The 230,686-nt window shown below is 71.1% G+C and carries 184 protein-coding genes, 1 tRNA gene, 1 pseudogene and 1 riboswitch (2 of these 187 cut by a window edge); of the genes and pseudogenes, 84 read left to right on the plus strand and 102 right to left on the minus strand.

Annotation, left to right across the window (positions count from 1 at the left end):
• Positions 1 to 726, minus strand: the start of a protein-coding gene (gene glgP, locus ACIQ7D_RS11325) for an alpha-glucan family phosphorylase (protein ID WP_403936201.1). The gene continues 1,974 nt to the left of window position 1, outside the view; 726 of the gene's 2,700 nt are visible here — the first part of the coding sequence; the start codon lies at positions 724 to 726; its stop codon lies off the left edge, out of view.
• 617 nt (positions 727 to 1,343) lie between these two features.
• On the opposite strand from glgP, the gene ACIQ7D_RS11330 reads away from it, so the two are divergent.
• The 7 genes from ACIQ7D_RS11330 (at position 1,344) to ACIQ7D_RS11360 (ending at position 14,235) form a co-directional block, all read left to right on the plus strand.
• Positions 1,344 to 3,347, plus strand: coding sequence for an alpha-1,4-glucan--maltose-1-phosphate maltosyltransferase (locus ACIQ7D_RS11330; protein ID WP_403936949.1), 2,004 nt, complete (start codon positions 1,344 to 1,346; stop codon positions 3,345 to 3,347).
• Entirely contained in the window at positions 3,344 to 5,080 is a 1,737-nt protein-coding gene (gene treS / locus ACIQ7D_RS11335) for a maltose alpha-D-glucosyltransferase (RefSeq protein ID WP_403936203.1), read from the plus strand. Before ACIQ7D_RS11330 ends, treS begins: the two co-directional genes overlap by 4 nt.
• 264 nt (positions 5,081 to 5,344) lie before the next feature.
• Positions 5,345 to 6,907 (plus strand): phosphotransferase, encoded by a 1,563-nt coding sequence (locus ACIQ7D_RS11340; protein WP_403936205.1) that lies wholly within the window; start codon positions 5,345 to 5,347, stop codon positions 6,905 to 6,907.
• Between the two features lie 144 nt (positions 6,908 to 7,051).
• Complete coding sequence (gene glgB / locus ACIQ7D_RS11345; protein ID WP_403936207.1) at positions 7,052 to 9,535, plus strand: 1,4-alpha-glucan branching enzyme; 2,484 nt, start codon at positions 7,052 to 7,054, stop codon at positions 9,533 to 9,535.
• A 192-nt stretch (positions 9,536 to 9,727) separates the two neighbouring features.
• Entirely contained in the window at positions 9,728 to 11,464 is a 1,737-nt protein-coding gene (locus ACIQ7D_RS11350) for a glycosyl hydrolase family 28-related protein (RefSeq protein ID WP_403936209.1), read from the plus strand.
• Positions 11,461 to 12,285 (plus strand): Tat pathway signal sequence domain protein, encoded by an 825-nt coding sequence (locus ACIQ7D_RS11355; protein ID WP_403936211.1) that lies wholly within the window; start codon positions 11,461 to 11,463, stop codon positions 12,283 to 12,285. Before ACIQ7D_RS11350 ends, ACIQ7D_RS11355 begins: the two co-directional genes overlap by 4 nt.
• A 45-nt stretch (positions 12,286 to 12,330) precedes the next feature.
• On the plus strand, positions 12,331 to 14,235 hold the full coding sequence (locus tag ACIQ7D_RS11360; protein ID WP_403936213.1) for a glycoside hydrolase family 97 catalytic domain-containing protein: 1,905 nt from the start codon (positions 12,331 to 12,333) through the stop codon (positions 14,233 to 14,235).
• A 49-nt stretch (positions 14,236 to 14,284) separates the two neighbouring features.
• Here the strand turns inward: ACIQ7D_RS11360 and ACIQ7D_RS11365 are convergent, their stop codons facing one another.
• Positions 14,285 to 16,645, minus strand: coding sequence for a HelD family protein (locus tag ACIQ7D_RS11365; protein ID WP_403936215.1), 2,361 nt, complete (start codon positions 16,643 to 16,645; stop codon positions 14,285 to 14,287).
• Between the two features lie 251 nt (positions 16,646 to 16,896).
• On the opposite strand from ACIQ7D_RS11365, the gene ACIQ7D_RS11370 reads away from it, so the two are divergent.
• A complete protein-coding gene (locus tag ACIQ7D_RS11370; RefSeq protein WP_403936217.1) occupies positions 16,897 to 17,664 on the plus strand; it encodes a response regulator transcription factor in 768 nt (255 codons plus the stop codon).
• A 226-nt stretch (positions 17,665 to 17,890) separates the two neighbouring features.
• Entirely contained in the window at positions 17,891 to 18,358 is a 468-nt protein-coding gene (locus tag ACIQ7D_RS11375; protein WP_403936951.1) for a hypothetical protein, read from the plus strand.
• Between the two features lie 117 nt (positions 18,359 to 18,475).
• On the opposite strand, the gene ACIQ7D_RS11380 is transcribed toward ACIQ7D_RS11375, so the two are convergent.
• From ACIQ7D_RS11380 to ACIQ7D_RS11400, 5 genes are all read right to left on the minus strand, one after another.
• A complete protein-coding gene (locus ACIQ7D_RS11380; RefSeq protein WP_403936219.1) occupies positions 18,476 to 19,780 on the minus strand; it encodes an NAD(P)/FAD-dependent oxidoreductase in 1,305 nt (434 codons plus the stop codon).
• On the minus strand, positions 19,777 to 21,339 hold the full coding sequence (locus tag ACIQ7D_RS11385; protein WP_403936221.1) for an NAD(P)/FAD-dependent oxidoreductase: 1,563 nt from the start codon (positions 21,337 to 21,339) through the stop codon (positions 19,777 to 19,779). Before ACIQ7D_RS11385 ends, ACIQ7D_RS11380 begins: the two co-directional genes overlap by 4 nt.
• Positions 21,336 to 22,772: an FGGY family carbohydrate kinase gene (locus ACIQ7D_RS11390; RefSeq protein WP_403936953.1), complete on the minus strand. Its 1,437-nt coding sequence runs from the start codon at positions 22,770 to 22,772 to the stop codon at positions 21,336 to 21,338. Before ACIQ7D_RS11390 ends, ACIQ7D_RS11385 begins: the two co-directional genes overlap by 4 nt.
• 2 nt (positions 22,773 to 22,774) lie before the next feature.
• On the minus strand, positions 22,775 to 24,478 hold the full coding sequence (locus ACIQ7D_RS11395) for an amino acid permease (protein ID WP_403936223.1): 1,704 nt from the start codon (positions 24,476 to 24,478) through the stop codon (positions 22,775 to 22,777).
• 174 nt (positions 24,479 to 24,652) lie between these two features.
• Positions 24,653 to 25,417, minus strand: coding sequence for a DeoR/GlpR family DNA-binding transcription regulator (locus tag ACIQ7D_RS11400; protein WP_403936225.1), 765 nt, complete (start codon positions 25,415 to 25,417; stop codon positions 24,653 to 24,655).
• Positions 25,418 to 25,851: 434 nt separating this feature from the next.
• On the opposite strand from ACIQ7D_RS11400, the gene ACIQ7D_RS11405 reads away from it, so the two are divergent.
• On the plus strand, positions 25,852 to 26,679 hold the full coding sequence (locus tag ACIQ7D_RS11405; protein ID WP_403936227.1) for a hypothetical protein: 828 nt from the start codon (positions 25,852 to 25,854) through the stop codon (positions 26,677 to 26,679).
• An 82-nt stretch (positions 26,680 to 26,761) separates the two neighbouring features.
• Here ACIQ7D_RS11405 and ACIQ7D_RS11410 read toward each other — a convergent pair whose 3' ends face one another.
• Positions 26,762 to 27,118, minus strand: a complete 357-nt coding sequence (locus tag ACIQ7D_RS11410) for a thioredoxin family protein (RefSeq protein WP_403936229.1) — start codon at positions 27,116 to 27,118, stop codon at positions 26,762 to 26,764.
• 88 nt (positions 27,119 to 27,206) lie between these two features.
• On the minus strand, positions 27,207 to 27,611 hold the full coding sequence (locus tag ACIQ7D_RS11415) for a MerR family transcriptional regulator (RefSeq protein WP_403936231.1): 405 nt from the start codon (positions 27,609 to 27,611) through the stop codon (positions 27,207 to 27,209).
• A 216-nt stretch (positions 27,612 to 27,827) separates the two neighbouring features.
• Here ACIQ7D_RS11415 and ACIQ7D_RS11420 point away from each other — a divergent pair, with 216 nt between their 5' ends.
• Positions 27,828 to 29,315, plus strand: coding sequence for a glycoside hydrolase family 16 protein (locus ACIQ7D_RS11420; protein ID WP_403936232.1), 1,488 nt, complete (start codon positions 27,828 to 27,830; stop codon positions 29,313 to 29,315).
• A gap of 120 nt (positions 29,316 to 29,435) precedes the next feature.
• Here ACIQ7D_RS11420 and ACIQ7D_RS11425 read toward each other — a convergent pair whose 3' ends face one another.
• Positions 29,436 to 30,470 (minus strand): alcohol dehydrogenase catalytic domain-containing protein, encoded by a 1,035-nt coding sequence (locus tag ACIQ7D_RS11425; protein WP_403936955.1) that lies wholly within the window; start codon positions 30,468 to 30,470, stop codon positions 29,436 to 29,438.
• A gap of 1,997 nt (positions 30,471 to 32,467) precedes the next feature.
• Positions 32,468 to 33,343: an NAD(P)-dependent alcohol dehydrogenase gene (locus ACIQ7D_RS11430; RefSeq protein ID WP_403936234.1), complete on the minus strand. Its 876-nt coding sequence runs from the start codon at positions 33,341 to 33,343 to the stop codon at positions 32,468 to 32,470.
• On the opposite strand from ACIQ7D_RS11430, the gene ACIQ7D_RS11435 reads away from it, so the two are divergent.
• Complete coding sequence (locus tag ACIQ7D_RS11435; RefSeq protein WP_403936236.1) at positions 33,326 to 33,997, plus strand: TetR family transcriptional regulator; 672 nt, start codon at positions 33,326 to 33,328, stop codon at positions 33,995 to 33,997. The two genes, ACIQ7D_RS11430 and ACIQ7D_RS11435, sit on opposite strands and share 18 nt — an antisense overlap.
• A 39-nt stretch (positions 33,998 to 34,036) precedes the next feature.
• On the opposite strand, the gene ACIQ7D_RS11440 is transcribed toward ACIQ7D_RS11435, so the two are convergent.
• Entirely contained in the window at positions 34,037 to 35,092 is a 1,056-nt protein-coding gene (locus ACIQ7D_RS11440; protein WP_403936238.1) for a zinc-binding dehydrogenase, read from the minus strand.
• A 477-nt stretch (positions 35,093 to 35,569) separates the two neighbouring features.
• Here ACIQ7D_RS11440 and ACIQ7D_RS11445 point away from each other — a divergent pair, with 477 nt between their 5' ends.
• Entirely contained in the window at positions 35,570 to 36,838 is a 1,269-nt protein-coding gene (locus tag ACIQ7D_RS11445; RefSeq protein ID WP_403936240.1) for a Cmx/CmrA family chloramphenicol efflux MFS transporter, read from the plus strand.
• Between the two features lie 275 nt (positions 36,839 to 37,113).
• Here the strand turns inward: ACIQ7D_RS11445 and ACIQ7D_RS11450 are convergent, their stop codons facing one another.
• Positions 37,114 to 37,776: an SAM-dependent methyltransferase gene (locus ACIQ7D_RS11450; RefSeq protein WP_403936242.1), complete on the minus strand. Its 663-nt coding sequence runs from the start codon at positions 37,774 to 37,776 to the stop codon at positions 37,114 to 37,116.
• Positions 37,777 to 37,870: 94 nt separating this feature from the next.
• Positions 37,871 to 38,911 carry an NAD(P)/FAD-dependent oxidoreductase gene (locus ACIQ7D_RS11455; RefSeq protein WP_403936244.1) on the minus strand — a complete coding sequence of 347 codons (1,041 nt, stop codon included), beginning with the start codon at positions 38,909 to 38,911 and terminating at the stop codon, positions 37,871 to 37,873.
• Between the two features lie 349 nt (positions 38,912 to 39,260).
• On the opposite strand from ACIQ7D_RS11455, the gene ACIQ7D_RS11460 reads away from it, so the two are divergent.
• Positions 39,261 to 40,475, plus strand: a complete 1,215-nt coding sequence (locus ACIQ7D_RS11460; protein WP_403936246.1) for a cytochrome P450 — start codon at positions 39,261 to 39,263, stop codon at positions 40,473 to 40,475.
• A 55-nt stretch (positions 40,476 to 40,530) separates the two neighbouring features.
• On the opposite strand, the gene ACIQ7D_RS11465 is transcribed toward ACIQ7D_RS11460, so the two are convergent.
• Complete coding sequence (locus ACIQ7D_RS11465; RefSeq protein WP_403936248.1) at positions 40,531 to 41,196, minus strand: TetR/AcrR family transcriptional regulator C-terminal domain-containing protein; 666 nt, start codon at positions 41,194 to 41,196, stop codon at positions 40,531 to 40,533.
• 57 nt (positions 41,197 to 41,253) lie between these two features.
• Here ACIQ7D_RS11465 and ACIQ7D_RS11470 point away from each other — a divergent pair, with 57 nt between their 5' ends.
• Entirely contained in the window at positions 41,254 to 42,804 is a 1,551-nt protein-coding gene (locus ACIQ7D_RS11470) for an FAD-dependent monooxygenase (RefSeq protein WP_403936250.1), read from the plus strand.
• A 144-nt stretch (positions 42,805 to 42,948) separates the two neighbouring features.
• On the opposite strand, the gene ACIQ7D_RS11475 is transcribed toward ACIQ7D_RS11470, so the two are convergent.
• Positions 42,949 to 44,349: a cation:dicarboxylate symporter family transporter gene (locus tag ACIQ7D_RS11475; protein WP_403936252.1), complete on the minus strand. Its 1,401-nt coding sequence runs from the start codon at positions 44,347 to 44,349 to the stop codon at positions 42,949 to 42,951.
• 134 nt (positions 44,350 to 44,483) lie between these two features.
• Between ACIQ7D_RS11475 and ACIQ7D_RS11480 the strand changes: the two genes are divergently transcribed.
• The 5 genes from ACIQ7D_RS11480 to ACIQ7D_RS11500 all read left to right on the plus strand — a co-directional run bounded on the left by ACIQ7D_RS11480 (position 44,484) and on the right by ACIQ7D_RS11500 (position 50,240).
• Positions 44,484 to 46,229: an ATP-binding protein gene (locus ACIQ7D_RS11480; RefSeq protein WP_403936254.1), complete on the plus strand. Its 1,746-nt coding sequence runs from the start codon at positions 44,484 to 44,486 to the stop codon at positions 46,227 to 46,229.
• On the plus strand, positions 46,226 to 46,936 hold the full coding sequence (locus ACIQ7D_RS11485; RefSeq protein ID WP_403936255.1) for a response regulator: 711 nt from the start codon (positions 46,226 to 46,228) through the stop codon (positions 46,934 to 46,936). Before ACIQ7D_RS11480 ends, ACIQ7D_RS11485 begins: the two co-directional genes overlap by 4 nt.
• 141 nt (positions 46,937 to 47,077) lie before the next feature.
• A complete protein-coding gene (locus ACIQ7D_RS11490) occupies positions 47,078 to 48,463 on the plus strand; it encodes an extracellular solute-binding protein (protein ID WP_403936257.1) in 1,386 nt (461 codons plus the stop codon).
• Positions 48,460 to 49,383 carry a carbohydrate ABC transporter permease gene (locus ACIQ7D_RS11495; RefSeq protein WP_403936259.1) on the plus strand — a complete coding sequence of 308 codons (924 nt, stop codon included), beginning with the start codon at positions 48,460 to 48,462 and terminating at the stop codon, positions 49,381 to 49,383. Before ACIQ7D_RS11490 ends, ACIQ7D_RS11495 begins: the two co-directional genes overlap by 4 nt.
• Positions 49,383 to 50,240, plus strand: a complete 858-nt coding sequence (locus tag ACIQ7D_RS11500) for a carbohydrate ABC transporter permease (protein ID WP_403936261.1) — start codon at positions 49,383 to 49,385, stop codon at positions 50,238 to 50,240. Before ACIQ7D_RS11495 ends, ACIQ7D_RS11500 begins: the two co-directional genes overlap by 1 nt.
• 92 nt (positions 50,241 to 50,332) lie before the next feature.
• Here the strand turns inward: ACIQ7D_RS11500 and ACIQ7D_RS11505 are convergent, their stop codons facing one another.
• Positions 50,333 to 51,358, minus strand: a complete 1,026-nt coding sequence (locus ACIQ7D_RS11505; protein WP_403936263.1) for an ATP-dependent 6-phosphofructokinase — start codon at positions 51,356 to 51,358, stop codon at positions 50,333 to 50,335.
• 544 nt (positions 51,359 to 51,902) lie between these two features.
• On the opposite strand from ACIQ7D_RS11505, the gene pta reads away from it, so the two are divergent.
• The 3 genes from pta to pyk all read left to right on the plus strand — a co-directional run bounded on the left by pta (position 51,903) and on the right by pyk (position 56,850).
• Entirely contained in the window at positions 51,903 to 54,032 is a 2,130-nt protein-coding gene (pta, locus tag ACIQ7D_RS11510; RefSeq protein ID WP_403936264.1) for a phosphate acetyltransferase, read from the plus strand.
• A gap of 50 nt (positions 54,033 to 54,082) precedes the next feature.
• Complete coding sequence (locus ACIQ7D_RS11515; RefSeq protein WP_403936266.1) at positions 54,083 to 55,324, plus strand: acetate kinase; 1,242 nt, start codon at positions 54,083 to 54,085, stop codon at positions 55,322 to 55,324.
• 98 nt (positions 55,325 to 55,422) lie between these two features.
• Positions 55,423 to 56,850 (plus strand): pyruvate kinase, encoded by a 1,428-nt coding sequence (gene pyk, locus ACIQ7D_RS11520; protein WP_403936268.1) that lies wholly within the window; start codon positions 55,423 to 55,425, stop codon positions 56,848 to 56,850.
• 97 nt (positions 56,851 to 56,947) lie between these two features.
• Here the strand turns inward: pyk and ACIQ7D_RS11525 are convergent, their stop codons facing one another.
• The 4 genes from ACIQ7D_RS11525 to ACIQ7D_RS11540 all read right to left on the minus strand — a co-directional run bounded on the left by ACIQ7D_RS11525 (position 56,948) and on the right by ACIQ7D_RS11540 (position 61,475).
• The gene (locus ACIQ7D_RS11525) at positions 56,948 to 58,324 is read right to left on the minus strand and encodes a hypothetical protein (protein WP_403936270.1); all 1,377 of its coding nucleotides are present in this window, start codon (positions 58,322 to 58,324) and stop codon (positions 56,948 to 56,950) included.
• Positions 58,314 to 58,892, minus strand: coding sequence for a DUF6114 domain-containing protein (locus tag ACIQ7D_RS11530; RefSeq protein WP_403936272.1), 579 nt, complete (start codon positions 58,890 to 58,892; stop codon positions 58,314 to 58,316). The genes ACIQ7D_RS11525 and ACIQ7D_RS11530 overlap by 11 nt, the downstream gene beginning before the upstream one ends.
• A gap of 315 nt (positions 58,893 to 59,207) precedes the next feature.
• Complete coding sequence (locus tag ACIQ7D_RS11535) at positions 59,208 to 59,843, minus strand: DUF6230 family protein (RefSeq protein ID WP_403936274.1); 636 nt, start codon at positions 59,841 to 59,843, stop codon at positions 59,208 to 59,210.
• Between the two features lie 648 nt (positions 59,844 to 60,491).
• Positions 60,492 to 61,475 (minus strand): tetratricopeptide repeat protein, encoded by a 984-nt coding sequence (locus ACIQ7D_RS11540; protein ID WP_403936276.1) that lies wholly within the window; start codon positions 61,473 to 61,475, stop codon positions 60,492 to 60,494.
• A gap of 151 nt (positions 61,476 to 61,626) precedes the next feature.
• Between ACIQ7D_RS11540 and ACIQ7D_RS11545 the strand changes: the two genes are divergently transcribed.
• The gene (locus ACIQ7D_RS11545) at positions 61,627 to 62,277 is read left to right on the plus strand and encodes a TetR/AcrR family transcriptional regulator (RefSeq protein WP_403936957.1); all 651 of its coding nucleotides are present in this window, start codon (positions 61,627 to 61,629) and stop codon (positions 62,275 to 62,277) included.
• A gap of 31 nt (positions 62,278 to 62,308) precedes the next feature.
• On the opposite strand, the gene ACIQ7D_RS11550 is transcribed toward ACIQ7D_RS11545, so the two are convergent.
• The 6 genes from ACIQ7D_RS11550 to ACIQ7D_RS11575 form a co-directional block, all read right to left on the minus strand.
• Positions 62,309 to 63,196 (minus strand): ABC transporter permease, encoded by an 888-nt coding sequence (locus ACIQ7D_RS11550; protein ID WP_403936278.1) that lies wholly within the window; start codon positions 63,194 to 63,196, stop codon positions 62,309 to 62,311.
• Positions 63,156 to 64,067: an ABC transporter ATP-binding protein gene (locus ACIQ7D_RS11555; RefSeq protein WP_403936280.1), complete on the minus strand. Its 912-nt coding sequence runs from the start codon at positions 64,065 to 64,067 to the stop codon at positions 63,156 to 63,158. Before ACIQ7D_RS11555 ends, ACIQ7D_RS11550 begins: the two co-directional genes overlap by 41 nt.
• Entirely contained in the window at positions 64,064 to 64,519 is a 456-nt protein-coding gene (locus ACIQ7D_RS11560; protein ID WP_403936282.1) for a MarR family winged helix-turn-helix transcriptional regulator, read from the minus strand. Before ACIQ7D_RS11560 ends, ACIQ7D_RS11555 begins: the two co-directional genes overlap by 4 nt.
• Before the next feature lie 68 nt (positions 64,520 to 64,587).
• A complete protein-coding gene (locus ACIQ7D_RS11565; RefSeq protein ID WP_403936284.1) occupies positions 64,588 to 66,288 on the minus strand; it encodes a methylmalonyl-CoA mutase in 1,701 nt (566 codons plus the stop codon).
• 133 nt (positions 66,289 to 66,421) lie between these two features.
• Positions 66,422 to 66,748, minus strand: a complete 327-nt coding sequence (locus ACIQ7D_RS11570) for a DUF3817 domain-containing protein (RefSeq protein WP_403936286.1) — start codon at positions 66,746 to 66,748, stop codon at positions 66,422 to 66,424.
• A gap of 68 nt (positions 66,749 to 66,816) precedes the next feature.
• Entirely contained in the window at positions 66,817 to 67,323 is a 507-nt protein-coding gene (locus ACIQ7D_RS11575) for a MarR family winged helix-turn-helix transcriptional regulator (RefSeq protein WP_403936288.1), read from the minus strand.
• Positions 67,324 to 67,745: 422 nt separating this feature from the next.
• Between ACIQ7D_RS11575 and ACIQ7D_RS11580 the strand changes: the two genes are divergently transcribed.
• Together ACIQ7D_RS11580 and ACIQ7D_RS11585 are read left to right on the plus strand one after the other, a co-directional pair.
• A complete protein-coding gene (locus ACIQ7D_RS11580) occupies positions 67,746 to 68,723 on the plus strand; it encodes a glycoside hydrolase family 6 protein (protein WP_403936958.1) in 978 nt (325 codons plus the stop codon).
• A 237-nt stretch (positions 68,724 to 68,960) separates the two neighbouring features.
• Positions 68,961 to 71,702 (plus strand): hypothetical protein, encoded by a 2,742-nt coding sequence (locus ACIQ7D_RS11585; protein WP_403936290.1) that lies wholly within the window; start codon positions 68,961 to 68,963, stop codon positions 71,700 to 71,702.
• 114 nt (positions 71,703 to 71,816) lie between these two features.
• On the opposite strand, the gene ACIQ7D_RS11590 is transcribed toward ACIQ7D_RS11585, so the two are convergent.
• The 4 genes from ACIQ7D_RS11590 to ACIQ7D_RS11605 form a co-directional block, all read right to left on the minus strand.
• Positions 71,817 to 73,796, minus strand: a complete 1,980-nt coding sequence (locus ACIQ7D_RS11590) for a galactose oxidase-like domain-containing protein (RefSeq protein WP_403936292.1) — start codon at positions 73,794 to 73,796, stop codon at positions 71,817 to 71,819.
• Between the two features lie 3 nt (positions 73,797 to 73,799).
• Complete coding sequence (locus tag ACIQ7D_RS11595) at positions 73,800 to 75,623, minus strand: glycosyltransferase family 2 protein (RefSeq protein ID WP_403936960.1); 1,824 nt, start codon at positions 75,621 to 75,623, stop codon at positions 73,800 to 73,802.
• 240 nt (positions 75,624 to 75,863) lie between these two features.
• Complete coding sequence (locus ACIQ7D_RS11600) at positions 75,864 to 76,157, minus strand: MTH1187 family thiamine-binding protein (protein WP_403936294.1); 294 nt, start codon at positions 76,155 to 76,157, stop codon at positions 75,864 to 75,866.
• Positions 76,154 to 76,498, minus strand: coding sequence for a DUF3817 domain-containing protein (locus ACIQ7D_RS11605; RefSeq protein ID WP_403936296.1), 345 nt, complete (start codon positions 76,496 to 76,498; stop codon positions 76,154 to 76,156). The genes ACIQ7D_RS11600 and ACIQ7D_RS11605 overlap by 4 nt, the downstream gene beginning before the upstream one ends.
• A 213-nt stretch (positions 76,499 to 76,711) precedes the next feature.
• Between ACIQ7D_RS11605 and ACIQ7D_RS11610 the strand changes: the two genes are divergently transcribed.
• From ACIQ7D_RS11610 to ACIQ7D_RS11625, 4 genes are all read left to right on the plus strand, one after another.
• A complete protein-coding gene (locus tag ACIQ7D_RS11610; protein ID WP_403936299.1) occupies positions 76,712 to 77,350 on the plus strand; it encodes an AIM24 family protein in 639 nt (212 codons plus the stop codon).
• The gene (locus ACIQ7D_RS11615; RefSeq protein WP_403936301.1) at positions 77,350 to 78,000 is read left to right on the plus strand and encodes an AIM24 family protein; all 651 of its coding nucleotides are present in this window, start codon (positions 77,350 to 77,352) and stop codon (positions 77,998 to 78,000) included. Before ACIQ7D_RS11610 ends, ACIQ7D_RS11615 begins: the two co-directional genes overlap by 1 nt.
• Positions 78,001 to 78,011: 11 nt before the next feature.
• The gene (locus ACIQ7D_RS11620) at positions 78,012 to 78,764 is read left to right on the plus strand and encodes an AIM24 family protein (RefSeq protein ID WP_403936302.1); all 753 of its coding nucleotides are present in this window, start codon (positions 78,012 to 78,014) and stop codon (positions 78,762 to 78,764) included.
• A 127-nt stretch (positions 78,765 to 78,891) separates the two neighbouring features.
• Positions 78,892 to 79,368, plus strand: coding sequence for a MarR family winged helix-turn-helix transcriptional regulator (locus ACIQ7D_RS11625; RefSeq protein WP_384993006.1), 477 nt, complete (start codon positions 78,892 to 78,894; stop codon positions 79,366 to 79,368).
• Between the two features lie 89 nt (positions 79,369 to 79,457).
• Here the strand turns inward: ACIQ7D_RS11625 and ACIQ7D_RS11630 are convergent, their stop codons facing one another.
• Together ACIQ7D_RS11630 and ACIQ7D_RS11635 are read right to left on the minus strand one after the other, a co-directional pair.
• On the minus strand, positions 79,458 to 81,011 hold the full coding sequence (locus ACIQ7D_RS11630; RefSeq protein WP_403936305.1) for an ATP-binding protein: 1,554 nt from the start codon (positions 81,009 to 81,011) through the stop codon (positions 79,458 to 79,460).
• Positions 81,008 to 81,670: a response regulator transcription factor gene (locus ACIQ7D_RS11635; protein ID WP_384993011.1), complete on the minus strand. Its 663-nt coding sequence runs from the start codon at positions 81,668 to 81,670 to the stop codon at positions 81,008 to 81,010. The genes ACIQ7D_RS11630 and ACIQ7D_RS11635 overlap by 4 nt, the downstream gene beginning before the upstream one ends.
• A gap of 116 nt (positions 81,671 to 81,786) precedes the next feature.
• Here ACIQ7D_RS11635 and ACIQ7D_RS11640 point away from each other — a divergent pair, with 116 nt between their 5' ends.
• A complete protein-coding gene (locus ACIQ7D_RS11640; protein WP_403936307.1) occupies positions 81,787 to 82,521 on the plus strand; it encodes a PepSY domain-containing protein in 735 nt (244 codons plus the stop codon).
• A 113-nt stretch (positions 82,522 to 82,634) separates the two neighbouring features.
• On the opposite strand, the gene meaB is transcribed toward ACIQ7D_RS11640, so the two are convergent.
• Positions 82,635 to 83,621, minus strand: a complete 987-nt coding sequence (gene meaB / locus ACIQ7D_RS11645; RefSeq protein ID WP_403936309.1) for a methylmalonyl Co-A mutase-associated GTPase MeaB — start codon at positions 83,619 to 83,621, stop codon at positions 82,635 to 82,637.
• 118 nt (positions 83,622 to 83,739) lie between these two features.
• A complete protein-coding gene (locus tag ACIQ7D_RS11650) occupies positions 83,740 to 84,942 on the minus strand; it encodes an acetyl-CoA C-acetyltransferase (protein ID WP_403936310.1) in 1,203 nt (400 codons plus the stop codon).
• 178 nt (positions 84,943 to 85,120) lie between these two features.
• On the opposite strand from ACIQ7D_RS11650, the gene mce reads away from it, so the two are divergent.
• From mce to ACIQ7D_RS11685, 7 genes are all read left to right on the plus strand, one after another.
• Positions 85,121 to 85,549 carry a methylmalonyl-CoA epimerase gene (gene mce / locus ACIQ7D_RS11655; RefSeq protein ID WP_403936314.1) on the plus strand — a complete coding sequence of 143 codons (429 nt, stop codon included), beginning with the start codon at positions 85,121 to 85,123 and terminating at the stop codon, positions 85,547 to 85,549.
• Positions 85,550 to 85,708: 159 nt separating this feature from the next.
• Entirely contained in the window at positions 85,709 to 89,431 is a 3,723-nt protein-coding gene (scy, locus tag ACIQ7D_RS11660) for a polarized growth protein Scy (RefSeq protein WP_403936316.1), read from the plus strand.
• Between the two features lie 134 nt (positions 89,432 to 89,565).
• On the plus strand, positions 89,566 to 90,504 hold the full coding sequence (locus ACIQ7D_RS11665) for a cellulose-binding protein (protein WP_403936318.1): 939 nt from the start codon (positions 89,566 to 89,568) through the stop codon (positions 90,502 to 90,504).
• A 94-nt stretch (positions 90,505 to 90,598) separates the two neighbouring features.
• Positions 90,599 to 91,525 (plus strand): ABC transporter ATP-binding protein, encoded by a 927-nt coding sequence (locus tag ACIQ7D_RS11670; RefSeq protein WP_403936320.1) that lies wholly within the window; start codon positions 90,599 to 90,601, stop codon positions 91,523 to 91,525.
• A gap of 2 nt (positions 91,526 to 91,527) precedes the next feature.
• Positions 91,528 to 92,307: an ABC transporter permease subunit gene (locus ACIQ7D_RS11675; protein ID WP_403936322.1), complete on the plus strand. Its 780-nt coding sequence runs from the start codon at positions 91,528 to 91,530 to the stop codon at positions 92,305 to 92,307.
• A 260-nt stretch (positions 92,308 to 92,567) separates the two neighbouring features.
• On the plus strand, positions 92,568 to 93,707 hold the full coding sequence (locus tag ACIQ7D_RS11680) for an ABC transporter ATP-binding protein (protein ID WP_403936323.1): 1,140 nt from the start codon (positions 92,568 to 92,570) through the stop codon (positions 93,705 to 93,707).
• Complete coding sequence (locus ACIQ7D_RS11685; RefSeq protein ID WP_403936325.1) at positions 93,704 to 94,588, plus strand: ABC transporter permease; 885 nt, start codon at positions 93,704 to 93,706, stop codon at positions 94,586 to 94,588. The genes ACIQ7D_RS11680 and ACIQ7D_RS11685 overlap by 4 nt, the downstream gene beginning before the upstream one ends.
• A gap of 34 nt (positions 94,589 to 94,622) precedes the next feature.
• Here the strand turns inward: ACIQ7D_RS11685 and ACIQ7D_RS11690 are convergent, their stop codons facing one another.
• Positions 94,623 to 94,952, minus strand: coding sequence for an ATP/GTP-binding protein (locus ACIQ7D_RS11690; protein WP_403936327.1), 330 nt, complete (start codon positions 94,950 to 94,952; stop codon positions 94,623 to 94,625).
• A gap of 222 nt (positions 94,953 to 95,174) precedes the next feature.
• On the opposite strand from ACIQ7D_RS11690, the gene ACIQ7D_RS11695 reads away from it, so the two are divergent.
• Entirely contained in the window at positions 95,175 to 96,203 is a 1,029-nt protein-coding gene (locus ACIQ7D_RS11695; protein WP_403936329.1) for an LLM class flavin-dependent oxidoreductase, read from the plus strand.
• Positions 96,204 to 96,282: 79 nt separating this feature from the next.
• Here the strand turns inward: ACIQ7D_RS11695 and ACIQ7D_RS11700 are convergent, their stop codons facing one another.
• A complete protein-coding gene (locus ACIQ7D_RS11700; protein WP_403936331.1) occupies positions 96,283 to 96,675 on the minus strand; it encodes an SCO5389 family protein in 393 nt (130 codons plus the stop codon).
• Between the two features lie 215 nt (positions 96,676 to 96,890).
• Between ACIQ7D_RS11700 and nucS the strand changes: the two genes are divergently transcribed.
• Entirely contained in the window at positions 96,891 to 97,562 is a 672-nt protein-coding gene (gene nucS, locus ACIQ7D_RS11705) for an endonuclease NucS (RefSeq protein ID WP_385003485.1), read from the plus strand.
• Positions 97,563 to 97,701: 139 nt separating this feature from the next.
• Here nucS and ACIQ7D_RS11710 read toward each other — a convergent pair whose 3' ends face one another.
• From ACIQ7D_RS11710 to ACIQ7D_RS11720, 3 genes are all read right to left on the minus strand, one after another.
• Positions 97,702 to 100,719, minus strand: coding sequence for an ATP-binding protein (locus ACIQ7D_RS11710; protein WP_403936333.1), 3,018 nt, complete (start codon positions 100,717 to 100,719; stop codon positions 97,702 to 97,704).
• A 213-nt stretch (positions 100,720 to 100,932) separates the two neighbouring features.
• On the minus strand, positions 100,933 to 101,256 hold the full coding sequence (locus tag ACIQ7D_RS11715; RefSeq protein ID WP_066956508.1) for an STAS domain-containing protein: 324 nt from the start codon (positions 101,254 to 101,256) through the stop codon (positions 100,933 to 100,935).
• A gap of 187 nt (positions 101,257 to 101,443) precedes the next feature.
• Positions 101,444 to 102,292 (minus strand): 3-hydroxyacyl-CoA dehydrogenase family protein, encoded by an 849-nt coding sequence (locus ACIQ7D_RS11720; protein ID WP_403936335.1) that lies wholly within the window; start codon positions 102,290 to 102,292, stop codon positions 101,444 to 101,446.
• A gap of 251 nt (positions 102,293 to 102,543) precedes the next feature.
• Here ACIQ7D_RS11720 and ACIQ7D_RS11725 point away from each other — a divergent pair, with 251 nt between their 5' ends.
• The gene (locus tag ACIQ7D_RS11725) at positions 102,544 to 103,116 is read left to right on the plus strand and encodes a cob(I)yrinic acid a,c-diamide adenosyltransferase (protein ID WP_403936337.1); all 573 of its coding nucleotides are present in this window, start codon (positions 102,544 to 102,546) and stop codon (positions 103,114 to 103,116) included.
• 23 nt (positions 103,117 to 103,139) lie between these two features.
• On the opposite strand, the gene ACIQ7D_RS11730 is transcribed toward ACIQ7D_RS11725, so the two are convergent.
• Positions 103,140 to 103,721, minus strand: coding sequence for a hypothetical protein (locus tag ACIQ7D_RS11730; protein ID WP_403936339.1), 582 nt, complete (start codon positions 103,719 to 103,721; stop codon positions 103,140 to 103,142).
• 98 nt (positions 103,722 to 103,819) lie between these two features.
• Here ACIQ7D_RS11730 and ACIQ7D_RS11735 point away from each other — a divergent pair.
• The 3 genes and pseudogenes from ACIQ7D_RS11735 to ACIQ7D_RS11745 all read left to right on the plus strand — a co-directional run bounded on the left by ACIQ7D_RS11735 (position 103,820) and on the right by ACIQ7D_RS11745 (position 107,866).
• Positions 103,820 to 105,186 (plus strand): annotated as a pseudogene (locus ACIQ7D_RS11735) (sensor histidine kinase).
• Positions 105,183 to 105,833 carry a response regulator gene (locus tag ACIQ7D_RS11740; protein WP_403936341.1) on the plus strand — a complete coding sequence of 217 codons (651 nt, stop codon included), beginning with the start codon at positions 105,183 to 105,185 and terminating at the stop codon, positions 105,831 to 105,833. Before ACIQ7D_RS11735 ends, ACIQ7D_RS11740 begins: the two are co-directional and overlap by 4 nt.
• A 173-nt stretch (positions 105,834 to 106,006) precedes the next feature.
• Complete coding sequence (locus ACIQ7D_RS11745; RefSeq protein ID WP_403936342.1) at positions 106,007 to 107,866, plus strand: glycosyl hydrolase family 18 protein; 1,860 nt, start codon at positions 106,007 to 106,009, stop codon at positions 107,864 to 107,866.
• A gap of 118 nt (positions 107,867 to 107,984) precedes the next feature.
• Here ACIQ7D_RS11745 and ACIQ7D_RS11750 read toward each other — a convergent pair whose 3' ends face one another.
• The 25 genes from ACIQ7D_RS11750 to ACIQ7D_RS11870 all read right to left on the minus strand — a co-directional run bounded on the left by ACIQ7D_RS11750 (position 107,985) and on the right by ACIQ7D_RS11870 (position 134,454).
• Entirely contained in the window at positions 107,985 to 108,431 is a 447-nt protein-coding gene (locus tag ACIQ7D_RS11750) for a DUF2550 domain-containing protein (protein WP_403936344.1), read from the minus strand.
• 124 nt (positions 108,432 to 108,555) lie between these two features.
• Positions 108,556 to 108,930, minus strand: a complete 375-nt coding sequence (locus tag ACIQ7D_RS11755; protein ID WP_403936346.1) for a F0F1 ATP synthase subunit epsilon — start codon at positions 108,928 to 108,930, stop codon at positions 108,556 to 108,558.
• A 121-nt stretch (positions 108,931 to 109,051) separates the two neighbouring features.
• Complete coding sequence (gene atpD / locus ACIQ7D_RS11760) at positions 109,052 to 110,506, minus strand: F0F1 ATP synthase subunit beta (protein ID WP_403936347.1); 1,455 nt, start codon at positions 110,504 to 110,506, stop codon at positions 109,052 to 109,054.
• Entirely contained in the window at positions 110,506 to 111,438 is a 933-nt protein-coding gene (locus tag ACIQ7D_RS11765; RefSeq protein ID WP_403936349.1) for a F0F1 ATP synthase subunit gamma, read from the minus strand. Before ACIQ7D_RS11765 ends, atpD begins: the two co-directional genes overlap by 1 nt.
• A gap of 20 nt (positions 111,439 to 111,458) precedes the next feature.
• Positions 111,459 to 113,054 (minus strand): F0F1 ATP synthase subunit alpha, encoded by a 1,596-nt coding sequence (gene atpA, locus ACIQ7D_RS11770; protein WP_403936351.1) that lies wholly within the window; start codon positions 113,052 to 113,054, stop codon positions 111,459 to 111,461.
• A 157-nt stretch (positions 113,055 to 113,211) separates the two neighbouring features.
• Entirely contained in the window at positions 113,212 to 114,027 is an 816-nt protein-coding gene (locus ACIQ7D_RS11775; protein WP_403936962.1) for a F0F1 ATP synthase subunit delta, read from the minus strand.
• A 2-nt stretch (positions 114,028 to 114,029) separates the two neighbouring features.
• Complete coding sequence (locus ACIQ7D_RS11780; protein WP_403936353.1) at positions 114,030 to 114,584, minus strand: F0F1 ATP synthase subunit B; 555 nt, start codon at positions 114,582 to 114,584, stop codon at positions 114,030 to 114,032.
• A 42-nt stretch (positions 114,585 to 114,626) separates the two neighbouring features.
• Complete coding sequence (gene atpE, locus ACIQ7D_RS11785) at positions 114,627 to 114,857, minus strand: ATP synthase F0 subunit C (RefSeq protein ID WP_365631763.1); 231 nt, start codon at positions 114,855 to 114,857, stop codon at positions 114,627 to 114,629.
• A gap of 76 nt (positions 114,858 to 114,933) precedes the next feature.
• Positions 114,934 to 115,755 carry a F0F1 ATP synthase subunit A gene (gene atpB, locus ACIQ7D_RS11790; protein ID WP_403936355.1) on the minus strand — a complete coding sequence of 274 codons (822 nt, stop codon included), beginning with the start codon at positions 115,753 to 115,755 and terminating at the stop codon, positions 114,934 to 114,936.
• Between the two features lie 225 nt (positions 115,756 to 115,980).
• Complete coding sequence (locus tag ACIQ7D_RS11795; RefSeq protein ID WP_403936357.1) at positions 115,981 to 116,418, minus strand: hypothetical protein; 438 nt, start codon at positions 116,416 to 116,418, stop codon at positions 115,981 to 115,983.
• Positions 116,419 to 116,692: 274 nt separating this feature from the next.
• Complete coding sequence (locus tag ACIQ7D_RS11800) at positions 116,693 to 118,087, minus strand: MraY family glycosyltransferase (protein WP_403936359.1); 1,395 nt, start codon at positions 118,085 to 118,087, stop codon at positions 116,693 to 116,695.
• Positions 118,088 to 118,220: 133 nt separating this feature from the next.
• Positions 118,221 to 119,426 (minus strand): serine hydroxymethyltransferase, encoded by a 1,206-nt coding sequence (glyA, locus tag ACIQ7D_RS11805; RefSeq protein ID WP_403936964.1) that lies wholly within the window; start codon positions 119,424 to 119,426, stop codon positions 118,221 to 118,223.
• A 256-nt stretch (positions 119,427 to 119,682) separates the two neighbouring features.
• On the minus strand, positions 119,683 to 120,336 hold the full coding sequence (locus ACIQ7D_RS11810) for a protein-tyrosine-phosphatase (RefSeq protein WP_403936360.1): 654 nt from the start codon (positions 120,334 to 120,336) through the stop codon (positions 119,683 to 119,685).
• The gene (locus tag ACIQ7D_RS11815; RefSeq protein ID WP_385007356.1) at positions 120,333 to 120,980 is read right to left on the minus strand and encodes an L-threonylcarbamoyladenylate synthase; all 648 of its coding nucleotides are present in this window, start codon (positions 120,978 to 120,980) and stop codon (positions 120,333 to 120,335) included. Before ACIQ7D_RS11815 ends, ACIQ7D_RS11810 begins: the two co-directional genes overlap by 4 nt.
• A gap of 105 nt (positions 120,981 to 121,085) precedes the next feature.
• A complete protein-coding gene (gene prmC / locus ACIQ7D_RS11820; protein WP_403936362.1) occupies positions 121,086 to 121,970 on the minus strand; it encodes a peptide chain release factor N(5)-glutamine methyltransferase in 885 nt (294 codons plus the stop codon).
• A gap of 54 nt (positions 121,971 to 122,024) precedes the next feature.
• Positions 122,025 to 123,104 (minus strand): peptide chain release factor 1, encoded by a 1,080-nt coding sequence (prfA, locus tag ACIQ7D_RS11825; RefSeq protein WP_403936364.1) that lies wholly within the window; start codon positions 123,102 to 123,104, stop codon positions 122,025 to 122,027.
• Between the two features lie 172 nt (positions 123,105 to 123,276).
• On the minus strand, positions 123,277 to 123,501 hold the full coding sequence (rpmE, locus tag ACIQ7D_RS11830) for a 50S ribosomal protein L31 (RefSeq protein WP_365811372.1): 225 nt from the start codon (positions 123,499 to 123,501) through the stop codon (positions 123,277 to 123,279).
• 145 nt (positions 123,502 to 123,646) lie between these two features.
• Complete coding sequence (locus tag ACIQ7D_RS11835) at positions 123,647 to 124,747, minus strand: LCP family protein (RefSeq protein ID WP_403936366.1); 1,101 nt, start codon at positions 124,745 to 124,747, stop codon at positions 123,647 to 123,649.
• Between the two features lie 375 nt (positions 124,748 to 125,122).
• Positions 125,123 to 127,189 carry a transcription termination factor Rho gene (gene rho / locus ACIQ7D_RS11840; protein WP_403936368.1) on the minus strand — a complete coding sequence of 689 codons (2,067 nt, stop codon included), beginning with the start codon at positions 127,187 to 127,189 and terminating at the stop codon, positions 125,123 to 125,125.
• A 424-nt stretch (positions 127,190 to 127,613) separates the two neighbouring features.
• Entirely contained in the window at positions 127,614 to 128,531 is a 918-nt protein-coding gene (gene thrB, locus ACIQ7D_RS11845; RefSeq protein ID WP_403936370.1) for a homoserine kinase, read from the minus strand.
• 402 nt (positions 128,532 to 128,933) lie between these two features.
• Positions 128,934 to 130,031, minus strand: coding sequence for a threonine synthase (gene thrC / locus ACIQ7D_RS11850; protein WP_403936372.1), 1,098 nt, complete (start codon positions 130,029 to 130,031; stop codon positions 128,934 to 128,936).
• Positions 130,032 to 130,038: 7 nt separating this feature from the next.
• On the minus strand, positions 130,039 to 131,337 hold the full coding sequence (locus tag ACIQ7D_RS11855) for a homoserine dehydrogenase (RefSeq protein ID WP_403936966.1): 1,299 nt from the start codon (positions 131,335 to 131,337) through the stop codon (positions 130,039 to 130,041).
• 135 nt (positions 131,338 to 131,472) lie between these two features.
• The gene (gene lysA, locus ACIQ7D_RS11860) at positions 131,473 to 132,867 is read right to left on the minus strand and encodes a diaminopimelate decarboxylase (protein WP_403936374.1); all 1,395 of its coding nucleotides are present in this window, start codon (positions 132,865 to 132,867) and stop codon (positions 131,473 to 131,475) included.
• A 58-nt stretch (positions 132,868 to 132,925) separates the two neighbouring features.
• Positions 132,926 to 133,963: an ArgS-related anticodon-binding protein NrtL gene (nrtL, locus tag ACIQ7D_RS11865; RefSeq protein WP_403936376.1), complete on the minus strand. Its 1,038-nt coding sequence runs from the start codon at positions 133,961 to 133,963 to the stop codon at positions 132,926 to 132,928.
• Between the two features lie 56 nt (positions 133,964 to 134,019).
• Positions 134,020 to 134,454: a response regulator gene (locus tag ACIQ7D_RS11870; protein WP_403936378.1), complete on the minus strand. Its 435-nt coding sequence runs from the start codon at positions 134,452 to 134,454 to the stop codon at positions 134,020 to 134,022.
• Between the two features lie 113 nt (positions 134,455 to 134,567).
• On the opposite strand from ACIQ7D_RS11870, the gene ACIQ7D_RS11875 reads away from it, so the two are divergent.
• Positions 134,568 to 134,987 (plus strand): hypothetical protein, encoded by a 420-nt coding sequence (locus tag ACIQ7D_RS11875; RefSeq protein WP_403936380.1) that lies wholly within the window; start codon positions 134,568 to 134,570, stop codon positions 134,985 to 134,987.
• 12 nt (positions 134,988 to 134,999) lie between these two features.
• Here the strand turns inward: ACIQ7D_RS11875 and ACIQ7D_RS11880 are convergent, their stop codons facing one another.
• The 7 genes from ACIQ7D_RS11880 to ACIQ7D_RS11910 form a co-directional block, all read right to left on the minus strand.
• Entirely contained in the window at positions 135,000 to 136,292 is a 1,293-nt protein-coding gene (locus ACIQ7D_RS11880) for an MDR family MFS transporter (RefSeq protein WP_403936382.1), read from the minus strand.
• On the minus strand, positions 136,292 to 138,115 hold the full coding sequence (locus ACIQ7D_RS11885; RefSeq protein ID WP_403936384.1) for an ABC transporter permease subunit: 1,824 nt from the start codon (positions 138,113 to 138,115) through the stop codon (positions 136,292 to 136,294). The genes ACIQ7D_RS11880 and ACIQ7D_RS11885 overlap by 1 nt, the downstream gene beginning before the upstream one ends.
• 13 nt (positions 138,116 to 138,128) lie before the next feature.
• Entirely contained in the window at positions 138,129 to 139,697 is a 1,569-nt protein-coding gene (locus ACIQ7D_RS11890; protein WP_403936386.1) for an ABC transporter substrate-binding protein, read from the minus strand.
• Positions 139,698 to 139,804: 107 nt separating this feature from the next.
• On the minus strand, positions 139,805 to 140,380 hold the full coding sequence (locus ACIQ7D_RS11895) for a GNAT family N-acetyltransferase (protein ID WP_403936388.1): 576 nt from the start codon (positions 140,378 to 140,380) through the stop codon (positions 139,805 to 139,807).
• A 77-nt stretch (positions 140,381 to 140,457) separates the two neighbouring features.
• A complete protein-coding gene (locus ACIQ7D_RS11900) occupies positions 140,458 to 141,285 on the minus strand; it encodes an ABC transporter ATP-binding protein (protein WP_403936390.1) in 828 nt (275 codons plus the stop codon).
• Positions 141,282 to 142,304, minus strand: a complete 1,023-nt coding sequence (locus ACIQ7D_RS11905) for a FecCD family ABC transporter permease (protein ID WP_403936968.1) — start codon at positions 142,302 to 142,304, stop codon at positions 141,282 to 141,284. Before ACIQ7D_RS11905 ends, ACIQ7D_RS11900 begins: the two co-directional genes overlap by 4 nt.
• 98 nt (positions 142,305 to 142,402) lie before the next feature.
• Positions 142,403 to 143,488: an ABC transporter substrate-binding protein gene (locus ACIQ7D_RS11910; protein ID WP_403936391.1), complete on the minus strand. Its 1,086-nt coding sequence runs from the start codon at positions 143,486 to 143,488 to the stop codon at positions 142,403 to 142,405.
• 67 nt (positions 143,489 to 143,555) lie between these two features.
• Positions 143,556 to 143,738, minus strand: a riboswitch (cobalamin riboswitch).
• A 77-nt stretch (positions 143,739 to 143,815) separates the two neighbouring features.
• Here ACIQ7D_RS11910 and ACIQ7D_RS11915 point away from each other — a divergent pair.
• Positions 143,816 to 144,484 (plus strand): DNA-binding response regulator, encoded by a 669-nt coding sequence (locus tag ACIQ7D_RS11915; RefSeq protein WP_403936393.1) that lies wholly within the window; start codon positions 143,816 to 143,818, stop codon positions 144,482 to 144,484.
• On the opposite strand, the gene ACIQ7D_RS11920 is transcribed toward ACIQ7D_RS11915, so the two are convergent.
• The 3 genes from ACIQ7D_RS11920 to ACIQ7D_RS11930 all read right to left on the minus strand — a co-directional run bounded on the left by ACIQ7D_RS11920 (position 144,451) and on the right by ACIQ7D_RS11930 (position 147,402).
• A complete protein-coding gene (locus tag ACIQ7D_RS11920; RefSeq protein WP_403936395.1) occupies positions 144,451 to 145,764 on the minus strand; it encodes a hypothetical protein in 1,314 nt (437 codons plus the stop codon). The genes ACIQ7D_RS11915 and ACIQ7D_RS11920 overlap by 34 nt on opposite strands.
• A complete protein-coding gene (locus tag ACIQ7D_RS11925; RefSeq protein ID WP_403936396.1) occupies positions 145,757 to 147,010 on the minus strand; it encodes a sensor histidine kinase in 1,254 nt (417 codons plus the stop codon). Before ACIQ7D_RS11925 ends, ACIQ7D_RS11920 begins: the two co-directional genes overlap by 8 nt.
• A gap of 221 nt (positions 147,011 to 147,231) precedes the next feature.
• Positions 147,232 to 147,402 (minus strand): hypothetical protein, encoded by a 171-nt coding sequence (locus ACIQ7D_RS11930; protein ID WP_403936397.1) that lies wholly within the window; start codon positions 147,400 to 147,402, stop codon positions 147,232 to 147,234.
• A 117-nt stretch (positions 147,403 to 147,519) separates the two neighbouring features.
• Here ACIQ7D_RS11930 and ACIQ7D_RS11935 point away from each other — a divergent pair, with 117 nt between their 5' ends.
• Positions 147,520 to 149,262, plus strand: a complete 1,743-nt coding sequence (locus ACIQ7D_RS11935) for an IclR family transcriptional regulator C-terminal domain-containing protein (RefSeq protein WP_403936398.1) — start codon at positions 147,520 to 147,522, stop codon at positions 149,260 to 149,262.
• 70 nt (positions 149,263 to 149,332) lie between these two features.
• On the opposite strand, the gene ACIQ7D_RS11940 is transcribed toward ACIQ7D_RS11935, so the two are convergent.
• Positions 149,333 to 150,820 carry a S1 family peptidase gene (locus ACIQ7D_RS11940; protein ID WP_403936400.1) on the minus strand — a complete coding sequence of 496 codons (1,488 nt, stop codon included), beginning with the start codon at positions 150,818 to 150,820 and terminating at the stop codon, positions 149,333 to 149,335.
• A gap of 314 nt (positions 150,821 to 151,134) precedes the next feature.
• Here ACIQ7D_RS11940 and ACIQ7D_RS11945 point away from each other — a divergent pair, with 314 nt between their 5' ends.
• The gene (locus ACIQ7D_RS11945; RefSeq protein ID WP_403936402.1) at positions 151,135 to 151,590 is read left to right on the plus strand and encodes a phosphotransferase family protein; all 456 of its coding nucleotides are present in this window, start codon (positions 151,135 to 151,137) and stop codon (positions 151,588 to 151,590) included.
• 105 nt (positions 151,591 to 151,695) lie between these two features.
• Here the strand turns inward: ACIQ7D_RS11945 and ACIQ7D_RS11950 are convergent, their stop codons facing one another.
• Together ACIQ7D_RS11950 and brxD are read right to left on the minus strand one after the other, a co-directional pair.
• Positions 151,696 to 153,786: a DEAD/DEAH box helicase gene (locus ACIQ7D_RS11950; protein WP_403936970.1), complete on the minus strand. Its 2,091-nt coding sequence runs from the start codon at positions 153,784 to 153,786 to the stop codon at positions 151,696 to 151,698.
• A gap of 56 nt (positions 153,787 to 153,842) precedes the next feature.
• Entirely contained in the window at positions 153,843 to 155,180 is a 1,338-nt protein-coding gene (brxD, locus tag ACIQ7D_RS11955; protein WP_403936404.1) for a BREX system ATP-binding protein BrxD, read from the minus strand.
• Between the two features lie 144 nt (positions 155,181 to 155,324).
• On the opposite strand from brxD, the gene ACIQ7D_RS11960 reads away from it, so the two are divergent.
• Entirely contained in the window at positions 155,325 to 157,133 is a 1,809-nt protein-coding gene (locus ACIQ7D_RS11960) for a DUF262 domain-containing protein (RefSeq protein ID WP_403936406.1), read from the plus strand.
• Positions 157,134 to 157,141: 8 nt separating this feature from the next.
• Positions 157,142 to 158,176 (plus strand): HPP family protein, encoded by a 1,035-nt coding sequence (locus ACIQ7D_RS11965; RefSeq protein WP_403936408.1) that lies wholly within the window; start codon positions 157,142 to 157,144, stop codon positions 158,174 to 158,176.
• A 57-nt stretch (positions 158,177 to 158,233) separates the two neighbouring features.
• Here ACIQ7D_RS11965 and pglZ read toward each other — a convergent pair whose 3' ends face one another.
• The 4 genes from pglZ to ACIQ7D_RS11985 form a co-directional block, all read right to left on the minus strand.
• Positions 158,234 to 161,209 (minus strand): BREX-2 system phosphatase PglZ, encoded by a 2,976-nt coding sequence (pglZ, locus tag ACIQ7D_RS11970; RefSeq protein WP_403936410.1) that lies wholly within the window; start codon positions 161,207 to 161,209, stop codon positions 158,234 to 158,236.
• A gap of 19 nt (positions 161,210 to 161,228) precedes the next feature.
• Complete coding sequence (locus ACIQ7D_RS11975; protein ID WP_403936971.1) at positions 161,229 to 165,203, minus strand: phage resistance protein; 3,975 nt, start codon at positions 165,201 to 165,203, stop codon at positions 161,229 to 161,231.
• A 102-nt stretch (positions 165,204 to 165,305) separates the two neighbouring features.
• The gene (locus ACIQ7D_RS11980; protein WP_403936412.1) at positions 165,306 to 165,782 is read right to left on the minus strand and encodes a type II toxin-antitoxin system VapC family toxin; all 477 of its coding nucleotides are present in this window, start codon (positions 165,780 to 165,782) and stop codon (positions 165,306 to 165,308) included.
• Positions 165,772 to 166,041: a type II toxin-antitoxin system Phd/YefM family antitoxin gene (locus tag ACIQ7D_RS11985; protein WP_403936414.1), complete on the minus strand. Its 270-nt coding sequence runs from the start codon at positions 166,039 to 166,041 to the stop codon at positions 165,772 to 165,774. The genes ACIQ7D_RS11980 and ACIQ7D_RS11985 overlap by 11 nt, the downstream gene beginning before the upstream one ends.
• A 227-nt stretch (positions 166,042 to 166,268) precedes the next feature.
• Between ACIQ7D_RS11985 and ACIQ7D_RS11990 the strand changes: the two genes are divergently transcribed.
• From ACIQ7D_RS11990 to ACIQ7D_RS12000, 3 genes are read left to right on the plus strand one after another with little or no spacing between them, the layout of a single operon-like run.
• Positions 166,269 to 166,694, plus strand: coding sequence for a hypothetical protein (locus ACIQ7D_RS11990; protein ID WP_403936416.1), 426 nt, complete (start codon positions 166,269 to 166,271; stop codon positions 166,692 to 166,694).
• Positions 166,694 to 167,836 (plus strand): hypothetical protein, encoded by a 1,143-nt coding sequence (locus ACIQ7D_RS11995; protein WP_403936418.1) that lies wholly within the window; start codon positions 166,694 to 166,696, stop codon positions 167,834 to 167,836. The genes ACIQ7D_RS11990 and ACIQ7D_RS11995 overlap by 1 nt, the downstream gene beginning before the upstream one ends.
• Positions 167,833 to 168,321: a hypothetical protein gene (locus ACIQ7D_RS12000; RefSeq protein ID WP_403936420.1), complete on the plus strand. Its 489-nt coding sequence runs from the start codon at positions 167,833 to 167,835 to the stop codon at positions 168,319 to 168,321. Before ACIQ7D_RS11995 ends, ACIQ7D_RS12000 begins: the two co-directional genes overlap by 4 nt.
• A gap of 42 nt (positions 168,322 to 168,363) precedes the next feature.
• On the opposite strand, the gene ACIQ7D_RS12005 is transcribed toward ACIQ7D_RS12000, so the two are convergent.
• Both ACIQ7D_RS12005 and ACIQ7D_RS12010 read right to left on the minus strand, forming a co-directional pair.
• Complete coding sequence (locus ACIQ7D_RS12005) at positions 168,364 to 168,588, minus strand: DUF397 domain-containing protein (RefSeq protein WP_403936422.1); 225 nt, start codon at positions 168,586 to 168,588, stop codon at positions 168,364 to 168,366.
• A 3-nt stretch (positions 168,589 to 168,591) separates the two neighbouring features.
• Complete coding sequence (locus ACIQ7D_RS12010; protein WP_403936424.1) at positions 168,592 to 169,467, minus strand: helix-turn-helix domain-containing protein; 876 nt, start codon at positions 169,465 to 169,467, stop codon at positions 168,592 to 168,594.
• 290 nt (positions 169,468 to 169,757) lie between these two features.
• On the opposite strand from ACIQ7D_RS12010, the gene ACIQ7D_RS12015 reads away from it, so the two are divergent.
• From ACIQ7D_RS12015 to ACIQ7D_RS12025, 3 genes are all read left to right on the plus strand, one after another.
• Positions 169,758 to 170,414 carry an ATP-binding protein gene (locus tag ACIQ7D_RS12015; RefSeq protein ID WP_403936426.1) on the plus strand — a complete coding sequence of 219 codons (657 nt, stop codon included), beginning with the start codon at positions 169,758 to 169,760 and terminating at the stop codon, positions 170,412 to 170,414.
• 118 nt (positions 170,415 to 170,532) lie between these two features.
• Entirely contained in the window at positions 170,533 to 171,735 is a 1,203-nt protein-coding gene (locus ACIQ7D_RS12020) for an AAA family ATPase (protein WP_403936428.1), read from the plus strand.
• Positions 171,725 to 172,312 carry a DUF4276 family protein gene (locus ACIQ7D_RS12025; RefSeq protein ID WP_403936429.1) on the plus strand — a complete coding sequence of 196 codons (588 nt, stop codon included), beginning with the start codon at positions 171,725 to 171,727 and terminating at the stop codon, positions 172,310 to 172,312. Before ACIQ7D_RS12020 ends, ACIQ7D_RS12025 begins: the two co-directional genes overlap by 11 nt.
• A 56-nt stretch (positions 172,313 to 172,368) precedes the next feature.
• Here the strand turns inward: ACIQ7D_RS12025 and pglX are convergent, their stop codons facing one another.
• Both pglX and pglW read right to left on the minus strand, forming a co-directional pair.
• Positions 172,369 to 176,217: a BREX-2 system adenine-specific DNA-methyltransferase PglX gene (pglX, locus tag ACIQ7D_RS12030; protein WP_403936431.1), complete on the minus strand. Its 3,849-nt coding sequence runs from the start codon at positions 176,215 to 176,217 to the stop codon at positions 172,369 to 172,371.
• A gap of 123 nt (positions 176,218 to 176,340) precedes the next feature.
• The gene (gene pglW, locus ACIQ7D_RS12035) at positions 176,341 to 181,077 is read right to left on the minus strand and encodes a BREX system serine/threonine kinase PglW (RefSeq protein ID WP_403936433.1); all 4,737 of its coding nucleotides are present in this window, start codon (positions 181,075 to 181,077) and stop codon (positions 176,341 to 176,343) included.
• A gap of 368 nt (positions 181,078 to 181,445) precedes the next feature.
• Between pglW and ACIQ7D_RS12040 the strand changes: the two genes are divergently transcribed.
• The 6 genes from ACIQ7D_RS12040 (at position 181,446) to ACIQ7D_RS12065 (ending at position 188,719) form a co-directional block, all read left to right on the plus strand.
• The gene (locus ACIQ7D_RS12040) at positions 181,446 to 181,634 is read left to right on the plus strand and encodes a hypothetical protein (protein WP_403936435.1); all 189 of its coding nucleotides are present in this window, start codon (positions 181,446 to 181,448) and stop codon (positions 181,632 to 181,634) included.
• 128 nt (positions 181,635 to 181,762) lie between these two features.
• Positions 181,763 to 183,220, plus strand: coding sequence for an N-6 DNA methylase (locus ACIQ7D_RS12045; RefSeq protein WP_403936437.1), 1,458 nt, complete (start codon positions 181,763 to 181,765; stop codon positions 183,218 to 183,220).
• Positions 183,217 to 184,440 (plus strand): hypothetical protein, encoded by a 1,224-nt coding sequence (locus ACIQ7D_RS12050; RefSeq protein ID WP_403936439.1) that lies wholly within the window; start codon positions 183,217 to 183,219, stop codon positions 184,438 to 184,440. Before ACIQ7D_RS12045 ends, ACIQ7D_RS12050 begins: the two co-directional genes overlap by 4 nt.
• A gap of 106 nt (positions 184,441 to 184,546) precedes the next feature.
• A complete protein-coding gene (locus ACIQ7D_RS12055) occupies positions 184,547 to 185,173 on the plus strand; it encodes a DUF4232 domain-containing protein (RefSeq protein WP_403936440.1) in 627 nt (208 codons plus the stop codon).
• Positions 185,174 to 185,994: 821 nt separating this feature from the next.
• Positions 185,995 to 186,777 carry a protein NO VEIN domain-containing protein gene (locus ACIQ7D_RS12060; protein WP_403936442.1) on the plus strand — a complete coding sequence of 261 codons (783 nt, stop codon included), beginning with the start codon at positions 185,995 to 185,997 and terminating at the stop codon, positions 186,775 to 186,777.
• A gap of 76 nt (positions 186,778 to 186,853) precedes the next feature.
• A complete protein-coding gene (locus ACIQ7D_RS12065; protein ID WP_403936444.1) occupies positions 186,854 to 188,719 on the plus strand; it encodes a DNA/RNA helicase domain-containing protein in 1,866 nt (621 codons plus the stop codon).
• 405 nt (positions 188,720 to 189,124) lie between these two features.
• Here ACIQ7D_RS12065 and ACIQ7D_RS12070 read toward each other — a convergent pair.
• Both ACIQ7D_RS12070 and ACIQ7D_RS12075 read right to left on the minus strand, forming a co-directional pair.
• Positions 189,125 to 189,196 (minus strand) — tRNA-Arg (locus tag ACIQ7D_RS12070).
• 109 nt (positions 189,197 to 189,305) lie between these two features.
• Positions 189,306 to 190,289: a Ku protein gene (locus ACIQ7D_RS12075; RefSeq protein WP_403936445.1), complete on the minus strand. Its 984-nt coding sequence runs from the start codon at positions 190,287 to 190,289 to the stop codon at positions 189,306 to 189,308.
• Positions 190,290 to 190,360: 71 nt separating this feature from the next.
• Here ACIQ7D_RS12075 and ligD point away from each other — a divergent pair, with 71 nt between their 5' ends.
• Entirely contained in the window at positions 190,361 to 191,266 is a 906-nt protein-coding gene (gene ligD / locus ACIQ7D_RS12080) for a non-homologous end-joining DNA ligase (protein WP_403936447.1), read from the plus strand.
• A 5-nt stretch (positions 191,267 to 191,271) separates the two neighbouring features.
• Here ligD and ACIQ7D_RS12085 read toward each other — a convergent pair whose 3' ends face one another.
• Positions 191,272 to 192,105 (minus strand): nuclease-related domain-containing protein, encoded by an 834-nt coding sequence (locus tag ACIQ7D_RS12085; protein WP_403936449.1) that lies wholly within the window; start codon positions 192,103 to 192,105, stop codon positions 191,272 to 191,274.
• A 167-nt stretch (positions 192,106 to 192,272) separates the two neighbouring features.
• Between ACIQ7D_RS12085 and ACIQ7D_RS12090 the strand changes: the two genes are divergently transcribed.
• Genes ACIQ7D_RS12090 through ACIQ7D_RS12100 form a run of 3 tightly spaced genes read left to right on the plus strand, consistent with a single transcriptional unit; the run spans position 192,273 to position 194,842 of the window.
• Entirely contained in the window at positions 192,273 to 192,662 is a 390-nt protein-coding gene (locus ACIQ7D_RS12090; protein ID WP_403936451.1) for a zinc-ribbon domain-containing protein, read from the plus strand.
• A 54-nt stretch (positions 192,663 to 192,716) separates the two neighbouring features.
• Positions 192,717 to 193,511, plus strand: a complete 795-nt coding sequence (locus ACIQ7D_RS12095; protein WP_403936453.1) for a hypothetical protein — start codon at positions 192,717 to 192,719, stop codon at positions 193,509 to 193,511.
• Positions 193,508 to 194,842, plus strand: coding sequence for a histidine kinase dimerization/phospho-acceptor domain-containing protein (locus ACIQ7D_RS12100; RefSeq protein WP_403936455.1), 1,335 nt, complete (start codon positions 193,508 to 193,510; stop codon positions 194,840 to 194,842). The genes ACIQ7D_RS12095 and ACIQ7D_RS12100 overlap by 4 nt, the downstream gene beginning before the upstream one ends.
• Here ACIQ7D_RS12100 and ACIQ7D_RS12105 read toward each other — a convergent pair.
• Positions 194,796 to 195,020 (minus strand): hypothetical protein, encoded by a 225-nt coding sequence (locus ACIQ7D_RS12105; RefSeq protein WP_403936457.1) that lies wholly within the window; start codon positions 195,018 to 195,020, stop codon positions 194,796 to 194,798. The two genes, ACIQ7D_RS12100 and ACIQ7D_RS12105, sit on opposite strands and share 47 nt — an antisense overlap.
• Before the next feature lie 8 nt (positions 195,021 to 195,028).
• Here ACIQ7D_RS12105 and ACIQ7D_RS12110 point away from each other — a divergent pair, with 8 nt between their 5' ends.
• From ACIQ7D_RS12110 to ACIQ7D_RS12125, 4 genes are all read left to right on the plus strand, one after another.
• Positions 195,029 to 195,430: an SH3 domain-containing protein gene (locus ACIQ7D_RS12110; protein WP_403936459.1), complete on the plus strand. Its 402-nt coding sequence runs from the start codon at positions 195,029 to 195,031 to the stop codon at positions 195,428 to 195,430.
• A gap of 82 nt (positions 195,431 to 195,512) precedes the next feature.
• On the plus strand, positions 195,513 to 196,877 hold the full coding sequence (locus tag ACIQ7D_RS12115) for an FtsW/RodA/SpoVE family cell cycle protein (RefSeq protein WP_403936461.1): 1,365 nt from the start codon (positions 195,513 to 195,515) through the stop codon (positions 196,875 to 196,877).
• Positions 196,874 to 198,331, plus strand: a complete 1,458-nt coding sequence (locus tag ACIQ7D_RS12120) for a penicillin-binding transpeptidase domain-containing protein (protein WP_403936463.1) — start codon at positions 196,874 to 196,876, stop codon at positions 198,329 to 198,331. Before ACIQ7D_RS12115 ends, ACIQ7D_RS12120 begins: the two co-directional genes overlap by 4 nt.
• A 234-nt stretch (positions 198,332 to 198,565) precedes the next feature.
• Entirely contained in the window at positions 198,566 to 199,813 is a 1,248-nt protein-coding gene (locus ACIQ7D_RS12125; protein WP_403936973.1) for an amidase family protein, read from the plus strand.
• Here ACIQ7D_RS12125 and ACIQ7D_RS12130 read toward each other — a convergent pair.
• Complete coding sequence (locus tag ACIQ7D_RS12130) at positions 199,731 to 200,621, minus strand: ADP-ribosylglycohydrolase family protein (RefSeq protein WP_403936465.1); 891 nt, start codon at positions 200,619 to 200,621, stop codon at positions 199,731 to 199,733. The genes ACIQ7D_RS12125 and ACIQ7D_RS12130 overlap by 83 nt on opposite strands.
• A 125-nt stretch (positions 200,622 to 200,746) precedes the next feature.
• Between ACIQ7D_RS12130 and ACIQ7D_RS12135 the strand changes: the two genes are divergently transcribed.
• Together ACIQ7D_RS12135 and ACIQ7D_RS12140 are read left to right on the plus strand one after the other, a co-directional pair.
• Positions 200,747 to 201,649 carry an alpha/beta fold hydrolase gene (locus ACIQ7D_RS12135; protein ID WP_403936467.1) on the plus strand — a complete coding sequence of 301 codons (903 nt, stop codon included), beginning with the start codon at positions 200,747 to 200,749 and terminating at the stop codon, positions 201,647 to 201,649.
• Positions 201,650 to 201,773: 124 nt separating this feature from the next.
• Positions 201,774 to 202,745 carry a diiron oxygenase gene (locus ACIQ7D_RS12140; RefSeq protein WP_403936469.1) on the plus strand — a complete coding sequence of 324 codons (972 nt, stop codon included), beginning with the start codon at positions 201,774 to 201,776 and terminating at the stop codon, positions 202,743 to 202,745.
• Positions 202,746 to 204,114: 1,369 nt separating this feature from the next.
• Here the strand turns inward: ACIQ7D_RS12140 and ACIQ7D_RS12145 are convergent.
• Positions 204,115 to 204,255, minus strand: a complete 141-nt coding sequence (locus tag ACIQ7D_RS12145) for a hypothetical protein (RefSeq protein ID WP_403936471.1) — start codon at positions 204,253 to 204,255, stop codon at positions 204,115 to 204,117.
• Positions 204,256 to 204,430: 175 nt separating this feature from the next.
• On the opposite strand from ACIQ7D_RS12145, the gene ACIQ7D_RS12150 reads away from it, so the two are divergent.
• Positions 204,431 to 205,285 carry a helix-turn-helix domain-containing protein gene (locus ACIQ7D_RS12150; protein WP_403936473.1) on the plus strand — a complete coding sequence of 285 codons (855 nt, stop codon included), beginning with the start codon at positions 204,431 to 204,433 and terminating at the stop codon, positions 205,283 to 205,285.
• A 14-nt stretch (positions 205,286 to 205,299) separates the two neighbouring features.
• Complete coding sequence (locus ACIQ7D_RS12155; RefSeq protein ID WP_403936475.1) at positions 205,300 to 205,494, plus strand: DUF397 domain-containing protein; 195 nt, start codon at positions 205,300 to 205,302, stop codon at positions 205,492 to 205,494.
• 41 nt (positions 205,495 to 205,535) lie between these two features.
• On the opposite strand, the gene ACIQ7D_RS12160 is transcribed toward ACIQ7D_RS12155, so the two are convergent.
• Complete coding sequence (locus ACIQ7D_RS12160) at positions 205,536 to 206,075, minus strand: hypothetical protein (RefSeq protein ID WP_403936477.1); 540 nt, start codon at positions 206,073 to 206,075, stop codon at positions 205,536 to 205,538.
• 366 nt (positions 206,076 to 206,441) lie between these two features.
• Between ACIQ7D_RS12160 and ACIQ7D_RS12165 the strand changes: the two genes are divergently transcribed.
• Together ACIQ7D_RS12165 and ACIQ7D_RS12170 are read left to right on the plus strand one after the other, a co-directional pair.
• Positions 206,442 to 206,720, plus strand: coding sequence for a hypothetical protein (locus ACIQ7D_RS12165; RefSeq protein ID WP_403936479.1), 279 nt, complete (start codon positions 206,442 to 206,444; stop codon positions 206,718 to 206,720).
• Between the two features lie 189 nt (positions 206,721 to 206,909).
• The gene (locus ACIQ7D_RS12170) at positions 206,910 to 208,190 is read left to right on the plus strand and encodes an NlpC/P60 family protein (RefSeq protein ID WP_403936481.1); all 1,281 of its coding nucleotides are present in this window, start codon (positions 206,910 to 206,912) and stop codon (positions 208,188 to 208,190) included.
• Positions 208,191 to 208,234: 44 nt separating this feature from the next.
• Here the strand turns inward: ACIQ7D_RS12170 and ACIQ7D_RS12175 are convergent, their stop codons facing one another.
• From ACIQ7D_RS12175 to ACIQ7D_RS12195, 5 genes are all read right to left on the minus strand, one after another.
• Positions 208,235 to 209,470 (minus strand): styrene monooxygenase/indole monooxygenase family protein, encoded by a 1,236-nt coding sequence (locus ACIQ7D_RS12175; RefSeq protein ID WP_403936483.1) that lies wholly within the window; start codon positions 209,468 to 209,470, stop codon positions 208,235 to 208,237.
• Between the two features lie 102 nt (positions 209,471 to 209,572).
• Positions 209,573 to 210,343, minus strand: coding sequence for an ATP/GTP-binding protein (locus ACIQ7D_RS12180; RefSeq protein WP_403936484.1), 771 nt, complete (start codon positions 210,341 to 210,343; stop codon positions 209,573 to 209,575).
• Positions 210,324 to 210,740, minus strand: a complete 417-nt coding sequence (locus tag ACIQ7D_RS12185; RefSeq protein WP_403936486.1) for a DUF742 domain-containing protein — start codon at positions 210,738 to 210,740, stop codon at positions 210,324 to 210,326. The genes ACIQ7D_RS12180 and ACIQ7D_RS12185 overlap by 20 nt, the downstream gene beginning before the upstream one ends.
• On the minus strand, positions 210,737 to 211,246 hold the full coding sequence (locus tag ACIQ7D_RS12190; protein ID WP_403936488.1) for a roadblock/LC7 domain-containing protein: 510 nt from the start codon (positions 211,244 to 211,246) through the stop codon (positions 210,737 to 210,739). The genes ACIQ7D_RS12185 and ACIQ7D_RS12190 overlap by 4 nt, the downstream gene beginning before the upstream one ends.
• The gene (locus ACIQ7D_RS12195; protein ID WP_403936976.1) at positions 211,243 to 214,236 is read right to left on the minus strand and encodes a nitrate- and nitrite sensing domain-containing protein; all 2,994 of its coding nucleotides are present in this window, start codon (positions 214,234 to 214,236) and stop codon (positions 211,243 to 211,245) included. The genes ACIQ7D_RS12190 and ACIQ7D_RS12195 overlap by 4 nt, the downstream gene beginning before the upstream one ends.
• A gap of 457 nt (positions 214,237 to 214,693) precedes the next feature.
• On the opposite strand from ACIQ7D_RS12195, the gene ACIQ7D_RS12200 reads away from it, so the two are divergent.
• On the plus strand, positions 214,694 to 215,476 hold the full coding sequence (locus ACIQ7D_RS12200; RefSeq protein ID WP_403936490.1) for a hypothetical protein: 783 nt from the start codon (positions 214,694 to 214,696) through the stop codon (positions 215,474 to 215,476).
• 32 nt (positions 215,477 to 215,508) lie between these two features.
• Here ACIQ7D_RS12200 and ACIQ7D_RS12205 read toward each other — a convergent pair whose 3' ends face one another.
• A complete protein-coding gene (locus ACIQ7D_RS12205; RefSeq protein ID WP_403936492.1) occupies positions 215,509 to 216,003 on the minus strand; it encodes a MarR family winged helix-turn-helix transcriptional regulator in 495 nt (164 codons plus the stop codon).
• Between the two features lie 208 nt (positions 216,004 to 216,211).
• Between ACIQ7D_RS12205 and ACIQ7D_RS12210 the strand changes: the two genes are divergently transcribed.
• Positions 216,212 to 217,060, plus strand: a complete 849-nt coding sequence (locus ACIQ7D_RS12210; RefSeq protein WP_403936494.1) for a lysozyme — start codon at positions 216,212 to 216,214, stop codon at positions 217,058 to 217,060.
• A gap of 90 nt (positions 217,061 to 217,150) precedes the next feature.
• On the opposite strand, the gene lon is transcribed toward ACIQ7D_RS12210, so the two are convergent.
• Positions 217,151 to 219,580 carry an endopeptidase La gene (gene lon / locus ACIQ7D_RS12215; RefSeq protein WP_403936496.1) on the minus strand — a complete coding sequence of 810 codons (2,430 nt, stop codon included), beginning with the start codon at positions 219,578 to 219,580 and terminating at the stop codon, positions 217,151 to 217,153.
• Between the two features lie 233 nt (positions 219,581 to 219,813).
• Here lon and ACIQ7D_RS12220 point away from each other — a divergent pair, with 233 nt between their 5' ends.
• The 6 genes from ACIQ7D_RS12220 (at position 219,814) to ACIQ7D_RS12245 (ending at position 228,390) form a co-directional block, all read left to right on the plus strand.
• The gene (locus ACIQ7D_RS12220) at positions 219,814 to 220,665 is read left to right on the plus strand and encodes a nucleotidyltransferase (protein ID WP_403936498.1); all 852 of its coding nucleotides are present in this window, start codon (positions 219,814 to 219,816) and stop codon (positions 220,663 to 220,665) included.
• Between the two features lie 150 nt (positions 220,666 to 220,815).
• Positions 220,816 to 221,421, plus strand: coding sequence for a hypothetical protein (locus ACIQ7D_RS12225; protein ID WP_403936978.1), 606 nt, complete (start codon positions 220,816 to 220,818; stop codon positions 221,419 to 221,421).
• 86 nt (positions 221,422 to 221,507) lie between these two features.
• On the plus strand, positions 221,508 to 222,203 hold the full coding sequence (locus ACIQ7D_RS12230) for a spermidine synthase (RefSeq protein ID WP_403936500.1): 696 nt from the start codon (positions 221,508 to 221,510) through the stop codon (positions 222,201 to 222,203).
• A 106-nt stretch (positions 222,204 to 222,309) separates the two neighbouring features.
• The gene (locus ACIQ7D_RS12235) at positions 222,310 to 223,047 is read left to right on the plus strand and encodes a response regulator transcription factor (protein ID WP_329829404.1); all 738 of its coding nucleotides are present in this window, start codon (positions 222,310 to 222,312) and stop codon (positions 223,045 to 223,047) included.
• Positions 223,044 to 224,249 carry an ATP-binding protein gene (locus tag ACIQ7D_RS12240; RefSeq protein ID WP_403936502.1) on the plus strand — a complete coding sequence of 402 codons (1,206 nt, stop codon included), beginning with the start codon at positions 223,044 to 223,046 and terminating at the stop codon, positions 224,247 to 224,249. The genes ACIQ7D_RS12235 and ACIQ7D_RS12240 overlap by 4 nt, the downstream gene beginning before the upstream one ends.
• A gap of 292 nt (positions 224,250 to 224,541) precedes the next feature.
• Complete coding sequence (locus ACIQ7D_RS12245) at positions 224,542 to 228,390, plus strand: multifunctional oxoglutarate decarboxylase/oxoglutarate dehydrogenase thiamine pyrophosphate-binding subunit/dihydrolipoyllysine-residue succinyltransferase subunit (RefSeq protein ID WP_403936504.1); 3,849 nt, start codon at positions 224,542 to 224,544, stop codon at positions 228,388 to 228,390.
• A 131-nt stretch (positions 228,391 to 228,521) separates the two neighbouring features.
• On the opposite strand, the gene fxsT is transcribed toward ACIQ7D_RS12245, so the two are convergent.
• Positions 228,522 to 230,686 carry the 3' portion of an FxSxx-COOH system tetratricopeptide repeat protein gene (gene fxsT / locus ACIQ7D_RS12250; protein ID WP_403936506.1) on the minus strand. The gene runs 868 nt beyond the window's last position, so only the last 2,165 of its 3,033 coding nucleotides appear in the window; its start codon lies beyond the right edge, outside the window — the gene reads right to left on this strand; it ends in the stop codon at positions 228,522 to 228,524.

A 230,686-nucleotide genomic window follows, 5' to 3' on the forward strand; every position in this document is an offset into this window, starting at 1 on the left:
CGAGTCGAGGAGCAGCAGCGGTACGCGTCCGACTTGGGCCTGCCAGACGCAGGCGCGCAGGGTGCGGTGGCCCGGCAGGGCGAGGCTGACCCGGGCCGCGGTGCCGTCCGGCTCGCGCAGCAGGGTCAGCGGCAGCTCGTTGGGGTCGAGGACCGGGTACTGCTCCTGCTGCCAGCCGTCCCGTGAGAGCGACTGGCGGAAGTAGCCGTGCCGGTAGAGCAGGCCGACGCCGATGAGCGGTACGCCGAGGTCGCTGGCGGCCTTGAGATGGTCACCGGCGAGGATGCCGAGGCCGCCGGAGTACTGCGGCAGTGCGGCCGTGACCCCGAACTCCGGCGAGAAGTAGCCAATGGCGGCGGGCAACTCCGCGCCCCCTCTCGCGCCCCCCTCCGCGCCGCGGTCCGCTCCCGCGCCACCGGTGTCACCGTTGTGCTCCTGGTACCACCGCGCACCGCGCAGATAGGTGTCGAGATCGGCGGCCGCGGCGGTGAGCCGGTCGAGGAAGGCGGGGTCGGCCGCCAGCTCCGTGAGGCGCGCCGCGGAGACTCCGCCCAGCAGCCGTACGGGGTCGGCGCCCGCCGCGCGCCACCCGTCGGGGTCGACGGACTCGAAGAGTTCGCGGGTCTCGGTATGCCAGGACCAGCGCAGATTACGGGCGAGGTCGCTGAGCGGTTGGAGGGGTTCGGGCAGGACGGGGCGGACGGTGAACCGACGGATTGCCTTCACGTGTTCCACCTTCGCAACCGGGGGGCGGACAGCCGGACAGCAGAAGAGCCGGGGCGGACGCACCCTCGGTGCGCCCGCCTCTCCTCGAAGGTAGCCCTACCCCGACGGGCGGGGCCACGGCGCACTCGTGACGGTGAATGCACTCCATTCGCTCCCTCCCCGGTGGTTTCCCCCGTTGTTCCGTCGGTGATATCGGGAATGTGGTGGCGCAGGCGCCGTACGGACATCGGACCGTTCCGTGGCCGCGACACGCGCCACCGCCCGTATCGGCCGAAACCCACCCCCTCGCGGCATGCATGGCGCGACCCGGCCGGAGTAGGAGGAGTTAACACACCGCTGGATTACCGCACCGAAACCGGTGGGAAGGCTCCAGCGGTACCTACCGCACACGAGCGCGTCTCGTCCCGATTTCCAGCGCTATTCGAGTGAACGCGGACAGGAGCGGCCATGCTCGCAGCCTCGCAGTCGCCTACAGAGCAGCTACAAAGAGCATCAAACCCACAGAAATCGCTTCATCCTTCTCTCGCCACGGCACTGCAGCAGCTCCACCCGCGCCACCCGCTTCACCCGCCCTGCCTGTCAAGCCCGCACAGCCCTCAGGTGATCCCGTGAAACCGCTGATCGGACGCATTCCCGTCCTGGACGTACGCCCTCTCGTCGACTGCGGAAGACGCCCCGCGAAGGCGGTGGTCGGTGAGTCCTTCCAGGTCACCGCGACCGTCTTCCGCGAAGGCCATGACGCCGTCGCCGCCAATGCCGTCCTCGTGGACCCGGGCGGACGCCCCGGCCCGTGGACCCCGATGCGTGAACTCGCCCCCGGCACCGACCGCTGGGGCGCGGAGGTAGTCCCCACCGGGGAAGGCCGGTGGACGTATACGGTCGAGGCGTGGAGCGATCCCGTCGCGACCTGGCGCCATGCCGCGGGCATCAAGATCCCGGCCGGCACCGACGAGAGGGACATCGCCCTCGTCCTCGCGGAGGGCGCCGAGGTGTACGAGCGCGCCGCCGCCGGGGTGCCCAAGCGCGACGGCCGGGAGGCGGTGCTCGCCGCCGCCGACACCCTGCGGAACACCGCGCTGCCCGCCGCCGCCCGGCTGGCCGCCGCGCTCTCCCCCGAGGCCACCGCCGCCCTCGACCGTCATCCGCTGCGTGAATTCGTCAGCTCCTCGCGCCCGGTGCCGCTGCTCGTCGAGCGCCGGCGTGCGCTGTACGGATCGTGGTACGAACTCTTCCCGCGCTCCGAGGGCGCGGTCGTCCGGACGGGCGAGCCGCCGGTGAGCGGCACCTTCAGGACGGCGGCCGAACGGCTGCCCGCCGTCGCCGCGATGGGGTTCGACGTCGTCTACCTGCCGCCGATCCATCCCATCGGCACCACGTTCCGCAAGGGCCCCAACAACAGTCTCGCCCCGGGGCCCGAGGATGTCGGGGTGCCCTGGGCCATCGGCTCGGCCGAGGGCGGGCACGACGCGATCCACCCGGATCTGGGCACGATCGAGGACTTCGACCACTTCGTGGAGACGGCCCGCACGCTGCGGATGGAGATCGCGCTCGACTTCGCGCTCCAGTGCTCGCCGGACCACCCGTGGGTCGAGAAGCACCCGGAGTGGTTCCACCACCGCGCGGACGGCTCGATCGCGTACGCGGAGAACCCGCCGAAGAAGTACCAGGACATCTACCCGATCGCCTTCGACACCGATCTGCGCGGACTGGTCCGGGAGACCACCCGGGTGCTGCGGTACTGGATGGCACACGGTGTACGGATCTTCCGCGTCGACAATCCGCACACGAAGCCCGTGCTCTTCTGGGAGAAGGTCATCGCCAACGTCAACCGTACGGACCCGGACGTCATCTTCCTGGCCGAGGCGTTCACCCGGCCCGCCATGATGCGTACGCTCGGCGCGGTCGGCTTCCAGCAGTCGTACACGTACTTCACCTGGCGCAACAGCAAGCAGGAGCTGACCGACTACCTGACGGAGCTGTCGGGCGAGTCGGCCTGGTCCATGCGGCCCAACTTCTTCGTCAACACCCCCGACATCCTGCACGCCTATCTCCAGCACGGCGGCCGGCCCGCCTTCGAGGCACGCGCGGTGCTCGCGGCGACGATGGCGCCCTCCTGGGGGGTGTACGCCGGCTACGAACTCTGCGAGAACACTCCGGCCAAACCAGGCAGCGAGGAGTACCTCGACTCGGAGAAGTACCAGCTCAGACCCCGGGACTGGGAGGCGGCCGAACGGGAGGGCCGTACGATCGCGCCCCTGATCACGACGCTCAACCGGATCAGACGGCGCCACCCCGCGCTCCAGCAGCTGCGCGACATCCACTTCCACCCCGCGGACAACGACGCGGTCATCGCGTACAGCAAGAGGTCGGGCACGGACACCGTTCTGGTGGTCGTCAACCTCGACCCGCACCACACCCAGGAGGCGACGGTCTCGTTGGACATGGCACGGCTCGGCCTCGCATCGCAGGGGCACGAGACCGTTCCGGTGCGCGACGAGCTCACCGGCGAGACCTATCACTGGGGCAGCTCCACCTATGTGCGTCTGGAGCCGGGCGTCAGGCCCGCGCACATCGTGGTGCTGCGACCGTCCCCGCCGATCGGAGGGTCACCCACATCATGATCGTCAACGAGCCGGTCCACGACACGTTCGAGGACACCCCGGCCAAGGACCGCGATCCCGACTGGTTCAAGCGCGCCGTCTTCTACGAGGTCCTGGTGCGTTCGTTCCAGGACAGCAACGGCGACGGCATCGGTGATCTCAAGGGCATCACCGCCAAACTGGACTATCTGCAATGGCTCGGGGTCGACTGCCTCTGGCTGCCACCGTTCTTCAAGTCGCCGCTGCGCGACGGCGGCTACGACGTCTCCGACTACACGGCGGTGCTCCCCGAGTTCGGCGACCTCGCCGACTTCGTGGAGTTCGTCGACGCCGCCCACCAGCGCGGCATGCGCGTGATCATCGACTTCGTCATGAACCACACGAGCGATCAGCACGACTGGTTCCAGGAGTCACGCAAGGACCCCGACGGGCCGTACGGCGACTACTACGTCTGGGCCGACGACGACAAGGCGTTCCAGGACGCGCGGATCATCTTCGTCGACACGGAGACGTCCAACTGGACCTTCGACCCGGTGCGCAAGCAGTACTACTGGCACCGCTTCTTCTCCCACCAGCCCGATCTCAACTACGAGAACCCGAAGGTGCAGGAGGAGATCGTCTCCGCGCTGCGCTTCTGGCTGGACCTGGGCATCGACGGCTTCCGGCTGGACGCCGTGCCGTACCTGTACCAGCAGGAGAACACCAACTGCGAGAACCTGCCGGCCACCCACGAGTTCCTGAAGCGGGTCCGGGCGGAGATCGACGCGAACTACCCCGACACCGTGATCCTCGCCGAGGCCAACCAGTGGCCCGAGGACGTCGTCGACTACTTCGGCGACTACGCGAAGGGGGGCGACGAATGCCATATGGCGTTCCACTTCCCCGTGATGCCACGGATCTTCATGGCCGTGCGGCGCGAGTCCCGCTACCCGGTCTCGGAAATCCTGGCGAAGACCCCGGCCATCCCGAGCAGCTGCCAGTGGGGCATCTTCCTGCGCAACCATGACGAGCTGACCCTCGAAATGGTCACGGACGAAGAGCGCGACTACATGTACGCGGAGTACGCCAAGGATCCGCGGATGCGCGCCAACATCGGCATCCGGCGCCGGCTCGCCCCGCTGCTGGACAACGACCGCAACCAGATCGAGCTGTTCACCGCCCTGCTGCTGTCGCTGCCGGGCTCCCCGATCCTCTACTACGGGGACGAGATCGGGATGGGCGACAACATCTGGCTGGGCGACCGGGACGCCGTACGGACGCCGATGCAGTGGACCCCGGACCGGAACGCGGGCTTCTCGTCCAGCGACCCCGGGCGGCTCTATCTGCCGACGATCATGGACCCGGTCTACGGGTACCAGGTCACCAATGTGGAGGCGGCGATGGCGTCGCCGTCCTCGCTGCTGCACTGGACGCGGCGGATGATCGAGATCCGGAAGCAGAACCCGGCCTTCGGGCTCGGCTCGTACACGGAGCTCCCGTCGTCCAACCCGGCGGTGCTGGCCTTCCTGCGCGAGGCACCTTCCCAGGAGGGCGAGGGCGACGACCTGGTGCTGTGCGTGCACAACTTCTCGCGCTTCGCCCAGCCGACGGAGCTGGACCTGAGGACGTTCAGCGGCCGGCATCCGGTGGAGCTGATCGGCGGTGTGCGGTTCCCGGCGATCGGGGAGTGGCCGTATCTGCTGACGCTGGCGGGACACGGCTTCTACTGGTTCAGGCTGCGGAAGGACACCGCCGCCACCGCGCCACCGGCGTGAGCCGCGCGTCACCGTCCACCGGGGAGACCTTGTTCTCACGGTGGTGACGCGTGTCGTGGTGCGAGGCGGTTTCCACCGCCTCGCACGGGGCACTCTCCTCCACATCCAGTTCGATCGATTCGATCAAATTCGTATTGAGTTCGTACGGATTCGATCCGTACGGATCATCCTCTCCCGACACGTCCCGCACAGCCGGACAGCCGTTGCCGCAATCCGGGACACTCTGCCCATCCTGTGGTGTGCCCGGGGAAAGGACGCGATGCCATGTCGAAGGCTGCATCCACCCGGTTTACGCCGGGGCTCGCCGACAGAAGCCACCCTCCGCAGGACCCCGTCACGTCCCCGGCCCAGGACGCCCGTCCCGACCATGGCGTCCCGCGACTCAGGAGCGCCCCGTCCCCCGCGCCGCCCTCCGCCCCCGCCCTCTGCGACACCGAGGCACGGGCCCTGGTCGGCTCCCTCGCGCCGCTGCTCCACGCGTGGCTGCCGCGCCAGCGCTGGTTCGCGGGCAAGGGCAGCCCCGTCACCGGCTTCGTGCCGGTCGCCGTCACGGAACTCCAGGCGCAGAGCGCCGGCGGGCCGGGCCTGCTCCATCTCCTCGTACGGGTGGAACAGCACGGCGCCGCCGATCCGGCCCCCGCGAGCGGCCGCTACCAGGACTGCTACCAGCTCCTCCTCGGTGTACGCCACTCCCTGCCCGCGTCGCTGGCCGCCGCCGCGATCGGCCGCGTGGAACAGGGGCCGCTGGCCGGCCGTACCGTCTACGAGGGCCTGCACGACCCGCGCGTCGCCGATCTGCTGCTGGAGCGGCTGCGCGCCCCCGGCGCCCGGGGACCGCTGCGGTTCTGCCGCGCGGCGCCCCTGCCGGCCGGGCTCACCGGCCGGCTGCTGGACGCCGAGCAGTCGAACTCCTCGCTGGTGTACGGGGCCGGCGGCGCGGACGCGTACATCCTGAAGATCCTGCGCCGGGTCTACCCCGGCCCCCATCCTGATCTGGAACTGCCGCTCGCCCTGGCCGCCGAGGGCTGCGAGCGTGTCCCCGCGCCGGTCGGCTGGATCGAGGCGGCCGACCCGTCCGGCGGCGGACTGCCGGGCGGCGGGGAGGTCCTGACCCTCGGTGTGCTCCAGCCGTATCTGCGCGACTCCCGGGACGGCTGGCGTCTGGCGCTGGCCGCGCTCACCGGCGACCGGGAGTTCACCGCGGAGGCGCGGGCGCTGGGCCGGGCCACCGCCGAGGTGCACACCGCGCTCGCCGCCGCGCTGCCGACCGTGACGCTGGGCCGCCGGCAGACCGCGCAGCTCGCCGAGGGGATGACCGAGCGTCTGGAGGAGGCGGCGCGCGCGGTGCCCGCGCTGCTGCCGTACGTGCCGGGGCTGCGCACGGCGTTCGACGCGCTCGCGGCGCTGGACGAGGCGGGGCGCGGCAGGCCGGCCCAGCGGGTGCACGGCGATCTCCATCTCGGGCAGGCCCTGCGGACGCCGGACGGCCGCTGGTCGGTCATCGACTTCGAGGGCGAGCCCGCCAGGCCGCTCGCGGAACGATGCCGTCCGCAGCCACCGGTCCGCGATGTCGCGGGCATGCTCAGGTCCTTCGACTACGCGGCGCGCTCGCACGAGCCGTGGCGCCCCGACTGGGCGGCGCGCTGCCGGGCCGCGTACTGCGAGGGGTACGCCGCCGCGGGCACCGATCCGCGCGCGGAACCGGAGCTGCTGCGCGCGTACGAGACGGACAAGGCGGTGTACGAGGTCCTGTACGAGGCGCGGCACCGCCCCGACTGGCTCCCCGTCCCGATGGCGGCGATCCGCCGGCTGGCCGCGGGCGCCTGACCGGCGCCGCCCGGACGCCGCGCCCTCCTCTTCTCTCCTTTCCCCTCCCCTGTTCCCCCTCCCCTGTTCCCCCTCCCCTGTTCCCCCTCCCCTCGTTCCCCCTCCCCTGTTCGACAACGAAGCCCCTTCGAGGAGGCAGCCCCCGTGACCGCCCGCACGCCGTCCGACCGTTCGTCCGACCGCGCTCCCGAGCCCCAGCCCCAGGCCACGTCGAAGTCCACGCCGAAGTCCACAGCGAAGCCGGCGTCGAAGTCCGCGTCGAAGGCGAAGGCGAAGGCCAGGCCGAAGGCCGCGCAGAAAGCCACGCAGGAGGCCGGGCAGAAGGCCGCGCCGCCCGCTGCCACACTCCCGATCCCCGCCCCCGCGGCGGCCCCCGTCACCCCCGGAGGTCCCGCCGCGACGGCGCCCCGGGTGCGTGTCGCGCCGCCGCCGGACGCGGGCGACCGGGACCGGCTGCTCAGCGGGACCCACCACGATCCGCACGGGCTGCTGGGGGCGCACCCCGTGCCGGACGGTGTGGTGTTCCGGGTGCTGCGGCCGTACGCGCGGGCCGTCACCGTACGCGCCGAGCAGCTGCGGGCGGAGCTGAACGACGACGGCGACGGCTTCTTCTCCGGGGTCCTGCCGCTGCGCGCGATCCCCGCGTACACCCTGCTCGTCCGCTACGGCGATGCCGCTGACCCCGCCGCGGATCCGGACGAGGTGGAGGTGCGCGACCCGTACGGTTTTCTGCCGGCGCTCGGGGACCTCGATCTGCATCTGATCGGCGAGGGCCGTCACGAGGAGCTGTGGAAGGCGCTGGGCGCCCGGCCGATGACCCACGGGGGCGTGACCGGCACCCGGTTCACGGTCTGGGCGCCGAACGCGCGCGGGGTGCGGATCGCCGGTGACTTCAACTACTGGGACGGTACGAGTCTGCCGATGCGCTCGCTCGGCTCCTCGGGCGTGTGGGAGCTGTTCGTGCCGGGGATCGGCGAGGGCGCGCTCTACAAGTTCGACATCGCCCGCCCCGACGGCTCGCACACCCTGCGCGCCGACCCGATGGCCCGGCGTACGGAGGTGCCGCCCGCGACCGCCTCGGTCGTCACCGAGTCCCATCACGTGTGGCGCGACGAGCAGTGGCTGGCGCGGCGCGGGGAACGCCCGGTGCACGAGGCGCCGTTCTCCGTCTACGAGGTCCATCTCGCTTCCTGGCGCCCCGGCCTGACGTATCGTCAATTGGCGGCGCAGCTCCCCGCGTACGTGAAGGACCTGGGCTTCACGCATGTCGAGCTGATGCCGGTCGCCGAGCATCCGTTCGGCGGGTCGTGGGGGTACCAGGTCACCGGGTTCTACGCGCCGACATCCCGGATGGGCACGCCCGACGACTTCCGGTACCTGGTGGACGCCCTGCACCGGGCGGGTATCGGGGTGCTCGTCGACTGGGTGCCCGCGCACTTCCCGAAGGACGACTGGGCGCTGGCCCGCTTCGACGGCCGGCCGCTGTACGAGCCCGCGGACCCGCGGCGGGCCGAGCACCCGGACTGGGGGACGCTGGAGTTCGACTACGGGCGTACGGAGGTCCGCAACTTTCTGGTCGCCAACGCCGTGTACTGGTGCGAGGAGTTCCATATCGACGGGCTGCGCGTGGACGCGGTCGCCTCGATGCTCTACCTCGACTACTCGCGCGAGGAGGGCCAGTGGTCCCCGAACGAGCACGGCGGGCGGGAGAATCTGGACGCGGTGGCGTTCCTCCAGGAGATGAACGCGACGGTCTACCGCCGCTGCCCCGGCGTCGTGACGATCGCCGAGGAGTCCACGGCCTGGAACGGCGTCACCCGCGCCACCCACCACGCGGGCCCCGACGGGCTCGGCGGGCTGGGTTTCGGGCTGAAGTGGAACATGGGGTGGATGCACGACTCGCTGGACTACGTCTCCAAGGAGCCGGTGCACCGCAAGTACCACCACGGGGAGATGACGTTCTCCATGGTGTACGCGTACAGCGAGAACTACGTCCTGCCGATCTCGCACGACGAGGTCGTGCACGGCAAGGGCGCCCTGGTCGCCAAGATGCCAGGCGACTGGTGGCAGCAGCGCGCCAACGAGCGCGCGTACCTCGGCTTCATGTGGGCCCATCCCGGCAAGCAACTCCTCTTCATGGGACAGGAGTTCGCCCAGGGCGCGGAGTGGTCGGAGGGACATGGCCCGGACTGGTGGCTGCTCGACCCGTCGTACGGGGCGGAGGCCGACCACCGGGGCGTGCGCGACCTGGTCCGCGAACTCAACACGGTGTACGGCGCCACACCCGCGCTCTGGCAGCGGGACACCGTCCCGGAGGGTTTCGCCTGGGTGGACGGTGACGCGGGTGAGGACAACGTCTTCGCCTTTCTGCGCTTCGACGCCGAGGGCGCGCCGCTGCTGGCGGTCTCGCACTTCTCGCCGGTGGTCCGCCACCAGTACCGGCTGGGCGTGCCCGAGGAGTTCACGGCGTGGACGGAGGTGCTGAACACCGACGAGGCACGGTACGGCGGCGGCGACATCCGCAACCCGGAACCGCTGAAGCCGGAGTCGGTGGCCGCGCACGGCAGGCCGGTGTCCCTCCAGCTCACGCTGCCGCCGCTCGCGACGGTCTGGCTGCGTCCGGTGTGACACCGGAGCAGCTCCCCCCCGACTGACATAGCATCAGGCGCACATGGCCCCGCCGGATCCGCTCGCCGGCGGGGCCATGGCGCGCTCCGGGCCGCCCTCGCGCCCGCGAAAATCTTGCCGGAGCCCCTTCCCCGCTCCACGGGCCCGTGGCACTCTCCCCCATGGATGCACACCTGAACGCCATTCATATACATGAAATACGCCCCGAAAGGCGCATGCATGGTGATCAGCCGAAGAACTCTGCTCCAGGCCACCACAGCCACCGCGGTCCCGACCGCCCTCACCGGCACGGCGCACGGCACGCGCGTCCCGGACACCACCCCGGGACGCTCCCCCTCCTCCTCCCTCTGGGACGAGTTCCGGGCCTCGCCCCGTACACATCCACAGATCCCGTTCATCGGCCGGGCCGGCTTCGACGACGGCTCCACCGCCTTCCCGCGCCGCCCGGTCCGCGCCGACGTGCTGCGGTACGGGGCCCGTCCCGACGGTTCGGCGGACGCCGCGCCCGCGATCAACCGGGCCCTCGCCGAGACCGGCGAGCGGGGCGGCGGCACGGTCCGCCTCCCGGCCGGCCGGTACCGGATCGACGACGTCATCCGGATCGGCCACAGCGATGTCACCCTGCGCGGCGCGGGCAGCGGCGCCACCACCCTGTACGCCACCCGCTCGCTCACCGACATCATCGGCCCCTACGGCAGCCGGTACGGCGGCGACAAGTCCTCCTGGTCCTGGGCCGGCGGGCTCGTGTGGGTGTGCCCGCGCGCGCGTTACCGGGCGCTGACCGGGGCGATCAGGGCCCGCGAGTGGCCCTTCGAGGGGTGGACGGGCAACCGGCGCGACCAGTGGCGCACCCTCGCCCGCGTCACCTCGGCGGCCCGCCGGGGCGACCTCACCGTCACCGTGGACGCCCCGTCCGCGCTGCGCCCCGGCGACCGCGTACTGCTCCAGCTCTCCGACGACGCCGGGCACGGCCTGCTCGCCCACATGTGCGGCGACGTCGAGGGCGCCGCGGGCTACGACTGGTCCGACAAGACCAAACTGCTGAGCTATGTGCCGTACGAGCGGCCGGTGCGGATCGCCGCCGTACGGGGCCGCCGGGTCACCCTCGACCGACCGCTGCCGCTGGACGCGCGCCCGGAGTGGGCACCGCGGTTCACCACGCTGGTCGCCCCCGTCACCGGGTCCGGGGTGGAGGGGCTCACCATCGAGATGCGGGAGACGGCGCAGTCCCCGCATCTCCTCGACACCGGGTACAACGGCCTGGCCATGCAGTGCGCCTGGGACTGCTGGGCCGACGACATCCACGTCGTCAACGCCGACAACGGCTTCCTGCTCGTCGCCGCCAAGGCCGTCACCCTGCGCCGTACCCGGGTCTCCGGGCGCGGCGGCCACCACCCGTACGCATGCCGCGAGGGCTCCCACGACAACCTGGTCGAGGACTTCGCCGTCGAGCGCCCTGCCACACCGCCGCCCGCCGGGACGCAGGTGCACGGCGTCAACGTCGAGGGCCTGTCCAGCCACAACGTCTGGTCGCGCGGCCGGATGGCCACGGGCACCTTCGACACCCACCGGGGTCTGCCGTTCGCCAACGTACGCACCGAGATCACCCTCCACAACGACGGAGCCCACGGCGGCGACGCCAGTGCCGGTCCCCTGTACGGCGCGCGCTTCACGCACTGGAACGTGACCGTCACCAACGGCCGGGCGGGGTGCGTACGGATCGACGACGTGGCCCCGTACAGCGCCACCGTGGGGATCTCCGAGGTCACCCCGTTCGGCCAGATCGACCGGCCCGACTTCCCCGGCCCCCTGCACGCCCGTCTCGACGGCTACGGGACCCCCGCCGTCACCCCGCCCAACCTCCACACCGCCCAGCGCCGCCTCAGCCGCGGCCTGCCGGCGCCCCGACGACAAGGCGACCCGCGATGACCGACTCCCTCCACCCCGTTCCGGGCGCCTTACCGCGGCCGGCCCGGCGCACCCTCCTGGGCGCCGCGCTCGGCGGCGCCGTCGCCACCGGGCTGCCGCAGCTCACCGGCCCGGCCGCCGCGGCCTCCTGGCAGCAGCGCTGGGCGCCCTCGGCCCGTACCGACAAGCTGGCCGCCTTCGAGACGATCGAGGACGACCGCGCGGACTCCCACCCCTCCGCCTCCCCGCACATCTTCACCGAGGGCGACAACTACCGCTTCACCATGCACCTGGTCGACCGGGACACCTCCACCGACCGGCAGCGCCACGAGGTCACCGGTATGCGCGACCCGGCCGGCGGCCCGTACCTCCGGTGGAAGCAGGGCGAGAGCTGGCGGGTGACGTACGCGATGTACATCCCGAGCACCCTGCGGGCGACCACCACCTTCACCCACATCATGCAGATGAAACAGCCCGGCACCGGGTCCGCCCCGATCATCGTGCAGTCGCTGCGCCGCGTCGGCGGCGCGCAGACCATCGAGCTGAAGATCGCCGAACAGGACATCCTCGTCGGCCGGACACCGCTGGCGCCCCTGCACGACGCGTGGGTCGACGTGGACTTCCAGCTCACGATCGGCAACGGGACGAGCGGAACCGTACGGTGGATCCTCCGCAAGGGCGGCACCACGCTCATCGACGCGCGCAAGACCGGCGTCGACACCTTCCTCGCCGACCGGGTCCGGCCGAAGTGGGGCATCTACCGCTCGCTCGGGGACACCTCGGACTCGCTGCGGGACTGCCACATGCTGCTGACGAACATGCGTGGCTACCAGCTCATCTGACGACGTGGCGCACGACAGGGCGAGCCGACTTCACCAGGAGGCACGATGCGCTTGGCACGATCCACTCTCACCAGAGCCCTGACAGGGGCGGCCTGCGTGGCCGCGTTACTCGTCCCGGCCTCGCCCGGGGCCGCCTCGCAGGAGCGGGACGGCACGGTCGAACAGACCCGCTCCTGGCGCCTTGAGGCGCCCGGCGACGCCCGGGACCGGGTCGGGGCCGACCTGGCCCTCACCGCCTCGGGCGGGCTGACGCTGACGGCGCGGCACGGCCGTACGACCGTCCTGCGCCCCTCGGCCCTGGGCATCCGCACCGCGGAGACCGACTTCACCGGCGGCCTGCGCTACGAGAGCCGGCGCGACCGGCGGATCCACGAGACGTACACGACGACCACCGGCAGCCGCACCCGGCACACCGCCGACGCCACCGAGTCCGTCTTCACCTTCAGCAAGCGGGGCCGCGCGCTCCGGGTCACCCTGCGAATCTCCTCCGACGGGGTGGCCTACCGCTACGCCCTGCCCGGCAGCGGCACGGTCACCGTGCTCGGCGAGGCATCGGAGTACGCCGTCCCCGGCTCCGCCGACGCCTATCTGCTGCCGTACGACAACGGACGCCAGGACTACGAGTCGGTGCACCGGCACACCACGGTCGCCGACGCGAAGGCCGGCGACTACGGCTACCCCTCGCTGTTCCGGGTGGGGAGCAGTTGGCTGCTGATCGGCGAGGCCGGGCTCGACAGTTCCTACGGCGGCTCCCGGCTGACCCTCGGCGCCGGTCAGGACCGCTTCCGGCTCACCCTCCCCGACCCGGCCGAGGTGGCTTCCGCCCCCTTCGCCACCCCGTGGCGCACGATGGTCGTCGGCGACCTCGCCACGGTCACCGAGAGCGATCTGACCACGGATCTCGCCGCGCCCTCGAAGGTCGCCGACACCTCCTGGATCAAGCCCGGCCGGGCGGCCTGGTCCTGGTGGTCCGACGGCCAGAGTCCGACCAGCCTCGACAAGCAGAAGGAGTTCGTGGACTTCGCCGCCCGCGAGGGGTGGGAGTACGTCCTGGTCGACTCCGGCTGGAGCAACGACTGGATGCCCCAACTGGCCTCCTACGCCGAGGAGAAGGGCGTCGGCATCTGGCTGTGGGTGCGCTGGCAGACCATCGACGCGAAGAGCGAACTCGACCGGCTGCTGCCGCTCTGGAAGTCCTGGGGAGTCGTGGGGCTGAAGATCGACTTCATGGAGTCCGACGGCCAGGACCGTATGCGCTGGTACGACGCGGTCTACCGGGCGACGGCGGAGAACCGGCTGATGCTCAACTTCCACGGCGGCACCATCCCGCGCGGCCAGCAGCGGACCTGGCCGCAGTTGATGAGCGTCGAGGCCGTCCGGGGCGCCGAGGGCACCCGCCCCAAGCCCGGCCGCGAGCCCTTCCCCGCCGCGCACTACACCACCCTGCCGTTCACCCGGAACCTCATCGGCCCGATGGACTTCACGCCGGTCACCTTCACCGGGGTACGCCCCACCAGTGACGCCGCCGAACTGGCGCTCTCGGTGGTGTACGAGTCCGGGGTGCAGCACCTCGCCGACAGTGTGGAGTCGTACGAGGAGAAGCCCCTCGCCCGGCGCTTCCTGCGCGGCGTCCCCACCGCCTGGGACGACACCCGGCTGGTCGACGGCGCCCCCGGGGACCGGGCCGTACTGGCCCGTGAGGCGGGCGGCGAGTGGTTCCTGGGGGCGGTCACCTCGGGCGGGGCCCGCGCCCTGGACGAGCCGCTGCTCTTCCTGGGCCCGGGGACCTGGCTCGTGGACCTCTACACCGACGCCCCCGGTGGCGGGCTCGCCGTCCGGACCCGCACGGTGACCACCGCCTCCCGTCTGGCGGTCGACGTGCCCGCGAACGGCGGCTTCGCGGCCCGGATCTGCCCGGCAGCGCCGGGGCGCGCGGAGTGCGGCTCGTAGCCGGCGCGAAGCGCCTGTACGCAGCCTCTGGCGGCGCGGGCCGCCCCGGTCAGGCCCGCGCCTCCGAGGCCGTCTTGAGCCGTGAGGGCACCGCCCTGTCCCTGACGATCCCGAGCCGCTGCGTCGCCCGCGTCAGCGCCACGTACAGGTCGTTCGTGCCGCGCGGGGAGCCGTCCAGGATGGCCTCCGGGTCCACGACGATCACCGTGTCGAACTCCAGGCCCTTCGCCTGACGCGGGTCGAGGAGGACCACCGGCCGGGTCAGATCGGGGGCGACTCCCCAGGAGGCGTCGGGGAGTTCGGCCGCCAGGGCGGGCAGGAGCGACGACGGGGCGATCACCGCGAGCCGGCCCGTACCGGGGTCGGATCCCGGGCGCTCCGTCGTCAACCGGGCAGCCGTACGGGCCAGTTCGGCCTGGTCCACGGCGCGTACGACCGGTCCTGTGCCCGTCGAGCGCACGGACGTCGGCGGCTCGAAGAGCGGGTCCGCGAGCCGCCGTACCTCGGCCGCGACCTCCATGATCTCACTGGGCGTGCGGTAGTTGACGCCGAGCTTCGTCAGCTCCCAGCGCCGCTGGACGTACGGCTCCAGGATCTGGGCCCAGGAGTCGCAGCCCGCCGCGTCGCCCGTCTGGGCCGGATCGCCGACCAGGGTCATGGACCGGCTCGGGCAGCGGCGCATCAGCAACCGCCAGGCCATCGCGGAGAGTTCCTGCGCCTCGTCCACGACGATATGGCCGAACGCCCAGGTGCGGTCGGCGGCGGCCCGCTCGGCGGCGCTGCGGGTGTCGGTCTCCTCGTGACGCTCCGCGAACCGCTCGGCGTCGATGATGTCGTGCGCCGCCAGGACCTCCGAGTCCTCGTCGTCCACGTCCTCGAACTCCTGCGTACGGGAGCCGTACGACAGCTCCAGCACGCCCTGCGCGTAGGCGATGCGCTCCTGTCGCTCCAGCGCCGCCGCCGCGCGGGCCGCCGCGTCGTCCTCGCCGAGGAGTTCCGCCGCCTCGTCGAGCAGCGGCACATCGGCGGGGGTCCAGTCGATCCGGGCGTCCGCGCCGGTCCGGGGGCCGGGGCGGCGTACGGCGGCGGCGTCGCGCGCGTCGAGCCGTACCGGCGCCGCCAGGACGTCCGCGACGAACCGCTCCGGGGTGAGGCTCGGCCAGAGCGCGTCGATCGCGGCCTGGACATCGCGGCTGGTGGCGACCTCCTTGCCGAGCTGGGCGACATCCGCCGGTTCGAGGAGGTTGTCGCCGCCGAGCGGGTCGGCGCCGATCCGCTCCGCGAGCTGCGCGGTGAGCGCGTCGATGATCCGGAAGGCGAAGGTGGGCCGCGCCAGGTTGTGCGGCAGACCGGTGTCGCGGGCGCGCTGCCTGGCCTCGTCCGCCGTGGCGCGGTCCAGCGGCAGGATGCCGTACTCCTCGTGCGGGATCTCCATGACGGGGTCCGGCAGGGTCTGCCGGTCCCTCAGCTCCTCGGCCAGGACCCGCGCCATCGTCACCCGGCCCTTGACCTCGGCGGCTTCCGTAGTGTCCGTACCGGTGGCGTGCACACCGGGGAACAGCTCGCCGGTCGTCGCCAGCAGCACGCCGGTCTCGCCGAGCGAGGGCAGCACCTCGCCGATATAGCCGAGAAAGGCCGGGTTCGGGCCGACGATCAGCACGGCGCGGCGGGCGAGCTGCTCGCGATAGGCGTAGAGGAGGTACGCGGCACGATGCAGCGCGACGGCGGTCTTGCCGGTGCCGGGACCGCCCTCGACGACCAGCACGCCTCGGTGCGGGGCGCGGATGATGCGGTCCTGCTCGGCCTGGATGGTCTGGACGATGTCACTCATCCGGCCCGTGCGCGCGGAGTTGAGCGCCGAGAGGAGGACGGCGTCGCCGTCCGGGTCCTCGTACCCGGTGCGGGTGGTGTCGCTGAGATCCATGATCTCGTCGTGCAGCGCGGTGACCGTGCGCCCCTGGGTGGTGATGTGACGCCTGCGGCGCAGCCCCATCGGGGTGTGGCCGGTGGCGAGGTAGAAGGGGCGCGCCACCGGGGCCCGCCAGTCGATCAGCAGCGGGGTCCGCTCGGAGTCGTCACGGCGCATGCCGATACGCCCGATGTGGTGGGTCACGGTGGCGCGGGTCTCCGGGTCCTCGCCCCCGTCCCCGTCCTCGTCCCGGCCCTCGGGGTCCACGCCCTCGGTGCTCCGGCCGTGGAGGTCGATCCGGCCGAAGCACAGGCCCGACTCCACCGCGTTCAGGGTGGACATACGGCCGGCGTACTCCGCGACGCTGACGTCCCGCTCGACCCTGGCCTGCCGTACGGTGCTGACCTGGCCCACCGACGCGTCCATCGCCGATTCGGCCTGCTCCCTCAGAGCGTCGAGCCGGTCATAGAGGAGGGAAACGAATTGCTGCTCGTTCCGCAATTCCTCGGATGATTCCTCGGTTGACAATTCAGCCCCTGTCCGATACGCTGATTCTTGATGAACTGATCTCCCGCTCCCGCCCATTGGTGCGCGTGAGACATGGAAACAATGAATATACCCAGAGTCGCACCCCGGCCGTCAATTCGGTAGCGGGGTATTTTTATGCGGTATTTCCCGCGCCGACCGGCTTCCCAGCTCGCTCCCACGCCGGGCCCGGCCCGCACACAGACTCGTGGGCGAGACTGGCGCGTATGCACACCACCGCCCGGATCCTGGTCGTGGACGACGAGCGCGCGGTGCGCGACGCCCTGGAGCGGACCCTGACGTCCGAGGGGTATGCCGTCGCCACCGCGGAGAACGGCCTCGAAGCCCTCCGGGCCGCGCAGGAGCTGCCGTACGACGCCATCCTCCTCGACATCGCCATGCCGGGCCTCGACGGACTGGCCGCCGCGCGCCGTATCCGCGCGAGCGGCGACACCGTCCCCATCATGATGGTCACCGCGCGCGGCTCCGTCGGCGACCGTATCGTCGGGCTCGACAACGGCGCCGACGACTACCTGACGAAACCGTTCGCACCGGAGGAACTGCTCGCGCGGGTCAGGGCGCTGCTGCGCCGGAGCGCGTACGCCGCGTACGACACCTGCGACGGCGGCGGTACGGCGACGGACACGGCGACCCCCGCGACCACCGCCCAGGAACGGCTCCTCTACGAGGACCTCACCCTCGACGCGCGCACCCGGCACGCCACCCGCGCCGGGCGCCGGCTGGACCTCACCAGGACCGAGTACGCGCTGCTGAAGCTCTTCGTCTCCCACCCGCGCCAGGTGCTCCCCCGGCCGGCGATCGTGCGCGCCGTATGGGGGCTCGGCTTCGAGCCCGCCTCCAACACGCTCGACGTGTACGTGATGTACCTGCGCCGCAAGACGGAGGCGGGCGGTCTGCCCCGGCTGCTGCACACCGTGCGCGGCGTGGGATACGTACTGCGCGCGGGAGCACTGGAGTCCCGGCGGGCCGGCTGACCCCGGCATCCCGTCCTCCCGTATCCCGTCCTCCCGTATCCCGGCACGGGCACGGGCGCCGCCCCGGCGGGAGCGCCTGCCCCGCGGCCGGCGTCGCATGCTGTTACATCTCCGGAGCGGGTGGTTCCGCAGGCTGTGCCGTGCCCCGTCCCGTTCTCACCCTCCGAGAGGCGGCCCCGTGTCCAGTGCTTCACTCCCCCTCCCGCCCCGGCGCCGCCAAGAGCCCCTGCAACGCCTGCTGTTCGGCGGGGTGTACGGGACCGTACTGGCCAGCGTGCTGGTGGCGGCCCTGGATCACGACAGCGGGCGGCCGGATCCCGGGTACGACGCGGTGTGGGTGCTGCTGGCGGCCCTCGCCTCGGCGGCGGCGCACGGCTACGCGCACGCCATCGCGCACCGTACGGCCGGCGAGACCACGGTCACCACCAGCACCGCGCGGTCGGTGCTGACCGAGTGGCCGCTGGTGGCCGCCGTGGTGCCGACGGTGGCCGTGCTGCTCGGCGCGTACGGGGGCTGGTGGAGCGAGGACGCCGCGATCGAAGCCGCGCTGCTCATCAACACGGTCGCGCTGTTCGGATGGGGACTGTGGGCGGCGCGCGCCGCCGGGCGCGGGTGGGCCTCGTCCTGCCGGGCCGGCGGGGTGGACATGCTGCTCGGGTTCCTCATCGTGGGTGCGAACGTACTGAGCAAGTAGCCGCTCATGGAATTCCCCCAATTCGTTCTGCTCGCTTTCTGAACGGGGAATCGACAGGAGCTGTGGGTCCGCCGCAGGAGGCGTGAGCGCATTCTCAGCAGAATCCGGGAAGCGAATTCACAGTCCGATCCGTACGGGCCCGTTCTTCGGGTCGATACCCCTCAGCAGATTCCACGGCACGCGGAAGACCCGTCCCGGCGACGCCGGCCAGGGCACCATCCGCTGGTTGAGGACCCGGGAGCCCTGGCGGACCGTCACCCGGGGCGCGCGGACCAGCCGGTCCGTCCAGAGCAGCAGACGGCCGCGCGGCGGCGCCGGGTCGCCGACCCTCAGCAGCCCGGGTGCCACCCAGCGGAACGGCTCGTCGGCGACGATCGGCACAGTGACGGCGGCCGGGACGAGACCGTCCAGCCAGAGCCGTACCTGCCGGGCCACATGGCGCCCGTCCAGCGCGGCGATGTCGGCCGTGTCGACCGGGTGCAGCAGGTTCCCGGCGGCGAACACCCCGGAGCGGCTGGTCCGCAGCGCGGTGTCCACCAGCGGCCCCTTCGTCCCCGGGGCGATGTCGAGCCCGGCGGAGCGCGCGAGTTCGTGGTCGGGGATCCAGTCACCGGTGAGAATCAGGGTGTCGCACGCGACGGTACGGCGCCGGCCGGTGGCGATCTCCTCGATCTCCACAGCCCGCAGCCTGCCGTGGCCGATGATCCGGGTGACCCGCGTGCCGGTCGCCACCGGGACCCCCAGCAGGGCCCGCCCCGGCAGATGGAACGCGGCGTACGAGTCGGGCACCGGGTACGTGGTGGTCATCAGCTCCGTACGGCATCCCGCCTCGCGCAGGGTGAGTACGGCGGACCAGCTCACCAGCTCCGCGCCGACCACGACGGCGCGCCGTCCGACCTCGCGGTGGTGCAGGTGCACGAGGTTCTGGAGCTGCCCGGTGGTGTGGACACCGGCGGGCCGGTCCCCCGGGATGAGCCGCGCGGAACGGGGCCGCTCCCGGGCGCCGGTGGCGAGGACGACCGCGCGCGCGTCGACCCGTACTCGCCCCTGCGGCGTGGTCACATCGAGCGAACGGTCCCCCGCCCAGCCCGTGACGGTGGCCTCGGTCCGGATGGCCGCCCCGGCCAGATGGGCGCGGCCGACGAGCGTACGGGCGTACGCGGGGCCGGTGACACACCGCTTGAGGTCGCGGACGCCGTAACCGGTGTGGTCACTGTGGCGGGGGATGCCGCCGGCCGCCGGTTCGCGGTCCAGGACGAGTACGCCGCCGCGCAGGTGCGGGGCGAGTTCGGCGGCGGCGGTGAGACCGGCCGGGCCCGCGCCGACGATCACGACGTCGGGGGTGAGCACGTCGGTGGCGGCGGCCGGGGAGGCCGCGCGGGAGGCCGCTGGTGTACCGGCGCCGGGAAGGGGCGTGGTCATGTGGATGCCTCCTGGTCCTGCGCGGACTGGTCCCGCGCCGACTGCTCCTGCCCCGAGTGGGCTGGTGTCTGCGGCTCCGGTGACTCCGGCGGCGCCGATGGCTGCCGTGTGGCGCATCCGGCGCCCGGCGCGGTCGTGCCGTGCTCGGCGAGCAGGGCCTCCGTCCGTGCCCCGCAGTAGAAGCCCTGGCAGCGTCCGTTCATCACGCGGGTGCGGCGGCGCAGCCCGTCGAGTCCGGCGGGCGGCAGCGGGGAGTTGAAGGCGTCCCTGATCTCGCCCTCGGTGACCCGCTCGCAGAAGCAGACGACGCGTCCGTAGGCGCCGTCCTCGGCGATGAGCGCCGCGTCCTGGTACGGCCGGGTGAACGCCTCGCCCAGGTTGGGCATCGTGGGCGGTCCCGGCAGATCGGCGCGCGGCTCCAGGGTCTGACCGGCCCCGGCGAGGACGTCCCGTACATGCTCCGCGATGGCGAGCGACGCGGTGAGGCCGGTGGAGCGGATCCCGCCGACCAGCAGATAGCGCCGGTCCGGGTCCGGCTCGATCAGGTAGTCCCCGTGGTCGATGGCGGCGCGCAGCCCCGCGTACGAGGCGGTCACCTCCTCCTCCAGGAGCGTGGGCATCAGCCGGGCGCCCTTGTCGAGGAGGAAGGCGAAGCCGGACTCGGAGGTTCCGGTGTCGGTGCGGTCCGTCAGGTCCTCGGCGGTGGGGCCGAGCATGACATTGCCGTAGATGGTGGGGCTGATCAGCACGCCCTTGCCGGCCTTGCTGGGCACCGGCAGCACGATCCGGTCCGCGAGCGGCCGGGCCAGCTTGTCGTAGACGAGGAGTTCGCCGCGGCGCGGGGTGACGGTGAACCGCCGGTGGCCGAAGAGCCCGTCCAGGACGTCCGCGCCCAGGCCGGCCGCGTTGACCACCCAGCGGGCGGTGACGGGGCCGCGCGAGGTGAGCAGCGTGGTCGTCGGTCCCGTACCGCTGTGCGCGCCGTCGGCGGCGTTCTGCCGTACGGACTCCACCCGGTGGCCGAGGAGCACCCGTGCGCCGCGCGCCTGGGCGTCGGTCGCCAGCGCCAGGGTGGTCGTCCAGGTGCAGATGATCGACTCGTCGGGGACGGTGAGGCCGCCCAGCGCGCCGGGGCCGAGCGCCGGGACCTGGCGGTAGACCTCCTCGGCGGTGACGGGTTCGCAGTGCTCGTAGCCGTTGGCGACGGCTTTCTCCCGCAGCCCGGGGAGGGCGTCCAGCTCCTCCCGCGTCCAGGCGACGAGGAGCGCCCCGGTGCGTTCGACGGGGATGCCGGTGGCTTCGGCGTACGCGGACAGCAGTGTGCAGCCGCGCCGGACCAGTCGGGATTCGAGGGTGCCGGGCTTGGCGTCGAACCCCGTGTGCAGGATGGCGGTGTTGGCCTTGCTGGTGCCGTCGCCGACGTCGTCGCGGGCGTCGAGCAGCGCCACGGAGAGCGTGTGCCCCGCCAGTTCGCGCGCGATGGCGGAGCCCACCACCCCGGCGCCGATGACGGCGACGTCGTAGAGGGTGCCGGCCGGTGGCTTGTTGTGGTCGGTCATACGGTTCCTCCTGCGGCCGGTGGCACAGTCGCGTCCACCGCCGCCAGCCAGCGGGCGCGGAACTCCTGTGCCCGGTCCTCGGACCAGCGGGGTTCGTAGGTGGTGCCGGGCGTCCACTCCGGTACCGCCTGTTCGAGGCTCAGTCCGGGCTCGACCGCCAGCCGCGCCATCGCCGCCGCGCCGAGCGCCGTGGCGTGCGGCGACGAGTAGACGTCGACGGGCATCCGGGCGAGGTCGGCCTGCGCCTGCATCAGTGTCCCGCACCGGGTGAGACCTCCGTCGGCGCGCAGCCGGGTCAGCGGGGCCCCCAGGTCGGCGGCGACCAGCCGGGCCACCTCGGCGACCTGGGCGGCGATGCCCTGGAGCACGGCGGTGACGAGGTGTTCCCGCCGGGTCGAGAGTGTCATACCGGTGAGCGAGGCGGTGGCGTCGGGGCGCCACCACGGCGCGGCGAGCCCGGCGAGGGCCGGTACGCACAGGACGCCCGCCGCGTCGCTCGCCGCCACCCGGTCGAGATCGGCGGCGCTCGCGACGAAGCCCAGGTCCTGGAGCCAGCGCACCGCGGAGGCGGCGGTGTAGACCTGCCCGTCCACGCAGTACGGGGTCTCGCCGCGCGCCCGCCACGCCACGGACGAGGTGAGTCCGGAGGTGGAGCGCAGGGCGGTGTCGCCGGTGTGGGCGAGGAGGAAGGCGCCGGTGCCGTACGTGCACTTGGCGGTGGCCGGGGCGAGGCAGCCCTCCGCGAAGAGGGCGGCCTGCTGGTCGACGATCAGCCCGGCCAGCGGCAGCCGCTGCCCGCCGAACGCGTCCGTCGTACCGACGATCTCGTCGCACGCGACGATACGGGGCAGCTCCTCCCCGTCGAGCCCGAACAGCGCGGTCAGCTCCGGGTCCCAGTCGACGGCGTCGATCGAGAGCAGCAGCGAGCGGCTGGCGGTCGACGCGTCGGTGACGAAGGCACCGGTGAGCTGGTGCACCAGCCAGGTGTCGGTGGTGGTGACCACGCCGTCCCTGGTCAGGTTCTCCCGCAGCCAGGCCATCTTGGGGGCGGAGAAGTACGGGTCGAGGACCAGCCCCGTACGCTGTGCCACCCACTCCCTGGCGTCGGCGCGGTCCGTGCACAGCGGCTCCGACCTGCGGTCCTGCCAGACGATGGCCGGGGAGAGGGGCCGTCCGGTGCGCCGGTCCCAGGCGAGGACCGTCTCGCCCTGGTTGGCGAGGGCGACGGCCCGCAGGGGGCGGCCCCCGGCCCGGTCGACGGCCTGCCGGCCGGCTTCCAGGACGGAGGCCAGCAACTGCTGGGGGTCCTGCTCGACGCCGCCACCGGGCAGGTGGACGGGGGTGACGGGCACCTCGGCGACGGCGACGACACCGTCCGCCGGGTCGACGACGAGGGCCTTGGTCCCCGACGTTCCCTGATCGATGGCGAGCACGGTCACAGCGAGTCGGCCTCCGGACGGGGTGTCGTGCCGGCGTCGGCCTTGGCGCCGGCGTCGGCGGGCAGTTCGTCGCCGATCAGCCCCTCGCCGTCCAGGCTGGGCTGCTGCACCAGCTTCTCGCGGCGGGTGAACCAGACGGACGCGAAGAGCAGACCGCCGACCACCAGGGTGGCCAGGGCGTACTGCTGGGCGCCGCGGAAGTCGGACGGGATCATGAAGATGCAGAGTTCCAGGACGAGCCAGATCACCGCCCCCGCCACGACCGGCTTCTCCCACTTGCCGAGCTGGAAGTCGCCCGGGGCGGGTGTGTACGTACGGCGGGTGAAGATGAAGAGCGTGACCGTTCCCGCGTACAGGATGGCGGGCATCAGTGTGCCCGCGCCGAGGAGCTGCGGCAGCGCGTCGGCGTTGCCGGAGAAGACCGCGACGATGGCGATGGACGCGAGGGCGACGGTCAGGGTGGCCCAGGTCGGGCCGCCGGTGGGACGGGGCACCTGGCTGAGCGTCTCGGAGAACGGCAGGCGTCCGTCACGGGCCATGGAGTGCACGAGGCGGCTGTTGCTCACCATGATGACCAGGCCGCAGGCGAAGATGGCGATGCAGACGACGACCAGCATGGCGGTGGCCACGGCGCCGCCGACGGTCGACTCGATGATGGAGGCGACGGGCGCCGAGTCGGCGGTGAGCGCGGCGACGTTGTCACCGACGCCCGCGGTGATCACGATGAGGAAGAGCATGCCGATGCCGCCGCTGAGCAGGATGGCGCGGACCATGGCCTGCGGGACGACCTTCTTGGGGTTGTGCGTCTCCTCGGCGAGGTTGGCGGCGGACTCCCAGCCGACCAGGGTGAAGGCGCCGAGCAGCGCGGAGAGCATGAACGGGCCGAGGAAGCCGTAGTACCCGTCCGCCGGGATCGTGCCGTACGAGCCGAGATTGCTCCAGTCGCCCTTGCCGAAGAAGAGGACGGCGCCCGCGATCAGCACGGTCAGCCCGACCATGGCGATCACCTCGGCGCCCACCGCCATGTTGTTGACCTTGGTGGTGATGGGGGTCGACCAGATGATCAGCGACATCTGGAGGAGCAGGACGACGACGGTGCCGATGGCGCCGCCGGTCGCGGTGTACGTGATGTCGAACAGCGGGAAGAGCGCGACCTGCGTCAGCCCGTAGTCGACCGCGACGACGACGATCGCGAGGAACGCGAACGACACCCAGCCGAACCACCAGCCCAGCACGGGTGAGGCGAGCCGGCTGGCCCACTGGTAGCTGTAGCCGGAGATCGGGATACGGCTGGCGAGCATGCCGTACACGAGGGCGACGAGGACGGTGCCGAGGGTGACCAGGGGCCAGGTCCAGATGCCGGCGGGGCCCGCCGAACCCAGCACCGTGCCGTAGGTGGTGAAGAGGCCGGTGGTGATGGAGATGAAGGAGAAGGCGACGGCGAACGACTCGAAGCGGCTGAGCGTACGGGCGAACTGCGGCTTGTAGCCGGTGGCATGGCCGTCCACGGCGGACGCGGCGGCGACCGCGGCGGCGGTGGCCGGGTCGGCGCTCCCGGTGTCCGTGGCCGAGGCGGCCGAACCGGCGGGGGTCGCGGAGGACGCAACCGACGCGGCGGCGTTTCCGTCAGTTCTTGTGGATGCGCCGGGGGTGAGAGGGGACACCGCAGCGTTTTCCGCCGGTGTGGGAGACTGGGGCACGATCGACTCCTTTACGTTGATAGGTGGGGATTTCGGTCATGGTCAGGTGACGTAGCCGCGTCACCTGACCGCTTTTCCGCAGGTACTCGGGGGTTCCGCATGCGTTCGGCGCTGGTTCCGCGGATACTCGCGTCGACCGCATGCGCGCGCGTTGTCCGCATTCCGCATTCCGCCCTAGGCGACGACGACCACACCACCGGAGCGCTCCATGCCCGATTCCAGCGTCGGGGAGGGACGGGCATCGGTGATCAGCCCGTCGACATCCTCCAGACCGCAGACGCGGTACGGCGCCACGCGGCCGAACTTGCTGGAATCCGCGAGGATGTACGAGCGGACGGTGTTGGCGAGCATCACCCGCCGCGTGGCCACCTCGTCGAGGTGGAAGTCCGTCAGCCCGGCCGAGGCGTCCACCCCGCCGGAGCCGAGGAACGCCACATCGGCGCGGATGTCCGCGAAGAACGCCAGCGCCTGCGCGTTGGAACAGGCGAGATCGCCCGATCGCAAACGGCCGCCGCTGACCAGGACTTCGACATGCGGGCGGCCGGCCAGTTCGGCGGCCACCAGCAGCGAGCACGTGGCGACGATGCCGCGATGGTCGGCGGGGAGCGCGCGGGCCACCTCCACCGCCGTCGTCCCGATGTCGATCACCACGGTCTGGCCCGGACGTATCAGCGCCGCCGCGGCGGCCCCGATGGCCACCTTGGCCCGCCGGTCCATCCCGGACCGCTCGTCGAACGGCGCTTCCTCGCCGAACCCGCCCGCCGTGTTGGTCGCCCCGCCGTGCACCCGCACCAGCAGGCCGCGGCGTTCGAGGGTGACCAGATCGCGGCGGACCGTCTCCTGGGAGACGTCCAGCATGCGGGAGAAGTCCTCCGTGGAGACGATTCGCTGGGCGCGCAACGCCTCACAAATACGGCGATGCCGCTCAGCTGGCAGCACGGCGAATGCCCGTTCCTGTGGATTGCTGACCGTTCACGAGGAAGAGTGTGGAGGGCGCCGTCGACGCACGTCAAGGCTCGTACAGCCCAACTGGCGCCTCGTAACCATGAATTAATCTCATAGGGGGCACAGCACCCCGGCGATCGCGGCACACCTACACCCCGGCACCTCGGCACCCCGGCATCTCGGCATCTCGGCATCTCGGCATCTCGGCACAGGAGAAGGGAGCGTCCCTTCGGGCAGAGGGGTTGCCCTCAGGGAGGTACGGGCGACCGTTCCCCCGGGCGTCGCCCGTCGGTAAGGGTGAGGGCGAGATGAGAGCATCGAGGCACACCCGCGAAGAAATACAGGGCGACGGAAGGCACGGAGGGCGTGGACGCGCCCGGCCTCCCGCCCGCGCCCTGTCCCCGGAGCCGTCGTCCGGTCCGCGGACGATGCCCTCCGATCCGGCCGCTCTGTCCTACGTCCAGTCCACCGCGGGCAACGCCGTCGCGATACAGATGCTGCGCGGCGACGGACGGAGCTCCGCCACGCAGCCGACCGTCCAGCGCGTGCCCACGGAAGAGGCGGCGCCCGCGGAGCCACGATCGGTGTTCCATTTCGATTCGGACTCCGAGACGGAATCGGAGTCGGAGTCCGCCTCCAAAACCGAGACGCCCGAGCCGGACAACCAACTGCCCTACCACAAAAGCCTGAGGGCGCTACGGACGGTGATCCGTAAGGGCATGATCGCGCCGGAGGCGCGCGACAAGAAGTGGACCGTCAAGGCGAAGATCGATCCCGGTGCGTCCTGGACGAGCAGCGAGTTCCGCGACGAGGGCGAGGTGGGACACGTCTGGCTCGAAGTCACCTCCCCGCTCGGCGACTCGACGGAGTTCGGGTTCTACCCGCAGACGCCCTCCCCCCTCCTCAGCGTTCCCGGGGAGATCATCTGCCCCGACCGGCACGGGGGCGACAAGGAGCAGAAAACCGCGAGCGTGGGGCTCGAACAGGTACTGCGGGGATACCACGCGGCGTTCGCCAGGAAGGACGCCAAGTACAACTTCACGATGTACAACTGCGCGAGCTTCGCCTCCGACATCTGGGAGGCCATGACCGGCAGGCCGCTGCCGAACGGCCTGATCATCTCCAACCCGGCATCCGCCTCGGATTCGATCAAAACCGAACGTGATCTGCGCAAGGTGTACGGCGACCGGAAGAACGAGGGGACCGAGGATCTGATCGAGATGCTGAGTTCCGGTCTCATCCCGCCGGCCATGTGAGACGGTACGCCGCGCGGTCGATCCCCTGCGACCACTGCCGCTTGGCCGACGTCACCTGACCGATATCGCGTGGTCGGGCCGGTCAGCTCCGGTGGGCGGCCGGCGGGAGTACGTCCTCCAGCTCCCGCAGCAGCGTGCGCTTCGCGCGGGCGCCGACCATCGACTTCACCGGCTCGCCCGAGCGGAAGACCATCAGCGTCGGCATCGCGAGGACGCCGTACCGCGCCGTGGTCGCCGGATTGTCGTCCACGTCGAGCTGGACGATCCTGATCCGGCCACGCTCCTCCTCGGCCACGGCGCTCAGGACGGGCGCGATCTGGCGGCACGGCGGACACCAGTCGGCGGTGAACTCCACCAGGACCGGCAGGCTCGCCTCCCCCAGGACCTTCTCGTCGAAGTCCGTGTCGGTCACGGAGTCGACACCCTCGATCTGGATCATTCCTCGTCCCCTTCGTTCACTTCTCATCCTCGTTGCTCATTTCTCGCCGCCGCCGTTCCCGTCGTTGCCGCGTTCCCGTCGTTCCCGTTCACTCGTCCACGGGTACGGCCGTCATCTCGCACAGCGGCTCCGTCTCCGCCCTGAACGCCTCGGCGCGCGCGAGCTGTTCGCCCACGTGGGCCCGTACGGAAACGAGCTGGTCGATCAAGCCGTCCAGTTCGGTCAGCTTGCGCCGGTACACGTCGAGCGAGGCGGGGCAGGAGTCCCCGGCCGGATGCCCGGCGCGCAGACACTCGACGAACGGCCGCGTCTCCTCAAGATCGAACCCGAAGTCCTGGAGGGTCCTGATCTGCCGGAGGAGCCGCAGATCGCTCTCGTCGTACGCGCGGTAACCGTTCACCGCACGCCGGGCGGGCAGCAGCCCGCGCGACTCGTAGTACCGCACGGCCCGGGTGGTGGTCCCGGCCCGCTTCGCCAGCTCACCGATGCGCATGACGCCGACCGTAGTCCTTGACGCCGACGTCAAGGCAAAGCCCGGGCGAGGAAGGGACGGGAGCGGGTCCGGACCATTGACGACCGGCCGGGGCGCCGCTACAAGACGTACTGACAGCACTGAGAGCGCTCTCATCCCTCGTGGCGCCATCGCCTGAGCCGTCACCCGAACCATCGCCTGAGCCCATCCCCGCACCATCCGTACCGGAGGTGTTCCTTGAGCACGAGCCACATAAGACGCACGTCCCGCACGCCCGTCCTCGCCGCGCTCATCGCCTTCGTCGTCGCCCTGGCGGGCTTCGTCGGGGTCACCGGCGCCGGTCCCGCACAGGGTGCCATCCCGCCCGCGCCCGGCTGGACCCTCCAGTGGAGCGACGACTTCAACGGCGCGGCCGGCGCCTCGCCCTCCGCCGCCAACTGGCAGATCGACACCGGTCACAGCTACCCCGGCGGGCCCGCCAACTGGGGCACCGGCGAGATCCAGAACTACACCGCGACCCCCGGCAATCTCGGCCTCGACGGCAACGGCAACCTCCGGATCACCCCGCTGCGGGACGGCGCGGGCAACTGGACCTCGGCCCGGATCGAGACCCGGCGCGCCGACTTCAAGGCTCCGGCGGGCGGCACGCTGCGCATGGAGGGCCGCATCCAGATGCCGAACGTGACGGGCAACGCCGCGCTCGGCTACTGGCCCGCGTTCTGGGCGCTCGGCTCCCCGTACCGGGGCAACTACTGGAACTGGCCGGGCACCGGTGAGTTCGACATCATGGAGAACGTCAACGGCCTCAACTCGGTCTGGGGCGTGCTGCACTGCGGTGTGAACCCGGGTGGCCCCTGCAACGAGACAACAGGGCTCGGCGCCAGCAGGGCCTGCCCCGGGTCGAGTTGCCAGTCCGCCTTCCACACCTACCGCTTCGAGTGGGACCGCTCGACCACCCCGAACCAACTGCGCTGGTACGTGGACGACCAGCTCTTCCACTCCGTCAGCCAGAATCAGATGGACGCCGCGTCCTGGTCCGACATGACCGACCACGCCGGGTACTTCATCCTCCTGAACGTCGCGATCGGCGGTGCGTTCCCCGACGCGCTCGGCGGCCGGACACCGACCGCCGAGACCGTCCCCGGCCACCCGATGCTCGTCGACTACGTGGCCGTCTGGACCAGCGGCGGCGGCTCGCCGCCCACCGATCCGCCCACCGATCCGCCGACCGATCCGCCGACCGATCCGCCGACCGGATCCGCCACGCTGTACGCACGTACGGGCGGCGGCCTCGGCGACTCCACCGGCTCCGCCGCCACGGCGACGATCGCCTCGGCCGGCGGCGCCAACCACGACGGCACGGTGAACAACCCGCAGGTCTTCACCTCCGGCGCCATCACCCGGACGTACAACGGCGGCGCCACCCAGTTCGACCTCTTCGTGGACGCGGGCACGTCGGTCGCCAACGGCCAGCAGGTGAGGGTGAGTTACGACCGTACGGGCGACGGCACCTGGGACCGTACGGAGACGTACCAGTACTTCGCCACAGACCCTGTCGCCGGGTACGAGCACTACACCCAGGCGAAGGGGCTGAAGTCGGCCACCGGATCCCACGGCGACCTGGTCAACGGCAAGGTGCGCATCGAGGTGTGGAACGCCATCGGCAACGGCGCGAGCACGCTCGGCATCGGCAACCAGTCGGTGGTACGTATCCCGTTCGGCTGACGCGAACGCAAACAGGAATGAGTACGGGTACGGGAACGGGAACGGCGAAGAACCGTACTCGTACCCGTCCCCGTACCCATACCCGTACGGCGTTCGCCGAGCCGACGTTTCCCCGACCGGTCAGGGGGTGACGAGGACCTTCAGGGCCTCGCGCTGGTCCATGGCGCGGTATCCCTCGGGGGTCTCCTCCAGGGTGACGGTGCGGTCGAAGACACGGCCGGGTTCGACGGTGCCGTCCAGGACGGCGGGGAGCAGTTCGTCGATGTAGGCGCGTACGGGGGCCGGGCCGCCGGTGAGGGTGACGTTCGGGCCGAAGAGGCTGCCGAAACCGACGGGGGCGTCCTCGTACTGGGGGACGCCGACCCGGCTGATGACGCCGCCGGGGCGGACGGCGCCGATCGCCATCTCGTAGGCGGGCATGTGGCCCACGGCTTCGAGTACGGCACGGCTGCCCTGGCCGCCGGTCAGTTCGCGGACCTTGGCGATACCCTCCTCGCCGCGTTCCGCGACGACATCGGTGGCGCCGAAGAAGCGTCCGAGGTCGGTACGGCTCCTGTGGCGGCCCATGAGAATGATCCGTTCGGCTCCGAGCAGCTTGGCGGACAGGACGGCGAGCAGTCCGACGGCGCCGTCCCCGATGACGGTGACGGTGTCGCCGTCACGCACCCGGGCCTGGTGGGCGGCGTGGTAGCCGGTGCCGTAGACATCCGCGAGCGTCAGCAGCCCGGGCAGCAACGCCTCGTCGACGCCGTTGGGGAGCTTGACCAGGGTGCCCTGGGCCTGGGGAACACGGACGGCCTCGGCCTGGCAGCCGCCGACACCGGCGGCGAAGAAACCGCCCTTGGGACAGGAGGTGTGCAGGCCCTCGCGACACAGCTCGCAGGTGTTGTCGGCGTAGGCGAACGGCGAGACGACCAGGTCGCCACGGTGAAGGCCGGTCACCTCGGAGCCGACCTCCTCGACGGTGCCGAGGAACTCGTGCCCCATGGGCGCGGGCCCGTCGGCGGCCGTCATGGTGTGGTACGGGTGCAGGTCGCTGCCGCACACACAGGACCGTACGACTCGCACGATCGCGTCGGTGGGCTGCTCGATGACCGGGTCGGGGGCGTCCTGGACGCGTACGTCGCCGGCTTTGTACATGAAGGTGGCCCGCATGGGGACGACTCGCTTTCTTCTCGTGCTCGTGGCTCGTGGCTCGTGGGCGGCCTCGGCGGCGGTGTCGAAGGAGAGGGTGGTGTCGACCACCGGACGTATCCGCCCATCGGCGGCGCCGGACCGGAGTGGACACCGCGCCGGATCCCCGTACCACGCGACGTCCGGCCGACGGTGTGGCGGTGCCAGGCGGTACGCGCACCTGATTCCCGACCCGGCGATTTCCTTCTCCGGCCCTTCGGAGCCGCCCATTCGGCGGCGTCCATTCACCGGCATCCAGGCACCGGCCGACCAGTCGGCCGGCCAGTTGTACGGCAGGTCTCCACGTGTTCCGCTCCCAGGCTCGCACTCGCACGCCACCGTGGAGAGGAGAGTTTCCTCCCAGGAAAAGACCACCCGGGAAGGGACATCCCTCCTCGCACGAAAGGCTCTCTCTCACACACTGGGGGCCCGAGTCCGACACCGCATCTCAACCGGCTGGGCGTGCTCCTCAACGCGCGCCGGTCGGAGCTGAGCCCGTGGAGCGCTCCGCTCCGGAGCTCAGGACCTCGCCGGGTTCACCTTCGTGACCCTGCCCTTGCTGTCGGCCTCCAGATAGCCGCCGCCGTACGCGTTCGTGAGGTAGAGCGTCAGGCCCGCCGACGAGCCGAAGAGCGCGTTCGGCTGTCTGATCAGGAGATAGCGCGAGGTCGGCTTGTCGACGTTCAGGTCCTCCGCCGCCCGCTTGAGCAGCGCGGGACCGCGTCCCAGTCGAACGCGTCCATGCTCACCGGCAGCTGGCCGTCGCTCATGGCCGGGAGCATACGAGACGTCGGCACCGGGCCGATGGGTGGCCGGGTCCTACTGGTCGGCGCCACCGTGTTCCTTCTGCGCGGCCACCTCGAACTGCTCTTACGCCCCCTCGGCCTCGACGAGCTCATGCTCGCCCCGGCCTCCTCCCATGCGTATCCCCCGATCCGCAGCGGCCCCGCAGGGGCGATGGCGTCAGGCGCCTGCGCGTCCACGCCCGCGCCTGGCGTTTGATGGCCGCCGGGATGAGGGCGCCGCTGACAGGGGTGCACTGCCCGGTGGCGTGTTGGGCACCGCGGGCCCGCCCCCTCCCTGATCCGATGATCGCGGTTCCGGGCCGGGCGTCAAGGGCGCTCCTGCGTCGCGTCGGCTCCGCCGATGTCGCTGCGCTCCACCCTTGACGCCCGCCCCTGCACCGCTGAAAAAGGCAGAGGGGAGGGGGCGGGGGGAAGGGTCCACTGAGAAACACCTCTGTTCCGCCGGCGGGTTGCAGGCCGCCGGGCAGGTTCGCCCTGCGGGGCACGCGGCAGTGGTGTGGGGTGGTGGCGGCTTTCGTCAAGCGTCTACCGACCGGATGCTGGCCGGGGCTCATGCCCCGCTGGTCACCCGCCGTGGGTGGAGAGGCCAGGTGGCCTCGGGCCAGGTGTGACGTGTGGGGCGGGAGTGGTGCCCAGAGGGGGGTGCATGGACCGAAAGTCCCGGATAGCGGAGCTTTCAGTACTCACGAATGGAACAACGGGCACCCAGTACCCCATCCCGACAGGCCACCGCCTGAACCCGCACCCGCCACCGCACAGTGACCAGCGGGGCATGAAGCCCAACCCCTGTCCGGTCGGTAGACGCTTGACGAAAGCCGCCACCACCCCACTCCACGACCGCGTGCCCCGCAGGGCGAACCGGCCCGGCAGCCTGCAACCCACCGACGGAACAGACGTGTTTCCCAGTGGACCCTTCCCCCCCGCCCCCTCCCGAAAAAGCTCTCCCAGCGGCGCAAGGGTGCGGGTCAAGGGTGGAGCGCAGCGACATCGGCGAAGCCGACGCGACGAAGGAGCGCCCTTGACGCGCACCCTGGAGCCGCGATCATCAGAGCTGGAGGGGGCGGACCGCCCGCCATGAAACACCCCCGGCCCACCCCGACAGGCACCGCCCGAACCCGCACCCAACAGACGCACCCCAACCCCGCCCCAAACCCCCGCCTCCACTCCCTCCCGTCACAGCTCCAATACCGCGCGGTAGCGCGCGCGTCCGTGGCGTACGTGGTCGAGTGCTTCGTCCATGCGCGCGGCGGGGAACGACTCCACCTCCGGCGCGATGCCGTGGCGCGCCGCGAAGTCGAGCATCTGCCGGTTCTCCGTCGGTGAGCCGGGGATGCCGCCCACCAGTTTCTTCTCGCCCGGCAGGAGGCTCAACGGGCCGGCGCTGATGGCGCCGTGCGGGACGCCGACGATGCTCAGTGTCCCGTGCGGGCGCAGGGTCGCGAGGTAGGCGTCCCTTGGCAGGTCGCCCGTGGCGGTCGAGAGGATGAAGTCGAACGACTCCGTGATGCGGTCGAGCCCTTCGCTCGCCCCGTAGAACGCGTGCGCGCCGAAGCGCCGGGCGTCCGCCTCCTTCTCCGGGGTCGAGGAGATGGCCGTGACGTGGCAGCCCCACTTCGCGAGGAACTGGATCGCGAGGTGGCCGAGGCCGCCCACACCGACCACGGCGACCCGGTCCGTCGGGCGGACTCCGTGCCGCAGCAGGGGCGCGAACACCGTCACGCCCGCGCACAGCAGGGGCGCGGCCTGTGCGGAGCCGATGGCGTCGGGGAGGGGACAGACGTGCCGCCAGTCGCTCGCGCGTACCTGGGTGGCGAACCCGCCTCCCTCACCACGGAGCACCGTCCGGTCCTTGGTGGGGCAGAGGTACTGCCGTCCGCTGAGGCACCATTCGCAGGCGAAGCACGACCCCGCGACCGCGCCGACGCCCACGCGCTGCCCGATCGCGAGCCGCGTGCCGTCGACCGCGCTGCCCAGGGCCTGGACGATGCCGACCGCCTCGTGCCCCGCGACGATCGGGTATGCGGTGACGCCGTGTGCGTCGTCGATCATGTCCACGTCCGTGCGGCAGACGCCGCAGTGGGTTACGGCGACCTGGACCTCCAGCGGGCCCAGGGGTGCCGGCTCGTACTCCCGTATCCGCTCCGTGCTGACGCCACGCGCCGCCGTCTCCTCGACGCGGCCACGGCCGATTTCGCCGCCCATGGCATCGCCGGCGCCGGCGTCGACCGCATCTCGGCCGCCGCAGGCGTCAACAAGGCGCAGCTCTATGCCTACTTCGGCGACAAGCTCGCCCTCTTCGGCGCGGTCTTCGGCGCGCACGCCGGTGCCGTCGTGGACGCCGTACCGTTCACCGCCGACGATCTCCCCGGCTACGCCCTGGGGCTGTACGACGAGTGTGTCCGGCGGCCCGAGCTGGTCAGGCTGGTCACATGGGCACGGCTCGAAGGCGTGAGCACCGAGAACCGGGGGATCAACACCCCGGCGGGCGCCGCCAAGCTGCGGGCGATCGGCGAGGCGCAGCGCGACGGCCTCGTCCTCGCCTCGGTCGCCCCGCAGGATGTGCTCGCGCTGCTGATCTCCATGGCGCTGACCTGGTCGTCCGCCGGCCTGTCCGGCGCGGCGGCGGAGGACGCGCCGCCCGCCGAGCACGAGCGGCGGCGGCAGGCGCTGGCCGAGGTGGTGGCCAGGGCCTTCGTCCTGTGACGGCGGGTCGGCGCGGCGGCGCGGCCTGCGCACCGGGCCCTATCGGGCGATGTACGGGACGGTGTGCGGAGTGATGACGGTGATGCCCGCGCCCGAGCCGTCGCTCAGCGCGGCCAGCGCGGCCGGGGCCGCGTCCAGCGGGATGGACGTGGACACCAGAAGGTCGGGGCGGAGGATGCCCGCGTCGATCTGGCGCATCATCTCCGGGTAGGCGTGGGCGGCCATGCCGTGGCTGCCGAGGATTTCGAGTTCGCGGGCGACGACGTGGGCCATCGGTACGGGCGTACGGTCCGCCGGGAGCAGGCCGACCTGTACGTGCCGGCCCCGGGTGCGCAGCCCCTGCACGGACGCCGCGCAGGTCGCCGCCGAACCGAGGGTGTCGAGGGAGACGTGCGCGCCGCCGCCCGTCGCCGCCTGTACGGCGGAGGCCGTATCGGGGGCGGAGGCCGCGTTCACGCACACCGAGGCGCCGAACTTCCTGGCCAGCTCCAGTGCGCCCGGGGCGACATCGACGGCGACCACACGTGCGCCCACCGCCGCGGCGATCATCACGGCGGAGAGGCCGACCCCGCCGCAGCCATGGATCGCGACCCATTCGCCGGGGCGGGTACGGCCCTGGGCGACGACGGCGCGATAGGCGGTGGCGAAGCGGCAGCCGAGGGCCGCCGCCGTGGCGTACTCCAGGGTGTCGGGGACGGCGACGAGGTTGGTGTCAGCGCGGGGCACGGCGACGTACTCCGCGAACGATCCCCAGTAGGTGAACCCGGGCTGTTCCTGGCGCTCACAGACCTGCTGGTCACCGGCGGCGCAGGCCGCGCACGTACCGCAGGCGCAGACGAAGGGGACCGTGACCCGGTCCCCCACCCGCCAGTTCGCGACGGATGCCCCCACCGCCACCACGCGCCCGGCGAGTTCATGGCCGGGCACATGGGGCAGGGCGATCCCTTCGTCGTGGCCCATCCAGCCGTGCCAGTCGCTGCGGCACAGGCCGGTCGCCTCGACCCGTACGACCACACCGGCCGGTGCGGGCTCCGGGTCGGGAACGTCCCGTACCTCGGGCAGCCGCCCGAACTCCTCGAACACCACGGCCCGCACGCGCACCACTCACCTTCCCGATGGTCCCGGACGCCCATTGGACCACCCGGAGCCGCCGCCGCGTCGTGCCGCAGGATGAGCGGTGGGGCGGTGCGCCCGGGAAATGAGGTGGACGTGGCGTACGCGTGCTGGTTACGGTGCCGACATGTCCAGTCCTGAGGCGTCAAGACTCTAGCCACCGGCCGTCCGGTGGCGAGTCCGCGTGTGCCCGGCCGTGGTGCCGGCGCGCCTCCATGTGCCCCGTACACCCGTACATCTGCACATCCGTACACGTCGTATCGATGTGTACATGTGTCGCTCTGTATATCTGTGTCGCTCTCTATACCTGTGTCGATACGTACGGGCGCTTTCGCGACTCCCGCATCTCCACACCTCACCGGATCCGCCGGGCCCCCGCGCATCCGCCGTTCTTCGGCCGGTGCGCGATGACGTGCGGTCATTTCCACGCTTTCCACTATGTGGTGACGGAGTCTCGCTGTGCCTTTCGCTCTCTACCTGCTCGGACTGGCGGTTTTCGCCCAAGGGACGTCCGAGTTCATGCTCTCCGGCCTCGGGCCGGACATCGCGCGCGATCTACAGGTGTCCATTCCGGCCGCCGGCTCGCTGACCTCGGCGTTCGCCGTGGGGATGGTGGTCGGTGCGCCGTTGATGGCGGTGGTGAGCCGCCGCTGGTCGCGGCGGCGCGCGCTGCTGTTCTTTCTGGTCGCCTTTCTGGTCGTCCATGTCGTCGGGGCGCTCACCACGAGCTATGCGGTGCTGCTCGTCACGCGGGTCGTCGGGGCGCTGGCCAATGCCGGGTTTCTGGCGGTGGCGCTGGTGACGGCGGTCGGGATGGTCGACCGTACGAAGACGGGGCGGGCCACCTCGGCGCTGCTCGGCGGTGTGACCATGGCGTGTGTCGTGGGTGTGCCCGCGGGTGCGGTGCTGGGGCAGCTGTGGGGGTGGCGCTCGGCGTTCTGGGCGGTGGCCGTGGTGTCGGTGCCGGCCGTCTTCGCGATCCTGCGGGCCCTGCCGCCGTCGAGTGCCGCTCCGGCTGCGGGCTCGACCGGGGGTGTCGGTGCTCCGGGTGCCGGTGGCGGGGGTGGCGATGCCCGGGGGGTCAGTGTGCGGGCGGAGCTTCGGTCGCTGCGCGAACCGCGGCTGCTGGTCACGTTGGTGCTGGGCGCTCTGGTGAACGGCGCCACGTTCTGCACGTTCACCTATCTGTCCCCTCTGGTCACCGGCGTCACCGGGCTCGGCACGGTGTGGGTGCCCGTGATGCTGGCGCTGTTCGGGGTGGGCTCGTTCGTCGGGGTCACCGTCGGGGGCCGGATCGCCGATGTGCGCCCGGTGCCGCTCCTGGTGGCGGGCGGCCCGGCGCTGGTGGTCGGCTGGGGCGTTCTCGCGGTGACAGCGGGGAGCCCGGCGGCGGTGACGGTGCTCGTCCTTGTCCAGGGGGCGCTGTCGTTCGCGGTCGGGTCCACCCTGGTTTCGCGGGCGCTGTACGCGGCGACGGGTGCGCCGAGCCTGGCGGGCGGGTTCGCGACGGCGGCCCTCAACGTGGGCGCGGCCGCCGGGCCGTGGTGCGGCGGGCTCGCCATCGCGGCGGGGCAGGGTTTCCGCGCGCCGGTGTGGGTGAGCGCGGGGCTGGTGGCTCTGGCGCTCACCACGGCGGGTGCGGGCGTGGCCGTGGCGAGGGTGGTGGCCCGGCGCCGTACCGCCGCCGGGTTGTCAGCGGCGCGGTACGGCGGACGGGAGTACGTCTGACCGTCTGACGGGTCGTCCAGCCAGGGGCGGGCCCTGCCGTCGCGTTCGGCACCGAAGGGGGTTTCGGTGCCGAGGCGTGTCGAGCCGCCGAAGACGACGGCCGCCCATGAGCGGCTGCGGGGAGACGGCCCGTGCGCCCGCCGTGACGATCACACGGTCGTCCGGCACCTCGCCCGGCCGGTACTGAGGGTCACTTGTAGATTGAAGCAGGACCCGGCCCCTCGCAGGGAGACTTGGCGCCTACTCGCCAAGCACCCCCTCCGGCGATCGGCGGTTCAGACGCCGGGGCCGCTCAGCCGGAGGAGCCTGAGGACGTTGTCCGTGCGGGTGCCCGGCTCGCCGTCCGGGCCGGCCTGGACACGTTCGTACTCTTCGCTGAGCGCTACCTCCCACTGGCCTTCCGGGAGTTCGAGGGAGGCCAGGACCTCCTCGGGGGTGGGGAGGTGGACGTGCGTCGGCGGGTTCGCCTCCCAGGTCGGGAAGCCCGCGTGGCCGACGACCAGCAGTGTGCCGCCCGGGGCCACGGCCGCCGCGGCGGAGCGCAGGATCCGTTCGCGGGGGAAGTCCTCGGTGGGCGCGTGCAGGAACTGGGCCGAGACGAGGTCGAAGCCGCCCTCCGGGAAGGTCGCCGTGAGGTCGTGCCACTGCCAGTCGATACGGTCGGCCACCCCCGCCTCCGTCGCGTGCCTGGCGGCGCGGCCCAGCGCGACGCGGGAGATGTCGGTGGCCGTGACGTCCCAGCCGCGCTCCGCGAGCCAGACCGCGTCGGCCCCCTCGCCGCAGCCCAGTTCCAGGGCGCGGCCGGGCGTCAGACCGGTGGTCTCACGGACCAGTACGGCGTTGGGGTTGCCGCTCCAGATGCGTTCGCTGATCTCGTAGCGGCTGTCCCAGAACTCCTCGTGGGACATGCCCGGGGCGATGGTGCGGTGGTCCTGCATGCGTGTGGCTCCTCTGGGTCGTCACAGCGGGGAGAAGGAGTGGAGAGAGAAGGGGTGGGTCGGGATCAGGGCGAGGTGGGCCGCGACGGGGCCGTTACGCGCTGTGCGCGAGGGTCCGGCGCCCTGCGAGCGCGCGGTCGGTCTCCTCGGTGATCAGGTCGGCGTTGAGCGCTGTCGCCGCGCGTACGGCCGCCGCGGCGGCCCCGATGACGGTCTCCGCCATGCCGGTGACATTGCCGGCCACCCACACCCCCGGTACCGATGTCGCGCCGGACGCGTCGGACGGCACGGTGGCGCCGATCACCTCTCCGGCCAACTCCTCGTCGGCCACCTCCAGGCCGAGCCCCTTGAGGAAGCCCGCGCGTGCGGTGAAGCGCGGCCCGGTCACCAGGGCGGTGCGGGGGATCACCCGGCCGCCGGCCAGGGTCACGCCGGTGAGCCGGTCGCCGGTCACCTCAAGGGCGGCCACCTCGCCCTCGACCACGGCGACGCCCCGGGCCGCGAGCCGCTCGTACTCCTCGTCGGTGGGTTGCGGCCCGGTGTGCAGGAACAGGGTCACGTCATCGCTCCACTGACGCCACATCAGCGCCTGGTGGACGGCGACCGGACCGGTGGCGAGGACGCCGATCGGCTGGTCGCGGACCTCCCAGCCGTGGCAGTACGGGCAGTGCAGGACATCGCGCCCCCAGCGCTCGGCCAGCCCGGGGACGGGAGGCAGCTCGTCCACCAGGCCGGTGGTCACCAGCAGCCGGTCCGCCTCGACCGCGGTGCCGTCGGCGAGGACGACGCGGAAGCCTCCCGCACGGGACGGCCCGGCCGGGGACTCCGGATCCGGGGCCGGGGCCGCCGCGTCCTGGGCCGGGAGGCGTTCGGCCGCGACCACCTCGCCCTCCAGGATCTCGGCCCCGTACGCCGTCGCCTCCTCCCGGCCCAGGGCCAGCAGTCGCGCCGGGTCCGTCCCCTCGCGCCCCAGGTAGTTGTGGATGTGGGACGCGGGGGCGTTGCGCGGCCGGCCCGAGTCGATCACCAGTACCGAGCGGCGCGCGCGGGCCAGGGTCAGGGCGCCGCTGAGTCCCGCGGCACCTCCCCCGATGACCACGACTTCGTACCGCCGTGCCCGCCGGGGCGGTTCCATCCGTCCCTGTCGCTCGTTCCGGCCCTGTCGTTCGTTCTGCCGGTGTTGTTCGTGCCGTCCCTGTCGCTCGTGCTGTCCGTGTCGCTCGTTCCGGCCGTGTCGCGCCGTCGCACCCTGCGGCCCGGTCGCGCCGTGTGGCTCAGTCATGTGCACTACCTCCGTTCACCGGAGATGGTCCGCCCTCGCCCGATAATCCGGCAAACATACTTGCCGATACAGCAAAAAATATGAGGACGGCGACTCATCGCCATTTGCCCCATAGCAGGCATATCCCCGGCGGGCCTGAGGTACGTATCCCTCGTTCCGCGAACCCGCTCAGAACACCGACGCGCCCGTGCTGGAGTACGTGATGACCGAGACCGGTACGACCGGTACGACCCCGACCTGCCCGTTCGACTTCAGCGAGGGCCTGGAGTTCGACCCCTCGCTAGCGGAGCTGATGAGCCGGGGGCCCGTCACCCGGATCCGGCTGCCGTACGGCGACGACGACGCCTGGCTCGTCACCGACTTCGACGAGGTACGGCAGGTGACGACGGACCAGCGGCTGAGCCGGGCCGGTGTGGTGGGGCGCGACTATCCGCGGATGACCCCGGAGCCGATGGTCTTCGCCGAATCGCTCAATGTGCTGGACCCGCCCCGCTCCACCCGGCTGCGCCGACTGGCCTCCCAGGCATTCACGAAGAGCCACGTGGACCGGATGCGGCCCGCCGTCGAGGGCGTCGTGGACCGGCTGCTCGACGCCATGGCCGAGCAGGGGCCGCCCGCCGATCTGGTGCGCCATCTGTCGGACGAGCTTCCGCAGCAGACCATCTGCTCGCTGCTCGGGATCGCACCCGCCGACCGGCCGGCCATGCAGCGGCACGCCCACAGCCTGCTGTCGACGGCGCCGGACAAGGCGCGGGACGCCGCCGACGCCAAGCGGGAGCTGCGCGCGTACTTCAGCGGGCTGGTCACCGAGCGGCGGCGCGCCCCGGGTGACGACCTGATCAGCGCCCTGGCCACCGCGAAGGACGGCGACGACGTCTTCGACGACCAGGATCTGGCCGTCATGTCGATGACCCTGATGCTGAGCGGCCACGACACGGCGACGTGCGAGATCAGCAACATCGCTTTTCTGCTGCTCACCCGACCCGAGCTGATGGAGCGGGCGCGCGGCGGCGCGGAGAGCCTGTCCCGGCTGCTGGACGAACTGCTCCGCTACATCCCGTTCCGCAAGGGCGTCGGCCTGCCGCGCATCGCGCTGGAGGACGTGGAGCTGGGCGGGGTGACGATCAGGGCGGGCGACTACGTCCAGGTCGCGTATCTGACGGCCAACCGCGATCCGAAGCGGTTCCCGGAGCCGGATGTCATCGATCCGGACCGCCCGACGACCCCGCACATGACGTTCGGCTGGGGCGGCCACCGCTGCATCGCCGCCCCGCTGGCGATGGTGGAGCTGGAGGCGACGTTCACGGGGCTGCTGGCGCGCTTCCCCGAGCTGCGGCTGGCGGCGCGGGCCGAGGACCTGACGTGGGACACGGAGACCATCCGGCGCTTCCCGCACGCGCTGCCGGTCGCCTGGTAGCCAACTGGGCGGGGTCAACCGACCGGAGTCAACCGGGCGGGGTCAACTGCCGGAGTCAGCCGGCCGGCGGGCGCGGGGCCCGCGTCCCGTCCCGCCCGGCCATCAGTGAGCGCAGGATCAGCTCCAGCCCGTACTCGAAGCGCTCGTCGAAGGTCGTCTCCGTCAGGTGCGGCGCGCTCCGGCTCAGCTCGGGGTACTCCCCCGAGGCGAGGGCCCTCGCGAGGCGGGCGGAGATCCCGTCCGGGGCCGCCTGCTCCTCCTGCGTCAGCCCGAGCACGTAGTAGACGAGGGTGAAGCAGGCCCAGACCGCCTCGCGCTCCGGGAGCCCGCCCGCGCGCAGCGCCGCGACCATCGCCTCGGCGCTGCGCAGTGTCGCGGGCTCCGCCGCGTACGTACCCGCCACGACGGCGGCCCCGTCACGGTGTGCGAGCAGCGCGCGGCGGTAGCGGTGGGTCAGTTCGCGCACCCGGTCCTCGCCGGCCTCCGGCAGCCCCTCCAGGGACATTCCCGCGACGATCGCGTCCGCCATCAGCTCCAGCAGTCCGGCCTTGGTCTTCACGTGCCAGAGCACGGTGTTCATGCGGACGCCCAGCCGGTCGGCGACCGCGCGCACCGAGACCGCGTCGGCGCCCTTCTCCGCGAGCAGTTCCAGTGCGGCGTCCGCCACGGCGGCGGGGTCGAGCCGGGTCCGGCGGGGATCACCCGGTTGCTTTTTGGTCACTGACCTAGTCTACTCGTGACGAGATTATTGGTCAGTGACCAGGATGCGAGGGGAACCATGGGGAACCGAGTACGGACCGGGGAAGAGGTGATCGTCGTCGGCGGCGGCCCGGTCGGGCTGTGGCTGGCGGCGGAGCTGCGGCTCGGCGGCGTGTCCGTCACCGTGCTGGAGGCGCGGGAGGCCAGGGGCCCGCACTCCAGAGCGCTCACCGTCCATCCGCGCACCATCGAGAACCTGGCCTTCCGCGGGGTCGCGGAGCCCTTCCTCGCGGAAGGGGTACGGATCCCGCGCGGGCACTTCGGCGGGCTCCGGGAGCTGATGGACTTCTCGGCGCTGGAGACACCGTTCCCGTTCACCCTGGCCATCCCCCAGGCCCGTACGGAGGAGCTGCTGGAGGCGCACGCACGGGCGGCCGGGGCGCGGATCCTGCGCGGTCACCGGGTGACGGGGCTCTCCCAGGAGGCGGACACGGGGCCGGGTCCGGTGACCGTGCGGGTGGCGGGGCCCGATGGTCCCTACGCGCTGGAGGCGTCGTACGTCGTCGGCTGCGACGGCACCCGCAGTACGGTACGCACCGCCGCGGGCATCGCCTTCCCCGGCAGCGACGCCACCGTCTGGGGGTGGCTCGGTGATGTGGTGCTGGACGATCCGCCCGCGGAGGTGGGCCTCAGTGTGTCGGGCCCCCGGGGCGGGCTGCTCGCCGTGCGGCTCCCCGGCGGGCTGCACCGCTTCGTCGGCATCGCCCCGGAGGGCATCGGGGCCGCCCCGGCCGGTGACCCCACGCTGGAGGAGCTGCGCGCCACGGTCACAGCGGTCACCGGGCGGGACTTCGGTATGCGCGACCCGGTCTGGCTCTCCCGGTTCGGCAACGCGACCCGGCAGGCCGCGCGCTACCGGGCGGGGCGTGTGCTGCTCGCGGGCGACGCCGCGCACATGCACTTCCCGGCCGGCGGTGTCGGGCTCAACGTGGGCCTCCAGGACGCCACCAACCTGGGGTGGAAGCTGGCCGCGACCGTCCGGGGCACGGCGCCCGCGGCCCTGCTGGACAGCTACCACGACGAGCGGCACCCGGTCGGGGCCGAGCTGCTGGAGAGCACACGGGCGCAGACCGCCCTCATAACGGCGTTCTCGGCCGAGGGGCAGGCGCTGCGCGCGTTCATCGGGGGGCGGATCGCGTCCGTACCGGCCTTCTCGAAGGATCTCGCCGAGCGGCTGTCCGGGCTGGCCGTGGCCTATCCGCCCGCGCCGGGCGGAGCCGCGCACCCGCTGACCGGGCGCCGCGCCCCCGATCTGGCGCTCGACCTGGACCGTACGGGCTCAGGCGGGGCGGCCGGGACGGTCGGTCTCTTCACGCTGCTGCGCGACGGCCGGTACGTCCTGCTCGACCTCACCGACGCCGGACCGGGAGCCGACCTCGCCCCCGACCCAGAAGCCGGCCCCGGCCCCGCCGCCGGGGTGGGCGCACCCGACGTGCCGTCCGGCACCGTCCCGTACCGCGCCCGCCTCGCCTCCGCCCACCCCGGCTGGACCGGCGTCCGCGCGGCGCTCGTACGCCCCGACGGCCATGTGGCCTGGGCGGCCGGTGCCGCGCTGCCCGCACCCCGCTGAGCGCCACGGAGCCCCACCGAGCCCCACAGCACAGCGGACCGGCCCGTACGGAAGGCGTCTCCGTACGGGCCGGTCTTTCGCGCGGCCGGGGTCGATGGTGAGTGGGGGGTGCCCCCGGCCGAGGTTCTTCCTACCGGATGGGGGTCAGACGCCCGCCTTCTCGCCGTCGCGCGGCGCGGGTGCCGACGCCTTCGGCGCGGCGTCCCCGGCCGTACCGTCGCCGTCGTCGCCCGCGTCGTCCTGGCCGCCACCGTGACCGTCGTCCACGAGCGTCTTCTCGTCGAACGGCCGGTTGCCCGCCAGGACCTCGGCGACCTGGGCCTTGTCGATCTCCTTCGTCCACGTACCGATCAGTACGGTGGCCACCGCGTTGCCCGCGAAGTTCGTCATCGCGCGCGCCTCGCTCATGAAGCGGTCGATGCCGACGATCAGGCCGACACCGTCGACCAGCTCGGGACGGTGCGACTGGAGCCCGCCGGCCAGGGTCGCCAGACCCGCGCCGGTGACACCCGCCGCGCCCTTCGACGCGATGATCATGAAGAGCAGCAGCGAGACCTGCTCCCCGATCGACAGCGGGTTGCCCATCGCCTCGGCGATGAAGAGCGAGGACATCGTCAGGTAGATGGCGGTGCCGTCGAGGTTGAAGGAGTAGCCGGTCGGCACGGTGATGCCGACGACGGGCTTGCTGACACCCAGGTGCTCCATCTTCGCGATGAGACGCGGCAGCGCCGACTCGGAGGAGGAGGTGGAGAGGATCAGCAGGAACTCGCGGCCCAGGTACTTCAGCAGCGAGAAGATGTTCATGCCCGCGACCAGGCGCAGCAGCGCGCCGAGGACCAGGAAGACGAAGAGCGCACAGGTGACGTAGAAGCCGATCATGATCATCGCGAGCGACTTCAGCGCGTCGATGCCCGTCTCGCCGACCACTGCGGCGATGGCGCCGAAGGCACCGACCGGGGCGGCCCACATGATCATGGCGAGAATCCGGAAGACCAGGCGCTGGATGTGTCCGACCCCGCGCAGGATCGGCTCGCCCGACTTGCCCATCGCCTGGATCGCGAAGCCCGCGAGCAGGGCGATCAGCAGGGTCTGGAGGACCGAGCCCTCGGTGAAGGACGAGACCATCGTCTTCGGGATGATGCTGAGGAGGAAGTCCGCGGTGGACTCGCTCGCGCCTTCGGCCTGGGCCGCGCCCGCGCCCTTGCTGGCCTCCGTGATGTGGAGTCCCGCGCCGGGCTGCAGGATGTTGCCGACGATCAGCCCGATGGCGAGCGCGGCGGTCGACATCACCATGAAGTAGCCGAGTGCGAGCCCGCCGACCGCGCCGACCTTGGCGGCCTTCCTGACGGATCCGACACCGAGCACGATGGTGCAGAAGATGACCGGCGAGATCATCATCTTGATGAGGTTGACGAAGCCGGTACCGAGCGGCTTCAGCTCGACGGCCACCCCGGGAGCCGCGAAGCCCACCGTGATGCCGAGCAGTACGGCTGCGATCACCGCTATGTACAGAAAGTGGGTACGGTCCCGCTTTGCTGCGGCCACGGGTCCTCCTTGACTCGTCCCTGCGATTCCCCCGTCCCTGTCCGAGGGGTCCCGGTGACTATCCACCACCGTGTGACACCGGTCACCCTTACGTTCATTTCGTTCATATGAATCAGGCCAGGCATTCTTGTTTCATGCATCTGCCCCGCCCCCGCAGTCTCGCCGCGCAGCTCTTCGCGATGCAGGTCTTCCTGGTCGCGGCCGTCGTCGTGGGGTGCTCGTTCTTCGCGTACGTGACCAGCCGTACCCATGCGGACGAGACCGCACGCAAGCAAGTTCTGGCCACCGCGCACGCGCTGGCCGACTCGCCGTCGGTGCGGGAGGCCATCCGAACGCCGGATCCGAGCGCCGCGCTCCAGCCGTACGCGGAGCGGGTCCGGCATGACACGGGCCTCGACTTCATCACGATCATGAACCCGGACGGCATCCGCTGGACGCACCCCGACCCCGGGCAGATCGGTCAGCGCTTCCTGGGCCGTACGGCGCCCGCACTGCACGGCAGGACGTTCACGGAGACGTACACGGGCACGCTCGGCCCCTCCATACGGGCGGTGGTGCCCGTGCGGGACGGCGGCCGGATCACCGGTCTGGTCAGCGTCGGGATCACCGTGCAGCGGATCTCCAGCGAGGTGACGCAGCAGGTCAGGGTGTTGGCGCTGGCGGCGGGGGCGGCTCTGGCTCTGGGCGGGCTCGGTACGTACGTGGTCAACGCGCGGCTGCGCCGGCACACCCACGGGATGAACGCGGCGGAGCTGAGCGCGATGCACGACTACCACCAGGCCGCGCTGCACGCGGTGCGCGAGGGGCTGCTGATGCTGGACGGCGGGCGCAGAATCGCGCTGATGAACGACGGCGGGCGGGAGCTGCTGGGGCTCGACGAGTCCGCCGTGGGGCGCCCCGTCGCGGAGCTGGGGCTGCCCGCGCCGCTGACGGGCGCGCTGCTCGCCTCGGAGCCGCGGGTGGACGAGGTGCATATGACCACGGACCGGATCGTGGTGGTCAACACGCGCCCGGTGGTCGGCGGGGAGCAGCGCGGTACGGTGATCACCTTGCGCGACCACACGGAACTCCAGGCGCTGTCCGGCGAGTTGGACTCGGAGCGCGGATTCACACAGGCGCTGCGCTCGCAGGCGCACGAGGCGGCCAACCGGCTGCACACGGTGGTGTCGCTGATCGAGCTGGGACGGGTGGAGCAGGCGGTGGAGTTCGCCACGGCGGAGCTGGAGCTGGCCCAGGAGCTCACGGACAAGGTCGTCGGGGCGGTCGCCGAGCCGGTGCTCGCCGCGCTGCTGCTCGGCAAGGCGGCGCAGGCCAACGAGCGGGGCGTCGAGCTGGTGCTCGCGGACGACAGCCGGATCGACGACGGGGTGCTGCCGCCGACGCTGCCGGCCCGTGACCTGGTGACCATCCTGGGCAATCTGATCGACAACGCGGTGGACGCGGCGCAGGGCGGCGAGGGCGCGCGGGTGACCGTGACGGCGCTGGTGGACGGTGACGAGCTGCTGCTCGGTGTACGGGACACCGGGGCGGGGGTCGATCCGGACGACCGGGACGAGGTGTTCCAGCGCGGCTGGTCCACCCGGGGCCCCGGGCGCGGGCTCGGGCTCGGGCTCGTACGGCAGGCGGTGCACCGCGCGCGCGGGACGGTGGAGCTGGCGCGCGGCGCGGAGGGCGGCGCGGAGTTCACCGTACGGCTGCCACTGGGCCCGCGGCCGGGCCGTACGGAGGGGTCGGCGGACCGTACGGACGCGTCACCGGACGGCACGGACCCGTCACCGGACGGCACGGGCCCGTCGTCGGACCGTACGGACCCGTCGTCGAACGGTACGGACGCGTCGGCGGCCGGCGCCCCGGCCCGCTCCACGGAGGTGGACCGGTGAGTGCGCTGATCCCCACGGGCCCGGTCGGACCGCCGATCCGGGTGCTGGTCGTCGAGGACGACCCGGTCGCGGCCGACGCGCACCAGCTCTACGTGGGCCGGGTGCCCGGCTTCGCGGTCGCGGGCGTCGCCCACTCGCGCGCGGCGGCGGGGCGGCTGCTGGACCGCACCGAGATCGATCTGATCCTGCTCGATCTCTACCTTCCCGACGGGCACGGCCTCCAGTTGCTGCGCAGTCTGCGCGCCGCCGGGCACCACGCGGACGTCATCGCGGTCACCTCGGCGCGCGATCTCACGGTGGTACGGGAGGGCGTCTCGCTCGGTGTCGTCCAGTACGTCCTGAAGCCCTTCACCTTCGCGACGCTGCGCGACCGGCTCACCCGGTACGCCGAGTTCCGCGCGGCGGCGGGCGAGGCCAGCGGCCAGGAGGAGGTGGACCGGGCGCTGGGCGCGCTGCGGGCGCCGCAGCCGTCCTCGCTGCCGAAAGGGCTGAGCGCGCCGACGCTGGAGGCGGTGACCCGGACGCTGCGCGGCTCGGCGACCGGACTGACAGCCAGCGAGATGGGCACCGAGGTGGGCATCTCGCGGATCACCGCGCGCCGCTATCTGGAACATCTGGTGACCAACGGGCGGGCGGTACGCAGTCCACAGTACGGACAGGTGGGGCGGCCCGAACTCCAGTACCGCTGGCTGCCCGCGTCCCGCTGAGCGCGCGACCCGGCCCGCTCCGCGCCGGGGGTCACGCCGGGGGGAGCCAACTACTGGCCCCTGCACGGGGATTGACCTTGCGATTGGGCCGGTCCTACGGTCGCCGGGCAGCCCCCAGTGGCTCATGAGGAGGTCGTGCCCGTGCGCCCCACCGCCCCGCTCATCCTCGCCTCTGTCCTCGCCACCGTCCTCGCGGCCGGTTCGCTCACCGCGTGCGGCGGTGGTTCCGGCAGCGATCCGGACTCCGTGAAGGTGGCGTACAACCGCTCCACCGACAACAAGATCCGCTTCAAGGACCGGCATCTGGAAGCCGTGAAGCGGCAGTTCGAGAAGGCCCACCCGGGCAAGAAGGTCGAACTGATCCCGATCCAGGCACCGGACAACGACTACGCGACCAAGGCGCAGCAGATGATGCGCTCCGCGAGGACCGCCCCCGATCTGGTCTACGAGGACACCTTCCTGATCAACGCCGACATCAAGGCGGGGTATCTGCGTCCGCTGGACGACTACGTGGCGAAGTGGGACGCCTGGGACCAGTTCGTCGACACGGCGAAGGCGGCGGCCAAGGCCGAGGACGGCAGGACGTACGGCATCCCGGACGGCACCGACACCCGTGGCCTCTGGTTCAACAAGAAGATCTTCGCGCGGGCCGGGCTGCCCGCCGACTGGGCGCCGAAGGACTGGTCGGAGGTGCTGGACGCGGCCCGTACGGTCAAGGAGAAGGTCCCCGGGGTCGTCCCGCTGAACCTCTACACGGGCAAGGGCCCCGGCGAGGCCGCGGTGATGCAGGGCTTCGAGATGCTGCTGTACGGGACGGGCGCGGACCCGCTCTACGCCCCGGCCGCGAAGAAGTGGGTGACGGGCGGGCAGGGGTTCCGGGACGCGCTGGGCTTCGTCCGTACGGTGTACGCGGAGAAGCTGGGCCCGGACGTCTCGGACGCGCTGGATCCGAACATCACGACGCGGGTCGCCACCGAGTTCCTCCCGGAGGGGAAGCTGGCGATCTCCCTGGACGGCTCCTGGATGGGCCAGAACTGGATCAACGGAGGGCCGAAGGGGTGGCCCGCGTGGTCGCGGGAGCTGGCGCAGGCGCCGATGCCCACCCGGCGCGGCCAGGCGCCGGGCGCGGTGTCGATGTCGGGCGGCTGGACCTGGGCGATCCCGCAGAAGGCCAACAACCCCGATCTGGCCTGGGAGTTCATCGAGACCCTGCAGACGGCGGAGAACGCGGTCGCCTGGGATGTCGCCGCCGCGCAGATCGCCGTACGGAAGGACGTGGCGGCCGATCCGCGCTATCTGACGTCCATGCCGGGCATCCGGTTCTTCACCGGGCTGGTGGAGTTCACCCACTACCGGCCCGCGCTGCCCGTCTATCCACAGGTGTCGACGGCGATCGGTGAGGCGATGGAGTCGGTGACGACGGGCGACTCCACCCCGGCCGAGGCGGCGAAGGCGTACGACGAGCAACTGCGGACCATCGTGGACGGCGCGGTGACGGCCGGCGGCGGCGCGGTGACCGGCGAGTGAGTACGGCGGGGCTCCGGGCCGCTCCTCGCGGAGACCGGGCGGCCGGTCTCCGGGGGGAGCGGCGGCGGGGAGGGCTCCGGCGGTGGCTGCCGCTCGCCCCGGCCACCGTGCTCCTGCTGCTCTTCCTCGCCGGGCCGATCGGCTACTGCGCCTGGATCGCCTTCACCGACACGCAGTTGACGGGCTCGTCGTCCTCGGACTTCGTCGGGCTCGCGAACTTCCGCCGGGCCTTCGCGGACGACGCGTTCCGCAACGCCGTGTGGCTCACGCTCGTCTTCACGATCGTCTCGGCCGTCCTCGGCCAGAACACCCTGGGGCTGGCGCTCGCGGGGCTGATGCGCGCCGCGTCGCGCCCGGTCCGTACCGTCACCGGCGCGCTGGTGATCACGGCGTGGGTGCTGCCCGAGATCGTCGCCGCGTTTCTGCTCTACGCGTTCTTCCGCCGCGAGGGCACCCTGAACGCGATCCTGGACACGCTCCATCTGCCGTCCCAGAACTGGCTGTTCACCCTGCCGATCCTGGCGGTGTCGTTCGCCAACGTCTGGCGGGGCACGGCGTTCTCGATGCTGATCTACTCGGCGGCGCTCGCCGAGATCCCCCAGGACGTGACGGAGGCGGCCCAGGTCGACGGCGCGAGCGGGGTGCGGCGGCTGTGGCACATCACGCTGCCGATGATCCGCCGCTCCATCGGCACCAATCTGATGCTCAACACCCTCTCCACGCTCTCCGTCTTCGGGCTGATCTGGGCGATGACCCGCGGCGGCCCCGGCAACCGCAGCCAGACCCTGCCGGTGTTCATGTACGACCAGGCGTTCCTGAAGAGCCTGATCGGCTACGGCACGGCGGTGGCGCTGCTCCTGCTGCTGGTCGGGGCGCTCTTCTCGGTGGTCTACCTGAGGCTGATGAAGGTGGAGGTGTGATGCGGCCACGCTCCCGGCGCCGGCGGCCGGCGCCCACCCGCCGTGCCCGGCGCCGACTGGCCGCCGACGCGGCCCTGTTGCTGACGGCGGCGGCCTTCGCGCTGCCCCTCGTCTGGCTGGTCCTGGCGTCCGTCGACACCGAGGCCGATCTGCGGGTGCGTCTGCCCAGCGCGCCGACGGCGGAGAACTTCGAGGCGGTCCTCACCGACGAGATCACCTTCACGCCGATGCTCAACAGCGTGCTGCTGTGCGGGAGCGCGACCCTGCTGACGGTGGTCTGCGCGGCGCTCGCCGCGTATCCGCTGTCCCGCTACCGCTCGCGCTTCAACCGCCCGTATCTGCTGACGATCCTGTTCACGACGTGTCTGCCGATCACCGCGATCATGGTGCCGGTGTACGGGCTCTTCGTGCAGGTCGATCTGATCGACACCCTGCACGGCACCGCGCTGTTCCTGGCCACCTCCCAGCTGCCGTTCTCCATCTGGCTGATGAAGAACTTCATGGACGGTGTCCCGGTCGTCCTGGAGGAGGCCGCGTGGACCGACGGGGCGTCGAACCTCCAGACGCTGACCCGGGTGGTGCTGCCGCTGATGGGCCAGGGGCTGACCGTGGTGACGATCTACACGTTCATCCAGCTCTGGGGGAACTTCTTCGTCCCGTTCATGCTGCTGCTCACCCCGGAGCAACTGCCCGCCTCCGTATCGATCTTCACCTTCTTCGGCAACTACGGCTCGGTGATCTACGGGCAGCTCGCGGCCTTCTCGATCCTCTACTCGGTGCCGGTGCTGGCGCTCTACCTGCTGATCTCGCGCAGGCTGGGCGGCGGTTTCGCCCTCGGCGGCGCGGTGAAGGGCTGACGCGCCGCCTCGGGGGCACTTTCCAGGGGACTTCGAGACCCGCCGACCCGCCCCTGGTCCCAAGGGCCCCCGGCCCCTATGGCCCATGGCCCCTAGAACACCGACTCCGCCTCGAACATCCGCTCCTGCGGCACGGTCTTGAGCTGGGTGACCGCCTCGGCCAGCGGCACCATCTCGATCGCCGTGCCGCGCAGCGCCGTCATCCGGCCGAACTCGCCGCGGTGCGCCGCCTCCACCGCGTGCCAGCCGAACCGGGTGGCGAGCACCCGGTCGTACGCCGTCGGGGTGCCGCCGCGCTGGACATGGCCCAGGATGACCGGCCTGGCCTCCTTGCCCAGCCTGCGCTCCAGCTCGGAGGCGAGGACGTTGCCGATCCCGCGGAACCGCTCGTGTCCGAACTGGTCGATCTCGCCCTTGCCGTACTCCATCGAGCCCTCGGCCGGGTGCGCGCCCTCGGCGACGCAGATCACCGCGAACTTCTTGCCCCGGGAGAAGCGCTCCTCGACCATCTTCACCAGACTGTCGACCTCGAAGGGCCGCTCCGGAAGACAGATCCCGTGCGCGCCGCCCGCCATCCCGGACTCCAGCGCGATCCACCCCGCGTGGCGCCCCATGACCTCGACGACCATCACCCGCTGGTGGGATTCGGCGGTGGTCTTGAGGCGGTCGATGGCCTCCGTGGCGACCGTGACGGCGGTGTCGAAGCCGAAGGTGCGGTCCGTGGAGTGGATGTCGTTGTCGATGGTCTTCGGTACGCCGACCACCGGCATGCCCGCGTCGGAGAGCAGCCGGGCCGCGGTCAGCGTGCCCTCGCCGCCGATCGGGATGAGGGCGTCTATGCCGTACTGACGGGCCAGCTCGGCACAGTTCTCGGCGGCCTCGCGCAGCCGGCCGCGCTCCAGCCGGGCCGAGCCGAGGATCGTGCCGCCGCGTGCGAGGATGCCGCTGACCTCGTTGAGGTCGAGGGGGCGGTAGTGGCCGTCGAGCAGCCCCTTGAAGCCGTCCTCGAAGCCGATGACATCGTCGCCGTGGCCGGTCATGGCGCGGTGCACGACCGAACGGATCACCGCGTTCAGGCCGGGGCAGTCGCCGCCTGCCGTGAGAACTCCGATACGCATCGTGCTCTGTCTCCTGCTCGCTCGTGGTGCCGCATGCCGCGTCGGGCCCGCCTGGTGCACGCACCCCTTCGTGCGCACCTCTCCGTACGCGCTCCGGTACGCGCCCTGGTGCACGCCGTCGCACGCGCCTTTGTGCGCGTCCTCGGGCGCGTCGTCCTGCGCCTCCGATCCTCCCACGGGTGATCGGGGCCACGTACCGGCCATACGCCTTGTTGACCGCGTCACTGTTCGTTTCGTACAAGGCCCTCGGGGTACCCGTCCGAGAGCCGTCCAGCGGTCGACAGAAACGCTTCCACCTGGGGTTTCTTGCGTCTCACCCCCACCGTACGCCCCAGGGTTTCCCCGGGTGCATTAACGACCCCCGGAGGTATTGTCAAGAGGACATGGCCACCCCAACGGGATCGCGCCATCAACGCGCCAGACACCGGGGGCGCGAACTCCCCCGGTGCTTCACACCAGCCGGGACGCATCCCGCGGGCCACGGGGACGACCCCCCGACCGGCGCGCCACGGGACGGACCATGAACAGGAACGGGAGAGCACGCGTGACGCGCAGCGTGTACGTGACCGGGATCGATCGCGGGGACGGCCGCCAGGTCGTCGAGCTGGGAGTCATGGAGCTCCTGACCCGCCAGGTGGACCGGGTGGGGGTCTTCCGGCCGCTGGTCCACGACGGCCCCGACCGCCTCTTCGACCTGCTGCGCGCCCGCTACCGGCTGTCGCAGGACCCGTCCTCCGTCTACGGCCTCGACTACCACGAGGCCGCCGCGCTCCAGGCCGAGCGGGGCACCGACGAGCTGGTCTCGCGGCTGGTGGAGCGGTTCCACGGGGTGGCCAGGGGGTACGAGGTCGTCCTCGTCCTGGGCACGGACTTCGCGGCCACCCAGCTCCCGGACGAGCTGTCGCTCAACGCGCGGCTGGCCAACGAGTTCGGCGCCTCCGTGATCGGCGTCGTCGGCGGCAAGGGCCAGAGCGCCGAGTCCGTACGCGCCGAGGCGCGCAACGCCCACCGCGCCTACGAGGTGCTCGGCTGCGACGTCCTGACCATGGTCGTCAACCGGGTCGCCGCCGAGGACCGTACCGCCATCGCCGAGGGCCTGGCCGCGCAGCTCCCGGTCCCCTGCCATGTCCTGCCCGACGAGCCCGCGCTCGCCGCCCCGACCGTCGCCCAGATCACCCAGGCGCTGGGCGGCACCGTGCTGCTCGGCGACGACTCCGGGCTGGCGAGGAACGCGCTGGACTTCGTCTTCGGCGGCGCCATGCTCCCCAACTTCCTGGGCGCCCTCACCCCCGGCTGCATGGTGGTCACCCCCGGCGACCGGGCCGATCTGGTGGTCGGCGCACTCGCCGCGCACTCGGCCGGCACCCCGCCCATCGCGGGCGTCCTGCTCACCCTCGACGAACGGCCCGACGACACGGTCCTCACCCTGGCCGCCCGGCTCGCGCCCGGCACCCCGGTGGTCTCCGTACCGGGCCGCTCCTTCCCCACCGCCACCGAACTCTTCGGCATGGAGGGGAAGCTGAACGCGGCGACGCCCCGCAAGGCGGAGACCGCGCTCGGCCTCTTCGAGCGGCACGTCGACACCGGCGATCTGCTGGCGCGGATGTCGGTGGCCCGCAGCGGCCATGTCACGCCGATGATGTTCGAGCACGCGTTGCTGGAGCAGGCGCGCTCGCTGCGCCGCCGGGTCGTGCTGCCCGAGGGCACCGAGGAACGCGTGCTGCGCGCCGCCGATGTCCTGCTGCGCCGCGACGTGTGCGACCTGACGCTCCTCGGCGACGTCGACGTCCTGCGCAAGAAGGCCGCCGACCTCGGCATCGACCTCTCCGCCACCCAGCTCATCGACCCGGCCACCTCCGACCTGCGCCAGGACTTCGCGGAGCGCTACGCGGAGCTGCGCGCGCACAAGGGCGTCACCGTGGAGCTGGCGTACGACGTGGTGGCCGACCCGAACTACTTCGGCACGCTCATGGTGCAGCAGGGCCTCGCGGACGGCATGGTCTCGGGCTCGGTCCACTCGACGGCCGCGACGATCCGCCCCGCCTTCGAGATCATCAGAACGAAGGCTTCCGCGCGCAGCGCGTCGGACAGGGTGGCGGCGGGCGACGGGAGGGCCAAGCCGGAGGCGTCGATCGTCTCGTCGGTCTTCTTCATGTGCCTCGCCGACAAGGTGCTGGTGTACGGCGACTGCGCGGTCAACCCGGACCCGAACGCGGAACAGCTCGCGGACATCGCCGTCCAGTCCGCCGTCACCGCCGCCCGGTTCGGGGTCGAGCCGCGGATCGCGATGCTCTCGTACTCGACGGGCACGTCGGGCTCCGGCGCGGACGTCGACAAGGTGCGCGAGGCGACGAAGCTGGTGCGCGAGGCCCGGCCCGAGCTGCGCGTCGAGGGCCCGATCCAGTACGACGCGGCGGTCGAGCCGTCCGTCGCCGCGACCAAGCTGCCGGAATCGGAGGTGGCCGGGCAGGCGACGGTGCTGATCTTCCCGGACCTGAACACCGGCAACAACACCTACAAGGCCGTGCAGCGCTCGGCGGGCGCCGTGGCCGTGGGTCCGGTGCTCCAGGGGCTGCGCAAGCCGGTCAACGACCTGTCGCGCGGCGCCCTGGTGCAGGACATCGTGAACACCGTCGCCATCACCGCGATACAGGCGCAGGACGCCCCCGTATGACCACGCCCCACCCCCCGTCCCTCCCCCGTCCAGCAGAAGGCCAGCAGCCAGTGACTCCCCGCGCCACCCGTGTCCTCGTCCTCAACTCCGGTTCCTCGTCCGTGAAGTACCAGCTCCTGGACATGGCGGACGGCTCCCGGCTCGCCGCGGGGCTGGTGGAGCGCATCGGCGAGGAGAGCTCCCGTCTGGTGCACACCCCGCTGGTCTCAGGACCCGGCGGGAAGCGCGAGCGTACGGAGAGGATCGCCGACCACAGGGCGGCGCTGGAGGCCGTCGCGGCGGAGCTGGCGCGGGACGGGCTGGGTCTGGACTCGCCCGCGCTGGCGGCGATCGGCCACCGGGTCGTGCACGGCGGGCTGAAGTTCAGCGCGCCGACGGTCGTGGACGACGCCGTACTGGCGGAGATCGAGCGGCTGGTGCCGGTCGCGCCGCTGCACAACCCGGCCAACCTCACCGGGATCCGTACCGCCCAGCGGCTCCGCCCCGACCTGCCGCAGGTCGCCGTCTTCGACACCGCGTTCCACACGACGATGCCGGAGTACGCCGCGCGGTACGCGATCGACACGGCGACCGCGGACGCGCACCGTATCCGCCGCTACGGCTTCCACGGCACGTCGCACGCGTATGTCTCGCGAAGGACCGCCGAGCTGCTGGGCAAGGACCCGTCCGAGATCAATGTCATCGTGCTGCACCTCGGCAACGGGGCCTCCGCCTCCGCCGTCGAGGGGGGCCGCTGTGTGGACACCTCGATGGGGCTGACGCCGCTGGAGGGGCTGGTGATGGGGACGCGTTCCGGGGACATCGATCCGGCGGTCACGTTCCATCTGAAGCGCGTGGCGGGCATGTCCGTGGACGAGATCGATGAACTTCTGAACAAGAAGAGCGGTCTGGTCGGCCTCTGCGGGGACAACGACATGCGCGAGATCCGCCGCCGGGTGGACGAGGGCGACGAGCGGGCGCGGCTCGCGTTCGACGTGTACATCCACCGGTTGAAGAAGTACATCGGCGCGTACACGGCGGTACTCGGCCGGGTGGACGCGGTGGCGTTCACGGCGGGTGTCGGGGAAAACGCGGCGGCGGTACGGGAAGCTGCGATGGCGGGCCTGGAGAACCTGGGCCTGGCGGTGGACGCCGAGCGCAATACCGTACGTTCCGACGAACCGCGCGTCATCTCACCCGACGGCGCCGGAGTGGTGGTGGCCGTGGTGCCGACCGACGAAGAGCTGGAGATCGCTCGGCAGACCTTCGCCCTGGTGGGACAGGCGGACGGCGACCGGGTGTCCGCCACCTGAACCATTCGAACACCTATCGACTGAGCGCACACCCGCCCATTTGTACTTTCCACCAGACGGAATATTCCGCATCGAAACAAACCGATAGGATCCGCCTCATGCGCCGTTCCAAAATCGTCTGCACCCTGGGCCCAGCCGTCGACTCGTACGAGCAGTTGAAGTCGCTCATCGAGGCCGGTATGAATGTGGCCCGTCTGAACATGAGCCACGGGAGCCACCCGGAGCACGAGGAGCGGTACCACCGCGTCCGCAAGGCCGCGGAGGACACCGGCCGCGCGGTCGGCGTGCTCGTCGACCTCCAGGGCCCCAAGATCCGCCTGGAGACCTTCGCCGAGGGACCGGTCGAGCTGGTGCGCGGTGACGAGTTCACCATCACCACCGAGGACGTCGCCGGCGACAAGTCGATCTGTGGCACCACCTACAAGGGCCTGCCGGGCGACGTCTCCAAGGGCGACCAGATCCTCATCAACGACGGCAACGTCGAGCTGCGGGTCGTCGAGGTCGAGGGCCCCGAGGTCAGGTCCATCGTCATCGAGGGCGGTGTCATCTCCGACCACAAGGGCATCAACCTGCCCGGCGCGGCGGTCAATGTCCCGGCCCTCTCCGAGAAGGACATCGAAGACCTGCGCTTCGGGCTGCGGATGGGCTGCGACATGGTCGCGCTGTCGTTCGTCCGGGACGCGCACGACGTGCTGGACGTCCACAAGATCATGGACGAGGAGGGCCGCCGGGTCCCCGTCATCGCCAAGGTCGAGAAGCCCCAGGCGGTCGCCAACATGGAGGCCGTCGTCGCGGCCTTCGACAGCGTCATGGTGGCCCGCGGTGACCTGGCCGTCGAGTACCCGCTCGAAAAGGTCCCGATGGTGCAGAAGCGCCTCATCGAGCTGTGCCGCCGCAACGCCAAGCCGGTGATCGTGGCGACCCAGATGATGGAGTCGATGATCACCAACTCCCGCCCGACGCGCGCCGAGGCGTCCGACGTCGCGAACGCGATCCTGGACGGCGCGGACGCGGTCATGCTCTCCGCCGAGTCGTCGGTGGGCGCGTACCCGATCGAGACGGTCAAGACGATGTCGAAGATCGTGGTCGCGGCGGAGGAGGAGCTGCTCTCCAAGGGGCTCCAGCCGCTGGTCCCTGGCAAGAAGCCCCGTACGCAGGGCGGTTCCGTGGCCCGTGCGGCGTGCGAGATCGCGGACTTCCTCGGCGGCAAGGCGCTGGTCGCCTTCACCCAGTCCGGCGACACCGCCCGCCGGCTCTCCCGCTACCGCGCGGAGCAGCCGATCCTGGCGTTCACGACGGACGAGTCGACCCGTAACCAGCTCACGCTGAGCTGGGGCGTGGAGTCCTTCATCGTCCGCTGGGTGCACAGCACGGACGAGATGGTCGACCTGGTCGACGAGGAGTTGCTGAAGCTCCAGCGGTACAGCGAGGGCGACTCCATGATCATCACCGCGGGCTCGCCTCCCGGCGTCCCCGGTACGACGAACATGGTCCGCGTCCACCACCTGGGCGGCGCCTCCGCCTGACGCACCCGCTGTTCCCGTGGCCCCGTCGGCGCTCTGCCGGCGGGGCCGCCGCGTGAGCGCGGGGACGGGGGCGGGATCCGGACGAGGGGCCCGGGGGTCAGCCGGTGATGTAGTTGTGGAGGCCGGGGATGGTCAGGGTGCCGCCGAACTGGCCCGCCTGGACGACCTTGACGTCGGTGAAGAAGGCGAACGGGACGTTCAGCGGGGGCGGGGTCGCCGGGCTGAAGGTGATCGGGATCAGGCCGAAGAGGTTGCCTTTCAGCTCCTCCGTGTACATCGTCACCTCGCCGTCGCGGATCGTGGACGTGGAGCCCTTGCGCGCCTCCACGTGGGCCGTCCGGCCCTGGGGGTAGACGACGGTCTGGTCCAGGTCCCCGATGTCCACGGACGAGGCCGTGAACTTGAGGACCTTCTTGACCTTGCCGCTGTAGGTCCGTACCTCGACGATGCCCCGGTAGTCGAGGCCGTTCAGCGTCAGCAGCGAACTGCGCAGGGTCCAGGGGTCGTCGGGGAGCAGCGGAAGGCCCTGCTCCTCGGTGGCCGCGGCGAGGGCGTCGGGGTCGGCCGTCGGGCAGGGGTACGGTTCCTTGCCCTGCGCGCCCGCCGGGATGTCGTCGTCCGCGCGGGCCTTGAGCCCCTTGGCGCCGGTGCCGAGTTCCTCGACCTCGGCACCGGCCTTCCGCGCCGCTTCCCTGATCGCGTCCTCGGTCTTCCGTGCGGCCGGGTCGTCCTTCGTCCCCGCGTCGTCGTCCGCGCTGTCCTGGTCCGTGGACGCTCCGTCGGACGGCTTCTTCGCGTCGTCCTGTGCCGCCTCGCCCTCCTTCTCCGCCGCGTCGCCCTTCTCGGGGGCGTCGGTGGCGGAGGCGCTGGGGCTCGGCGCGGGGCTGCTCTTCGTGTCCTTGTCCGGTACGCCGAGGAGGTCGCCCAGCGCGTCACCCAGTCCCAGCGGGTCCAGCGGGTCGGTGGACTTCGTGGGGGCGGGCTTCGGGTCCTGGCCGGTGGTGGAGGTGGCCGTGGGGCCCGGGTCGACGGGCTTCCGCGCGTCGCCCGACCCGGAATCGGAGCCGGAGCCTGAGCCGGAGCCGGACTCCGACGGATCGGGCCGTGCGGTCTCCGAGGCCGAGGGCGACGGGGTCGCGCCGGGCTTCTCCGTCTCCGTCTCCGTACCGGGCTTCGTCGCGGGCGCCGAGGGCGAGGGCGACTCCGAGGCCGACGCGGACGGCTCGTCCGAGCGGGTCACGCACGGGCCGGGCGCGAAGGGGATGTCGTCGCTGCCCTCGGCCATCGCGAGGCGCGGTGTGAGCCCCATCCCCACGAAGACCGCCGTCGGCATCGCCGCCAGGGCCATCGCCTTGCCGGCGGGTATCTGGAGCTTCGTCAGAAGAGACTTCTTCGGGGCCGCGTGCCGCGGCCCTTTTCTCACCCTGGGGCCATCGCCACCCGCCGCGATGCGCTGTGCGTCGTCACCCCGCACTGTTCCTCCCGCCGTTGGCGTGGGCCGTCGTATCCGTCACGTTCGGGTCCTCCCCGTCCCGTGAACCGGGGAAGGGGAGGCGGTGACCGGCGCCGTCGGGCCTCGTGCCCTTGTGCGGTGCGCGGCCCTCGGGGCCGGGTGCGGCCGGTACGCCGGGCATCCAGGAGATCGAGAGCGCGCCGCCGGTCAGGGCGAGCAGGAAACCGATGAGGAAGCCACCGAGGTTGGAGACCGGGATCGACACCAGCGCCAGCAGGATCGTGGCGACGCCCGCGAACACCCTGACGATCGCGTGGAACCACATCGTCAGACCGAGCGTGACCAGCAGGACGCCGATGATCAGCGACCCGGCGCCGGCCGTCGTCGCCATCGCCAGGGTGAGTCCCCCGATCTTCACTTCCGCGTAGGGGAAGTAGGCGATCGGCAGCCCGCTGAGCAGCGTGAACAGTCCCGCCCAGAAGGGCCGGGTACCGCGCCAGGCCCGGAAGCGCAGCCGCCAGTACGTGAATGGGCCGGGAGAACCGGGGGAATCCGAGGAGCCTCGGGGATCTGAAGACTCGGCGCTCATGGAAAACAGCTCCCTGGTACCGGTGTTGCCGTGAGAAAGAGTTCGGAGTGGGCGGACGGGCCCGTGCCGTGGAACCCGCCCGCCCGGGCGGTGCCTAGTGCCCCTCCCGGCAAGCTTTGCCCCGTCGCGCCGCCCAGCACGCACGCTCGCGGCGTTGGCCAAAAGCCCTGGTAGCTCCGCTACAAGGGCTTCCGGCCGCCTTGCGATCGCGCTCGGCATCCGCAGGATAAATCAAAGCGCCGAGACGGAGCGAGCGAAGCGAGCGCAGTGCACCGGACGACCCTCCCTTCGGGGCAAACATTGCCGGGCGCGGCACTAGTAGCACTCCTTGACGCCCTTGTGCAGCTTCATGCTCAGATTGCTCAGCGTGAAGGTGCCGGCCGTGGTCGCCCATGCCGTCTGCTCCACGTTGGTGAGCGTGGCCTTCTCGGCACGCTGCGCGAAGCCGTACTCGTTGGCCTGATCACCGGGATTGATGCCGGTCTTGTTGCCCTTGTCGCCGGCCGCCACCCCGATGTCGATCTTCTCGAACTCGGCGTCGGCGTCCAACTGGGCGATGTCGATGTAGATGTTGGTCGCCTTGACCGGCTTGTTCGCGTTCGTGCCGGCCCGCAGCTCCAGGCTGACGGAGCCGAAGATCGGCACGTTCGGCGTGACCACCGACTGGCACATGTTGGTGATCGTCGCCCGGCTGAACCCGGAGACGGCGACCGGGTTGGCGGTCTTGTTCCCCTTGAGGTCCGTGCCCGCGTCGATGCTGCCGTACTGAATGAAGTCGTAACCGACCAACTGGTCCGCGCTGACCTTGAAGCTCTGGCCGGACACGCTGAACGAGGCGGCGAGCGCGCCCTGTGCCAGCGCGACGCCTATCGCCGCCGTCGCGGCCACACTCGGCACCATGACGACGGCGAACCGCCTCCATCTGGTCCCGCCACGAACTTGGGACTCCATGAATGTCCTCCTTCTCGGACGTACATCTCCGGATCGGGTGGGAGCCCGTCCTGGGATGGGAGAAGTGCTACGTCCTCGGGAAGGAGAGCGCCTGCCTCCGGAGGCGCCAACCGCGTCCGAAATCACCGGCGATCACCCCCGAGCGACAACCACTGGCCACGCGTTCGCGCAACCTCTGGACAGGCCCTGCCGGGTGGGCAGGAACCCCCCTGTCCGGGCCGGCGGCAGCGCCGCCGGACCGCTCGGTGGGGACCCACGGCCGAGGGCGCGACTGGCTGCCGTGCTGATACGGAAATGGACCGAGCGTCGCCGATCGTGGTGCATTCGCGCTGTTGACACAAGGGGTTCGTTACTCGCTGGTAACGGCCAGATAACCGGGACACGACCAGGTGATATCGCGCGACCACACAGGGTGCCGCGTGCCGATGCGTCAGAAGCGGTGATTGCCCCCCATAGCGGGACAGACCAAGGGAGTTGATTTACTGCGGGTAACAGTAATCGCTTTTACCAAGTTTTGGTAAAACGCGATCCTGTTGGCGTCAAGTCGCCAAATCCGCACGGTGACCGCGGAGTCCGTCGTGCCGGCGCACACCACTCACCGGTTCCCCGGTTCGCCGGCACGACGGACGCCTCGTCAACCTCCCGGGATCAGAAGAGGACCCGGGCCAGCGCCGACCGCGCCGCGGTCACCCGCGGGTCGTCCCCACCGATCACCTCGAACAGCTCCAGCAGCCGGACCCGCGCCGCCTCCCTGTCGTCACCGGCGGTACGGCGTACGGCCTCCACGAGCCGGCCGAACGCGTCCTCCACATGCCCGCCGACCAGATCCAGGTCGGCCGCGGCGATCTGCGCCGCCACATCGGCCGGCCGGTCCGCCGCGTCCTTGCGCACCTGCGCCTGGTCCATCCCCTGGACCCGCGCGAGCAGTTCGGCCTGGGCGAGGCCGAGCTTGGCCTCGGTGTTGCCGGGGTCGTCGGAGAGCACACTGCGGTACGCCTCGGCGGCGGCGGGGAAGTCATTGGCGTCCAGCGCCTGTACGGCCGCCTCCAGCAGGGCGTCGTACGGCCCCTCCGGTACGGCGGCCTCCCGCTCGGCGTCGCCGTCGCCCGCGTCCTCGGCGCCCGCGTCGACCGCGATCCCGGTGAGCCCGAAGCGCTCCTCGCCGACCTGGATGAGCTGGTCCAGCGTCTGGCGGATCTGGGTCTCGGGAGCGGCGCCCTGGAAGAGCGGCAGCGCCTGTCCCGCCACCACCGCGAAGACCGCGGGGATGCCCTGGATCCCGAACTGCTGCATCAGCATCTGGTTGGCGTCGACATCGATCTTGGCGAGAACGAACCGGCCGTTGTACTCACGGGCCAGCCGCTCCAGTACGGGGCTCAACTGCTTGCACGGCTCGCACCACTCGGCCCAGAAGTCGATGACGACCGGTACCTCGGTGGAACGCTGGAGGACATCGCGCTCGAAGCCGGCTTCGTCGACGTCGATCACCAGGCTGGACGGGGGTACGGCGCCGGTGCCGCCCTGCCGGGCGTTCTCGGCACGGGCCTGCTCCGCCTTCGCCTTGGCCTCACCGGCCGCCTTCACCGCGGCGAGGTCGACGACGCCGCTCATGGACATGTTCCTAGGCTGCATGAGTACATCCTCCCCCCTCGGCGCGTACTTGAGAAAAGCGGTGGCCCGCTCCGGCCGGGCACCGCTTCCGCTACGGGTCGTAGCGTAACTGTCGCGTCAGCGGCGTGTACAGGCTCCCCCGGTGAGCCGGCTCACACCGCTACCGGCCGGTATGGTCGCGGGCATGCGCAGCGACAGCGGCCCAGGATCCAGCGACAGCCGCTCCGGGCCGCGCGGTGGCCGCCCCCGCAGCGCCGGGGCCGACGCCGCGATCCTGGAGGCGACCAGGGCCGCCCTGGGCGAGCTGGGCTGGACGAAGCTGACCATGGGCGATGTGGCGGCCCGCGCGGGCGTCGCCAAGACGACGCTCTACCGGCGCTGGCCGTCCAAGAGCGAGCTGGTCGTGGACGCCGTCGCGGCCCTCTTCGACCCGATGGAACTCGCCGACCTGGGCAGTCTCGCGGCCGATGTCGAGAACGCCGTCCTCCAGTTCGCCGCGCTGCTGGAGCGGCCCGCGACCAAGACCGCGCTCATGGCGGTGATCGCGGAGTCCACCCGGGACGAGGCGCTGCGGCGGCGGATCAGGGTCTCGATCGTCGAACGGCAGAAACGGCTGGTCCTGCTGGGCCGCGAGCGCGCCCAGGCGCGCGGCGAGCTCCCGTACGAGCCGGACGCCGCGACGGCGGCCCGTACGGCGGACCTGATCTTCGACGTGATCGCCGGGGCGGTGGTCAACCGCACGATGGTGAGCGCGGAGCCGGTGGACGGTCAGTGGGCCCGTACGTTCACGGAACTGCTGCTGGGCGGCCTGACCCCGAGGTGACCCGGGGCCATCCGCTCTTGTCCCCCGGGTCTCATCTCGCCAGCCGGCCCAGCAGTGACGAGGCCGCCGCGATGCCCAGCACCGCCGCCAGCAGCAGCACCCCGTAGTCCAGCGCGAGATGGGACGGCGTACCGAGCAGCAGCCCGCGCAGGGCGTCCACCTGGTAGCTCAGCGGGTTGATCCGGCTGACCGTCTGGAGCCAGCCGGGCATGATCGCCACCGGGTAGAGGGCGTTCGAGGCGAAGAACAGCGGCATCGTGATGGCCTGGCCGATGCCCATCAGCCGGTCCCGGGTCAGCACGATGCCCGCGATCGTCATGGACAGACAGGAGAAGAAGGCCGAGCCGAGGACCACGGCGACGGCCACACCGAGCAGCCGCAGCGGGTTCCAGGTCAGCCCTACCCCGAGGGCCGCCGCGATGAAGATCACCACGACCGCCTGGATCAGCGCCTTCACCCCGGAGGCGAACGCCTTGCCGCTGATCAGCGCGGCTCTCGGGGTGGGAGTGACCAGCAGTTTGGTCAGGATGCCCGCATCCCGCTCCCAGATGATCATGATGCCGTAGAAGATCGCGATGAACATCGCGGACTGGGCGATGATGCCCGGCGCGAGATAGTCGATGTACGGGATGCCGCCGGTCGGGATGGCCTTGATCCGGGTGAACGTCTCGCCGAAGATCAGCAGCCAGAGCGCGGGCTGAACGGCCCGGGTGTACAGCTCGGTGCGGTCGTGGCGCAGCTTCTGGAGCTCCACGACGCACATCGCGAGGACCCGGGCGGGCAGGACGCGCCAGCCGGTACGGGCGCGCGGCGGGGACAGCAGCAGGGCGAACCGCCCGGGGTCGGGCCCTGGTCCGGTACCCGAGCGCCCGGCCCTCTCAGCCGACGCGGGACGCGGTGCGGCGGGTCGACCTGACATCACGGAAGTCGCCTCCCTCTTCGTCCAGACCGCTGCCGGCGACGTCCCTGAAGACGTCCTCCAGCGTCGGTACGGGGTCCCCCGGTCCGGCGAGGCCCTCGGCGACGCGGCGGGCGCGCAGCTCGGTGCGCAGCTCGTCGGGGGTGCCGAGGGCGTGGACGCGCCCTCGGTGCATCAGCGCGACGCGGTCGCAGTACTGGTCGGCCTCGTCCATGTAGTGCGTGGTGACGAGGACGGTCATGCCCGTGGCGTTCCGTACGGCGTTGATGTGCTCCCACACGCTGGTGCGGGCGATCGGGTCGAGGCCGATCGTCGGCTCGTCCAGCATGAGCAGCCGGGGCGCGCTGACCAGGGCCTGCGCGAGTTCGAGGCGGCGGATCATGCCGCCGGAGTACGTCTTGGTCATCCGGTCGGCGGAGCCGGTCAGACCGACGGCCGCGAGCGCCTGCGCGACGCGCTCGGCCCGTTCGCGGCGCGGTACGTCGAAGACGCGGGCGAACAGCGTCACGTTCTCGCGGCCCGTCAGCGCGGCGTCGGCGGAGAGCTGCTGCGGTACGTATCCCAGCAGCCGGCGGACTGCCATCTTCTCCTTCGCCGCGTCGTGCCCGAAGACCCGGACCATGCCCGCGGGGACGGGCAGCAGGGTGGTGACGCAGCGGATCGCGGTGGTCTTGCCCGCGCCGTTCGGCCCGAGCAGTCCGAAGACCTCCCCCGCGCCGACGGAGAGGTCGAGTGCGGCGACGGCCTTGGTCTCGCCGAAGGAGTAGGTGAGCCCGGCGCACCGTACGGCGGGCACGGCGTCCGCTTCGCCGGTGGAACCGGGGGTGGATTCGGGAACGGATTCAGGGGCGGATTCGGGGGTGCCGGTCATGCGCCCTCCCCTTCCTCGTGGAGGTGGTGCGCGAGTCTGCGCAGCGCCGGCAGGGCCGCCGCCAGGGCCTCGCGGTCCTCGTCCGTGAGCCGCGCCACCCGCTCGCGTACGAGAGCGGACCGGCGCGCCCGCCAGTCGCTGAGCCGGGCCTCACCGGCCGGGGTGGGCGACAGCAGCGTGGAGCGCCGGTCGGCCGGGTCGGTCTCCCGGCGCAGCCAGCCGGCCAGGACGAGCTGGTTGACCAGGGTGGAGACGGAGTTGCCCGCGAGCCACAGCTCCTGGGCGGCGTCCGACACCCGGATCCCGGGGCGCGCCGCGACCAGCCGCAACAGCTCGACCTGGGTTCCGCGCAGCGGCGCGGCGGTCATTCCGCCGCGCAGCCGCCGCCGGATCGTGCGCTGCACGCCTGCCAGCGCGTCCGCGAGCGAGTCCGGGAACTCCTCGGTGGCCATACCACCTATTTTAGCTCTCACTCCGAGGTAATTCACCCGGACGAGTGACCGCGGACACGCCCCCTCGTCTAGAACCCGGGCGGTTCCGTGTACGTCCCCCACTCGTCCCGCAGCGCGTCGCAGATCTCGCCGAGCGTCGCCTCCGCCCGTACCGCCTCCATCATCGGACCGATCATGTTCGAGCCGTCCCGGGCCGCCGCCAGCATGGCTCCCAGCGCCGTACGCACCCGTGCGTCGTCGCGTGCGGCCCGGCGCTCCGCCAGGACCTGGACCTGGTCCCGCTCGACCTCGTGGCTGACCCGCAGGATCTCCAGGTCGCCGGTGACCGATCCGTGGTGGACGTTGACGCCCACGACCCGCTTGTCGCCCTTCTCCAGCGCCCGCTGGTACAGGAACGCGGACTCGGCGATCTCGCCGGTGAACCAGCCGTCCTCTATGCCGCGCAGGATGCCGGACGTGACGGGCCCGATCGGGTGGCGTCCGTCCGGGTGGGCGCGCAGGCCGCGCTCCTTGATCTGCTCGAAGATCTTCTCGGCGTCGGCCTCGATCCGGTCGGTGAGCTGCTCGACGAACCAGGAGCCGCCGAGCGGGTCCGCCACGTTGACGACCCCGGTCTCCTCCATCAGCACCTGCTGGGTGCGCAGCGCGATCTCGGCGGCCTGTTCGCTCGGCAGGGCGAGGGTCTCGTCGAGCGCGTTGGTGTGCAGCGAGTTCGTCCCGCCGAGGACGGCCGCCAGCGCCTGGACCGCCGTCCGTACGACGTTGTTGTACGGCTGCTGCGCGGTCAGCGAGACGCCCGCGGTCTGGGTGTGGAAGCGCAGCCACTGGGCCTTGTCGGTGCGCGCCCCGTACACCTCCTTCATCCAGCGCGCCCAGATCCGCCGGGCCGCGCGGAACTTGGCGATCTCCTCGAAGAAGTCGAGGTGGGCGTCGAAGAAGAACGAGAGCCCGGGCGCGAAGGTGTCCACGTCCATCCCCCGGCTGAGCCCCAGCTCCACGTAGCCGAAACCGTCCGCGAGGGTGTACGCCAGCTCCTGCGCGGCCGTCGCGCCCGCCTCCCGGATGTGGTACCCGGAGACGGAGAGCGGCTTGTACGCGGGGATGGCGGTGGCGCAGTGCTCCATCAGGTCGCCGATCAGCCGCAGATGCGGCTCGGGCTGGAAGAGCCACTCCTTCTGGGCGATGTACTCCTTGAAGATGTCGGTCTGGAGCGTGCCGTTGAGGACGCCCGGGTCGATGCCCTGGCGCTCCGCCGCGACCAGGTACATGCAGAAGACGGGGACGGCGGGGCCGCTGATCGTCATCGAGGTGGTGACGTCCCCGAGCGGGATGTCCGCGAAGAGGATCTCCATGTCGGCGGCCGAGTCGATGGCGACCCCGCAGTGGCCGACCTCGCCGAGCGAGCGGGGGTCGTCGGAGTCGCGGCCCATGAGCGTGGGCATGTCGAAGGCGACGGAGAGCCCGCCGCCGCCCGCGGCCAGGATCATCTTGTAGCGCTCGTTGGTCTGCCGGGCGTTGCCGAAGCCGGCGAACTGGCGGATGGTCCAGGTCCGGCCTCGGTAGCCGGTCGGGTGGAGACCACGGGTGTACGGGTACTCCCCGGGCCAGCCGATCCGCTCGAAGCCTTCGTAGGTGTCGCCGGGCCGGGGCCCGTAGACCGGCTCCACGGGGTCTCCGGAGAGCGTGGTGAAGTCCGCGTCACGCGTGCGGGCCTTGTCGTACCGGGCCTGCCAGCGCCGGCGGCCCTCCTCGATGGCGTCAGCGTTCATAGAACCAATTTACTAGGACGTCCAAGTAAATGTCGATGGCCAAATCGCCGCGACCGGATGGCGGCACGGAAACGGAACAGCCGCCCGCGGGTGCGCGAGCGGCCGAGGAAGAGCGCTCTACGAGCTCAGGGCCCTACGCCTGGGCGGTTTCCGGCGCGCGGTCCGTGAGCAGCGGCTGGATCTCGCGGGTGATCTTCGGCTCGACGAAGAACGACGCGACGGGGATGCACCCGGCGGCGAGCACCCACAGCAGCTTCCCGAAGGACCACTTCGCCTTGGAGCCCAGATCGAAGGCGAAGACCACGTAGATGATGAAGAGCACACCGTGGATCTGCGAGATCACCATCGTGTTGCCGGTATCGAACCCGTACTTGAGGATGATCGCCACGGTGAAGACCAGCAGCCATACGGCGGTGACGTACGCCATCACCCGGTAGCGGGACAGCACATTCGACTTCATGGGCCGAGCCTAACCGGGCACAAAGGGCGATCTTCGCCCGCCCCTCCCCCGGGCCCGAGAGGCCGGGCTCAGTCCTCGAAGTCCTGGGCGGCCACCCGCAGCGGGCGCAGCATCGCGAAGATCTCGGCGCACTCCCCCGCGTCGTAGACCCCGAGCCCGAAGTCCATCTCCATCAGGTCGCGGGTGGCGGCCTCCACCACCTCGCGCCCCTTGTCGGTGATGGAGGCGAGCGTGCCGCGCCCGTCGTTGGGGTTGGGCCGTTTGTCGACCAGCCCTGCGGTCACCAGCCGGTCCACGGTGTTGGTGACGGACGTGGGATGGACCATCAGCCGCTCGCCGATCTTGGACATCGGCAGTTCGCCGGCCTTGGAGAAGGTGAGCAGGACCAGCGCCTCGTACCGGGCGAAGGTGAGCCCGTACGGCTTGACGACGGCGTCCACCCCGGCGAGCAGGATCTGGTGCGCGCGCATGATCGAGGTGATGGCCCCCATGGAGGGGACGGGCCCCCAGCGCTGCTTCCAGAGTTCGTCGGCGCGGGCGATGGGGTCGAAGGGCAGGCTGAGCGGCTTGGACACGCCACCGACCTTACCCACTGGTCACTTGCGGGTCAGCCCCGTCTCGCACTTCGGTCGCACGACCCCTCCCCGGTGCCCGCACCCACGCTCCGTGCTGCCCGTGCGGCCCGGTGCGGTGGACCTCGCGCACCAGAAGAAGACAGCAGAACGTCCCGAGCACGCCCGCCCCGGTATCGCGCCGGCGGTGTCGCAGAGCACGACCGACTGATCGTTATGTAACGATATGCCGGTCTTGCCATTCCCATCACCGCCCAGTTCGTCGCCCAGTCGACTTCCGAGGGGGCTGGATGTCCGGCCGCAGACCGCACCCGTCATCGCCGTCGCAGCTCCCGTGGGCGTCGGCCGCGCCGTCGCGCCGTACGCGGGGTACGCGTGCCACCCGGACGCCCCTTCTCGCCGTCCTGCTCGCGCTGGCCACGGCGATGGGCTGCGCCCCGTCCAGGTCCGGGGCCGATGCGCCCACCGCTCCCGCCGCCCGGACGGCCGCTGCGGTGGTCCAGGGTGAGGCCGCCCCGACCGCGGCGGCGCCGTTCTGGATCGACCCGGACAGTGACGCGGTCCGGCAGGTCGAGCAGTGGGAGAAGGAGGGGCGTTCGGGCGATGCGAAGCTGCTCAGGCGGATCGCGGACCGCGCCGTCGCCGTCTGGCCGGCCGGGGACAACCCCGAGCCGCAGATCCGCCGGGCGGTACGGGGCGCGACCGCCGGCAAGCGGACCGCGGTCTTCGTCGCGTACAACATCCCGCACCGCGACTGCGGGCTCTACTCGGCGGGCGGCGCCCCCGACGGGCCGGCCTACCGCGACTGGATCGACACCTTCGCGAACGCGATCGGTGACGCCCGGGCGATCGTCGTCCTGGAGCCGGACGCGCTCCCGCACCTCGCGGACGGCTGCACCCCCGACGAGCACCACACCGAGCGGTACGAGCTCCTCTCCCAGGCGGTCGGCCGGCTGAAGAAGCAGCCGCACACCCGTGTCTACCTGGACGCCGGTAACCCGGACTGGATCTCCGACCCGGCCAAGGTCGTGGGCCCGCTCCAGCGCGCGGGGGTCGGCGCGGCGGACGGTTTCTCGCTCAACGTGTCCAACTTCCAGACCAACGACACGGTCAAGGCGTACGGCACCCGGCTGGCCGGCCTGCTCGGCGAGACCCACTTCACGGTGGACACCAGCAGAAACGGCGCGGGCCCCCTCCCCGGCAACCGTGACCAGGCCTGGTGCAACCCCCCGGGCCGCGCCCTGGGCACCCCGCCGACCACGAACACCGGCAACGAACTGGTCGACGCGTTCCTCTGGATCAAACGCCCCGGCGAATCGGACGGCCCCTGCCGCGGCGGCCCGGCGGCGGGCACCTGGTGGCCGGAGTACGCGCTGGGCCTGGCCCGGCGCGCGAAGGGCTGAGGCCCAGCGGGCGAAGGGCTGAGGCCCGGCCGGACGCGTACGGGACCGGGTCCCCCACGCGTCCGGTCCCCACGGCCCGGAAACCGCCGTGGATGTGCCCAGGACCACCCCTGCGGGTGGAGGTTGTGTGCAGTGCGACCGCTTCCGCGTTCCGTGAGCGGTAACGTGTCGAATTCCTCAGCTGGGGCATCGTGATACCAGTCGAGCGTCATTCGAACACGGTTCAACGGGGAGATCATGACACCCGTATTCGAGAACGCGAACAAGGTCTTCGAGCTGCTGGCCACCCTCGTACGCAGACCGAGAAAAGGCGAGTTACCCGCGGAACTCGCCGAGCGAAACGGAATTCCCGTGGTCTGTCTGGTCGGTGACGATCTGACGGAGCTGACCGAGGGCATCAAGGCTTCCCTCGGCGAGGCCACGCCCCGCCGGATCCCGCACGAGTTCATCTCCATGTCCGCGATCCGGGACGAAGTCGCCCGGGAATCAGACCCCCTGCCCGCCGAATGGCAGCCGGTCGAGGTGTACCGGCGGGCGCTGGTGGCGCTCGCCCAGGAGTTCTCCTCGGTACGCAACGGGCGCGACGAGCGGGTGCGGTTCCGGCGGTTCGGGCTGGTCAACTGGTTACTGGAGTCCGATTACCCGGCACGGGAACCGGATCCTCAGCAGGACCGGGAACTGCTGCGCAGGCTGCGGGAGCGGGAGTTCCAGCGCCGGCGGCTGTTCGGTGTGCTGCGCAGTCCGGACACCGAGGTCTCGATACAGGGAAACATTCCCTGGTGGGTTCTCGTCCTGGGACTCCATCTCTTTCCGCTCGCCTGGTTCCGCGCCTGGCGCGGTGTCGGGGCCGAGTACCGGTGGCTCATGCGGCAGCCCTACATGGCGCCGCGCGACCCGGGGACATTCCCCGGTTTCGCCATGCGGCTGACGCGGCCCCGCCGGGGACGGGAAAACCCCGAGCAGGTCGGCAAGTTGATGATCAACGCCTTTCTGGAAGATCTCCGGGTGGCGTACCGGCGCCGATTCCGGCGGCGCAGGGCCGCACGCCGTACCGCCTATTGCGTGGCGTTTCTGACGGACGTGAGCGACGCCGATCACGGCACGGCACTGATCCGTTCGCTGGTGGACGTACGCAACGAGACCGGGGTTTTCGATCCACTGGCGGTCTTCTGCACCGGAACGGGACTCGGGGGCGAGCTCCTCGGGCACGAACTGCGCGGGCAGGGGCCGCTGTCGGAGGATCTGTACGGGATCTGGCGCCACAACTTCGAGGCTGCCGGGCGGAGCCGTTCGGCCGGCGTCTGGTACCTGCCGGTCGACGTGCCCGCGCCACTGGCCCCGGACGCACCCACGTACCAGCAGCAGAAGAACCGGGTCGAGCTGGTCAGACGGCTCACGGTGGATCCGCCGCCGGGGTGGGCGCGCCGACGGGTGACGGCCCTGGCGGGGGTGGTCGTGGTCGCGCTGCTCGCGGGCGGGTTCGCCCGGGCCTTCGACCCGGGGCCCGCGCTGAAGTCGCGGGAGCTGCACTGCGGGCTGAGCGCGTCGGACCCCGATGCGGCGACGCTGGAGCGCCGGTCGACCGGGGAGTGTGTCGGGGTCGCGCCGAACGGTTACGCCTTCGGTTCCAAGGATCCGGCGCTCAGGGAGACGCTGAGCACGATCGCCCGCCAGAACCGCGAGGCCGACAAGATCCACCAGCAGTACGCGGACCGGCCGGTGGTGACGCTGGTCCATCTCTCCGCGCTGCTCAGCACCTCCGGGCAGCCCAGCTCGCTCACGTACGTACGAGAGGCGCTTCAGGGCGCGGCGAGCGCGCAGCGGCGTCAACTGGACAAGCGCGGGGCCACCGATCCGGTGCTGCGGATCTTTCCGGCGAGCGCCGGTACGGGGATGCGGTTCGGCCCCGAGGTCGCCCGCACGGTGGAGGGGATGATGCGGAGCGACCCGTCCATCGTCGGGGTCACCGGGCTCGACCAGAGCCGTACGGCGACCATCGCGACGATAGAGGAGCTGACCCGGATCGGCCTGCCGATGGTGGCGACGTCGCTGTCGGCGGACTCCCTGGACGACCACTCGCCGATGTACTACCAGGTGTCGCCGCAGAACCGGCGCCAGGCGGCGGTCGCCGCGGCGTACGGGGCGTATCTGGCCGGGGAGAAGACGATTCCGCGGCGCAGCGTGCGGATCGTCTACTCGGCGGATCCGACCGACGAGTACAGCGAGAACCTGCGGGCCGACGCGGCGCAGAGCTTCGACGGCGCGGACTTCGACATCGAGCAGCAGGGGTACAAGCCGTCGCCCGCCCCGAACACGGTCTCCGGGTATCCGGGGCCGCGGACCGTGGGGGAGCACGCGTGCGGGTACGACGGGCTGGTGTTCTTCACCGGACGGCCGGAGGACTTCGAGACGCTGCTGGCCGGGGTGAACGCGGCGTGCGGTTCGAACCCGCCGTTCCTGCTCGGGGGTGACGACGTGGCGCGGATGGCGGCGGATCCGGTCCGGCGTACCGCGTACCCCAAAGTGCCCTTCGACTTCCTGGACTTCACCCTGGGATCCACGTCCTGCCAGACGAAGAGCGACCTCTACAGCACCTTGCGGAAGCTGTTCCCCACGGAGTGCGAGCAGTTGGCGAACACGTCGCTGGACGGGCATGCCTCGCTGGCGTTCGACGCGGTCAATCTGTATCTCAAGGCGGTGGGGCAGCTTCAGGACGCGGCGTCGAAACTGCCGCTGTCCTCGCTGACGGTGTGGCACTCGCTCAGCAGCATCCATGGGCGCGCGGCGCTGGACGGGGAGAGCGGGCGGATCGACTTCGGCGGGGTGGTGGACCGTCAGATTCCGCTCGACAAGATCATATCGGTGCAGCGGGTGGACGGGATGAAGCGGCCCGCGCAGGTCGGATTCTGCGGGCGGTGGGGGACGCTGAGCCAGAGCGGCTGGTGCCCGCCGCCGGAGCAGCGCGGAGGGACGGGGTAGCGGGGGACGAGGTGGAGCGGGGGACGAGGCAGAGCGGGGGACGAGGCAGAGCGGGGGGCGTACGCGGGAGGAGGTCCCGCTCGCCGCGTACACGCCCCTCGTGACCGGTGGCCGCTACTCCACCTGGATCCACTTCGCCTCGGACGGCAGACCCGCCGCGTCGGTGACGAACAGCATGTACCAGCCGGGCGGCACCAGGGCGCGGTCCTTCGGAACCTCCACTGTCAGGGAGCCCTTGCCCTTCGTCATCGTGAGGTCGACCGAGCGCTGCTCGACGTCCGTCGTGTGGGTGACCGCGCTCGGGCGCATCAGCCGCACCTTGGCGATCGCCTCGGGGTGGTCCGTACGGAAGGTGGCCCGGCCGTTCGCGCCGGCCTTCCGCGGGCCCGCGCCCAGCTTCGGGCGCTTCTCCTGGGCCTTGTCGCCGTGGAGGTAGGGCGGGGTGTAGATCTCCACCCGCTGCTCGAACGTGCCGAGCTTGGTGTTGTCCGCGTCGTCGAAGAGCGGGTCGGAGCCGAAGGTCACCACCCGGCCGTCCGGCAGCAGCAGCGCCTCGGAGTGGTAGTTGCGGCCCACGGTCGGGTCGGCGGCGCGGCGGAAGGTGTTGGACTTCGGGTCGTAGAACTGCGCCTTCAGGATGTCGCTGGCGCTGCGGCCCCGGTAGTCGGAGGAGCCGCCGGTGGTGAACACCGAGTCGTCCGGCAGCAGCACACTGCTCAGGTACCGGGTGCCCTGCGGCAGCTTCGGGCCCTCCCGGAAGGCCGGGTTGTCGGCCTTCAGGTCGACGACGGCGGTACGGGCGGTGGCCTTGGAGGACTCACCGACCCCGCCGCCGCCCAGCAGCATCACCCGCTGGTCCTGGACGGGCGGCAGCAGCAGGGAGGCCGAGGTCTCCGTCTGGTCGAGGTCGGTGAGGCCGCCGATCCCGGTGAACGTGTTGGTCTTCACGTCCCACAGCCCCGGCTCGCGGCCCTGGTCGGCGGGGCCGTACCCGGCGTTGGAGCCGGAGTAGAAGAGCTTGCCGCCCTTGGTGAGGAAGAGCGCGGGATAGGTCGGGAAGTAGCGGGTGGGGCCCTTGGACCACTTCTTGGTCTTCGGGTCGTACAGCTCGTTGTCCCCGGTGAGTACGGCGCCCACGTCGTCCAGGCCGGAGACGGCGAGCACCTTGCCGTCCTCCAGGGTGACGAGCGTGGGGTACCAGCGGGCCTCCTTCATGGGGTCGACGGGGATGTACTTCTCGGCCCTGGGGTCGAACTCGTACGCGGCCTTGATCCCCTGGAAGTCCTGCTTCTCCGTGGTGATCTTCTGGGCGAGGCCGTAGAGGTTGTCGGCGTCCTTGCCCTTGAGGCCGAGGATCTCGTACTGCGCGGCCTGCGTCGTCAGCGCCTGGGGGCCCTTGCGCGCCGCCTCCACGAAGACGCGCGCCTCCCCGGCCGTGACCTTGGTCTTCCAGGGCAGCATCCGGCCGCTGGACGCGTAGGAGATCTTGAACTCACGCTTGGCCTTCGGGACGGTGACATCGAACTTGCTGAGGTACTCGACACCCGACGGGGAGCGGAAGCGTGTCCCCTTCTTGAAGGTGTGCGCCTTGTCGGGGTTCTCGTTCTTGATCCGCATGCCGCCGCCCGCGCGCTCGATCGTGTCGTCGAGCACCTCGTAGCGCGCCGTGCCGCCCGCGACCAGCAGCCGGCCGTCGGGGAGCTGGGAGTGGCCCGAGCAGAAGAAGTCCTCGGGGGTGGGGATCTTCTTGAACGAGTTGTCGGCCGGGTTCCACAGGATCGTGTCGAACGAACCCTTGTCGAACTTCTTCTGGTTGTTGCCGGAGCCCGCGATGATCAGCACCTTGCCGGTGTGGAGCAGGGCCGCGTGGATCGCGTTCGTACGGTACTCCTGGGGCACGGCGAGGGTGCTCCAGGAGCCGTACTGCCGCTTGTAGCCGGGCTGGGCGATCTTGTACGCGTGGTACTTCTCCTGGGCGAAGGAGACGGCCGCGGGGGCGTTGAGGCCGACGAGCACCACCACCGCTCCCCCGCCCATCAGGGTCTTCCTCAGTCTGCTCGACGGCCGGCGCCGGGGCCGGTACTGGTCAGACATCTGTCAGTTCCCTCCGGTCGTCGTCGACACGGGTGTCGCGCGGTCCGCCAGGGGGCGCGCCGGGGCCACGGGGTGGGGCGGTGCCACGGGGTGGGGCGGTGCCACCGGCCTGGGCGGGAAGGCCGGCTTCGGCGGGACCGCGGGCCGCTGTCCGGGCCGCGGCTCGGCAGCCACGGGGGCGGGGGCGGGGGCCGCGCTCCGCTCGGCGCGCTCCTGCCGGAGCGTCCACCCCCAGACCGCGACCGGGGCAAGCGCGATCGCCAGCGCCAGGAGGGCCCAGGTGCGCATCGCCACATGGGAGTGGCCGAGGAACACGGACGCGATGAGCGAACAGACCAGCACAGCGGCCCAGAAGAGGTGCAGCCGGAACGTCAGCAGCCGGTCGGGGCTGGCCTCGCCGCCCTTGGGGGTGACGACGAAGCGGCCGCGGGTACGCAGCACCGCGGAACCCAGGGACTTGAGGTAGACCGGCGCGGAGAGCGCGGACATCGCCATCCCCGCGAGCCCGCCGGAGCCCTCGGGCTCGTGCGGTGAGACGTTGTGGCGCCGGTTCCAGAGGTAGAGCCCTATCTGGAGGGCGGCGGCGTCGCTGTAGAGCATCAGCAGGACGGAGGACGAGACCTGGGTGCCGGAGGCGCCGAGCCACAGGAACAGGACGCAGCTCAGGATGCCCAGGAACCAGTTGACCGCGGTCATCGGGTAGTAGACGAGCATCATCGTGTAGCTGAAGAGCCGTCCGGGCGGCACCCGGAAGGGCGCCTTCCAGTACTGCTTGAAGAGGGTCTCGTACGTCCCTCGGGACCAGCGGAGCTGCTGGGTGAAGAAGTCCGTCCAGGAGGCGGGCCCCTCGCCCACGGCCAGTACGTCGGGCGTGTAGACGGAGCGCCAGAACCGGCCGGTGAGCGGGTTCCTGCGGCGGTGCAGCTCGAAGCCGGTGGCCATGTCCTCGGTGATCGAGTCGTACAGACCGCCGGCCTGCTTGAGCGCGGTGACCCGTACGACGTTGTTGGTGCCGACGAACATGGGCGCGCGGTAGCGGTTGCCCGCCCGCTGGATCAGCGCGTGGAACAGGAACTGCTGGGACTCGGCCGCCTTGGTGACCGGCGAGGTGTAGTTGCCGTACACCTGGGGGCCGACGACGAAGGCGACGTCCGGGTCGCGGAAGTAACCGAGCATCCGCTCCAGGAAGTTGGGGAGCGGTATGTGGTCGGTGTCGACGGAGGCGAAGAAGTCGTAGTCGTCGCCGTGCATCGCGAGCCAGGCGTTGTAGTTGCCGTGCTTGGTCCTGGCCTTGTGGACACCGCGCGTACGGTTCCACTCGGGCACCCCCAGCCGGGTGAAGTGGCGTACGCCCAGCTCCGCGCAGAGCGCCCGGGCGGCGGGGCTGTCGCCCTCGTCGAGCAGCCAGATGTCGAGCGGGCCGCTGTGGCGCAGGCGCCCGGCGCCTTCGAGGGTGTCCCGCACCATGGAGAGCGGTTCCTTGCCGGGGACGTACGTGGTGAGGAACGCGACCCGGGTGCCCGTCTCGGCGGGGACCGGTATCGGGTCCTGGGCGACCATGGTGGCGTGGGCCACGGAGACCACGTTGACCAGCATGAAGAAGGCGATGAGCCCGATCGAGCCGAGCATCACGTGGTCGAAGGCGATGAGCCAGCGGTCGCCGCCCTCGCGCTCGGTGCGGTGGGTGGGCCAGACCAGGTAGACGAGCAGGGCTCCGGAGAGGAGCGGTGCCAGCGCCATCAGCGCGATGGCGCGTATTCGACGGGGTTCCCGCGAGAGCAGACTCCGGTACCGCACCCGGTAGACGGCTGCCGGGTCCGGCTCCATGAGGGGACCGGCCAGACAACTGTGGATGTCGTAGTCGTACTCGAAGCTCTCCGGGCGCACGGTGCCACCAGCTTTCTCACGAGGTCGATGTCCCCACAAAAAGGGACATCGACCGGCGTGTCGACTGGAGGGGTCCGTGCGAGGGGCTTTACCTTCAAGGGTTCGCCCGTACGGAGTCGGCGCGGGCCACGCCCGGGAAACGTCCGGGCCGCCCGGAGGTTCGCACCGGGATCAGCGGGATCAGCCGGCGAGGTGGCGTTCCACCGTCTCGACCTTCGAGGTCAGACCGTCGGTGACACCGGGCCTGATGTCGGCCTTGAGGACGAGCGAGACGCGCCCGGCGCGGGCCTCGACGGCGGCGACGGCGCGCTTGACCACGTCCATCACCTCATCCCACTCTCCTTCGATCGAGGTGAACATGGCGTCCGTACGGTTCGGCAGTCCGGAGTCGCGGACGACGCGGACGGCGTCGGCGACGTACTCGCCGACGTCCTCCCCGACGCCGAGGGGCGAGACGGAGAAGGCGACGATCATGCGTTCACCGTGCCTTCGCGGCGGGCGCGGGAGGCGATGACCTCGTCGTCGGCGGCGCGCTTGAGCTTGCGCTCGGCGAAGAAGCCGCCGGTGGGCAGGACGGAGAGGACGAAGTAGAGGGCGGCGGTGCCGAAGGACCACTTGGTGCGGTTCCAGGCGTCCAGCCAGAAGAGCACGTACAGGACGAAGAGCAGGCCGTGGACGGCACCCATCACGGGGACCGCGTTGAACTCCGTCGTCCGCTTGAGGACCGAGCAGACGAGGAGCAGGAGGAAGGACACGGCCTCCGGGGCGGAGACCAGGCGGAGGCGGTGGAGGGAGGAGGCGGTCTTGATGTCCACGGGGCAGGCACCTTCGTCATCGGGGGCAACGTGAGGGCAGAGCGACACGCGGCTTCACGCGCGCGATCTTGTGAAAGCGCGCACAAGCGCCTCCTCATTGTGACAGCTCCACTTGACCCGACCGTTATCAGGGTCCTGGGTCCGGGGACGTTCCGGGACGTGTCGGGGTCGTGGCCCCTGTTCCCTGTCGGCGGCGCCGGATACCGTCGAGGCGTGGCTCAGTTCCGACTGCAAGGCAGCAAGGTGCTGGCCGTCGACCTGACCGGCGACGCCGTCAAAGCGAAGAACGGCTCGATGGTCGCGTACGACGGGCGGATGACCTTCAAGAAGATGACCGGCGGCGGTGACGGACTGCGCGGGATGGTGACGCGCCGCCTCACCGGCGAGCAGATGACCGTGATGGAGGTGAAAGGCCAGGGCACGTGTTACTTCGCCGACCGGGCGAGCGAGATCAATCTCGTCTCGCTGCACGGCGACAAACTCTATGTCGAGGCGAGCAATCTGCTCTGCACGGACGCCGGGCTGCGGACGGGCACGGCCTTCACCGGGCTGCGCGGCGGCGCGACCGGAAATGGCTTGTTCACGACCACGGTCGAGGGCACGGGACAGGCGGCGGTCATGTCGGACGGTGAGGCGGTGGTCCTCCGGGTGGCGCCGCAGTACCCGCTGTACGTCGACCCGGGCGCGTACATCGCGCATCAGGGCAATCTCCAGCAGAAGTTCCAGTCCGGGGTGAACTTCAGAACGATCATGGGCGAGGGGTCGGGCGAGTCCTTCCAGATCCGCTTCGAGGGCGACGGTCTGGTCTATGTGCAGCCGAGCGAGCGGAACACGATCGGGGGTGATGTCTGATGCCGTTCCGCGAGGTCAACGCGAAGATGGTCGAGGCTACGGTGGCGCCCGGCCAGAAGCTGTTCAGCCAGCGCGGCGCGATGCTCGCCTACCGGGGCGAGGTCAGCTTCACACCGAACATCCAGGGCGGCCAGGGCGGGCTGATGTCGATGATCGGCCGGCGCGTGGCGAACGAGGCGACCCCCCTGATGACGGTCGAGGGCAGTGGCACCGTCATGTTCGGGCACGGCGGCCACCACATCCAGGTGATCAATCTGGCGGGCGACACCCTCTACGTGGAGGCGGACCGGCTGCTCGCCTTCGACGGCACCCTCCAGCAGGGCACGATGTTCATGGGTTCGCAGGGCGGTGTGATGGGCATGGTGCGCGGCCAGGTGACCGGCCAGGGGCTGTTCACGACCACGCTCAAGGGCCACGGCGCGGTCGCGGTGATGGCGCACGGCGGGGTGATCGAGGTGCCGATCTCCCCGGGGCGGGACATCCATGTGGATCCGCAGGCGTACGTCGCCCACCACGGCGACGTACGGAACAAGCTCTCCACGGCGCTCGGCTGGCGCGACATGGTGGGACGCGGCTCGGGCGAGGCGTTCCAGCTGGAGCTGAGCGGCAGCGGTGCGGTGTTCGTCCAGGCGTCGGAGGAGAAGCTGTGAGCGGAGGAGTCATGAGCGCGCCGGTGATCCACGATCCGGTGACGCTGCCGAGCGACGACAACGTCAACGCGTACACCTTCTGCGTGGAGTTGAAGGGGAGCCGGTGGTTCCTCCAGAAGGGCAGGATGATCGCCTACTACGGGCAGATCAACTTCGACGGGATCGGTCACGGCCGCTTCGAACCGCTGGTGCGCAGCAGCTTCCACTCGCCGCTGCACGCGGCGGACTGGGTGGTCGCGGAGGGCAGCGGCAAGATGCTGCTCGCCGACCGCGCCTTCGACGTCAACTCCTTCGACCTGGAGGACGGCAATCTGACGATCCGGTCGGGGAATCTGCTGGCGTACGAACCCTCGCTGGCGCTGAAGCAGTCGATCGTGCCGGGGTTCCTGACCCTGATCGGGACGGGGAAGTTCGTCGCGGCGTCCAACGGGCCCGTGGTCTTCATGGAGCCGCCGCTCCGGGTGGACCCGCAGGCGCTGGTCGGCTGGGCGGACTGCCCGTCGCCCTGCCACCATTACGATCACGGCTATATGTCCGGTGTGCTCGGCGGACTCCGGTCGCTGACGGGGATCGGGGGCGTCTCGGGCGAGGAGCACCAATTCGAGTTCGTCGGCGCCGGTACGGTGCTGCTCCAGTCGACGGAGATACTGATGGCCGAGCAGCCGACGGGCGCGGCGGCCCCGGAGGCAGGGGTGCCGGGCGGCGGGGCGCCCTCCTCGGGACAGGGAGGACTTGGTGATCTCCAGCGCCGCTTCGGGCTGTGAGCGGTAGTCTGCGGAGTGTGACGTCGAACGCGTGCGCCTTTCCCATGGCGCGCCCGCGCGCCCGGGGTCACATGTAGCACCTCTCATATTTCGTCCAGAATTCAACTTCTTAGGTAGAATCGATTACATGGAGACCGAGACGGCCACCCGCTGGCTGAGCGATGCGGAGCAGTGCGCGTGGCGTACCCACCTGGATGTCAGCAAGCTGCTGACGCACCAGTTGGAGAAGGACCTCCAGCCGTTCGGGCTGACCATGAACGACTACGAGATCCTGGTCAATCTCTCGGAGTCGGCGGAGCGGCGTATGCGGATGAGCGATCTCGCCGCCATGACGCTCCAGTCCAAGAGCCGGCTCTCGCACCAGATCACCCGAATGGAGACCGCGGGCCTGGTGCGCAGAGAGAACTGCGAGTCCGACCGGCGCGGTCTCTTCGCGGTCCTGACCGACCAGGGTATGGAGACGATGCAGCGCGTCGCCCCGCACCATGTCGAGTCCGTACGGCGGCACTTCATCGATCTGCTCTCGCCCGAGGCGCTGGCGGAGCTGCGGGCGTCGCTGACCCCGGTCGCCGAACAGCTCCGCGGCCGGCGCGGCAAGGCCTGACGAGCGGCGGCGCCCGCACGCCCCGTACGACAGGCCGGAACGGCACGGCGGGCGGCACCGCACAGCGGGCGCGGTCAGGACAGCGGGCCCTACGTGTCGGCCTCGCCGGGGCCGGTCAGCGCCGGCAGCCGCAGTTCGAACAGGGCGCCGCCGGACGCCGGCCCGCCGACCGTGAGGGTGCCGCCGTGGCGTTCCGCCACATCGCGCGCGATGGCCAGCCCGAGACCGGCCCCGCCGTCGTCACGGCTACGGGCGTCGTCGAGGCGTACGAACCGTTCGAAGATCCGCTCGCGCTCCGCCTCCGGCACCCCGGCCCCGTCGTCGGCGACCGCGAGCACCACCCAGGCGCCCACCCGGCGCACCGACGCCTCGACCGAACCGGCCGCGTGCCGCTGCGCGTTGTCGAGGAGGTTGCCGAGCACCCGCGCCAGCTGACCGCGCGAACCGAGCACGTCGAACCCCTCCCGGGCGCGTACCGCGATGGGGATACGGTCCGTCGCCCGCTGCGAGACCTCCTCGCGGACCAGCGCGCCCAGATCGGTCCTGGTCCGCCCGGGCCGCTCCCCCGCGTCCAGCCGCGCCAGCATCAGCAGGTCCCCGGCGAGCTGCTGGAGCCGTACGGTGTCCGCGACCGCGCCCGGCACGTCCAGCAGCCCCGGGTGGGCGTGCCCCACTTCGAGCTGGGTGCGCAACGAGGCGATGGGGCTGCGCAGTTCGTGCGAGGCGTCCGCGACGAAGCGGCGCTGCCGCTCGACGGCCGCCTCCAGCGCGGTCAGCGTCTCGTTGGTGGTCCGGGCCAGCCGGGCCACCTCGTCGTGCGTGGCGGGCTCCGGCACCCGCCGGGACAGGTCCTCGGAGGCGGTGATGGCGGCCATCTCGCTCCGGATGCCCTCCACCGGCCGGAGCGCGCGCCGGGTGACCAGCCAGGTCACTCCGCCGACGATCAGGAGCAGGACCGGCAGGCCCAGCAGCATCGCCACGGCTGTCGTACCGACCGCGCTCTGCCGGTCCGCGAGGCTCGCCCCCGCGTGGACGCGGACCGTCCTGCCGGTGCGGTCGGTGGCCTCGACGGTCGCGAAGCGGTACGCGCCCGCCTGTCCGTCGGCCGTGGCGCTCCCGTCGCTGTACTCGGTGGTGTCGTCGATCTCCCCGACCGCCGGGTCGTCGTCCCCGCCCTTCCCGCTGTCGTCGTTCCCCCTGCCGTCGTCGTCACCGCCAGCGCCGTCGCCGTCGCCGTCGCCGTCGTCATCGGCGTCGTCGTCGTCGGCACCCGTACGGGCGGTGGCCGTCGGCTCCGCGGCCGCGTTCCGCGCCCCGCCGACCGTGGCCACGCCGGAGCCGCTGATCCGCTCCAGGCCCTCGCTGAGGGCGAGCAGCCGCCCGTCCTCGTCGGTGACCTGCACCGGATGGTCCTCGGCGTCCGGCAGCTCCAGCTTCGCGTACGGGGTCCGGTCGGGGGCCTGGGCGGCGATCTCCAGTGCGACCTCGCGCGCCGCCCGGTCCGCCTCGCGGTCCGCCTGACCGGTGAGGTTCACACGCAGCGAGAGCAGGACCGCGACCCCGGCCGCGACCAGCGCCACCGCGACGACGGCCGTCGCACCGAGCGACGCCTTGGCCCGTACGGACGAGAAGCGGCCGCTCACAGCGCGACCAGCCGGTAGCCCGCCCCGCGCACCGTCTGGATGGACGCGGCGCCGATCTTGCGGCGCAGCGCGCTGACATAGACCTCGATGATGTTGGGGTCGCCCTCGTAGGCGAAGTCCCAGACATGCTCCAGGATCTCCGGCTTGCCGACGACCTGTCCGGCCCGTACCGCCAACTGCTCCAGTACGGCGAACTCCTTGGCGGTGAGGGCCACTTCCGTACCGTCGCGGAAGACGCGCCGGGCAGCGGTGTCGACGGTGAGCCCGCCGATGCGCAGCACGGGCGAGGCGCCGGCCGAACCACGGCGGCGCAGCAGGGCCTTGACCCGGGCGACGAGGACGACGTACGAGAACGGCTTGGTCAGATAGTCGTCGGCGCCGGTGTCCAGCCCCTCCGCCTCGTCGTACTCGCCGTCCTTCGCGGTGAGCATCAGGATCGGTACGTCATGGCCGGCGGCGCGCAGGGCGGCGCAGACCCGGTAGCCGTTCATGCCGGGCAGCATGATGTCGAGGACGACGAGGTCGTACACGCCCTCGCCCGCGCGGTGCAGTCCTTCGAGGCCGTCGTGGACGACATCGACGGCGAACCCCTCGGCGGTCAGACCCTTGGCCAGCGACACCGCGAGCCGCTTCTCGTCCTCCACGATCAACAGGCGCATGCGCACAGCTTCCCAAACGGAACCTGAAGATCACTTCAGCCGACTTCAGCCTGGCTTCAGCTTCGGTACGGCAGATTGAAGGCGTTCGACACGGACCGACTCGGGAGGCCCACCCCATGAAGCGCAACTTCGTCATCGCAGCGATCACCGCGGCGGCACTGATCGGCGGCGGAACCTACACGGCCGCGGTCGCGCTGAGCAGCGACCACGGGCAGGACGGCAAGGACGCGGCGCCGGTGGTGCCCGTGGTCACCGCGACACCGACCGCCTCGGACGGCGCGCCGGACGACAACGGCGGCGACCGGGACGGCCGGGACGACGGCGCGGGCGACGACTCCACGGTCACGCCGGCCCCGCCGATGACGGTCTCCCCGACGCCGTCCGCCACCCCGAGCGCGCCCCGGGCGAGCCTGTCCGCGGCCCAGGCCGTCGCGGTGGCGCTCGCGGCGCGCCCGGGGGCGGTGTCCTCGGTGGAGCGGGACGACGACGGTGCCGCCGGCGCCGAGCGCTGGGAGATCGATCTGCTCGGTAAGGACAACCGCTGGGTGGAGCTGAAGGTGGACGCGGCCGACGGGTCGGTCCGGGTGGACCGGAACGCCGACACCGCCGACGATGACGACGCCGACGACCGGGCGGCCCTGCGCGCCGCCACGGTCGATGTGCGCCGGGCGATCTCCGCCGCCCTCGCCTCCGTACCCGGAACGGTGACCTCCGCCGAGCTGGACGACGACCGGGGCGGGCCCTGGGAGGTCGACGTACGCGGCAAGGACGGCCGTACGCACGAGCTGAACGTCAACTCCAGGACCGGCGCGGTGACGGTGGGCAGCGACGACGACGGTGACGACGACTGACGGCGGCGGACCGCGGCCGATGACCGCTGATGAACGCCGATGAACGCCGATGACGGGAGTACGCGACAGCGGGAGCCGGACGGGCCGCGAACGACGGTCCGTCCGGCTCCCGTTCAGTGGCCGGACGAGCCGGACGGGCCGGGCCGGCCGGACGTGATCCCCGCGACCAGTTCGTCCGCCGCCGTGTACGGGTCCAGCTCGCCGGCCACGACGCTCTCGGCCAGCGCGCCCAGGCGGCGGTCGCCGTGCAGGTCCCCGATGCGCCGGCGCAGGGTCGTGACGGCGATGGTCTCCACCTCGTGGGCCGCGCGGGCGGCCCGGCGCTCGGCGAGGACGCCGTGCTCCTCCATCCAGGCGCGGTGCTTCTCCAGCGCCTCCACCACCTCGTCGGTACCCTCGCCCCGCGCGGCGACGGTCTTCACGATCGGCGGGCGCCAGTCGCCGGGGCCCCGGGACTCGCCGAGGCCGAGCATGTGGTTCAGCTCGCGGGCCGTGGCGTCGGCGCCGTCGCGGTCGGCCTTGTTGACCACGTACACGTCACCGATCTCCAGGATCCCCGCCTTGGCGGCCTGGATGCCGTCGCCCATACCGGGCGCCAGCAGCACGACCGAGGTGTCGGCCTGCGAGGCGATCTCGACCTCCGACTGGCCGACGCCTACCGTCTCCACGATGATCACATCGCACCCCGCCGCGTCCAGCACCCGGATCGCCTGCGGGGCTGCCCAGGCCAGGCCGCCGAGATGGCCGCGGGTCGCCATCGAGCGGATGTAGACGCCCGGGTCGGAGGCGTGCTCGGACATCCGGACCCGGTCGCCGAGAAGCGCGCCGCCGGAAAAGGGGGACGAGGGGTCGACCGCCAGTACGGCGACCCGCCTGCCCGCCCTGCGGTACGCGGAGACCAGCGCCGAGGTCGAGGTCGACTTGCCGACACCGGGCGAGCCGGTCAGGCCGACGACGTACGCGTTCCCCGCGAGCGGGGCCAGCGCCGCCATCACCTCGCGGAGCTGCGGGGACGCCCCCTCGACCAGGGAGATCAGCCGGGCCACGGCCCGCGGCCGGCCCTCGCGCGCCTGGGCCACCAGCCCCGGGACGTCCTGCATCACAGCTCCGCTCCTCTCGCGCCGCCGGACCGCGGCTCCCCGTACGGCCGGACCCCGCACGGCCGGACCCCGTACGGCCCGGCCCGGCCACCCGGGCGCGGATATGGCCGAATTCCAGTCACTGTCCCGGCACGCGGACGATCAGCGCGTCCCCCTGGCCGCCGCCTCCGCAGAGGGCCGCGGCGCCGGTCCCGCCGCCGCGCCGCTTCAGCTCCAGCGCGAGATGGAGCACCAGCCGGGCGCCCGACATCCCGATGGGGTGGCCCAGCGCGATCGCTCCCCCGTTCACGTTCACCTTTTCCGGGGACACTCCGAGGTCCTTCATGGACTGCACGGCGACCGCCGCGAACGCCTCGTTGATCTCGATCAGGTCCAGGTCGTCGATGTCGAGGCCGTCCTTCTCCAGGGCGTGCAGAATCGCGTTCGAGGGCTGGGACTGGAGCGAGTTGTCCGGGCCCGCCACATTGCCGTGCGCACCGATCTCGGCCAGCCACTCCAGGCCCAGCTCCTCGGCCTTCGCCCTGCTCATGACGACGACGGCCGCCGCGCCGTCGGAGATCTGCGAGGAGGTGCCCGCGGTGATCGTGCCGTCCGCGGCGAACGCGGGGCGCAGCCGGGCCAGCGACTCCACGGTGGTCTCGGGGCGGATCCCCTCGTCCTGCGAGAAGAGCACCGGGTCGCCCTTGCGCTGCGGGATCTCGACCGGGGTGATCTCCTCCTCGAAGATCCCGTTCTTCCGGGCGGCGGCGGCCCGCTGGTGGGAGAGGGCGCCGAACTCGTCCTGCGGGAGGCGCGCGATGCCCAGGCGGGCGTTGTGCTTCTCCGTGGAGGCGCCCATGGCGATGGACTCGAAGGAGTCGGTGAGCCCGTCGTACGCCATGGAGTCCAGCATCTCGATCGCGCCGTACTTGTGGCCCTCACGGGACTTGGGCAGCAGGTGTGGGGCGTTCGTCATCGATTCCTGGCCACCGGCGACGACGATGTCGAACTCCCCCGCGCGGATGAGCTGGTCGGCCAGCGCGATCGCGTCGAGCCCGGAGAGACAGACCTTGTTGACGGTGAGTGCGGGGACGTTCATCGGGATGCCGCCCTTGACGGCGGCCTGGCGCGCCGGGATCTGGCCGGCCCCGGCCTGGAGCACCTGGCCCATGATCACGTACTGCACCTGGTCGCCGCCGATCCCGGCCCGTTCCAGGGCGGCCTTGATGGCGAAGCCGCCCAGGTCGGCGCCGGAGAAGCTGGTGAGCGAGCCGAGGAGCCGTCCCATGGGGGTACGGGCGCCGGCGACGATCACGGAGGTGGTGGTGTTCGTTCCAGACATGGGACGCGATCCCCTTTACGTGCGGCTGCGTGCGGCCTGAGGAGTGGACGGTGGGCCGGCCGTCGTGTGAACGACGGTTCACTTCAAATGTACTGAGCGGTACGGGTCCGGGTCACCCGGCGGCGCGTGTGACGGCGCGCACGTTGCGTAATCACCTCCCTACCGCTGCACTGTCAGCATGCTGACGAGAATCGACCACATCGGAATCGCCTGTTTCGACCTCGAAGCGACCGTCGAGTTCTACCGGGCCACGTACGGCTTCGAGGTGTTCCACACCGAGGTCAACGAGGAGCAGGGCGTCCGCGAGGCCATGCTCAAGATCAACGGGACGTCCGACGGCGGAGCCTCGTACCTCCAGCTCCTCGAACCCACCCGGGAGGATTCGGCCGTGGGCAAGTGGCTGGCCAAGAACGGGGAGGGCGTCCATCACATCGCGTTCGGGACCGCCGATGTGGACGGGGATGCCCAGGCCGTACGTGACAAGGGGGTACGGGTCCTCTACGACGAGCCGCGCACCGGTTCGATGGGGTCCCGCATCACGTTCCTCCACCCCAAGGACTGCCACGGCGTACTCACAGAACTGGTCACCTCCCGCCCGGAGCACTGACCTTAAGGATTCCCGGCCCGGTAGAGTGGCGCTTCCGGGCCGGGGCCGGGCCGGGGCCGCGCCCCTGCCGTTGATCTGTCACCATTCCCCCGGGGGTCCGTTCGCCGAGAACGGTGCCCAATAGGGCAGTTGCGACCAGGGGACGGATGGGACCGCGCAGTGCGGGGCTACGAAAGCCAGCAGAGCCACCGAGCTGAGGACGACCACCTCTCGCGGTTCGAAGCCGAGATGGACCGGCTGAAGACCGCGCGGGAGAAGGCCGTCCAGCACGCCGAGGACCTCGGTTACCAGGTCGAGGTGTTGCGCGCCAAGCTCCACGAGGCACGGCGCGCTCTGGCGACCCGTCCTTCTTCCTCGTACGACAGCGGAGACCTCGGCTACCAGGCCGAACAGCATCTGCGGAACGCCCAGATGCAGGCCGAGCAGATGCGCCAGGACGCCGAGCGCGAGCTGCGCGACGCCCGCGCCCAGACGCAGCGCATCCTCCAGGAGCACGCCGAGCACCAGGCGCGGCTCCAGGCGGAGCTGCACACGGAGGCCGTCCAGCGCCGCCAGCGGCTCGACCAGGAGCTGGCGGAGCGCCGGCAGACCGTCGAGTCCCACGTCAACGAGAACGTCGCCTGGGCCGAACAGCTCCGCGCCCGTACGGAGGCCCAGGCCAGGCGGCTGATGGACGAGTCGCGCGCCGAGGCGGAGCAGTCGCTCGCCGCCGCGCGCGCCGAGGCCGCGCGGGTCACCGACGAGGCGCGGCGCAGGCTGGGTTCCGAGGCCGAGGCGGCCAGGGCCGAGGCCGAGGCGCTGCTGCTGCGGGCCCGCAGGGACGCCGAGCGGATGCTGAACGCCGCCTCGTCGCAGGCGCAGGAGGCCACCAGCCACGCCGAACAGCTCCGTACCTCCACCACCGCCGAGGCCGACCAGGCCCGCCAGCAGGCCACCGAGCTGAGCCGCGCCGCCGAGCAGCGGATGCAGGCCGCCGAGGAGCGGATGCGGGAGGCCAGGGCCGAGGCCGAGAAGGTCGTCACGGAGGCCAAGGAGACCGCGTCCAAGCGGCTCGCCGGCGCCGAGTCGCAGAACGAGCAGCGCACCCGTACGGCCAAGTCGGAGATCGCCCGGCTGGTCAACGAGGCGACCAAGGAGGCCGAGGCCACCAAGGCGGAGGCCGAGCAGGCCCTCGCCGACGCCCGCGCCGAGGGCGAGAAGCTGGTCGCGGAGGCCGCCGAGAAGGCCCGCGCGGTCGCCGCGGAGGACACCGCGGCCCAGCTCGCCAAGGCGGCCCGTACCGCCGAAGAGGTCCTGACGAAGGCGTCCGACGACGCGCAGGCCACCACCCGCTCGGCGAGCGAGGAGGCCGACCGGATCCGCCACGAGGCCGAGGCCGAGGCGGACCGGCTCCGCGGCGAGGCCGCCGAGCAGGCCGACCAGCTCAAGGGCGCCGCCAAGGACGACACGAAGGAGTACCGCGCCAAGACGGTCGAGCTCCAGGAGGAGGCGCGCCGGCTGCGCGGCGAGGCCGAACAGCTCAGGGCCGAGGCGGTCGCGGAGGGCGAGCGGATCCGCGGCGAGGCCCGCAGGGAGGCCGTCCAGCAGATCGAGGAGGCGGCCAGGTCCGCCGAGGAACTGCTGACGAAGGCGAAGGCCGACGCCGACGAGCTGCGCACGAGCGCGACGTCCGAGAGCGAACGGGTCCGCACCGAAGCCATCGAGCGCGCCACGACGCTGCGCCGGCAGGCCGAGGAGACCCTGGAGCGCACCCGTGCCGAGGCCGAGCGGCTGCGCGAGGAGGGCGAGGACCTCGCCGAGGTCATGCGGGTCGCCGCCGAGCAGGCCGCCGCCGAGCTGCGCGAGGAGGCCGAGCGGGGCGTCGAGGCCCGCAAGGCCGAGGCGGCCGGCGAGCTGACCCGGCTGCACACGGAGGCGGAGGCGCGCTTCGCGTCCGCCGAGGAGGCGCTGACCGAGGCGCGCGCCGAGGGCGAGCGGATCCGCCGTGAGGCGGCCGAGGAGGCCGAGCGGCTGCGCACGGAGACCGCGGAGCGCAGCCGTACGCTCCAGGCACAGGCCGAGGAGGAGGCCGAGCGGCTGCGGACCGAGGCGGCCCAGGACGCCTCGGAGTCCCGCGCCGAGGCGGAGAACGCGGCGGTACGGCTGCGCACGGAGGCCGCCACGGAGGCGGAGCGGCTCAAGACCGAGGCGCAGGAGAGCGCCGACCGGATCAGGGCGGAGGCGGGCGCCGCCGCCGAGCGGGTCGCCGCCGAGGCCGCCGAGGCGCTGGCCGCCGCGCAGGAGGAGGCGACGCGTCGCCGGCGCGAGGCCGAGGAGACCCTGACGGGCGCCCGCGCCGAGGCGGAGCAGGAGCGCGAGCGCGCCCGCGAGCAGAGCGAGGAACTGCTCGCGTCGGCGCGCAAACGGGTCGAGGACGCGCAGACCGAGGCGCAGCGGCTGGTCGGCGAGGCCGACTACCGCGCCACGGAGCTGGTGGCCGCCGCCGAGCAGACCGCCCAGCAGGTGCGGGACGCGGTCGCGGGGCTGCACGACCAGGCCGAGCAGGAGATCCTGGCGCAGCGGGTCGCCGCCGAGCAGGCCGCGGACCGGCTCCAGGCGGAGACGCGCGAGGAGGCCGAGCGGGTACGGGCGGAGGCGCGCACCGAGCGGGAGCGGGCCACCGCGGAGGCGAACCAGCTCCGTACCCGGGTCCAGGAGGAGTCGGAGGCCGCCCAGGCGCTCGCCGAACGCACCGTCAACGACGCGATCGGGGAGGCGGAGCGGCTGCGCTCCGACAGCGCCGAGTACGCGCAGCGGGTACGGACGGAGGCGTCGGACGCGCTGGCGTCGGCGGAGCAGGACGCGTCCCGCAGCCGCGCCGAGGCCCGCGAGGACGCCAACCGGATGCGGAGCGACGCCGCCGCGCAGGCCGACCGGCTCATCAACGAGGCCGCGGGCGAGTCCGAGCGGATGCGTGCGGAGGCCGCCGAGACGGTGGGCTCCGCACAGCAGGCCGCGGAGCGGGTACGGGCCGAGGCCGAGCAGCTCAAGCGGGAGAGCGAGGCCACGGCCGAGCGGGTCAGGAACGAGGCGCAGGAGGAGACGGACTGGCTGCTCGACGAGGCGCGCAAGGACGCGGCGAAGCGCCGCTCCGACGCCGCGGAGCAGGCGGACCAGCTCATCAACAAGGCCCGGGAGGAGGGGCTGCGCGCGGCCACGGAGGCCGAGAAGCAGGCCGACGCGCTGGTCGGCGCGGCCCGCAAGGAGGCGGCCCGGATCACCTCGGACGCGACGATCGACGGGAACTCCCTCGTGGAGCAGGCCCGTTCGGACGCGAACGAGCTGCTGGTGGGGGCGCGCCGGGACGCGACGGCCATACGGGAGCGTGGCGAGGAGCTGCGCAGGCGCGTCGAGAACGAGATCGAGCAACTGCACGAGCGGGCGCGGCGTGAGACGTCCGAACAGCTCAGGACTGCGGGCGAGCGCGTCGACAAGCTGATGAAGGCCGCCGACGAACAGCGTGCCGAGGCCGAGGAGAAGGCCAAGGAGCTGGTCGCGGACGCCAATTCGGAGGCGAGTTCGGTCCGGATCGCGGCGGTGCGCAAGGCGGAGGGTCTCCTCAAGGAGGCCGAGCAGAAGAAGGCGACCCTGGTCAGAGAGGCCGAGCAACTGCGCGCCGAGGCCGCCGCCGAGGCGAAACAGATGGTCGACGAGGGCAAACACGAGCTGGATGTGCTGGTCCGCAGACGTGAGGACATCCAGGCGGAGATCTCCCGTGTCCAGGATGTGCTGGAGGCGTTGGAGTCGTTCGAGACACCGTCAGGCGGCGGGAAGGACAATCCCGTCAAGGCGGGCGCAGTGGCTGGAACCACCCGTTCGAGTAACAAGTCCTCGGACAGTTAGAGTCTGTGGAAGGCGACTTGCCACTCGAAAGGCTGGACATTCTCCATATCAAAGCTGCATCGGCTCGGTGACACGCCGCTCAGGCCCCTAGGATTCCTTCTATCACCTCACCGGTCTCATTCGACAGGAACCCCATGAGCGACACTTCCTCCCCATTCGGCTTCGAGCTCGTGCGGCGTGGTTACGACCGCGGTCAGGTGGACGACCGCATTACCAAACTCGTCGCCGACCGTGACAGTGCACTGGCCCGCATCACCGCTCTCGAAAAGCGCATCGAGGAACTCCACCTTGAGACGCAGAACGCCCAGGCCCAGGTCAGCGACGCCGAGCCGTCGTACGCCGGTCTCGGCGCCCGCGTCGAGAAGATCCTCCGCCTCGCCGAGGAGGAGGCGAAGGACCTGCGCGAGGAGGCCCGTCGCGCGGCGGAACAGCACCGTGAGCTCGCCGAGTCGGCGGCCCAGCAGGTACGCAACGACGCCGAGGCGTTCGCCGTCGAGCGCAAGGCGAAGGCCGAGGACGAGGGCGTCCGTATCGTCGACAAGGCGAAGGGCGACGCGTCGACGCTGCGTTCGGACGCGCAGAAGGACGCGCAGTCCAAGCGCGAGGAGGCCGACGCGCTCTTCGAGGAGACCCGTGCCAAGGCCGCCCAGGCCGCCACGGACTTCGAGACGAACCTCGCCAAGCGGCGTGAGCAGTCGGAGCGCGACCTGGCATCCCGTCAGGCGAAGGCCGAGAAGCGCCTGGCGGAGATCGAGCACCGCGCCGAGCAGCTTCGTCTGGAGGCCGAGAAGCTGCGTACGGACGCGGAGCGCAGGGCCCGTCAGACGGTCGAGACGGCGCAGCGTCAGTCCGAGGACATCGTGGCGGACGCGAACGCCAAGGCCGACCGGATCCGCAGCGAATCGGAGCGCGAGCTGGCGGCGCTCACCAACCGCCGCGACTCGATCAACGCCCAGCTCACCAACGTCCGCGAGATGCTGGCGACGCTGACGGGTGCCGCGGTGGCCGCCGCCGGCTCCCCGGCGGACGACGAGCCGATCTCCCGTGGGGTCCCGGCGCAGCAGTCGCGCTGATCCACCACGGCCCCGGCCGATCGATCGGGTAACGATCGCGCAGCCCCCTGTCACTCCGGTGGCGGGGGGCTTTGCGCGCGTTTAGGTTGGCCGCATGATCGAGGTAGAGGGGCTCACCAAACGCTTCGGCCGCAAGGTGGCCGTCGATCACCTCTCCTTCCAGGTGCGGCCCGGCCTGGTGACCGGCTTCCTCGGCCCCAACGGGGCGGGCAAGTCGACCACGATGCGGATGATGCTCGGTCTGGACCATCCGACGGGCGGCTCGGTCCGGATCGACGGACGGCACTACCGGGACCTCGCGGAACCCCTCAAGCACATCGGGGCGCTGCTGGAGGCCAAGTCGGTGCACGGGGGCCGTACCGCGTACAACAACCTCCTCTGTCTGGCGCAGAGCAACCGGATCCCGGAGTCCCGGGTCGACGACGTCCTCGACGTGGTCGGACTGACGGCGGTGGCGCGGAAGAAGTCGAAGGGATTCTCCCTCGGGATGGGGCAGCGGCTCGGTATCGCGGCGGCGCTGCTCGGTGATCCGGAGATCTTGATGTTCGACGAACCGGTGAATGGTCTGGACCCCGAGGGAATCCACTGGATCCGCAATCTGATGAAGGCACTCGCACACGAAGGCCGCACGATCTTCGTATCCAGTCATCTCATGAGTGAAATGGCCCTGACCGCCGATCACTTGATCGTGATCGGGCAGGGCAGACTGCTCGCGAACACCTCGATGGCCGACTTCATCCACACGAATTCCCGGAGTTACGCGCGGCTGCGTTCGCCGCAGCGCGAGCAGTTGAAGGACGCGCTGCACGAGGGGGGTTTCACGGCGGCCGACGCGGCCGGCGGAGTCCTGGAGGTCGACGGCGCGACCACGGAGGAGCTGGGTGAGCTGGCCGCGCGCCACGGGATCGTGCTGCACGAGCTGAGCGCCCAGCGCGCCTCCCTCGAAGAAGCGTTCATGCAGATGACGGCGGAGTCGGTCGAGTACCACTCCCGCGGGTCCGGCGAGGGCGAGGGGGTCTGACCATGGCATCGGTTCCGGCGGTTCTCCGCTCCGAGTGGACCAAGATCCGTACGGTCTCCTCCACGACCTGGACGCTGGTCAGCGCGCTGGTGGTGACGGTGGCCCTGGGCGGGGCGCTCTCGGCGGTGGTGAACTCCCAGTTCGGCACCCTCTCGGAGATGGAACGGGCGACCTTCGACCCGACGTACACCAGCTTCTCGGGGATGGTCCTCGGGCAGCTCGCGATGGTGGTCTTCGGGGTGCTGGTGGTCGGCTCCGAGTACAGCTCGGGCATGATCCGCGCCTCGCTGGCGGCCGTACCGCGGCGCGCCACGTTCCTCTTCGGCAAGATCCTGGTGGCCGGGGTGCTGGCGCTGGTGGTCGGGGTGATCACCGGCTTTCTGGCGTTCTTCCTCGGGCAGGCGCTGCTCGGGGACCACGGCACGGCCATCGGTGAGCCGAACGTGCTGCGGGCGGTGATCGGCAGCGGTCTCTACATGACGCTGATCGCGCTGTTCTCGATGGGCGTCACCGCGATGCTGCGCAGTTCGATCCTCTCGCTCGGCATCCTGATGCCGTTCTTCTTCCTCGTCTCGCAGATCCTGGCGGCCGTCCCGGGCGCCAAGGAGGTCGCCCGGTACTTTCCCGACCAGGCGGGACGCCAGATCACCCAGGTGGTGTCCGGCGCCCTGAACTCGACCCCGGCGCCGTACGGCCCGTGGGAGGGGCTGGGGATCATGGCGCTGTGGGTGGTGGCGGCGCTGGCGGGCGGATACGCCGTACTGAAGAAGCGCGACGCGTAGCCGCGGACTCCGGCGCGTGTGGCTCCGTACTCCGGCGCGCGAGGCTCCGTACTCCGGCGCGCGAGGGGGCGGACACTCCGGCACGTGAGGCGGGCGGACCGGGCGCGCGAGGGGGACGGACCGGCACCGTGCGCCCGACTCTCCGCCGGAACGACTTGGCCGGAACCGTCAACGCGTGGATATCCTCCTAACTCAGACGGGGGCCTTCGGTCCGGACCGGCCACTGCCCCGACGACCTGATCTGTCGATGGGGCTGGAGAATGATCGAGGCAGTCGGCCTGACGAAGCGCTACGGCGCCAAGACGGCCGTGTACAACCTTTCCTTCCAGGTGAGGCCCGGCCATGTCACCGGGTTCCTGGGCCCCAACGGCTCCGGCAAGTCCACGACGATGCGGATGATCCTCGGTCTCGACCGGCCCACCAGCGGTCATGTCACGGTCGGCGGCCATCCCTTCCGGCAGCTCCCGAACGCCCCGCGCCAGGTCGGCGCGCTCCTCGACGCCAAGGCCGTGCACGGCGGGCGCAGCGCGCGCAACCACCTCCTCTCGCTCGCCCAGCTCTCCGGCATCCCGGCCGCCCGGGTGGACGAGGTCCTCGGTGTCGTCGGCCTCCAGGGGGTCGCCAAGCAGCGTTCCAAGGGTTTCTCGCTCGGTATGGGGCAGCGGCTGGGCATCGCGGCGGCGCTCCTCGGGGACCCGCAGGTGCTGCTCTTCGACGAGCCGGTCAACGGTCTCGACCCCGAGGGCATCCTGTGGGTGCGCAATCTGATGAAGCAGCTCGCGAGCGAGGGCCGTACGGTCTTCGTCTCCTCGCACCTGATGAGCGAGATGGCGGTGACCGCCGACCACCTCATCGTGATCGGACGCGGTCAGCTCCTCTCCGACATGAGCATCAAGGACTTCATCTCGGCCAACTCGGCCGATTTCGCCAGGGTCCGTACCCCGCGGGAGGAGCCCGAGCTGCGGGAGAAGCTGACCTCGGCGCTGACCGGGGCGGGCGGCCAGGTGCTCTCCGAGCCGGACGGCGCGCTGCGGGTCACCGGCCTGCCGCTCCCCCGGATCAGCGAGCTGGCGCACGGCGCGGACGTACGGCTCTGGGAGCTGTCCCCGCACCAGGCGTCGCTGGAGGAGGCGTACATGCGGATGACGCAGTCCACCGTCGACCACCGTTCCACGGCCGACGCCCTGGCCGGCTTCACCCCGCCGCCCCAGCCGCCCGGCTACGGGCCTCCGCAGGGGTACGGGGCGGCCCCGCAGGGCTACACCCCGCCCGTGGTCCCCGAGGTGCCCCAGCAGGGCTGGTACCCCCCGCCGCCGCCCGGGGCCGACCCGTACCGGCAGGACACCCCGGCACCCGCCGCGGAGCCGACGAAGCGCGACAGCACCGAGGACGCCCGATGACGACGCCGCACCAGCAGGCCGCGCACCAGCCGCACGTCCCGCACCAGCCGGGCCGGGCCCCGCACGAGCCGGTGCCGTACGCCTCGCCGATCCCGGCCCGCCGTGCCCACCTCGGGGACGCCCTGGCCTCCGAGTGGACGAAGCTGCGCTCCGTACGGGCCACCCTCTGGTCCCTCGGCGTGATGGTCCTGCTGATCATGGGGATCGGGGTGCTCGCGGCGCTGATCGTCGCCTCCGCCCGCGATGTCAACGGGGCGGAGCCCGAGGTCACCGGCGCGTCCATGCTCGCTCTCGGCTTCTTCGGGGTGCTGCTCGGCTCGCTCTGCGTGATCACGCTCGGGGTGCTGACCATCACCTCGGAGTACGGCACGGGCATGATCCGCACCACGCTCACCGCCTGCCCCAGCCGTGGGCGGGTGCTGGCCGCCAAGTCGCTGGTCTTCTTCGCCGTGCTCTTCACGGTCTCGACCGTGACCACGATGATCGTCGCCGCGCTCCAGACCACGATCCTCGACGCGACCGCGCCCACGGCCGCCGAGTGGATCCGCGCCACGGTCGGGGTCGGCTTCTACCTGGCGATGCTCGGGCTGCTGTCGATGGCGGTCGGCGCGCTGGTCAGACACTCGGCGGGGGCGATCACCGTGATGATCGGCCTGGTGCTGCTGCCGCTCGTCCTGGCGATCTTCATGATGGCCAAGTCGCTCCGGGGTGTCCAGGAGTTCCTGCTCACCTATTCGATCCCGAGCCAGATCGTCCAGCTCTACGGGGACGCCCTCGGCTCCCAGGGGCCCCAGGCATCGACGGCGCTGTGGATCATCACCGGACTGACGGCGGTCGCGATGACGGGCGCGTACTTCTCCCTGGACCAGCGCGACGTCTGACGTCCGGCGCCCCGTCGGGCACGCGGCGCCGGGCTCAGTACCGCGGCGCGTTACGGGACCGCTGCACCCGCGAGGTGCGGCGGTCCTTCGCGTTCCAGCACGCCTGGTGCCAGTGGCGCCGGTCGTCCACCCCGCCGTACTCGGGCCACGCCACCACATGGGCCACCGCGGAGGGGATCTCCTGGTCGCATCCGGGGCAGCGGTACCGCTTACCGGCGGCACTTGCCCCCGCCACGTGGCGAACTGACCAGTTCTCGCCCTGCCATGTTTCCGATCGCTGGAAGCCGCCGTACCGGTCGCCGGCATCGGCGGAGCGGTCGGTCGGGTTCTCGCCGCCTCGGGGGCGGTTGCGACGCGGGGACACGGAACACCTCACGGGGCAGACAGCACGTACCGATTCCAGCCTACGGCTCGCGCCACCGGGCAGACGCCCCTCAGAGGCGTGCGCACCCCGCCTCCGCAGAGGGTCCGCGGACCGCACTCGCCGGACAATCGCACGAGTTTCGCGTCCGGCCGTGCCTTTGGCACGTGTCAGACGTTGTTGCCGGTAGGGGGAGTCGCGTCGGCCGCGAGGAGGCAGAAGGCGATGCGTGTTGGAGCTTTTGTACTGGCCGCCCAGTTCCCGGGCCAGGGACAGGCGGAAGCGCTGCACCGGGCGGTGCGGACCACGGAGCTGGCGGAGTCGTCGGGGCTCGACGCGGTCTGGCTGGCCGAGCACCACTTCGTGCCGTACGGCGTCTGCCCGTCGGCCGTGACCCTGGCCGCGCTGCTGCTCGGCCGTACGCGACACATCCGGGTGGGTACGGCGGTCAGCGTGTTGCCGAACGTACATCCGGTGGCACTCGGCGAACAGGCCGCGCTGCTCCATCTCGTCTCCGGCGGGCGGTTCACCCTCGGGGTGGGACGGGGCGGCCCCTGGATCGACCTGGAGGTCTTCGGGACGGGGCTGAACGCCTACGAGCGCGACTTCCCGGAGTCCCTGGAGCTGCTGCTGCGCTGGCTGCGCGGGACGAGGGTGGCGGCCGCCGGCGACCGGTACGCCTTCCGTGAGGTCGCCGTCGTCCCCCGCGCCGACGAGCTGTCACACCCCGGCGGCCGGCCCGAGACGATCATGGCCTGTACCTCACCCCGGAGCGTGCGGCTGGCCGCCCGGCACGGGCTGCCGATGCTGCTGGGCATGCACTGCGGCGACGACGAGAAGGCGGAGATGGTCGCGCTGTGGCGTACGCACGCCCGCGCGGCGGGGCTGGCGCCCGCGGAGATCGAGCACGCCCCGCATGTGTCGGCCGGCGTGGCGCAGATCGCGGACAGCCGCGCCGCCGCGGCGGAGACCCTGGTCAAGGCGATGCCCGGCTGGCTGCGCCAGGGGCTCGGCGCGCATGTGACGGTCGACGGCCGGTCGCGCTCGATGCGCGACCCGGTGGCGTACACGGAACTGCTCTGCGCCCTGCACCCGGTGGGGCCGCCGAGGCTGGCGGCGGACCGGCTCGCGGCCACGGCGGAGCGTACGGGCATCACGCGCTTCGCGCTGCTCGTGGAGGGTTCCGGCGACCTGGCGGCGACGGAGGAGAACGTACAGCGCCTGGGGATGGAGGTAGTGCCCCTGCTCGCCTGAGCGACCGTACGGCCTTCAGGGACGCTGCCGCTCCGGCGCCGTGGTACCTCCCACGGCGCGGGAGCGGCAGCCGAAACCGTCAGCAGTCCCGGAGTTCAGGAGACTGGTTGAGCAACTGGGCCCTCACCGAGGTGAAGCGGGCCAGCCGCTCGTCGACCGAGGGGTCCAACGGGAACACCGCGACGCGGTGGCAGTTCTGGAACGCGAGCCGCACTCCGAAGTGACGCTGGAGCGCACCGCGAATGGCATCACTCGCGAGCGCGCGCAGCAATTGACCACGTGCCTGCTCGTCCGGCGGGGGCGTCTGGTTGTCGGCGAACTGTCCACCGTCCACCTTCAGCTGAGCCACCAGAGAACTGATCATCTCCCATGCATAGGGCAGGGAGGTCCGGACGCAGTCGACGAAAGCCGCTTCGTCGACCTCGCCTCGCTCGGCCTGATCCAACAGCGCCGGTGAGACGTCGAGCGACATGGGTTCTCCTCTCGCGACCCCGCGGGGAACGGGGCCTTACGGGCAGGGAAGGAGGCGACGACGACGCAGCGTGCACGACCGGCGACCTCACGCATCCACGTTAGGCGCGCCGAGGGGAGGGCACCAGGATTATGGGACCACAACCGGCCAATAACGAACGGGGGCTTCCAGGGCGAATCGCGCGCGACGTCGGCAGTCGAGTAGCGTTGCCGACCATGCGTCTCGTCATTGCCCGCTGCTCCGTCGACTACGCGGGCCGGCTCACCGCCCACCTGCCCTCCGCTCCCCGTCTCATCCTGGTCAAGGCCGACGGCAGTGTGTCCATCCACGCCGACGACCGGGCGTACAAACCGCTCAACTGGATGTCGCCGCCCTGCACGTTGAAGGAGGGTACGGACGAGGACACCGGCGTCTGGACGGTCATCAACAAAGCGGGCGAGAAATTGATCATCACGATGGAGGAAGTCCTCCACGACTCGTCCCATGAACTGGGCGTCGACCCCGGTCTGATCAAGGACGGCGTGGAAGCGCACCTCCAGGAACTGCTCGCCGACCGCATCGAGACGCTGGGCGAGGGGTACAGCCTCATCCGCCGCGAGTACCCGACGGCGATCGGCCCGGTGGACATCCTCTGCCGGGACGCCGACGGCGGCACGGTCGCGGTGGAGATCAAGCGGCGCGGCGAGATCGACGGCGTGGAGCAGCTCACCCGCTATCTGGAACTGCTCAACCGCGACCCGCATCTGGCGCCGGTGAAGGGTGTGTTCGCGGCGCAGGAGATCAAGCCGCAGGCCCGGGTGCTGGCGACGGACCGGGGCATCGGGTGTGTGGTGCTGGACTACAACGGGATGCGCGGCATCGAGGACGACAAGCTGCGGCTGTTCTGATGTGACGGAACGGCGGGCCGTACGAGGTACGGACGATGTACGGAAGAGGTCCGGCGGGGCGCGGTGTGCGCCCCGCCGGACCTCTTCCGTCAGGCCGTCAGTACTTTCGGGCCGTCACTGTTCCGGCCGCCGGGCCGCGTCACGCGACGACGCCCGGCTCGGCCGTCCTCGGCTCGCCGACGCTCGGGTCGGGGCCGCTCACCGAGGTCTGGGGCGTCGACGGCGGCGGCGCCGTGTCCGTGTCCGACGGCTCCCCGGAGGGCACCTCCGTGGACGGGTCGGGGGAGGTCGACGGCGTCGGGTCGGAGGGGTCCGTGGACGGGTCCGACGGCTCCTCCGAGGGGTCGGTCGGCTCCTCCTCCGAGGCGGACGGAGAGCCGCCCGGGGACGAGCTGGTGGCGTCGGACGGGGTGTCCGAGGGCGAGGACGAGTCGGAGGGCTCGGCGCTGTCCGTCGGGCCCGTGGGGCTCGGGGACTCGGGTCCGGCCGGTACGCCGCCCGGCCGGTACGTCGAGGTGTCGACCGGCTGGTCGGCGGGCCGGCCGTCGTCGCCGTTCTGGTCGTCGGGGTCCGTGGACTGTTCCGTACGGACCTTGTCCGGCGGCAGGGGGTCACCGTCCGAGGTCGCGCCCAGGGTCACAACCGTACCGAGCACGGCCGCGAGTACGGCGCCCGCGCCCGCCGCGACGAGGTTGCGCCGGGCGCCGCCCAGCGCCGGGCGGCGGGCCGGGTGGCCCGGGGACGCGGCGTGGGCCGGCCGGGGGCCGGAGCCGGGCGGGACGACGGGGGTGTCGCGCCGGGTCACCAGCGCCATGTTCGCGCCGGACCCGGAACCGGAACCGACGCCGGAACCGGGCCCCGCGCCGAGACCGGACCCGGAACCGGCGCCCAGGCCGATCCCGGTACCGGCGGCGGATCCACCGCCCGTACCGGCCCCGTGGGCGGCGGCCTGGCCGGTCCCCGGGTGCGACGGCTTCGACAGCCCCGGCAGTTCGGGCAGCCCGGCCGCCCGCGCGAGCGGCTCCTTGTACCGTACGGTCGGCGCCTCCGAGCCCAGCGGCTTCGGCCCGGCCGGCGCTGCCTCGCGGTCGGTGACCAGGGCGAGCGCCCGGCGCCCCGCGACCGTGCCGATCTTGTCGGCAAGGGCGCCGCGCATCCCGATCGACGCCTCCAGCTCGGCGCGGGCCCGGTCCAGATTGCCGACGCAGAGCGCGAGGACGCCCAACTCGTGGTGGAAGTAGGCCTCTTCCGCGACCTCCCCGGCCATTCTGGCGGCCTCGGAGCCGGCCCGCAGGGCCCGTTCCCAGGCGCCCCAGTGCAGCCCCGCGAGGAACGCGGGCGCGGCGCTGCGGGCCAGCAGGACGGCGGCGCTGGGGTGGCCCGCCTCCGTGCCCGGGACCAGCGGCGCCATCGCCGCGAGGATGGCGTCCGCCTCGGTGGCGGCGCGCTCGGGGGTGACCGAGGGGTGCCCGGACCACCAGGCGTAGTGCTGGGCGGCGGTGTGGGCGTGGGCGACGGCGTCGTCGCCGTACCCCTCCGCCTCCAGTTGCGCGGCCACTCCGGCCGCGAGCCGGTAGCGCCCGCCCACCGGGGTGAGCAGTCCGCAGCTCATCAACTCGCCGAGGGCTGCGTCCGCGTGGGTGTCGCCCACCAGCGCGGGCAGGTGCGCCTGGTGCGGGACCTCGCCGCCGAGCGCGACGGCGAAGCGCAGGGTGGCGCGTGCGGCCTCGCTCAGCCGGGCGGCGAGCGGGGCGGCGGGCGCGGCGCCCTCGCCGAGGGTGGGCAGGGGGACGTCGTAGCCGCCGGGGACGGCCGAGGAGGCGGCAGTCCCGCTCTCGGCGCCGGACGCGCCGGACGCGCCGGGTGTTCCGGAAGCGCGCTCCGGCGTGCGCTCGAAGGGGCGCACGAAGGGCTCGAACTCGTCGGACTCGTTGGAGGACTCCGCCCCCGCACGCGCCTGGTCGCGCTGGCGCAGCAGCGCACCGGCCTGGACGAAGCGCAGCGGCAGCCCCTCGGACTCGAACCAGAGGTCGCCCGCCCAGTTGGCCTCCTCGTCGGTGAGCGGCCGTTCGACGACATGCTCCAGGAGTTCCAGCGAGGAGCCGCGGCCCAGCCCCCCGAGGGTGACCTCTTCGAGGCGCGCGTCCGGCGAGGGCACGGCGGTGTCGGGGGTCGCGGCGCACAGGTAGGCGCACTCCGGGGTCGCGGCGAGGAGTTCGTCCAGCGCCTCGCCGCCCAGCTCCAGGTCGTCCAGGACGACGACCGCGCCGATGTCCCGTACCCGGCCGAGGAGTTCGGCCCGGTCGGGACGGACCAGCGGTGAGCGGTGGACGGCCGCGTACAGCTCGTACAGCAGCTCGGTGGCGGTGCGGCGGTACCCGGAGAGCCGGACGACGCCGTCGGGCGCGAGGTCCGCGCAGTCCGCGGCCACGGCCTCGACCAGGGCGGTACGCCCGGACCCCGCGGGCCCGGTGAGGCGTACGGAACGGCCGCGCCCCAGCAGCCCGGTCAGCTTCGCGCGCTCCTCGCCGCGCTCCAGCAGCGGGAGTGCGGGCGCGGCGGGCCCCGCCGGTACGGGCGGGCGCCCGGCGCGCTGGACACCCGCGCGCTCCTGCGGGGTGAGCCGGGCGGGCGCGGTGTGTTCCCGTCCGGGCGGGCGGAGTTCGATCTCGCTGCCGTCGACGGGATTGACGGTCACCAGGAGGTCACCGGAGACGAGCTGGACCGTACGGACGGGCTGCGCCGGGGTGATGGGGCCCGCGGCGCCCTTGATGTGGGCGACGGCCGGGAGTGCGGCGGGCGCCGGGGCGGGGGTCGGTACGCCGGGTGTGATCGACACACGGGGCGGGCGCGGCGGTTCGGCCTCGCCGCCCGCCCCGGCGGACCGGCCCTCGTGCACGCTCACCACGGCGGGTTCGACGGCGTCACCACCGCCGGGGCGGGTGGCGTCGCCACCGAAGGGGCGCACCCCGTGACCGCCGTCGGCGCGGATGTCACGCCCGCCGTCCCGGCTCGTGTCACGCCCGCCGTCCCGGCGCGCGTCGTGTCCGCCTTCCCGGCGTGTGTCGTCGTAGCGGCCGTCGGGACGCGCGTCGTCACCGCGTGCGTCGTCGTCGCGCCGGCCGTGCTCCTCCGGCCCCCGGCTTATCGGGTCCATGGTGAAAAGCCCCCAGATCGTGGCGTGCCGTTGCCCCGGCCTCACACGCCCATCCGCCGCTTCCGGTCCGGTGCCTGCTCCTCAGGGCCCGTCGATCCGCGGACGGGGCGGACCCTGAACCTCCGCACAGTATCTACGAACAGCCGGGGTGACACCTCGTCCGGGACATCACGGTCTCGTGAGGATTGTGCGAGGTGGCCAGGTCAGCCCTGGTCAGACCCGAGGGAGCGATTCTGCGGCGATGCCGCCCTCGATGGCGAGGATACGGTGCAGCCGGGTGGCCACCAGCAGACGCTGCATCTGCGGCGGGACACCCCTCAGCACAAGCCTCCGGCCACACCGCCCGGCACGTCGGTGGGCTCCCATGATGACGCCGAGTCCGGTGGCGTCCCAGGAGTCCAGTTCGGTCAGGTCCAGCACCAGATCGCCGGCTCCGTCGTCGACGGCCGAGTGCAGGACCGTACGGGCGTCCGCCGCGCTGCGTACGTCGAGGCGGCCCCCGACGACCAGCTCGGCGTGGTCGCCCCTGATGTGCATATGCTCTCCCCGAGAGTGCTTCCGTGCTCCGGCCTGTTCTGTTCTGTTTCTGTTCCTGGCGTCAAACAACTGACGGCCTGACGGCCTGAGAAGTTGCCGTCCGTTGGCGAACCGATATCGAATTCACCCCGTGGGGTGAGGGAAACGGCCGACGCGGGCCGGCGCCGCGTCGGGCGCCGGCCGTACCTCAGTGCTGGTAGAACCCCTGCCCGCTCTTGCGGCCGATGTCACCCGCGTCCACCATCCGGCGCATCAGCTCCGGCGGCGCGAACTTCTCGTCCTGGGTCTCGGCGTAGATGTTGCCCGCCGCGTGGAGCAGGATGTCGACACCCGTGAGGTCGGCGGTGGCGAGCGGGCCCATGGCGTGGCCGAACCCCAGCTTGCAGGCGATGTCGATGTCCTCCGCGGACGCGACGCCCGACTCGTACAACGCCACGGCCTCCATGACGAGCGCCGAGATGAGCCGGGTGGTCACGAACCCCGCCACGTCCCGGTTGACGACGACGCAGGTCTTGCCCACCGACTCGGCGAACTCCCGCGCGGTGGCGAGGGTTTCGTCGCTGGTCTTGTAGCCGCGCACCAGTTCGCACAGCCGCATCATCGGCACGGGCGAGAAGAAGTGCGTCCCGACGACGCGCTCCGGACGCCCGGTGACCGCCGCGATCTTGGTGATCGGGATGGCCGAGGTGTTGGAGGCGAGGACGGCGTCCTCCCGTACGAGCTTGTCGAGCGTACGGAAGATCTCGTGCTTGACGTCGAGCTGTTCGAAGACGGCCTCGACGACGACGTCCGCGTCGGCCACAGCGTCCAGGTCGGTCGTCGTGGTGATCCGGGCGAGCGCCGCGTCGGCGTCGGCCTCCTCCAGCCTGCCCTTGGCGACGAACTTGCCGTACGAGGCCCTGATGCCGTCCACACCCCTGGCCAGGGCCGCGTCGGTGACATCACGCAGCACGACGTCCCAGCCCGCGTGGGCCGAGACCTGCGCGATTCCGGACCCCATCAGTCCGGCCCCGATGACGGCGAGCTTCCTGGCCACAACGCACCCCACGTTTCCCGGTCGGCTTCTGTTCAGATTTAACGCGTGTTTACTTCCGCTGCCTCTGCCGGAGGTTAGCGGTCAGGGCGCGCCGTGTAACGGTGAAGAGATGCGCGTCACGTCTCACATGACGGACATCACACCGCCGCGCCCCGTCCGCGCGCCCCCACCCGCCCCTCACACCCCATCAGGCGCCGCGCGCGGCGCACTTGACCGCGCCGACCGGGGCGGCGGCTCATTAGGGTGGCCATATGGTCAATCTGACGCGCATCTACACCCGTACCGGCGACCAGGGCACGACGCATCTGGGCGATATGAGCCGTACCGCCAAGACCGATCCGCGGATCGCCGCGTACGCCGACGCCAACGAGGCCAACGCGGTCATCGGCACCGCGATCGCCCTGGGGCAACTCCCCCCGGAGATCGTGAAGGTCCTGGTCCGCGTCCAGAACGACCTCTTCGACGTGGGCGCCGATCTCTCCACGCCGGTCGTGGCGGAGCCGAAGCACCCGCCGCTGCGCGTCGAGCAGGCGTACATCGACAAGCTGGAGGCGGACTGCGACCACTTCCTGGAGGGGCTGGAGAAACTGCGCAGCTTCATCCTCCCCGGCGGCACGCCCGGCGCGGCGCTGCTGCACCAGGCGTGCACGGTCGTCCGGCGGGCCGAGCGCTCGACGTGGGCGGCGCTGGAGGAGCACGGCGAGGTGATGAACGCGCTGGCGGCGACGTATCTGAACCGCCTCTCCGACCTCCTGTTCATCCTGGCCCGCGCGGCCAACAAGGAGGTCGGGGACGTGCTCTGGGTCCCGGGCGGCGAACGCTGACGGCCGCGCCGTCCGGGGGCGGGTCAGCGCCTCGTCAGCCGCGCGGGCCGCTCCCCCTGGGTCACCGGTTCCCTCGGCGCCTTCTTCGGCCAGAGCGCGTACGTCAGGGCGATCACACCGTGGATCCCCGCGGCCCGCACGGCGGTGAGCTGCCAGGCGGTCAGGGATCCGGTGTCGTTCGCGTCCCCCACGTACCCGATCGCGAGCTGGAGCAGCCCGATCGCGACCGCGGCGCCGAGGAGCGTACGCAGCCACAGCCTGCCCTCGTGGCGGGCGCGCGCCGCGCCGTACCGTGGCGGCTTCGGCGGCGGCGGGGCGTCCCCGAGGCGGTGGGCCGCGTGGCCGTCGAGCCACGCGACCGTGTGGTGGCCGTACGCGACGGTGCAGCCGATGTAGAGCGCCGCGAGGCCGTGCTTCCAGTCCGGCTCCGCGCCGTTCCTGAGGTCGGCGGCCGTGACGGCCAGCAGGACGACCTCCAGCAGCGGCTCCAGCAGCAGGACCGCCGCTCCCAGCCGCCGCATCCCCGCCAGATAGCGCAGCGCGAGCCCGGTGGCCAGCAGCACCCAGAACCCGACCTCGCAGATGATGATCAGTGTGACGATCACGCCACCTCTCCTCTCCCTCGCTCCCAGCCTCCCGGCGCGGTCCGCGCCCCGCGTCGTCGCCGGTGACGAGAGGTGACTGCATCCTTCGGTGTACGTCGATGTGTCGCGGGCTCCGCCGGTGCGGTGAGGCCGGCGCGCGACCGGCCGTGTTGGATGGAACGGTGACCGCCACCCGCCTCCGCCGCCCGCGCGGCGCCCGGCCGCACCGCCATGACGTCACGATCGCCGCGGCGGGGCTCTGCGGCGGTCTCGTCCTGTGGGGCATCGGTCTGGGCATGCGCGAGGGCCGGATGCCACTGCCCGGGGTGTGGGTGCTCGTGCCGATGGCCGTGCTGGCCGGGACGGAGCTGCTGCGCAGGACCACGCCGCGGACCGCGCTGCCGGTGGCCACGGCCGCCCTGATCGCGGACCAGTTCACGACGGGCAGTGTGGCGACGGTGCTGATGTACACGGACGTGATGTACGCGGCCGTGCTGTACGGGACCCCGGCCGCCGCCCGCCGTATCCCCCGGATCACCGTGCTCGTCACCGTCGCGATGACCGTCGGGTTCTCCGCCTGGCTCCAGACGGTGGAGTCGCTGCTGATCGGGGTGGCCACCGGTCTGGTCGCCTTCGGCCCCGCCTCCACGGGCGCCCTCGTGCGCAACCACCGCGACGCCGCCGAGGCGGCCCGGCTCCGGGCACGGCAGACCGCGCTGCTGGCCGGGATCGACCGGGCCCAGGCGGTGACCGCCGAGCGCGCGCGGATGGCGCGTGAGCTGCACGACGTGGTCGCGGGCCATCTCTCGGCGATCGCGATCCACTCGACGGCGGCGCTCTCGCTCGACGACGCGGGCACGAACCGGGACGCGCTCGCCGTCGTACGGGAGAACAGCGTGGCGGGCTGGCGGAGATGCGGCGGCTGATCGGGCTGCTGCGGGAGGGCGACGGGGAGCGGGAGCCGACCACCGCGCCGACCCTGGAGGCGCTGGACACGCTGGTGGAGCAGGCCCGGAAGAACGGCGCCGCGGGCGGGCTCGGCTTCACCCTGACCGACCGGCGCGACCCCTCGGCGGAGCGCCGGGGCCCCCTGCCCGCGCCGGTGGAGCTGGCCGCGTACCGCATCGTCCAGGAGGCGCTGACCAACGCGGTCAAGCACGCGTCGCCGGGCACGGTCGCCGTCGAGCTGGGGCTCACGGACCACACCCTGGACGTACGGGTCACCAGCCCGTTCGGTGACCGGCCGGGGCCGCGCGCCCCGGGGGCCGGCGCCGGTCTGGTGGGGATGCGCGAGCGGATCGCGCTGCTGAACGGTGTGTTCGAGGCGGGCCCGGTCGCCGCCGGCGACGGAACGGGCCGGGTCTGGGTGGTACGGGCGAACCTGCCGGTCGGAGCGGCAGGGACGGCCGCCGGCATCGTGACGGCCGGAAACGCGAAGGATACGGCGAACACCGGGGACGCCGGAGGAGGGGGCGGTACACGATGACGATCCGGGTACTGGTCGCCGAGGACCAGTCGGCGGTACGGGCGGGGCTGGTGCTGATCCTGCGCAGCGCACCCGGCATCAAGGTGGTCGGGGAGGCGGCGGACGGCGAGCGGGCGGTCGCGCTGGCGCGGGAGCTGCGCCCCGATCTGGTGCTGATGGATGTGCGGATGCCGCGCCTGGACGGGGTGTCGGCGACCCGGCTGGTGGTCGCGGAGGGGCTGGCCGATGTCCTGGTGCTGACCACGTTCGACCTGGACGAGTACGTCTTCGGGGCGCTGCGCGCGGGCGCCTCCGGCTTCCTGCTGAAGAACGCGGAGGCGGGCGAACTGCTCACCGCCGTAAGGACGGTGGCGCGCGGCGAGGGCCTGATCGCCCCGACGGTGACACGCCGGCTGATCGCGGAGTTCGCGGCGCCGCGGCCGGTGCGGCCGGCCGGCGGGCCCGATCCCGCCGTCCTGGACGCGCTGACCCGCCGGGAGCGCGAGGTGCTGTCGCGGCTGGGCGAGGGGCTGTCGAACGCGGAGATCGCACAGCGGCTCGACATGGCGGAGGCCACGGTGAAGACACATGTGAGCCGGCTGCTCGGCAAGCTGGAGCTGCGCAGCCGGGTGCAAGCGGCCGTGCTCGCCCAGGAGTTGGGCGTCTGAGCGGTCCTGGCGGGACAACCCGGGCAGCGGGGCCGGCCAGGCCCCGGCTTTGGTCTGGACCTATTGACGATTGGTCCAGACCTTCCTACTCTCACCGCACACACACTGCGGTGAGCCTCGCAGCGTGAACGCAACGCCGGTACGTACTCCGGTACTCACCCGAGGAGCGCGCCATGACCACCCGACCCGCCCCCCACCCCCGCAGACACAGACCCGGATCCCGGACCGTCGCGGCCCTGACCGCCCTGCTGCTCCCCCTCGCCGCACTCGTCGGCCTCGCCACCCCCGCCCAGGCGGCCACCTCCGCCACCGCCACGTACACCAAGGTCTCCGACTGGGGTACGGGCTTCGAGGGCAAGTGGACGGTGAAGAACACCGGCACCACCGCCCTCGCCTCCTGGACGGTGGAGTGGGACTTCCCCTCCGGCACCGCCGTCACCTCCGGCTGGGACGCGGACATCACCGGCTCCGGCACCCACTGGACCGCGAAGAACAAGTCCTGGAACGGCACGCTCGCCGCCGGTGCCTCGATCAGCTTCGGCTTCAACGGCAGCGGCGCCGGCGCGCCCTCCGGCTGCAAGCTCAACGGCGCCTCCTGCGACGGCGGTCCGAGCGTCCCGGGCGACAACCCGCCCTCCGCGCCCGGCACCCCCACCGCGAGCGACATCACCAACACGTCGGTCAAGCTGAGCTGGAGCGCGGCCACCGACGACAAGGGGATCAAGAACTACGACCTGCTGCGCGGCGGTACGAAGGTCGCCACCGTCACCGGCACGACGTACACGGACACCGGCCTGAGCGCCGGCACGGACTACTCGTACACCGTCCAGGCGCGTGACACCGCCGACCAGACGGGCCCGGCAAGCGGCGCCCGCGCGGTCCGTACGACCGGCTCCAGCGACCCGGGCCCCGGTACGGGTGACAAGGTCAAGCTCGGCTACTTCACCGAGTGGGGCGTCTACGGCCGGAACTACCACGTCAAGAACCTGGTGACCTCCGGGTCCGCGGCGAAGATCACCCACATCAACTACTCGTTCGGCAATGTGACCGGCGGCAAGTGCACCATGGGCGACAGCTACGCCGCGATCGAGCGCGCGTACACCGCCGACCAGTCCGTCGACGGCGTCGCCGACACCTGGGACCAGCCGCTGCGCGGCAACTTCAACCAACTGCGCAAGCTCAAGGCGAAGAACCCGAACATCAAGGTGCTCTGGTCCTTCGGCGGCTGGACCTGGTCCGGCGGCTTCGGCCAGGCCATGCAGAACCCGACCGCCTTCGCGCAGTCCTGTTACGACCTGGTGGAGGACCCGCGCTGGGCCGATGTCTTCGACGGCATCGACCTGGACTGGGAGTACCCGAACGCGTGCGGCCTGTCCTGCGACACCAGCGGCCCGGCCGTCTTCAAGAACATGATGCAGGCGATGCGCGCCAAGTTCGGCGCGAACAACCTGGTCACGGCGGCCGTCACGGCGGACGCCTCGGCCGGCGGAAAGATCGACAGCGTGGACTACGCGGGCGCCGCGCAGTACATGAACTGGTTCAACGTCATGACGTACGACTTCTTCGGCGCCTTCTCCGCCCAGGGCCCGACGGCCCCGCACTCCCCGCTCACCTCGTACCCGGGCATCCCGAAGGCGGGCTTCAACTCCGCCGAGGCGATCGCCAAGTTCAAGGCGCAGGGCGTACCGGCCAAGAAGCTGCTCCTCGGCATCGGCTTCTACGGACGCGGCTGGACCGGCGTCACCCAGTCCGCGCCCGGCGGTACGGCGACCGGGGCCGCGCCCGGCACGTACGAGGCGGGCATCGAGGACTACAAGGTCCTGAAGAACACCTGCCCGGCCACGGGCACGGTCGGCGGTACGGCGTACGCGCACTGCGGCACCAACTGGTGGAGCTACGACACCCCGGCGACCATCGCGTCCAAGATGACCTGGGCCAACCAGCAGAGCCTGGGCGGCGCGTTCTTCTGGGACTTCACCGGTGACACCGCCAACGGCGAGCTGGTGACGGCGATCAACAGCGGACTCGGCTAACCGCCCGGCCGCGGGCCGACACGGCAGGCGGTACGGCAGGTCGTACGGGAGGGGCGGCACCGCTGACGCGGTGCCGCCCCTCTCCTGTGCGCCGATGGAGGCGGTGTGCGGCGTGTGCTCAGGCGACGTTCACACGCTGTCCCGGAGGCGCCGCCTCCAGCCAGGCCAGAAAGCCCGTGAGCGCGTCGTCGCTCATCGCCAGCTCCACCTTGACCCCGTGGTGGGTACAGCCCAGGATCACCGCGTCGGAGAGGAGCGCCAGCTCCTCCTCGCCCTCGGGCGCGCGGCGGGCCAGTACCTCGATGGCGGAGCGCTCCAGCGTACGGCGGGGGCGGGGCGCGTACGAGAAGACCCGGAACCAGTTGATCCGGTCGCTGTTGTAGCGGGCGACCCCGTACACCCAGCCCTTGCCGGAGAGATCCGGCTCCTCCGGGACGTTCCACCGCAGACTGCAGTCGAACGTACCGCCGGAGCGCTGGATCAGCCGCCGGCGCAGGCCGAAGACGAAGAGCCCCGCCGCAACCAGTACGACGACCAGTCCGCAGACAAGCAGAGCGAGGACCATCAACACCGACCTCCCTCATCCAGTCACCGGAACAGGAACCGCATCCGCATCGCCTCAGCCGCGACCCGGTCCGGAAGGGTCCGGAGCGAGCCGCGGCTGAGGGTGAATCCGTTGCGACGCCGCGCTAACGCGCCGCCACCGCGCCCAGTCGGACGGAGGCGCGACGCTCGGCGGCGTCGTCCTCACCCGACTTGGCACGCTCCAGCGCACGCTCGGCGCGCTGGGTGTCGATCTCGTCCGCAAGCTCGGCGATCTCCGCGAGCAGCGACAGCTTGTTGTCGGCGAACGACAGGAAACCGCCGTGGACAGCCGCCACGACCGTTCCGCCGTCACTCGTACGAATGGTCACCGGGCCCGACTCCAGCACACCGAGCAGCGGCTGGTGACCGGGCATGACGCCGATGTCGCCGGAGGTGGTACGCGCGACGACCAGCGTGGCCTCGCCGGACCAGACACTGCGGTCCGCGGCGACCAGCTCGACATGCAGCTCAGCAGCCATGGGTGGCTCCTCGGGTCACCACCCGGCCGTTTCGCCGGGTGTTGGCTTCAATTCTATGGGGTGTCGATGACAGCGTCGGAGGGGGGCGGGACAAACCCGCCCCCCTCCCCGAACCGGAGGCTCAGGAGACGCCGAGTTCCTTGGCCTTGGCCTTCAGGTCGTCCAGGCCACCGCACATGAAGAACGCCTGCTCGGGGAAGTGGTCGTACTCCCCTTCGCAGATCGCGTTGAACGCGGCGATCGACTCGTCGAGCGGTACGTCCGAACCGTCCAGGCCGGTGAACTGCTTGGCGGCGTGGGTGTTCTGCGACAGGAAGCGCTCGACGCGACGGGCGCGCTGGACGACGAGCTTGTCCTCTTCGCTCAGCTCGTCGATACCGAGGATCGCGATGATGTCCTGGAGGTCCTTGTTCTTCTGCAGGATCCCCTTGACGCGGCTGGCCGCGTCGTAGTGGTCCTGCGAGATGTACCGCGGGTCCAGGATGCGGGACGTCGAGTCCAGCGGGTCCACCGCCGGGTAGATGCCCTTCTCCGAGATCGGACGCGACAGCACGGTCGTCGCGTCGAGGTGCGCGAAGGTCGTGGCCGGGGCCGGGTCGGTCAGGTCGTCCGCGGGCACGTAGATCGCCTGCATCGAGGTGATCGAGTGACCACGGGTCGACGTGATGCGCTCCTGGAGCACACCCATCTCGTCCGCCAGGGTCGGCTGGTACCCCACCGCGGACGGCATACGGCCGAGCAGCGTGGAGACCTCGGAACCGGCCTGGGTGAAGCGGAAGATGTTGTCGATGAAGAGCAGCACGTCCTGCTTCTGCACATCGCGGAAGTACTCCGCCATGGTCAGCGCGGAGAGCGCCACCCGCAGACGCGTGCCCGGCGGCTCGTCCATCTGGCCGAAGACCAGCGCGGTCTTGTCCAGCACGCCCGACTCGGTCATCTCGTCGATGAGGTCGTTGCCCTCACGCGTGCGCTCACCGACACCGGCGAACACCGAGACACCGTCGTGCAGCTTGGCCACACGCATGATCATTTCCTGGATGAGGACGGTCTTGCCGACGCCCGCACCACCGAACAGACCGATCTTGCCGCCCTTGACGTACGGGGTCAGCAGGTCGACGACCTTCAGGCCGGTCTCGAACATCTCGGTCTTCGACTCAAGCTGGTCGAAGGCCGGGGCCTTGCGGTGGATCGGCCAGCGCTCGGTGACCTGCGCCTCGGCGGCCGGCTCGTTCAGGATCTGACCGAGGGTGTTGAACACCTTGCCCTTGGTGATGTCGCCGACGGGCACGGTGATGCCGTTGCCCGTGTCGGTCACCGGGGCCTGGCGGACCAGACCGTCGGTGGGCTGCATCGAGACCGCGCGGACCAGTCCCTCGCCCAGGTGCTGGGCGACTTCGAGGGTCAGCGTCTTGAGCTTGCCGTCCTCGGCCGGGTCGGCCACCTCGACGTGCAGCGCGTTGTAGATCTCCGGCATCGCGTCGACGGGGAACTCCACGTCGACGACCGGGCCGATGACCCGGGATACGCGGCCCGCGGCCGTGCTCCCCGGGGTGGCCGCCTCAACTGTGGTCGTCATTAATTTTCACTCCCCGCGGTCGCGTCGGCCAGGGCGCTCGCGCCACCGACGATCTCGCTGATTTCCTGGGTGATTTCGGCCTGGCGGGCCGCGTTGGCAAGCCGGGAAAGGCTCTTGATGAGATCCCCGGCGTTGTCGGTCGCCGACTTCATCGCGCGGCGGGTGGCAGCGTGCTTGGAAGCGGCGGCCTGGAGCAGCGCGTTGTAGATACGGCTCTCGACGTAGCGCGGCAGCAGGGCGTCGAGGACGTCCTCCGCCGACGGCTCGAAGTCGAACAGCGGAAGGACCTCGCCCCCCCGCTTGAGGACCTCGGCCGACTCCTCCGCGGTGCTCGGGGTGAGCGCCAGCGGCAGCAGCCGGTTCTCGATCGGGGTCTGCGTCATCATCGAGATGAACTCGGTGAAGACGATGTGGATCTCGTCCACCCCACCGTGCGTGGTGTCCTTGGTGATCGCCTCGATGAGCGGGGCGGCCACCGCCTTCGCGTCGGCGTAGGTGGGGTTGTCCGTGAAGCCCGTCCACGAGTCCTCGACCGGACGCTCACGGAAGCCGTAGTACGCGACTCCCTTGCGACCCACGATGTAGGTCACGACGTCCTTGCGCTCACTGCTGAGCCGGGTCGTCAGACGCTCGGCCGCCTTGATCGCGTTCGAGGAGTAGCCGCCGGCCAATCCGCGGTCGCTCGTGATGAGCAGGACCGCGGCCCGGGTCGGCCGCTCGACCTCGGTCGTCAGGGGGTGCTTGGTCGTGGAGCCGGTCGCCACCGCGGTCACCGCGCGGGTGAGCTCGGTCGCGTACGGCGTCGAGGCCGCCACCTGGCGCTGCGCCTTGACGATGCGCGAGGCGGCGATCATCTCCATCGCCTTGGTGATCTTCTTGGTCGCGGTGACGGATTTGATGCGACGCTTGTAGACCCGGAGCTGGGCTCCCATGAGTCAGGTCCCTTCCGTCGTCACTTGGAGGCGTTGACGGCCGGCGCGTCGTCCCCGAGGAGCTGCCCGTCCGACGTCTCGAACTGCCGCTTGAAGGCGGCGATGGCGTCCCCGACCGACTGCAGCGTGTCGTCCGACATCTTGCCGCCCTCGGCGATGCTGGTCAGCAGCTCCTTGCGCTCGCGGCGCAGGTGCTCCAGCAGCTCGCTCTCGAAGCGGCGGATGTCCTCGACCGGTACGTCGTCCATCTTGCCGGTGGTGCCGGCCCAGACGGAGACGACCTGCTCCTCCATCGGGAACGGCGCGTACTGGGGCTGCTTCAGCAGCTCGACCATGCGCTTGCCGCGCTCCAGCGAGGCCTTGGAGGCCGCGTCCAGGTCGGAACCGAAGGACGCGAACGCCTCCAGCTCGCGGTACTGGGCGAGGTCCACACGGAGCCGTCCCGAGACCTGCTTCATGGCCTTGTGCTGGGCGGAGCCACCGACACGGGAGACCGAGATACCGACGTTCAGCGCGGGCCGCTGGCCGGCGTTGAACAGGTCGGACTCCAGGAAGCACTGGCCGTCGGTGATGGAGATGACGTTGGTCGGGATGAACGCGGAGACGTCGTTGGCCTTCGTCTCGACGATCGGCAGACCCGTCATCGAACCGGCACCCAGCTCGTCGGAGAGCTTGGCGCAGCGCTCCAGCAGACGCGAGTGCAGGTAGAAGACGTCACCCGGGTACGCCTCACGGCCCGGCGGGCGGCGCAGCAGCAGGGACACGGCGCGGTAGGCGTCGGCCTGCTTCGAGAGGTCGTCGAAGATGATGAGGACGTGCTTGCCCTCGTACATCCAGTGCTGGCCGATGGCCGAACCGGTGTACGGCGCCAGGTACTTGAAGCCGGCCGGGTCGGACGCGGGGGCGGCGACGATGGTCGTGTACTCCAGCGCGCCGGCCTCCTCCAGCGCACCGCGTACGGACGCGATGGTGGAGCCCTTCTGGCCGATGGCGACGTAGATGCAGCGGACCTGCTTGTTCGTGTCGCCCGAGCGCCAGTTGTCACGCTGGTTGATGATCGTGTCGACGGCCAGGGCGGTCTTGCCGGTCTGGCGGTCGCCGATGATGAGCTGACGCTGGCCGCGGCCGATCGGCACCATGGCGTCGACAGCCTTGTAGCCGGTCTGCATCGGCTCGTGGACCGACTTGCGGACCATGACGCCGGGGGCCTGCAGTTCGAGGGCGCGGCGGCCCTCGGTCGCGATCTCGCCGAGACCGTCGATCGGGTGGCCGAGGGGGTCGACGACGCGACCGAGGTATCCCTCGCCGACCGCCACGGAGAGGACCTCGCCGGTACGGGTGACCGACTGCCCCTCCTCGATACCGCTGAACTCACCGAGGACGATCGAACCGATCTCGCGCTCCTCAAGGTTGAGGGCGAGACCGAGGGTGCCGTCCTCGAACTTCAGCAGCTCGTTCGCCATGGCCGAGGGCAGTCCCTCGACCTTGGCGATACCGTCGCCGGCCACGCTGACCGTACCGACCTCCTCGCGCGAGGCCGCGTCCGGCTTGTACGACTGGACAAAGTTCTCCAGCGCGTCCCGGATCTCCTCCGGCCGGATCGTGAGCTCCGCCATCTGGGTTCCCTGCTCTCCTTGTTGGGCCCGAAGTTTCTTGGGGGTCTGCGTTCTTGCCCCTGGGGCGACCCCCAGGAATCTTCTGCAATTCTCTGCACGGCCCAACCGGGCCGCTGGTCCTGCTCTGTCGCTCTGTAACTCTGAAGATCTGCCGGCCTCAGCCGGCCAGCCGCCGGGTCGCCTCGTCGAGACGGTCCGCGACCGTGCCGTTGACGACCTCGTCACCGACGCGTACCGACACTCCGCCGAGGACCTCGGGGTCCACGTCGAGGTTCAGATGCATCGGGTGGCCGTACAGCTTGGCCAGGGCCGCGCCGAGGCGCTGCTTCTGTCCTTCGGTGAGCGGCACCGCCGAGGTGACGACGGCGACCATGCGGTCCCGGCGCGCCGCGGCGAGCCGGGAGAGGGTCTGGAGACCCGCTTCCAGGCTACGTCCCCGGGGCTGGGTCACAAGACGCACTACCAGGCGTTCGGTGGCCGGATTGGCCCGGCCGCCGAGCAGGCTGTGCAGCAGCGCGGTCTTGGCGGAGACCGTCGCCGCCTGGTCGGTGAGCGCGGACCGCAGCGCGGGGCTGGACTCGGTGATCCGGCCGAACCGGAACAGCTCGTCCTCCACGTCGTCCAGTCCGCCGGCCCGCTGCGCGTCGGTCAGCTCGGCGACGGAGGCGAGCTCCTCGATCGAGTCGACCAGGTCGCGCGGCTGTGACCAGCGGCTACGGACCATACCGGTGACCAGGTCGACGGTGGAACCGCCCACCTGGCCACGCAGCAGCGACCCGGCCAGCTCGGCCTTGGACTCGGCGGTCCGTGCCGGGTCGGTCAGGACCCGGCGCAGCGACACCTCGCGCTGGAGCAGCGCGGTGACCGCGGCCAGCTCGTCCGCGAGCTTCGCGGCGTCGACCGACGTGGAGTCGGTCAGCGCGTCGAGACGCTCACGCGCGGCGGACTGCGCCTCGCGGCTGGCTCCGCGCACCGTCATCGGATGGCCTCGGCCTTCGATGCGCCGTCCTCGAGCTCGTCGAGGAAGCGGTCGATGGTGCGGCTCTGCCGGGCGCTGTCCTCCAGGGACTCGCCGACGAGCTTGCCGGCCAGGTCGGTGGCGAGCTTGCCCACGTCCTGACGGAGCGCGCTGGCCGCGGCCTTGCGGTCCGCCTCGATCTGGGCGTGTCCGGCGGCGATGATCTCTTCCCGCTGCCGCTGACCTTCCGCCTTCATCTCCTGGATGATGACGGTGCCCTGCTCGGTCGCCTCCTGGCGGAGCCGGGCGGCCTCGTGCCGGGCTTCGGCGAGCTGGGCCTTGTACTGCTCCAGCACGCTCTGGGCCTCGGTCTTGGCGGCCTCCGCCTGCTCGATCCCGCCCTCGATGGCCTCGCGGCGCTCGTCCAGAACCTTGTTGATGTTCGGGAGGAGCTTCTTGGCGAGGAAGCCGAAGACGATGACAAAGGCGATCAGGCCGATGACGAGCTCGGGGATCGGCGGGATGAGCGGGTTTTCCGCCCCCTCCGCCGCGAGCTGAACCAGAGGGTTCACATCAGTGCCTTTCGTCTAATAAAGCTGGTGGTCGCGTTCGTCTTAGTAGACGAAGGGCATGACCAGGCCGATGAGGGCCAGCGCCTCACAGAACGCGAAACCGAGGATCTGGTTGGCGCGGATGAGGCCGGCGGCCTCGGGCTGACGGGCCAGGGCCTGCGTACCGTTACCGAAGATGATGCCGACGCCGACGCCGGGGCCGATGGCGGCAAGACCGTAACCGACGGAGCTGAGGGAGCCGGTGACGGCGGCAAGGGTCTCAGTGGCAGCCATGCTGATTCTTCCTTCTCTTTCACGGACCGGTGGGGGTTGGCCACCGGACGTCTGCGGGATCTGAAGTGGTGGGCGTTCAGTGGCTCTCGGCGAGCGCGCCCTGGATGAAGCTGCACGTCAGGAGGACGAACACATAGGCCTGGACGGCCTGGATGAACAGCTCGAAGGCGGTCATCACGATGACCATCACGAACGAGACACCGGCGTAGGCGATGCCGATCCCGTTCAGCAGGTACCAACTGGCGATCGTGAAGAGCAGCAGCAGCGTGTGGCCCGCGAACATGTTGGCGAACAGTCGCACCGCGTGGGTGAACGGCCGGACGATCAGGTTCGAGAAGAACTCGATGGTCATGGCCAGCGGCAGAACCGGACCGAGCGACTTGTCGTAGCCGGTGAAGTTCTTGAAGGCGCCGACGAAGCCGTGCCGCTTGAAGGTCAGCGAGACCCACGTGATGTAGACGATGGCGGCCAGGCCGACCGGGTACGCGATGATCGAGGTCACCGGGAACTGGGCGACCGGGACGATCGACCAGAGGTTCATCATCCAGATGAAGAAGAACAGCGAGACGACGAGCGGAACGTACTTCTCGCCCTCCTTCTTGCCGATCGTCTCGTAGACGACGCCGCGCCGGACGAAGTCGTAGCCGGCCTCGGCCACCATCTGGAGCTTGCCCGGGACGACCTTCGGCTTCCGGAAAGCGGCCCAGAAGAAGCCGACGATGATGATCGAGCCGAGCAGCGCCAGGAGCATCGTCTTGTTGAAGTACACGTTGCTGTCCGCGTCGCCGAAGATCGGCTGGAACAGGAACGAGTGCAGGCCGGGTGCCGGAAAGCCACAACCGTCGAAGATGTGGCAGTCGGTCTCGAAGGCGAGCACCTGCGTCGGGTCAGCACTCACCGCGGGCTCCTTCAGCATGGCGCATAGGTACGGCAACCTCGTTGTGTCGGCGCGGCGCGCAGCCGCGGTTCGGCACTGGACTGGTGTGACGGATGTGGGGACGGCGGTCGGGCGTTGAGCCTCGCGTGGGAACAGGCGTCAGCTCGGATGCCCGCGCCCGCAATGCCGCAGTTGGCACCGGACGATAGCAGGATCCCGAACGGGCACTTATCCCGGCCCTACCCCTCACGCCGAAGACCCTGACTTCTCGGCCTTTCCGGCCGTCGAGGACTCGGGTTCGACGTAGAGGATCTTGGCTTTCATGTGGGCACGCGCCTGTGCGGCGATCCAGACGAGGGTCGCCACGACGAGAGTGAAGGCGAACGCCTTCGGTTCGAACAGTGTCGTGTTCTTGAACAGACCGACAAAGATGACGAGCAACAGGAGCTGGGCCGTGTACAGCATCAGGCCCATCGCCTGGAAAAGGTGCGGAAGTGACTTGGCCGTGCGTTCGAGCACCACGAGCCCGATGCCCATGAAAACGATCACCACCAGCGCGCCGACAGCGGCTCCCAGCGCCCCCTTGCCGCCGGCGACCACGGCACTGACGGCCGCGGCGACGGCGCCGACGGCCGCGGTGGGCACGGCGGTGTGAAGGAGGTTCCGGACGTCGTTGGACGGCATGGCGGCAGCTCCGCTGAATGGGTGGGGCAGGTGGTGTCGTCACAGACGAGCGTAGGCCCGGTCCGAGGATGAGTTTCTCGGGCCAACGGACCGTCGCACTACGGTCCTTCGGCTCTGTCGCCGGGTCTCGTGAACAGTATCACAAACTATTTGATGAGGTCTTTACCATGGGGGTGTGCTGACTGTCACACATGAGTGGGACGCCGCGCGTGTGTGCATGACAGGGCGGCATCTTGTCTGGTATTGGGGACCGGCGGGGGAAATGGGTGCCCGGTCACTGCCGGGAGCCGGCCTTCCTGCGATCGGGTAGACGCGAACGAGCGCCGATGGCGGTCGCTCCGTTGACGCCGGCCGGAACGGGCGTACGAACCTCGGCGGGCGGCTCGTGCTCCTGTGCGTGGACACAGGGGGCCCCGGCCGCCGCACCCTCCACGCTCCCCTCCACGCCTTCCCATGCCTCGGACACCCCGGCCTCCGCCTCCGCACGCCCGCTGCGCCGGTAGCGCGGCGGTACGAACGCCTGCGCCCACAGCGGGGCACGCGGCGTGAAGCGCGGCAGCAGCAGAAGCACCAGGCCCACCGCGCTCAGCGCCACCACGACCAGCAGGATCCACATCGACGCCGAGTGCACCGAGTACGCGACCACGCCGAAGGCGATCAGCGCCGACCAGAAGTACATGATCAGCACCGACCTGCTGTGCGAGTGGCCGATCTCCAGCAGCCGGTGGTGCAGGTGGCCGCGGTCGGCGGCGAACGGCGACTTCCCGTTCCAGGTACGGCGTACGACCGCCAGCACCAGGTCGGCGAACGGGATCGCGATGATCGTCAGCGGCAGCAGCAGCGGGATGAAGACCGGCAGCGCCGCGTGGGTGGCCTGGCGGGTGGAGCCCTCGAAGATCTTCAGCGCGTCCGGGTCGACCTGGCCGGTCACCGAGATCGCGCCCGCCGCGAGCACCAGACCGATCAGCATCGATCCCGAGTCGCCCATGAAGATCCGCGCCGGGTGCATGTTGTGCGGCAGGAAGCCCACGCACATGCCCATCAGGATCGCCGCGAAGAGCGTCGCGGGGGCGGCCGCCTCGATGCCGTACCCGTACCAGATCCGGTACGTGTACAGGAAGAACGCCGCCGCGGCGATGCAGACCATGCCGGCCGCGAGACCGTCGAGACCGTCCACGAAGTTGACCGCGTTGATGGTGATCACCACCAGCGCCACGGTCAGCAGGGTGCCCTGCCACGAGGTCAGCGCGACCGTGCCGACACCGGGGACCGGGATCCACAGGATCGTCAGACCCTGCATGACCATCACACCCGCCGCGATCATCTGCGCGCCGAGCTTGATCAGGGCGTCGATCTCGAACTTGTCGTCGAGGACACCGATCAGCCAGATCAGCGCGGCTCCGGAGAGCAGCGCGCGCGGCTCGTTCGACAACTCGAAGACCCCGTTGAGGTTCTGCAGGTTGTCGGCGACGAGCAGTCCGGCGCACATGCCGAAGAACATGGCGATGCCGCCGAGCCTCGGCGTCGGTTCGCGGTGCACGTCGCGGGCACGGATCTCCGGCATCGCTCCGGTCGCGATGGCGAACTTCCGCACCGGCCCGGTCAGCAGATAGGTCACCGCGGCCGTCACGCAGAGCGTCAGCAGGTAATCACGCACGGGCTGCCCCACAGGAATCGCTGGCCATCTCAGCCCCACAGACTAGCCCGCGCCGGACCCCTCGACGGAAACCCGGTCGCTATATGAGCCAGGACAACGGATGGAGCGGAACGGTTGCACGGGTTCCCCGTACGGAAAATTCCATTCAGGAAACGTTCGGATACGGCGGGAAACGACCGACCAGCTCCTTCACCGTCTCCCGCAGCGCGCCCTGGGCCCCAGGCGCCCCCTCAGCGCCCTCGCGCAGCGCCGAGGCGATGATGGCCCCGATCCGCCCCATCTCGCCCTCACGCATGCCCTGAGTGGTCACGGCGGCCGTCCCCAGCCGGACGCCGCGGGCGCCCGCGTACGGCAGCGCGCAGGTGTCCACCACGAGGCCCGCCGCCGCGAGCCGGCCGCGCGCGGCCCTGCCGTCCACGCCGAGCGGCGCGGGATCGACGGTGAGCAGATGCGTGTCCGTGCCGTCCGTGCTGATCCCGAGACCCTGCTCGGTCAGCGCCTCGGCCAGCGCCCGCGCGTTGGCGACCACCTGGTGGGCGTACGTGGCGTACGCGGGAGTGGCCGCCTCCCCGAAGGCGACCGCCTTGGCGGCGATCGTGTGCATCTGGGCGCCGCCCTGCGTGAACGGGAACACGGCGCGGTCCACACGCTCCGCGTACTCCGCGCCGCACAGGATCATCCCGCCACGCGGTCCGCGCAGCACCTTGTGCGTCGTCGCGCACACGATGTCCGCGTACGGCACGGGGCTGGGCGCCGCACCCCCGGCGACCAGCCCGATGGGGTGCGCCGCGTCGGCGATCAGATAGGCGCCCACATCGTCGGCGATCTCTCTGAAGGCCGCGTAGTCGACATGGCGCGGATAGGAGATCGAACCGCACACCAGCGCCTTGGGGCGGTGTGTCCGCGCCAGGTGGCGCACCTGCGCGTAGTCGATGAGCCCGGTCCGCGCGTCGACCCCGTACCCCACGAAGTCGAACCACCGTCCCGAGAAGTTGACGGGAGAGCCGTGCGTGAGGTGCCCGCCGTACGTCAACCCCATGGCGAGAACCGTGTCCCCGGGCCGCAGCAGCGCGGCGTACGCCGCGAGCACGGCGGACGAGCCCGAATGCGGCTGTACGTTGGCGTGCTCGGCCCCGAACAGCGCCCGCGCCCGTTCGACGGCGACCCGCTCGGCGGCGTCCACCAGCTCGCAGCCGCCGTGGTGGCGGGCGCCGGGGTAGCCCTCGGCGTACTTGTTGGCGAGCGGGGAGCCGAGGGCCGCGAGCACGGCGGGCGAGGTGAAGTTCTCGGCGGCGATGAGCTGCAGGCTGTCGGCCTGGCGCCGCGCCTCACCGAGAATGATCTCGGCCATCTCGGGATCCTGCCGCCGCAGGACCTCCAGCGCCGCTTCCGGCGCGCTCAGGGCCGCGTGGGGGCCCGGGTGAGGCTCCGCGTGGGGTTCGATGACGACCGGCATGACGGGCTCCGGACCTCGGTGGGGCGTGACGCCTCCAATGTAGGCCGCGAAGCCTCACCCCGCCCGGTGCAGGAGTCTTCGGCCCGTCCGCGCGCCTGGCCGGCGAGTGAGCGACAGTGGCATGAAGCGCCCCGTAGGCGAACCGAGCCCTTTAGGACGACCGCGCGGGGACGCCTGTCAGTGCCGTGACGACCGGGTCGAGCGCCTGGTGGATCTCCTCGCCGATGGAGCGGAAGAACGTGATCGGCGCCCCGTACGGGTCGTACACCTCGTCCGCCTCCGCCGTCGGCGCGAGCAGCCAGCCGCGGAGCGCCGCCGCCGCGCGGACCAGGGCGCGGGCGCGCTCCACGACGCCCTCGTCCAGGGGGTCGGGCAGGGTCGCGGGGTCTATGGCGCGCACCAGGCGCGTGAACTCCTTCAGCGTGAAGGTGCGCAGGCCCGCCGAGTGGCCCATCGAGATGACCTGGGCCCGGTGGTCGCGGGTCGCGGTGAGGACCAGGTCCGCGCGGATGACGTGTTCGTCGAGCAGTTCGCGGCCGACGAAGCCGGAGGCGTCCGCTCCGAAGTCGGCGAGGACGGCCTCCGCGTTGGCCTCCATGGGGGCGCCCTCGTGCCCCCAGGTGCCGGCGCTCTCCACGATCAGGCCGCCGGTCAGCCGCTCCCCCAGGCGGTCGGTCAGGGCATGCCGGTTGAGCCGCTCGGTGATGGGCGAGCGGCAGACATTGCCGGTACTGACGTGGAGGATGCGGAAGGTGGTGCCGGTGGTTGAGGTCTCCGCTATGCCACGCCCCTCAGGGGCGGTCAATTGGCCACCTCAAGGTCGGGTACCACCTTGCGGAGCTCCTCCGCGTCGAGGGCGCCGGCCCGCAGCAGCACCGGAACGCTGCCGGTGACGTCGACGATCGAGGACGGTACGTTCGCGGGCGTCGGGCCGCCGTCGAGGTAGACGGAGACGGAGTCCCCCAGCATCTCCTGGGCCGCGTCGCAGGTCTCGGGGGCCGGGTGTCCCGTGAGGTTGGCGCTGGAGACGGCCATCGGGCCGACCTCGGTGAGCAGTTCGATCGCCACGGGGTGCAGCGGCATCCGGATCGCGACGGTGCCCCGGGTGTCCCCCAGGTCCCACTGGAGGGACGGCTGGTGCTTGGCGACCAGGGTCAGGGCGCCCGGCCAGAACGCGTCGACCAGTTCCCAGGCCTGTTCGGAGAAGTCCGTGACGAGGCCGTGCAGGGTGTTCGGGGAGCCGATCAGGACGGGGGTGGGCATGTTGCGGCCCCGGCCCTTGGCGTCCAGCAGATCGGCGACGGCCTCGGAGCTGAAGGCGTCCGCACCGATCCCGTACACGGTGTCGGTGGGCAGCACGACCAGCTCACCGCGGCGCACGGCCGACGCGGCCTCTCGCAGACCCGTGGTGCGGTCGGTCGCGTCGTTGCAGTCGTATCGCCGGGCCATTTCAGGAAGCCTCCTCGTGCGCGTACACGGTCTGGGTCATCGAAGCGGAAGGGTCGTGAGGTACGGAAGGGGCACGAGGAGCGGGCGTGGCGGTCGCGGGAGGGGTCACGGCATCGCCTTGCGTGCCGTGGCGAAGCGCGGGCGCTTGTTCAGGTCCGGGTGGTCCGCGGCGTCCGCCCAGCCGGACTCCTCGCTGAAGATCCACGGGACCTGTCCGCCCTGCGTGTCCGCGTGCTCGATGACGACGAGGCCGCCGGGCCGCAGCAGCCGGTGCGCGGTGCGTTCGATGCCACGGATCGTGTCGAGACCGTCCTCGCCGGAGAAGAGGGCCATCTCCGGGTCATGGTCGCGGGCCTCGGGGGCGACGTACTCCCACTCGGTCAGCGGGATGTACGGCGGGTTGGAGATGACCAGGTCGACCTGGCCGTCCAGCTCGGGAAGGGCGCTCAGGGCGTCTCCCTGGTGCACGGTGACCCTGGACCCCTCGGCGTTCTTCCGCGTCCAGGTCAGGGCGGACTCGGACAGCTCCACGGCGTGCACGCGCGAGCGCGGCACCTCCTGCGCCATGGCGAGCGCGATCGCGCCGGAGCCCGAGCACAGGTCGACGACGACCGGCTCGACGACGTCCATGGCGCGTACGGCGTCTATCGCCCAGCCGACGACCGACTCGGTCTCCGGGCGGGGCACGAAGACACCGGGGCCGACCTGGAGTTCCAGGTAGCGGAAGAAGGCCCGTCCGGTGATGTGCTGGAGCGGTTCGCGGGCCTCGCGGCGCGCCACGGCCTCCCAGTAGCGGGCGTCGAAGTCGGCGTCCTTGACGCGGTGCAGCTCTCCCCGTTTGACGGCGTGCACGTACGCGGCGAGCTCCTCCGCGTCGAAACGCGGCGAGGGCACGCCCGCGTCGGCCAGCCGCTGGGTGGCCTGGGCCACCTCCGCGAGCAGCAGGCTGCGCCGCTGGGAGTCGCTGGGCCCCCCAGAATGTGGCTGCACGCTGGTTCCTCCGGACTGCGAGTGTGGTCACCTGGGGCGGTGGCCACAGGTCTTTTACTGGGCGGCTGCTAGCTTCGCGGCGGAGTCGGCGTCGACGCATGCCTGGATGACGGCGTCCAGGTCCCCGTCGAGCACCTGGTCCAAGTTGTACGCCTTGAAACCGACACGGTGGTCCGAGATGCGGTTTTCCGGGAAGTTGTACGTACGGATCTTCTCGGACCGGTCGACGGTACGGACCTGGCTGCGCCGGGCGTCCGCCGCGTTCTTCTCGGCCTCCTCCTGGGCGGCGGCGAGCAGCCGCGACCGCAGGATACGCAGGGCCTGCTCCTTGTTCTGGAGCTGGCTCTTCTCGTTCTGGCAGGAGGCGACGACTCCGGTCGGCAGGTGGGTGATGCGTACGGCGGAGTCGGTGGTGTTGACGGACTGGCCGCCGGGGCCGGAGGAGCGGTAGACGTCGATACGGAGATCGTTGGCGTGGATCTCGACGTCGACCTCCTCGGCCTCGGGCGTGACGAGCACACCGGCGGCCGAGGTGTGGATACGGCCCTGCGACTCGGTGGAGGGCACGCGCTGCACGCGGTGCACGCCGCCCTCGTACTTCAGCCGCGCCCACACGCCCTGTCCGGGCTCGGTGGCCCCGTTGCCGCCCTTGGTCTTGACGGCGACCTGGACGTCCTTGTAGCCGCCCAGCTCGGACTCGGTGGCGTCGATGATCTCGGTCTTCCAGCCGACGCGCTCCGCGTACCGCAGGTACATGCGGAGCAGGTCGCCGGCGAAGAGCGCGGATTCGTCGCCGCCCGCGCCGGCCTTGACCTCCAGGATGACGTCCTTGTCGTCGCTGGGGTCGCGCGGCACGAGGAGGAGGCGCAGTTTCTCGGTCAGCTCGTCGCGCTGCTTCTCCAGGACCTTGGCCTCGGCGGCGAAGTCGGGGTCGTCGGCCGCGAACTCACGGGCGGTGGTGATGTCCTCGCCGGTCTGCTTCCAGGAGCGGTACGTGGCGACGATCGGGGTCAGCTCGGCGTAACGCTTGTTGAGCTTGCGCGCGTTGGCCTGGTCCGCGTGGACCGACGGGTCGGCGAGCTGTTTCTCCAGACCGGCGTGCTCGCCGATCAGTTCCTCGACCGCCTCGAACATTCGGGGGCTCCGTGTTTCTCGCGTGACGCGCGTAAAGAAGGTGCTGCCGTGCAGAGGATGCTGCCTGGACGGAGGGGGCCGCACAGGTGGACCGGCAGTGCTGCGGGACGCCAAAGCGCCGGTCCCGGCGCCCCGCGGGTACGGGGCGCCGAGGACCGGCGCAGGTGGCTCGCTACTTCTTGGCGGAGCCGGCGGCCTTGCCGAAGCGGGCCTCGAAGCGGGCCACACGGCCACCGGTGTCGAGGATCTTCTGCTTGCCCGTGTAGAACGGGTGGCACTCGGAGCACAGGTCGGCACGGATCGTGCCCGACTCGATGGTGCTGCGGGTGGTGAACGACGCACCGCAGGTGCAGCTGACCTGGGTCTCGACGTACGCGGGGTGGATATCGCGCTTCAAGGGGTTCTCCTAGTTCCGGGAGGGCGCCGGGTCGTACGCGCTGATTGCGCGGACGTGAACCGGGGCCGACGTACCAGTCTGCCAGGACCGGCCGTATCTCCCAAAACCGGGGGGCGGCCGGAAGTATTCCGGGGCCGCGCGGGCGTCAGCCCGCGTTGACCACGCTGTGTGCCGAGCCCTTGTCGCCCGCCGAGTCCCTGGTGGCGGAGGCGGGGATCGGCCTGTCCTGCTTGAGGGCCGTCCAGACCTGCTGGGTGGCGGCCGGGAGGGGCAGGACGCGGTTCGGGTCCGCGGGGTCGTACCGGACCGGGAGCGTGACCATGTGGACGTCCCTGGCGCCGAGGTCCTTGAGCCCGCCGGCGAATCCGACCAGCTTGTTGACGGTGTCGAGCTGGGAGTCCGGGGTGATCGCGCGGGTGGCGGCGTCGGCCAGGTCGTAGAGCTTCTTCGGACTGCTGAACACGCCCACGCTCTTGACCTGCTCGATCAGCGCCTTGATGAAGGACTGCTGGAGCTGGATACGGCCGAGGTCGCTGCCGTCCCCGACGCTGTGGCGGGTCCGTACGAGACCGAGCGACTGCTCCCCGTTCAGGGTGTGCGTGCCGGGGGCGAGCCTGAGATGGCTCTTGGGGTCGTCGATGGCCCGCGTGGTGGTGATCTTCACCCCGCCGAGGGTGTTGATGAGCTTCTTGAAGCCGGTGAAGTCGACCTCGATGTAGTGGTCCATCCGCAGGCCCGACATCTGTTCGACGGTCTTGACCGCGCAGGCGGGGCCGCCGACCTCGTACGCCGTGTTGAACATGACGAGCCGCCGGCCGGCCTCCGCGGTTCCGTCGGGGCCGGTGCAGGCGGGGCGGTCGACGAGGGTGTCGCGCGGTACGGAGACCACACTGGCCTTCTTGTGGCCCTTGTAAATGTGGACGATCATCGCGGTGTCCGAGCGGGCGCCGCCGCCGTCCGTGCCGTACTCGGCGTTGGCGCCGGAGCGCGAGTCAGAGCCGAGGACCAGGATGTTCTGGGAGCCGTCGCCGGAGTCGGCGGGACGGTCGCCGCCGAGCTGGGCGTTGATGTCGACGCCTTGGAGGTTGCCGTTGAGCTTGAAGTAGACGTAGCCGACGCCGGAGCCGCCGACGAGGACCAGGGCCGCCGCGGACCACGCGGCGATGACGGTGGCGCGGCGGCGCCCGCCCGGCTTTCTGCGGCGTGTGCCGCTGCCCCGTATTCGGCTGCTGATCCCGTCGCCCATGATCTCCCTCTGTCCGTCGTGCGGGCCCCGTTACCTCCTGCCGTGATGACGAGGCGCATTTTGTCGCCACTTGTACAGACAGTGAAGCACCAAGAAGGGTTCCACAGCATGCGCAGGGAATGTCCGGACCGCAACAGGGACCGGCGGCGCCCCGCCCCCGGCCCGCTCCGGCGCCCCGCCCCTTCCTACCGCCACTCACCTGCGGTTTCGGCGTGCGGGGGCCGTCAGGGGGCGTTCAGAGGCCCGCAGAGGGCCTGTGGGATAAGTCTCCGGGGCCAGAACAGGCCCCTGACACGGAAACCGCCCCGTCACCTGGGGTGACGGGGCGGTTCTCGCCGTACGAGAGGGCCGTACGGCAGACGCTTCGGGGTCCGGTCAGTCGTTGCCGTTGGAGCCCGGGGTCGTCTTCTGGATCTGGAGCAGGAACTCCGCGTTGGACTTGGTCTTCTTCATCTTGTCCAGGAGCAGCTCGATCGCCTGCTGCTGGTCGAGCGCGTGCAGCACCCGGCGCAGCTTCCAGACGACGGCCAGTTCCTCGCCGCCGAGCAAGATCTCTTCCTTACGGGTGGAGGACGCGTCCACGTCGACCGCCGGGAAGATGCGCTTGTCGGAGAGCTTCCGGTCGAGCTTGAGCTCCATGTTGCCGGTGCCCTTGAACTCCTCGAAGATCACCTCGTCCATGCGCGAGCCGGTCTCGACGAGCGCGGTGGCCAGGATGGTCAGCGAGCCGCCGTCCTCGATGTTGCGCGCCGCGCCGAAGAAGCGCTTGGGCGGGTAGAGCGCGGTCGAGTCGACACCACCGGACAGGATGCGTCCGGAAGCCGGCGCCGCGAGGTTGTACGCGCGGCCCAGACGGGTGATGGAGTCGAGCAGGACGACCACGTCGTGGCCCAGCTCCACGAGGCGCTTGGCGCGCTCGATGGCCAGTTCGGCGACGGTGGTGTGGTCCTCGGCCGGACGGTCGAAGGTCGAGGAGATGACCTCGCCCTTGACCGACCGCTGCATGTCGGTGACCTCTTCGGGCCGCTCGTCGACGAGGACGACCATCAGGTGGCACTCGGGGCTGTTGACCGTGATCGCGTTGGCGATGGCCTGGAGGATCATGGTCTTGCCGGTCTTCGGCGGGGCCACGATCAGACCGCGCTGGCCCTTGCCGATCGGTGCGACGAGGTCGATGATCCGCGTGGTCAGCACGCCCGGGTCGGTCTCCAGACGGAGCCGGTCCTGCGGGTAGAGCGGGGTCAGCTTCTGGAACTCCGGGCGGCCGCGGCCGGATTCGGCCCCCATGCCGTTGGCGGAGTCGAGGCGGACGAGCGCGTTGAACTTCTCGCGGCGCTCGCCGTCCTTGGGCTGACGGACCGCTCCGGTGACGTGGTCGCCCTTGCGCAGGCCGTTCTTGCGGACCTGGGCGAGCGAGACGTACACGTCGTTCGGGCCCGGCAGGTAGCCGGAGGTCCTGATGAACGCGTAGTTGTCGAGGATGTCGAGGATGCCCGCGACGGGGATCAGCACATCGTCGTCGGCTACCTGCGGCTCGCCGGGGCCGAACTCGTCGCGCCCGCGACGGCCACGGCGGTCGCGGTAGCGGCCGCGCCGGCCGCGCCGGCCGCCCGCCTCGTCGTCGAAGTCGTCCTGGGGGCCGCTGTTCTGGGGGCCGCTGCTCTGGCCCTGGCCGCCGCCGCGGTTGTCACGGTCGCCGCGGCCGCCCTGCTGCTGGCGGTTGCCGCCGCCCTGCTGCTGGCCCTGCTGGTCGTCGCCCTTGCCACGGCGGTCGCGCTGGCGGTCGCGGCGTCCCTCGCGGTCACGGTCACGGTCGCCGCGCTGGCCGCGGTCCTGGCGGTCTCCGCGCCGGCCGTCGCCGTCGTTCTGGGCGCCGGAGCCGCCGGAGGCCGCCACGGCCGCCTCGGTGCGCTCCTCGACCTTGACGTCGGCCGGGGCGTCCACCGCGGCTTCCGCCTTCGCGTCGGGGCTGCCGGCCTGTGCGGTGGCCCTGCGGCGGCGGCGCTCGCCCGTGGGCTGGTCGTCGCTGGCGGGCTGGCCGGGGATGTCGATCTGCTGCTGGGTCACGGCCTGCTCGGCCTGGCCCGCCTTCTCCTCGGCCGACGCGGCGGCCTCGCCCGTACGGGCCTTGGAGGTCGCCCTGCGCTTGGGCTTGGTCTCTGCGTCGGCGCTGCCGTTGGCACCGGCGGCCTTGGCCGCCGAGCCGCCTCCGGCCTGCGCTTCCTTGATGACCTCGATCAACTGGCTCTTGCGCATCCGCGCGGTGCCCCTGATGCCGAGGCCCGACGCGACCTGCTGCAACTCGGCCAGGACCATGCCGTCAAGGCCGGTGCCGGAGCGGCGGCGCCGTGCGGTGGTGCCAGTGGCAGCACCTTCGGCGGGCGCGGTGGTGTCGACACTGCTGTCGGCAGTCACGCCCATCAGATCGGTGGTGTCGCTCACGAAGGGTCCTTCCCTGGAGCGGACGTCGGCCTTCTGGCTCGGCGACCGGTTGTGCTGCCGGCTGCGGTCCCATTCGTGTGGACCGGGCCGGGGCGGTGGTCCCGCCGGGTATACGGCGGAGAAAATCTGCAAACGTGCATACAAGCGATGGGTCCGGCCCGAGGTCCCCCTGCTCGGCCCACCGCTGGGAAAAACGGGGGGTGTCGTGCCGGTTCCGGTGCGTGCTCAAAACTGCTCAGGCAGGCTGCTCAGGCAGTTGGGGAGGCTCCCGGAAGAAGGGCGGTCCCGATGTGGGACACGAAGCACCGCGCCTGAAAGACGTCGGTTGCAGACTTGAGGTTAACACTACCGGCTCCAACAAACATTCCCCCTCTCCCTCACCGGCAATCTCCTGTGGCTGTTCTCGCCAAGAGCTCTGCGAGCCCTACGAGCCGAGCGGCAGAACGCTCGCCCCCGCGGCGTCGAGGGAGAGCCGGTTGGCGGCCCATCCCTCACCCGCGAGCCGCGCGACCTTGTCGGCCGCGCCGTCCTCGACCAGCGCGAGCACCGTGGGGCCCGCGCCGGACACGACTGCAGGGACGCCGTCCGCGCGCAGCCGGTTGACCAGAGCGATGCTCTCGGGCATCGCCGGGGCCCGGTAGTCCTGGTGGAGGCGGTCCTCCGTGGCGGGCAGCAGCAGCTCGGGGCGCCGGGTCATGGCCTCGACGAGGAGGGCCGCACGACCGGCGTTGGCCGCCGCGTCCACATGGGGGACCGTACGCGGCAGCAGGCCGCGTGCCGTCTCCGTCAGGACCGCCTTGCCGGGTACGAAGACCACCGGAACGATGGAACCGACGGGGTCCATCCTGATGGCGCGGGCCGCTCCCCCGTCCATCCAGGCGAGCGTGAAGCCGCCGAGCAGACAGGCGGCGACATTGTCGGGGTGCCCCTCGATCTCGGTCGCCAGCTCCAGCAGCGCCGCGTCGTCGAGCCGCGCGTCCCCGCCTATGGTGACGGCGCGGGCGGCCACGATCCCGGCGCAGATGGCCGCCGAGGAGGAACCCAGGCCGCGGCCGTGCGGGATGCGGTTGGCGCAGACGACCTCCAGGCCGCGCGGCTGTCCGCCGAGCAGGTCGAAGGCGGTGCGCAGGGACCGTACGAGGAGATGGTTCTCGTCGCGGGGAAGCGTCTCGGCGCCCTCACCCGCGATGTCGACGTGCAGCCCCGAGTCGGCGACGCGGACCACCACGTCGTCGTAGAGCCCCAGCGACAGGCCCAGGGCGTCGAAGCCAGGGCCGAGGTTGGCGCTGGTGGCGGGGGTGCGCACCCGTACGGCGGCGGCGCGGAACGCGGGACCGGCCATCGCTCTGACGACTCTCCTTGTGACTGCGGTACTGGGCTTACGGCTTGCTGCCGGTCTTGCCGAGGTGACGGCTCGACGGCTTGACGGCTTGACGGAGTTACGACGGACTTGCGTGGCGGTGAGGGGTTCCGGGTGGTGCGGGAGGAGGTTTCGAGAAGGCCGTGCGGAACGCCCGGGGCCACGACAGCGGCAGCACCACGGCATATGCGGCGGGGCGGATTGGGTACAGCTTATCGAAGGATGGATCCGTGGCGACACAGGGCGCACAGGAGGCGCACGATGCGTGTCGCGTGCCTGCCTGTGCGCCGATGCCGGTCCTCGCGTACGGCCCGATGCCGGTCCTCGCGTACGGCCCGATGCCGGTCCGTTCACGGACCGCCCGCCGTCCGGGCGGAGGAGGTGTCAGACGAGGCCGAGGCGGGCCGCGGCGGCGACCGCGTCGACGGGTACGGTGACCGGCTGGGGCGCCCCGGCGACGGCCCAGTCGGGATCCTTGAGGCCGTTCCCGGTCACGGTGCAGACGATGCGCTGGCCGGGGTCGACCTTGCCCTCGTCCGCGGCCTTGAGCAGGCCGGCCACGGAGGCGGCCGAGGCGGGCTCGACGAAGACGCCCTCCTGGGAGGCCAACAGCCGGTAGGCGGCGAGGATCTGACGGTCGGTCACCTCGTCGATGAAACCGCCCGACTCGTCGCGGGCGGCCAGCGCGTACTGCCAGGAGGCCGGGTTGCCGATCCGGATCGCGGTGGCGACGGTGTGCGGGTCCTTGACGATCTCGCCGCGCACGATGGGCGCGGAGCCGGACGCCTGGAAGCCCCACATGCGCGGCGTACGCCCCGCCACACCGTCGGCGGCGTACTCGGTGTAGCCCTTCCAGTAGGCCGTGATGTTGCCGGCGTTGCCGACGGGCAGTACATGGATGTCCGGGGCGTCGCCGAGCGCGTCCACGATCTCGAACGCGGCGGTCTTCTGGCCCTGGATACGGACCGGATTGACCGAATTGACCAGCGCCACCGGGTAGTTGTCGGAGAGCGAGCGGGCCAGCGTCAGACAGTCGTCGAAGTTCCCCTCGACCTGGAGGATCTTCGCGCCGTGGACCAGTGCCTGGCCCATCTTGCCGATGGCGATCTTGCCCTGGGGCACCAGCACGGCGCAGACCATCCCGGCCCGTACGGCGTAGGCGGCGGCCGATGCCGAGGTGTTGCCGGTGGAGGCGCAGATGACGGCCTGGGCGCCCTCCTCCTTGGCACGGGTGATGGCCATGGTCATGCCACGGTCCTTGAAGGAGCCGGTGGGGTTGGCGCCCTCGACCTTGAGATGTACCTCACAGCCCGTACGCTCGGAGAGCACCTGTGCCGGAACGAGCGGCGTACCGCCCTCGCGGAGGGTGACGACCGGCGTCTTCTCCGTCACCGGGAGGCGGTGCCGGTACTCCTCGATGATGCCGCGCCACTGGTGGACGCCCTCACGGCTGCCGCCGCTGGTCAGGCCATTGCTGGTCATGGGTCCCTTACTCCCCTTCAACACGCATGATGCTGGCGACACCGCGCACGGTGTCGAGCTTGCGCAGCGCCGCGACGGTCCCCGAGAGGGCCGCGTCGGCCGCGCGGTGGGTGACGACGACGAGGGCGGCCTCGCCCGCACCGTCCTGCCGGCCCTTCTGGCGGACCGTGTCGATGGACACGCCGTGCTCGGCGAAGACCGTCGCGACCTGGGCGAGCACACCCGGTTTGTCGGCCACGTCGAGACTGATGTGGTAGCGCGTCACCACGTCGCCCATGGGGCTGACGGGAAGCTGGGTGTACGCGGACTCGCCGGGGCCGGTGGCCCCCGCGAGCTTGTTGCGGCAGACGGCGACGAGGTCGCCGAGGACGGCGGAGGCCGTCGGGGAGCCGCCCGCGCCGGGGCCGTAGAACATGAGCTGCCCGGCCGCCTCGGCCTCGATGAAGACCGCGTTGTACGCCTCGCGCACGGAGGCGAGCGGGTGGCTGAGCGGGATCATCGCCGGGTGGACACGGGCGGTGACGGAGCGGCCGTCGGCGGCGCGCTCGCAGATCGCGAGGAGCTTGACCGTGCAGCCCATGCGCTTGGCGGAGGCGAGATCGGCGGAGGTGACCTCCGTGATGCCCTCGCGGTGCACGTCGTCGAGGCGCACGCGGGTGTGGAAGGCGATCCCGGCGAGGATGGCGGCCTTGGCGGCGGCGTCGAAGCCCTCGACGTCGGCGGTGGGGTCGGCCTCGGCGTACCCGAGGGCGGTGGCCTCGTCGAGCGCCTCGGAGTAGCCGGAGCCCGCGCTGTCCATCCGGTCGAGGATGAAGTTGGTCGTGCCGTTGACGATGCCGAGGACACGGTTGACCTTGTCCCCGGCGAGGGACTCGCGGAGCGGCCTGACCAGCGGGATGGCGCCCGCGACGGCCGCCTCGAAGTACAGGTCGCGGTCGTGCCGGGCGGCGGCGTCGTAGAGCGTCGTGCCGTCCTCGGCGAGCAGCGCCTTGTTGGCGGAGACGACGGAGGCGCCGTGCTCGAAGGCGGTGGTGATCAGCGTACGGGCGGGCTCGATGCCGCCGATGACCTCGACCACCACATCGATGTCACCCCGTTTGACCAGGGCGGTCGCGTCGGTGGTGATGAGCGACGGGTCGATGCCCGCGCGCACCCTGTCAGGGCGCCGGACGGCGACCCCGGCCAGCTCCACCGGGGCCCCGATCCGCGCGGCGAGGTCGTCGGCGTGCGTCGTCATGATGCGCGCCACCTCTGAGCCGACCACACCACAGCCCAGCAGCGCCACCTTCAGCGGACGCGTACGCATCATCCGACCTACGCCTTTCATCCAATGTCATCGCACGCGACCGGCCGTCGAGATCAGACGGCAGCGTGATTGCCAACCAGTCTCACTCACCGGACGGGAGTTTCTGCCCCTCGTCCAGATTGCGAGACATGTATTTCAGTGACCGACATCGAGACGCAACAGATCTTCCTCCGTCTCGCGCCGGACGATCACCCGGGCCTCGCCGTCCCTGACGGCGACGACGGGCGGGCGGAGCGCGTGGTTGTAGTTGCTCGCCATCGAGCGGCAGTACGCACCGGTGGCAGGCACCGCGAGCAGGTCGCCGGGGGCCAGGTCCGCGGGGAGGAACGCGTCCCGCACGACGATGTCGCCGCTCTCGCAGTGCTTGCCGACGACGCGGGTCAGCATCGCCTCGGCGTCGGAGGAGCGGGAGACGAGCGCCACGCTGTACTCGGCGTCGTAGAGAGCCGTACGGATGTTGTCGGACATGCCACCGTCCACACTGACATACGTGCGGAGCCCGTCGAGCGGCTTGATCGTGCCGACCTCGTACAGCGTGAAGGCCGTCGGGCCCACGATGGCGCGTCCCGGTTCGACGGAGATACGCGGCGTGCGCAGCCCGGCGGACTCACACTCACGGGTGACGATGTCGGTGAGCGCCTTGGCGATGTCGTGCGGCTCGCGCGGGTCGTCCTCGGAGGTGTACGCGATACCGAGGCCGCCGCCGAGGTCGATCTCGGGCAGTTCCACGCCGTGCTCGTCGCGCACCTCGGCGAGGAGCTGGACGACGCGGCGGGCGGAGACCTCGAAGCCCGCCATGTCGAAGATCTGCGAGCCGATGTGCGAGTGGATGCCGATCAGTTCGAGGCCGTCGAGCTTGAGGGCCCGGCGGACGGCCTCGGCGGCCTGTCCGCCGGCGAGGGCGATGCCGAACTTCTGGTCCTCGTGGGCGGTGGCGATGAACTCGTGCGTGTGCGCCTCCACGCCGACCGTGACCCGGATCTGCACGGGCTGGCGCTTGCCGAGGCGCTGCGCGACATGGGCGACGCGCACGATCTCCTGGAAGGAGTCGAGGACGATCCGGCCGACCCCGGCGGTGACGGCGCGCTCGATCTCCTCGGTGGACTTGTTGTTCCCGTGGAAGGCGATGCGCTCGGCGGGCATCCCGGCGGAAAGGGCGGTGGCCAGCTCGCCGCCGGAGCACACGTCGAGGTTGAGCCCTTCCTCGTGCAGCCAGCGCACGACGGCGCGGGAGAGGAAGGCCTTGCCGGCGTAGAAGACATCGGCGTCCGCGCCGAAGGCGTCGGCCCAGGCACGGCAGCGGGCGCGGAAGTCGGCCTCGTCGAGGAAGTACGCGGGGGTGCCGAACTCCTCGGCCAGCCGGGTCACTTCGATCCCCGCGAGGGTCACCACGCCGTCCTCGCCACGGCGCACCGTACGCGACCAGACCTTCTCGTCCAGGGCGTTGAGGTCGGCGGCGGGCGCGGTGTAGTGGCCCTCGGTGAGTACGTCGGCGTGGCGGGGGCCTGCGGGGTGTGCGGAACGGCTCATGTGCGTGGCTCTCTTGGCTTCTTCTCGGAGGTGTGCGGAACGGTCACGGATGCTCCGTTCACAGGTGTTCCGGGGCATCGACGCCGAGCAGGGACAGGCCGCCGGCCAGCACCGTCCCGGTGGCTTCGGCGAGCGCGAGCCGGGACCGGTGGGCGGCCGAGGGTTTCTCGTCGCCGAGGGGCAGCGGGTGGCAGGTCTCCTGGAAGCGCAGGAAGGCGTCCGCGACGTGTTCGAGATGGCGGGCGAGCCGGTCGGGGGCGCGCAGCCGGGCGGCGGCTCCGAGAACGGCGGGATGGTCGCCGAGGAGGGTGAGAAGGGCGGTGGCGGGGGCCTCGGCGAGCGTGCCGGCGGTCTCCGCCGGGGTGAGGGAGAGCTGTCCGGCGGCGCGCGCGGCGGCGCGCGTGCGGGCGTACGCGTAGCGCACGAGGAAGAGGCCGTTGCTCTCGCGCTGGACGAGCAGCGCGCGGGCGGCCTCGCCGTCGGTGTACGGCCGGTCGTGCGCGGCGGGCCGCAGCAGCGCCCAGTGGGCGGCGTCGGGCCCGAGCCGGGCGTACAGGTCGTCGGCGGTGGTGGGTGCGGGGACGGGAACCGGGCGCAGCGCCTCGGCGGCGCCGGGGACCACGGCGGCCTCGGCGCCCTGGGTACGGAGCAGCTTCACGGCCGTACGCGTCCACAGGGCGGCCCGTGGCTCCTCGGCGGGCGCCAGGGCGGCGGTGGTCCCGGCGAGGGCGTCACCGTGTCCGTAGCGCGTTCCGGCGCGCCGGATCGTACGGAGCAGACCGGTGCGGGCGTCGGCGCGGCTGCCCGCGGCGAGGGTGAAGTTCAAGAAGCCGGGTCCGGTGATCTCGACGCGTTCGATCCCGGATCCGGGCGCGGTGCGCAGCAGGGTGGTGCGCAGGATCTCGGCGACCTCGCGGGGCGGGCGCCCGGCGGGGCCCGCGAGCCGGAGCGCGACGTTGGTGGCGTAGTCCCCCCGGCCGCCGGGGCGGGGCCGGTCGACGGCGACCCGTTCGGGCACGGGCCCCGGCAGGGCGTCGTCCTCGACCGCGCGGCACACGGCGTGCAGCACGGTTCGGGAGAGCTCTGCGGGGGTCACGGGGTCCAGCGTAGGCGAGGGAGGGGGGCTGCCCGCCAACCGGTTTCGCGATGCGGTCAGCCCAGGGTGCGGCCCGCGTGCCCGGCGCCGTGCCGGCCGTCCAGGGAGGGCGGGCCCTCCTGGTGGCGCAGGCGGCGTACGAGGCGGACGAGGTCGGCCGGTTCGAAGGGCTTGGCGAGGAAGCCGTCCACGCCCGCGGCGGTGCCGGTGTTCATCTCGTACTGCGTGCAGGCGCTGACGATCGCGATGGGCACCAGGCTGGTCCGGGGGTCGGCGCGCAGCCGGGCGGCGGTGCGCAGGCCGTCGAGGCGGGGCATGACCACGTCGAGCGTGATGACGTCGGGGGCGACTTCGTGGACGACGTCCAGGCATTCGGCACCGTCGGCCGCGGTCACGACCTCGAAGCCCTCAAGTTCGAGATTGACCCTGATCAGTTGCCTGATGACCCTGTTGTCGTCGACAACGAGCACCCGGCCGGACGCTCCAGACACAACTTGAGAGTAGGTCCGAAGCCGGTGCCGCGTCCGGGTTTTGCCGACTTCCGCCCCGCCCCGCGCCCGCCTCTCGCCCACTACTCGTACGCCCCGACCTAGAGTCTTGGTCCATGGAGCAGAACGAAGTCGTCCTCAGGGCCATCGGCATTCTCACGCAGTCCGCGGAGTGGATCCGCACGGCCCGCCGTGACGCGGAGCCGGGCGAGGCGGGCGGCGCGGAACCGCCGGCCGGGGTGGAGGGCGGCGGCGGTGTGGAGAGCGGCGACAGCGGCGCGGGGCAGATCGGTTCGCTGCTCGCCGAGGTCTTCCCGTCCTTCACGGTCTCCTCGGAGGCCACCCCGCTGGAGGCGGCCCACTCGGTGACGGAGGCGGCGCTGCCCCCGATCATGCAGCTCATCGGGGCGTTCACCTTCGTCTTCACGGAGCTGGCCCGGGTCCATGACGCCGGGCGCACGGACATCACATCGGAGGAGCTGCTGCGCGAGCTGGCGCTGCGGATGTCCCGCCCGGACGAGGCGGGGCAGGGGTAGCGGCGCGGGCGGCTACGGCTTACCGGCGCGCGGCAGCAGCGCCGTCGCCGCCAGCGGGATCGCCGCGAGGGCCAGCCACGGGACCGCCGCCGGCAGGTCCGCGTCGAGGAGGGAGCCGGTGGCCGCGCTGCCGATGAGGACGGTCAGGCCGGAGACGGAGGAGAGCGCGCCGACGTAGAGGCCGAGCCGGCCGGGGGCGGCGAGGTCGGGGACCCAGGCGCGGGCGGCCGGGGCTATCAGCATCTGGCCGAGGGTGAGCAGGGCGACGAAGCCCGCGACCGGGGCCAGTCCCGCGGTGCCGGTCAGGGCGGCGGGGCGGGCCACCGCCACGACGGCGAAGCCGGCCGACAGCAGGACCAGGCCCGCCGTCATGGAGCGGCGCGGGTCGAGCCGGCCGGCGGCCCAGCGGGTGACGGGGAGCTGTGCGGTGACGACGAGCAGCGAGGAGAGCGCGAAGAGCCAGGCCAGCGGCGCCTGGGAGCCCGCGGCGCGCTCCACCTCGGCCGGGACGGCCAGGTAGAGCTGGTTGTACGCGAGGAGATACGTCCCGTACGCCAGGCAGAGCGCGAGGAAGCGCCGGTTGCCGAGCAGGCCGCGTATGGCGCCGGGGCCCCGGGTGGGGGTGCGGCCGGGTATGTGCTGCGGCAGCAGCTTCCAGTGGCCCGCCAGGACGAGCAGGAAGATCGCGGATCCGGCGAGGCAGACCGTACGGAAGTCCACCGCGAGCAGCAGGGCGCCGAGCAGCGGTCCGACGAAGGCGCCCGCCTGTCCGGCCATGGTGAACAGCGCCAGTACGCCGGTACGGGGGCCGCCGCCCTCCTCCTCCCGGACCACGGCCTGGCGGGCCACTTCGGACTCGACGGCGGGCGAGAAGAGGGCGGCGGCGAAGCCGATGAGCAGGACGGCGGCGATGACGGACCAGGACCGCTCGGCGAGGCCGAGCCAGGTGAATCCGGCGATGCGCAGCCCGCACCCCGCCAGTACCACGGGCCGTACGCCGTACCGGTCGGCCAGCGCGCCGCCGACGACGAACAGCCCCTGCTGGCTGAAGGTGCGCAGCCCCAGGACGAGGCCGACCAGCCACCCCGCCATGCCGATGGCTCCGCCGAGGTGGTCGGAGAGGAAGGGGAGGACGGCGAAGAAGCCGACGTTGAAGGCGAGCTGCGTGAGGATCAGCAGGCGCAGGAGCGGGCCGAGTCCGCCCCATTCGCCGATGGCGGACCGGAACCGGGTGCCGCGTCGGGACCCGGTGTCTCCTGACCGGGGGCGCGCCCGCGCTGTGGCCGCTGTCTCCGCCTCGTCCATCAGGCCTCCTTCGGGGCGGCGATCACGAACGCGTCGGTCCTGGCGGCCCCGGCCGCCCCGGTCGTCCCTGCCGCGCGGCGGCGGCCCCGTATGCCGCCGGCCGCCGACACCGCGAGCGCGCCCAGCAGGGCCAGTACGGCGGCCGGTGCGAACACCGCCCAGGGCGCGCGCTCCGCGTACGGCAGGTTCTCGGCGAGCAGCAGCCCCCACTCGGGGGACGGCGGCTGCGCACCCAGCCCGAGGAAGCCCAGGGAGGCCAGGGCGAGCGCCACGGCGGGCAGCCGGACCAGCGCGTGCCGGGCCACCGGCGGTACGACGGCGGGCAGCAGCTCGCGGCGGAGCAGATGGAGCGGGCCGGCGCCGAGCGCACGGGTGGCGGCCAGGTGGGTGGTGGCGCGTTCCTGGACGAGCAGCGCGGAGGCGTGCGCGGCCAGCGGCGCCCAGGCGACCGCGGCCACCGCGAGCGCCGGGGTGGCCGGGCCGCCGCCCGCGACCCCGGCGACCAGGAGCCCGGCGAGGACCGGCGGCACGGCGTTGACGGTGTCGACGGCCGGCCCCGACACCTTCGGTACGAGCCCGAGCAGCACGCCCAGGAGGAGGGCCGCGGCGCTGACCGCCAGCGCGAGGGCGAGGGTGGTGAGCGCGCCGTGTCCGATCCTGGCCAGGAGGTCGCGGCCGAGGGCGTCCGTGCCGAACGGATGCGCCCAGGACGGCGCCTGGAGCCGGGCCGCCGGGTCCAGCGCCAGCGGGTCACGGGTGAGCCCGGCCCCGATGACGCCGAGCAGCAGCGCGCCGTACACCAGGGGCAGGGCGCGGCCCGCCGGGGGCGCGGGCCGGTGCGGGGCCTGGAGCGCGCCGTCCCGCAGCGCGGGGCCCAGCATGAGGTGCGCCGTGCCGCGCGCGAGGCCGCCCGCCACGGCGGCGAGCAGGAGCAGGGCGAGGGTGCCCGCCTGGAGCACGGGCAGGTCCTGGGCGATCGCGGCTTCGAGGGTGAGCCGGCCGAGGCCCGGGATGTCGAAGATCTGCTCCACCGCGACCGAGCCGCCGGTGAGGCCGACGACGAACAGGCCCAGGTTGGGCAGGAGTCCGGGGAGGCAGCGGCGCAGCGCCTGCCGGGCGATCCGGTGGCCGGGGATGCCGCGCGCCGCCGCGGCGAGCGCCCATGGTTCGGCGAAGGCGCCGGGCAGCGCGTCGTCCAGGATCCGGCCGAGCAGCGCGCCGGCGGGCAGGCCGAGGGCGAGCGCGGGCAGCACCAGCCACGGGGGTCCGTACCAGCCGAGCGCGGGGAGCCAGCCGAGCTGTACGCCGACGACGGTGGCCAGGACGGACGCCGTCAGGAACTCGGGCAGCGCGGCGAGCATCGCGGCCGCTCCCCCGGCGCGCGGTGCGCCGGGGGAGCGCCGCGCACCGCGCCGGAGCGTACGGGCGCAGACGGCCCCCGCGGTGATGAGGGCGACCGTCATCGCGGTGGCCATCAACAGGAGGGAGACGCCCATCGCCTGGCCGACGGAGGGCAGGACGGCGGATCCGGAGATCCAGGACTCGCCCGCGTCCCCGCGCGCCAGCCCGCCGAGCCACTGGCCGAGGAGATGGCCGGGTCCGGCGCCGAGGCCGAGCTGGTCGCGTACGGCGTCGAGGGCTTCGGGGGTGGGGTCGCGCTCCGCGGAGCGCGCCTTGAGCACGGTCAGCGCGGGATCGGTGCGCGAGAGCCAGGGCAGCAGGCCGATGGCGCAGAGCAGGGCGCCCGCGAGAACGGCGCGCCACAGGAGGGTGAGGCCGGGGGGCGTGGTGAGGGGGGCGCGTCCGGCCGGGGGGTGGTTCATGCGGGCCGTCCGCTCAGCGCCGGGTGCCGGGGGCGACGACGGCGCGCTCGTACGGGTCGAGCAGCACGCCCCGTACGGAGGTGGCGACGCCGAGGACATTGCGCTGGTGGACCAGGGGCACGACCGCGTCCGTACCGAGGATCCGCGCCTCCGCGGCCAGCACGGCGCGGCGCCGCTCCTCCGGGTCCGCGACGGCGTCGGCGGCGGTGACGGCGCGGTCGACGGCCTTGTCGCAGAGCAGCGCCAGGTTGTAGGTGCCCTCGCAGGTGTAGTCGGAGGCGAGGACGGAGACCGGGTCGCCGGTGTCGAGCATGGTGTTGCGCGCGCCGACGAACGCGTCGAACTTCCCGGCCAGCGCGTCGCTCTCGATCCGCGAGGACTCCCGTACGGTCAGCTTGACGGTGAAGCCGGCCTTCTCCAACTGCTGCTGGAGTACCTGGGCGACCTCGGGCAGCTCGGGCCGGTTGTCGTAGGTGGCGAGGGTGACGGTGGCGCCCTTGACCTGTGCGGCGGTGGCCGGCTCCGCGCGTCCGACGGGCTTGTGGCGCAGACCCTGCGCCCAGTTCAGGGCGGGGCCGAAGACGCCCTGGCCGGGGTCGGCGTACCCCTCGTAGACGTTCTTGGCGAGGACGGAGGTGTCGACGGCCCGGCGGGCGGCGGCCCGTATCTTCGGGTCGGCGAAGACACCGGAGCGGGTGTTGAGGAAGAGGCTGGTGGTGCGGGCGGTGGGCACTTCGCGTGCGACGCCCTTGGGCAGGGAGGCGGCCTGGGAGACCGGTACGGCCTCGGCGATGTCCTCCTCGCCGGTGCGCAGGGCGTTGGCGCGTGCGGTGCCGTCGGCGATGAACTTGGCGTCGATGCCGGACGCCTGGGCCCGGCCGCCCCAGTAGTCGTCGTAGCGGTCGAGGGTGGCGGAGGCGGAGCCGTTGACCTTGGTGATCATGAACGGGCCGGTGGCGTGGCCGACCGGGTCGGGGGCGGCCGGCTTCCCGGCCGCCGCCTTCTTCCCGGCCGCCTCCGCCTTCGTCGTCCCGTACGCCTTCGGGGAGAGGACGGCCAGGCTCGGTCCGGCCAGCCGCAGCGGCAGTACGGGGTCGGCGGTCGCGGTCGTGACGCGGACCGTACGGTCGCCGGACGCCCGCGCGGTGAGCCGCACGCCGGTGAGCGCGGTGGGGACGGGGGTGGCCTCGGTGGCATGGGTGAGGGCGGCGGCGACCGCGTCGGCGGTGACGGGCGCCCCGTCCTGGAAGGTGGCGTCACGCAGGGTGAAGAGCCAATTGCGGCCGTTCTCGCGGCGCCAGGACTCGGCGAGGGCGGGCGCGGCGGCCCCGTTGCCGTCCAGCCGGGTCAGCCCCTCGGTGACGCCGAGCCGGCTGAGGAGGGTGGCGTCGGCGCCGTAGGGGGAGAAATTCTCCGACGGCGGGAAGGCCAGCGCGATCCGCAGCCGCGCGCCCTCGGGCGAGCCGGAGCCCGGCGCGCCGGAGGAGCCGCCCCCGGCGGCGAAGCAGCCGGTGAGCAGCGGGGCGAGCAGGGGTGCGAGCAGCAGACCGGCGGCCGGGCGGCGGCGGTGGGCAGGGCGCATGGTCCTCGTTCTCTACGCGGTGGGCGGCCTTGTGCGGATCTCTCGGACAAGGGCGAACGAAAGATTACATGACAATCGTTTTCACCAGGCCACCATGGGGCTTCGCATCAGACCATGGGGACTTCGAAGTGGACGACGCTCCCCGTGCCACCGGGGACGCCGGTGGCCCCCTCCGCGCCCTCCCGCTCGTCGCACACCACTTTGCCGAGCGACCGCCAGAACGGCTCGGCGCCGGTGACCGCCGGGTCGGTGTGCAGATAGACCGAGGAGTAGCCGCCGTCGGCCGCGGCGAAGTCCAGCAGCTCGCGCACGAGCGCGCGGGCGAGCCCCCGGCGGCGGTGGGCGGGGTGTACGTACACCCGGCGGAGCTGGGCGGTCTCCCCGGAGGGGTAGCGCTCCGCGAGCCAGCGGGGGTTGGGGGGATGTGCCGGGCCCCGGGAGTCGAGGGCCGCGGTGGCGACGACCGTCCGCGCACCGCCGCCCCTCTCACTTCCGCCTTCTTCCACGGCGACCAGCAGCGTGTGGCGCGCGGGGACGAGATAGGCGGCCTCGATGTCGATGATGTCGCCGTGCCAGCGCGGCACATACCCCGAACGGAAGTCGTGGTAAACGGTGTCGAGCATCACGACGCGGGCGGCGTCGGCGTCCTCGCGGGTCGCTGTTCGAATGCGGTAGTTCGGCACTTGCGCATCATATGCAGTAAGCCTTTCGGGCCTGTCACCCGGGCACGGGGGCCTCAGTTCACCCGGGCACGGGGGCCTCAGTCCCGGGGCACCGTGCCCAGGAACCGCACATGGGGGCGGCCCCCGGCGGCGTCCGGGGTGACCGCCGCCCGTACGCCGTAGACGTCCGCGATCAGGTCCTCGGTGATGACCTCGCCCGGGGCGCCGCCCGCCACCGCGCGCCCCTCGCGCAGGACCACGACCTCGTCGCAGTACATGGCGGCGAGGTTCAGGTCGTGCAGGGCGATGACGGTGGTGACCGGGAGCGTGGCGACCAGGTTCAGCAGCTCCAGTTGGTGCTGGATGTCGAGGTGGTTGGTCGGCTCGTCCAGAAGGAGTTCGCGGGGGTCCTGGGCGAGGGCGCGGGCGATCTGGACGCGCTGGCGCTCGCCGCCCGACAGGGTGTGCCAGGACTGGTCGGCGCGGTCCGTCAGCGCGGTGCGGTCCAGCGCCGTCCGTACGGCGGCCTCGTCCTCGGCGGACGGCGCCGACCAGGCGCGGCGGTGCGGGACACGGCCGAGGCGTACGACCTCGCGCACGCTCAGCTCGACCTGGGTGTCGGTCTGCTGCTCGACCACGGCGACCCGGCGCGCGACCGCCCTGCGGCCCACCTCGCCGAGCGTCCTGCCGTCGAGGGTGACCACGCCCGAGGTGGGGGCGAGGACCCCGGAGAGCAGCCGCAGCAGGGTGGACTTGCCCGAGCCGTTCGGGCCCAGCAGCCCCACCGTGGCGCCGGGCGCGGGCGCCACGGAGACCCCGTCGAGGACGAGGCGGCCCCCGGCGGTACGGGAGACCCGCTCGGCGCTCAGGCCAGGCGCGACCGTACTCGTCATCGCGTCCTCCGGGTGCGGTGGAGGACCGGTCATCGGGTCCTCCGGGTGCGGTGGAGGACCAGCACGAACGCCGGTACCCCGATGAGCGAGGTCACCACGCCCACCGGCACCTCCTGCGGGTCGAGCACCGTACGGGCCAGGGTGTCGACCCACACCAGGAAGACCGCCCCGGTCACCGCGGTGACCGGCAGCAGCCGGCTGTGCCCCGGGCCGACCAGGGCGCGGGCCGCGTGCGGCAGGACGAGCCCGACGAAGCCGATGGCGCCCGCCGAGGAGACCAGCGCGGCCGTCAGCAGCGCGGTGGCGCAGAGCAGGACCAGGCGCGTACGGGCGACGGAGACACCGAGGTGGCCCGCGGCGTCCTGCCCGAAGACGAACGCGTCGAGCGTGCGCGCGTACCCGCCGCACACCACCAGCGCCACCACGAGGACCGCGCCGCAGACCTGGACATCGGTCCAGCCGGCGCCGCCGAGCGAGCCGAGCAGCCAGAACAGCACCCCGCGGGTGGTCTCCGCGTCGGCGGCGGTCATCACGACGAAGGAGGTGAGCGCGGAGAAGAGCTGCATCGCGGCGACCCCGGAGAGCACCACCCGGTCCGTCGTCCCGCCCAGTGTGTGACTGAGCGCCAGCACCATCGCGAACGAGCACAGCGCGCCGAGGAACGCCCCGCCAGAGATGGACAGCGCCCCTCCCCCGGCCCCGAGCACCACCACCAGGACCGCGCCGGTGGACGCCCCCGAGGAGACACCGAGGACGAAGGGGTCGGCGAGCGGGTTGCGCAGCAGGGACTGCATGATCGCGCCACACACCGCGAGCCCGGCGCCGCACACCGCGGCGAGCAGGGTGCGCGGCAGCCGCAGGTTCCAGACGATGCCGTCACGGATCGGGGTGAGGGGCGACTCGCCCCGGCCCAGATGCGCGGCGACGACCGACCAGACGTCGCCCACCCGGATGTCCGCGGGCCCGATGGTGATCGCCACGGCGACGGAGAGCGCGAGCGCGGCGAGGGCACAGGCCCAGCCTGCCGGGCGGAGCCAGGCCGCCGTCCGGATCCGGTGGAACCGGCCGTCCTGGGCCGGGGCGGACGGTGCGGACGGGTCCGGGGACGCGTGCGGCGCGGCGGGCGTCCCCGACGCCCGTTCCGTGGTTTTCACGCGGCGGGCGCGTACGCGCGCAGCGCCGCCGCCACCCGCTCGACGCCCTCCACCGTACGGATGCTCGGGTTCATCGCCTGGCCGCTGAGCCGGACGTACCGCCGGTGCTTCACCGCGTCCATGTTCCTGGTGGCCGGGTTGGTCTCCAGGAACTCGATCTTCTTGGCCGCCGTCTCGGCCGTCTCCGACCTGCGGGAGAGATCCCCGATCACCAGGAAGTCCGGGTTCCGGTCGGCGACCGTCTCCCAGTTGATCTGGGGCCACTCGTCATGGGTGGAGTCGAAGACGTTCTTGGCACCGACGGTCCGCGTGATGATGCCGGGCGCCCCGCAGCAGCCGCCCATGTAGGGGGCCTCGGAGTTGGCGAACCAGTAGAGGAAGGTGGTCTCCGCCGCCTTCTTGGTGTCGATCCCGGCGACCGCCTTGTTCATCCGTTCCTTCAGGCTCCGGACGAGCGTGGCGCCCCGCTCCTCGACGTCGAACACCCTGGCCAGATCGCGGATCTCGCCGTAGATGTCCTCCATCGTCAGCGGCGTCGCGCGCGATCCGTCGGTGTCGCCGGAGTTGTCCTTGGCGCAGTCGGACGGGGAGACATAGGTCGGCACGCCCAGCTTCCCGAACTGCGCGCGCGTGGCCACACCGCCCTTGCCCAGGGTGGATTCGAAGGAGGAGGCGACGAAGTCGGGCTCGGTGTCGAGGACCTTCTCGAAGGACGGATTGTTGTCGGCCAGCCGCTCGACCTCGGCATTCTCCTTCTCCAGCCCCTTGGGCAGCGGGTCCGTCCAGGTGGCGGTGCCGGCCATCCGGTCACCGAGGCCGAGGGAGAGCATGATCTCCGTGGTGCCCTGGTTGAGCGAGACGGCCCGCTCGGGCGGCGCGTCGATCCGTACCTTCTGACCGCAGTTGGTGACGGTACGGGGATAACCGGCGGCCCCGGACCTGGCCTCCGCCCCGGAACCCGATCCGGCCCCGGAGGCGCTGTCCCGGGTGGTGGTCGTCCCCTGTCCGCCGCAGCCGGTCAGCAACAGGGCGCCGGCCGCGAGGAGAAGAGTGGTACGGCGGGCAAGGCGTGCGATCGGCACGGAGTCGTTCCTCTGCGTCGAGGGCCCATGCGCGGAGCCCGGTCGTACGGTGCTCCCCCGCCACGGGACGCGGACGGAGGCCGCCAGCAGGTCTTCGGACTCGGGGTCATCCGGACGGGAGCGCCTTCCCGGACTGCCGTCCAGTGGCCGATGCCCCGCCCGTCGCCCTCACCGCTGCGCGTCAGCTCCGGATTCGCACCGGATTCCCTGACCCACGTACATGGGTTCGACTGGCCTCGGCAAGCTATCACAGGCGTTTTCCCGCCCCCCTGCGGCACTTTCCGGCGCTTTCCGCCCGGTGGCGGCCCGCGCGGCGGACAATGGGGCATGGCCGAAACCGCGCCCGTGAAGGTCGCCCTGATCGACGACCATCCCGTGGTCCTCGCGGGCATCGAGTCCTGGTACGCGGCATCGGAGCGGCCGATCGCGGTGACCGCCAAGGGCCCCGATCTGTCGGTGGCGACGAGCGGGCCAGGGCGGGACGCGGACGTCGTGGTGCTGGACCTCCAGCTCGGCCCGGGCAGGTCGGCAGGGCTGCCCGCCTACCCCGAGCTGCGGCAACTCGTCGCGCGGGAGCGGCAGGTGATCGTCTACACCATGCAGGACAGCCAGGAGACCGCGCTGACCTGTCTGGATCTGGGCGCGTTCACCTACCTCACCAAGGCGGAGGGCGAACGGCACCTCATGGCGGCGACCCTGGCGGCGGCCGACTGCCGCCCGTACACCCCGCCCGCGCTGGCCGGGGCGTTCGGCAGCGACGCGCGCAAGGGGCGGCCCGCGCTCACCCCGCGTGAGGTGGAGGTGCTGCTGGAGTGGTTCCAGTCGGAGTCCAAGGCGATGGTCGGGGCGAGCCTGGGGCTCTCGGTCCGTACGGTGAACACCTATCTGGAGCGGGTCAGGATCAAGTACGCCAACGCGGGCCGGCCCGCGACGACCAAGGCCAATCTGGTCGCGCGGGCCATTCAGGACGGGCTGACATCGCTGGACGAGCTGTGACCCCGGGCGCCGGGGACGGCGGCGACCACGTCGTCGGCGCCGCCGGCGCCGGCCGAAGCGACCCTGCCGCCCGGAGCGGCGCCGTCGCTCGCAGCGGCTCCGTCGGCAGCGGTGTCGAGGACGCAGGACGCCTCGACCAGCAGCCGCCCCTCGCTGCGTACGGTACGCACCCGCACCCCCTGCTCGGCCGCGTCCGGGATCTCCGTCAGCGCCGTCGCCGGGCCGTCCGTCACCACGCTCACCCGCACCAGGCCGCCGCTGCGCACCACCGTGGCGCGGGCGCTGTGCTCGGCGGTCGCCAGCGCGGCGAGCACCGGCTCGGTGAGCGCGCGGCGCAGCCGCCGGTCCACCGGGGCCGAGGCCCCGCGTACGGCGAGCTGTACGTCGACGCCCTGGCGTTCGGCGACGTCGATACCGGCCCGTAGTTCGTGGAGCAGCGGATCGTGCGCGTGGTCGCGCTCCGCGAAGAGCCGCCGCAGCCGCGCGGCCTCGACGGCGGAGCGGCGCCGTACCGCCCCGTCCCCCGGGTCGAGCGCACCGTCCGCGAGCCCGGTCAGCAACGGCAGGACGGAGCGGCCGAGTTCGGCGTAGCGGGCCCGCTGGTCGGCGTGGACCTGGGCGGCGACGGCGGCCTCCGTACGGACGCGCTCCTGTTCGCGCCCTGTGGCGCTCGCGGCGGCGGCGCACTCCCCGAGCGACCGGGCGAGCATCGCGGCGGCCACCTGGAAGGTGCAGATGGCCAGGGCGCTGACGGCCATCCCGGAGGCGGCCTCACGGGTCGGCACCCCGGCGAGCAGCAACTGACCGAGCGTCACGGCGAGATGGCCGCCGATGAAGACCAGCGTCGGCCCCAGCCCGGCGTCGAAGAGCAGCAGCACCCCGAACCAGCCGATCTCCAGGAACGTCCAGTGCGGGGTGCCGATGAAGTCCTCCACGGGCAGCCGGCTGGTGGCGACGGTCGACGCCACGACGGTGCAGGTCAGACCGAGCACCACCCACGGGCGCGGCCGGCCGCGCCCATCGGCGCCGAGCAGCGCGTCCACCATGATCAGAAGGGTCAGCAGGGTGAACGCGAAGAGCTGGACCCAGGGCTGGTCGTAGCCGCGCAGGCTGGCGAGCAGGGCGGGCAGGGCGAGCCCGAGGTGCACGGCGGTGAGGATGAACAGCCCGGCCACCCGCAGCCCGGCGCGCATGTCCCGGGCGATCCGGTCGGTCAGCGGATCGGCGCCGACGCCGTCCGCCTCCTTGCCGGCAGGGGCAGGTGACCGCGCGTCAGACACGGGGCCACTCCAGCCGTACGGTCGTGCCCTCGCCGGGGCGGGAGGCGATCGTGGCCCGGCCGCCCGCCGACTCCATCCGCTCGACGATCGAACGGGTCAGTCCCCGGCGGTGCGCCGGTACGCGCGCCCGGTCGAAGCCGGTGCCCTCGTCGCGGACGACGACGGTGACGGTGTCCCCGTCCCGGACCGCCGTCACCGTCGCGACACCGACGCCCGCGTGCCGGTCCACATTGCGCAGGGCCTCCCCCAGGGAGCCGCGCAGCGCGACGGCGGCGGCGCGCGGGACCGGGCCCAGGGAGCCGGGCGCACGGTCGAACGCGATGTGTACGGAGAGCGGGTGGCCGTCGAGCTCCGCGAGCAGCTCCCGCGTCAGGTCGGCCAGGCCGCCCGCCTCGTACGCCTCGTACGCTTCACGCATCTCATGGGGCTCATCGGTCTTGTCCGTCCCCGCGGGCGCGCGCTCCGCCGCCAGCCTGCGCAGGTCCTTGGCCGCCTGGGTGCGGACCACGTCCGGGCTGAGGGAGGCGCCGTGCGCCGAGACCATCAGCAGGGTGGCGCACGCCGTGTCGTGCAGGGTGGCGAGATGTTCCCGCTCGGCCGACCGCTGCGCCTGGGCCACATCGTGCCGCCGCCGGGCCTCGGCGGCCCGCGCGCCCGCCGCGTCGGCGGCCCTGCTGCCGCGCAGCACGAGCCGGTACATGCCCTGGCAGAGCAGGGTCTGGACGAAGAGCCACCCCACATTGGGCAGCGCGTACGTCCAGCCGTCGGGACGGTCGAGCACCGCGCCGGCCAGATCGACGGCGGCGAGCAGGCCGGCCAGCGGCAGCGCGAGCCGCGCCGGGTGGGTGAGCTGGTAGGCGACGGCGACGATGCTGACGACGACCAGCACCCAGGTACTGCCGTACCGGGTCTGGGAGGCGGGAATGGTCAGCGCCTGGGTGAGACAGAGCGCGGTCAGCACCCCGAGGTCGGCGACGAGGGTCCGGCGGGGGTGACGGCCGGCCCGGGCGAGCCGGTAGTGCAGCACGCTCCAGACGATGACCCCGGCGGAGACTGCGGAGGCGGCGGGCACGGCGCCGACGGGCATGGCCGGTACGGCGAGCAGGGCCCCGGAGCAGACCACGACGACCCTGATCCGGTGGGCGTACCGGAACGCGAAGGCGACGAATTCCCGTTCGGCCGGGCCGGGTTTCGAGGGGCCGGGTTTCGTCTCATGCGTCTTGTGCGTCTCATTCGCCTCTTGCACCACTCGGCGTCTCACCCGTCACATTTCCCGTGCCGATTGTCGGTCGATTGACCGTCACACGCCGGAGGGGTCCGGCGATACCGTTTCTCCGGTCAGGGTCCTGACGTTTCGACCGTTCTCAGGGGGGAGCGGTCAGTGTGGCCGCACGCACCCCTGCCTCATGGGGGTGGGCAGGGGTACGTGCGGGATTACCCTCAGATGCCCGTACGGGGCTGGTTCACTCATACGGAGGAATCCGCCACGGGGGCGCTCGCAGGGGCTTCCACCGGGCCGGTCGGGGGGCCGGCCAGGGGAAGCCCCGCGTAGTTCCCGGCCAGTGCGGCGGCGTGCGGCGAGGACACGATGCGGTCGAGCTGTGCGAGCTGGAGGCAGGTCTCGAAGGCGCCCGTCACCGCTGGTGAACTATCGTCCACCTGGGCCCACTGAGTCTGCGTTCACCGGGGACCCATGTCAACGCCCCGTCCCAGCACGGCCCGAAGCCGGGGCCCGGGAGACCGGAGACCCGCACCATGCCGCCCGCCCCCTTTCCGCCCTCCCCGTTTCCGCCCGCCGGCGAGGTGCCCGCAGAGGCCGTGAAACCGCTGATGCGCGGCATCCTGGTGCTGCGCGCGCTCAGCGACGCCGACGGCCGCGCGAGCATCGGCACCCTGGTCCGCACCACGGGTCTGGCCCGCGCCACGCTCGACCGGGTCGTCGCGACGCTGGCCCGCATGGGATACGTACGGCTGACCGGGCATGACGCCGTGCTCGCCCCGCGCCTCATGGAGCTGGGCAACGCCTATCTGTCCGCGTCACGGCTGCCGGGACGGCTCGGCCCCCTCGCCGAACGGCTCGCGGACGAGCTGGACGAGTCGGTGTCCCTGGCCGTCCCCGACGGCGACGGCATCCGCTTCGTCCACCAGAGCACACGGCGTCGCGCCATGTCGCTGACGTTCCGCATCGGCGATCTGCTGCCGGCCGAACGCACCGCGCCCGGGCCGCTGATCGCCGCCGGATGGACCGGGGAGGAGTGGGCACGGTGGCGGGCCCGCCGGGCCGCCGACCCCGAGGACCTGGGCTTCCCCGCCGTACCGCCCCGGGACGACGGGGCGGCGTACGGCGGCCGGACGGGGCACGCCCGGCGCTTCGAGGAGCTGGCGGCGCGGGCCAGGGAGGACGGCTGGGCGCTGGACGACCAGCTCGTCGAACCGGGGCTGATCGCCCTCTCCGTACCGCTCCACACCCCGTCGGAGACCCGGGCGGGACAGCCGGTCTGTGTCGCGAGCGTGGTCAGCCACACCAGCAGGCACAGCGCCGCCTCGCTCCGGGAGACCCTGCTGCCCCGGCTACGGGCGGCCGTGGCCCGGATGGAACGCGAACTGGCCCGCCCCGCCGGGGAACCCGCCGCCGGGCGGCTGCCCGGGTCGGGGCGTTCCGCGCTGGCCGCGTGGACCGGCGCGTCCAAGCAGGAACTGGGGCGGGAGTTCATCGAGTCCCTGGCCCGCGGACTGACCGTACCGACCGCGTTCGGTGAGGGCGGGCACGCGCTGACGCTCAGCGCGGTCGCCGAGGCCACCGGCCTGGCCAGGGCCACCGCCCGGCGCGCCCTGATCACCCTGGAACATCTGGGTTACGTCACCGCCGCGCCGGACCGGACGTTCCGGCTCACCCCGCGGGTGCTGTCGCTCGGCTTCGCCGCCCTGTCCCGTACGACACTCCCCCAGATCGCCGCACCCCATCTCGCCGCGCTCGCGGGGCGGGTACAGGACTCGGCGTCCCTGGCGGTGCTGGTGGGCGACGACGTCCAGTACACGGCCCGGGTGGCCACGCGGCGCATCATGAACGTCAACATCACCACCGGCACCCGCTTTCCCGCGTACGCGACGTCCATGGGCCGGGTCCTGCTGGCCGGACTGTTGGACGCTCTCTCGTACGACGAACTCATCGCCCGGCTCGCGCGCGCCGAACCGAGGGCGCTGACCCGGCACACGGTCACCCGCCCTACCGAACTGGCCGCGCTGCTGGACGGCGTACGCCGTGCGGGGTACGCCCTGGTGGACGAGGAGCTGGAGGAGGGGCTGCGCTCGATCGCGGTGCCGGTCGTGGACGGTACGGGCGCGGTCGTGGCGGCCGTGAACGTCGCCATGCACACGAGCCGCCGCGATGTCGGGGCGTGCCTCGCGGAGGTCCTGCCGGAGCTGCGCGCGACGGCGGCGCGGGTGGAGGCGGACCTGGTTGTGGTGGGCCGGTTCACCCGCGTACCGACGGTGTGAGACGCCGGAAGGACCCCGCCGGTCGGCGGGGTGCCTGACCGGGGGGTCCTTCCGAGAGGGCGACGCAGGGTCAGTGACCGTTGCGGTTGCCGTTGTTGTTGTTTCCGTTGTTGTTGTTTCCATTGCCTTGGTCGCCGTTGCCATTGCCGTTACCGACATCACCGGCACCATCACCGGCACCCGCGTCACCGGCACCATCACCAGCACCCGCGTTGGCAGCACCGGCATCAGCGACACCATCACCCGCACCGGCATCAGCGGCACCATCGCCGGCACCCGCGTTGGCAGCACCCGCGTCGGCGACACCGCCATCACCCGCACCCGCGTTGGCAGCACCCGCGTCAGCAGCGCCGTCACCCGCACCGGCATCGGCGGCACCGTCGCCGGCGCCCGCATCGGCCGCGCCGTCACCCGCACCGGCATCAGCGGCACCGTCGCCGGCGCCCCCGTCCCCGATCTGGGCGCCGACGGCCTCCAGCGCGGTCGTCACCGGCTGGAAGAAGGTCTCGCCGCCGACGGTACAGTCACCGCTGCCGCCGGAGGTCAGACCGATGGCGCCGCCGTCCGCGGTGAACAGCGGACCACCGCTGTCGCCCGGCTCGGCACAGACATCGGTCTGGATGAGGCCGTTGACGATGTCACCGTTGCCGTAGTTGACGGTGGCGTCGAGACCGGTGACCGAACCGTCGGCCAGCCCGGTGGTGCTGCCCATCCGGATGACTTCCTGGCCCACGGCCGCCTCCGCGGCGGCGGCGATCTCCACGATCTGGCCGTCACCCGTGTCGACCGTGCTGAGAGCCTCGGTCGCCGGGTCGTCGTACGCGGCGAGGGCGAAGTCGCCGCCGCCCGCGAAGGTCGCGTCCTGGATGGTGGCGATCGGCTGCCCGTCCTGGGCGTCCGCCCACTCCGCGGCGGCGACACCGCAGTGCCCGGCCGTGAGGAAGCCGGGGGCGCCGTCCGCCGTCACGACGTTGAAGCCCAGCGAGCAGCGCGCGCCGCCACCGAAGATGGCGTCACCGCCCGCGGCCAGGGGCTTGAACTCCCCGGCGCTCCGCTTGATGCGGGCCACGTCGGAGCCGAGCGACGTGACGGTCGACTCGATCTGGTTCCACTCGGCACCGGTCACGGTGCGGTCGGCGGTGACCTGGATCTGGTTCGTCCTGGGGTCGACGGACCAGGCGGTGCCGGGGATGGTGGCCTGCGCCTTCAGTGTCTGCGAGGCGGCCTTGAGCTGGGCGGTGCTGTTCTTGACGTTTCTGACGACGGCTCCGGCCTGCTTGACCTGGAGCTCGACCTTGTTGTTGTCACCGACGACGTTGATGACGATCTGCTGCTTCGCGGAGTCGTAGTACGACCCGGCGAAGGCATCGCCCAACTGGGCGGCGATCTGAGAGGCGAGATCCCCGGCGGCTGCCGCGGTCACCTTCTTGGGCGTCGGCTCCGGCTCGCCGCCCTGTGAGGCATTGGCGTTCGGCAGCAGAATCGCGGCCGCCGCAACGGCTACAGCGCCACCCCCGGCGAATACGATCTTCCGCTTGGGTATGCGTTTGTGGCTCAACTCAAGACCTCCTGTGGGGGACGGAGTCCGCTCGCCGGCAGCAGACGAAGAACGCTCGGCCCTGTATACGGAGGCGACCCGAAACGCGTTCAGCACAACTTCCCCGCAACCGAGTTCACCCCCTCCGATACGACGCAGTCCCCCACCCGGATCTCCCGGGCAAAACCCTGTGAAGAACGCCAATTCGCCTGGCTACGATCAGCGGATGCGTCCCCTCAAATACGGCTATACCCATCGCACCCCTGGGTGACGGAACGACCGTCGAGAAAACTTTCGAGGGCCCCGATTCCACCCACCGGCTCGCGCGCGAGCGGATGTCGCTGACCGCGTTACGGGGCCGTGTGCCGGTCCCTCCACCGCTCCGGACGCGCGGGCATACCCTCACACTCGGCTTCGTCCCCGGTGTGCCCGGCCACGAACTGATGGACGCGGGGCGCGCGGACGCCGTCCTGCGGGCGTGCGGGGAGACACTGCGCCGCATCCATGCCGTACCCGCGGACTTCCTGCGCACCACTCCCGACGCAGACACCGGCACCGTGCTGGTCCACGGCGATTTCGGCCCGCACAACCTCCTGCTGAACCCGTCCACCCACCAGGTCACGGCCGTGGTCGACTGGGAGTTCGCCCACCGGGGCGACCCGGTGGAGGATCTGGCGCGGTGCGCCTGGTTCCAAAAGTTCTGCCACCGGTGGGAGCCGGACGGTCCGGGTGTCCGGCTGTGGGAGGAACGCTTTCGGACCACTGCGGCCTGGCAGGAGGAGCCGGCATAGGGGGTACTGAGCCGAATGCGCCCCGGGACCCGATGGCGGCCGAGGAGAAGGGCCCTCTCTCGGGTATCGGAACTGAACCGATTCGGAGAAGGGAACAGCCAGTGGTCACGTCCCGTGCTGTGTGAACCTCACGCGTTCACGCACCACTGCCGCAGCCCCTTCGAGGTCTGCCACGCGGGCGGCAAGTGTGGCCTCGGCCAGACGCGTGGGAAGAGCCGCACTGAACTTCAGTCCGGTCAGTGCTCGGGGATCCACCATGGGAAGGCACAGTTGCTCCGCGCCCTGATCCTTTGCCTTTTTCCACTCCTGGAGCGTCAGATCTTCGCGGAGCCGGATGTACGTGTCCGTGGGACGCTGCAAGGGGTCGGCAACTGAACTGAGCGTAGCTGCCAGCGTGGCATTGGCCTTGTATCCAGCCCAGGTCCACCACCGCACGTTCGTGTCGCGACCACCTCTGAGGAGGACGGTCGCATCCGGGTGAACCAGCTCAGCGGCTCTTTCCCGCACCTGGCCGAGGGCGCTGCCGGCGCGCCGCGTGAGGGTGACGGGTGGCGTCTCGCCGAGCAGCACCTCCCGCGCCGCGCGGGTGAGCGCACGGGAAGCGGTCCGGGACAGCCCGACGCCTCCCCATCGGGCCTTGCCGCCTCCGTCCACCGGCTCGACGAAGCAGCGCCGCCGCGACCAGTCGATGTAGGTCACCTGCCAGCTCCGCCCGGCGAGCAGCAACCGCCGTGGTCCGGGCACCTCTTCCGTGAGCAGTGCCGGATCCGTCGTACCGATCTCGGTGCGGCCCGAGAGCACGGTGAACTCCGGCGCCGCGGTGAAAACCGCGGTGAGATCCATGAAGTGCCGGTGGCCGAAGCGGCGTTCGGCCTCGGGCCCGATGAACATCATCCCGCCGTCCCGGTTCAGATACCCCTCGTCGACGAGGTGCCGCACGATCGGCTCGGCGGCGGGACCGAACGGGCCGAGGCCACCCCACCAGTCCTGCCAGAGCCGGTCGCCGACCCGGTGCTCCTGGAGGCAGAGTGCCAGCACCTGCTGAGCGACGATGTGCCGGGGCTCCGGGGGCGGGACGACCGGCTCCACCCAGCCTCGGGACCAGAGCAGGAGAAGGGCCGCCGCCGACAGCAGACCGGACTCGTCGACCGCGAGGAAGAGACAGTTCCGCAGCGCTCCCGGGCGTCGCCCCGTACGCCCGAGGCGTTGCAGGAACGAGGCCACACTGCCCGGTGCGCCGATCTGGACGACCCGGTCCAGGTCCCCGACGTCGATGCCGAGTTCGAGTGTGCTGGTCGAGACGATCACACAGTCCCGGGCCTCCGCGAAAGCCTCCTCCGCGCGGCGCCGCTCGTCCACGGAGAGCGACGCGTGGGACAGGAAGGTCGTCACGCCTTTCGCTCTCAGGGTTTCGCCGAGCTGCTCGACCTCTCGCCGTGACTCGCAGAACACCAGCCGCTTCTCGCCCCGGTGCAGGGCCGCGATCACCGTCGCCGCGTTGGCCAGTGATCCCACGTAGTCCAGTTGGACATCCCCGGGCGGCGGCGCGGCCGGTGCCTCCTCCCTCAGGTGCGGGGCAACGACCCGCGCCGGTCGCGTGCCTGCCCCCGACCCTTGCAGCCAGCTCAGTAGCTCCGCCGGATTCCCCACCGTCGCGGAGAGCCCGACCCGCTGGACCGGTCGGCCGGCCACGCGCTCCAGCCGCTCCAGTACGGCCAGCAGATGCCAACCCCGGTCGTCCCCGGCGAAGGCGTGCACCTCGTCGACGACGATGGTGCGCAGCCCGGAGAAGAAGCCCCGGTGATCGACGTTCGCGCTGACCAGCATCGCTTCCAGCGATTCTGGGGTGGTCAGCAGCACGTCCGGCCGCTCGCGCAGGATGCGCTTGCGACGGGTCCCTGGGACATCGCCGTGCCAGAGCGCGGCGGTACGTCCCAGCCAGGAGGTGTACGTCTCCAGCCGGGGCAGCAGGTTGTTCAGCAGCGCCTTGAGCGGACAGACGTAGAGCACGGAGGTGCCGGTCCAGCTTTCCTGTGCCATGCGGGACAGCAGCGGGAAGGCGGCGGCCTCGGTCTTGCCTCCGGCGGTCGGGGCCAGCAGTACGGCGTCGGAGCCGTCCATCAGAGGGGTGATGGCCTCTTCCTGGAGTGGCCGGAGTCCTGGCCAGCCGAGGGTGTTGACGATGTGGTGGACCATCCCCGGGTGCAGCCTGTCCAGTGGGTCCGTGTCAGCGGGTGACTCGGGAGCCTCGCTCACGGAAGCTCCAGTTCGACGTCGTCCGCGCTGGGGGCCGCGGCCGCGTTCCGTTCGACCTCGTTCAGCTCCGTCGTGTTCACGGTCAGGGCGTAGTGCTGACGCGGGTCGAAGTCGTCGAACTGGTCGATACGGTCGAGGACATCGCTGACAAGCTTTTTGAGGAACAGCCGGGGAGCCACGCCGACCCTGCCGCCGAGTGCTCCGCCGACCGCCTTGGCCAGCTCGGCGACATAGGCGTCGTCCGCGGCCTTCCTGACCCGCACGGAGTCCTGGGCTCCCGCCGCGTACAGGTCACGGATGGTGAGCCCGAGGCCCGTCAACGAGTCCAGGGTGAAACCTGGCAACCGCAGTTGGACGGCACGCGGGTTGTCGAAGCGCGGGTCGGTGGTGAAGTCGGTGGACAGGCGCTGGGCCAGCGGGGCCAGCCGCTGCACGCCCTGCTGGCCCTCGTAGAACGCCGGCGTCCCGGTGATCAGCAGGTAGAGTCCGGGAAAGCGCCCGGAGTGCACCTCGTCGATGAGCTGGCGCAGCGCGTTCAGCGCCTTGTCGCGCGCGTCGGAGCGTACGCGCTGAAGTGTCTCCACTTCGTCCAGTACGACGAGGAGTCCCGCGTGCCCGGAGTCGCGCAGCACGGTGAGCAGCCCCTGTACGAAGCCGAGGGCACCGAAGTGATCGAGGTCGCCCCGCACTCCGGCGGCTCTGCGTGCCGCGGCGGCGACATGCGGCTGTCCGCCCAGCCAGGCCATGACCGCGGCGGCGGTCGGCTCGTCGCCCGCGGTGAGTGCCGTACGGTACCCGCGCAGCGCGGTGGCGAACGACGGCGCGTGCCGGGACACCTCCGTGAGCCTGGCTGTCATCAGCCGCTCGACCTCGCCCGGCAGCTCTTCCTCGGACGCGCCCTCGGCGAGCGCGTCCTCCTCCAGGGCGTAGAACCAGGCGTCCACGACGGGGCGCAGTGCGCTCGGTGGGAAGCCGGGGGTGGCCAGCCGCTCGGTGAGGCGGCGGTAGACGGTCTCCAGTTTGTGCAGCGGTGTCTCGGTCTCGGAGATCTGGATCTCGGCGACGGCGAAGTTGCGCCGCTTGGCACGCTCGCCCAGCCACCGGGTGAAGAACGTCTTGCCGGATCCGTACTCACCGCGTACGGCCTTGAAGACCGAGGCACCCGACGAGACAGCGTCGAGTTCCGCGTCGAGCGCCGCCTCGAACCGGTCCAGTCCGGTCGCGAGGAGGTCAAGACCGCTCTCGGGAACGGCGCCCCGTCGAAGGGCGTCGATGACGTCACGACGCCGGGCGGCGCTGACGGGGCCGGTGCGGTCGGGGCTGTCTGTGCTCACCGCGTCAGTCTCGCATTACGTACGAGTTGCGCAGGAGGCCCCGGTCACTCTGCCGGAAGGTTGACGTACGGACGGTTACTTTGGTGCAATCGCGGGTTACACCGTCCGGGTACTCAGCAGCTCAAAAGCGGGGGAAGACACAGCGTGGCGCTCGACAGTCTCAAGCTCAGCGATGTCCTCAAGGATGTCTCGTCAGGAGTACTTCAGCTTCCGGATTTCCAGCGCAACTGGAAGTGGGACGACGAACGGATCAGGGCGCTCGTGGCGACGGTCACGCTCGACTATCCGCTCGGTGTGGTGATGGCGCTCCAGACCGGTGGCACGTCCCAGTTCAAGGCCCGGACGCTCAAGGGCGCGGAATCCGCGGACGGCACCGCACCCGATCTACTGCTCCTGGACGGACAGCAGCGGCTGACCTCGCTGTTCCAGGCGCTCCACCGCGACTTCCCGGTCGAGACGGTCGATGCCCGGAACAAACCCCTGCGCCGCTGGTACTACATCGACATCGCCAAGGCGATCGGGGATCCCGCCGATCGCGACGATGCTGTGGTGTCCGTGCCCGAGGACCGCATCCTCAAGTCGGACTTCGCGCGGAAGGTGGTCCTCGACCTGAGCACGGTCGACGGGGAGTGCGCCGCGGGCTACTTTCCCCTGCATCTCGTGTTCGACACGCAGCGGGTAAACGCCTGGCAGCAGAAGTTCGTGTCCGCCGACCCGGCGAACTGGGGAGTGTGGGGCCAGTTCGTCGAGCGTGTGCTCAACCACATGAACGCGTTCCAGGTGCCGATGATCAAGCTTGCGGCGTCGACCACGCTCGACGCCGTGTGTGCCGTGTTCGAACGGGTCAACACCGGAGGCGTGGCGCTCAACGTCTTCGAGCTGCTCACGGCCACCTACGCGGGCAATCAGCCTCATTTCGCCGAGCACGGCGACTACTACCGGCTCCCCGTCCAGTGGGAGGAGATCAAGAAGGGCCTGACGTCGACCCATCCCGTTTTCGGCCGGCCCGAAGCCGGCCTTGAGGACGGTCTGAGCAGCAGCGACTTCCTCCAGGCTGTCGCCCTGGTGCACACCTGGGAGCGCAAGCAGGCCAACCCCCGCGCCTCGGTCTCCTGCAAGCGCCGGGATCTGCTGAATCTGCCGCTCTCCGAATTCGTGCGGCTGGCGCCGCGGTTGGCGGAGGCGTTCCAGTGGGTGGGTGCCTTCCTGGAACGCCAGTGCATCATCCGCTCCGCCGATCTGCCGTACCAGACACAGCTGGTGCCGCTGGCCGCCGTACGGGCCGTCCTCGGCCAGGATACGGAGCATCCGGGCAGCGACGAGCGGATCACCCAGTGGTACTGGTGCGGTGTGCTGGGCGAGATGTACGGCGGCTCGACGGAGAGCCGGTTCACCCGTGACGTGGAACAGTTGATCGGCTGGATCCGCGGCGTGGAAGGGGTCGTTCCCGACACGGTCAGCGAGGCTGCGTTCCTGGAGGACCGGCTGAACTCCCTGACGACCCGCAACAGCGCCGCCTACAAGGGGATCTACGCGCTCCTCGTCAAGCAAGGTGCGGTGGACTGGTACTACTCCGACGCGCCGCTCAACGCGGGTCGGCTCGTCGAGCACAACGTGGATGTCCGGCAGGTCTTCTCCAAGGCGTGGGTGGCCAAGAACTACTACGCCTACGCCACCCGCGCGAATTCGATCGTCAACAAGACCCCGCTGTCGTTCCGGGCCGGCCGGGGCATGACGGGATCCCCCGCCGTGTATCTCCAGTCCCTCGTACTGGAGTCGGGTATGCGCGCCGAGTGGTTCGACGATGTCGTGGCCACTCATCTCATCGATCCGGCCACACTCCACGAGGCCGACTTCGAGAAGTTCTACGAGAACCGCGCGAAGCAACTCCTGGAACTGGTGATGTCCGCCATGGGCAAGCGCACCGTCTTCCGTGACACGGCGGGCTGGTGAGTACGGTCATGACGACGCTGCCCTCCGAGGAGCAGATCCTCGCGCTCAAGGGCCGGAAGATCCCGGTCACCGAATTCCTGACGGTCTTCAGCACCCGCGTGCGCGACAACTCGTCCATTCTCCTCATCAACCAGGCGCTGGACAACGTCGGTCTCGCGACGGTTCCGCACTTCGCCAACTGCGGCAGACACGCCGATGTGCACGTCGTGGCGCAGGAAACCGTCCCCGAGGCGGAGCCCGAGAACGGAAGCGGGGAGGACGACGACGGACTGTCGACGGGGTCCCTGCCGCAGCATGCCGTCAGGATCGGCGACATACCGGCGGCCACCCAAGGCATCGCGTCCGTCACCTCGCGTCATCTGCTGGCCGACGCCATCCACCTCATGCAGGCCATGAACTACTCGCAACTCCCCGTACTGGACGACCCCTACACGCTGCCCGGGGTCGTCACCTGGCAGTCGGCGACCCGGATGTACGGAACCTCCGTCGAGAAGGTTCTGCTGAACGCGATGGTGGACGACCCGCCGGTCGCCGAGGCCCACCAGGATTTCTTCTCCCTGCTGCCCATGATCAGCGAGCACGGGTATCTGGTGATCAGGGGCAACGACGGACGTTTCACCGGAATCGTGACGACCGCCGACATCACCGAGCGGTTCTCCGCGACGGCATGGCCCTTCTTCGTCGTGGGGGAGATCGAGTTCCGGCTCCGCAAATGCCTGGGCGCGAAGATCGGTTCGGATGCCATCCTCGCGGTGCAGAAGACCGGCCCGGGAAAGAAGTCCGGTCTGATCACGGACATGATGTTCGGGGGCTACGTCAAGCTGCTCAAGGGCGACCAGCAGAATCCGGCGCTCGGTACCCTGGCTGACGAGAACTGGCGTTCCCTGGGCTGGTCGTGGGTGAGCCGGAGCCAGTTCGTGCAGCAGCTCGGCAGGGTGCAGCAGATCCGCAACAAGATCGCGCACTTCGACCCCGAGCCGCTGTCCCCGAGTCTGAGCGACGATCTGCGGCAGTTCGTCGGGCTGCTCCGGCAGCTCAGCTGACCCGAGCGGTGACGGCGGCCTCCGGCCGAGCGCCTCGGCCCCGCCGTCACCGCGCCCTCACCTCAGCTCGAACTGGTCCCGCAGCAACCCCGTGTCCAGCCGCAGCGTCCGGCCGTCCGGCAGCGTCTGAAGGACCTGCACGCTGTCGTGGTTGAGCAGCTGCCTCAGTACGGCCGCGAAGCCGTCGGCCCGGGTGACACCCAGGCCGATGCGCTGGGCCAGCGCGGTCACCGGCAGCGTGCCCCCCGCGTCCAGCAGCGCGCGTACGGCCTTTTCGACCCTGGCCAGGTCCGGCTTGCGGGCGAGGAGCTGCACCTGGGCCCCGAAGACCTCGGACGACAGCACCGCGGTGACCAGGGAGTCGTCCGGCGGGACCAGCTCGGCCGAGAGCAGCGCGCCGTCCTTCTCCGAGGGGACCAGCGCCACGTCGAAGAGCGAGTCGTGGCGCCTGGCGAGTTCCGCTTCTTCCCTTACTCGCCTGGTCGGCTTCTTCGGCGCCGGGGAGGGCGTCGCCGGCCGCGGATGCCGCTGTTCGGCGGCGCGTGCGGTGAGCGACCACCAGGACGGCTGCTGGCTGCCCAGCTCACGCCAGCCGCTCGGCGGCTTCTCGACTCCGAACGGGAGGAACGCCATCACAGGGATGGTGACCTCGGCCAGGGACGCGCCCCCGTGGTAGCCCGCCTTCTGGGACGTGTAGCGCGCATCGGTGTCCCAGAGAGCGACGATCCGGCCACCAGGCTCGGGGGAGAGAACGCGAGGACCCGACAGCTCGATCTCCGCCTCGGCCGACGGGCCCTCGGAAGGCCCCCCCGGCACCCGGTGCCGCGCCGATCGCACACCGGCGGCGTCGGCCTCGACCCGCACCCCGTAGCGGTCGACGACATGGCCGTGGTCGCTGGTGAGAATCACGGCCCGGCCCTGCGTGGCGGCGTAGCGCAGCAACTCCCGCAACTGCCCTATGTGGGAGAGCCGCCAGGTGCCGTCCCCGAGCTTCTGCTCCTTGGAGAGCCGGTCGTCGATGGTGTTGAGCACGACCGCGACATGCGTACGGTCCCCGACCAGCGCGTCGAGCAGTGCGGGGCCGAAGGGCGCGCCGGCGCTCTCGCCGCGCAGGTCGTCCTTGTGGAAGACGGCCACGTCCTGCCCGCCCCAGAAGCGGTGGGCGGGGAACACCTTCTTCTCGTCGGCCTGCGTCCCCGTCCGCAGCCGCGCGGCGAACAGCGAGGTGCGCGACACCGCGGTCACCGTCGGCAGCGCCGCCGCCATCGCCCGGCGCCGGGGGGTGTCCTTCGCCCTGGGCAGCGGGTCGTACTCGACCCAGTGCTCGCGCAGTTCCTCGCCCAGTTCCGCGGCGATCGCGGCGCTCATCCCGTCGAGGACGAGGAGCAGCACGCGCCGTTCCCCGGCCTTCACCACCGGGGCGACGATGTCGGGGAGGAAGCTCTCCACGGTGAGCATCGCCCCCGGGGCCCCGCCGTTCGCCGTCCAGGTGGCCAGTGTCCGGGCGAAGTGCCGGTCGATCTCCCTGCGGAAGGCCCGCGCCGAGGCGCACACGGTGTCGTAGGCCGACCGCAGTACCGGGTCGGGGTCACCGCCCGCCTCGATGTGCTCCAGAGCCAGGTCCACCCAGCCGGTGTCGGCCACATGCCGGCGGATGCCGTCCGCGACATGCGCGCACTCGGCGGCCGGCTCCGCCGCCAGCCACTGGCTGAGCCGCTGCGCCATCCTGGCCCGTTCGATCCGGGGGCGGACATCGGGTTCCGGGGCGAGCCAGTGCTTGCCGAGGTCCTTCACGGCCCGCGCGGTCGGCTCCGGTTCGCCGCCCAGCAGTGCGTGACCGACGGCCGCGAACCGGGCTTCCAGCCCCTCCGCCAGGACCGGGCTCTCCCGGACGGCGCGCTCCGCGCCGAACTGCCGGGCCAGGGAGGCGGCGCGGTCAAGTGCGGCGCCGCTCAGCCTGCGTGCGGTCGCCGAGGCTTCGTCCAGCTCGGCCCGGCCGGTGTTCAGCAGGCCGGAGACGAACTCCTCGCAGGCCCGTCCGAAAGCCGCCACCAGGTTGTCCAGGGCTTCTCCGCGTGCGGGCGGCTCATCCCCGAACCAGCGTTCGGCCCGCCCTCTGGCGCGGTGGTCCTCCGCGTCGTTCGTTGCGTCGGTGTGCTGCCACAGCGCCGCGCAGACCAGGCCGAAGGCGACGGCGTCGGAGCCGTGTTCGGCGCCCACCAGGGCGAGCAGCGCCTTCCCGGCGGGACCGGCCTGCTCCGTCTCGCCGAGGAACTGGGCGAGCCCGTCGCGCTCGGGTTCGCGCAGCGCCAGAAAGCGGGCGGGGCCGCCGGGCGCCATGGACCAGCGCAGCAGGGCGTGTACGTCGAGCGGCGCGTCTCCGCCCACCGGCGTGGCGGACGCCCCGGCGACGCCGGACGTCTCCAGGTCACGGTCCGGGTCGTACCGCCCGATGCCGAGTCGGCGCAGTGTCAGCGCGGTCAGGGCGTGGTTCCTGGTCAGGATGCCGCCGGCGAGCCGCGGCCAGCGGCCCGGTGCGGCGTCCAACAGTGCTTCGGCGGCCCAGTTCTCGCCGTTCAGCCGACGGTCGGTGTCGATCGCGCCGAAAGCGTCCCGGATGACATCCCAGGTACTGACCGCGTTGACCCGCTGCTTGTGCACCTTGGACAGGAGGTCGGGACCCAGCTCGGCCTCCTCGCGGTCGGTGAGCACCACAAGGACCTCGGCCCCCGGGGACGCGGCGGTCGCAGCGCCGGGCCCGCCACCCGCCTGGTGCGCGAGAGCAAGCTCGTACACCGCCAGTGGCGAGGGCGCCACGGCGACCACCGCCCGCCGTTGCTCACCCCAGGTCAGCTCGGCAGGACCGTCCCAGGTGGGTGCGGCGCGCAGCAGTACGACCCGGCGCCGGCCCGGGGGGAGGCCGGGCTGCGAGGCCAGGTACTGGGTGACGGTCGCGGCCTTGAGCGGCACCGCGCTCGTGACGGCCGCCGGTCCGCCGCTCCCCGTCGTTCCCTCCGTGGTCGCCGTACTCACCGCACCCGCCTCGTTCCGCTCATTCCACGACCCGCCAGTTGATCTCGATGGTCGCGTCGGGCTCGGCCGCCGTCAGTGCTTCCAGCTCCGCGCGGAGCCGGTCGACCGCCTGGGTCACCTTGGCCTGTCCACCACCGGAACGGCGCACGGTGCGGCTGCGCACCGGGTGCGTGGTGGGTACGGGCGGCCGGGCACTGTCGTCGTTCAGGCTGACCGCGCCCGGTGTGGTGAGGGGCGCGGGCTCCGGTGCGGGGGCGGGGTCCGGCTGCTGCGGCCTGGCTTCGGCCTGGCTGCGCTCGATGACGGCGACGATCGACCGCCGTGCCTCCTTCAGCGCGTCCTCGAGACGGGAGGTCCGCTGGTCGGCCCGCGCGGCGCCCCGCAGCGCCTGGAGCACCGCCTCGCCCTGGGGGCCGTAGTTGGGCGCGAGTTTCAGCATGTCCCAGGTCGCGGTGGCCAGCGCGCCGGCCACCGCTTCGGCCTGCTTGACCGAGGCCCCGTAACGGCCGGCGGAAGCCTCGCCGAGGTCGAAGGCGGCGAAGGCGGTGATGATCTGCTTGGCCGCCGCGGAGCCGCCCGCCGGGCCCTGGTCGAGGGCGACCAGTTCGTCGAGCAGGTCTCGGGAGCGCCGGGCGAGCGCCAGCCTGCCCGATTCGTCGGCCCCGTCCAGGCCCAGGAGGCCGGAGTTCCGCTCCAGTTCCCGTACGAGACTGTCCGTGTGCGGCTTGAACGCTTTGGCCCTGCCCATGATCAGCCGGGCGAACTGGCCGACCATCCGGCCCCGGCGCAGTCTGGGCGGCTGCTCGCCGAAGATCTCCCAGCACCGCTTCCCGGCTTCCTCCCAGGCGGACTCCTCGGGCAGCGGCTGCGAGCGCAGCGCGTCCTGCGGCTTGATCGCCGCCGGTTCGGGCGCGGGGTCGAGCAGCGAACCCGCCCGCACCCACACCCGGTCATCCATCTCCGCGTAGGAGGCGATCACCAGGTTGGCGAGGAAGGTCTCCAGCCCCATCGGCTCCGGCCGGTCGATCCACTGGGTGAGCTGGACGACGCTCAGGTCACCGGGCCCCGCCCCTGTGCGGGCCTGGAGGTTGAAGTGGTCCACCCAGCGGTTGGAGAGCCGGAAGTACGCTTCCTTCTGCCGGCCCAGCCCGAGCGGCGCCGCGACGCGCCGCATCGCGGTCCGGTCCTTGGCCGGGATCTCGGCCTGCCGGTCGCCGGATTCCGCCGCCGCCCGGATGTGGGCGAACACGGTCCGTACATCGCCGGCCCGGACGGCCGTGTTCGTACCGTCGGGGTCGAGGTCCGGGTGGGCGGGGAACTGGTGGGCGAGCAGCTTCTTCGCGATGTGCCGGGCCCCGTCGTGCAGGCTCTGCCCGATGGACACTCTCAGCTCGGACACCGCGGGCAGCGCGTCGACGTGATCGTTGAAGGACACGTCGACCTCGCCGGGGGTCTTGTCCGCGCAGCCGTACGCCTGCCTGAACGCCACCTTCACCGTCTTGAGCAGCGATTCCCGCTGTCCTTCGAGCAGCACCCGGGCACGGGCCCGGTTGTCGGCGTTGAGGTGCTGCGCGTAGACGGTGTCGAAGCGCCGCTGGTCGGAGAGCGCGTAGTCGATGACGACCAGCCGGCGGAAGTCCGCGTACCGGGCGGCCGACAGGCGGGTGGGGATCCAGGCCACGGTCCTGGGCGGCACACCGGGCAGTTCCCGCAGGCCCCGCATCCGGTTGGCGGCCTCGACGGCGCCCCGCTCGCCCTCCTGGTACGGGAAGTCGACGATGAGCCGCCAGAGCCCTTCCTGGCTGGGTGAGAAGTCGTGGTCGGGCAGAGCGTCCGGGTCGCCGACATTGCCGAAGACGATCTCCACCGTACGGTTCGAGCCCCGCCAGACGAGGTTCAGCTCGTCGGCGACCAGGCGGTCCTGGAGGTCCAGGCCCAGTTCGTCGGCGAGCAGCCGCTTGGCGAGGGACCGGCGGTTGGAGTGGTTGTCGTTGACGTTGGCGTTGGCGAGGACGGAGTCCACGTCCACCCCGGCCAGTTCGAGCCGCACCCCCGGATTGGCGTCCGTACCGGTCACCTTGATCTCGGCGAAGCGCGAGGCCCAGTCGTCGACCTTCGCCTTGATGACGCCGACCTCGGCGCCCGGGATCGGCGAGACCACCGACCCGTGGTTGAGTGCGCCGAGCCGCCGGATGGTCAGGTCCCGCAGCGCGGGCACGCTCGGCGCGAGCGCCGAGAGCAGCAGGGTGCAGATCAGCCGGTGGTCGCCGGTGAAGCCCTTGCAGCGGCCGATGAGCTTCTGGTCGGTGAGGGTCTCGCGCCGGTGCCGGTAGCGCTCGATGTCCTCCTCGGTGATCTCGTACGTGGCGAGGAGGTGTGGCCGCAGCTTCTGGCGGTACAGCTTGTCCGCGACGAGGAACTCCACCTTCAGGCTGTCCACGAACGGCTTGTCGCCACCGTCCGCGATCACCGGGTACAGATCGCCGAGCGGGATCAGATTCTCCAGCGTCGCGTCGTCCCGGTGGTCGGCGAGCAGCTGGCCCATCAGCTTCAGGCCGGTACGGGAACGCTGGAGCGCGGAGGAGATATGGACCAGGGTGTCCATGAAGGAGGGTGAGAACGGATACGTGAGCCGGAACGACGCCTCGTCCGCGCCCGTCGTCGTCTCGTCCGACCCCAGCAGTACGTCCCAGACCTGCGGCCCGACCCGCTTGACCCGGGCGAAGGCCGCGTCCAGTTTGGCCTCGGCCTCGGCGTCCTTCGGCCTGAGGAGGCGCGCGTGGGCGATCTGCGGCAGGTTGCGGTCCTCCAGCGTGATCGTGTCGAAGCGGCCCGAGGCGAGCCGCAGACTGTCCTGGATCGCCGCCTCGGCCGCCCCGGACGTCTCCTCGCCGACCAGTTCGCGCAGGTCCCGCTGGCGCGCGATGAACGACACGACCGGGATGGCCCGGCGGGAGTCCGCGCCCTCCACGAAGTTGGTGATCTTGTCGGCCTCGCGGGAGACGAACTTCTGATCGTGCACCCGGTTGGCGAGCCACAGGATCAGCTCGTCCATGAAGAGGATCAGCCCGTCGTAACCGAGCGACTTCGCGTGCTCGGCGATCACCCGCAGCCCGGCGTCCAGCGAGATGAAGCCGTGCTCGTCCTCGGCCGCGTTCTTCGCGAACCCGGGGAACCACGTCACGCTCGCGTCGTGCACCAGCCTGGCCCGCAGCTCTGCCGGGGTCTCCGGGTCGATGGTGTTCAGCCTGACCTCGCCGCCGTCCAGTTCCTCGGCGGCGAGCGCGGTGTCCAGCAGGGCGGAGGTCCAGGAGAACGGCTCGCCCCAGTCGAGACCGTCCTCGCCGGCCGGTGCGTCCACGCCCAGCGGTGCGTCCACGGTCCCCGTGCCGCCCCCGGCATCCGGAGCCTCCGCGGGGGCGGCCTCGGCGAGCCCCGCGATGAACGCCTCGTCCCCCATCCGCTGCCGGAGCGACCGGATGTCCTCGAAGAGTGCGTCGGTCCGGTACACCTGCGGAGTGGTCGCGTTCTCGTGCAGCGCCTTGACATGGCTGACGTACCCGCCGAGGACCCGCTGCTCCAGCGACTTCGCGCCGAGCATGTGGTACGGCACGAGCAGGAACCTCTTCCGCTCCTGCGCCAGCCACTCGTGCTTGCCCAGCACCGGGTCGAAGTGGTCCTGCGACCGGGCGGCCGGGTCGCCGCGCAGCAGCGCGTGCAGCACGGCCATGAAGTGCGACTTACCGGAACCGAACGATCCGTGCAGATACGCCGCCTTCGACGTATGCCCGTCCAGCGCCGCCTTGATCAGGCCGAGCGCCTCGTCGAAGTTCTCCAGCAGCCGGTCGGTGACCACGTAGTCCCGCAACGCGCGGGCCGCGCCCTCCTCGGTGACCGCCTCCGCGAGCTTGAGAACGAAGTCGGAGGTCGAGATGGACGTCTTGATGTCGATGACGTCGCGGAGGAGGGGGGCCGTCTGCGCGTTCGGAGCCATGGCCATGGTCTGCTGGGTCTTCCGTTCCGTCGTCGTCTTCTTCGTTCATACGGGCAGCACACCGTCGCCGGGCGCGGGCTCGGCGCAGGTGCCGACGCGGGTTCATCGGTCGTGGAGGACTTTGGGGCGCGTCACCGGCACTACCGTAAGGACTCCGTCCAGTCCTTTGAAATCGTCCGGGTTCGTGGTGAACAGCGGAAGGTCCTCGGCGACCGCGATCGACGCGATCATCAAGTCCGCGACGCGACGCCGGGGCTTGCGGCCGGAGGCGATCACGGCGGCGCAGACCCTGCCGTAGACACGGGCGGCCTCGACACCGAACGGAATGGGATCGAACTCGCTCTCCGCACGCTGAAGGACATCGAGTCGCCTGGCGCGCTCGGCGTGCTCGTCGTAATCGTCCTGCTCCTCGTTTCTGCGCACCTCATGGGGCCCCGCGGACAGCTCGGCCAGAGTGACGGCGCTGATCGCCATCTCCTCGGGCAGCTCCGCCGGCTCCACCCACCTGCGGAGGATCATGATGTTGGTGTCGAGGAGCCCCTGCCGGTACGCGGCGGCCGGACGGCGCTCAGCGGGCATACGGGTCGTCCGTCTCCTGCTCGGCGGTGTCCCGCTGATCCGCGCGGAACGCGTCGACGGAGAAACCGGAGGCGGTTCGGGACATCGCCACGAACTCTCCCCTGGGTACGAACCGCCTGCGCCGCCGCAGCGGAATCAGCTCCCCGATCTCATGCCCGTCACGGGTGACCGTGAACGACTGCCCGGCCTGGACAGCGTCCATGATCTCCCGGGACCTGCTGCGGAGATCGCGCTGGGTGATCTCTGGCTGTGCCGACATACAGGGCATCGTACGACACCGGTGCTATGGCGTGCTACTGGGTAGCACGCAGCGGACGGCAGCCGACCGCGCGGCAGGAGGATCCGGCCGCGCGGCCGGATCCTCCTGGAACACGTCAGCCACGGAAGTCCCCCGACCGGGCCTCACCGCACCCAGCGTCCCGCGTTAGCCTCTGTGAAGTGTCTGCCTACGGGGGCCGTCCGCAGGGATGAGAGGGAATCCGCCGCATGAGCACGGAACCGAGCGCCGGGAACAGCGACACGCAACTGCCTTTCCTGCCACTGCCACCCGGCGCGCGCGGACCACTGGAACCACTGCCACTGGGCGTCGCCCCGCCGGGACTCGGCACTCCGCTGGTCATCGCGGAGGGCGTGCTGACCAAGGCCGCGGGAGTGGCCGACGAGGTGTTCGACGCATTCCACGGCCCCGCCGGCTCGGTGCGCGAACCGGCCGCCAAGGCAGCCCGCGAGCTGGCCGGATGGGAGAGCGCCGCCGCCCTGCGGACCTCCCTGAAGAACTGGGAGAACCAGACCAAGGCCGTCGAGGGCTGGCTCGCCAAGATCTCCGAGAGCCTGCGTTCCTCGTCCCACGCCTACACGGGTACGGACCAGGGAATCGAGCAGGGGTTCAGCGCGCTGCGAGGGCTGAGCTGATGCCCGACTTCTACCGTGAGCTGCTCGACACCGACTTCTCCGTACTGGACGATCTCGCCGAGAAGTGGCGCGAGGCCCACACCACAACGGATAAGTTGCCCAAGCGAATGATGGACGAGGTTCTCAAGCCCTTGCGGGACAAGGGGTATTGGGAAGGAGCTGCGGCTCCGTTCGCCTGGACGCTGATCGACGACATCGCACGCCAGCTGACGGCGGCGAACAAGGTCGCCGAGGCGCTGTCCGGTGTCCTCGACGACGCCGTGAGCGATCTCAAGATCATCCGCCGCGACCTCAAGGACGCCGTCCGGCGCGCACAGGACAAGGGCCTCTCCGTCAACGGCTCGGGCACGGTTTCGGGCTTCCTCACGGCAGACCTCTTCCGCGCCGCCGACCAGCGGCAGAACTCCGTCCTCGCGGTGCACGCCGCACAGGAGGAGATCATCGAGATCTGCCGCCGGGGCATCATCGCGGACCAGAACCTCTCGATCACCCTGATGTCCGACGTCGGCATCGGCTCCTGGTTCAACACCAAGCCTCAGCACAGCTCGATCGACTCCACCGACAGGATCAGCGCCGACGAGTACAACGCGTACGGGCGCGCGATGGAGGGCAAGGACCCCTACCCGGAGCGCAAGGACGACACCCCGTACGGCCTCGGCCTGGACTACGTGACCGGCCTCGGCCCCCGCCACAAGGACTTCACCAACGGCGACACGATGGCCGACCGGGTGCAGTCCATGGAGAGCATGAAGGACATACGCCGGCAGACGGTCGAGCAGTGGGAGTCGACGGGGGAGACACAGGGCAGCGCGGCCTTCTCCATCTCCGAGTCGGGCAAGGTCGGTGCGGCGAAGAAGCTGATCGGCGAGGACCTGCCCGCCATCGTGACCAACGACCCCGACCATCTCGGCGAGGCGTTCATGGGCTCGTACAACGTCAAGTACGAGGTCCGTGGCACCGATCCGGACGGATCACTGGTGGTCCAGTACACCCTGGACAACACCACCAGCACCGAGTCCGCGCTGCACTTCATCGGCTACTACGACTGGCTGAAGTACGCGGAGATCGCCGACGGCCCGATCACGAGCGCGGTGAGCCAGACCGTCACCTGGACCGAACGCATCCCGGGGAAGAGCCAGTGAGCACCGCACGATCGGCAGGCTGGAAGAAGCTGGCGACCGCCACTCTCGCGCTGAGCGCGATCGCGGTGATGTCACTGACCGCCGGGTGCTCGGAGGACCAGGGCCGGTGCGGTCCCGCTCCGGTCGAGGACGTCTTCGGGAGCGACCTGTACGGGACCTACGCGGGCCCCCACGAGGCCCGCCTCACGCTGAGGGACAACGGTGACAACACCCTGGGCTTCACGGTGACCGGCTGGCCCGAGAGCGACGACCCCGAGATCCTGGGGAAGAAGCCCCCTGCCTTTGATGGCCACGGCACCTGGCGGATCGAGGACGATCCGAGCCAGGGCGACCGTATTGGCCTCCGGTTCGAGGACGACCAGGAACGCGCGGGGCTACCCGTCAAGCAGCTTCGGGTCGGCAAGAAGGACGGAACCACCGTGCTCTTCGACCAACTCGGGGACCCCGATGTATGCCGGGTGTTCGAGCTGCCCCGGACGTCGTGACGGTCGGCGTTCGCGTGGCCGGCGAACGTTGGCGGTCGCGCACTACAGGTTGTCGAAGTCCCCGGCCGCCATGCCCGACTTGAACGCCTGCCACTCGCCGGGGGTGAAGCAGAGGTGGGGGCCGGAGGGGTTCTTCGAGTCGCGGACGGCGACGCCTCCGGCAGGGAGGGGTGCGAGTTCGAAGCACTGACTGTCACCTGCGGTGAAGCTGCTCTTCTGCCAGGAGAGCCTGGTGGGGTCTATCGAGTAGAGATCGGCTTTCTCCATCAGTCAATCTTCCTTGTTCTTGATACCGGTGATCAGGTCGCGGCTCTTGTCGGGATCGAGTGCCGCCCCGGAGAGGTTGTTGAAGATGCGGTGCAGGCGCCGCAGGTCCCGCGGGTCATCCAGCGTCAAGTTACCAGCGACAGATTCACCGAAGGCGATGTCAGGTACGTCATCATCAGCGAACTCGAAGACCTGGAACGCAGCGATCTGTGCTCCTTCTTCCCCCTTCTCATAGGGGATTACCTTCAGCTCAACGGTCTCGCGCTCCGACTGCTCCAGGAGGTGCCGAAGCTGCTCCTGATGGCCCGCGCTTCCGCCCACCCGAAACTCCAGGGCCGCCTGCGTCACTACGTAGTGACACATCAGCGGATGGTCGGTCTCCAGCAGCCGTTGACGCTGGCGCAGGTCACGGACCTCAACGAGCGCGTCGATCTGGTCCGGCCCCAACGAGGCGAACCCGGCCCCGATTACCGCACGCGCATAGCGTTCGGTCTGCAACAGCCCCGGAATCATGCCCACTTGATATTCGCGCAGAATCGATGCCGCAGCCTCGAAGCCGAGGAAACGTTCGTACTCAGCCGTGAGGACCTCGCCATACCGTGCCCACCAAGGCTGACGCCGCTCCCGGGTGGCGGTGTGCAGCTCGGCAAGACCGACACGCTCAGATTCCGAGACGTCGTAGAGATCCATGAGCTTGGCGAAGTGCTCGTGGGAACAGTTGCGCTTGCCCAGCTCTATGCGGCTGATCAGGGAGATGTCACAGCCGATGGCCGTCGCAACATCCGCGAGGGTCAGGTGGTTGACCTCGTCACGGAGGCGGCGTAGCGCCCGGCCGAGAGTGACACGAGACATCAACGGCGTACTGCTGGCGGCGGACATGAAGCTCCCTCTGCTCACGAGTCGATCACGAGATTAGCCCGGTCGACCACATCGCGTTACCGAGAAGCGAATTCGAACTGTCGACTGGTCTGTCAATTGGACAGTCTAGTGGCTTGACCTTTCGTGCCACCAGATGCCAACTTGGTCATCGCTACAGAACGCACTCGCTTGAGCGCCGAGTGTGCCCACGCCCGGTGTGGCCGACGCGCCACGCCTGGCGGCTGATCGACGAGCAGATGCCCGTACTCAACCGGGAGTTCGGACCGCTCGCTGAATCGGTAGGAGCTGTCATGGGTGAACCCAACGAAGTGACCTTCAGGCTGACCCGGCGCCGCAGCAGCGTCCCCCGAGCACGGGCGATGCTGCACGCGGCGCTCGGGGACTGGTCCGTGGGCCAGGACGTGCTGGACGACTCGGAGTTGGTGCTCTCCGAGCTGGTCACCAACGCGCTGCGCGTACGCGTGCCGGGCGACCGGCAGGTCGGTGTACGGATCCTGCGGCTGCCGCACGAGCATCTGGTCCGCCTGGAAGTGAGCGATGCGGGGTCCGGCAAACCCGAGATTCAGCACCCCGGCGAGAACGAGACGGGCGGGCGCGGGCTCATGCTCGTGGAGGCGCTGGCTCACCGTTGGGGCGTCGAGGAACGCGCGTGCGGGATCGGGAAGACGGTCTGGGCCGAGCTGAAAGCCACGGCCGTCGCATCGGACCCCGCACCTCCGACCGAAGTTCCCGCAGCGATGATTCTGCCGGGGCAATGCGTACGGGTGTGGGGCTCCTGGCGCACGGCGCTCGGCGTACGCGGCGATCTGGACGCGGACGGCGCGCTCCATGTCGTCATCGAACTGGACAAGGGCCCGGCGCTACGGGTCCGGTCCCGCGAGACCTTGACCGTACGGAAGGCGGGCACCCTCGCCGCGCCCAGGGCCACGGAGACCACGCCGGGGTGATCGACCCTCAGCGTCCTGCCGGGTTCCGGCGCCGCTCACACGTCTGGGGACTGGAAGGAAGTGAAAATGGATACGGTGGCGCAGTGCACATGAGAGAGCGCGGAGAGGAGGCCCCCAGGTGATCACCCGGATCGATATCGACGGGTACAAGTCCTTCGACGGTTTCACCCTTGATCTGGCGCCGTTCACCGTTCTGATGGGAGCCAACGCCTCCGGCAAGTCGAACCTGCTGGAGGCTGTGGACCTGCTCGGGCACTTGATCCGGGAGCCGACGGGGCAGACGCTGGTCGATCACGCACGCAGAGGCGGCCCGAAGGAACTGTTCCGGCGTGGGCCGGAAGGCAACCCGTCGGGGACGATGCGGATCGCAGCCGATGTTCTCGTGGACGGCGAGTTTGGCTACTGCCACCTCAGAGTTGTGGCCACCGTGGGTTACGCGGACCCGCCGGATCCGCTGCGGGTGTATGTCGAGGTCACCAACGTCCACGATCATTATGGGCACGGCGACGATGAAGGCTACGACCGGCTCGTGTCTTCCTTCTCTCCCGCAGTGCTGTCGCCGGACAACGGACAGCTCCACGCCATTGAAAATCCGGTGCAGCGGAGTGCTTACGGCAATGAGCTGGCCGAAGCCACCAAGAATTGGCGGATCATCGAGCCCTCGCCAAAGGCGATGCGGGTTGTCTCCTCCACGTACGACACCGCGCCTCTCGCGGAGGACGGCAAGAATCTGGGAGCCGTTCTGGGAAGGATCTCCCGCAATCCCGAGAGCTGGTACGACTTCACAGCGGATGCGGTGGCACTGCTTCCCGACCTCGCCGACATCACGGTGGAGGCCAACACCTCATGGGATCAGTGGGATGTCTGGCTCCAACACCGGCATGAGCACCGCGTGAGCCCCAGTACGGCGTCGGCCGGTACCTTGCGTGTGCTGGCACTGCTGGCAGCGGCCCACGACCCTGCTCACGAGGGGATCCTCATGTTCGAGGAGCCGGAGAACGGACTCCACCCGGGCAGAGTCCCGCAGTTGCTGTCCAGGCTGAGGGGAAGGACCAGCGACCTCGCGACTCTCACCTCGGGCAACGGCCGGCAGACCTTGGTCACATCGCACTCTCCTGTCGCCCTCGCCGCCGCGTTGGAGGAAGTCCCGAAATCGGTCGTCTTCCTGGACTCGGTGACGCGCTTCGGCGACGGGCTCCCACCCCGCCGGCTGACCCGGGCCAGAAAGGTTGCCACGAGCGGCGAACGGGGGACCTTCGTGACCCCCGTTGAAGTGCGTAAATACCTCGACCCAGTAGGACGGTTCGCGCGTGGGGCGTAGATATTTCAGCCTGGCCCTGCTCACCGAGGGCGCCAGCGACCAATGGTTTCTCTCGCCACTCATCGACCGGCAGATCGCCGATATGGCGCAGCGCCCCGCAGTCGGTTTCGACTATTCAGGAGTCGTCACCGGTGAGTGCTTCACCGTGGCACCACGGGCCGTGGTGGTTCGCGAAGTAACTGAACTGCTCCAGTACTTCGATGTGGTGATGATCCATCATGATCACAACGAGCGCGCCAAGGTCGAGGCGATCAGGGAGCACTTCGCGGCCGATGCCTTCCGCATCGTTGGCCTGGTGCCGGTACGCGAGACCGAGGCATGGATGCTTGCAGATGCCGATGCGTTGCGGAAGGCGTCACCCGGCAGCGACTCCGCGTGGGAGGTGCCCCACGATGTGGAAAAGATCGCGGATCCGAAGGCCGTGTTGAAGGCGGCCCTGGGTGGGCGCCGTGATGTCGAAAGGGGCTTCGACCGGTTGGGGCAGACAGTAGCTCTGGAGAAACTTGCGAAGCTCCCCGCGTACCGGCACTGGCTCGGCGAATTGAGCACAGCAATGCAGAGATTACGCATTCTCTGAGACGGCTGCCCCGTACCCGTCCCGCACTGACACGCGGGACGGGCACCGCCGGACGATCAAGCCTTTGCCGGACCTCGGCCACGGCGGGCGGCCGGGGCGGGACGCCAGGCACGGAGGTCGTCGTCGGTCAGACCGTGCTCACCCTGCTTGGCCGCGCGGTACCCGGCGAAGAAGGCGGCGGGGGAACCGCTGTAGGCGGGGTCGTACTCGTCGTGCCACTGCGTGAGCCAGGGCTGAAGCTCCAGCAGCCCGGCGAGAAGCGGGGTCAACTCCTCGGTGGACAGCTCGCCGTGGTTGGTGAAGTACGTGGCGAGTGCCTGCGCCTGCTCCCGATGGTCCCAGCCGGCCCACCCGAACAGGTTCGGCGTCCCGGAGATCGCGCCGGTCGCATACGAGACGAACCGCTCCTTCGGCACGTCCAGCTTCCCCCGGGCACGCCAGTAGGACGGCTTGAGGAAGTCGGCGGAGGTGTACTTCGGCGGCACCGGAATCGCGTCCCGGATCTTCCGCTTCGCGGGCTCGTCCGGCGCGGCGTCCTCCTGCCGCTGAAGATCCCAGACGTGCTCCCAGTCGGCACGCTTCTTCAGCGCGGCGGGCTTGTACCGCAGGGCGGCGAGGAAAGGCACATGCTCGTCGGCGAGGAGGTCGGCAACGACCGTCGCCAGCTCCTGGCGGGGCGCGTACAACTCGGCGACGGACACGAAGTCCTCGTCCAGAGAGAGCGCGGAGGTGAGCTGGGCGCGGGTGAGGAGGGTCGGCTGCCCGTCCTGGAACCAGTAGTCCCGGTTCTCGATCCGGTCCAGCAGCCACGACTTGAGCGCGCGCTCCTGAAGCACGTCCCAACCCTCGGTAGCCCAGCGCCGCTTGTACTCGGGCCGCTCGATCATCCCGATGGCCCGGGACGACTCGATGACGTCGATGCGCTTCTGGACGACGGCCTTGTAGGCGTCGGGCCAGTGGTCGGGGATTTCGGTGATCGGCGTGGAGTTATGCCGCTTGAACCACTCCCCGGACGCCTCGCTCTTCTCAACGCGGCGTGCGAGCACGATCTCGAACGCGCGCTCACCTAGGGCAAGTTCGGGGACATCAGTTTCGGGGGCGCGGAGGTCGTCTGAGTGCAGCTTGTAGAGGGAGTAGACCTGCCAGTCCATCTCTTCCTGAAGAGCAATCATGCGGGCGCGGGTGAATTCCCACTTTGCGCGCGCTTCACGGAGAGCATCAGCCGCGGGAGCGATTTTAGCCAAGAGGACTGAGGGGGAAAAAGCAACGAGGTCTCGCGAAAGACGATCAAGCATAGCACCGGAGACTACGCCCCCGACAGGGAGAGGGAACTCTTTGAGTTTAGTTCCGGTGAATTCATAAAAACGCTCCCAATCATCACTGGTGAACCCACCACCTTCTCCGCGAATTCCCTTATCGTGACTCACCATTTTGAGCCAAAAACAGGCAGTGGAGCTATTGAGCAGCGCAAGCAACTCCAGGTGCTCTTCCTCGCTCACCTCCTGCCGCAACTTAATCACCGGCGCCGACTGCTTGAATACCTTCCCACCTCGGTCCAGCACAAAGTGATTATGTGTCGCAACAAACGCGAACGTGATTGACAGCGGCGTACGAAGCTTCTTAGCCGTCAGCCGCCCATACTCAGTCCACCGAAGTCCAGCCTGAACCTTAGTCTTGCCCCCGAACATCAAGTTCCGAGAGATCACAGTCCGACAGCGCCACATGTAACGAAAAAGAGGATAAACACCTTCAACAGCCACCGGCTCAAAGTCGGCAGAATACGGAAATACAGCATGATCGAACTCTGCACCAGCCCAGTCACGCAGCAGGTCTCCCGTGACCATAGGACGAAGATATTCGCGAGGGATGCTGCACCGATCAGCACTACGAGAAGGGAGCAGATAGAGATCATCTTCAAGCGTGAAGCTCGTGATTCCCACTGAATCAGCAATAGCAGAAAGGGTACGAGACCCCCCCACCTGGAGCCCCTCTACCATTTCTAGCCCTCCAGCCGCAAGCACCCACGGCTGCTTCCCGAAATAACGCTCACGACCTAGATCGTCGACAGATACCCACTGACTGATCGATCCTGGATCGCCGATCTGTCTGGTGATCGCATCCCATACGAAACCATTATTTCCGGGTTCCGGCACGGCGGGCTCGCCTTGAACGCTACGTACCGTTCGAATCGTATCCGAACGGGAGGTTCCAGATCTACGCCTTCCTACAAGGATAACTGTCGGCGTTCCATGCCCAGGGATGTGTGCCCCCGACGAATCAATAACCTCCGTCAGCTCCACCTTGTGCGCAAAGTACTCCCGAATCAACTTGACTCCAAACTCCCGCTTCATGAAAGAGTTTGAGGTGATCTGGCCGACCATGCCATACCCGCGCCCGTCCGGTTCACCCACCTTTGCAAGCTGAAAGAACCTTTCAGCGAAGGGAACAGACAATGCATACTTACCCGCACAAGAGGCGTAAATCTCCCGATACAGATCATTCAGCTTCTTATCCTTGACCGTGATGTAGGGCGGGTTCCCCACCACCACGTCATACCGCCCCATATCCAGAATCCCCGGATAATCCAGCACGTCCTCCGTCGCGTAAGCGAAATCAACCAGCCGCTTCCCCGATTCCTCGCCCACCAGCTCAAACTCCAACTGCCGGTCCTGGATCAGCGAGTCCCCGACCGCCAAGTGGATCGGCCAGTCGTACCGATTGGCCTCCGCCAGCGTCCGTACATTCGCCGCCGCCATACCGGCCATCAGCAACCGGAATCGCGCAATAGCCACCGCGAACGGGTTGATGTCCACCCCGTGCACCGCCTCCAGCGATGCCTTCACCCGCTCGTGCGGCCCCACATCAGGCCGCCGCTCGCCCCACAGCCGTACCAGCCGCCGGAACGCGCCCAGCACGAAGTGTCCCGAGCCGCACGTGGGGTCGATCATCTTCAGCTCGCCGAACCGGCCGCCCAACTCCCGTACCACCGGGTCCATCGTCCGGTCGAGGATGAACTCCTCCACGAACTCCGGGGTCTGGAGCAGCGCGTACGTCTTCCTCGCCGCCTCCGACAGGTCCTGGTACAGATCACCCAGGAACCGGGTGTCCCAGCCCTCCGTGCCGTCCGCGTTCAGCGGATCGGTGAAGTCGTGGACCAGCGCGCCACCGCCACCATCGCCGCCGCCTTCACCCCCGCCCCCGGCCTCGGCCCGCTCGCGCCAGAACTCCACCAGCGCCCGCGCTCCGTCGTGCGACAGCGGGATCTGGTACAGCGGGTTCCGGTCCTTGTCGAAGAGCAGCTTGCCCGCCTGGCCCGCGCCCAGCTCCGCGAACGCCCGCTCCAGCCAACCCCGGTACGTCGGGTCCGCGTCCTCGTCCAGGTCCTCGTCCACGTACTGCGCGTACCGGGCCTCTGCCAGGTCACGGCGTTCGGCCCCAGCGCCCGCCAGGTACGGCTCGGGGATCAGCAGGTTGTCCTCGCAGAAGCGTACGAAGACCGTGCCCAGCACCCAGGCCACCGCGACCTGGGTGACCCGTTCGTCCAGCCAGGCACTCCAGGTCGCCGCCGTACGGCCCAGCTTGAACGCCTCGTCGTACTCCGCACGCAGCTTCCCCGCGACCGACTCGGCCGCCCGGATCTGCTCCACCCGGTCCGTCGACAGGCCGTCCAGCAGGCGCGTCTCCAGCCACTCGGCCCACTTCGGGGGCGCCTGAGACTCCGTGCGGGCCTCCGCCGGGTCCGCCGGGGACTTCTGCGCGGCGACGGCTGCCTTCCGTTCCTTCTCGTACTCGGCGCGCAGCGGTTTGAGGACCGCCTCACCCTCCTTGACCTGCTTGCCGAGGTCCACCTCGACCGCCTTGACCTGCTTGATCAGGTCCGTCAGCAGTGCCTTGCGGTCGATCACTGTGTCGCGTCTCCCCTAGTCCGTGTCCGTAATCCGTGTCCGGACGAGGTCCGGCCTCTCATGCCCTCACGTGTCATCGCGCGCCACCACGGTGGTTCCCGTCGTCACCGTGCGGCCCGTTTTCTACTGCTCCGCAGTCGCCGCCGAGCCGGAGCCCGCGCCCGCCGCCTCCGCCCGGTGCCCGTTCGCGACCCAGGAGTCCGGCAGCGGGACCCACTCCCCCAGGCCCGCCTGGTACGGCACCGCCGTCGCCCCCAACCTTGGCGGCCTCGCCGGGTCGTTCTGCGGGCAGAGCAGCCACAGGCCCCGGCCGCCGTCCCGTGACAGCCCAGCCAGGCGTTCCAGCAGGCCCATCGCGTCGTACCGGGCGAAGACACCCGCGTCCAGCAGCAGCACAGGCCGGGGCCCGACGGGGCCCGCGCCCACGGGCTCCGCGCCGCCCGTCACCACCGCGCTCAGCCTCGGCTCCACCGCGCCCCAGGCTGTCCGCGCGTACTCCGCGAACCGCATCGCCGACTTCGTCCCGGGTGCCGCCGCGTCCGCCCGCAGGATGGTCTCCCAGGTGGGCTTGGGCTTGGCGTCGACGAGTTCGTGGAGCGCCTGAAGGAAGAGGTCCGTCACCGATACCGCCTCGGCGGCGAAACGGTCCCCCTCCAGTTCACCGGCCGCTTCGCGGGCCCGGGCCGTCCGTACCGTAAGGACCCGGAATCCGTCCCTCCGGGCGGAGGCGGTCAGCCGTTCCTCGGCGGCGACCGCGCCGGCGAGCTGGGGGTCGTCCGAGTAGCGGTGCGCGGCGATGGTGCCGGTGGCCCGGCGGCCCGAGCCGGACGACAGGGAGGCCAGATAGGTGTAGTAGGTGGACTGCCCGTCCGTCTGGCGCGGGAGGTAGCGGAGGGTGCGGGTGTCCTCCCGTGTGGACAACTCCAGGTCGAAGCCGGCGTCCCTCAGCGCCCCGGTCAGCCGACCGCCCGTGGGCAGGTCGTGGCCGCCGCGCTCGTCGAGCAGCTCGGGGAAGCGGGCCCGTACACGCTCGTGAACGTGCTCGCCGGTCAGACCGGGCTGCCGGGCCTCCGCCACCCCGGGGATGAGCGGGACGAGTCCGGCCTGGGTGAGGCGCAGCGCCCGTACGAGCGGCAGGTTGCGGGGGTAGATCTCCAGCCGGGGTGTGGCGGCGGCGTGGCGGGAGGCGGCGGCGGCCACCTCGACCATGCGGCGGTCGCCCCACTCGACGCTTTCGCTGGGCGGGGTGATGGCGCCCAGCTCACTGAGTACCGTCGCGGCGGTGGGCAGGGTGTCCAGCTTCGCCAGCCGGTCGGCGACCCGGCCCAGCTTCTGGGCGTAGTTGAGCAGCCCGGGGCCCGAGGGGGTGTCGGGTGCGTCGTCGGGGCCGACCTCCAGGGCCAGCAGGCCCGCGCCCATGGACTCGTCGGCGGCGTCGCGGTTCGCCATGTGCTGGAACTCGGCCTCGTCCGGGACGAGTTGCTCAACCTCGACCACGGCCCGTACCGCCGCCAGGGCCAGTGCCCGCCGCTGCTCCCGTTGCAGGAGCTGGGTGCCGTGCCGTACGGCGAGGGCGTCCGCGATCTCGGCCGCCGAGGCGATCCGGCCCAGGTCGCGCAGGAGTTCCAGGATCTCGGCGCGCAGAGCGCGGACCGCAGGGTGCTTCTTCCAACGGGCGCGCTGGGTCTTGAGCATCTGAGGGATACGGCCGGCGGAGAGGTTCAGTTCGTCGGCGACATCCTTCTGCTTGGGCCAGACGCCGATGCCCGGCAGCACGCCCGCCGCGTTGGGCAGGCGCAGCAGGAGGCGGACCATCTCGCACTCGTTGCGGTTCGCGCCGTCCTTCTTCAGCTCCGGGACGAAGACCGTGGCCAGGGTGTCGAGGCTGAGGCGGCGCAGCGCCCGTTCGGGCAGGGCTCCGGGGTCGCCGTGGGTGCCGACGGCATCCGCCACCGCGGCTTCCACGGCGGACAGTTCTTCCTTCGCCGCCTTGCGGCCCTCGGGGGTGAGGGGGGTGGCGGGCTGCTCGGCGAACCGCTGCCGCCATTCCTTGATCCGGCCGAGGACTTCCTTCCGGGTCTTCGCACCGAGGCCGGGGGCGTTGACGAGCTGGTGGCGGCTGTGGTCGAGGAGTTCGCCGACGGTGTTGACATCGCGGAGGCCGTAGACGAACGATTCGGCGGCCGGGCTGAGTCCGGAGGAGGAGATGGGGGTGGTGCGGTCGGCCGCGGCCGCGAGCCGGGCGCGCTGCTGGTCAGCGCTCTCCTCCTCGGCCGCGGGGATCGGGGCGTCCTGGGCGGCTGCCGGATCGCCGCCCTGGGCCGGGATGTTCGCGGGCGCGGTGTGCCTGGAGCGCCGGGAGGACGGCTTCGCCTCGTCCATGGCCAGGAAGATCTTCTTCCAGCCGTCGCGCATGGGCTTGAGGTCGGTGAAGCGCTGGGCCGCGTCGCGATGCAGGGCTTTCTGGAAGAAGGCGACGAGGCCGTCCCGTACCGCGGGGTCGAAGCCGTCGGCGGCGATCCGCGGGTACGGCTCCTTCTTCGGGTCGGTCTGGCGCGGGGAGACCTTGCCGTGGCCCCAGACCGGGAGTTCGCGGGAGGCCATCTCGTGCAGGGTGACGGCCAAGGCGTAACGCTCGGCGTGGGCGTCGTACACCGAGCGTTCGGTGAGGGTGCCGATGAACGGGTCGAGGTAGCCGTCGGTGCCCGCCCCGGTCTCCCGTACCGGGTAGGCGGCGAGCGAGAAGTCGATGAGGACCAGCTCGCGGGTGCGGTTGGGGCGGATACGGATGGCGATGTTGTCCGGCTTGATGTCGCGGTGCCAGACGCCTTCGCCTTCCAGGAAGTCCACCGCGCCGAACAGGTAGTCGCCGTACGCCTCCAGCTGGTCGACGGAGAGACGTCCCATCTCGCGGAGCTGACGGGCGACGGTCTCCTCGCGGCGGCGGCTCTTCTTCTCACCGGGAGCGGAGGGCTCGGCGTCGGCTTCGCGTTCGTCGCCGACGTACTCCATGATCAGGACGGTGCGTCCGCCGATCCGCTGCGGCTCGGGCTCGATGAGCCGGATGATCCGGGAGTCGGGGCGCAGCCGTCCCATGACCTCCGCCTCGCGGGCGAGGACTTCGCCGCGGCTGTCCGTCAGCGCGACCTTCAGTACGGCGAGGGACTTCGCGAAGCGCACGTCGGGGCCGGCGTCAAGGTCCCGTACGAGGAAGGCGCGGCTGGTCGAGCCCGTACCGAGGCGGCGCCTGACCTCCCAGCGGCCCGCCAGGACATCGCCCGCGACGGCTTCGAGGGGGTCCTTCCCAGGGTCGGCCGGACGCGGGGCGTCCTGGGTGCCCGGCGGTTCGGTGAGGGTGTCCTCGACGACTTCCAGCATCTCCAGGAAGTCGTCCACGGAGGAGAGCCGGTCGTTGACGTTGTAGGCGGTGGCCGCCTGGACCAGCTCGTCGATGTAGGGGGACAGACCGTCGACGACGGCGCTGGGGCGCAGCCCCTCGCCGGCGTCGTAGCGGGCCAGCAGTTCGGCCTGGCTGGCGGCGGGGGCCTTGCCGGTGGCCAGGAGATAGGTGAGCACGCCGAGTCCGTACACGTCCAGAGCTACGGGGTCGGCCTTCAGCGCGGTCAGCTCCGGGGCGAGATACGGGTCTGCTCCTTCGGCGAGGTGGGCACCCGCGCGCGAGAAGGTGGTCGGCGCGAACCGTTCGCCGCCCGACTGGGCGGCCCCGCTCTGCTCGGAGCCGCGCTGGACAGCGACCTGCCAGTCCGAGATCTGGAGATTCGGGGTGCTCCAGCCCGTCTCCTCGCTGTCCGGAACGTGTCCCGAACCGTTCCCCTGAGACGCCGGGCGTCCGCGCGGGATCACATGGATGGCTCGGGCGGCGAGGGTGCGGTGGTAGATCCGGCGGCCGTGGGCCGATCGCAGGGTCTCGGCAAGCTGGCGTACAAGCGCCATCCGGCTGAGGATGTCCAGTTTCTGGCCGTACTGTGCCAGGTATTCGTCGAGGCGCAGGGTCCGTGGATCGAAATCGAAGATCAGCGCGGGGCCTGCCGAGTGCCCTGACGGGTCGTACTGCTTCAGCTGTACGACGCCCGGGTGCCGGAAGCGCCGCAGCACCGCGGCCTCGCGCCGCGCCGCCCGCTCCACCGAAGCCCGCAGTTCAGCGTCGGAACCGCGTTCCCGCAGATAGACCCGGACACGGGCGGCCTCGGGCAGCTCGCTGTGCCGGGCGAGGTAGTCCGCCCAGGTCGGTCCTGAGTCGAAGGACTTGCGGTGCAGGTCATAGGGGCCGACCTTGAACTCGGCGTCGCTGGGTGCGATACCGACGCGTTCCAGGGCCGTCTTGATACGGCGCGACCGGGGCCCGTCGATCCGGCCGCGCTCGTCGCGGGGCGGCTCGCCAAGCATGGCGATCAGCTGGTGGACGGTGTGGAGACCGTGCTGATCGTGAGCCGGCAGCCGGTTCTTGAGCGAGGAGTCCGTGAAGCAGACAGCCTCCGACACCCACACCTTCTCACCGTTGCGTGCCAGCAGCCCTGCCAGCTCTTTTGCTTTCCTGTTCGCCAGGTGAAGAGGGTTGCCGTGCGAGATCTGCCGACCGCTGGGCTGGGTCTGGAGCCAGGTCCCGTTGCGGGACTCGACCGAGCCGTGCCAGTCCTTCAGCTCGACCAGATACACCCCGCCCGGGGCGACCACGAGCAGGTCCACTTCTCTGACGTGGCCGGTGTTCGCCGTGAAGGTGAAGTTCGACCAGGCCCGCCACGGATCGTTGTCGGGGAGCTTCTGCCTGATGGCCTCCAGGCCCCGCCGCTCATGCGGGAACTCGGATTCGGTGACCGTCGTCCACCGGCCGTCCCGCATGCGCCATCCCCGCTTCGCGTCTCTAGCTTGTCCGTACTGATTGCCGACTGCTGGTCAGCCACGTCCCCGGTTGAGATCGTAACGGGTCGGTGCCTGGCCGAGGGTCCCCACGGCGAGACCCCGAATCGGAGGCGATCGCTCCGCTCGGACCGTGATCGGCACGCGCATGCGTGGAAGCGGGATCACTGAATTCACGAACCCCAACTTTGGCGGTCCTGCCCCCAACCCCGACGACACCGAACGGACTGCTGAATGCAAACCCAACCGACTGCTGCAATGGGCTACAGTCATGCAAGGCCGAGCGGAGGCGTATCGCACCCCGTCGGCGCCGCACTGAAAGCTGCCATAAAAGGTGACTTAGGGGATGAATGAACCAGATGCGTTACATGGTGGTCGCGCTCGCCATCGCGTTCGCGTTGATTTGCGCGCTGGTGGCGGCTTGGCTGCAGATGGCCAGTACGCGCAGTGCGATCCAGGCCGCACAGACCGGGGGCTGTGCATTCGTCGCCGCCATCACGGTGGCGTTCCTGATCGTGACTTACCTGCGGTCCCCGTGACCTGTCGTCCGGCCCCTCGTTCGGCCCGGCCGACCTGCCTCCCGGGCCGTATCCACGGTCCCGCCGAGCCGACGGGCATGATGGGGATTGTTCATGGAGTGCGGGAATGAGAAGGGCGGGAGTCAAGGGTGGCAAGAGCGCCTGAAGGTCCCTCGCTGACGCGGGTACTGGACCTCCTGCGCGCGGGAATGGCGGTCGAGGATGCGCTGCGCCTCGTCATGATGCTGATCCTGCTGCGCCACGAGGCGGAGGACACGGCACAAGCCGACGAGAACGGATACCGGCCCACGGATCCGCCCCTCGCCTGGCAGGTCGTCTCACGGTCGGATCTGTCCCATCCCTTCTCCCTGGAAGAAGCGATCGGAAACGGTCTGTCGCGGTGGGAGAGCGACCACCACACGCGGCTGGATCTGGAAGTTCCCTCCCTCGGCAGAGCCCGTGCCCCCCAACTGGCACCGCTGCTCGAACTGGTGGCCACGACGCCCGATCCCCCCGCGCTCTTCGACACATGCCTCGAAGCCCTGACGCAGACGGCCGGAAAGGGCGGCCAGTACTTCACGCCACGGGGTATTACCAGCCTCCTGGTCGACCTGATGGATCCTCGGGAAGGTGAGGGGGTGTACGACCCCGCCTGTGGATCCGGCGGCTTCCTCCTCCAGTCCTTCGCTCATGTCGCGGCCGCGGGCGGGCGAGCGGATCAGCTCGCGCTGTACGGACAGGACGTCGACCGGGCCTCGCTGCAGATCGCCGCGATGAACCTCGCCGTGCACGGAGTGGAAGCACGACTGGCGGGCCCGGGGTCCACCCTTCTCGACGACCGGTTCCGACAGGACTCCTTCGATGTCGTCATGGTGAACCCGCCTTTCAACCAGACGCATTGGGACGACGCGCACCAGGTGAGCTATGACCCCCGATGGATCTACGGTGCACCGCCCGCCGGCAATGCCAACTTCGCCTGGGTCCAGCACGGCGTCAGCAAGATGTCCGCCTCCGGCCGGGCCGCGGTCCTGCTGCCGACAGGAGCCGCTTCGGGAGCACGGCCGGCGGAACGCGACATCCGGGCGCGACTGGTGGAAGCCGATGTCCTCAGTTGTGTGGTCGAGCTGCCTGCCGGGCTGATCCCCCATGTACGCAACGCGGTGAGCCTGTGGCTCTTCAGCAGGAGCAAGCAGGCCCACCGCGTCTGGGGAAACAGCGACCGGAGGGGGCAGTTCCTGCTCATCGACGCGCGTGACTCGGTGGTGTCCGGCGGGCGGGGCCGTCGTGCCCTGTCCCCCGAGGCAAGCACCCGTATCGCCGCCACCTTCGCGTCCTGGCGGGGAGCCGAGATCCCGGGGTCTCCCCCAGGACCGCACCCGGAGCGGTACGAGGACGTGCCGGGCTGGTGCCGGTCGGTGTCCACCGCCGATATCGCGGCGCTGGAGTACGACGTACTCCCCACTCGCCACACGGGGACGCCCACCGCCACGTCCGAACCAGGAGCAAGGGCCGAGCGGGTGGTCAGCCTGACCGAAGAACTGTACGAACACTTCGAGATGTCTCATCGCCTCGAATGTGAACTGCGCGATCTTCTGGGGCCGTTGTGACGACCGAGCTTCTGGAGGAGCGGCTGCGTCCGCTCCCTGACGGCTGGGCCGTCGGACACCTCGGCCGCTTGCGCACGGTGACCGTGATCGGCTACGGAATCACCCGGCCGGGCGACCACGTGGACAACGGCGTCGGCATGATCCGAGCGGCGGACGTCCAGGACGGACAGCTCAACAGTCACGAACCCCGGCGGATCAGCTTTCCCACCCATGCGGCGAACGCCCGCAGCGAACTGCGGGCCGGCGACCTCGTCGTGGTCCTCGTGGGAAGGGTCGGTGAAGCGGCGGTCGTCACCCACGCGCAGCACGGCTGGAACGCTTCCCGGACTGTCGCCATCGTGCGCACGGAAGACCCTGGTGAGGCTGCTTGGCTGAGGCTGTGGCTCGGGTCGCCCTACGTACGCGACTGGTGCGAGCGTCGTGCGACCAGTACCACTTTGCAGCGCACGCTGAGTCTGGCCGCCTTGCGTGAGCTCCCCGTACCACTGCCGCCGACCGGTCGGCGGGCGGCCCTCGTCCACACGATGCGCACGGTGGAAGCGAAGTCGGCGGTCAATACCCGCATCGCGGAGTGCACCGTGGCGCTGAGCGACGCCCGGTTCGCCGTCGCAGCCCAGGACCACAGCGCCTGGCCCGAGAGTCCCTTGAGCACTCTTGCCGATCTGCGTTCCGGGAGTACGCCACGCCCCGGCCCCGACCAGTCCTCGGCGGAAGCCGGGACCGCGTTCGTGGCGCCCGCGGACATTCTCCGGAGCGACCTGCCCTACCTGTACCCGACGGACAGACGCCTCACCTCTTTCGGGAAAGCCGCCGTGTGCCCTCCGTACTCTCTCCTGGTGGCAACCAGGGAGGACGGCGTGCGTGCCGTGCTGAGCGAGATGACAGTCGCCCCCGGCCGTGGCGTTCTCACCCTGCGACCGAGAACACTGTCCGACGCCTACTGGCTTCTGCACGAAATCCGGTCGCGAAGCACGGAACTGACGTCAACCGCCCAAGGCGCGGGCGGGCGCGAGCTCAGCAGGCGCGCGTTCGGGGCCACCACACTCCGATGGCCTCCCTCCGAAGTACGTGAGCGGTTCGCGCAGGCCGCCGGCCGCCTCCGTCTACGAGCCGGAGCCGCGCGCCAGGAGAATGAGATTCTCCGTGGCTTGCGCGGCCGGCTCCTGGACAGCTTTCTGGATGGCACCTTCATTGCCGAGCCCACGCAGCACCCTCATTGACCGACGACCTGCCCCTGGGGCGCCCTGCCGAAGCACCTGCGACGATGGCCGCCGCGGATCGGCTAACTGCCGCAGGACCGCGGCGGCGAGGTGCGATCATCGCCAGGTGACCGTCATACGTATCGAACATGTCCTGGCCCTCGCCACGGCGGCCGCGCTGACCACCGGCTGCAGCAGTTTGGGGGAGGAACTGGACCGCGAGCGCGACCCCGCGAGAACGGCGACGCCGGAGCCCGCGGCCCCGGAGCCGTCATCGCCCGCGGACCAGACCCTGCCGACCATCGCGCCCACCGCGCCTTCCACTCCTGCCACGACCTGTCCGGAATCGGGCGTACGTATCGCCCCCGGCCCGGTCCAGGGCGCGATGGGGCTGCGCGCCATGACCGTGACCTTGACCAACTGCGGTACAGGCACGCACGAGTTGAACGGCTATCCCTCGGTCCGCGTCCTGGACGAGGACCGCGACCCGTACGACATCGAGGTCCTCAAGGGGACGGATGCCATCCATATGGCAGGCACCGCCCCTGACCCCGCTCCCGTGACCCTGAAACCCGGCGAGTCCGCCCGGTCGGGGCTGACCTGGCGCATGATGTCCCCCGACACATCGACGACCTACCTGGAGATCACCCCGGCGACCGGGGAACGCCCCCAGACCATGGAAACCCTCGACGGCCCCCTCGACCTGACGGACACGGGTCAACTGGGCACGTCTCCCTGGCAGAAGTCCGACTGACGGCTCGCCGCGCTCCGCCCGGGTGCGGGGCAGGGTCGCGGAACCACACAGCCCGCAGGCAGGTCGACCCGGATCAACGCCCTCTGCCGTCTGTCCACGCCAAACATCCGCGGCACTCCTGCGGACAGCTTCTTCCGGATCCCGGGCGAGCATCCCGCAGACCGCTGCGACGTCCGGCACACCGTGGGGCCCCACGAGCGCGTCACATACCCTCGCCTGCAGCCAGTCGGCCTGGATTTCGTCCACTTCGGCAACCGCGAGAGCAATGAGCCTTGTAGCGGCCACCGTTCCCACGCGGGCCAGAGCCTCTGCCGTCCGTCGAGTCACGGCCGTGTCCTCGACATCCAGCAACGACCCCACCAGTGCTTCCGCGGCCTCAGGAGCTTCAGCGAAGGAAGCAAGGTCCCGCCCGGCACGAGCACGTTGCATCCACGAAGGAGACGACGCCTCAGCCAAGGCCGTTGCCAACCCACTCATCATCTCTGACACAACGAGACAGCTGACGAAGAACAGGGAGGCCCCCGCCACTCCACGACCGAACCACCACTGCCACCGCCTCGGGAAGACCGGCACGCTTTCAAGATCCCGCCTACCGCCCACTGAAGCTCATTATTGATCACCTCTTATGACGATCCGCTCTTATGATTAGCCGCGTGAAGCGTGAATCTTTCGTCATGGTGCATGTCGGTCAGAGCCCTGAGTCCCACCTGAACCTGAAGTACGGGATCGAGACCCAGTCCTGGGGGTTCCCGATATGGAAACCCGAGTACAGGTCAACTCGTCCACGGTTCGCCGTGCTGGCCACCGGAGTGGGCCCACGGGTGTCCCTCGACGTATGGCTCACGCGGCGGATCACGCTGCACCTGTGCGAAGTCCGGGACGGCTTCTACGAAGGGCGCGCGCCGCACTGGCCCGATGAGGAGGCCGAGAACACCGTCAAGTACCCGGTGCGCTTCGGGATCGAGCGCCTGGCCGTAGTTCACGACGTGTCTCTCGACGAGCTCGGTCCTCTGCGGCTGGCCGGCAGCGACGCGATCCGCCGGTCCGGGACCGAGCGCGGCGTCGGCAAGCTCTGCGAGTTGGACCCCCAACCCCTGCTCGACGCGGCGGGGATCGGGGTCGACTGGGCACAGCGGCAGGAAGTACCGCTGAACCGCACGCCGTGGTTCACGGTCGAAGAGGCCGAGACGCCCAAGCGACGCGGCGGCGCCGGGTTCATCTCCGATCCGAAGAAGCGTAAGGCCGTCGAACTGCACGCGGAGAACATGGCCGTCACTCACTACGAACGGCAGGGATGGGCCGTCGAACGCATCGGCAAGCCCTACGACTTGCACTGCACGCGCGCGCGGGAAGAACGGCGCGTCGAGGTCAAGGGGACGACTGGCGCAGCCACGAGCGTGGAACTGACGACCAACGAAGTCGAACACGCGCGTAACCCTCGGCACACCGTGGATCTGTACGTGGTCAGCGACATCGTCGTCGACGCGCACAGTTCCGACTACGCCATGAGCGGAGGCAGGGTGGCGCACTTCGAGGACTGGTACCCGGAGGAGAAGGATCTGCGTCCCCGACGGTTCGAGTACCGTCTGCCGTTCGCCGACTGATCCGCCCCGCCCCTGACCCCGCTTCTGTCGATGCCCCTTCGCCCTGTCGCGGGCAGTGATCGTACGGAGATCTTCTGTGGCCCTCTTGCGCATGTCCGCCCGTGCTCTGGAACACGCCGACCCCAGTTGGCTGGCCGAGTCCTTGGCGGAGCAGTGCCTGTCGGAGCTTCTCCGTGCGGCGGCGAGCAGCGAGGTACAGGCATGGCGCAAGAGCCTTCCCGCGCTTGCGCAGGTGTTGTGCGACGCCGGCCTCGAAGAGGTGCAGGTTCTGCTCGAGTACAAGATGCCGATGAGCAGCTTGCGCGCGGACGCCGTTCTGGTCGGCACACACCCGGAAACAGGCAGACCCTCCTATGTCCTGGTCGAGCTCAAACAGTGGAGCGAAGCCCGGCTGGTACCCGGAACCAACGATCTCTGCTGGCTTCCACGATTCGGCTACCGAGCCCACCTCCACCCCGTCGCGCAGGTGCGCCGTTACTGCGAATACCTGCAGGACTTCACTGCGCTACTGGACAACGCCGACCACCATGTCACAGGCGTTGCCTACCTCCACAACGCCCAGGACCGGGACGTGACCGAGCTGCTCGGAATGGGTGATGAACGAGCACGCCTTTTCACCAACAGCTCGCGCGGCCAATTCATTCAGCACCTACAGAACCAGATTTCGCCGCTCGACGGGGCTCTCGACGCGGACGCGCTGCTGAAAAGCCCCGCTGTGCCGGGTCAGCAGCTCATGCGAGCAGCCGCTGCCGAAATCATCGATGGTGGCAAGTTCCGCCTCATGGATGAGCAACAGGTCGCGGTTTCCCTGGTCAAGCGTGCCGTCACCATCTCACGGCAGTCGGACCGCAAAGAAGTCATCGTGGTTACCGGAGGCCCCGGATCGGGAAAGAGCCTGATCGCCCTGCATCTGATGGGCCATCTCGGCAGGAACAGCCGCAGCGTCGTCCACGCGACAGGATCCAAATCGTTCACCACCACCCTGCGGCATGTCGTTGAGCAGAAGAACAAGCGCGTCGCCAAGCTCTTTCGCTACTTCCTCGACTTCGGCAGCGCGGAGAAGAACGCACTCGACGTCATCGTCTGCGACGAGGCGCATCGGATCCGCCACCGCCCGGGCACATCCAATTCGCCGGACGCTCCCCGGAACAGACGAAGCCAGGTGGCTGAACTCATCGATGCTGCCAGGGTCCCGGTCTTCCTGCTCGATGAGCACCAAGTCGTACGGCCTGACGAGATGGGCAGCGTGAGAGAGATCGACGAGGTCGCCCAGGCGCGGGGATGCGACGTGCGGCACGTCGACCTCAACGAGCAGTTCCGGTGTGGCGGCAGCCGCGCCTACGAGAAGTGGCTCCTCCGGTTGCTGGATCTGGAACCCGGAGGACCGGTGTGCTGGAAACCCGAGCCCAACTTCGATCTGCTGCTCGCCGATACCCCCCAGCAGTTGGAGACTTACCTCCAGGCACGGCAGGAGTCCGGGTTCACCGCCCGTATGACCGCGGGATTCTGTTGGCCCTGGAGCGATCCGCGTCCGGACGGCACCCTGGTCGACGACATCGTCATAGGTGACTGGCGTCGGCCCTGGAACGTCAAAGGTGAACGGGTGGTGCCCGGTGGGCCGCCGTCCTCTCTTTGGGCCACCGAGTCGGGTGGCATCGGTCAGGTCGGCTGCATCTACACAGCCCAGGGATTCGAGTACGCCTGGAACGGGACCATCCTCGGCCCCGACCTGGTCTGGCGCGGCAACGGATGGCATGCCGTCAAGGAGGAGTGCGAGGATAAAAGCTTGAAGTCGGCACCTCTTGGGGATTTTTCACGCCTCCTGCGCAACCGGTACAAAGTGCTCTTGACGCGCGGTCTGACCGGTACCGTACTGCTCTCCACCGATCCTGAAACGCAAGCCAAACTACGCACGCTCATCCCGGGCCGGGTTGCCCCGTAGCAACCGCTGGGCAGCGGCGAGAGGTGACCGGCCACGGCCCGGCCACAGGCCGCGAGGTCCAGCCTGACGCCCACCCGAGCGCGAGGGGTCCGTTGCCGGGAACGACGTCGATCGTTGACGCACAGACGCACCGGACGGTCCGGCGAAAGGTTGGACCTCGCTGAAATTGCCGATCCGCTCCGGTTTCGTCGCAGCTCGCGCCGGTCACTCACTGAACCAACGGATCACTCGGGCGCTCCTCGCTGCTTCGACTGCGAGGCTCGGTCATTCCATGAGCGTCGGGTCGAGAACCGTCATGTGACCTCTGGTGACATCGGCTCCCAACGGCTTCCGCCAGCACATACGCGAAGACCCCATCCTCAGCATTTCCGCTGGTGACGGGGTCTTGGACACACTTACGCAGTGTGCCCCCGGCAGGATTCGAACCTGCGCACACGGCTCCGGAGGCCGTTGCTCTATCCCCTGAGCTACGGGGGCGTGTTGCCTGTGTTGCTTGGCGACGAAGGAAACCCTACCAGCTTCCGCGGGGTGGCCGTGAACAGGTATTTCGAGGGCCCCGGATCCGGGGCCCGGGTGTCGGTGCGGGTCAGGCCGAGGCGCGTTTGGCGGTGGTGGTGCGCTTCGCCGCGGGCTTCTTCTGCGTGGTCTTCTTCGCCGTCGTCTTCTTCGTGGCCGTCTTCTTGGCCGCCGCCTTCTTCGGTGCCGCCTTCTTGGAGTCGGCGGACTTGGCGGTGGCCGCCTTGCGTCGCCTCGTCGGGAGGTCCGTCACCTCCGCCACCGGCTTCTCGTCGCCCCGTGCCTCCTTCGCCGCGCGCACGCTGTTCTCCAGCGCCGCCATCAGGTCGAGGACACGGCCGCCCCCGGCCTCCGCCGGCTCGCGCTCGGGGGGCGGGCCGCCCTCCGCCTTCGCCGCGATCATCTCTTCGACCGCCTCGCGGTAGTCGTCGTGCAGCGAGTCGAGGTCGACCGAGCCCAGGGTGTCCATCAGCGCGTCGGCCAGGTCGAGTTCGGCGTCGCGTACGGTGACCTCGGTCTCCGGGGCGACGCCCTCGGGCGTGCGGATCTCGTCCGGCCAGAGCAGGCCGTGCATGGCGATCACATCGCCGACCACCCGCAGCATCCCCAGCCGCTCCCGGCCCCGCAGCGCGAATTTGGCGACGGCCACCTTCTGGCTGCGCTTCAGCGCCTCGCGCAGCAGGGTGTAGGGCTTGGCGGCCGGGACGCCGCTCGCGGAGAGGTAGTACGCCGTGTCCATCTGGAGCGGGTCGATCGAGGACGCCGGGACGAACGCCACGATCTCGATCGTCTTCGCCGTCGGCAGCGGCAGCCCGGCCAGGTCGTCCTCCGTGATCGGGATCATGGTGCCGGTCGCGTCCTCGTACGCCTTGCCGATGTCGGACGTCTCCACCTCCTCCTGGTCCAGCTCGCAGACCTTCCGGTAGCGGATCCGGCCGCCGTCCGCCTTGTGGATCTGGCGGAAGGAGATGGAGTGGTTCTCGGTGGCGTTCACCAGCTTGATCGGGATGCTGACCAGCCCGAAGGAGATCGCGCCGTTCCATATGGATCGCAAGGTTCCGCACCTTTCATCCAGGAAGAAGAAGTAAGCGAGGGTTCCAGATGAATGTATGGGATTCTCATCTTATGACGCCTGTCACCGAGGTGGAGGGGCGGCGCCTGGCCCTGAGCAATCTGGACAAGGTCCTGTACGCGGCCACCGGCACCACCAAGGGCGAGGTCCTGCACTATTACGCCCGTACGGCGGCCCCTCTGCTGGCCCATCTCGCCGACCGTCCCGTCTCCTTCCTCCGCTATCCGGACGGCCCCGACGGGCAGCTCTTCTTCACCAAGAACCCCCCGCCGGGCACCCCCTCCTGGGTGCGAATCGCCGACGTACCCCGCAGGACGGCCGACACCGGGAAACAGGTGGTGGTGGAGGGGCTGGCGGCGCTGATGTGGGCGGCGAACCTGGTCGTGGAGTTCCATACGCACCAATGGCGGGCCGAGGCCCCCGAACGCGCCGACCGGCTGCTCTTCGACCTCGACCCCGGGGCGCCCGCGAGCGCCGTCGAGTGCTGCGCGGTGGCGCTCTGGCTGCGCGGGCGGCTGCGCGAGGACGGGCTGGCCGCGTATGTGAAGACCTCGGGGTCCAAGGGGCTCCATGTGCTCGTCCCGCTGGTGCCGGCGCCCTCGGCGGAGGTATCCGCGTACGCGAAGGGCCTCGCCGTCGAGGCCGAGGCCGCGCTGCCGGGGCTGGTGGTGCACCGGATGAGCCGTTCGCTGCGGCCCGGGAAGGTCTTCGTCGACCACAGCCAGAACGCCGCCGCGAAGACGACGGCGGCGCCCTACACGCTGCGGGCACGCCGGGAGCCGACCGTGTCCACACCGCTGGCCTGGGAAGAGGTCGAGCGGTGCGGGGCCGCCTCGGAGCTGGTCTTCCGGCTGGACGACATCGCCGCGCGGCTGGAGCGGTACGGGGACCTGCTGGGGCCGCTCGCCGCCGGGGAAGGGGCCGGGGCGCTGCCGCGCGCGTCCGGGGAAAGCTCCTAGGCCGCCTACACGCGGTGCCAGGTGTGGCGGTTTCTCGCCGTCGCGTACAGCGCCTCGATGTCGGCCGGTTTCAGTACGCCGCCGAGCGACGCCAGCGCCGAGATGTCCGTCTCGCGCAGGACCTGTACGTCCGGCGGGGCCGGCAGGGCGCCGTGCGGCGGATGCGCCTCGGCCAGGGCCAGGACGGGGCGTACCGCCGTCGCCAGCGCGAGCGAGGCGCGTTCGGCGTCGCGGCGGGCCCAGCGCAGGTGCGGCAGCGGTTCGCCGCGCCCTGTGGCGACCAGGGGGTCGTCCACCCGGACACGGCGGCCGCCGGCCGCGAGGGCCCGTACGGTCAGGACGCCGGCCGGGCCGATCGCCAGGTGGTCGATACGGGCGGCGCCGGGCAGCGGGATCGAGTGCAGCACCCGCCAGCCCGCGCCCTCCAGGGCGTCGAGCGCGGTGCCGAGGAGCTGCTGGGCCGCCAGCTCCGTACGGCGGGGGTCCTGGCGGCGCCACAGGGCCGCAAGGGCCGGGAGCCTCGGCGCCGGGGCGGGCTCCTCGTGGTCCAGCAGGGCGTGCAGCGCCTCGCCGGGGCGGTTGGGCGCCAGGTCGTCGTCGGGGTGGAGCGAGAGCCGGTCGAGTTCGGCCGGGGTCGGTACGGGCGCCGGTCCCACGGTCACCTCGCCCGCGAGGTACGGCGCCAGCGCGGCCAGGATGTCGTCGCGGCCCGCGCCGGCGAGCAGATTGACCCGGCCGGTGCCCTTGTCGTACCAGGCGACGGCCGTGCCGTCGCGTCTGCTGACATACAGCCGGTCCCGGCCCCGCCGGTAGCCCGGTGTGACACGTAAGCGAGTCATACGGCCCCCTCCCCGGCACCATGGGAACAGTCACCGGGACGACCGGGCAAGAGCGCGGGGCGGCCCGGACCGCCCGGACCGCCCGGTGTCGGTGGCGTACGGCACACTCTCCTCGAACACTCTCGGCCATTTCCAGGTTCGGTCATTCCCGCAGAAGGAGACGACTCATGATCATCTTTGGCACCAAGGGTTACCTCTATCAACTGGCGATATTGACGCTGGTCTGCGGCCATTGCGGGAACCCGTCCGCGCACACCCTCCGGAAGCGCGTCACCAAGTTCACGCTCTTCTTCGTCCCGCTGTTCCCGTTCTCCACCAAGTTCGCGACACAGTGCACGTTCTGCGGCGTGGACCAGCAGATCTCCAAGGAGCAGGCCGACCAGCTCCTCGCCCAGAGCGTGGCGCACAGCGCGGAGGCCCAGCGGCAGTACGGGCAGCCCGGCGGCGCTCCGGCGTACGGGCAGCCGCAGCAGCCCGGACCGTACGGACAGCCGGGACACCCGGGACAGCCGGGACAGCCCGGACCTTCCGGGCAGGGGAATCCTTATCAGCGGTGAAACGGGGCTATGGCCCCATAAGGTGATGGAACGACTGATCGTTCCAGGAGCGCCGTGCACCCTCGTCGCATCACCGGAGTCACCGCCTCCGGAGTCACTTCCGCAGTCACCGCCGCCGTCACCCGCGCGCCGGCCGCGATCGCCGCGCTGGCCCTCGCCCTCTGCGCGTGCGGTGACCAGAGCGGCCTGAGGAGCGCGGGCCGCACCCCCGCCGCCGTCGGCCCCGTGGCCCTCTGGCCCGGCCTGCCCTCCGTCACACCGTCCCCCCTCGATCCGGGCGAGAGCGACCGGCGGCGCGTGCCCGGCATCGAGGTCTCGCACGGCTCCCTCGACGCCCTGGACCCGGTCGCCGTCGTCCGGGCGGAGACCGCCGGCCGGCCCGCCGACGAGCTCGGCCTCGACGGGCTCCCCCGCGCCACGTCCGCCGCGCTCGCGCACTGCCCAAGGGGCGGGCAGGGCCTCGGCGGACCCGCCGCCTGTCCGGTTCCGCGGGCGTACCACCGCGATCTGACCGGCGACGGCAGGAACGAGCTGATCGTCGGCGTCCGCCTCCCCGACCGGCGGCTCTCCGTCCGCTGCTACCTGGCCGAGAACGGCGGACTGACCCGCATCATGTCCACCGCCGACCCGGTCACGGGCGTCGAGCTGGCGGGCCGTGATCTGATCCTGCGGGTCGTCGCAGGCGACCTCCCGGGGTACGTGTACCGCACCACCTGGTCGTGGGACCACCGGCAGGGGACGATGCTGCCGACCCGCGACGAGATCATCCCGGACCCGGCGGACGGCGCGCGGGCCTCCGTCCCGGCCCGCCGCCCCACCGCCGTACCGCGTGCGCGGAGCACGCCATGAGGCCGGGGCTCCGACCGCCGGCCTGGACCGCCACCCTCGCCTGGAAGGCCGCCGTCTTCATCTCGGTGATGTGCTGCGCGCTCGCCGCGCTCCTCGGCGTCCTCGTCCATGTCTCCGTCACCCGTCAGACCGTCGACTCCGCCCGCGCGAAGGCGCTCTCCCGGCTGACCGACGTCGCGCGGACCTATGAGGCGGGCGGCCCGCTCCCCCGGTTCGCCGGGGTGGACGCGCCCGGCCTGCCGGAACCGCTGCGCGCGCTCGCCGTGCACGGGCGGCGCGGCACGATGGTCGCCGACTTCCGCGGCCGGCCCACCATGTGGGCCGCCGGGCCCGCCGACGGTCACGCGCTCGCCGCCCGGGTCGACTACTCCCTCAGCCGCTCCACCATCACCCACCTGGACCGGTCGATCCTCGGCTCGTCCGTGCCGGCGATCGGCGCGACGCTCCTCGTCGGCGCGTTCGCCGTCACCCGGGTGACCCGGCGGCTGCATCTCACGGCGCAGGTGGCGCGCCGGATCAGCGCGGGCGACCTGGACGCGCGCGTCAACGACCCCCGTACGCGGACCGGTACGTCGACCGGCGCCCCGCGCGCCCGGGACGAGGTCACCACGGTCTCCGGCGCGCTGGACGCCATGGCCGCCACGCTCCAGGGGAGGCTGCTGAGCGAGCAGCGCTTCACCGCCGATGTGGCGCACGAGCTGCGCACACCGCTGACCGGACTCTCGGCCGCCGCCGAGCTGCTGCCGGAGGGCCGGCCGACCGAGATGGTGCGGGACCGGGTCCGCGCGATGCGGACGCTGACCGAGGACCTGCTGGAGATCTCGCGGCTCGACGCCCGTACGGAGACGGTCGATCTGGCGGTCCACGCGCTGGCACCGCTGGTCGAGCGGGTGGTGCGGCCATCGGCACACGCCGCGCCCGATACCAACTCCGGCACCACCTCCGGTGCCTACTCCGGTGCCACCGGGGTACGGATCGTCAGGGACGCCTTTGTCGAGACGGACCGGCGGCGGCTGGAGCGGGTCCTCGGCAACCTCGTCGCCAACGCACACCGGCACGGACGCGCCCCGGTGGTACTGACCGTGGACGGGCCGGTCGTGACCGTACGCGATCACGGTGCGGGCTATCCGGCCTATTTGCTGGAGCACGGGCCGCAGCGTTTCCGTACGGAGGGCAGCGGCGTCGGGCACGGCCTCGGGCTGACCATCGCCGTCGGGCAGGCGGCGGTGATCGGGGCCGAGCTGGTCTTCCACAACGCCCCGGACGGCGGCGCGCTGGCACGGATCACGCTTCCGGTGTACGGAGCGCCGCCTGCCGCCCCGCCACCCTAAGGTTTCTGACGGTTTGTACCGGATTGCGGACCCCGGGCGGCGGCTCTAGCGTGATCACAGTCAGCCCGATCCATTCGGTCAGCCCCACCAGGTCGGTCAATTCGGTCAGCCACACCACGTCGGTCAGTTCGGTCAGTTCGGTCAGTTCGGTCAGTTCGGTCAGTTCGATCAGGTTCAAGGAGTCCCATGTCCCCGCGTTCCCTCTGCCGCACCGCCGCCGCGCTCCTCGTCACCGCCGTCACCGCCGCGACCCTCGCCACCACCGCCGCCGCACCCGCCGCCGCGCGAACGGCCGGTGACGGGCCGGCAGCCGCCGCACCGGCCCCCGCCGACTCCTCCCACGCGGTCCCCGGCCGGTACCGGGGCGAGGTCGTCGCCAGGAACGGGCTCATCCTCCGGGACAAACCGACCCGCGCCAGCCGGGCCATCGGCGAACTGCCCTACGGCGCCATCGTGCGGATCTTCTGCAAGGTGGAGGGCGGCTCCGTGGACGGCAACGACCACTGGTACCTCCTCGCCGACGGCAGCTACGCATGGGCGTCCGCCCGCTACATCCGCAGCCTCGACGAGATCCCGCACTGGTGCTGACGGACCGCCCAAGAAGGCGGCGTGCCCTGCATGACTCCGCATAAACGGACATAAGGCGCGCCGCCTTGCTACGTTGCGAGGCATGACCGCAACGAGGGCGGACGCTCCCCCGCCCGAGCCACGTCTCCCCAGGCGCCGCGGCGTCGAACTCTCCCTCCTGCTCTGCGCCGTCCTCATCTCCGTCTTCGGCTACGTCGCCGTCGGCCTCGGCAAGGACCGTGCCGTCCCCCCGGACGCGCTCGGCTACGGCGCCGGGCTCGGCATGCTCGCGCTCCTCGCGCATCTCGCGGTCCGGCTGCGCGCCCCGTACGCGGATCCGCTGCTGCTCCCCATCGCGATGCTGCTGAACGGGCTCGGCCTCGTCCTGATCTACCGGCTCGACCTGGAGACCCCGGACGACCGGGCCGCGCCCACCCAACTCGTCTGGTCCACGCTGGGCGTGGCGCTGTTCATCGCCGCCGCCGTGTTCCTGCGCGACCACCGGGTCCTGGCGCGGTACGCGTATCTCTCCGTCGCCACCGCGCTCGTCCTGCTGGTCGTGCCGATCGCCTTCCCCGCCGTGAACGGGGCGAAGATCTGGATCAGGTTCGGTGGATTCTCCTTCCAGCCCGGCGAGTTCGCGAAGATCCTGCTCGCCGTCTTCTTCGCCGCGTATCTCGCCGCCAACCGCAACGCCCTGACGTACACGGGCCGGAGGTTCCAGTTGCCCATGGGACGGGTCCTCGGCCCGCTGGTGGCGATCTGGCTGCTCAGTGTGCTGGTCCTCGTCCTCGAACGGGATCTGGGCACCTCGCTGCTCTTCTTCGGGCTGTTCGTGGTGATGCTGTACGTCGCGACCGGGCGCACCGGCTGGATCGCGGCCGGGCTGCTGCTCGCCGCGGTCGGCGCCTACGCGGTCGGCTCGCTCGAACCGCATGTCCACAGCCGCGTACAGGACTGGCTCCACCCGTTCGCGTCCATCGCGGCGGGCCAGGGCCCGGGACAGCTCGCCCAGTCGCTCTTCGCGTTCGCCGCGGGCGGGATGTTCGGTACGGGGCTCGGTCTCGGCCGGTCCATCCTGATCGGCTTCGCCGCCAAGTCGGACTTCATCCTGGCGACGGCGGGCGAGGAGTTGGGGCTGGTCGGGCTGACGGCCCTCTTCCTGCTGTACGCGCTGCTCGTGGCCCGCGGCTTCCGCACCGGACTGGCGCTGCGGGACCCGTTCGGCCGTCTGCTCGCCATCGGCCTCTCGTCGCTCCTGGGTCTCCAGGTCTTCGTCATCGCGGGCGGGGTGATGGGGCTGATCCCGCTGACGGGGATGGCGATGCCTTTCCTGGCGCAGGGCGGCTCGTCCGTCGTCACCAACTGGATCATCATCGCGCTGCTGGTGCGGCTCAGCGACTCGGCCCGAAGACCGGAGCCGGAACCCGCCCCTCCGCCGGACCCGGCCTTCGAAGGACCGCGATGACCCGCTGCATCCGCTGGACCGCCGCCTTCTTCCTTCTCCTCCTCGCCGCGCTGCTCGTCAACGCCGCCAGGATCCAGGTCGTCGACGCGGACTCCCTCGACCACAACCCCGCCAACCGCCGCGACACCGTGGCCCGCTACTCCCAGAAGCGCGGCGACATCCTCGTCGACGGACGGTCCGTCACCGGCTCCAGGGACACCGGGGAGCATCTGCGCTACGAGCGCACGTACCGCCACGGCCCGCTGTACGCGCCCGTCACCGGCTACGCCTCCCAGACGTACGGCACGACCCTCCTGGAGAACGCCGAGGACCCCATCCTCTCCGGTACGAGTCCGATGCTCGCCCCGTTCCCCTTCTGGAACGACATCACCCGCGGCCGGCAGCCCGGCGGCGCCATCGCCACCACGGTGAAGGCGCCGATACAGCGCGCCGCGTACGAAGGGCTCGCGGGGCGCCGGGGCGCGGTCGCGGCCGTCGAGCCGTTCAGCGGGCGGATCCTGGCGCTGGTCAGCAGCCCGTCGTACGACCCGGGGGTGCTCTCGGGCACGGGAAGGAACGTGACGGACGCGTGGACCCGGCTGAACGGCGAGAGCGCGCAGCCGATACTCGACCGGGCGATCCGGGGGACCTATCCACCCGGCTCCACCTTCAAGATCGTGACAGCGGCGGCAGCGCTGGACTCCGGGACGGTCGAGGACCCGGACGCGCCGACCGGCATCACGGAGCCGTACGTCCTGCCGGGCACGGACACCACGCTCCCCAACGAGGCGCAGGGGTGCGACCGGGCGTCACTGGCGTACGCGATCCAGTGGTCCTGCAACACGGTGATGGCCGGGCTCGGGGTCCGGACGGGCCAGTCCGACATGCTGGAGACGGTACGGAAGTTCGGCTTCAACGACACCGGGATCAGGATCCCGTCCGGGGTCGCCGCCTCGAACTTCGACACCCGGATGAGCGACGACCAGCTCGCGCTGTCCTCGATCGGGCAGTTCGACACCCGGGCCACGCCGCTCCAGATGGCGATGGTCGCGTCGGCGGTCGCGAACGGCGGCGACCTCAAGTACCCGTACCTGGTGGACCGGACGCTCGCCTCGGACGGCTCCATCGTCTCCCGTACGGGACAGCGCTCGTACGCCCGCGCGATGAACCCGCTCACGGCGCAGCGGCTGCGAACGATGATGATCGACACGGTGGAGGACGGTACGGCGTCGAACGCGGCGATCGACGGGGCGACGGTCGGCGGGAAGACCGGCACGGCGCAGCACGGCGTGGACAACACCGGTACGCCGTACGCCTGGTTCATCGCCTGGGCCCAGTCCGGGACTTCGGGCCGTCCCGCGGTCGCCGTGGCGGTGGTCGTGGAGGACGCGGAGGCGAACCGGGCGGACATCAGCGGCGGGGGCGACGCGGCGCCGATCGCGCGGGTGGTGATGGAGGCGGCGCTGCGAGACTAGGGCCCGTTCCGGCTGGATCTGAGGGGGCTCATGAGCGAAGCACCGAAGCCGGTGGAGCCGGCGGTGTGGGTGGGGTCAATGTCGGTGGAGTCGATGTCGGTGGAGTCGGCGTCGGTGGAGTCGATGTCGGTGGAGTCGGCGTCGGTGGAATCGGCGTCGGTGGAATCGGCGTCGGTGGAATCGGCGTCGGTGGAGTCGGCGTCGGTGGAGTCGGCGTCGGTGGAGTCGGTGTCGGTGGAGGAATCGCTCGCGCGGATCGGGCGGCGCGACCCCGTGCTGCACGCCTTCCTCGACGTCCGGGCCGAGGAGGCCCGCGAGCGGGCCGCCCGGGTGGACCGCGCGCTGCCGCTGGCGGGCACGCCGTTCGCGGTGAAGGGGCCGACCGGGATCCGGTCGTACGCGGCGGGGCGGCTGATCGCGGCGGGCGCCGTGCCGGTCGGCTCGACGGCGGTGCCGGGGCCGGGGACGTACTGGCAGACCTGGGGGCAGGGCCGGGACGGCCGTACAGTCAACCCGTACCGCGCGGACCGTACCCCCGGCGGCTCCTCGGCCGGTTCGGCCGTGGCGGTCGCGGCGGGCATGGTGCCGCTGGCGACGGGGAGCGACGGCGCCGGTTCCGTCCGGATCCCGGCGGCATGGTGCGGGGTCTTCGGGCTGAAGACGACGAACGGCCTGCTGCCCTCCCCCGACCGCACCGGGCTGGCCTCGGCGGGCATCCTCACGGATACGGCGGCGCGGGCCCGGCGGTATCTGCGGTGGATCCTGGACGAGCAGGATCACGAGCACGCGGGGGCGCCGATCACCTTGCCCGTACCGGCCGTGTACGCGCCGGACCTGGGCTTCGCGGACGTGGACCCGCAGGTCGCGGCGGTGGTACGGGCGGCCGTGGACCGGCTGGAGACGGCCGGGGTGATACGGCTCGACCGGCGCCGCCGGCCGTTCACGCTGCTCGATCCGTGCGAGACATGGAAGGCGATACGGGGCAGTGCGCGGCCGGAGGTGCCGGGCGAACGGGCGGCGGCGGTACGGGCGATGGAGGTGCGGGCGGAGAACGACCGCCGCCTCGACGCCCTGTTCGCCCGTACGCCGCTGCTGCTCACCCCGGCCACCCCGAACCGCCCGCATGGTCACGAGGGCCCGGGTGAGCTGTACTCCACTGCGCTGACCTGGGCGTTCAACGTGAGCGGGCATCCCGCCGCCAGCATCCCCGCGGGGTTCACGGCGGACGGCTGCCCGGTGGGGCTGCAACTGGTGACGGAGCGACGGACGGAGGCGACACTCCTCGACCTGGCCGTCGCGGCCGAGGCGGCGCTGCTCCCCGGAGCCACGACGGCCGCCATGACAGCGGCGGCTACGACAACGGCCACGGCACCGGCACCGGCACCGGCACCGGCACCGGCTACGACAGCGGCTCCCGCCGCTCGCGCCACGGCACCGGCACCGACCCCGTCCCCGTACGGGCCGCGACGATGCCGCCCGTGATGGCGCAGGTCGTGTCGGTGTCACCGAAGCCCTCCACCGTGGACCAGAGCGCGGCCGTCAGGTCGTCGCGGTGGCGGGCCGCCGTCCACACGGCGAAGGGGACGGTGTCGTCGGCGCGGATCTGCCGCCCGCTGCCGAGGAGTTCCGCCGCGTCCCGGGGCGCGGTGGTGAAGGGCAGCGCCGCCGCGCGGGCCAGGCCGTCCCGTACCGGGCCCTCCGGGGTGGCGCGGGCGACGGCCGCGACGGTGAGTTCGGACCGTACGGACAGAGCCGACGCCACGGCGACCGCCACCGCGCCCGCGATGCCCTGCGGGTGGGCGTGGGTGACCTCGGCGGAGAGGGTGGCCTGGCGCGCGACCTCGGCGAGGTCGTCCGCGAACCGGGCGCCGAGCGGCGCCACGCGCATCGCCGCGCCGTTGCCGAGACTGCCGCCGTCGAAGAGACCGGGCGCCAGCGTGCGCCAGTCCTGCGGCCGGTCGAGCAGCGCGGGCAGCAGCATATGCATGCCGTGGCCGTAACCGCGGCCCGCGTCGGCCTCGTACGCGAGGGCGAACGCCGAGGCCAGCCGGTCCTGTTCGACGGTGCCGTGCTCGTCCAGGACGCGGTGGAGGGCGAGGGCCATGGCGGTGTCGTCCGTCCAGGGCCACTCCAGCTCCTGGGGCGTGACCCGGGCCTCGATCTCCTCGTACGCCCGGTCGTGGTCACGGAAGAGGGGGAACCAGCGTTCGCCGAAGGCATCGCCCAGCGCGAGCCCTTCCAGGCTGCGGCGGGCGGCTTCGCGGTCAACACCTGATCGTTGGGCGGTCATACGCACCATGGTGCCGCGCGGCGTCGTTTCTTCGGGCTTTTATTCATTATGGGGGCGCACAGGCCCCGATGTCGTCGTTCCGGCGGACGATCTCATGGTCCACAGGCCGCACTACCGTGAGCCGCATGCCTCCTTCCTCCCTCTCAACGCCCCTCCATGCCCATGACCACGGCGGCGAAGGGCCGCCCCTCGTCCTGCTGCACGGCGCGGGCCGTTCGCTCGCCGACTGGGACGCGATCGCGCCGCTGCTGGTGCCGCACCACCGGGTGCTCGCCGTCGACCTGCCGGGGCACGGGCGCTCCCCGGACGCCGGTGAACTGTTCCGTACGGGCTGGTCGTTCGCGGCGGCTGGCGAGGCGATCGAACGGACCGTGGCCGCGTACGGTCTCTCCGGCGCCCTGCCTGTGGGGCACTCCCTCGGCGGCATGATCGCCCTGCACCTCGCGCTCCCGGGCGGCGTTCCCGGCGCCGTGAACCTCGACGGCTTCTGGTGGAGCCGCCACGCGCGCTACCCGGGCCTCGGCCCGGCGGCCGTCACCGAAGCCCTCGAACGGATCGGCGGGCTGGTGCGGTCGGCCGCCGGCCAGGTCGCGCCAGCCGGATATCTGGAGCAACAGGTGGCGCGCGCGGCCCGGTTCGGCATCCCGGCCGACCGCGCCGAGGCGACGGCCCGCGCCTCATTACGCGAACTGCCCGACGGCGGCTTCCAGGCGCTGCCGCTGCGGGAGACGGCGCTGGACACGTTCGACGCGCTGGACGCCCTCGACCTGTTCGCGCTGGCGCGCCGTGTCCCGTGCCCGGTGCTCTGCGTACGGGGGCGGCGCGCGCAGCCGCCGACGCCGGGGACGGAGTGGTTCGAGGAGCTGACGGCCTCGCACGCGAAGGGCCTGGACGGGGATCTCGCGGCGCTCGCGGAGGAGCGTACGCACCCCACCCGCGTCGAGGACATCGACGCGACGCACGCGATGCTCCTGGAGGAGCCGGAGGCGGTGGCCGCGCTGGTGCTCGCCTTCACCGGCTCCCTCTGAAGGTTTGGCGCCGGGGGATTGACGCCGAGGGATTGACGCTCTTACTGACAAGTAGTCTCATAAGAGGTAACCGCCGGTAACACCGGCCGGACGTCAGCCGTGATCGTGAGGTGCAGCCCCCGCCATGACACCAGTGACCCCCCTGACCCCCACATCACCCGCGTCACCCGCGTCCGAGACCGACGTGCGCCTCCTCCATGACGCGCTCGGCCCGCTCCGCGACCGCGAACAGGTCGCGGAGCGGCTCGTCGAAGCCTCCGCCAAGCACTCCTTCGACCCCGACAGGGAACTCGACTGGGAGGCGCCGCCCGAGGAGGGCAAGTGGTACTGGCCGCCGGAACTGGTCTCGCTGTACGACACGCCCCTGTGGCACACGATGCCCGAGGAACAGCGGATGGACCTGGCCCGGCACGAAGCCGCCTCGCTCGCCTCCCTCGGCATCTGGTTCGAGATCATCCTGATGCAGCTCCTGGTCAGGCACATCTACGACAAGCCCGTGACCAGCAATCACGTCCGCTACGCGCTCACCGAGATCGCGGACGAGTGCCGGCACTCGATGATGTTCGCGAGGCTGATCCAGAAGGGCGGGGCGCCGGCCTACCCCGTACCGGGCCGGTATCACAACATGGCGCGCGTCCTGAAGACGGTCTCCACCACCCCGGGTTCCTTCGCGGCCACGCTCCTCGGCGAGGAGATCCTCGACTGGATGCAGCGACTGACCTTCCCGGACGAGCGGATCCAGCCCCTCGTACGCGGGGTGACCCGGATCCACGTCATCGAGGAGGCGCGCCATGTGCGTTACGCGCGGGAGGAGTTGCGCCGCCAGATGGTGACGGCGCCGCGCTGGGAGCAGGAGTTCACCCGGCTCAACTGCGGCCAGGCGGCGCGGGTCTTCTCGGTCTGTTTCGTCAACCCGCAGGTGTACGCGAACGTCGGCCTCGACCAGCGCACGGCCGTCGCCCAGGTCAGGGCGAGCGGACACCGCCGCGAGGTCATGCAGTCGGGCGCGAAGCGGCTGACGGACTTCCTGGACGACATCGGCGTACTGCGCGGCCCGGGCCGCAAGCTGTGGCAGTCATCAGGCCTCCTGGCCTGACCCGGGGCGCGTTGGGCACCGCAGGGCCGCCCCCTCCCTGATCCGATGGTCGCGGTTCCGGGTCGGGGGAGGGTCCGCTGGGAAACACCTCTGTGCTGTCGGTGGGTTGCGGGCTGGCGGGCCGGTTCGCCCTGCGGGGCACGCGGTCGCGGAGTGGGGTGGTGGCGCGTTTCGTCAAGCGTCCGTCCACCGGCCGCTGGTTGAGCTTCATGCCCCGCTGGTCACTGTTCAGGGTTGGGTGCGGGTTCGGGCGGTGGCCTGTCGGGGTGGGCCGGGGGTGTTTTGTGTCGGGCGGTCCGCCCCCTCCAGCTCTGATGATCGCGGCTCCAGGGTGCGCGTCAAGGGCGCTCCTCCGTCGCGTCGGCTCCGCCGATGTCGCTGCGCTCCACCCTTGACCCGCACCCTTGCGCCGCTGGGAGAGCTTTTTCGGGAGGGGGCGGGGGGGGAAGGGTCCACTGAGGAACTGCTCTGTGCCTTCGGCGGGTTGCAGGCCGCCGGGCCGGTTCGCCCTGCGGGGCGCGCGGTCGTGGAGTGGGGCGGTGACGGCTTTCGTCAAGCGTCCGTCGACCGGATGTGTGCTGGGCTTCATGCCCCGCTGGTCACTGTCCGCTGGCGGGTGCGGGTTCAGGCGGTGGCCTGCCGGGTGGGGTGGGTGCCGGGAGTCCCGATCAGCGCTTCCTCGCCCGAAAAGCATGCACTATGCCCCACTTTGCCCTTCCTGGCAGGGGGTTGGGCGCCCGTCGTTCCACTCGTGCGGACCGAAAGCTCCGCTATCCGGGACTCTCGGTCCACGCACCCCCCTCCGAGCACCACCCCCGCCCCACACATCACACCCGCCCCGAAGTCACCTGGCCCCTGCACCCACGGCGAGTGACCAGCGGGGCATGAGCCCCGGCCAGCATCCGGTCGCCGGACGCTTGACGAAAGCCGGGCCACCCCACACCACTGCCGCGTGCCCCGCAGGGCGAACCGGCCCGGCGGCCTGCAACCCACCGACGGAACAGAGCAGTTCCCCAGTGGACCCTTCCCCCCGCCCCCTCCCCTCTGCCTTTCCAGCGGTGCAGGGACGGGAGTCAAGGGTGGAGCGCAGCGACATCGGCGAAGCCGACGCGACGCAGGAGCGCCCTTGACGCCCGGCCCGGAACCGCGATCATCGGACCAGGGAGGGGGCGGCCCGCCCGCCACTCAAGCCGCTGAGGTGCTCACCTCCGGCCCGATCCACACCACCCGGGACGCGCATCCGTCACCGCGCCCGAAATACCGCGCCACGTTCTCCGGCGCGGCAAGGCGCAACTGGCCGCCGCCACCGACCCGCGTGACCTCGGCCCCGCCGCCCTCGTGCGCCAGCCCCCAGGCGACAACGGCGGCGTCACGGTCCCACTCGCCGTCCCCCGTCCCGGTACTCCACGACGACGGCGAAGAGCCGAGGCGCGGTGTCGCGCACGAGTGCGTACAACTCCTTCTCGTAATCGAACGAGTTCAGGGCGGAGTCCTGCGGCGATACGGTCATGACGATCCCCTTCGGTAGACACACCCGTCCGCCTGGCCCGGACGCGGCAGGGCACGGCGGAGCGAAGGCGCCTTGCGGCGCGGCCACTTGTTGTGGCGTGCTTCACACGTTACCTCCAGGGATAAGATGCATGCCGTCACTCCAACGGGATACACCCGAACGAGAAAGAGAACCCATGCCACGGAAGAGCGCTCCACCCACGATTCGGCAACGGCGCCTCGGCGCTGAACTGCGCAGACTCCGTGAGTCGGTGGACTTGTCCGCAACTCAGGCGGGCGCGCTCCACGGCACGTCCCAGCCGCGCGTCAGCAGCATCGAAGCGGGCACCTATGCGGTGGGTGCGGACCGGGTACGGGCGATGGCCCGGAGCTACAGCTGTACCGATGAGGCATACATCAAGGCGCTCACCGAGATGACCGGCGGCAGGACACGCGGCTGGTGGGACGAGTACCGCACCCTGCTTCCGCCCGACGCCATCGACTTGGCCGAACTCGAACACCACACCACGTCGATGCGGACCTCATCCGTGGGCCACCTGCCGGGGCTCCTCCAGACCAGAGCCCATGCTCACGCTGTCATCAACGACGTCGTGCCGCCGTACGCACCCCACGAGGTGGAACACCGGGTCTCGTTCCGCATCAAACGGCAGGTGGCGGTGTACGGAGAGAATTCGAAGCCCCTGACGGCGATGCTCCACGAAGCCGCTCTGCGCATGGGGTTCGGTGGCCCCGAGGTGGCCCGGGCGCAGCTCAGGCATCTGCTCGAAGTGAGCGAGCTGGAACACGTCACCATCCTGGTCATGCCCTTCGGCGCCGGTACCTTCCCCAGCGCTGGAACCGGCATCTACTACATGACCGGATCGGTCACGGCCCTGGACACGGTCCAGCTCGACGCCGACCACGGAGCCGTGTTTCTCGACACGCAGCCCCAGTTGGTGAGATACCGAGCCATTCTGGACCGCATTGCCAGTTGTACCCTCGACCCAACAGACTCCAGGGACCTGATCAGCCGCATCGCAGCAGACTTGTAAGGAAGGAACGGCAGGTGTCCGCCCTCCACTGGCAGAAGTCCTCCTACAGCGGCTCGGCGAACGGCTGCGTCCACCTCGCCGCCGCCCCCGACGGCACCGTCAAGCTCGTCGAGAGCGACGACCCCGACGTCATCGTCTCCACCACCCCCGAAAAGCTGCACGCCTTCATACGCGGCGTCAAAGCCGGGGAGTTCGACCGCGTCGGCTGATTCGACCGCGTCGGCCGGCCGGCCGGGCCGGGCCCGGCGCGTCAGTCGAGTTCGAACCGTCCCGGGGTGGGCACCGGCGCCGGGGCCGCGCCCGGCGCGTACTCCAGTTCCAGGACCTGGTTTCCCTCCAGCGCGCTCGCCCCGACCCATTGCAGGTTGGAGTCGGAATCGCTGTCGCTGCTGTTCGGCGCCTGAGTGGCGCCGGGGATCGTCTCGTCGTCCGGGCTGTCGAAGTTCTTGCGCACCGAGCCGCCCACCGACTTGAAGGCGGTACGGGCGGTGACCTCCTGCGTCGGGAAAAACCCGTACGTCTTGTACGAGGTGCTGTTGCCCGTCTTCGTGTACAGGGTCACCCACGCATGGCCGAAGCCGCCTCCCGCGTACTCCGCCCGGTGGGTCCGGCTCGTCTTGCGGACCTGGATCTGGAGCCGGTAGGTGGTCGTATCGGCCTCGCCCTCCCCGGCTCGCTGGAGAGTGCGCCCCCTCGGCTTCGACCCGCCGCAGGAGGGGGCGCGCTGCACCGGCTTCGTGTGCGCCGGTTCCGCCTGGGCCGCCCGCTGCCCGCTGAGCATCCTCGCCATGCCGGCGTTCCCCATGCCGCCCTGAAGGGAGAGTGCCTGGTTCGTGTCGATGCGGCCCGCGCCGGCCGGCCTACGGGGCTGGGGGACTGTGGCCTCGCGGCATGAGGACGCTGAACCGGTGTCATGCCGGATTCATGTTCATGCCTCATCACGTTTCCCCCTCGTTTACCCGCGCCGTGGCAGTGAACCATTCCCGCACGGAGGCCCGCGCCGGTCGAGAGTCGCAGGGGCAACCCTGCGGGCAGCCGCCAATGCCCGCCCAGCGAGGGGGTGTTGGGCGTTCGCAGGGGACGAGCCCGAAACGGGAGCAGGCGACACACCGGGGGCGCCGCCCCGGCCCCGTGCCCGGCAGTGAGACTGGGTCCCGTGAGAAGCGAAAACACCCCCTTCACCGGCGGACCGCTCGACGGTCGCGTCCTGCCCGTGCTGACCGGCCCGACCGGAAATCCCCCGAAGTGGTACGAGGTCCCCGTACCGGCCCCGGACGGCGGCGCGCCCACCGTGTACGCGTACCGGCGCGAGCCCGCCGGTTACAGCAAACGCCTCGGGATCCAGCGCGGCTGGAAGTACGTGTACGTCCCCGAAGGGCGCGGCGAACGGGGCCCGAGATGGCCGTGGTCGAAGCCCCGGAGTTCCGGGGGCTGATCTCTCCGGTCTCTCCGGCCTCCCCGGCTCTCTCTGGTCTCCCCAGGCATCTCCGGCCTCGCCGGGCCTCTTCGCCCCGCAGGGGTGATGTCCTTGCGCCACCTCGCCCATTTGTCGGCTCTTCTCATCATCCGACACCTCGTCATCTCCTAGTACTGGACGCCCCGTCCCGCAACCGGAGGTGATGACATGTCAGGAAGAGTGCTGCGATCCGTCTGTACGGCGGCGCTCGCCGCCGTGACCGTCCTGGTCGCGGTGCCGTTCCCCGCGTACGCCGTGCCGGAGCCGGCCCCGTCCGTACCCGTACCGTCGGCGACGGCGGAGGCGACAGCGGGGGCGGGGGCATCGGCCTCCGCGTCGGCTGAGGCGTCATCGGCGGTGGACGCCCTCGGGGCGCCTCCTCGTACCGTTTCCGGGCTGCTGGGGCGGCTCCAGCTTCTCTACCGGCAGACCGAGCAGGCGACCGAGGCGTACAACGCCACCGAGGTCGAGCTGATCCGGCAGCGCGTCGAGGCCAGGAAGCTGGCTGCCGATCTCGCGCGGGCGCGGGCCGCGCTGGAGCGGAGCCGGGGGGACGCGGGGCGGTTGGCGCGGCGGCAGTACCAGGGGCAGTCCGACCTCTCCGACTATCTGCGGCTGCTCCTCTCCCCCGACGCCGCGCACATCCTGGACGACGGCCATCTGCTGGAGCGGGTGGCGCGCTCCAGGGCCCGTACGATGCGCGGGCTGACCACCGGCGAGCAGCGCGCCGACGCGCTCGTCAGCGCGTCCCGTACGGCCCTCGACCGGCAGCAGCGGCTCGTGGCGCGGCAGAAGAAGCAGCGCGACACGGTCGGTTCCCGGCTCCGGCAGGTCGAGAAGCTGCTCGCCTCGCTCAGCGGGACGGAGATCGCCTCGATCGCCGCGCTGGAGAGGTCCGGTACGGAGCGGGCCCAGCGCGAACTGATCGGCTCCGGCGCCCTCGGGGACACCGCCGGCGCGGCGGGGGCGCCGGGCGCCCCCGGAGGCGCGGCACGGGGTGTGCCGTCCGCGGCGGGCGGCCTGGCGGTGGAGTTCGCCGCCGCGCAGATCGGCAAGCCGTACGAGTGGGGCGCGGAGGGGCCCGGTTCGTACGACTGCTCGGGGCTCACCTCGCAGGCCTGGGCGCACGCCGGGCTCGCCATCCCCCGTACCAGCCAGGAGCAGTGGCGCGACCTCCCCCGGATCCCGCTGCGCGAGCTGCGCCCCGGCGACCTGGTGGTCTACTTCCCGGAGGCCACGCATGTCGCGATCTACCTGGGCGACGGCATGGTGATCCAGGCGCCGCGCCCCGGGGCCCACGTCAAGGTCTCCCCCATCGCCGCGAACCCGCTGCTGGGAGCCGTACGCCCGGACCCGGACGGCACTGCCCTGGCCCCGGGCACGTACGCCCCGCCGTCGCTGCCGCAAGGCGCGACGGAGGGGTCCGACGCCGGCTTCGGGGAGAGCTGAGGGCCGGGCCGGGGCCGCGCGGGATGCCGGGTGCCGGGGCGCCGTCAGGCGCAGGCGGCCTCGGCGAGGTAGGCGGCCGTCTTCTCCGGGTCGTAGAAGAAGTGCTCGAAGTCCGACGGGTCGTCGAAGCCGTTCGCGAACCGGTCCGCGACCTGCTGGAGCCGGGCCCCCGCGCCGATCAGGCCGAGGACATGCTCCGGCGGGGGGCCCAGCATCGCGTTGGTCCACTTGGTGGCGTGCCGGGCCAGCTCCCAGTAGCGGTCGAAGGCCGTGTGCATCCAGGCCTCGTCGAAGGGCCGGTCGCCGTGTTCCACGATGGAGCCGAGATACGAGGCGGCGCACTTCGCGGCCGTGTTGGCGCCCTGGCCGGTGATCGGGTCGTTGGTGACGACGACGTCCGCGACGCCGAGGACGAGTCCGCCGCTCGGGAGCCGGCCGACCGGGGTGCGTACGGTCGGCGTGTACCGGCCCGTAAGGGTGCCGCCGGCGTCCGTCAGTTCGGCCTTCGTGGCGCGCGCGTATTCCCAGGGGGTGAAGCGCTCCATCAGCCGCAGGGTGAGGGAGAGGTGTTCGGCGGGGTCCTTGACGCCCCGGAAGACGTCGAGCGGGCCGCCGGGGATCCCCTCCCAGAAGAGGATGTCCGCGCGGCCCGAGGTGGTGAGGGTCGGCATCACGAAGAGTTCACCGACGCCCGGCACCAGGTTGCAGCGGACCGCGTCGTACTCGGGGTGCTCGGGGCGCGGCCCCAGCCCGTGGACGTAACTGACCGCCAGGGCGCGCCGCGGGGCGTCGTACGGGGAGCGGGCGGCGTCGCGGCCGAACAGCGAGACCAGTTCGCCCTTGCCCGCCGAGATCAGGACCAGGTCGTACGTACGGGAGAAGTGGTCCAGGTCGGAGACGGCCGCCCCGTGGATCACCAACTGGCCGCCGCGCCCCGCGAAGGTGTCCAGCCAGCCGGCCATCTTGACGCGCTGGTCGACGGATTGGGCGTATCCGTCGAGCGTGCCGACCCAGTCGACGGCGCGCGAGGCGTCCGGGCCGGCGACGGAGACGCCCAGTCCCTCCGCGCGCGGCGCGTGCGACTCCCAGAAGTTGAGCTGGAGGTCGCGTTCGTGCTGGAGCGCGGAGTCGAACATGACCTGCGTGGACATGACCCGGCCGGACCGTATCTCGTCCGCCGTGCGGTGGGACATCAGGGTGACCTCGTACCCCCGCGACTGGAGTCCGAGGGCGAGCTGGAGCCCGGACTGGCCGGCTCCGACGACGAGTATCTTCCGCATGGGCGGTGCTGTCTCCGTTGCGTGGGTGGTGCGGCGGCGTACGACAGCGTCGTACGGGCGCGCGGTGCGGCCCGGGACGTGGGGACGGCGCCGGCCCGGGCCCTACTCGGGAGAGAACCGCAGCGCGTGGCGCACCAGTGCCAGCAACGCGTCGACGGCCGTGTTCCGGTCCCGCGCGTCCATGATCAGTACAGGGATGCTCGACGGAATCGTCAAGGCGTCGCGTACATCGTCCGGTTCGAAGGCGTCGGTGCCGTCGAAGCGGTTGACGGCCACGACGTACGGGAGTCCGCAGCTCTCGAAGTAGTCCAGCGCGGGGAAGCAGTCGGGGAGACGGCGCGTGTCCGCCAGCACGATGGCGCCGATCGCGCCGCGCACCAGGTCGTCCCACATGAACCAGAAGCGCTGCTGGCCGGGTGTGCCGAAGAGGTACAGGACGAGGTCGTCGTCGAGGGTGATGCGCCCGTAGTCCATCGCGACGGTGGTGGTGAGCTTGTCGGGCGTCGCGCTGAGGTCGTCGATGCCGGCGCTGGCCTCGGTCATCAGCGCCTCGGTCTGGAGCGGGGGGATCTCGGAGACCGCGCCGACGAAGGTCGTCTTGCCGACACCGAAGCCGCCCGCGATCACGATCTTGGTGGAGATCGGTGCGCGGGTACGGTCCGTCTGCCAGGCCTGAAGCGTCTCCTCGGGCTCGGGCGCGGGCGCGGACTCCGGTTCGGACTCCGGTTCCCGTACGAGTTCGGATACCGGCTCCCGTACGGGGTCGGGCCCGGTTTCCCGTACGGGCGCCGGTGCGGCCTCCTGTACGGAAGCACGCCCGGAGGCGGCGGTGACGTCCGATACTTCGGTGACGTCAGAGACGGCGGAGTCCACTCAGCACCCTTTCCAGCAACGCGTGGTCCGGCTGACCGGTCTCGTGACCGGTTCCGTACACACGGATCTTTCCCTGATCGGCCAGGTCGCCGAGGAGCACCCGGACCACGCCCAACGGCATCTTGAGCAGCGCCGAGACCTCGGCGACGGTACGCATCCGCCGGCACAGCTCGACGATGGCGAGCATTTCCGGCATGACGCTGGACGGAGCCCCGCCGTCCGTCAGTTCCCTGCGGACCTCGCCCGGTTCGAGCGCGGCCACGAATGTCTCCACCTCCAGGACGTGCCCGGAACGGGTCCGTCCGCCGGTCAGCGAGTACGGGCGTACGCGGGTGGAGGGACCGCGGTCCGCCCCGCGCACCGGCAGCCGGTGCGCGGCACCGGCGGCGGGGCTCATCCGGTTCCCTCCACCGAGGCCCGCAATTCGTCACGCAGCTCCGGGGTGAGCTTGTGTCCGGCCCGGCCGACGAAGAGCGCCATGTGGTAGGCGATGACGCTCATGTCGCAGTCGGGGGTGGCGTGCACGCCGAGGAGCGAGCCGTCGCTGATCGCCATGACGAAGACGCTGCCCTCCTCCATGGCGATCATGGTCTGCTTGACGCCGCCGCCGTCCATCAGCTTCGCGGCGCCGAGGGTGAGGCTGCCGATGCCCGAGACGATGGTGGCGAGGTCCGCGCTGGAGCCGCGCGGGCCGCTCTCGTGGGCGGCGGGGGCGGTGGCGGCCGCCTCGGCGGTTCTGCCGGGGTCGGAGGAGAGCAGCAGCAGACCGTCGGACGAGACGACGGCGACCGCGTGGACGCCAGGTACCTCCTCGACGAGGTTGCTCAAGAGCCAGTGCAGATTACGCGCCTCGTTGCTCAGCCCGAATGTGCCTGTGTCTGTGCCTGCGCCGGTCGCAGTCAACTGCGTGCCTCCTTGACTGTCTCCCCCGTCGTCTCTCCCGTGTCCGTCTCCGGGGTCCGCTCCGGGGGTGGGGTCTGCTCCGTCGGTCCCGCCCCGGCGTCCAGTTCCGCCTCGACATCGCGGCGGCCCTCGATCACTCCCTGCTGGAAGCCGCCGAGCCGGCGCCGCAGGGCTTCGGGGTCGACGCTGCCGCTGCGGGCCGTGGGTGCGGCGGCGGGCTTGAGGACGCGAGGGGTGCGCTTGGGGAGCCCTTTGTCGGTGAGGGGTCCTGCGCCCTGTTCGACGCCGCCTTCGGCGCCGGGGGCGGTGGCCGGGCGGGGCCCGTCGGCCGGGCGGCCGGGCCGGGCGGGCTGTGCGGGCTGCTTGGGCAGCCGCATCTGGAAGGTGTCCTGGTCAGTGCCGTTGCCGTTGCCGGCGGCGCGCGGCGCGCCGTCGGGGACGCGCTCGTGGCGGTCGGGGCCGATGCCGTACGGGGCGGTGGCCTCGGCGGCGTTCCGGGCGGCGTCAGGCTCCGCCGGACCCGCCGCCTCCGGTGCCGGAGCCTGAGCCGGTGCCGGTGCCGGTGCCGGTGCCGGAGCCGGAGCCTGAGCCGGTGCCTGGGGCGCGGCTCGCTCGGCCTCGGCGCGCTTCGCCGCCTCCGCCCGGCGGATCGCCGCCTCTGCGGCGACCACCAGCGGATCGCGCTCGCCGTCCTTGTCCCGGCCCCGGCCCGTACGGGTGGGCAGGGCGGCGGGCGTCTCCGCCGGTACGGCGGCGGGCTGGACCGTGAGGGGCGGTACGGCGGCGGGCGCCACGGCGGGCAGCAGCGACGTGGGCAGGACGACGATCGCGGCGACCCCGCCCTCCTGGTGCTCCCGCAGCTCGACCTGGACGCCGTGGCGCGCCGCGAGCAGCGCGGCGACGCGCAGCCCGAGGCCCTCGGCCTCGCCGCTCGGGCCGCCCCGAGCCGCGCGCGGCGGCTCCCCGGGGCTCTCCGGGTCGGCGAGCCGTGCGTTCAGTTCGGCGAGCCGTTCCACGGACATCCCGATGCCCTGGTCCTGCACGGAGAGCATCACCTCGCCGCTCTCCAGCATCCAGCCGGAGAGCCGCACCTCGGTCTCGGGCGGCGCGAACGACGCCGCGTTCTCCAGCAGTTCCGCGACGAGATGGCTCAGGTCGTCGGCGGCGAAGCCGGCCACCTGGGTGTGCGCGGGCAGTTCCTGGATGACGACGCGCTCGTACCGCTCGATCTCGCTGACCGCGGCGCGCAGCACGTCCACGAGCGGGACGGGCCCGGTGGGGCCGAGGCCGCGGTCGTGTCCGGCGAGCACGAGCAGGTTCTCGCCGTGGCGGCGCATGACGGTCGCCAGGTGGTCGAGCTTGAAGAGGGTGGCGAGCCGCTCGGGGTCCTGCTCGCGGTCCTCCAGGCCCTCGATGACCCCGAGCTGCCGCTCGACCAGGCCGAGGGTGCGCAGCGAGAGGTTGACGAAGGTGTGGTGGACGGTGTGGCGCAGCCGCTGGAGCTGGGCGGCGAGTTCGGCCGTACGGTCCTGGAGCTCGGCGCGCTGCTCGTCGACCTTCTCGCGGGCGCCGAGCAGATCGCTGCGGTCGCTGTCGAGCCGCTCGGCGCGGCCCGCGAGGTCGAGCAGCTTGCCGTGCAGGGCGTTGACGGACCGTACGACCTGGGCGAACTCGTCGTTGCGGCCGGTGAAGCGGATGGGTTCCTCGGTGGCGGGCGCGGCGGAGAGCCGGGCGGCGCCGAGGCGTACGACCGCGAGCGGCCGGGTGAGCGTACGGGCGACGGCGGTGGAGACGCCGACCGCGATGATCAGGCAGCCGCCGAGAAGGGCGAGCTGGAGTTCGAGGCCGGTGACATCGTCGTCGCGGAGCTGGGCCAGGCGCTCGATCTGGCCTGCGCCGAGGCTCGACTCGACGCCGCGCATCTGGTCGATCCGGGCGGAGAGCGCGGATTCGACCTTGTCGTGGTCGGCCTCACGGTCGGCCGCGGAGAGTTCGGGCCGGTCGGTGAGGCGGGTCAGATAGCTTTCGGCCGTCCTGACGTCGGGTCCGGTGACGGTGGAGGTGAGGGATTCGCGGGAGGCGGTGTCGGCGCTCTGGTCGAAGTCGGCCAGCGCGCCGAGTTCTCGGACGCGTGACTTCTGGGCGTCGGCGCTGAGGTCGTCGCGTACCTGGTCGTTCTTCTTGTCGCTCGCGTCGGCGGAGGACTCGACGGACAGCCCGGTGACCGGGTCGAACTGCGGAGCCGTGGTGGCGGGCCCCGGCACGGCGAGCGCGGCCAGCAGCAGCCCGCGGGTGGCGGAGGCCTGCTCGACGGCGCGGCCGAGGGCGGCGGGGGCGCGGGTGCCGTCGGCGGCCTCGGGCGGGGTGTTCTCGGCCAGTTCGTCGGCGAGGGCCTGGAGTTTGGTGATGACCTCGGAGTACGCGCGGTACGCCTCCATCGCCGAGCCCTTGCCGGTGAGGGCGGCGCGCCGGATGGAGGGGACGGTGGAGAGGTCGCGCAGCAGCCCCGGGGAGGCCGAGTCGGCGGAGCGGATCTCGTCGATCTGGCGGTCGACGCGGGCGCTGCGCGTCTCGGAGATCGTGTACTCGGCCTTCTCGTCGTCCGTACCGCCCGGCTGCTCGTCGCGGCCGGCGGCGATGTAGACGATGACCTCGTCGCGTTCGTCCGCGAGGGAGTGGCTGAGGGTGACGGCCTGCTGGTTCAGCTCCGCGAGGATGACCAGGTTCTGGGCGTCCTTGAGGTCGGCGGACGCGGTCAGTACGGCGGGGGTGCCGGCCACGACGACCGTGATGCCCACGAAGGCGACTCCGGCGACCAGCCGGTTGCGTACCCGCACTCGGCGTCCTTCCGGAGGCTTCACGGCCTCTGCCCGCGCCGTGGTGGCCACTGTGATGACCTCACCGGCCGTGCCGGTACCGGTAGGGGTCACAGCGCTGGTGGCCGTGCCGGTGGCCGTGACACTGTTGCCCCGAGGCCGCTTCTTCTGCACCGGTGCTCGCATTCTTGACTCGTCCGCCCATGAAGCAGAGGTGACGGCCGGTCCGGTCTGACAACGCGGTAACCCCACCCCCACCCCTGGTTTGGCTTTCGGCTGCCGACCATTCCAGCGCTCCGGGGAGGAAGGCGCGCATCGGCCGCTCCGCCACCTGGACGAGTGAACATCACGAGGAGTTGGCGAACAACTCTTCCCCGTCGGGCGGCCGCTGGAACACGGCGTGCCAGGTGGACCTTCCGGGCGGGCTTTGGGAAGATGCCCGCCCGCAGCTCGCCGGGGCCGCCCGTACCGCCGGAGCGGCCGGTCCCGTCCGCTCCTCCGGCGCTCGGACGCCCCCTCATTCTGACCGAATCACAGCGGTTGACCAGGCGTGTCGGGGAGACCGACCCGACGTGCGGGAAATGTGAAGGAATCCTGCGGGCGGTGCGACGGGTCAGGCAGACTGGAGCCCATGCGCGTCGAACAGGCCACCTCTCCCGGTCACACCGCCCGCCCCAATGAGGACTGGGCGGCCGTGGCGATGCCCGCGCTGGGCGAGGGCGGTGCGCTGGTCGTGCTGGACGGGGTGACGCCGCCCGCCGGTGACGACGGTTGTGTGCACGGTGTGCCGTGGTTCACGGCCAGGCTGGGCGGGGCGCTCCTGGAACTGTCCGGTTCACGACGGGATATGACGCTGGCACAGGTTCTCGCCCTCTCGATCCGCCGCACGGCGGACGCCCACCGGGACACCTGTGAGCTTTCTCACGCACGCACTCCGCAGGCCACCGTCGTCCTGGCGCGCTGGGGCCGGGACGCCGTCGAACATCTCGTGCTCTCCGACTCCACACTGCTGCTGGAGTCCCCGGACGGGACGGTACGGGCGGTGCTGGACGACCGTCTCGACCGGGTCCCGCGCGAGGCGCTGCGCTCGGTCGCCGCGACGGACGCCCTGCGCAACGCGGAGGGCGGCTTCTTCACGGCGGCGTCGGACCCGGCGGTCGCGGAGCGCGCCGTGACGGGCCGCACCCCGGCGGCGGAGGTACGGTCCCTGCTCGCACTGACGGACGGCGCGACCCGGTGGGTGGAGGTGTTCCGGGAGGGCGGCTGGACGGACTGCCTGGCGCTGGTGCGCAAGAGCGGTCCGCAGGAGCTGATCGACCGGGTGCGGGCGGCGGAGTCGGCGGATCCGGACGGCACGGCGTTCCGCAGGGGCAAGACGAACGACGACGCGACGGTGACGTACGTGGAGCTGTGAGGCGCCGCCCGCCCATGCCCCGGCGCGACCTCTCAGCTCTCGGTGGTGGCGTTGAGCTGGTGCAGCAGCCGGGCCAGTTCGGCGATCTCCGTACGGTCCCAGCCGGCCAGCTGCCGTACGTACCGCTCCCGGCGGGCCCCCCGGACCCGGCGGAAGCGGTTCCCGCCCTCGTCGGTGATCCGGATGAGCCAGGCGCGCCCGTCGGCGGGGTCGGGCTCGCGGCTCACCAGCCCCAGCTCCTCCAGGGCGCGCAGCTGACGGCTCATCGTGGCCTTGCCGACGCCGAAGTACGCGGCGAGCTCGGTGGCCCGCTGGGCGCCGCCGCTCTCCAGGCGCAGCAGCAGTCCATAAGCCGCCGGTTCCAGATCGGGATGGACCTCGCGCGCCATTTCCCCGGAGTTGGCACGGGCCCGGCGGAGAAAGACCGCCAGTTCCTGTTCGAGGGCGAGGAATTCGTGGTCCACACCACTCGTACCGGTAAGGCCCCGTTCCGGTTCCGTACCGCTTCCGTGCACGTCAGCAGCCATCGCGCGCTTTTCCACTCCTGAAAGTTTCTTTCGCCGACGGCCATTGCCGCAGCTTGTTCAGTATTTCAGGGGTTTATACCAACGGCACCGGCGTGGCACCCTTCCGCCGTCCGGGTCTACGTGCGTAGCTTCAATACTGACATGTTCACTCCAGTGACATGTCGCCAGGTCATGATCTCCCCCCACCGAGGTCTTCGGAGGCACACCCATGCCCGTCCCCAGATCCCGCGTCCCAGGCCGCTCCAGGGTCGTCGCGGCCACCGCCCTCCCCGCCACTCTCGCACTGCTCCTCGCTCTCCCCGGTGCGGCGAGCGCGGCTCCCCACCCGGCGGACCCGCCCGCGGACATCCCCACGCGCGGCTCGGCCCACATGGGCATGGGCGTCATCGCCCACGACGGCCAGGGGCGGCTGCCCCAGGACGGCCGAGCCGCCCAGACGGAGGGCGTCGACGTCTCCAGCCACCAGGGGAACGTCGACTGGCCGGCCCTGTGGAACAGCGGGGTGAAGTGGGCCTACGTCAAGGCCACCGAGGGGAACTACTACAAGAACACCTCCTTCACCCAGCAGTACAACGGCTCGTACAACGTGGGCATGATCCGCGGCACGTACCACTTCGGCACGCCCAACGACTCCAGCGGCGCCAACCAGGCCAACTACTTCGTCGACGGCGGGGGCGGCTGGTCGCCCGACGGCAGGACGCTGCCGGGCGTGCTCGACATCGAGTGGAACCCGTACGGCGCGACCTGCTACGGCAAGACGGCGTCGCAGATGGTCGACTGGATCCGGGACTTCGTGAACACCTACCGGGCGCGTACCGGCCGGGACGCCGTGATCTACACGGCGACGAGCTGGTGGAAGACGTGCACGGGCAACTACGCGGGCTTCGGCTCCACCAACCCGCTCTGGATCGCCCGGTACGACACGACGGTCGGCGAGCTGCCGGCCGGCTGGGGCTTCCAGACGATCTGGCAGTACACGTCGACGGGGCCGATCGTGGGTGACCACAACCGGTTCAACGGGGCGCTGGACCGCGTACAGGCGCTGGCCAACGGCTGACCTCCCGTACCTATGAGGCTGCCCGGCCCCTCTCGTCCCGATCGAGAGGGGCCGGGCAGCCGGGCCGATGCGGTGTCCCGGCGGCGGTGATCAGGCCGCCGCGGGGACCCGTACCTCCGCCGGGGCGAGCGCCAGCTCCAGGACCTGGCGGACGTCCGTCACCGGGTGGACCTCCAGCTTGCCGAGGATCTCGGCCGGGACGTCGTCCAGGTCGGCCTCGTTGCGCTTGGGGATCACGACCGTCGTGATGCCCGCGCGGTGGGCGGCCAGCAGCTTCTGCTTGAGGCCGCCGATGGGCAGGACCCGGCCGGTGAGCGAGACCTCGCCGGTCATGGCCACGTCCGTACGGACCTGACGGCCGCTCAGCAGCGAGGCCAGTGCCGTCGTCATCGTGATGCCCGCGCTCGGGCCGTCCTTCGGGACCGCGCCCGCCGGGAAGTGGATGTGCACGCCCCGGTCCTTCAGATCGGCCACCGGCAGCTCCAGCTCCGCGCCGTGCGAGCGCAGGAAGGAGAGCGCGATCTGCGCCGACTCCTTCATCACGTCACCGAGCTGTCCGGTCAGGGTCAGCCCCGAGCCGCCCGTCTCGGCGTCGGCGAGGGACGCCTCCACGAAGAGGACGTCACCGCCCGCGCCCGTGACCGCGAGGCCGGTCGCCACCCCCGGGACCGCCGTACGGCGCTCCGCCGGGTCCTGCGCGGACTCCGGTACGTGGTGCGGCCGTCCGATCAGCCCGCGCAGGTCGTCCGGGCCGAGGGTGAACGGCAGCTCGCGGTCGCCGAGTTCGTGTTCGGCCGCGATCTTGCGGAGCAGCCGGGCGATGGAGCGTTCCAGGTTCCGTACGCCCGCCTCGCGGGTGTACTCGCCCGCCAGCCTGCGCAGCGCGGCGTCCTCCAGGGTGACCTCGCCGGGCTCCAGGCCGGCGCGCTCCAACTGGCGGGGCAGGAGGTGGTCCCGGGCGATGACGACCTTCTCGTCCTCCGTGTAGCCGTCGAGCCGCACCAGTTCCATACGGTCGAGCAGCGCCTCCGGAATGGCCTCCAGAACGTTCGCCGTGGCGAGGAAGACCACGTCGGAGAGGTCGAGTTCGACCTCCAGGTAGTGGTCGCGGAAGGTGTGGTTCTGCGCGGGGTCGAGGACTTCGAGCAGCGCGGCGGCGGGGTCGCCGCGGAAGTCGGAGCCGACCTTGTCGATCTCGTCGAGCAGGACGACCGGGTTCATCGAACCGGCCTCCTTGACCGCCCGGACGATACGGCCCGGCAGCGCGCCGACGTACGTACGCCGGTGGCCGCGGATCTCCGCCTCGTCCCGTACGCCGCCGAGCGCGACCCGGACGAACTTGCGCCCCATGGCGTGCGCGACGCTCTCGCCCAGCGAGGTCTTGCCGACCCCGGGCGGCCCGACGAGGGCCAGGACGGCGCCGCCGCGCCGACCGCCGACGACCCCGAGCCCGCGGTCCGCGCGGCGCTTGCGCACGGCCAGGTACTCGGTGATGCGCTCCTTCACGTCCTCCAGGCCGGCGTGTTCGGCGTCCAGGACGGACTGGGCGCCCTTGATGTCGTAACTGTCCTCGGTCCGTTCGTTCCACGGCAGTTCCAGGACGGTGTCGAGCCAGGTGCGGATCCAGGAGCCCTCGGGGCTCTGGTCGGAGGAGCGCTCCAGCTTGTCGACCTCCTTGAGCGCGGCCTCCCGTACCTTCTCGGGGAGGTCGGCGGCCTCGACGCGGGTCCGGTAGTCGTCGGACTCGTCCGCCCCGTCCGCGGCCCCGCCGTTCAGCTCGCGCAGCTCCTTGCGTACGGCGTCGAGCTGACGCCGCAGCAGGAACTCGCGCTGCTGCTTGTCGACGCCCTCCTGGACGTCCTTGGCGATCGACTCGGCGACGTCCTGCTCGGCGAGGTGTTCACGGAGCTGCTGGGTGGCGAGCCTCAGCCGGGCGACCGGGTCGGTGGTCTCCAGCAGGGCGACCTTCTGGGCGGTGGAGAGGAACGGCGAGTAGCCGGAGTTGTCGGCGAGCGCCGACACGTCGTCGATCTGCTGGACGCGGTCGACCACCTGCCAGGCGCCGCGCTTCTTGAGCCAGTCGGTGGCCAGCGCCTTGTACTCGGTGACCAGCTCGGCCACGGCGCCGGGCAGCGGCTCGGGCGCGCTCTCGTCGACGCCGGTGCCCTCCACCCAGAGGGCGGCGCCGGGCCCGCTCGTACCGGCCCCGATCCGCACGCGGCCCCGGCCGCGGATCAGCGCACCCGGGTCCCCGTCGGAGAGCCGGCCGACCTGCTCGACGGTCCCGAGCACGCCGGTCCCGGCGTAACTCCCGTCGATACGCGGCACGAGCAGCACCCGGGGCTTGCCCCCGCCACCCGCACCGTCGCCGCCACCGTCCCTGGCGGCCGCTTGCGCGGCCTCCACGGCGGCACGGACCTCGGCGTCGGACAGATCGAGCGGCACGACCATGCCGGGCAGCACGACCTCGTCGTCGAGCGGCAGTACGGGAAGCGTGAGCGGTGTGGACGTGGAAGCCATGGTCTCCCCTTCGGCGTGAACAAGGCGGTGAAGCAGTCGTACGAGTACGAGGTCGACGGTCGACGGTCGACCGAGCAGTCAGTGAAGCAGTCGTACGACACAGACGATCAAGCAAGTTGAGCTATACCGACTCAATGCTTATGAGCCTGGGATTGTTCCCCCGCCGTTGTTCGCTCTGAGCGATCACCCCGGTCCCCGGCCCGTGACATCGGGGAACGGGGCACAGTGACCCCATGGACGACGAACGCGGGCTGCGCCACGACGGAACGATCGCCCGCGAGGGCGCCCTTGACCGGGTGACGGCGGCGTTCACCCCCGTCGTCGGCGCCGCGCGTGCCCGTATCGCCGCGACGTTCGGCTCCCGTCTGCACAGCGCCTATCTGTACGGCAGCATTCCCCGCGGCACCGCCGTCCCCGGCAGCTCCGACCTGGACCTTCAGCTCGCCCTCCACCAGGAGCCCACCGAGTCCGACCGCGCCGACGCCGCGGCGGCCGGGGCCGCGCTCGACCACGACTTCCCTCAGATCGACGGTGTCGGCACCCTGCTGACCAGCACCCGCGTCCTGCTCAGCGACCTCGAACGCCACGACGGCGGATTCTTCATCGCCTGCCTCTGCACACCGCTGCTCGGCGACGACCTCGCGCGGCGGCTGCCCCGGTACCGCCCCACCTCCCTGCTCGCCCGCGAAACCAACGGCGATCTCGCCCTCGCGCTGCCCCGCTGGCGCGCCGGAGTCGCCACGGCCACCACGGACTCCGATCGCCGGGCCCTGTGCCGCCGGGTCGGCCGCCGCCTCGTCCGTACGGGATTCACCCTGGTCATGCCCCGCTGGGGCGGCTGGACCAGTGACCTGGACGAGTCCGCCGAGCTGTTCGGCCGCTACTACCCCGAACGCGCCGAGCAGATGCGCACCGCTGCCGCCCTCGGCCGCACGCCCTCGTCCGATCCGGCGACGCTCGCCCTGCTCGTCGAGGACCTGGGCCCGTGGCTTGCCGCCACATACACCTCTGTACACGGCGAGAAGGCCCCGCGCCCGACGGCCCCGCTGACCCGGCGCGGGGGCGTCCGGGCGCCGGGTGGGTGAACCGGGGCCGGGGTGTCCGGCGATATAGAGGGCGTGAGACTGTGCCGCCCCGTGGGGGGAGACCGTGACGATGCCGCGCTGCTGCGCACCGTCGCGAAAGGGGGCCCGCTGGAAGAGACCACCATCCTGCTGCGCACCGTTGGGCTGAAGTTGTGCGCGCCGCTCGCGCTGTACGCCCGCTCCCGCGCCCTGCCCGCCACCCTGGTCGCGCTCGCCGGTGTCGCGCTCACCGCCGCGTGGTCCGCGTGGTGGCTCCAGGCCCAGCCGCGCTTCGACCATACCGCCCGGATTCCGGTGGTCGTGCTCGCTCCGCTCCTCGCCTCGGCGGCGATCGGGACAGGCATGTACACGCACAGCGACGAGCTGGACCGTACGGCCGTACACCCCTGGTGGCCCCGGCGGCTGACCGTCCTCCTCGGTCCGACGGCGCTCGCCGCCGCGCTGCTCGCGGCCGGGGTGCCCGGGCATCCGGAGGCGTTCGGAGCGCCCGCCGTGGTACGGAATCTGCTCGGCGCCGCCGGGGTGACGGCGGGCGCCGCCACGTTGCTGGGGGCGCGGCTGAGCCGGCTGCCGATGACCGCGTACACGAGCGCCGTCTGTCTGGCCGCGCCCCGCGCGCCGGGCGGCGCCGCCGCGCTGTGGGCCTGGCCGCTCCAGCCGGGGCCGCAGGCGGGGGCCTGGGCAGTGGCGGTGGTGGCGTACGTGTGCGGCGCCGGGGTGTACGTGTGGCGAGGCGCCCGCCGGGAGGACCGCTGACCTCGGCGGCGAAAACCGGATTGTCCTGGCCCACCCCTCCCGACCAGGATGTCCACCATCCGTCGCACCGAGGGAGAGGCGCCAGCATGTCCGTACCCGTCCCGGATTCCGGTCCCGTCACGCTCGACCGCCGCGAGGGGCCCCACGGCGAGGTCGTCCTGCGGCGGCGGGGCGAGGAGCTGGAGATCATCGCCAACGGCTGCTTCCTGATGGACACGTCGGACGGCCGCTCGGAACGGCTGCTCGTCGATGCCGCGTACGCGGCGCTCGTCCCGGCGGGCTCCGGGGGCGCGCGTCCCTCCGTGCTCATCGGCGGTCTCGGCGTCGGTTTCTCGCTCGCGCACGCCACCGCCGATCCGCGCTGGGGAGCCATCGCCGTCGTCGAGCGCGAGCAGGCCGTCATCGACTGGCACCGGGGCGGCCCCCTTACGCGCATTTCGGGCGCCGCGCTCACCGATCCGCGCGTTGTGATCCATCACACCGATCTTGTGAAGTACGTACGAACGGCCGCGGAGCGTTACGACGCGTTGTGTCTGGACATCGACAACGGGCCCGAATGGACCGTCACCGAGGACAACGAGAACCTGTACTCCCCGGCCGGACTCGCCGCGTGCCACGGCCGGTTGAAACCGGGCGGTGTCCTCGCCGTATGGTCGGCGAACCCCTCTCCGAGATTCGGCGAAGCGTTGCGGAATGCCGGATTCACCGGGGTAAGGGAGGAAGAGATCCCAGTTGCCCGAGGAGTACCCGACGTGGTCCATCTCGCTGTTCGCACTGCGTAGCCGGAACCCTCCCGCTGCCTCTACGCTGCTCCCCACACACGGATGTGCATACTTCATGCACAGATCGCGGATCAAGGATTGCGGAACGCGTACCAGGGGCGGGGCGATGGAGCAGACACACACCAGCCACAACGGGGTCGCGGCGACGCCCGGCGCCCAGCGCCGGGTCCTCGTCGTCGAGGACGACGCGACGATCGTCGACGCCATCGCCGCCCGGCTGCGGGCGGAGGGCTTCCTCGTACAGACGGCGGTGGACGGGCCCGCGGCGGTGGACGCGGCCGAGGCGTGGCAGCCGGACCTGATGGTCCTCGACATCATGCTGCCCGGCTTCGACGGCCTGGAGGTCTGCCGCCGCGTACAGGCACAGCGCCCGGTGCCGGTGCTGATGCTGACGGCGCGGGACGACGAGACCGACATGCTGGTCGGGCTCGGGGTCGGCGCCGACGACTACATGACCAAGCCGTTCTCCATGCGGGAGCTGGCGGCGCGGGTGCATGTGCTGCTGCGCCGGGTGGAGCGCGCGGCGCTCGCCGCGGTGACGCCGCGCAGCGGCATCCTGCGCCTGGGCGAGCTGGAGATCGACCACGCGCAGCGCCGGGTGCGGGTGCGCGGCGACGACGTACATCTGACGCCCACCGAGTTCGACCTGCTGGTCTGCCTGGCGAACACGCCGCGCGCCGTCCTCTCCAGGGAGCAGTTGCTCGCCGAGGTGTGGGACTGGGCGGACGCCTCGGGCACCCGTACGGTCGACAGCCACATCAAGGCGCTGCGGCGGAAGATCGGCGCCGAGCGGATCCGTACCGTCCACGGGGTCGGCTACGCCCTGGAGACCCCGGCGCCATGACCCGGCCGGGGGACACGGGCGGCCGGGGCGGTGACGGGTACGGCCCGCACGGGCGCGAGGGCTCCCGGGATCCGCGCTCACGTGCGGGCTCCCGGGAACCCGCACGTGAGCGCCGTCGGGTGTCCGGCGCGGCGGACCGGTCCCTGCCGCTCTTCTCGATCAAGTCCAAGCTGGTCGCCCTGGTCGTCGTCTCCGTACTGATCACCACGGGCCTGCTGATCGTGGCGTCCCGTACGGAGACGGAGCTGCGCTTCATCACGGTCTTCTCGATGATCGCCACGCTGCTGATCACCCAGTTCGTGGCGCACGGGCTGACCGCGCCGCTGGACGAGATGAACACCGTCGCCAAGGGCATCTCGCACGGCGACTACACACGCCGGGTGCGCGCCGACCGCCGGGACGAGCTGGGCGATCTCGCCTCGACGATCAACCGGATGGCCGACGACCTGGAGGCCGAGGACCGGCACCGCAAGGAGCTGATCGCCAACGTCTCGCACGAGCTGCGCACGCCGATCGCGGCTCTGCGCGCGGTGCTGGAGAACGTGGTGGACGGGGTGTCCGCCGCGGATCCCGAGACGATGCTGACGGCGCTGCGGCAGACCGAGCGGCTGGGCCGGCTGACGGAGACGCTGCTGGACCTCTCGCGGCTCGACAACGGTGTCGTACCGCTGCGCGCGCGGCGCTTCGAGGTGTGGCCGTATCTGTCGGGTGTGCTCAAGGAGTGCAATCTGGCGTCCGCGCACCGCAGCCATGTCGCCGGTTCCGGGTCGGGGAACCACGCCCGTACCGATGTCCATCTGCATCTCGACGTCTCCCCGCCGGAGCTGACCGCGCACGCGGACGCGGAGCGGCTGCACCAGGTGGTCGCCAACCTCGTCGACAACGCGGTCAAGCACAGCCCGCCGCACGGCCGGGTGACGGTACGCGCCCGGCGCGGCGCGGCGCCCGAGTCGCTGGACCTGGAGGTCCAGGACGAGGGGCCCGGCATCCCCGAGCAGGAGCGCCACAAGGTCTTCGAGCGCTTCAACCGGGGCACGGTCCCCTCCCCGCACGGACCCGGCAGCGACGGCGGTACGGGGCTCGGTCTGGCGATCGCGCGCTGGGCGGTGGATCTCCACGGCGGGCGGATCGGGGTGGCCGAATCGGACCGTGGCTGCCTGATACGGGTCACTCTTCCGGGGGCACCCCGAGCACACGCTTGACGTAGGGTTCAAGGGAAAGCGCATGATCTCCGGGTACGGAGTCGGGGACGAGCGGGTAACAGGGCCGTGGACCCGCCGTGACTGGGGAGTGGCCGATATGCGATGTGTGCGGTCACATGCCCCTGGCACTGCGGAACCTGGCTTGTTTCCCGCCATTTCATACGCCGAAACCCGTCGTCGGATGTGACTTGCACGACGATGGCATGCCCGGCCTGCACCTCAGGGCCTGGTAGGCGTAGCCTTGATTCCCGCTGTCCATCACCTTGTGAAGCGGAAGAGGGCGGTTCACGCCGTGTCGTCTCAGTCCCCCAGTAACGCGAGCATCTCGACCGACGAAGCGGGTCAGGGCACCAACCCTGCCGCCGCCTTCGGAGCCAATGAGTGGCTTGTCGACGAGATCTACCAGCAGTACCTCCAGGATCCGAATTCGGTCGACCGTGCCTGGTGGGACTTCTTCGCCGACTACAAGCCGGGCACGCCCGGCGCGTCGGGCAGGTCCGAAGAGGCCACCACGACCCCGGCGAAGGCGGCCCCGGCCGCCGCCGCACCGGCTCCGGCGAAGGCGGCCCCGGCCGCCGCGCCCGCCGCCCCGGCTCAGGCCACGGCGTCGGCGCCCGCTCCGGCCGCGGCGCCCACTCCGGCTCCGGCGAAGCCCGCCGCCGTACCGCCCGCCCCCGCGAAGGCGGCCCAGGCCCCGGCGCCCGCGAAGCCCGCCGCCGCCCCGGCGAAGGCGGCGCCCGCGCAGGCGGCCCCCGTCGCCGAGACGCCCGCCGGGCCCGAGTACCTGACGCTGCGCGGCCCGTCGGCCGCCGTCGCGAAGAACATGAACGCCTCGCTGGAAGTGCCCACGGCCACCTCCGTGCGCGCCGTCCCGGTGAAGCTGCTCTTCGACAACCGCATCGTCATCAACAACCACCTGAAGCGCGCGCGCGGCGGCAAGATCTCCTTCACGCACCTCATCGGGTACGCGATGGTGCAGGCGATCAAGGCCATGCCGTCGATGAACCACTCCTTCGCCGAGCGCGACGGAAAGCCGACGCTGGTCAAGCCGGAGCACATCAACTTCGGTCTCGCCATCGACCTGGTGAAGCCCAACGGCGACCGCCAGCTCGTCGTCGCCGGCATCAAGAAGGCCGAGACGCTCAACTTCTTTGAGTTCTGGCAGGCGTACGAGGACATCGTCCGGCGCGCCCGCAACAACAAGCTGACGATGGACGACTTCACCGGCGTCACCGTCTCGCTGACCAACCCGGGCGGCCTCGGCACGGTGCACTCCGTACCGCGTCTGATGCCCGGTCAGTCGGTCATCATGGGCGTCGGTTCGATGGACTACCCGGCCGAGTTCCAGGGCACGTCGCAGGACACCCTGAACAAGCTGGGCATCTCCAAGGTCATGACCCTGACGTCGACGTACGACCACCGCGTCATCCAGGGTGCGGCCTCCGGCGAGTTCCTGCGGATCGTCAGTCAGCTCCTCCTCGGCGAGAACGACTTCTACGACGAGATCTTCCAGGCGCTGCGCATCCCGTACGAGCCGGTCCGCTGGCTCAAGGACATCGACGCCTCGCACGACGAGGACGTCACGAAGCCCGCCCGGGTCTTCGAGCTGATCCACTCCTACCGCGTGCGCGGCCATGTCATGGCCGACACGGACCCGCTGGACTACCTCCAGCGCAAGCACCCCGACCTCGACATCACCGAGCACGGGCTGACGCTGTGGGACCTGGAGCGCGAGTTCGCCGTCGGCGGCTTCGCGGGCAAGTCCATGATGAAGCTCCGCGACATCCTCGGCGTGCTGCGCGACTCGTACTGCCGCACCACCGGCATCGAGTTCATGCACATCCAGGACCCGAAGCAGCGCAAGTGGCTCCAGGACCGGATCGAGCGCGGCGCGCACTCCAAGCCGGAGCGCGAGGAGCAGCTGCGGATCCTGCGCCGGCTCAACGCGGCCGAGGCGTTCGAGACGTTCCTCCAGACGAAGTACGTCGGTCAGAAGCGGTTCTCGCTGGAGGGCGGCGAGTCCGTCATCCCGCTGCTCGACGCGATCATCGACTCCGCCGCCGAGTCCCGTCTCGACGAGGTCGTCATCGGCATGGCCCACCGCGGCCGGCTCAACGTCCTCGCGAACATCGTCGGCAAGTCGTACGCGCAGATCTTCCGCGAGTTCGAGGGCAACCTCGACCCGAAGTCGATGCACGGCTCCGGCGACGTCAAGTACCACCTGGGCGCCGAGGGCACCTTCACCGGTCTGGACGGCGAGCAGATCAAGGTCTCGCTGGCCGCGAACCCCTCGCACCTGGAGGCGGTCGACCCGATCCTGGAGGGCATCGCCCGCGCCAAGCAGGACATCATCAACAAGGCCGGTACCGACTTCACGGTCCTGCCGCTCGCGCTCCACGGCGACGCGGCCTTCGCGGGCCAGGGCGTCGTCGCCGAGACGCTCAACATGTCGCAGCTGCGCGGCTACCGCACCGGCGGCACCGTCCACGTCGTGATCAACAACCAGGTCGGCTTCACCGCCGCCCCGGAGTCCTCTCGCTCGTCGATGTACGCGACGGACGTGGCCCGCATGATCGAGGCGCCGATCATCCACGTGAACGGTGACGACCCGGAGGCCGTCGTCCGCGTCGGACGGCTCGCCTTCGAGTTCCGTCAGACGTTCAACAAGGACGTCGTCATCGACCTGATCTGCTACCGCCGCCGCGGCCACAACGAGGGCGACAACCCGCAGTTCACCAACCCGCAGATGGTCCGTCTGATCGACAAGAAGCGGTCGGTGCGCAAGCTCTACACCGAGTCGCTGATCGGCCGCGGCGACATCACGCTGGAAGAGGCGGAGCAGGCGCTCCAGGACTTCCAGGGCCAGTTGGAGAAGGTCTTCGCGGAGGTCCGCGAGGCCACCTCGCACGCCGGTCCCGTCCAGGTCCCGGACGTGCAGGCGGAGTTCCCGGTGGCCGTGGAGACCGCGGTCTCCCAGGAGGTCGTCAAGCGGATCGCCGAGTCGCAGGTCAACATCCCCGACACGGTCACCGTCCACCCGCGCCTGATGCCGCAGATGCAGCGCCGCGCCGCCTCGGTGGAGGACGGCACGATCGACTGGGGCATGGGCGAGACCCTGGCCATCGGCTCGCTGCTGATGGAGGGCACGCCGGTCCGCCTCTCCGGCCAGGACACCCGCCGCGGCACGTTCGGCCAGCGCCACGCGGTCCTGGTCGACCAGGGCACGGGCGAGGACTACACCCCGCTCCAGTACCTGACCGCCGAGCAGGCCCGCTACAACGTCTACGACTCGCTGCTCAGCGAGTACGCGGCGATGGGCTTCGAGTACGGCTACTCCCTGGCCAGGCCGGACGCGCTGGTCATGTGGGAGGCGCAGTTCGGTGACTTCGTCAACGGCGCGCAGACCATCGTGGACGAGTTCATCTCGTCGGCCGAGCAGAAGTGGGGCCAGACCTCCGGCGTCACGCTGCTGCTGCCGCACGGCTACGAGGGCCAGGGCCCGGACCACTCGTCCGCCCGCCCCGAGCGCCTGCTCCAGATGTGCGCGCAGAACAACATGACGATCGCGATGCCCACGCTGCCGTCGAACTACTTCCACCTGCTGCGCTGGCAGGTCCACAACCCGCACCACAAGCCGCTCGTCGTCTTCACCCCGAAGTCGATGCTGCGTCTGAAGGCGGCGGCGTCCACGGCGGAGGAGTTCACCACCGGCGGCTTCCGTCCGGTGATCGGCGACAGCAGCGTGGACCCGGCCGCGGTCCGCAAGGTCGTCTTCTGCACCGGCAAGGTCTACTACGACCTGGACGCCGAGCGGCAGAAGCGCGGCGTCACGGACACCGCGATCCTCCGCCTGGAGCGGCTGTACCCGCTGCCGGGCGCGGAGCTCCAGGCCGAGATCGCCAAGTTCCCGAACGCCGAGAAGTACCTGTGGGCCCAGGAGGAGCCGGCGAACCAGGGTGCCTGGCCGTTCATCGCGCTCAACCTGATCGACCACCTGGACCTGGCGGTCGGCGCCGACATCCCGCACGGCGAGCGGCTGCGGCGCATCTCGCGCCCGCACTCCTCGTCCCCGGCGGTCGGCTCGGCCAAGCGCCACCAGGCGGAGCAGGCGCAGCTCGTCAGCGAGGTCTTCGACGCCTGACCCGTACGGAACGGATCGGAGGGCCCGGTCCCGCGTCACTGTGACGCGGGGCCGGGCCCTCCGGCGTGCTCGAAGCCCCGTGCGTACGGGCCCGGCCGCGTGCCCGTCCCCCTGAGGCCGCGCCCCCGCCGTCAGGTCAGCGGCGGCTCGAAGTCCCAGTAGGGGCGGTTGCGGGAGCGGGCCGCGACCGTGTGGACGTGCTGGGCGCCCAGCGTGGTCACCAGGTCGTCCAGCGCCTCCTGTTCGACCTTCTCGGCGCGCTGCCCGTCCCGCAGATCCCGCAGGTCGCAGGCGTGCGCGATCCGGGCCGAGAGGGTCAGCGGGTGGGTACGGCCCAGCGTTTCGGTGGCCCGGACGACGGTCTCGTTGCTGAGCGCCGCCGCCCGCTCCGGGTCGCCGGTGATGTTGCGCAGCGCCGACGTGTTGATGGCGCACCCCAGGGTCCAGGGGTGGGTCTCGCCGACCGCCCGCCCCATGTCCGTGAGCGCGTTCTCGGTGAGGTCGAGCGCCTGGTCGCGTTCGCCGACGCTGCGCAGGACCAGCGCGTGGTTGGAGCGGGTGCCCGCGACGTACGGGTGGCCCTCGCCCAGCATCGTCACATAGCCGTCGACGACCCGTTCGCTTATGTCCCTGGCCCGGTCGATGTCGCCGTGCTCGCGGGCGAAGCAGCTCTGGCCGGCCGCGAACATCATGGTCAGCGGATCCCGTTCGCCGAGGACCCGTTCGCAGCTCTCCAGGACCTGGGTGAACAGCGCCCCGGCCCGGCCCCGTTCGCCCGAGCGGTACAGGCACAGGGCGAGGTTGAACTCGGCGCGCAGGGTCTGCGGGTTGTCCCGGCCGAGGATCGTCCGGTGGATGCGGGCGCTCTGCGACTGGATCGATTCGGCCTCGCCGTAGCGGCCGAGGAGCCGCAGGTCCGTCGCGTAGTTGATCTCGGAGTAGAGGGTCCAGCTGTGGCGCGGCCTGAGCAGTTGCCGACGGGCGTCCAGGGTGCGGCGGTTGAGCTCCAGGGACTCCTTGTACCGGCCGAGCAGACGGAGCGAGATGGCCAGGTTGTTCTGGGCGTTGAGGGTACGGGAGTCCTGCTCGCCCAGGAGTTCGCGGAAGGAGGTGAGGAGCCCCCGGGAGATCTCGTACGCCTCGTCGTACCGGCCGAGGCCGCGCAGGTCGGCGGCGAGTCCGCCGGCCGCCCGCAGGTGTTCCAGGTCCTGTTCGCCGCGTTCCTCGCGGAGGTGTTCCACGGCGGCGCGCTCGATGGCCTCCGTACCGGCGTAGTCGCCGACGGCGCGCAGCAGGTTGGCGTAGTGGTAGCTGAGGTCCCAGATCCTCGGGTGGGTCTCGCCGAGGAGCCGCCGCCAGGCGTCCAGGGCGCGCCTGCCGAGGTTGATGCCCGCCCGGTACTCGCCCGAAAGGTACATGTAGCGCAGGCAGTTGAGGACCAGGGTGTGCATCGCGGGGTCGGTGCTCTTGAGCACGTCGGCCCACTTGAGGTGCGGGGTGATCTCCGCGTACCGGGGCCACAGCCGGGTGTCGGTGGGGCGCATGGGGTCCGCCTCCACGAGTGCGCGGCGGACCACCTCGATGAACTCCGCGTGGTCCTGCGAGGGCATGTCCTGGTGGACGATCTGGTGGACCATGCGGTGCATGTAGAGCGAGTCGCCCGCCGCGCCGGCGAGCGAGGGCTCGCTGACCGCGTCGTGGACCTCGCGCTCGCCGACCCCGGCGGCCCGGACGACCGCGTACTGCCGCAGCTTGTTGATCGCGCGCGCCCAGCGCACCGGGTCGTCGACCAGGCCGCGCAGCTTCTCGGGGAGGGTGTCCGGGGGCAGGTCGCGCACCAGGCGTACGGGGATGGCGCCCGGCGCGAAGAAGGTGCACAGGCGCAGCAGGTCGACCGATTCGGGGACGGTCTCGCGGAGTTTGTTGAGCAGTATCGACCAGCCGGTCTGGAAGGCGAGCGGGAAGTCGCTGGAGATCCGGACGACGTCCTGGTCGACACCGTCCTTGAGCAGGTCGATGTAGGCCTCGACGGACATGTCGGAGTCGTTGAGCCAGCCGGCCGTCTGGTCGAGCAGCAGCGGCAGGTCCTCCAGGGCCTCCGCGAGCCGGCCCGCCTCGTCGTAGGTGAGGCGGGGGGCGCGGCGGCGGACGAACGCCACCGACTCCGTGCGGTCGTAGACGGGGACTTCCAGCAGGGTGCTGTTGTGCTCGCCCCACTCCGGGTTGCGCGCCGTGATCAGCACATGGCCGGGGCCGGTGGGGACGAGGTCCCAGATCTGGTCCGGTTCGTCGGCGC

It is taken from the genome of Streptomyces sp. NPDC096310 (assembly GCF_044763125.1).
Classification (GTDB): domain Bacteria; phylum Actinomycetota; class Actinomycetes; order Streptomycetales; family Streptomycetaceae; genus Streptomyces.

Bases quoted from the DNA above. Each gene is read 5' to 3' on its own strand.
- ACIQ7D_RS11990 (WP_403936416.1), top strand. From the start codon at position 166,269: ATGAGCACGGAACCGAGCGCCGGGAACAGCGACACGCAACTGCCTTTC.
- ACIQ7D_RS12120 (WP_403936463.1), top strand. From the start codon at position 196,874: ATGACCCGCTGCATCCGCTGGACCGCCGCCTTCTTCCTTCTCCTCCTC.
- ACIQ7D_RS11340 (WP_403936205.1), top strand. From the start codon at position 5,345: ATGTCGAAGGCTGCATCCACCCGGTTTACGCCGGGGCTCGCCGACAGA.
- ACIQ7D_RS12150 (WP_403936473.1), top strand. From the start codon at position 204,431: ATGCCACGGAAGAGCGCTCCACCCACGATTCGGCAACGGCGCCTCGGC.
- ACIQ7D_RS11765 (WP_403936349.1), bottom strand. From the start codon at position 111,438: ATGGGAGCCCAGCTCCGGGTCTACAAGCGTCGCATCAAATCCGTCACC.
- ACIQ7D_RS12205 (WP_403936492.1), bottom strand. From the start codon at position 216,003: ATGGCTGCTGACGTGCACGGAAGCGGTACGGAACCGGAACGGGGCCTT.
- prfA (WP_403936364.1), bottom strand. From the start codon at position 123,104: ATGTTCGAGGCGGTCGAGGAACTGATCGGCGAGCACGCCGGTCTGGAG.
- ACIQ7D_RS12230 (WP_403936500.1), top strand. From the start codon at position 221,508: ATGTCCGTACCCGTCCCGGATTCCGGTCCCGTCACGCTCGACCGCCGC.
- ACIQ7D_RS11875 (WP_403936380.1), top strand. From the start codon at position 134,568: ATGGAGCAGAACGAAGTCGTCCTCAGGGCCATCGGCATTCTCACGCAG.
- ACIQ7D_RS11535 (WP_403936274.1), bottom strand. From the start codon at position 59,843: ATGGAGTCCCAAGTTCGTGGCGGGACCAGATGGAGGCGGTTCGCCGTC.
- ACIQ7D_RS11500 (WP_403936261.1), top strand. From the start codon at position 49,383: ATGCGGCCACGCTCCCGGCGCCGGCGGCCGGCGCCCACCCGCCGTGCC.
- ACIQ7D_RS11855 (WP_403936966.1), bottom strand. From the start codon at position 131,337: ATGCGTACGCGTCCGCTGAAGGTGGCGCTGCTGGGCTGTGGTGTGGTC.
- ACIQ7D_RS12115 (WP_403936461.1), top strand. From the start codon at position 195,513: ATGACCGCAACGAGGGCGGACGCTCCCCCGCCCGAGCCACGTCTCCCC.
- ACIQ7D_RS12100 (WP_403936455.1), top strand. From the start codon at position 193,508: ATGAGGCCGGGGCTCCGACCGCCGGCCTGGACCGCCACCCTCGCCTGG.
- ACIQ7D_RS11795 (WP_403936357.1), bottom strand. From the start codon at position 116,418: ATGCCGTCCAACGACGTCCGGAACCTCCTTCACACCGCCGTGCCCACC.
- ACIQ7D_RS12090 (WP_403936451.1), top strand. From the start codon at position 192,273: ATGATCATCTTTGGCACCAAGGGTTACCTCTATCAACTGGCGATATTG.
- ACIQ7D_RS11985 (WP_403936414.1), bottom strand. From the start codon at position 166,041: ATGTCGGCACAGCCAGAGATCACCCAGCGCGATCTCCGCAGCAGGTCC.
- ACIQ7D_RS12185 (WP_403936486.1), bottom strand. From the start codon at position 210,740: ATGAGCCCCGCCGCCGGTGCCGCGCACCGGCTGCCGGTGCGCGGGGCG.
- ACIQ7D_RS12010 (WP_403936424.1), bottom strand. From the start codon at position 169,467: ATGTCCGCCGCCAGCAGTACGCCGTTGATGTCTCGTGTCACTCTCGGC.
- ACIQ7D_RS11835 (WP_403936366.1), bottom strand. From the start codon at position 124,747: ATGGGCGACGGGATCAGCAGCCGAATACGGGGCAGCGGCACACGCCGC.
- ACIQ7D_RS12200 (WP_403936490.1), top strand. From the start codon at position 214,694: ATGCGCGTCGAACAGGCCACCTCTCCCGGTCACACCGCCCGCCCCAAT.
- ACIQ7D_RS11430 (WP_403936234.1), bottom strand. From the start codon at position 33,343: ATGATCGACGACGCACACGGCGTCACCGCATACCCGATCGTCGCGGGG.
- ACIQ7D_RS11460 (WP_403936246.1), top strand. From the start codon at position 39,261: ATGACCGAGACCGGTACGACCGGTACGACCCCGACCTGCCCGTTCGAC.
- ACIQ7D_RS12170 (WP_403936481.1), top strand. From the start codon at position 206,910: ATGTCAGGAAGAGTGCTGCGATCCGTCTGTACGGCGGCGCTCGCCGCC.
- ACIQ7D_RS11360 (WP_403936213.1), top strand. From the start codon at position 12,331: ATGCGCTTGGCACGATCCACTCTCACCAGAGCCCTGACAGGGGCGGCC.
- ACIQ7D_RS12140 (WP_403936469.1), top strand. From the start codon at position 201,774: ATGACACCAGTGACCCCCCTGACCCCCACATCACCCGCGTCACCCGCG.
- ACIQ7D_RS11410 (WP_403936229.1), bottom strand. From the start codon at position 27,118: ATGATCCAGATCGAGGGTGTCGACTCCGTGACCGACACGGACTTCGAC.
- ACIQ7D_RS11450 (WP_403936242.1), bottom strand. From the start codon at position 37,776: ATGCAGGACCACCGCACCATCGCCCCGGGCATGTCCCACGAGGAGTTC.
- lysA (WP_403936374.1), bottom strand. From the start codon at position 132,867: ATGAGCCGTTCCGCACACCCCGCAGGCCCCCGCCACGCCGACGTACTC.
- ACIQ7D_RS11615 (WP_403936301.1), top strand. From the start codon at position 77,350: ATGCCGTTCCGCGAGGTCAACGCGAAGATGGTCGAGGCTACGGTGGCG.
- ACIQ7D_RS11355 (WP_403936211.1), top strand. From the start codon at position 11,461: ATGACCGACTCCCTCCACCCCGTTCCGGGCGCCTTACCGCGGCCGGCC.
- ACIQ7D_RS11695 (WP_403936329.1), top strand. From the start codon at position 95,175: ATGCGTGTTGGAGCTTTTGTACTGGCCGCCCAGTTCCCGGGCCAGGGA.
- ACIQ7D_RS11745 (WP_403936342.1), top strand. From the start codon at position 106,007: ATGACCACCCGACCCGCCCCCCACCCCCGCAGACACAGACCCGGATCC.
- treS (WP_403936203.1), top strand. From the start codon at position 3,344: ATGATCGTCAACGAGCCGGTCCACGACACGTTCGAGGACACCCCGGCC.
- ACIQ7D_RS12110 (WP_403936459.1), top strand. From the start codon at position 195,029: ATGTCCCCGCGTTCCCTCTGCCGCACCGCCGCCGCGCTCCTCGTCACC.
- atpE (WP_365631763.1), bottom strand. From the start codon at position 114,857: ATGGCTGCCACTGAGACCCTTGCCGCCGTCACCGGCTCCCTCAGCTCC.
- ACIQ7D_RS11890 (WP_403936386.1), bottom strand. From the start codon at position 139,697: ATGCGCCCTGCCCACCGCCGCCGCCCGGCCGCCGGTCTGCTGCTCGCA.
- ACIQ7D_RS12240 (WP_403936502.1), top strand. From the start codon at position 223,044: ATGACCCGGCCGGGGGACACGGGCGGCCGGGGCGGTGACGGGTACGGC.
- ACIQ7D_RS11680 (WP_403936323.1), top strand. From the start codon at position 92,568: ATGATCGAGGCAGTCGGCCTGACGAAGCGCTACGGCGCCAAGACGGCC.
- ACIQ7D_RS11415 (WP_403936231.1), bottom strand. From the start codon at position 27,611: ATGCGCATCGGTGAGCTGGCGAAGCGGGCCGGGACCACCACCCGGGCC.
- ACIQ7D_RS11505 (WP_403936263.1), bottom strand. From the start codon at position 51,358: ATGCGTATCGGAGTTCTCACGGCAGGCGGCGACTGCCCCGGCCTGAAC.
- ACIQ7D_RS11880 (WP_403936382.1), bottom strand. From the start codon at position 136,292: ATGGACGAGGCGGAGACAGCGGCCACAGCGCGGGCGCGCCCCCGGTCA.
- ACIQ7D_RS11545 (WP_403936957.1), top strand. From the start codon at position 61,627: ATGGTCGCGGGCATGCGCAGCGACAGCGGCCCAGGATCCAGCGACAGC.
- ACIQ7D_RS11600 (WP_403936294.1), bottom strand. From the start codon at position 76,157: ATGATCGTCGCCTTCTCCGTCTCGCCCCTCGGCGTCGGGGAGGACGTC.
- ACIQ7D_RS11950 (WP_403936970.1), bottom strand. From the start codon at position 153,786: ATGGTCCACCACATCGTCAACACCCTCGGCTGGCCAGGACTCCGGCCA.
- ACIQ7D_RS11675 (WP_403936322.1), top strand. From the start codon at position 91,528: ATGGCATCGGTTCCGGCGGTTCTCCGCTCCGAGTGGACCAAGATCCGT.
- ACIQ7D_RS11640 (WP_403936307.1), top strand. From the start codon at position 81,787: ATGAAGCGCAACTTCGTCATCGCAGCGATCACCGCGGCGGCACTGATC.
- thrB (WP_403936370.1), bottom strand. From the start codon at position 128,531: ATGGCCGGTCCCGCGTTCCGCGCCGCCGCCGTACGGGTGCGCACCCCC.
- ACIQ7D_RS12015 (WP_403936426.1), top strand. From the start codon at position 169,758: ATGGGTGAACCCAACGAAGTGACCTTCAGGCTGACCCGGCGCCGCAGC.
- ACIQ7D_RS11915 (WP_403936393.1), top strand. From the start codon at position 143,816: ATGGCCGAAACCGCGCCCGTGAAGGTCGCCCTGATCGACGACCATCCC.
- ACIQ7D_RS11750 (WP_403936344.1), bottom strand. From the start codon at position 108,431: ATGGTCCTCGCTCTGCTTGTCTGCGGACTGGTCGTCGTACTGGTTGCG.
- ACIQ7D_RS11380 (WP_403936219.1), bottom strand. From the start codon at position 19,780: ATGACCACGCCCCTTCCCGGCGCCGGTACACCAGCGGCCTCCCGCGCG.
- ACIQ7D_RS11590 (WP_403936292.1), bottom strand. From the start codon at position 73,796: ATGTCTGACCAGTACCGGCCCCGGCGCCGGCCGTCGAGCAGACTGAGG.
- ACIQ7D_RS12145 (WP_403936471.1), bottom strand. From the start codon at position 204,255: ATGACCGTATCGCCGCAGGACTCCGCCCTGAACTCGTTCGATTACGAG.
- ACIQ7D_RS11570 (WP_403936286.1), bottom strand. From the start codon at position 66,748: ATGAAGTCGAATGTGCTGTCCCGCTACCGGGTGATGGCGTACGTCACC.
- ACIQ7D_RS11470 (WP_403936250.1), top strand. From the start codon at position 41,254: ATGGGGAACCGAGTACGGACCGGGGAAGAGGTGATCGTCGTCGGCGGC.
- ACIQ7D_RS11815 (WP_385007356.1), bottom strand. From the start codon at position 120,980: ATGGCCCGGCGATACGACTGCAACGACGCGACCGACCGCACCACGGGT.
- ACIQ7D_RS11670 (WP_403936320.1), top strand. From the start codon at position 90,599: ATGATCGAGGTAGAGGGGCTCACCAAACGCTTCGGCCGCAAGGTGGCC.
- ACIQ7D_RS11995 (WP_403936418.1), top strand. From the start codon at position 166,694: ATGCCCGACTTCTACCGTGAGCTGCTCGACACCGACTTCTCCGTACTG.
- ACIQ7D_RS11370 (WP_403936217.1), top strand. From the start codon at position 16,897: ATGCACACCACCGCCCGGATCCTGGTCGTGGACGACGAGCGCGCGGTG.
- atpD (WP_403936347.1), bottom strand. From the start codon at position 110,506: ATGACGACCACAGTTGAGGCGGCCACCCCGGGGAGCACGGCCGCGGGC.
- glyA (WP_403936964.1), bottom strand. From the start codon at position 119,426: ATGGCCGAGATCATTCTCGGTGAGGCGCGGCGCCAGGCCGACAGCCTG.
- ACIQ7D_RS11405 (WP_403936227.1), top strand. From the start codon at position 25,852: ATGCCCTCCGATCCGGCCGCTCTGTCCTACGTCCAGTCCACCGCGGGC.
- ACIQ7D_RS12085 (WP_403936449.1), bottom strand. From the start codon at position 192,105: ATGACTCGCTTACGTGTCACACCGGGCTACCGGCGGGGCCGGGACCGG.
- ACIQ7D_RS11530 (WP_403936272.1), bottom strand. From the start codon at position 58,892: ATGAGCGCCGAGTCTTCAGATCCCCGAGGCTCCTCGGATTCCCCCGGT.
- thrC (WP_403936372.1), bottom strand. From the start codon at position 130,031: ATGACCAGCAATGGCCTGACCAGCGGCGGCAGCCGTGAGGGCGTCCAC.
- ACIQ7D_RS11480 (WP_403936254.1), top strand. From the start codon at position 44,484: ATGCATCTGCCCCGCCCCCGCAGTCTCGCCGCGCAGCTCTTCGCGATG.
- ACIQ7D_RS11635 (WP_384993011.1), bottom strand. From the start codon at position 81,670: ATGCGCCTGTTGATCGTGGAGGACGAGAAGCGGCTCGCGGTGTCGCTG.
- ACIQ7D_RS11595 (WP_403936960.1), bottom strand. From the start codon at position 75,623: ATGGAGCCGGACCCGGCAGCCGTCTACCGGGTGCGGTACCGGAGTCTG.
- ACIQ7D_RS11710 (WP_403936333.1), bottom strand. From the start codon at position 100,719: ATGGACCCGATAAGCCGGGGGCCGGAGGAGCACGGCCGGCGCGACGAC.
- ACIQ7D_RS11350 (WP_403936209.1), top strand. From the start codon at position 9,728: ATGAAATACGCCCCGAAAGGCGCATGCATGGTGATCAGCCGAAGAACT.
- ACIQ7D_RS11740 (WP_403936341.1), top strand. From the start codon at position 105,183: ATGACGATCCGGGTACTGGTCGCCGAGGACCAGTCGGCGGTACGGGCG.
- ACIQ7D_RS11945 (WP_403936402.1), top strand. From the start codon at position 151,135: ATGTCGCTGACCGCGTTACGGGGCCGTGTGCCGGTCCCTCCACCGCTC.
- ACIQ7D_RS11665 (WP_403936318.1), top strand. From the start codon at position 89,566: ATGAGCGACACTTCCTCCCCATTCGGCTTCGAGCTCGTGCGGCGTGGT.
- ACIQ7D_RS12130 (WP_403936465.1), bottom strand. From the start codon at position 200,621: ATGACCGCCCAACGATCAGGTGTTGACCGCGAAGCCGCCCGCCGCAGC.
- ACIQ7D_RS11685 (WP_403936325.1), top strand. From the start codon at position 93,704: ATGACGACGCCGCACCAGCAGGCCGCGCACCAGCCGCACGTCCCGCAC.
- ACIQ7D_RS12220 (WP_403936498.1), top strand. From the start codon at position 219,814: ATGGACGACGAACGCGGGCTGCGCCACGACGGAACGATCGCCCGCGAG.
- ACIQ7D_RS11885 (WP_403936384.1), bottom strand. From the start codon at position 138,115: ATGAACCACCCCCCGGCCGGACGCGCCCCCCTCACCACGCCCCCCGGC.
- ACIQ7D_RS12040 (WP_403936435.1), top strand. From the start codon at position 181,446: ATGAACCAGATGCGTTACATGGTGGTCGCGCTCGCCATCGCGTTCGCG.
- ACIQ7D_RS11935 (WP_403936398.1), top strand. From the start codon at position 147,520: ATGCCGCCCGCCCCCTTTCCGCCCTCCCCGTTTCCGCCCGCCGGCGAG.
- ACIQ7D_RS11980 (WP_403936412.1), bottom strand. From the start codon at position 165,782: ATGCCCGCTGAGCGCCGTCCGGCCGCCGCGTACCGGCAGGGGCTCCTC.
- ACIQ7D_RS11550 (WP_403936278.1), bottom strand. From the start codon at position 63,196: ATGTCAGGTCGACCCGCCGCACCGCGTCCCGCGTCGGCTGAGAGGGCC.
- ACIQ7D_RS11650 (WP_403936310.1), bottom strand. From the start codon at position 84,942: ATGTCTGGAACGAACACCACCACCTCCGTGATCGTCGCCGGCGCCCGT.
- ACIQ7D_RS12175 (WP_403936483.1), bottom strand. From the start codon at position 209,470: ATGCGGAAGATACTCGTCGTCGGAGCCGGCCAGTCCGGGCTCCAGCTC.
- ACIQ7D_RS11565 (WP_403936284.1), bottom strand. From the start codon at position 66,288: ATGAACGCTGACGCCATCGAGGAGGGCCGCCGGCGCTGGCAGGCCCGG.
- pyk (WP_403936268.1), top strand. From the start codon at position 55,423: ATGCGCCGTTCCAAAATCGTCTGCACCCTGGGCCCAGCCGTCGACTCG.
- ACIQ7D_RS11425 (WP_403936955.1), bottom strand. From the start codon at position 30,470: ATGCGGGCCACCTTCATGTACAAAGCCGGCGACGTACGCGTCCAGGAC.
- meaB (WP_403936309.1), bottom strand. From the start codon at position 83,621: ATGCAGGACGTCCCGGGGCTGGTGGCCCAGGCGCGCGAGGGCCGGCCG.
- atpA (WP_403936351.1), bottom strand. From the start codon at position 113,054: ATGGCGGAGCTCACGATCCGGCCGGAGGAGATCCGGGACGCGCTGGAG.
- ACIQ7D_RS11385 (WP_403936221.1), bottom strand. From the start codon at position 21,339: ATGACCGACCACAACAAGCCACCGGCCGGCACCCTCTACGACGTCGCC.
- ACIQ7D_RS11965 (WP_403936408.1), top strand. From the start codon at position 157,142: ATGACGACGCTGCCCTCCGAGGAGCAGATCCTCGCGCTCAAGGGCCGG.
- ACIQ7D_RS11560 (WP_403936282.1), bottom strand. From the start codon at position 64,519: ATGGCCACCGAGGAGTTCCCGGACTCGCTCGCGGACGCGCTGGCAGGC.
- ACIQ7D_RS11900 (WP_403936390.1), bottom strand. From the start codon at position 141,285: ATGACCGGTCCTCCACCGCACCCGGAGGACGCGATGACGAGTACGGTC.
- mce (WP_403936314.1), top strand. From the start codon at position 85,121: ATGCTGACGAGAATCGACCACATCGGAATCGCCTGTTTCGACCTCGAA.
- ligD (WP_403936447.1), top strand. From the start codon at position 190,361: ATGACGCCTGTCACCGAGGTGGAGGGGCGGCGCCTGGCCCTGAGCAAT.
- pglW (WP_403936433.1), bottom strand. From the start codon at position 181,077: ATGCGGGACGGCCGGTGGACGACGGTCACCGAATCCGAGTTCCCGCAT.
- ACIQ7D_RS12235 (WP_329829404.1), top strand. From the start codon at position 222,310: ATGGAGCAGACACACACCAGCCACAACGGGGTCGCGGCGACGCCCGGC.
- ACIQ7D_RS11580 (WP_403936958.1), top strand. From the start codon at position 67,746: ATGGGCTGCGCCCCGTCCAGGTCCGGGGCCGATGCGCCCACCGCTCCC.
- ACIQ7D_RS12135 (WP_403936467.1), top strand. From the start codon at position 200,747: ATGCCTCCTTCCTCCCTCTCAACGCCCCTCCATGCCCATGACCACGGC.
- ACIQ7D_RS11620 (WP_403936302.1), top strand. From the start codon at position 78,012: ATGAGCGCGCCGGTGATCCACGATCCGGTGACGCTGCCGAGCGACGAC.
- ACIQ7D_RS11700 (WP_403936331.1), bottom strand. From the start codon at position 96,675: ATGTCGCTCGACGTCTCACCGGCGCTGTTGGATCAGGCCGAGCGAGGC.
- lon (WP_403936496.1), bottom strand. From the start codon at position 219,580: ATGGCTTCCACGTCCACACCGCTCACGCTTCCCGTACTGCCGCTCGAC.
- ACIQ7D_RS11455 (WP_403936244.1), bottom strand. From the start codon at position 38,911: ATGGAACCGCCCCGGCGGGCACGGCGGTACGAAGTCGTGGTCATCGGG.
- ACIQ7D_RS11755 (WP_403936346.1), bottom strand. From the start codon at position 108,930: ATGGCTGCTGAGCTGCATGTCGAGCTGGTCGCCGCGGACCGCAGTGTC.
- ACIQ7D_RS11975 (WP_403936971.1), bottom strand. From the start codon at position 165,203: ATGGCTCCGAACGCGCAGACGGCCCCCCTCCTCCGCGACGTCATCGAC.
- ACIQ7D_RS11625 (WP_384993006.1), top strand. From the start codon at position 78,892: ATGGAGACCGAGACGGCCACCCGCTGGCTGAGCGATGCGGAGCAGTGC.
- ACIQ7D_RS11725 (WP_403936337.1), top strand. From the start codon at position 102,544: ATGGTCAATCTGACGCGCATCTACACCCGTACCGGCGACCAGGGCACG.
- ACIQ7D_RS12160 (WP_403936477.1), bottom strand. From the start codon at position 206,075: ATGGCGAGGATGCTCAGCGGGCAGCGGGCGGCCCAGGCGGAACCGGCG.
- ACIQ7D_RS11715 (WP_066956508.1), bottom strand. From the start codon at position 101,256: ATGCACATCAGGGGCGACCACGCCGAGCTGGTCGTCGGGGGCCGCCTC.
- nucS (WP_385003485.1), top strand. From the start codon at position 96,891: ATGCGTCTCGTCATTGCCCGCTGCTCCGTCGACTACGCGGGCCGGCTC.
- ACIQ7D_RS12005 (WP_403936422.1), bottom strand. From the start codon at position 168,588: ATGGAGAAAGCCGATCTCTACTCGATAGACCCCACCAGGCTCTCCTGG.
- ACIQ7D_RS12210 (WP_403936494.1), top strand. From the start codon at position 216,212: ATGCCCGTCCCCAGATCCCGCGTCCCAGGCCGCTCCAGGGTCGTCGCG.
- ACIQ7D_RS11555 (WP_403936280.1), bottom strand. From the start codon at position 64,067: ATGACCGGCACCCCCGAATCCGCCCCTGAATCCGTTCCCGAATCCACC.
- ACIQ7D_RS11540 (WP_403936276.1), bottom strand. From the start codon at position 61,475: ATGCAGCCTAGGAACATGTCCATGAGCGGCGTCGTCGACCTCGCCGCG.
- ACIQ7D_RS11585 (WP_403936290.1), top strand. From the start codon at position 68,961: ATGACACCCGTATTCGAGAACGCGAACAAGGTCTTCGAGCTGCTGGCC.